This window comes from Christiangramia lutea (assembly GCF_022489035.1).
GTDB lineage: Bacteria > Bacteroidota > Bacteroidia > Flavobacteriales > Flavobacteriaceae > Christiangramia > Christiangramia lutea.
Window position 1 is genome coordinate 115,344 of the sequence record NZ_JAKVTV010000002.1, and the last position, 230,686, is coordinate 346,029.

The window sequence follows — 230,686 nt, forward strand, 5'->3', positions numbered from 1 at the left end:
TGTCATACGCTGGCTTTGTGAGAAATTAAGATCTGATTTTCGTCCTAAAACATTTCTGTCTTAAAATAAAACACCAATACAAGAATGAAAAAATTAAGTTTTTTATTGATATTACTAACTCTTGCCTGTAAGAATAATTCAGGGGAAGAAGAAAAAACTGAAGCTAAATTAGAACTGAAACCCTTCACCTCTGTAGAAGCCGAAATTATCCTGGAAAATGATTCACTTAGTATTAGGGCAATCGAAGTAATGGGAAATAATCTGGCCTTTGCAGCAAACGGGGGCACCTATGGATTGTATAATTCAGCAAGTAACCGGTGGAAGATCAATACTCAGGAATTAGATACCTTAAAACCGGAATTCAGGGCGGTGGCGAGTACTTCAAACGACTTTTTTATGTTAAGCGTGGCCAATCCGGCATTGCTGTATAAAACAGGAGATAGTGGAGAGATGGAGCTGGTTTACAGGGAGGATGATGAAAAAGTGTTTTATGATTCAATGATTTTCTGGAATGACCAGGAAGGAATCGCCATGGGAGATCCTACAGATGGATGTATTTCTATCATTATTACTAGGAATGGAGGTAAGAGCTGGAATAAAATCAATTGCAAAGATCTACCGAAGGCGATAGAAGGGGAGGCGGCTTTTGCTGCCAGTAATTCAAATATCGCTATTTATGAAAATCATACCTGGATAATTACGGGAGGAATGAGTTCCAGAGTGATGTATTCTCCAGATAAGGGTAAAACATGGGAGGTTTATAAAACTCCTTTAACCCAGGGAAAGGCGACAACAGGAGGTTATAGTATTGACTTTTTCGATGCTAAAAACGGTGTAATCATTGGAGGTGACTATACAAAACCTGAGTTAAAAACTGCAAATAAGGCTATCACAAATGATGGTGGAAAGACCTGGGAATTAATGGCTGATGGGCAAGATCCAGGTTATAAAAGCTCGATTAGATTTGTGCCAAATTCTGAGGGAAAAGCATTGGTAGCTACAGGATTCACAGGAATAGAATACAGTCAGGACCGTGGTGAGAACTGGGTAAGGCTCTCTGATGAAGGATTCTATACTCTCAGGTTTATAAATGATTCAATAGCATATGCTGCCGGTAAGGGTAGGATAGCTAAATTGACCTTTCGGTAAAAAGAAAATAATCCGGCAAAATTTAAACTGCCGGATTATTAACTACTAACTAACCAAAAAACTAAATATGAATAGATTTCTATTCACTTTCTTCATTGTCTTTACGGTCTCTTTTTGACCGGTATTCCTTTATAAGCTTTTTATGAAACTCGTCTTCGAGCTTATGTAATTTTATAATGTCTTTTGCTGAAATTATTTGTTTAAGATCTTTAAACAGCTGCTTTTTGATCTTATATTCTTCATTCTCTACTGAGAGGAATTCGTCTATAAGATTTTCAGCTTCATCTTCTGAAATGCATTCAACATTTTTAATGTCTATATGTTCTCTTTTATGAAGTTCACGCCTTTCTTTTTCGTATTTATTGTAGATAGGCCAGAATTTTTCAGCAGTTTGTTCATTCAAATTGAGTTCCTGGGTGAAAAAAGCAACCTTCAATGCTTTAATTCGTTCTCTTTGAGAATCCCGATCTTCTTCCTGGGATAATACAGGTAAAGTCGTTAAAAGGAAACAAAAAATGACAAGTATTTTTTTCATATTTAATCTAAAATAAAAGATGGGTCATCGATATTTTCATCAATATAATCAAAGGCTGCTTCAGAATTAATATCGTTAAAATCCTCTTCATCTATCAGCTGTTCATTTTTAGAAATAAATTCTGAATAATCCGAGGTATTTAGTTCAATATATCCCATTTCATATCCTTCATCTATATAATTCTCCATTGCAGAAATTTCAAGGTCATCCCAGCCGGGAGTATACTCCGGTCTGGTTTTAAAAACATCTCCAATCATCATGATAAATAAAGCAGCTACTGCAGCAGCATAATATAAGTACTCCTTTTTAAACAGGTTTATGACCTTTGATTCTTTCTTGGCAGATCTAGCCAGAATCTTATCCTCGAGGTTTTCAAAATAACTATCAGGGACTTTAAAACCGGAATTCTTCTCAGAAGGAAGCAAAGATTTTGAGTCATCGAATTTCTGCATCATTCTTTCTTCAAGATTCTCAAAATAATTTTCGGGAACCTTGAAGGGTGAGTGGTTTGATATGTTCTTTTTTTGCGGACTCATTAATTATTTGACGCTTTTTTATATAAAAGGTTTAATTTGACTTTAAATAATCCTCTATTTTTTTTGATGCGATATGGTAAGAGGCCTTCAATGCTCCTTCACTGGTTTCCAATATTTCGGCCATTTCGCGATATTTTAATTCTTCAAAATACTTCATATTAAAAACCTGTTGTTGTTTATCTGGTAGACTGGCTATAGCTTTTTGAAGTTTCAATTGAATTTCTTCTCCTTCAAAATAAACATCGCTTTCAAGATTATCTATGATCTGATTTTGTAATTCTTCTGAAGTGATCTGCAATCTTCGGGCCTTTTTATTCAAAAAGGTTATAGATTCGTTCGTGGCAATACGGTACATCCAGCTGTAGAGTTTACTATCACCCTTAAATTGACCAATATTCCTGTAGATCTTTAAAAAAGTGTTCTGAAGGATATCATCGGTATCGTCATGATCTTTAACCATATTTCTGATATGCCAGTAAAGCCTCTGCTTATATTCAGAAATAAGATCCCGGAAAGCCTCTTGAGATGTAGAGCTGTTCTTTAGTTTTTCTACAAAATGACTTTCAGAATTTTTATCCACAGGCTTTAGATTTCTTTTTTCAGGCTATAAAGGTATTGAAAACATTAAATTTTTTCCTCTCATTTAAAGTACCTTGTTATGTAAGAGTTTAGACCTGATTTAAGTTACTTTAATCGATGAAGTGTATTAAAAAACAGATAAAAGGCAATTTTAACTTTGTTAGGCATTAAAATTTTTTACCTTTACGGCCTTAATTGATTTAATCTTTTTTTGCCCCAAACAAAATTAAATTGGATCGCCTTATTCTCACCAGCCCCAAGGTGAGAATATTTTTAGAAATGGGTAGTATGTTTATACTGCCCATTTTTTTATGCTACAGGTGGTTTAGTCATTGAATCATAGTACTTAAACCCGCAGAAATATTTCTCATCTTGTTTTTTTGGTCAATGGTGTTGAAAGCCCAAAGTATATAACTTTAGGTTGTAGAACTTCTTTGATTAGGGAGTTCCAATGATATTTGATACTCTTATTTGAAATATTGGTTTGTGCCCTTAAACTGGTTTCTGAAATAAGTTCAGGTAGGATAGATGAGAAAAATGTAGTCTGATTGAAGGATATTAAGAATTATCCCGAACTAAATAAAAAAAGCCTGGAGTTTTCTTCAGGCTTTTTTATTAATCGAAAGATTGCATATCTACGAGTTTCTTGTAGGTGCCATTAGAGGATATTAATTCCTGATGCCTACCCTGTTCAACGATCTCTCCTCGCTGCATGACTACAATAGTATCTGCATTCTGGATCGTAGATAACCTGTGGGCAATTACTACCGAGGTTCTGTTTTTCATCATATTCTCCAATGCCTTTTGAACCAGCTTTTCACTTTCAGTATCCAGGGCAGAAGTAGCCTCATCCAGTATCATTACCGGAGGATTCTTAAGTACAGCTCTTGCTATGGAAAGTCTTTGTTTTTGCCCTCCACTTAATTTGTTTCCACTATCTCCAATATTGGTATCAAGTTTTCCTGGTAAATCTTTAACAAATTCCCAGGCATTGGCGATTTTTAAGGCTTCAATGATTTCTTCATCGCTAGCATCTACCTTTCCAAGAGAAACATTATTCCTAATTGTGTCATTAAAAAGTATGGAATCCTGAGTAACCAGCCCCATAAGGTCTCTTAGAGATGCCTTTTTGATCTCTCTGATATCTTTTCCGTCCACTTTTATTGCGCCTGAATCAACATCATAAAACCTTGTGATCAAATTGGCTATTGTAGATTTTCCTGATCCTGATTGGCCAACCAGGGCAACAGTTTCACCCTTGGGAACCTTTATACTGAAATTCTTTAATACGCGTTCATCTTTTTCATAGCTGAATTCGATGTTTTCGATACTTATTTCAGAATTGAATTCTTTTTTATCAATGGCATTCGGTGCGTCTATGATGGTTGAAGGCGTTTCCAGTACGCTTAGAATTCTTTCGGCTGCCGCATTCCCCTTTTTAACGCTATACGTAGCTTTAGAAATTTGCTTTGCCGGAGTAAGAATATTATAAGCAAGCCCTAGAAACGCGATAAAAGTTGCCGCATCAAGGCTTCCATCTACAAGAACCATATTTCCACCAAACCAAAGAATGATCACGATCACAAAAATTCCCAGGAACTCACTGGTAGGCGAGGCCAGGTTCTGACGGTTTACTAGTTTGTTAAGAATGTGGTTCAATCTATTTGTAGAATCCTGAAACCTGTGGTAGAACTTTCTTTCTGCATTGAAACCTTTTACGATCTTAAGACTGGAAAGGGTTTCTTCTACAATACTCAAAAAATGACTGTTTTCTTCCTGAGCCAGGTTAGATTGCTTTTTTAATTGCTTTCCTATAATTGAGATTATAAATCCTGCAACCGGAAGAAATATAAATACAAAGAGCGTTAGTTTAGCGCTCATCAACAGCATGGCAATGATCGTAAAAAGGATAGTCAATGGTTCTCTTACAATCAATTCCAGAATCGAAAGAAAAGAATTCTGTACCTCATTTACATCGGCTGTTATCCTGGAGATCGTATCTCCTTTTTTCTTTTCAGAGAAATAAGAAACAGGTAATTCCAGAATTTTCTTATACATCGCATCGCGAAGATCACGAAGAACTCCGTTTCTTAAAAAGGTTAGAAAGAAAGAACTCAGGTAACCGAAGAAATTCTTCAGAAAGAATAAAAGCACTACAATTCCACATATAAAAACCAGGGCTGCAACTTCATCTTCATTCACCCGCTGAGTTACCTCGTAGTTGAAATAGTCGGTTACATAATCTTTAGCCTTGCCAATGCCTTCCCAGACTGGCTTTTTTGATACTCTTTTGGTTTTATCGAATAACACCTGGATAACAGGGATCAGGGCGATAAAAGAGAGAGTACTGAAAATAGCGTATAGAACGTTGCAAATAATATTCAATATCGCAAATCGCTTATAAGGGATTGCGAATTGAAGTATTTTACGGAAATAGGTCATTTAATAATAGTTAGCCCAGTTGTAATTCTTGTCTGATTCGGGCAATTTTGTCACTCAATTTTTGATCTTCCCTCTCGTAATTCTCTACTGAGTCCAGATCTGTATTTACACTGATGTAGAATTTGATCTTTGGCTCAGTACCACTTGGCCTGGCCGCGATCTTGGTTCCACTTTCGGTATAATAGATGAGTACATTAGATTTAGGAATATCGATAGTGCTTTGGGTGCGATCCTGAAGGTTCCTGGCTACCGAGGATTTATAATCTTCTATGAGTACAACCTTTTCTCCATCGATCTCTTCCCATGGATTTTCACGAAGGTCGATCAACATTTGTTTGATCTCTTTTTCTCCTTCAATACCCTTCTTAACCAGGGATATCAATTCTTCCTTATATAGTCCGTATTGCGTATAAAGCTCAAGTAATTTTTGATAAAAGGAATTGCCTTCTCCCTTCATTTTCGCAGCGATCTCACAAGCGAGAAGGGTAGCGGTAACCGCATCTTTATCTCTTACGAAGTCACCAACCATATAACCGAAACTTTCTTCACCACCACCAATAAAATCTAGTTCAGGATGATCCTTGATAAGTTTTGCGATCCATTTAAAACCGGTAAGCACCTCTTTGTATTCCACACCATATTCTTCGGTAAGGTTTTTGAGCATTGGGGTAGAAACGATGGTAGAAGCGACAAATTCATTACCTTTTAATTTTTTCGAATTTTTCCACTCTTCCAAAAGGAACCAGGTCATAACCAGCATGGTTTGATTACCATTAAGCAAGATCATATTTCCGTTTAGGTCACGCACGGCTACTCCAAGACGATCACAATCTGGATCTGTACCAATAACGATATCAGCATTTTCTTTATCGGCAATTTCAAGGGCCATCTTTAAAGCTTCGGGCTCTTCTGGATTTGGAGATTCTACAGTTGGGAAATTCCCGTTAGGTTTTCTTTGTTCCTCAACGATATGAACATTGGTGAAACCAGCTTTTTCCAGTACTTCTGGAACCATGGTGATCGAAGTTCCGTGTAAAGAAGTAAATACGATCTTTAGATCTTCGCGAGCCGAAGAAGTGGTGTCGAAACTTCCATTTTCAACTGAAGCTTCAGCAAAAGCCTTATCTACTTCAGAATCAATTTTCACGATGAGATCTTCGTTCGCATCGAATTTTATAGCGCTGTAGTCAAGATTATTAATAACACCTATTAATTCTGAGTCCTGGGGTGGGACCAATTGACCTCCATCTTCCCAGTATACTTTATATCCGTTATACTCAGGCGGATTATGACTTGCGGTTAAAACAATCCCACACTGGCAGTCCAGGTGCTTAACTGCAAAAGAAAGTTCAGGCGTAGGCCTTAATTCAGAAAAAAGAAAAACCTTGATACCATTGGCTGAAAATACATCGGCCACAACCTTGGCTAGTTCCTGACTGTTATTACGGCAATCATAAGCTATAGCTACTTTAATTTCCCTGTTAGGGAAAGATTCTTTCAGGTAATTTGAAAGTCCCTGAGTGTTCTTGCCAAGAGTATATTTGTTGATGCGGTTAGTTCCCACACCCATCACACCGCGCATTCCACCAGTGCCGAATTCAGCATTCTTGTAAAAGCTTTCTTCAAGTTCTTTCGGGTTCTCGTCAATCAGTCTTTTAATTTCAGACCGGGTGTCCTTATCAAATATATCGGTAAGCCATTCTTCAGCTTTCTGAAGAATTTCAGGTTTATTAGTAGCCATAATTAGATTGTTTTGCTGAACAAAAATAACGATTAAAACCAGAATGCTCCTAAATATTAGGAGTGGTTTTCTTTATTAGGTAACGTTCCTTATCGCGTTTTGATCTCAGGATAAGTTCCCCAAGGAAACCTGCAAGGAAAAACTGGGTTCCTATAACCATCACAATAAGAGCTATATAGAACCAGGGGTTATCTACTACCAGGATGTTAGGCATGCCATGGTATAATTTGTATAGTTTCGATAGGCCTATCCAGCCGGCAGTGACAAAACCAATAATGAACATCAACACACCAAGTGCTCCAAAAAGGTGCATAGGTCTTCTTCCGAATTTAGATAGGAACCAGATGCTAATTAGGTCTAAAAATCCATAGATGAAACGATTGACCCCAAATTTAGTAGTACCGTATTTACGGGCCTGGTGTTGTACTTCCTTTTCGGTGATCCTATAAAAACCCGCATTTTTAGCGAGAACAGGAATATACCTGTGCATTTCTCCGTAAACGTCTATATTCTTGATCACTTCTTTTCTGTAGGCCTTCAATCCGCAATTAAAATCATGCAATTTTACTCCGGAAGTTTTCCTGGCTGCGGCATTGAAAAGTTTTGAAGGAAGGTTCTTGGTAAGCACATTATCGTAACGCTTCTTTTTCCATCCGGAAACCAGGTCATTTTCGTCCCTAATGATCATATCATAAAGTTCCGGGATCTCTTCCGGATTGTCCTGCAGGTCGGCATCCATGGTGATGATCACGTCTCCTTCAGCTTTCAGGAAGCCTGCATGAAGCGCCTGCGATTTTCCGTAATTTCGGTTAAATCGTATTCCTTTAACACGATCGTCATTTTCAGAAAGCGCCTCTATAGTTTGCCAGGAGCCATCAGTACTTCCATCATCTATGAATATGATCTCATAAGAAAAGGAATTGGATCGTAAAACCTTTACGATCCAATTATATAATTCAACAAGAGATTGTTCCTCGTTTAAAAGTGGTATTACAACCGATATTTGCATAAGTTATGCTTTACTATCCCAGAGCCGGATCTTTCTTCTTCATAATCGCTCCAGCGATCAAAGATATAAGTAATCCGAAGAATAAGCTTGAAATTAGCGTCATAGTTGCAAAAAACCAGGGTTTCATGGTAAATTCAGTCATTTTCATGTTAGTCTCGATTTGAGAATCGGTCAATCCCTGATCTGACATGTTTTGATAGGCAGTTTCTTTTACAATGTCTATGAATTCCGGATATATAAAACTATAATGAACATAAGCATAGATCGCACCTACAAGGCCTCCAATAGCGGCAGTAGCCAGACCCACTTTCAATGCTTCTTTTATGCTTAAATAATTATTGTTTTTTGATTTGTAGCTTTTTATAGCCATCGATAAAATAGCAATGGTAACTACTATATTTACTACACTTAATATCCAGTTTTCCTGAGACAGGTTAAAAGCATAAATTAAAACAAGTACTAAAATAGTATAGGCTGCCAATAATAAACCGTAAGTGTAGGCAATTGGCTTAATTGAAGGAGAATTTTCCATAATTTGATTGAAGATTGATTAATTTAGCAGTTAGTTAACAAATATAGGAAAACGTTACATTTAAATTTCAGTAAAAAGTTTTTTCAAATTTATTTGTAGTTGAGAAGTTATTACTTAAATTTGCACCTCGAAAATTAAAAGATCAAAGCGATGAAGCAGGGAATCCATCCGGAAAATTATAGACTGGTAGCTTTTAAAGATATGTCCAACGAAGATGTATTTATTACAAAGTCTACAGCAAAGACAAAAGAAACTATTGAAGTTGACGGAACTGAGTACCCGTTGGTAAAACTGGAGATTTCCAGAACTTCTCACCCATATTACACAGGTCAGACTAAGCTTGTGGATAGTGCAGGTAGAATTGATAAGTTTAAGAACAAATACGCAAAATTCAAGAAGAAGTAATTTTTTCTGTTTTTACAAAATATATAAAGCCGCGTAATAGCGGCTTTTTTTTGTTAGGGATTCTCTAAATTCCTTTTATGTTGAATAGGAACTATTACTTTTGAAAAAATTTCAAAAATGATGAATTATATTCTTTTTGATGGTGAAACCAGAAAAGATCTTCTCCCCTTAACCTTTACCCGTCCCGTTGCAGACATTAGAATTGGGATTAATACCATCCGGGAAAAGTGGGAAATGTTATTATCAGAAAAGACTTTTACCAAAACTGAAGACTATCTAAGGGCTAAATGGCCATTAAGACTTACTGAAAAGAATATTTTCATTAATTCCTCCTTTATACCTACTCAAAACCTGGTTAAACAGCTGGAAATAATTAAGCCAGGTCAAAAGATTGTTCACGAGAATATCCTTGTTGCTTATTTTCACGGTGAAGAGGAGCCTGAAATCAATAATCTCGAGACAGTTATTTTTGAAGGAGATTTATTAAAAGTTTCAAATACCTGGGATATTTTTTCTAAGAATGGGGAAGCTATACATCTGGATTTTGATCTGGTTACTGCAGATCGCGAATCCCAAAAGATCCCTGATTCAAATTTCGTAAAGTCAGGTGAAAACATTTTTATCGAGGAAGGCGCTTCTGTAGAGAATTGTTCGTTAAATGCTTCTTCAGGTCCTATTTATATTGGAAAAAATGCGACCATTATGGAAGGTTCTCTTATTAGAGGTCCTTTTGCGATCTGTGAGGGCGCTACTGTTAAAATGGGGGCAAAGATTTATGGACCTACAACTATTGGTCCTTATTGCAAAGTTGGAGGAGAAGTGAATAATTCTGTCTTGTTTCAGAATAGCAATAAAGGTCATGAAGGTTTCCTGGGTAATTCCGTGCTAGGTGAATGGTGTAATATTGGGGCTGACACAAATAACTCCAATCTTAAGAATAACTATGCTGAAGTTAAGCTATGGAACTATAACACCGAAAATTTCGCCAGAACCGGATTGCAGTTTTGTGGGTTAATAATGGGGGACCACAGTAAATGCGGTATAAATACTATGTTCAACACCGGAACTGTTGTTGGAGTTAGTGCGAATATATTCGGAACTGGATTTCCCCGAAATTTTATCCCGGGATTCAGCTGGGGCGGAAGTGCAGGAACCACTACCTATAAGCTTGAAAAAGCATTGGAAACGGCAGAGATCGTCATGAGTCGGAGAAATGTAGAACTAACCCAGGAAGACAGAGATATCTTTAAAAATGTATTTGATTATTCTGCTAAATGGAGAAGAGCTTAGGTTTAAAAGATAATCAATAATGCTATACAGATAAAAAGGAGTAAAAGTATGAAGATCAAGGTTCTTGAATTTCTTCTTTTGTGTGATTCAATAATGTTCAATCTCAAGTGCTCAAGATCTTCTTCAGTAATTCTACTTCTTTCTATAATTCGAAGTGGCCGGGTACTTGAATCGTTTAAAACAGCATCTTCAGTATTTTTTACCTGATTAATATTGGCTCGGTTCGAGTTGCCAAAATTCATAATGAATCTATTCTAAAAAGAGTTGGAATATACGAAAAAGAGTTTGATTAATACTTAATATTCACATTCTCTTTACATTACAATCTAATTCGCATTTTACAGAAACATTTTAAGTTGGTATCTTTGCAGCCCGTTTTACGGGATTCGATTTTAAATGAGGGATTATGAGCACTAAAAAAGTGGCATTTTACACATTGGGCTGTAAGCTCAATTTTTCTGAAACATCTACCATAGCAAGGTCTTTTGAGAATGAAGGTTTTGAAAGGGTTGACTTTTCAGAAAAGGCAGATATTTATGTGATTAACACCTGTTCTGTTACCGAAAATGCCGATAAGCGTTTTAAAACCATCGTTAAGCAGTCGCAAAATGCAAACGACGAGGCTTTTCTTATTGCAGTGGGATGTTATGCTCAATTGAAGCCAGAAGAACTGGCAGCGGTAGACGGAGTGGATCTTGTTCTGGGAGCCACTGAAAAATTTAAGATCACTGATTACCTGAACGACCTAACTAAAAATGACCTTGGCGAAGTGCATTCCTGCGAGATTAACGAAGCCGATTTTTATGTAGGATCATATTCCATAGGTGACCGCACCCGGGCCTTTCTAAAAGTTCAGGATGGGTGCGATTATAAATGTACATATTGTACTATTCCCCTGGCTAGAGGTATTTCCAGAAGTGATAAGTTGGAAAACGTTCTTAAGAATGCTTCTGAGATTTCGCAACAAGGGATCAAAGAGATCGTACTTACAGGCGTGAATATCGGGGATTATGGAAAGGGTGAATTCGGAAATAAAAAGCATGAACATACCTTCCTGGACTTAGTGAAGGCATTAGATGAAGTGGAGGGGATCGAGCGCTTAAGAATTTCATCTATAGAGCCGAATTTGCTCAAGAATGAAACTATAGATTTTGTTTCGAAAAGCAGAACTTTTGTACCTCATTTTCATATTCCACTTCAGAGTGGTAGTGATGCGATACTGAAGTTAATGCGAAGAAGGTACATGAGTGATCTGTATGTAGATCGCGTAAAGCAAATCAGGCAGGTAATGCCTAATGCATGTATTGGAGTAGATGTTATTGTAGGTTTTCCTGGTGAAACAGATGAGTATTTTCTTGAAACCTATAACTTCCTTAATGAACTCGATATTTCATATCTGCATGTGTTTACTTTTTCAGAAAGAGATAATACACCGGCTGCAGAAATGGACGGCGTTGTGCCAGTCAAAGTACGTAAGAAAAGAAGTAAAATGTTACGCGGTCTGTCTGCAAAGAAAAGACGCGCTTTTTACGAAAGTCAGTTAGGGAATACTTTAACTGTGCTTTTTGAAGGGGAAAATAAGGAAGGGTATATTCATGGATTCACCGAAAACTATGTGAAAGTTAAGGCTCCCTGGAATCCTGGAAAAGTGAATACACTTCAGAAAATTAGACTTACTGAAATTGACGAAGATGGATTGGTTCGATTTGATGAGTTGCCTGAGGCAGTAGCGGTTTAAATGTTTATTCCCACTGGGAGAAGGTCCTTGTATTTCCTTCGGTTTCTTCTAATAAAACCTGCTATTTCAGGACTTGTTGGAACTACTCTTGTATTCCTTTCCTTTATTTCAGCTAATACAGCAACTATAAAATCTTCCTGCCTGTCTTCGGAGCCATCGGGCATAATTAATTTTGTTAGGAAAATCTTTCTCTCTTGCTGTGAATATTCTATCGTTGCAAGTTCGCCATCTATTTGAGTTTCAAACTGTCTCAAAAATTCATTGTCAGTTATTTCTAAATCTTCCTTGCTCATTAGTTTTTATTTTAATTCATCGGTACTTCGATAAGAAGCACTTTTGAAGGTTTATTGAACTTAAGAGATATTTTATCAGTATTCCAAATCCCTACCGCATCACGCTTATTTAAAGTGGAATTTTCCACATCTGCCTCTCCATCTATCAGAAAAACATATACCCCATGTTCTTTATTCTTCAACTTGTATTCAATTTTCCTGCCATCCTGGAAATCACCCAGATATAAATAAGCATTTTGATTGATATACATGGAATTTTCACCCTGATCTGTTTTAGGACTTACAATGTTGATCAAGTCCTCTTTTTTCAGTAATTCTGAAAAATCCTTCTGGTCATATCTTGGATCAAGATCTTTAGCTTCCGGAAAGATCCAGATTTGCAACATGTTCAATTCTTCATTGGACGAATTGAATTCACTATGTTCCACGCCGGTTCCAGCACTCATTACCTGTACTTCACCGGCTTTGATCACCTCTGTATGTCCCATAGAGTCTTTGTGTCTTATCTCTCCCTTTAACGGAATAGATATTATCTCCATGTCTTTATGCGGATGGGTTCCAAAGCCCATTCCAGATTGAACAAAATCATCGTTCAAGACTCTTAAAAGTCCAAACTGAACTTTTCCGGGATCATAAAAGTTTGCAAAGCTGAAAGAATAATTAGCATTTAGCCAACCGTAATTAGCCGTACCCCGCTTATTTGCAGGATGTAATTTTTTTTCCATTTTTTATGGGTTGGTAAATTTGAAAGTCAAGTATATTGCAGTAATTTTGATTGTTAAATTTACGATTTAAAGCCAGTAATCATTGTTATATACATGTTAAAATGAAACAGGAAGATGAACGTATTCATGTGTATTTTATGCCGGGAATGGCAGCCGATCAGGCTATTTTTCAGAATATTTTACTTCCAGGTGAAAAATTCGATGTTCATTTTCTAAAATGGGAGCTTCCCGATATTGGTGAAACCCTGGAAGATTATGCGAAAAGAATGCTTAAGGAGATAAAGCATGAAAAACCTGTTTTAATTGGAGTCTCTTTTGGCGGGGTAATTGTGCAGGAAATGGCGAAGCATGTTGATTTAAAAAGACTCATCATAATTTCGAGTGTTAAATGTACCGATGAGTTGCCACCGCATATGAAATTTGCTTCAAAAACAGGCTTGTTCAGATTGATACCTACGGGACTGGCAGATTATGTAGATTATTTTGAAAAAGTTGCGGTTGGAGATTTTTTAAAAACGCGTGCAAAGCTTTATAAGCAATATATTTCCATAACCGATAAGAATTACCTTAACTGGGCGATCAGGAATATGGTAAACTGGAAGTGTAGTAAACCAGATGAAAATGTGATACATATTCATGGAGATAAGGATGAGGTATTTCCAGTAAAATATATCAACGGAGCGATAAAGATTAGGGGCGGTACCCATATCATGATCATAAATCGCTTTAAATGGTTTAACGAACACCTGCCAGATTTGATTGAATACGGAAGATTAAAAAAGAAAGGAAAAGTAAATAAGTTAATTAAGTAGCTATGAAAATTTTAAAGAATGCATTATTGATTGTTGGATTATTTACGATTTGTGCTGTAAGTATTAATGCAGTTCAACAGGAAGACGGGGGAGGATCTACTGGAAATAATGCCGAAGCGGTTAAAAAAACCGATAAAAGTGTGGCTGAGGCTTATAAAATCAAAGCTTTACCAATGCCTGAAAATTTAGATTTTGCCGGGGAGGCCGTTCCATTGGAAGATCCAGATATTTTTGAACGTATGGACCGGGAACTACTTGTGAATACTTACTGGCAATCCAATGCCTTGCTTCTTATGAAGCGTGCGAACAAATATTTTCCAGTAATTGAGCCAATACTGAAAGAAGAAGGAGTTCCAGATGATTTTAAATATCTGGCAGTAATAGAGAGCGGACTTACCCAGGCGGTATCACCGGCTCGAGCCGTAGGATTCTGGCAAATTATGGAAGGTACAGGTAAGGATTATGGGTTAGAGATAAATGCTAATGTAGATGAAAGATACCATATAGAAAAGTCAACCCGGGTTGCAGCAGACTACCTGAAAAAAGCCAAAGAAAGGTTTGGTTCATGGACCCTTGCTGCCGCATCATATAATGCTGGTCAATACGGAGTAGATAAACAGCTAGAAAGGCAGAAGGTTGATGATTATTATGATTTGTTGTTGGGTGAAGAAACAGGAAGATATGTTTTCAGGATCCTTGCCCTTAAGGAGATCATGAACAACCCTGAGAAGTATGGTTTCAATTTTACTGAATCTGATCTATACCAGCACATTCCGGTAGAAAAGGTTAAAGTAGATACAGTGGTTAAAGACTTTCCAGATTTCGCTGAGAAATTTGGAATCAATTATAAGATCCTGAAAGTTCACAACCCCTGGTTAAGAGATGATCACCTTAAAAATGCTTCAAGAAAAGTTTACTTCATAGATATTCCTGAAAAAGGTTATTATCCTGAAGTTAATTAATTAGAACTTATTCAACCTGTACGTTATCTGCGTAAATTTCTTCGTAGGTGTTTGTCAGGTTTTTTGAAATAGATGTTTCAAGTGCGATATAGTTTTCGCGGAACGCGGTTTCCTCTTCTGTTTGAAGGGGAGGGAACACGCTTCTTCTTATATCCATGATCTTCTTGTCTTCTGAAAGAAGGAAGCAAGTTGGAAGCCCAAGCGAATGCTTTAGTTGTCTAACTACGTAGGCTCCATTATTCTGCCTTTCATCTACATAAACGATTGAAATATCTGAGGAAAACTTTTCTGCGAGTTCCTTTACCTTTTTATGTTCATCCCAGAACAGTACTACAAAATCCACTTTACCTTTATACTCCTTGGCCAGTTCATTTAACGCGGGGATTTCACCTTTACTGGGAATACACCAGGAAGCATAGGTTATAAGAAATACCGGATTTTCGTAATTATAAAGGCTTACTTCCTTCTTTCTTAGGTTTTGAAATTTGAAGTTGTCCATATAGGCACCTTCCAAATGATTACTTGTAAAATTTTCAAAAAGCTCCTTGGCTTTATCGAAATCGTTAAGGCGATAGGCTAGATCTGCTTTCTTGTTGTATTCGTCAAGATTATAGTATAATGCTTCTGTGAAGAAAGTTTTTTCCTGCAGTTCATCCTGAGAAAATACGTTGGGGCCGATAAGCAGAAAAACTAATAATAGTCTTTTCATGTAATTTTTGGGGCTGGTTTGGGTAAAAGTATATCAGCCTTTTCTTACAGGAAAAAATTATCGTTCAATTACCAAATTATTAGTTGAAGGATATTATTTTCATAAAATGTTAATAAAGGAGCTTTATATTTTCTTCATTTGCTCCTTCATCATTCTTATTTGATCGTTCATCATTCCGTGCTTGTCAAGCTTTTTGGCTTCATTGAGGAGAGTAGTAGCCTCTCTTTTACGGCGTTTGGTCATGGCGATACCGGCAAGGTTTAGTTTAGCCATTGCAAGGTCGTGATCCATGGAAAGTCCAAGTTTAAGTGCTCTTTTAAAGAATTTTTCAGCCTTGGTAATATTGGTTTGAGAAACCATAAGTCCGTGAAGGTACCAGTAATATCCCTGTTGTTTTTGAACCAGGGCTTTTTCAGGATCCTTGATCTTATCTAACCATTTCTTGGCTCCGGGAAAGTCTTGTTTTCTTAGCCTTAAAAAGGCGAGAAGGATCATTTCATTTTTAAAATACAGAAATATAAAGATACTCGATAGAAGTAAAAGGAAAATCCCATTTCCTATTTCACCTTCTATAAATTGCCAGATTGCTGTTGCTATGATAATCCCGGCCAGTGCTAATTTGATATTCTTATTGAACATGTTTATCTTGATTTTCCAGGCGGCAAAGGTAATAAAAACAATTAAAAATTATTTTAATTTACTATTTGCAGTACTTAAAAAGCTTTGTATATTTGCACGCAGTTTTAAAGACAGACAAAACGAATTTACAGAAGATAAAAGATATTCACAATGAAAAGAACGTTTCAACCATCTAAAAGGAAAAGAAAAAATAAGCACGGATTCAGGGAGCGTATGGCTAGTGCTAACGGAAGGAAAGTCCTTGCTCGAAGAAGAGCTAAAGGTAGAAAGAAATTATCTGTATCTTCTGAAAACAGACATAAACACTAATGAATCACGGTGTTCGAAATAAATAAGGTGTTACTTTTTTAGTAACGCCTTTTTTTATACCCAGACGCTTCTTAATTTTAGCAAATCACAACTTTACGCAAACACAACATTTTATCATGCCAAAAAACAAAGACATCAAGTGCGTTTTAATTATAGGTTCTGGACCAATTATTATAGGACAGGCCTGTGAATTCGATTATTCCGGAACTCAGTCATTAAGATCCCTGAAAGAAGAAGGAATAAAGACCATTCTTATTAATTCCAATCCTGCAACAATCATGACCGACCCGGCCATGGCCGATCATGTTTATTTAAAACCACTTACTACTAAATCTATAGTCGAGATCCTGAAAGAGCACCCAGAGATCGATGCTGTTCTTCCAACTATGGGAGGTCAAACTGCTTTGAACCTTGCAATCGAGGCAGACGAAAAAGGTATCTGGAGTGATTTTAATGTCAGGCTTATTGGTGTGGATATCGATGCCATTAATATTTGTGAAGACAGAGAACAGTTCAAGCAATTGATGGGAAGAATTGATATTCCTGTAGCGCCTGCGAAAACCGTGACCTCTTATCTTCAGGGGAAAGAAGTTGCCCAGGAATTCGGATATCCTTTAGTTATCAGGGCTTCCTTTACGCTTGGTGGTGGTGGAGCAGGATTTGTTCACCGCGCCGAGGATTTTGATGAAATGCTTACCTACGGTTTGGAAACTTCCCCAATTCATGAGGTTCTTATCGATAAAGCTCTTCTTGGCTGGAAGGAATATGAGGTTGAATTACTTCGTGACAGAAACGATAACGTAGTGATTATCTGTACGGTGGAAAATATGGACCCAATGGGAATCCATACGGGTGATTCTATTACGGTTGCTCCGGCCATGACACTTAGTGACAAGGCATTCCAGAGAATGAGGGATATGGCCATTAAAATGATGCGCAATATTGGTGATTTTGCGGGAGGTTGTAACGTTCAGTTTGCGGTAAGTCCAGATGAGAAAGAAGATATTTACGCGATCGAGATCAATCCTCGTGTATCCAGATCCTCTGCTCTAGCATCAAAAGCTACCGGTTACCCAATTGCTAAAATAGCAACCAAACTGGCTTTAGGTTACAATCTTGATGAGTTGGATAACCAGATCACTAAATCTACTTCAGCCTTATTCGAACCTTCGCTGGATTATGTGATCGTAAAAATCCCAAGATGGAATTTTGATAAATTCGAGGGTGCAGATCGCACTTTAGGTCTTCAGATGAAGTCTGTTGGGGAAGTGATGGGAATTGGAAGATCCTTCCAGGAAGCTTTACATAAAGCTACCCAGTCTCTCGAGATAAAGAGAAATGGACTTGGTGCCGATGGGAAAGGATATAAAGATTATGACCAGATCATCGATAAACTTACCAATCCTAGTTGGGACAGGGTATTCGTGATTTATGATGCTATTCAAATGGGAATTCCATTAAGTAGAATTCATGAGATCACTAAAATCGATATGTGGTTCCTTAAGCAGTACGAAGAACTTCATGCGCTTGAAAATGAAATTTCTACTTACGATATACATTCCCTTCCAAAAGACCTGCTTCTTGAGGCTAAACAAAAAGGTTTTGCCGACAGGCAGATAGCACATATGCTCGATTGCTGGGAAAGCGAGGTTTATAAGAAAAGAGTGGAGCTTGGTGTGAACAGGGTTTACAAACTTGTAGATACCTGTGCGGCTGAATTTAAGGCTGAAACTCCCTACTACTACTCAACTTTTGAAGAGGAGATCAGGACTAAAGAAGGAGAGATAACCATAGCTAATGAAAGTAAGGTTTCTGATAAGAAAAAAATAGTAGTTCTTGGATCTGGACCAAACAGGATTGGTCAGGGGATAGAATTTGATTACAGCTGTGTTCACGGTGTTCTTGCCGCGGCGGAATGTGGATATGAAACTGTAATGATCAACTGTAACCCGGAAACTGTTTCAACAGATTTCGACACGGCCGATAAACTATATTTCGAGCCCGTATTCTGGGAGCATATTTATGATATTATCAGGCATGAAAACCCGGAAGGGGTTATCGTTCAGCTTGGAGGTCAAACCGCTCTAAAACTGGCAGAGAAACTTGACCGATACGGAATCAAGATCATGGGAACAAGCTTTGAAGCACTTGATCTGGCTGAAGACAGAGGAAGCTTCTCTAAATTGCTTCAGGAGAATGATATTCCTTACCCTGATTTTGGTACCGCCGAAAATGCAGAAGAAGCACTTCAACTGGCAGATGAGCTTGATTTTCCTATTCTGGTAAGACCTTCATATGTTCTTGGTGGTCAGGGAATGAAGATCGTGATCAATAAAGACGAGCTAGAGGAGCATGTTGTGGATCTTCTAAGAAAGATACCAAACAATAAACTTCTTTTAGACCATTATCTTGATGGAGCTATCGAAGCGGAAGCCGACGCTATCTGTGATGGTGAAGATGTATATATAATTGGAATTATGGAGCACATTGAGCCTTGTGGAATTCATTCAGGAGACTCTAATGCCCTTCTTCCTCCATTTAACCTGGGAGACCTGGTAATGCAGCAAATTAAAGATCATACCAAGAAAATCGCTCTGGCATTGAATACTGTAGGGCTTATTAATATTCAGTTTGCGATCAAAGATGACAAAGTTTATATCATAGAGGCAAACCCTAGAGCTTCCAGAACAGTTCCATTTATCGCCAAGGCATATAAAGAACCATATGTTAACTATGCTACTAAGGTGATGTTGGGAGATAAAAAAATTAAGGATTTTAAGTTCGATCCTCAGCTGGAAGGTTACGCGATCAAACAACCTGTCTTCTCTTTTAACAAGTTCCAGAAGGTGAATAAACAACTTGGACCTGAAATGAAGAGTACAGGTGAAAGCATCCTTTTCATTGATAGCCTAAAAGATGATGAATTTTATGATCTTTACTCCAGAAGGAAGATGTACCTAAGCAAATAGAATCATACTAAAATCAAAAAGGTCATTTCATGAACGGGAATGACCTTTTTTTTATGCTTTAATTATGAAGGAATTGATATTGATATGTGGTGGGATTTTCGGAACTCTATCTTTAATATTCGGAGCATTCGGTGCTCATGCATTGAAAAAGACTTTTACTGAAGATCATTTGAATAGTTTCGAAACAGGTGTAAAATATCAGATGTATCACGCCGTAATATTGATCATTTGCGGGATCACTTTTCCATTCCTTAGTTCTCTGCAAATTTTTATGGGCTGGTGCTTTATAATTGGGATTCTCCTTTTTTCATTTAGTATCTACGGGCTTACCTGGAGTTCAGCAAGAGGAAAAAAGATTAAGATATTGGGCCCGGTAACACCTTTAGGTGGTCTATTTCTGATTATAGGATGGCTTCTACTTACCATTAACCTTGCTGAAATTGCGGTTTATCTGAATCCTTAATAGAACTGATCTATTCGATACCATTTCGCTTTTTATATTTCTCAGCAAACCAGGCTACCAGAATTAGCTGGGTTGAGTGATAAAGCATAATAGGGAGCAAAAGCAATCCGGAATTTGCCGCATTTCCGAATAAAACCCTTACCATCACAGAGCCATGAACAAGAGATTTTTTTGTTCCGCAGAATTGGGCGGCGATCTTGTCTTCCGTATTCAGGCCAGCAATTTTAGAAAAATAAGCCAATCCAAAAAAGACCAAGAAAAAAAGGACCACAACAATCAGGGACATTTTCAGCAGATCGCCAAGCTCTATAGATTCGATTAGGTCTGAAGTAAAAGATTTGCTAAAGCTGGAATATATGATCAGGATAATAGTGGTCTTGTCTAAAAGCCCTAATTGTCGCCCATATTTTCTGGCCAGGTCGCCAAAATACCTTTGGAAAAATAACCCTATAAGAAGGGGAAGGATGATCTGTAAGAACAACTTTTGAAGCACTATCAGAAAATCAAAATCGGCAGTTTTTTCCAGTACGAAACCAATCCATAACGGAGTAGCGACAATGCCTAAAAGGCCTGAAAGACTGGCGTTAAAGATAGCGGTGGGTAAATTTCCTTTTGCTAAAGCCACCATAACCACTGAAGATGACACTGTTGAAGGTAAGGTTCCTAGGAAAAATAGTGCGATCCATAAATCTGAGGTTAAGCCGTCTTCAAAAAATGGCAAACAGAGCAGGCAAAGCAATGGAAATATAATAAAGGTCGTTACCTGGATTATGATGTGAACCCTGTAGTTGATTACCCCGGCCTTAAATTCGGCTGGGGAAAGTTTTAATCCGTAAAAAAAGAATATCAGGCCAACACCAATATCGGTAATCGTTTTTAAAGGCAGGATGTCAATTCCCTGCGGAAGGAACCAGGCGATCGCAATTGCCAGGAAAATGGCAGCTATGAAACCATGAGATCTCAAGAATCCAGTTCTATTTTTGCTTTGTGATCTTCAAGGATATGCAGGTATTTTTCTGAAGAGAAATCGGTTTCATGGAATTCCTTGATCCTTTTCTTCTTCATGTTCTTTCTTTTAATGCTTTTTGCAAATCTTCGCACCTGGTTATCGGTCTTTAGGATAAGCCCTGGAACAGCTACAGAATCTCCTTTGTTATTCTTTGCCACCATAGTGAAATAAGATGAATTGCAATGCTTTTTATCTCCGGTTTGAATATTTTCAGCTTCAACCCTAATCCCGATCACCATAGAACTTCTCCCTACATAATTTACGGAAGCCTTCATGGTGACCAACTCACCAATTTCAATAGGTCTCAGGAAATCTACGGTGTCTACACTGGCGGTCACGCAGTAGGCTCCGGAATGTTTGGAAGCACAGGCAAATGCGATCTGGTCTAATAAAGAGAGGATGTAGCCTCCGTGAATCTTACCGTTGAAATTGGAATGGGAGGGAAGCATTAATTCTGAAATTACTACCTGGCTGTCTTTTACGGTCTTAAATTCTTTTTGCATAATTATTTTCTGAAATGCGGGCTTTGGGATAATTCCACTTCCTTGATAAAATACTTGGTATCTCCCCAGAAAAAGAAGGTTGTATATCTTTCAATATAGGTTAGTTTCACGTAATCACCCTCATATTCCTGTAAGTTCTTAACTACTTCGTCATCTTTGTCTAAAACCGAAAACTGAAAGATCTGGGCTCCACTTATTCCCTGGCTTATTTCACCTTCCCAGGTTTTAACGATCACTCCTTTATGACTGAATTTTATCAATTCACCGCTTCGGGTACCCTGGCTATATGGGACAAAGGAAACAAAAGCAAAGTATAAGAGCCATAAAACAACAATTCCGCCTAGTATATAGAATAAAGTTTTTTTCATTTTAAATAGATTTATAAATAAGGTTCATGAAATCTTCAAATTTAGATGGTTCAAGCCACCTGGTAACAATTACCATATTATTCTTTTGGTCAATAACGATGAAATTTCCTCCAAATCCTGCTGCATAAAAAATGCTCTCATCGATTTTTTCCATATGCCGGTCACCTTTTGCATTCAGCCACCACATATAACCATAATTTGAATTTGGCTTAGAAGGTTGGATAGCCTCGCTTATTAGATCTCCGGAAATTAATTCTCTATTCTCCCATTTTCCGTTATTCATAATTAGAAGTCCGAACCTGGCCATATCTTCGGTATTAATGAACATACCTCCGCCTGAATGTCCACCACCGCTAACAGATTGCATTTTTAAGCCATCTATGGTAGTCCAGGAATTTTCATACCCAAACCATCTCCAGCTTTGAGAAGCGCCAATAGGTTCCATAATTTCATTCTTCAGAATCTTTGGGAGGGGTTGCCGGAAGACATTCAAAAGTGAGTAAGCCAGAACATTCACCCTTACATCGTTGTATTTGAAATGAGTACCGGGTTCATTTAAGTCTCTGGATCGCCATTCATCAATGGTTTTGTCCTGTGGAGGCCTGTCGGCCCAATCAAATCCACCCCAAAGCTGGCCACTCCAATCTGAATTTTGCTGAAGTAAATGTTGCCAGGTGATCTTTGAATTATGATTCCCTTCAAAAGTATCGTCCCAAACATAGTTCACAACAGGTTCATCAAAGCTGGTAATTAAATTTTTATCTCTGGCGAGCAGGGCAGTAGTAGAAAGAAAACTTTTGGTAACGCTGAAAGTCATGTCTACTCTTTTAGTATCACCCCATTTAGCGACCAGGTAACCGTCTTTCAAAATCATTCCGGCAGGTCCATCTCTTCTTTTGGTGGGACCAAGGATCTCATGAAAAGGTTCCTGTTGAAAACCTTTCAGGATAGCTTGCTTTAAATCTTTCGAGCCGGAGTATTCATTGCTTTTAGCAAAATCAACTGCTCTGGTAAGTTCCAGGTTGTATTCTGAAGCTTGTTTTTCCTTCCATTCTCCCGCAGCTGGAAAATATATTTCCTGAGCTGATAAAGAAAAAGAAATGAAAAATAATATGCTGTAGATTAAATAGCTTGATTTCATTTAGCGTTTAGGGTTTGATTGTCAGTTTGTTCACTAATTTCTTCTTCATGATCATTGTCATAGGCCCTTTCCAGCCAATTCTGGTTGATCTTTTGCTTTGGTGCAATTCCTAGTTCTTCAAGTTTATCTATATCCTTTATTAGATTCTGTTGTCCGGTTAATTTCTTCATGGCACCACTGTAGGCATTTTTCGTAGAGTCTATTCTATCTCCAACAGTTTTTAGATCATCAAGCAAAATCTTGAATTTATGATATAGACTGGCAGCGTGTTTAGCTATGGCAATAGCATTTTGCTGTTGTTTTTCATTGCTCCAAATAGTATCGATGGTTCTTAAGGTAGATAATAGGGTAGTAGGGCTTACCAGAAGAATGTTTTTCTGAAATGCTGTATAAAAAAAGCTGTTGTCTATGTTCTGCGCAAGGTACAGTGCTGGTTCAACAGGAATGAACATCAGCACGAAATCTGGTGATTTCATTTCGTGAAGGTCTTCATACTTCTTATTGCTCAATTGCACCACATGATTGTTCAGTGAGCGAATATGGTCTTTAAGGTAACGTTCCCTATCTTCCTTATCCTCTTCACTCATATATTTTTCATAAGCAATCAGGGAAACTTTGGAATCTATTACCATACGCCTTTCATTTGGGAGATGTATCACCACGTCTGGATATTGCCTGTTTCCGTCTTCATCTACATGAGATTCCTGGAGAAAATATTCCCTGTCTTTCTCCAGACCCGATTTTTCCAGGACCTTTTCTAGAATTAATTCACCCCAGTTACCCTGGGTTTTGCTTTCACCTTTCAGGGCTTTGGTAAGGTTGTTGGCTTCTTCACTAATCCTAATATTCTGTTCATGCAGGTTTCGAAGTTGCTCACCGAGTTCTGAATGACGACGAATAAAATTCTCGTTGTTATGATTAACCTTGTCCTCAAAAGATCTGATCTTCTCTTTTAACGGATCCAGGATATTCTCGATATTCTGTTTATTGAGATTGGTAAATTTCTCCGATTTCTTTTCAAGGATCCTGTTAGCTAGATTTTCAAATTCCTTGCTGAACTTTTCCTGTAATTTTTCAACCTCGGCTTTCTGCTCTTCATTTCTCTCCTTTAAATTATTAAATTGAGAATTTTTATGGGCTAATTGTAAACTAAGGTCTTCTTTTTCCTGCCGTATTCTTTCGCGGTCATATTCGATCTTTTCAATTTCAACTTTTGCCTCTTCTTTAAGTTGATGCATGTCAGTTTTAAAATCCTCTAAGTTTCTATCCATCTGAAATTTAAGTTCTTCTATGTGAAGGTATAGTTGATGGTTTTTTTCTTCCAGTCGCCCGGTCTCCGTTTTGGATTTTAATCCGGAAATTAGTTTCCCTATATAAATTCCAATACCTAAAGCAATAAAAAAAATAATGGAGATGATGAGGTAATCGTTCATTTGACCAGAGGTTTTCTCAAAGATACTTATTTAAGAATTGTGAGGAAGACAGCTTTAAGAAATTTGAATTTTCGAATTATTGAGAAATATTACAGCCTCAATTGTAGTTTAAGACCTGGTTACTATTCATTTTCGAAATACTCAAAGGCATCGATAATATCAAGGTATACACCGTCAAATCCTGCATTTTGAATTTTTCGCAAATATGAATTTTCAGATCTGTATATGATGTTTTTCCAATCTGTATGCCAGTATTTTACTTTATAATTACCTGCCCAGTTTGGATTCTCTTTGGTAAGCCAGGCTGGCGCGTAGGTTTCCCAGTTTTTCTGCCAGTAGAACCGGTACTCTTCGGCTTCACCTATAGACATATAGGCTATAACCAGGCGGGAACCACCATTTCCTTTTTTCTTTAGTGAAGCAATCTCTTCAGCAGAAAAAGCATCAAATCTCCCAAAAAAAGCATCGATGATCAAAAGGTCGTAATTGGTCTCAGCTAATTTATCTATGAGTTCTTCCTTTGATCTAAAATTCGAAAAATTCAACAGGTACAGAAAATTTCGCACTTCCTCTAGTTTTTGGATGTCCCTTGTGTTCTCCCTGAAAATCTTACTTTGTGGAATTTCATTCAATTCACGTTTTGCCACAAATGGGATGAAATCTTTGTTGCTATTCAAAAAATACGAGTGGGTAACGTTCTGGTCTGAAAATGCATAATCTATACTAAAAACGGGTTTTTTGATTTGCTTTATCAGGTTTAGATAATTAATTAAATAAGAATTCTCCTGATGCGGAGTAGGAAGGTCATCTTCTAAATAACCATAAAAAAGATCTTCCTGGGCTACGGCGCTAATTGCGTTAAGGTATGGGGTGGCCGTACCGGTTTTGTTTTTACCACTTTTTTGAATCAGTTCGATTCCGTTCTGAGGAATAATAATGAAATCAGAATTTTTAGATCTGGATTTCTTGGCAATATCTTTAACCAAATCTCTCATTTTCTGTCTATAGTCTTCATTTCCGGATCTTTTCTGTGCTCTGGTCCCGGATATAGAAAATAATAGAATGCAAATAAGAAGTAAACCTTGAAACGGCTTTGGCATAAAGCTATTAATTTTTGCCAAAGATAGTTTCTTCAGCATGATAATCGGTAAAAATTATCTCTATCCTTCTCGACAAAAGTTAAAACCATGCCTTCTAAAAGATTAAAAGGATAATTTTTTGGTAATAATTATTTGAAATTAAAGAATAAATATATTTTTGGAAAAAAACCTACATGCCCCAAACATCGGTTTTATTAATACTAGAAGGAACCTATCCTTTTAACGGAGGAGGTGTGTCTACCTGGGCTCACACTTTATGCAATAGGGTGAGCAATGCAGATTTTAAGTTGTATTCCATTAACGCTTCATTCGAGCAGAAACCTAAATACGAACTTAGTAAAAATATAAGTGAGGTGATACAGGTGCCGCTCTGGACCCCAGATGAACCCTACGACTATATCAGTTATGGGGAAGAATATTATAAAACAGTAGCGAAAAAAGAATGGACTACCTCAAAAATAGTTGAACAAAAGTTTGTTCCCCTTTTCAGGAGGCTGCTTAGTTTTATCTATAGTGACAACCAGGAGATCTCAGAATTGGATGAGATATTTTATGAGCTATGGCTTTATTTCGATGATTACGACTATAAAGAAACTATTAGGAATGAACAGGTTTGGATTGCTTACAGGGATACAGTATCGAAATTTATTGTAGGCGAGCGTAACCCTGATTCTTCCCTGATAGACCTTACCGTGGGACTTCGCTGGATTTACAGGTTTCTTATCCCTCTTGCAATAGTAGACCTTCCTAAGGTTGATGTAGCGCACCTAACCCTTAGTGGTTTCCCCGTGATTCCGGCCCTAATCGCGAATTATAAGTATGGGGCGAAAATTATCCTAACAGAACATGGCGTTTTTATTCGGGAACGTTTGCTTGCAATAAATAGTTCAGAATATCCTTTTTTCCTGAAGCAGTTGTTGATAAGATTTTCAGAAGCTGTTGCCAGACTCGTGTACCATAAATCTGAAATGATCATTTCGGTGAATAAGTTCAATCAGAAATGGGAAAAATGGTATGGTGCCGATCCTTCAAAATTTAAAACAATTTATAACGGCATAGATCCTGAGATTTTTAAGCCCGGCCCAAAACCAGCTCATTTAAAGAATATTCCAACGGTGGTAGCAGTGGCTCGTATTTTTGAGCTCAAGGATATTCTTACGATGATAAGATCCTGTGCAGTTGTAAAAAGGTCGATTCCAGATATCAGGTACATCGTATATGGAGATGATAAGGCAGTACCAGAGTATACTGAAACTTGTTTGAAACTAATAAATGAGTTAGGGCTTCAGGAGAATTTCAAGTTTATGGGTAACCGGAATAATCCGGAAGAACTGTTCCTGGAAGGAGATATTTCAATTTTAACATCTATATCTGAAGGTTTCCCGTATACAGTGATAGAATCTTTGGCTTGTGGAGTTCCGGTTGTTTCAACCGATGTTGGTGGAGTGAAAGAGGCACTGGACGAAAGCTGCGGATTTACCTGCAAGCCTAAGGACGCTGAGGAAATAGGTGAAAAGGTAGTTAAGCTTCTCCTGGATGAAACTCTGAGGAAAGAAATGGCCGTGAAAGGCCGTGAAAGGATTTTAAAGAATTTCACGATGAATAAATTCATCGCTGAGTATGAGGATATTTATGATAATCTGAAATATCCAACTAAAAAGCAGGATAAAAAAGAAGAAGCTGCAACCCTATATTAAAAAATGACCAAAGAACAGATAAAGGCTACTTCGAAACTCATTGTTTCTATAAAGGAACGAAATGGTAAACCTGTTAACGTTTATGTTGTTGCCGCAAATATTGAATCTTTCGGTATAAGAGAGGTAGATGTAAAACCTGATTATGGTTTTGATAGCATTCTTGATCTGGCACGTTTTGTATATAAGGCCTATGATGCTAAAGCCCTGGCCAATTTAAAGAATAATAATCAGCGTATCGCTGAAGCAAGGAATTATAAACGTCTGGCTATAAGCGATTATATTACCTCCAGGAATACTAAAAGATTCATTTTTGATTATGCCTCGGGACTGGTTCACCTTTTCCCGGTGGCAGTACAGATAATTGCTATAATTCTCTTCGGCTTCTCATTATGGACATTTTCTGAATTTAATAATCTTCAATCTACTGCGGTGGTGCTAGGAGTTATTTCGGGGTTTATCATTAGTGCGGGCTTCGTGCAAGTAATAGGTAAACAGGTTTCATATTACTGGTATAATGAAGATTTTCATATGGCCAAGTATTCCACCATAAAGATCATTAAGCGAGGCACTTTGACGATTCTTGGCTTTTTTCTGCTTTCCATGCTGGTGAATTTTATTTTACCACTATATCCGGCCTTATTTGTTGTGATCACTTTTAGTTACGCTATCCTGGTAGGTTTCCTGCTACTCGTCCTGGCACCGCTTTATGCTCTAAAGCAGCGCTGGATGATCTCTTTAAGCATCTTTCTAGGTACGGTATTGGCTTTAACACTACATTGGACTACAGATCTACATCCTTATTTTATTCATTCATCTGGCATACTGCTTTCCAGTTTGATTGTAATTACTTACATCTATGTATTTTTTAATTATAAACTCGAGAGAAATCCACATGTTAAGAAGAAACCGAAGGTGATGCTTTCTTTATACAGGAATTTCAATTATTTCCTTTATGGCTTTTTTATTTTCCTGTTCGTCTTTTTAGACAGGATCGTGGCGTGGTCTTCCACTTTGAACAGAGAGATTCCATATATAATTTATTATGAAAAAGATTATGAGATTGGGATGGATCTTGCGATCGTGATATTCTTTCTTTTAGGTGGGGTAATGGAATACGCCATTCATTCTTATATACGCCACATGGATTTTCATCAATTGGAAGTCAAATATTCAGAATATAAGGAATTCAACAGGAAAATGCTCAATATGTATTATAAGCATCTAAGGATATTTGCACTAAGCGCCTTCGGAATATTTTTCCTGCTTTATCTTATTATTACCAAACCCTGGGGTTATAGTTCTGGCTTCGAAGAGCAATTATCTCCACTCAGCATTAAAGTGTGCGTGATTGGGGGTATCGGGTATTTATTTTTCACTTTGGGAATGCTAAACGTGCTTTATCAATATACATTAGGAAAACACCGCAGGCCATTGCTCGCTATCATAATTGCTTTTTTGGTCAACTTCGTAATAGGCGTGCTCTTGAGTCGTTGGGTTTCCTATGAATACAGTGTGGTAGGTATGCTCGCGGGTTCACTGGTTTTTATGTTATTAACAACCAGGGAAACTTACCACTTCTTTAAAAATCTGGACTATTATTATTATGCATCTTATTAAGATCTTTATGTTGGTTTCTACTATAGGGCTGGGTAGTCTGCAGCTCAAATCTCAGTCTCTCACTGCTGAAAATAAAGTGTTGTTTGTTTATGGTGATTTTTATCCTGAAAAAGTTTCTGGCTATGACCTAATAGTCCTTGAAGGAGCACATTTCAGTTCAGATGATGTCTTAAAACTAAAGAAGCATAATGGAAAAGTTCTCAGCTATATAAGCTTAGGAGAGGTAAATGAATCTGCTGCTCATTACCCTGAATTAAAAGATAAAACCCTTGGAAAAAATGATATTTGGAATAGTTATATACTGGATATAGGTAACAGGGAAACTATCGATGCTCTTAAAGCTATTTTTGAGCATAATCTAAATAAAGGAATGGATGGGATGTTCCTTGATAATATCGATAATTACACGCAATTTGGACCTACACCTGAAAAGAAACAGGAGCTTATCAATTTCCTTAGTGATATCAAGCAAAAATATCCCGAGATCTATCTTTTACAAAATGCCGCTGTTCCCATAGTAGAAGAAACTTCGGCTTATATCGACGCCCTGGCGAAGGAAAGTGTAGTTACAAACTACGATTTTGCCAAAAAAAAATATGAGCTACGCTCCAACTCTGAATTTCAGAACATACTTTACGAACTTAAGAGTATGAATGAAAATTATGATATCCCTGTGATCCTTATCGAATATGCTGAGGACAGAAATATGCAAAATGAAATCCAGGGAAGATTAGATGAGATTAACTGGCCTGTTTTTATTGGAAAAATAGACCTGCAAACTATTCCTGAAAGAGACTGATTTTTATATGTTTTTAGATCCCTTTTTACTTAGCGGACCTTTAAGGATCATCTTGATCTTTGTATTATTAATTGTGCTTTACAGGGTAGCGGCAAGTAAGGTGCCGGCTCAAACAGCTTTGAATTTCCTTATTCCTAGCGTGGTGCTCATCTTCTCAGCCAGTGTACTTGGAGGTTTCTTTTTAATCCTTATTCAGGCTTTTGACCTTTTTGTAATTCTAACTATCATTCTGGGTATTGTCATTTTTGTTTTTATGGATATTAAGTTCCGAAAATCTATTAAAGAGCAACTGCAGAAAATTTATACCAGAAGTATTTTATATGTCGTGATAAAGCTGGAAAAACGGGAGAATTTTATAGATCGTGATAACTGGGAGAAACCTAAACTAAGAATGGATTCTGAGAACCTGAATGTCTTTAACAGGAACTGGCAGGTTTTTATCGGGTTAAGTTTACCGGTGATCACTTATCTCTCCAGAAGTTCCCTGTTCCAGTATGATACATCCACTTTATCCACAGCATGGTATCAAAAGCTTTCCCTTGTCAAGAACATCAGTCTAAATAATTGGTTTTTTAACTCCGGGGATATGATGGGTGATTACTTGCTTATAGATTTATATTCCAGGATTACGAATATTACAGAAGCTGTGGCTCTGCAGACATCCGGTTTACTGGAATCATCCTTGCTTTCTATAGTGATTTACTGGGTGGTATATAAAATATGTCGGAAACATGCTCCGGGGATTGTTGCAGGACTAAGCTTTAGTCTTCTATATGCTTTTCTACCTTTAAACATTGATCTTCTGGTAGAGCATAAGTCGATATTTGCCGCTATGATCCTTGCTCTTCCGGCTATGTTGTTCAGTATTTACCCTCAAACTTTTAGATTCAGAAAAAAGACCGCCAGCCTCGTTTTAATCATCCTGTTTTCGGCTATCCTTTTGTTGGATCTATTTGTTGGGCTGCTTATATGTTTTCCCTTCCTGGTTTTAATTTTTCTCTTTCGATTCTGGCGAAGAAAGAGGCAGATGATCATGGTAATAACTGCATATGCATTATCTGTATTGGGCCTCGGAATTATTTACGGGATCGCTGCCTGGTGGTTCCAGGAGGACTTTAGTGTTTTCATACGATCCAATCTGTTTTCTTATAATTCCTATACCTATAACCCAAAACTATTATATCCTCTCAAGGAGTTCATAGGTTATTATCAGTTTACAGGTCTAATTTTTTTAGGAATAAATATTCTAAAATTCATTCAGTATCCTAAGAATTTTAAAGCCAGTCTTATATTTTTAACATTTATCAATTTGCTGTTTCTGGCGTATCAATTAAACCTTTCTTTCGTAGATATGGATATGCTGAATGAGGTACTGTGTATTTTTATACCCGTTTTTTTTGGGATTATTTTCAATTTAAGCATCACCATTTTTTCCAGGTTAAGGTTGCACGGAAGGTTATTCACAAACCTGGAGATTGGAGCGGCTTTAATAATGATGGTAGGGCTCGTATATTTCACATTCCCAAAAGATGCTTCTTTTGAAAATGTGAATACAGCATTAGAAACTGAAGTTTTCAAAGCTTATGCTAAGATCCAGGATGAACATTTACCATATTCATATGCGGTGGTGAACTCTCTTCAAAATTCAACTTTTAGTAGTGGTAGCCACTATTTCTATAATTATAATTATTTCAATAATAAATATCTGGCTCAGGACAAGCTTTTTCAGGAGGTAAAACAGGACAGGAATTTTTTAAGGGCGAATCCTGAGGTAATTCCTCCGCAAAGTCTTTTTGTATTCGTTTACAACGGGGAACTTCAGGGTAGATCGCGTAATGGACTTCAACCGGAGGAACAGCAGGAAGTCAGGTCACGCCTGGAATTCTTGAAGAATAAAGGAAGGCAGGTCACACCATATTATCAAAGTGAGGTATTGGATGTCTATGTGATTGTTAATGAGCCCGGAACCAGTAAAATACAGGAGTTACTATTTTAATGAAACAATACTACCTTTCTAATTTTTTCCGATTTTCAATATTATTAATGCTTATCTTTTTATCTGGCTGCGCCGATGATGAATACGGTGTTCTTAAAGTGGATAGGGAAATGATGCGTGTTGCCAAAATTGATAATTCTAAACCACTGGTTACTTATATTATCGATCCTGAAGATCCCTACGGGCAATTAAACCTGGAGCAGTTGAAGCAAACACTGAACTACGTTAAAATACCATTTTCAAAAATTGAGCTTGATGAATTTAATTCAAATTCAGAATTGCAAAAATCTATTAAAGTGGTGGTAATAGAGGATCTATCAGGGCTTAAAAAGAAATCTTATAATAGCCTGCTTCAATTTGTGGCCAATGGGGGGCAGGTAGTTATTTCCAAAGCCGGTGTAGACGAAAATTTTGGTTTTATGGCGGGTGTAAAACAGGGTGCCAACTATGAAACCGATACCCTCGCCATGGGATATAGATTTAAAACCAATTTTCTTCCTGCAATGAATTCAAAGGTTTACAGGAATAGATCTAACCATTTTGGATTAAAGGGAAGTAATTTTTCAGAAAAGGTCGAGGTACTTGCGAGTTCCATTAATCAGGAGGACTATCCGGTGATCCTGAAAAATAGGATAGGAAGGGGTAATGTGCTGGTCTTTAATACCACCCAGGTTTTTCCAAAGGAAGAAAGAGGTCTTTTATTTGCAGCCTTACTTCCCGGTCTGGAAGGTGTTCCATACCCTGTAGCAAATGTGTCGAGTATATTTCTGGATGATTTTCCAGCCCCATTATATGATATTAAAAGAGAGCCGGTAACCACCGAAATGGATATAAGTCAGGCAAACTATTATATGAATGTGTGGTGGGAGGATATGCTGGAACTGGCAAGAGAAGAAAACCTGGAGTATTCGGCTTACGTGTGTTTCGATTATTCCAATCAAACCACTCCGCCTTTTAATTTCTACGAATGGCAGAATTCTGGTAATGCTGAGCAGGATCTTTCAGAGCGCAGGCTTAATCGCCTTATGCGAAACTTTAATGACCTGGGACATGAGATGGCGCTACATGGCTATAATCACGCTTCTCTTACCAGGGAAATCTGGCCTAGTCAAAAATACATGGAGCTTAGCCTTGAAGCTGTTAATAAGCGTTGGCTAGCCGAGGAATACGGATCTTTTCCGAGAAGTTATGTACCTCCTTCTAATATTATAGATAGTTTAGGTTTTGCAGCCCTGGAAAGCAGTATGCCGAGCATAGTTTACAATGCGAGTATATATCTTGGAGATTTTGAAGAAGGAGGGGGGCGAGAGTTTGGACCGGAGCCCCTAAATGACCATTTTTTCAATTTCCCCAGGATAACAAGCGGGTTTGAGCTAGAGTCTGCATCAAATTTTACACTTCATTCGGCTTATTTATATACAGGTATCTGGACTCATTTTGTACATCCGGATGATGTATTTCAAATTCCGGGAACTTTCAGCAGTGGCGATTATCAGCTTAGGAATTCAGAAGGATATGGCTGGCGTGTCTCCGAGGATGGATCCCCTGGGTTATTTCCCCGGTTCCGGCAGTATCTGAATGAAATCAAAAAGTTGTATCCATTTATAAGGTTTCTGAAGGTATCTGACGCTGCTCGGATCACTATGAACTGGAGATACGCGAATTACAGATTTTCTGAAAATGAAGAAAGACTGAAGATGGAGTCTAATGCTGAGGGACTGAATTCGCAGAAGAATTTCTGGTTTACCTATGTTAAAAAAGAAAATTCATTGAGAATAGAAAATTATCTGAAAAACAATAATTTTCAATTTACTAGAACTACTCTTTTAGACGGTTTCCTTTACAATATTGAATCTCCGTCAGCAGAATTGGAGTTACCAAGGCTAAGAAACATCGGGTCTAAAGCGAGAAATGATATAAGTGCAAAATTTGAAGATTATTTACAGCCTGAAGAAGAGGTCCAGGAGCAAAATATTCGCGAACAGATAGGAGTTTTAAAGTCGGAAATTGAAAGATCTCGTAGTTTTAAAAAACAAACCTGGCTTCAATTGCTTAGATATTTAGGTTGGGAAGACAGGACCTCTGAAATATGGCCATTGCTGGATTTCAAATACTCTAATAATAAAAATTACAGGGAAAAATACATTTTATTTTCAAAGGCTATTATAAAGGAAACTGGGGACTATCCAGACCTAAATACCAGAGAACGCTGGATGTTAAGACAATTGGAGGTTAACCCAGCTAACCTGACCCTGAAAAAGAAATACATAGATTACTTTGGCTCAGAAAATGGAGTGACCTTTACGAAAGAAGAATTGCTTCAGCTCTATGCTAATTCTGAGCAACCTGATGAAAAAAACAGCTACTATTCCCTGCTGATCCACGAATTTCCAGGAGAGGCTTTTCGTATGGCAAAGGAGGCGGGGACCTGTACAGATAATGAGCTCTTATCGGCGAATATGGCCTGGACCCTGGCCGATAACGGCTACTATAAGGAAGCCATTTTACTTTCTCAATGCACGGACTCCTTATCTCAATCTGATGTAGATGACTGGCGTTTGCAGACCGGAGAATATGAGTTCCTGGAAGGAAAGAATTATTCACTATACCTTGAATATCTTATAGAGGATAACCCGGGGATGGCTGCAAGAAAACTAATTGATGTTGATCCCTGCAAAGAAAAACTAAAACCTATTTCAGTAAATATTGCCTATGCTTTCGCCGCACAGGGAAGTTTCAGGAAAGCACTGGAATGGTCGGCGTGTAGTGATGGTTTTCCAATAGTGGAAAGACTACAGTGGCTATACGCATTACAGAACTTTCAAAAGATCGAGGAGATCTATAAGGAACTCAGCCAGGATGTGAAAAGTACCGAGGATATTCAGCATTTTATGGCAGATTACTACTTAGGTAGAGGGGAGATAGTAAAATCCTGGAAATTTACTTCTGAATTGTCACCTGGAAAATTAAAATCGACCCTTCAGAAACAATTGAACAAGGATGTGGTTTACCTGGATTACAAAGAAAAGAAAGAGCTTTTAGACTTTTACCCGGCTTTATTCTATCCGGAGGTTAAACAGGAGGTTGAAAAGGAAATACGGATTGAAAATGGTAATTTTCTCCAGATCGATTCTGAAATAATTAGTGATAGGTTCGATCCTACTTCATTCAGAACTTCCCTTTCCTACGGCATGAAGGATAAAAATTTCAATACTCATATGTTGGGATTAAGTAAAAGAAATGCCTATGCTGTAAATGCAGAAATCACTGCTGAAGAAAACTCTGATGAAAGGCTTATGGGGCTGTCTTATCGCTTCATTTCCAATGAAAGAGCCGCCAAGTTTAATTACAATCTTGGCTCTGAATTGGAATTTAATAATAGAGGGAAGGCGTTTTTGCATCTGGATGCCAGGATCAGTTATTCGAAAGACAGTCTTTTCAGTTCTCTGCAACTTTTCAGAAGACCAGCGATCACGGGACCTGCATACATACTGGATATATACCAGTCTCAGATCAATATTTATGAGGAGCTTCAATTTAAGAGGAAATGGCAGGCCATTCTTTATGTTGAGGCTAACCACTATGAAGATGATAACGTAATGGATGTCCAGGCCTCGACTAACCTTACTTATGACCTAAAACTTGGAGCTGGCTCAAAATTTAAACCTTATACAGAAATATCCGGTATGTTGGGAAATACCAATAGACCAAGTGGATATCCTTACTGGACCTTAGACGAACGTTTCTACGGTGGATTTGGAGCTTCATATGAATACAGGAATGAGGAATCTGCCTGGCTTATAAATCTTGATGCAGCTTATTTCCTGGATACTTTTTCAGATCAATTTCAGCGCTACAGGGGTAGTGTACTATGGCCGGTTACCCCATTTTTACACTTTAAAGCAAATGCTGAATTCTACAGCTTGAAAAACTTCTATTCCAATAACTTCGGTTTCGGATTGAAATATTATTTCAAGGATTAGGTGTCTATTTTAAAGGAAGAGGAGTCGGTGTCAAATTTGATCAAACCTTTTGGGAAAAGATCTGAAAAGGCTCCAGAATCGAGCAGTTCTTTTGGAGTGCCAAATTGCACTTTTTTTTCCTGCATAAGGATGATCTTATCGCAAAGCTGAATAGCCAGGTTGATCTCGTGTGAAGCGAAAACAATGGTTTTATTCGTTTTTCTGGTGAGCTTCTTTAAAAGTTGAAGTACATACGCTTTATGGTAAAGGTCGAGGTGGGTGGTAGGTTCATCCAGAATTACCAGTGGAGTGTCCTGGGCGATGGCTCTTGCTATCAAAACTTTTTGCATCTGGCCGTCACTTAATTCATAACATTTCTTAGTTCGTAAATTTTCAATGCCTACCAGGGCCATTGCTTTTTTGATTTTTCTAAGGTCAGTTTTGGTTAACCTTCCAATCCAGTTCGTGTAAGGTTGTCTTCCCAGAGCAACCAATTCTATAACACTTAAATTTTTTGACAAAAATTGCTCTGTCAGGACAATGCTAATATTTTTAGCAAGATCTGATGGGTTGATTTTGGATAGTTTATTTGAAGATATAAAAACTTGTCCATCAATACTTTGAATTATTCCACTTAAAGTTTTAAGTAAAGTTGATTTTCCTGCCCCGTTCACTCCGATAACCGCAACTAGTTCTCCTGGTTTTACCTCAATATCGATTTCTGAAGCTATTAAATTTACCGTATTTTTCTTCCGGTAACCTATGCTGAGGTTTTCGGTTTTAAGGACAGTATTTGAAATTTCTGATCGCATTCTAAAAATTAAATTTTCTCTTTCTAACCAGTAACCAGATCACGACAGGCGCTCCAATTAACGAAGTTATAGCATTAATGGGTAAGCTGAATTCGCTGCCGGGTAACTGCGCAATTATATCACAAATCAACATCAAAATAGCTCCTCCAAAGATCACCGCGGGAAACAGGGTGATATGGTTTGAAGATGGAATTATCTGCCGGATTAAATGCGGAACGGCAAGACCCACGAATGCGATAGGTCCTGCAAAGGCTGTTATGCTTCCGGCAAGCAGGCTAGTGGCGATAATAATCGCTAACCGATTCTTTCTAATGTTTGTTCCCAGGCTACGGGCGTATTGTTCACCTAGGAGAAGGGAATTGAGGTTTTTAATGCTTCCAATACTTATAAGAATTCCTAAAAACCAGAATAATCCCAGGATCAGGACTTCCTCCCAGCTAAGGTCTCCCAGGCTTCCGTAGGACCAGAATACATACTGCTGTAATTGCGAGGCGGGACTAAAATAGGCCAGAACGCTAACGATGGCCGCTGTAAGGCTGGCAAACATCAAACCTATGATTAGTATAGCCATGGTGTCTCTAAGCCTAATAGAGGCTAGGATTACGGCAAATAAAACCAACAAGCTTCCTATACTCGACGCGATCACCAGGCTCCATTTGGAGAGCAGGATGGCAGCAAATGAAGCACCAAAGATAGAAGCTCCCATAAAAATAATAGCGACCCCAAGGCTGGCACCGCTACTCAATCCTAAAACATATGGTCCGGCTAGTGGATTCCTGAAAAGGGTTTGCATTAAAAGTCCGCTCACTGCAAGGCCAGAGCCGGTAATAATGGCAGTTATCGCCTTAGGTAGTCGGTAATTTAAAATGATATAACGCCACGTATCTTTTTCTACATCCAGGCCCAATAATGAAGAAGCAACTTCAACAATTGGAATATTTACTGAGCCTAGACTAATATTGAATAATCCCGCAAGGACCACCGCAAGGAATAATAAGATAATCGAAATTGTATATTTCTTCTGGTTCAGCATTAATCAAGAGGTTTGTAAAATACCGTTTCATGATCATTAAGCAACTCAGGATGAAATATAGAGATAAGGTCCTTTAATATAATATCAGGTCTTTGCGGGCCAAGTTCATAGAACAACACCCCTCCAGTGGATCCCTTGGAGACGCTTACGCTATAAACATTCTTGTTCTTAACAGCTTTAAACCTTTTATAATGCTCAGATTTGTTAAATAGATCCTGGTAAGAAGTAAACTGACCGGAACTCACCCAGAATTCGGCATTTTCTGCTTTTTCCAGAACGCTTTCAAAAGAGAGAGAAAGGCTGCCGTCACCCTCGGTATCTGCATATAGATAATCTGCATTAGCATCTTTGATGAATTGAGCTTGCCAGGAATTGCCGAAAGGCATATACCATTGATCATTAAACATGGATCCACCAATCACCTTTGGGCGGTTTGCTGCAGACCTGGCCATTTCCTTAGCCGAGAGGTATTCAGATTTAATATTTTTAAAGATCTCTTCAGCCTTTTTTTGCTTCCCATAGAGGGCGCCGAAAAACTTGATCCACTCTGCCTTTCCAAGCGGGGTTTGTTCTGTCCAGTCGCCATTATAAACCACAGGAATACCTGTTTTTTGTATGGTTTCAAAACTTTTATTTGAGGCATTGATGGCAAATCCAACCACCACATCTGGGGAAAGCTCTATTAGTACTTCAGTATTGATATTCTCATTTTTTCCAAGCTCTGAGATCTGGTCTTTTTCAATTAAGCTTCTGGTCTTTTCTGAAGAAATATAATTCAGGCCGGGAAAACCTACCAGCGTTTTTTGCTGTCCAAGAGCCTCCAGGGCAGGAATATGAGTGGTGGAGGTAACCACGATTCGATCTACAGGGATTTCAACTGACTGGTCGTATTCAATACCTTCCGGAATTTCCGAACCTTTTTCTTTTAAAAGATAAACAAAGGCCTTCTCTGATTCAGGCCAGGGCGTTTCTACTTTAACCAGGCTAAAACCGTCAAATTGAGTGATACTTAAACCTTTAGCATTTTCAATGATTACTTCTTTTCCCTTTTCAGAAATAGTGGGTTTTTCTTTTGAAGCATTCTTGCAGCCCCAAATAGCCAGAAATAGAAATATTTTAAGGATTATTTTCAAAACGGTTAATTTGAGTTCAAAAGTAAGATTATTTAAATTTTTCAATCACTTACTTAAGTATTTTGTTTAATTTCGCCCTGAAATTTTGGTTCGGCGCCGATTTATTTCTGCGTGGATTAAAAGGGAATCAGGGCGGAGGCTTTACTCCGAAAACCTGAGCTGTTCCCGCAACTGTAAGCTTAGCCCGTTAGGGTGGCTGCAATAATTCTTCAAACCACTGTTGGTATTTGGCTAATGGGAAGGTGAATTGCAGTACGTGAGCCAGGAGACCTGCCTGAATTTTCAACTAATATCGAGTGACTTTCGGGATAAAGGTCGGCAGATTATGAGCAGAAACTTATATCTAATTGTAGCTTTTTTTATATGCTTTTGTATTTCTACAAAAGCGCAGACAGATTCCATTAACTGGTTGGATGAAGTTCAGCTTAGTGATGTTAAGCTTAAAAATAATTCAGAAGGGCAGTTTGTAAAAGAATTAAGCGATTCAGTAATAAAACAATCAGAACCGCTTTTAACCTCAGTTTTAAAATTTAATTCTCCATTCTTTTTTCGTGAAAATGGCTACGGAATGGTTTCATCGGCATCGGTTAGAGGGACGGGTGCTGCTCAAACCGCTGTGATCTGGAACGGTATAAATATTAACTCCCAGTTTACCGGTCAGACTGATTTTAATACGATTAATACCGCAGTTTTCGATAATATTAGCCTGAAGCCAGGAGGAGGAAGCGTTGTTTATGGAAGTGGGGCGATTGGAGGTACGATCCATCTAAATAATGAATTTAGTTTTGACGGTGGCCAAAGTAATGAATTGCGTTTTGGTTTAGGGAGTTTCGCAACCTACCAGACTAGCTATAAGGGAGATTATTCTAACGAGAAGACCAATTTGAAAATTGGAGTTTCCGGTATTTCTTCTGAAAATGATTATCCATATCTAGATGTCGGTGAAAAAAATGAAAATGGCGATTTTTATAATCTGGCTCTGAATGCATCTGTGGCCCACTGGTTGGGCGATTCGAATATCTTGAAGTTCTACTCTAATTATTACCAGGGAGAAAGAGGTTTTTCAGGTACATTGAATCTGCCTTCTAATAGTAAGTATGAAGATTTTAATTCTAGAAATCTTTTGGAATGGAAGTCGTTTCTAGGCAATTTCACCAGTAGTTTAAAGCTTGCATGGATCTCTGAGAAGTTCAAATATTTTGAGAACAGGGATTCAGAGAATTTCAGTTTTGGTAATGCGGAAACGGCCATTATTAAATATGACCTGGCTTATGACTTTTCAGATAATAAAACGATTAATCTCATCGTAGATTATAATGGAGTTATCGGTGATGGCACGGGGATAGAAAATGCCGAAAGGCAAATAGGAGGTTTTTCCCTGCTATGGAGTGATGAGATACAGGATTTTAATTATCAGCTAAGCCTGAGACAGGAGATTACCGAAAATTATGATTCTCCGTTATTATTTTCGGCAGGAGCAACTTATAATTTTTCTAAGAATTATTCAATTAGATTCAATTCTTCAAGAAATTTCAGGATCCCGACCTTTAACGACCTTTTCTGGTTAGAAGGTGGAAATACCAATTTGGATCCAGAAACCTCTATTCAAGCTGAGCTGGGAAATACACTAATCCTTAGTGATTTCAAAATCAACCTGGCAGCCTATTTCATGGATATTGAGGATTTAATTAGATGGACGCCCGATGATTCTGGGGTTTGGAGACCACAGAACACTTCAAAGGTCCAAAATTATGGTTTGGAAGCTTTTGTTACATGGAGTAAAGTTCTGGCCGGGAATGAGTTGAATTTGAGCGCCAATTATGCTTTTACCAAAGCAATAAACCAGGAAAACCAAAATCAGCTGATCTATACCCCTTTACATAAGGCTACGCTTTCAGCAGGTTATGAGGTTAAAAATTTTAGTATCCATGTCCAGTCTTTATATAACGGTAAGATCTATACCTCCTCAGATAATAATTATGAGCTGGATCCTTATCAATTGGCAAATTTAAGGGTAGGGTACGTATTCACAAGTGATCCTGAAATAATCCTAAGGGTTGGAGCGGATAATATTTTCAATGAGAACTATCAAAGTTTACCCTCCCGTATAATGCCGGGAAGGTCATATAATTCAACATTAACAATCAATTTTTAATTATGAAGTTCAAACATTCTTTACTTTTTCTATTAGCCTTACTATTTTTAAATTCCTGCGACGATGATAATGATTGTTGTTTGCCGGCAGGACCCGGAGATGAATTCGAAACAGGTGTTTTTGTATTAAACGAGGGCAATTTTGGATCGGCCAATTCTAGCGTAAGTTACATCGATGAACTAGTTCAGGTAAACCAACCGGCCATTTTTTCAAATGTAAATGGATCTTCCCTTGGAGATACGGCTCAAAGTATCGAAATGCATGAAGATATAGCGATCATCGTTGTGAACGTATCCAACAAAATCGAAATAGTAAACCGTTATACCTTTGAAAGCCTGGCTACAATTTCTTCAAATCTTAGTAATCCCAGATATGCTGAGGTTATTGGAGATAATATTTATGTAAGCAACTGGGGCGACGGAATGAACCCTGGTGATGATTTTATTTCAGTATTCAAACTTTCTGACTACAGTTTTAACCAAAGCATTCCGGTTGCCGAAGGTCCTGAAAAAATGATTGAATTGAATGATGATCTTTATGTGGCTCATATTGGTGGTTTTTCATTCAATAACATTGTCAGCCATATCGAAACCGAAACAAATAGCGTGACCAATGAAATTGAAGTAGGAGACAGGCCAAATTCCATGGTCATCCAGGGTAATGATATCTGGGTGTTATCTTCGGGAAAACCATCTTATGCCGATGAGGAAACTGCGGGAGTACTTAGTAGGATTGATGCTGGTACAGATGAGGTAGTAGCCGATTTCCAATTTCCAGAAAATAGCATTCATCCTGAAAATCTTAATATTGCAGGCGGCTCGGCCTATCTAACCATAGAGAAATCTCTTTATAAATATGATTTTAATGGTGAGTTACCTGATACTCCGGAATATAGTTTTGATGAGGTTTCTGTGCTATACGGGTTTGAGATAAATGATTCCAAGATTTATATAGCTTCCCCAAGAGCAGATTTTACGGGAGATGGTGATTTATATATATATGATCTGAATGACGGAAGTCTTCTGGATAATTACGCGGTAGGGATAAATCCAAATGGAGTTTATTTTAATTAGTCAGTCAGATATTGATCATAAAAAAACCCGCTCAAAGGCGGGTTTTTTTTTATCCTCTTTTCAATTTAATTATTTTGATCAGGAAGGTTTACATCAATATACATTCTCTGGTAATTAAATTGTTCTGCCTTACTTTCAGAAATAACATTAGTTGGCACTTTTCCAGTTTTTTCAAAAGGTATCATATTTCTACTACCAGTTCTTATTAATTCCAATGTTGTTGCTAATAGTGGTTCATTTGGATCTCCAAGGATTCCATATGTACTAATGAATTCTCTTTGTTCTACGTCTGGAGATAAACCTTCAGGATGAGCTTCATTGTTTTTGTTCACTAAAGAAAGTACTAATGGCTGAAGTGCATATTTATGATCTGGGTTCAAAGAATTATCCTTATCAAAATTAGGAGCGTCAGAATCATAAAATGTATTTGATCCCTGTACTTTACCTACAGTAGTAGTTCCTACGTGAACTACATCTATAAAAGGTTTAAGACTATTTATCACCAGTTCGCTGGCAGAGGCGGAAGATCCAGTTGCGATTACATATACCTTACTTAAATTAAGACTATTAGTGCCTTCTTCCCCCGAAGGTGAATTAACTGTCGAGTCCATTCTATAGGTTAAATCACTTCCCTGGCTCTCATAAACATTTTGGATATAACTGTTATATTGAAATTTCACGAAAGGTTCATTGTTGAATTGTCCGGTTATCATACTAGCTAGGTCAATTGCAGTATCAATTCTACCACCACCATTATACCTTAAATCAAGAACCAATTCGTCAATATTTGCAGCTTTTAGTTCACCAAATGCAGCATTAAGTTCTGATGAATAATCGAATATAAAGCTATTATACATTATATATCCAACGGTTTTTCCATCAACATCTAAGGTTTTTGTTATAAATACAGGATTTTCGTTTACGGTAGTTTTACTTACATCAATGGTTTCTGAGGTGCTGTCAACACCAGAATCAGAAATTTCACCTAAAGTAAGAGTCCATGAACTTTCAGCCAACAAGCTACTATAATTATTAATGTTTAGTTCTTGCCCGTTGATCTCTGTAAAAACCATTCCTCTTTCTATCCCAGCATCCTCGGCAGGAGTATTTGGAAGTACATACCTGGCATAAAGAATAATATTATTACAACCGTCACATGCATATGTTAAACCATAATCGATCCCAGTACTAGTTGTAGTACCTGAAAACTGGTTTTCAAGTTCTTCGTAATCATCTACTATCCAACTGAAACGATCTGTATCTGGATAATTTAGTAACAAGCCGTCATAATAAAGTTCCTCAGGATCATCCCAAGTCATAAGCCATTCATTTAATTCAGATTGATTACCAAAATAATTATCATTATAAATGTCCATATCATCATTGTAGTAATACCAGATATCCATGGCTTTATATTCAAAGTCTTTAATTTCCAGCTCCAGTTCTTCCTCTGCAGTTAAACTGTTATCTGGCTTTTCTTCGGGAAAATCCTCAATATCATCATTATTAGAGCATGAGGTAATTAATCCTCCCGCAAATAGGAAAAGGATAAAAAATTTATAAAATTTCATAATTGAATTAAGGGTTAATAAGAATTAGCAAATTTTTTTTAAAAATAGTTACATAAATACAATAAAAAAATTTTTTGTAACAAAACTATTTCTGATTCGTCGTAAAGGTGAGAAGGCATTAAAAACCAACCAAAACCTAATGAAAGAACATACCTTCCTTGAAATAATTAATCCGGTTAAGGATAAGATGTACAGAATGGCTTTAAGGCTACTCACTTCTAAGGAAGCAGCCGAAGATGCCACTCAGGAGGTTATTCTAAAACTGTGGAATCGGAAGGAAAAGATCAAGAGTTATGCCAATGTAGAGGCTTTTGCGATGACGGTGACAAAGAATTACTGTTTAGATCAGTTAAAATTAAAACAAAACAGCAATTTAAGGATAGTACACCAGAACTATGAAAGTAAACATATCTCACTACAAACCGAAATAGAGGTTAATGATGAAATGCAATGGTTAGGGAGAATTGTAGCTTCCTTGCCTGAACAGCAAAAAATGATATTTCAGTTAAGAGATATTGAACAATATGACTATGAAGAGATCGCGAAGATCATGGATATGAAACAAACCGCGATAAGAGTGAATCTTTCGAGGGCGCGAAAAGCGATCAGAGAAAAATTGATAAAAAAGCACAATTATGGAATTAGGTAAAATTGAAAGACTTCTTGATCGCTATGATGAAGGTGAGACTTCAATAGCTGAAGAGAAATTGCTCAGGGAGTATTTCCTGAGTGAAGATGTACCAGAGCATTTAAGGAGTTACCAGCTCATGTTCAGGTTCTCTGCCAGCCAGGCTGAAGAAAAATTAGAGAATAAACCAAAGGTAGTTTCAAAAAGAAACTGGTATTCATGGACTTCTATAGCGGCAATCCTTATCGTTGCACTTGGAATCTTTTTCTATAACGATTCCTCCAGGATGTTAAATGATAACGGTTTAGGAACCATTAGTGACGAAGAGTTAGCTCTACAGAAAACCAAAGAAACCCTTCACATGGTGGCACAAATTATGAACGAAGGAAAATCTGATCTTGTTTACCTTAAAGAATTTAATAACACAAAGAATAAAATAATACAAATAGACTAAAACCAGAAATCATGAATAGATTAGTAATTACCCTCCTGTTAACCCTGGCTCCCTTTTTAACTCAATCTCAGAATTTTGAGAAATATGAGGATATGAAAGAAGTAGACGCCATGGTAATGACCAGTAAAATGTTTAAAATGCTGGCTAAAGTAGATTTAAGTGATAGTGATCCTGAGGCTCAGGAATATATGAAACTTATAGAAAACCTTGATCGTATCCAGATCTATAAATCTTCAGATTCTAAGGTTAGGAATCAGATGGCTACAGATGTAAAATCTTACCTTCAAAAAGGATCCCTTGACGAATTGATGAGAGTTAATGACGATGGGCAGAATATTAAATTCTACTCTCTGCCAGGGAAGAATGACAATTATGTAAGGGAATTATTTATGTACCTAGAAGGGTCTGAAGGAGACAAACCAATGACAGTAATCTTAAGCATTACTGGAGAAATAGACCTTTCCCAATTGTCCAAATTAACCTCAGACCTTAAAGTTCCAGGTGCTGAAGAATTAAAAAAAGCCAACAAAAAATCATAAATCATGAAAACATTTAAAATTTTATTCGTAGCCCTTTTTGTCGTAGGATTAACCTCATGTGATGATGGTAAATCCCTTCAGAAATATTACATAGAGAACCAGGAGGATACAGATTTTATGGCTGTAGATGTTCCTACAAGTATGTTCACCAATAGTTCCTCATTAGAGGCAGAAGATAAGGCTACTCTTGAAAGCATTAAGAAGATTAACGTTCTAGCCTTAAAAAAAGATGAAAATCCTGCAAAATTTGAAACTGAAAAGCAGAAACTTAATGAGATATTTAAAGACGAGAAATATCAGTTGCTAATGAAGTATGGAGGAGGAAATCGAAAAGCAGCTTTATACTTTACCGGTGAAGAAGATGCTATTGACGAGTTGATCGTTTATGGATATGACGAGGAGATGGGACTTGGTGTTGCAAGGGTTCTTGGTGAAGATATGGATCCGGAAAAGATCATGAAATTAATGAAGTCTATAGATAAAGATAATATAGATGTTGAAGGTATTAAAGGATTAGGAAAGATCTTTGGGGAAGGTGAAGAAAAGGATTCTGTAAAAGTGAACGTGGAAGTAAGTTCCAAAGATTCAGAAAATACTGAAGATGAAAATAAATCTACTGTTGAATAACAGTTTAATTAGTTGAAAGTAAAAAGCCCCGTTTTCGGGGCTTTTTTTTATTAGATACCGGTATAATTCTGAGGTGTGATCTTATGAAGTTCATTTTTAATATCATCTGAAACTTCTAATTGATCTATAAACGCCGACATACTTTGTTCAGTAATTTTCTCATTCGTTCTGGTAAGACCCTTTAAAGCTTCATAAGGGTTTTTAAATCCATCTCTTCTTAAAATGGTCTGGATTGCTTCTGCTACCACTGCCCAGTTATTTTCTAGGTCGGCATTGAGTTTATCCTCATTAAGAAGCAGTTTATTTAAACCTTTTAAGGTAGATTTGAAAGCAATGATCGTGTGACCCACAGGCACCCCTATATTCCTTAACACGGTACTATCGGTAAGATCTCGCTGTAACCTGCTAACAGGTAGTTTACCTGCCAGATGTTCAAATAAAGCATTGGCGATACCTAGGTTTCCTTCACTATTTTCAAAATCAATGGGATTTACTTTATGAGGCATTGCAGATGACCCTATCTCACCTTTCTTGATCTTTTGCTTGAAATAATCCATAGAAATGTATGTCCAGATATCGCGATCAAGGTCCAGAAGGATATTGTTAATTCTTTTAAGGGAATCAAAAAGCGCAGCGATATGGTCATAATGTTCAATCTGGGTGGTAGGGAAGGAGTGATGCAATCCAAGTTTATTCTCTACAAAATCATTTCCAAATGCTTTCCAGTCAATTTCTGGATAGGCAACCTTGTGAGCATTATAATTTCCAGTGGCACCTCCAAATTTAGCGGCATGAGGGACAGTATTTAGTAGGTTTAGCTGCTCTTCAATTCTCACCACAAATACATCTATTTCCTTACCTAATCTGGTTGGTGAGGCCGGCTGACCATGAGTTCTAGCCAAAAGAGGTATATCCTTCCATTCTGAAGCAAGTTCTTTAAGCTTATCAAGAATATTATTCAATTCCGGGATATATACTTCCTTAATGGCATCTTTAAGGCTTAGTGGAATAGCTGTATTATTGATATCCTGCGAAGTCAAACCGAAATGAATGAACTCCTTCGAATCTTGCATTCCCAGTTTATCGAATTCTTCCTTTAAAAAATACTCTACTGCCTTAACATCATGATTGGTGATCTTTTCGATATCCTTTATGGCCTGTGCGTCGATGCTGGTACAATTCTCATACAACTCTCTTATTTTTTTGAAGTTGTTGGTATCCACATCCTTTAGCTGCGGCAAACCCTGTTCGTAAAGAGCTATAAAATATTCTACTTCAACAAGGATCCTGTATTTAATCAGGGCTTCTTCGCTAAAATAGGCAGATAACTTTTTGGTTTTGGATCTATATCGTCCATCAATTGGTGAAACTGCAGAAAGGGATGTCATTTGTTACTTTTAAAAATTAAAGGCGTAAAGATACCGCTTCATGTTTTATTAAAAAACTACTGCCTTAATTTCCTTAAAATCTTTGAACCACGAGATTTATATCCAGCGGAAGAACCTGGCAGGTCTTTTTCCAGGATGGCCTTTAATTCAATTTCTATCCAAGATTCCTCATCTTTAAGGTCATATATATTTTGCATGGAAAATACTTTTCCCGCAGTTTTTTCTTCAGAAATGAGCCAGAGGAAGGAAAGTTCAATAATTTTGAGTTTCGTTGTAGGACTTAAATGAAACTGCGAAACATTTTCCTTGTCTGCAGAAATAGCAAAACTGAAGATCTTTGCAAGGTATCTACGGGATGAAGAGTCGGTAAAATGATGAGCAATTTGCACTAATGTTGATATAAATGGAGTAATTAGGTTAAAATCCATCCTTCCAAGAATTTCAAAAACCATTAAGCCATTTAAAGATAGATCTGTCCTGTTTTCAATAAAGGAAAGACTCTGCCGTCTCAAATCTTCTGAAGATGCCAGAATTTCAGCGGCTTTTTCCCTTTTTTGAAGTGAAGCATCCACATTGGTTAGAATTTGTTCGGCTGTCATTAATTCTCGTTTAGCAATTTTTCTACTAATTCGGGAACGCCCTCAACAGCTGTTTTACTGATAATTTCAAGGTTTTTGCTCTCCCTTATATTTGGTTTTGGATCTATGAAATAAAATTGAGCGAGTGGTGGACTAAAGTCAACCAGGCTAGCTGCAGGATAAACCTGCATGGATGTACCAATTATAATGACGATATCTGCGGTTTGGATGATCTCGGCAGCTCTTTGAAACATCGGGACCGCCTCACCAAACCAAACCACATGAGGACGAAGTTGATGATTGTGTTCGCAGAAGTCACCTGGATTTATATCCTTTTTCCAATCCAGAACCAGATCTTCATCAAAAGTACTTCTTGCCTTCAATAATTCCCCGTGAAGATGAATTACATTGGAGCTGCCTGCTCTTTCATGAAGATCGTCAATATTTTGAGTGATTAACTGTACTTGAAACTTTTTCTCTAATTCAACCAAAGAATGATGAGCAGCATTCGGTTGCACCTTTAATAATTGCCGTCTGCGTTGATTATAAAAATCGAGAACTAGTTCCATATTTTTTTTCCAGCCTATAGGCGAAGCGACTTGCATTACATCATGACCTTCCCATAAGCCATCTGCATCTCGAAAAGTTTTTATGCCACTTTCTGCGCTCATCCCTGCACCGGTTAAAATTACAAGCTTTTTCCTCTCTGTTAAATTTAACATAAATTTAAGTTTTTGTTAACAACTTTTATTTTAATTCTAAACGTAAGTAATATAGTTTTATGCGCGGAAAGAGCGATTTTCTTTTCAGTAATTAATTTATAACCTAATATTTTCTATGAAAAATTTTTTTAAACTACTAATGTTGGCATTACCTATTATGCTTTTTACAAGTTGTAGTGACGATGATGATGTAGACTATCCAAATGGTGAGTCTAACTTTACCGGCACCACTACCACTTATGATTTAATGTCAGTGTCAGACCCTTCTATCTCTGGGTCGGTAACTTTTTACCAAAATAAAGATAATAGTACCTACGTGAAAATTAATTTGCAAGGTACTCCAGATGGTGGAATGCATCCTGCACACATTCATTTTAATTCTGCAGCTGAAGGCGGGGATATCGCTGTAAGCCTTGAACCAGTGGATGGTAATACAGGATTTAGTGAAACTGAAGTTTCAGCATTAGATAATGGAACAGCCATTACTTATGAAGAACTTATTTCTTTTGATGGTTATATCAATGTTCACGCTAGCGCCGATGACCTTAATACACTTGTTGCTCAGGGTGATATCGGTGAAAATATTTTAACCGGACAATCTAAATCTTATGATCTTGCAACTAAGGATGTAGATGGAATTTCAGGTTCTATCTTGTTTGAGCAAAGAGTAAGTGGAGATGCACTAGCTACAATCATGCTTGATGGAACTCCTGATGGAGGAATGCATCCTGCACATATTCATATGAATTCTGCTGCTGAAGGAGGAGATATTGCCGTAAGCTTTAATCCTGTAAATGGTACTACCGGAATGAGTATGACTAATATTTCTGCTCTTGATGACGGTACTGAGATCACTTATGGTCAAATACTTAATTATGATGGTTACGTAAATGTACATTTAAGTGCAGATGAGCTAGGAACTATTGTAGCTCAGGGAGACATTGGTCAGAATGAATTAACTGGAGAGTCAAAATCTTACGCTTTAGAAACAAGAGACGTAGATGGAATTTCTGGATCTGTTTTATTCGAAGAAAGAAAAAGTGGTGAAGCTTTAGCTACAATCATGCTTGACGGAACTCCTGACGGTGGAATGCATCCTGCACATATTCACATGAATACTGCTGCAGAAGGTGGAGACATCGCTTTCACTTTTAATCCTGTGAATGGAACAACCGGAATGAGCATGACTCACGTAGGGATGCTTGATGACGAAACTAGTTTCGGGTATGATGATGTTTTAGGTTATGATGGATATGTAAATGTTCATTTAAGCGCTGATGATCTTGGAACAATTGTAGCCCAGGGTGATATAGGACAGAATGAACTTACCGGAGAATCTAAATCTTATGAATTAGAGGAAAGAGCTGTTGATGGAATTTCTGGATCTGTACTTTTCGAAGAAAGAGTAAACGGGGAAGCCCTGGCAACTATAATGCTAGATGGAACTCCTGACGGAGGAATGCATCCTGCACACATCCATATGAATACTGCAGCTGAAGGTGGTGCTATAGCCTTTACTTTTAACCCAGTAAATGGAACTACCGGAATGAGCAGAACTAACCTTGCTATGCTTGATGATGATACTGCTTTTGGTTATGAAGACGTTTTAACCTATGATGGTTATGTAAATGTACATTTAAGTGCAGACGATCTTGGAACTATCGTTGCTCAGGGAGATATTGGGCAAAATGAACTTACTGGAAATTCTAAGGTTTATGATCTAGATACTAAAGATGTTGCCGGTATTTCTGGATATGTATTATTCGAAGAAAGAAATAATGGTGAAGCTCTTGCTACCATTAAATTAAATGGAACTCCAGATGGAGGAATGCACCCAGCTCATATTCATATGGGATCTGTAGCTGAAGCTCCAGGGGATATAGCATTTACATTCAATCCTGTAAATGGAACTACTGGTATGAGTAGAACAAATGTTACTATGCTGGATGACGCAGCCGAGGATGATCCAATGTTCGGTTATGAAGATGTTTTAACTTATGATGGTTATGTAAACGTTCATCTAAGTGCTGAAGATCTTGCTACAATTGTAGCTCAAGGTAACATTGGAAGTAATGAATAAGAATTAAATATTCTTAATTATAAAACCCGGCTACATGCCGGGTTTTTTTATTTTTACACCTGAAATGAACGATAAGAAAATTTTAGAATACCTTCAGGAATATCTCACTCCCAGGAGGAAATCTCTGTTTGAAAAAGTCCTGGCTCAGCGAACGAATCATCTAACTGTTGTTGCCCAGGATGTTTACCAGCTGCACAATACAAGTGCCGTAGTAAGAAGCTGTGATGTTTTCGGAATACAGAATATTCATGTGATCGAAGAGAAGATTCCTCGTAGGATAGATAAAGAAATTGCAATGGGAGCACAAAAATGGGTAGATATCAACCGATATTCCTCAACCAGTGATTGTGTTCAAAAATTAAAAAATGATGGCTACAGGATAATAGCTACTAGTCCGCACGATGATTCAGTAATGCTGGATGATTTCGACATTAGTAGCCCTGCCGCTCTTTTCTTCGGAACCGAGAAAGATGGATTATCAGAAGAGATATTAAAAGAAGCAGATTCTACTATCAAAATCCCCATGGTAGGTTTTACCGAAAGTTTAAATATTTCGGTCTCTGCTGCGATCATTTTACAGGCATTAACCTCTAAGCTCAAAAGTTCAGATGTGAAATGGCAGTTGAGCGATGAGGAAAAGGCAAAAATGCTCCTGAAATGGACAAAGAAATCAATAAAAAATTCAGAACAGATAATTGAAAGATATTTGAATCAGTAAATATTTGTAACTTTTCATCGCCTTAAACCTACTCAATGACCCTAATTTTTTATCTGATTATAGCATTAATCACGTTTTTTGCTTTTCTTCATGCCTGGGCAAAAAAAGATTATGATGTAAGCAGAACGGTAGTGATTAATAGATCAAGGGAGGAAGTCTTCAACTTTGTTCGCCAGTTAAAAAAACAACCGCTTTGGAACCCGTGGTTCAAAAGAGATTTTGATGCATTGCTTAAATACAAGGGAGAGGATGGAAAAGTAGGAGCCAGTTTTTACTGGAAAGGCAACAATAAAGTAGGAGAAGGGATTCAGCGTATTGTAAAGACGAAACAAGGCAGGGTATTCGAAACAAAAGTTCTTTTCGTTAAGCCAGTAAAAGTGAATGCGCTTACCTATACAGGCGTTAAGGAAATTGATATGGAAAAGACCAAGATGGTTTGGGGAACCCGGGGAAATCTTGCCTTTCCTTTAACTATTATCAGTATTTTTTATTCTCCTGAAAAAGCACTCGGGAATAAACTAGATGAAGGGCTAAAAGAACTCAAGAAAATTCTGGAGGAGGATTAATTCTTCTGCAACACCTTATATTCCTCATAACAGCTATTGATCGCATCCAGGATCTGCAAATCATTGGCAGTTCTCATAAAGTCTTCTGAATAATTACAATTATTCAGGATCTCGTCGATCTCAGCTCTATTAACCTGCAATAAGGCCATTAAGGTCTCCCTGTCGAATTTATTTCTTAGCAGGTTCCGAATATTGTCATCCTTTTTCATCTGGCGTAACTTCTTCATTTGCCGTGGTCTCGTGCCGAAGATATTGTAAACCAGGTCTGCGGGGTTTGATAGGGACCGTATAGCTTTGGTAACAGCGTTAGGAGAGCCGTCACCACCTTCATATCCTGAATTTAACCCGGAGATACTATATCTGTAATTATCGTAAATGGGAATATTTTTGGCGTCTATTTCCAGGTATCCGGTAAGATTTATGGAATTTACGGTAACCTCTTCCAGGGCGAAACCTAATTCGGTCATCTTCACCTTTACATTTCCATATTTTAACCAGTCATTGGTAACTCTTACCCTGATAGACCTGAATCCTAGAAAGGAAAAATATAAGGTATCATTTACAGTAGCCTGAAGAGTGAATTCCCCTTTCTCGTCCGTAACCGCTCCTTTTACCTGGTTAAGATTCACAATATGCACATTCTCAATAGGTTTATCGTTGGCAGCGTTCATCACGGTACCGGAAACCATATCCTGTGCAGATAGGTATCCAGTGAAAACCAGAAAAAGTATTAAAAGGATATTTTTCATAACAATCGGGGCTAAAAATATAAAATCCCTACAAAAAACAATGCCAAACTTATATAATTAAGTTTGGCATTATTGGATTTTATTAGGCTTTAGACCTTCTTCTTTTTAAAGAGTTCTCAATATTCTTGCTTCGGCTACCTTTACGGCCTCCTTTTTTATCACTCTTTTCAGATCTCCTTCTTCCTTTGAAGTTCTCACCTTTTTTATCATTGAAACTCTTACCGTTTCTTTTTCCACCACGTTCTCTTCTTTTTCCGCCGCGATCAGATTTCTGGTCTTTGGTGATCTCTACATTCACAAATCTTCCGTTTTGCTGGTAATCTGTGAAAGTATTTAAAATAAGTTCTGCGTGCTTTTCATCAGTATTAAAGAAAGAGAAGCTGGCTTTACAGTCAACTTTAAAAATATCGTCTCTATCCAGGTTAAGCTCTCCGGTAAGAAAGTCCTTAAGACTTTTCCAGTCGTAACCATCTTTAGAACCAACATTGATAAAGTATCTTGTATTTCCTTCAGAAACCTCTGGTCTTCCTCCTGCTGAGTCTGAACTCAGGTCTGGCGCCTTCTGGTAATAATTAAAGAAGCGGGTAAATTCAACAGAGAAGAATTTTTTGATCAATTCTTCTTTCGTGAAATCTTCCAGCGCTTCATTAATCGTAGGAAGATAAGGATCGATATCATGATTAATCTCTGTTTTCTTAATATCGTTCGCTAGGTGAAATAACTGGATCTTACAGATTTCTTTACCATCAGGAATTTCCTTCTGCTCGAATTTCTGCTGGATGATCTTCTCTATGGTTCTTATTTTCCGAACTTCGCTTTTTGAAATGATCACCATAGAAACTCCCTGCTTCCCGGCACGTCCTGTTCTACCACTTCGGTGCGTATAGGTTTCTATCTCATCTGGCAACTGGTAGTTGATTACGTGGGTGATATCGTCTACATCGATACCACGTGCAGCAACATCGGTAGCAACTAACATCTGGATCTGGCGTGTTCTAAAACTCTTCATTACCAGGTCACGCTGATTCTGACTAAGATCTCCGTGGAGAGCCGCAGCATTGTATCCGTCTTCAATTAGCTTTTCAGCAACTTTCTGGGTATCTCTTTTAGTTCGGCAGAAGATCACTGAGAAAATATCAGGATTTGCATCTGCAAGTCTTTTTAATGCGTCATACCTATTACGGTGATTCACCAGGTAATATTCGTGAGAAACATTAGAAGTACCGGTATTTTTAGAGCCAACGGTTATTTCAATAGGATCGCTCATGAATTTTTTAGCAATCTTGGAAACTTCCTTAGGCATGGTTGCAGAGAATAACCATGTTTTCTTTTCCTTTGGGGTATGAGACAGAATACTCTTGATGTCTTCATAGAAGCCCATATTAAGCATTTCATCTGCCTCATCCAGCACACAATACCCAATAGAGGAAATGTTTGCCAGTTTTCTTCTTATCATATCCTGCATTCTACCGGGAGTTGCTACAATTATTTGAGCTCCTCTCTCGATAGATCTGGCCTGATCTGTAATACTAGCTCCACCGTAAACGGCAACTACATTCAAAGATTTCTTATACTTTGAATAGTTCTTTAATTCGTTCGTGATCTGTAAACAAAGTTCCCTAGTTGGAGATAGGATCAATGCCTGAGTCTTTTTAGAATTGGCATCTATCTTCTGAATTAGCGGAAACCCGAAAGCAGCAGTTTTACCGGTTCCGGTTTGTGCCAGAGAAACAAGATCTGTTTCCTGCTCTAATAAAATTGGGATTGATTTTTCCTGTACTTCACTTGGGGTTTCAAAGCCCATGTCTTCTATGGCCCTGAGCAAATCTGCGTCAAGTCCAAGTTTTTGGAATGCGTTCATTCGTTTTATGTAAGTATTCGATTATAATATGTAAGTGTTACATAAGAAGCGAATCGACATACTTAAACCTAAACTTCCAGTAACACATCCTCACCCTGAGGAATTTTTCAAGCGGCAAAAGTACAAATTTATTTTTGATTATCTCGTAAATTCTGTTTTAATTAAAAATCTGATAATCAATATTGTAATTATTGGTTAAATTAAAAAAAGTATTACCTGGATAAATATTCAATCAATTCTCTAAAAGCTCTTGCTCTATGGCTTATTTTAGATTTTTCATTTAAATCCATTTCGGCGAAACTCTTTTCATATCCTTTTGGAAGAAAAACAGGGTCATAACCAAATCCGTTTTCACCTCGTCTATCTTTTAGAATGGTTCCTTCGCAAACTCCGGTAAATAGATTTTCGTTACGCTTAAGATTCAAGGCGATCACGGTTTTAAATCTTGCAGTTCGGTCTTCCTTTTTCTCCATCTGGCTTAAAAGCTTTTCCACATTGGCATTATCGTCCTTTTTTTCTCCGGCATACCTGGCAGAATAGACTCCTGGAGCACCTGCCAGGGAATCAACTTCCAGGCCAGTGTCATCGGCAAAGCAGTCGTAACCGTAATGATTTCTCACGTATTCAGCCTTAATTATAGCATTTTCATCGATGGTATCTCCAGTTTCCTCGATATCTTCTTCACATCCTATATCGTTTAGGGAAAGTAATTCTATATGACTGGGTAACAGGCTTTCAATTTCCTTGAATTTATTCTGATTATGTGTGGCAAAAACTAATTTCATTTGGGGTGATTATCTATGGTGATAAGGTTCGTTCTTAAGTATTGTAAAGGCTCGGTAAAGTTGTTCGGTAAAGAACAATCTAACCATTTGGTGTGAAAAGGTCATTTTTGAAAGCGAGATCTTAGAATTGGCTCTGGAATATAGAGCCTCCGAAAATCCGTAAGGGCCTCCAATTACGAAGATGAGCCTTTTTAATCCTGTGTTCATTCTTTTCTGCAGATATTCTGAAAAGGCCTCTGAACTGAACTGTTTCCCATTCTCATCTAATAATACCACAAAATCTGAATTCTGGATCCCGGCAAGGATGAGGTCACCTTCCTTAGATTTCTGCAGATTTTCATCCAGATTCTTAGTCTTTTTAAGATCTGGAATAATCTCGAATTCAAATTTTATATAATGCTGAAGCCTATCAGAATAGACTTTAATAAGCGTTTCGAGTTCTCTTTTATCTGTTTTTCCTATACAGACTAATTTTATGGTCATCCCGTGATTTTAGTACAGACTTTACTACATTTACAAAAATAAGCAGAGAATATGATCTCACCGGAACAATTCGAAAAAGAAATTGAATTAATTATTACAAATGCTATAAGAGAGGACATTGGTGACGGAGATCACAGTTCTCTTGCCTGTATTCCGGCAGAAGCCAAAGGAAAGGCGAAATTGCTTGTTAAGGATGAAGGAATCCTGGCCGGGGTGGATTTCGCCAGGAAAGTCTTTTCCCATATAGACCCTGAAATGAAGATGGAGGTCAAATTAAAAGATGGGGATAGTGTAAAGCATGGAGATATAGCATTTTTTGTGGAAGGCAGTTCTCAATCAATCTTAAAGGCTGAAAGACTTGTGCTGAATTCCATGCAGCGTATGAGCGCTATATCTACAAAAACTTCGGAATTCGTTGCCAGGCTGGAAGGAACTAAAACCAAAATTCTGGATACCCGAAAAACTACTCCTGGAATACGTGCTCTGGAAAAATGGGCGGTGAAGATAGGAGGTGGAGAGAATCACCGTTTTGCGCTTTATGACATGATCATGCTTAAGGATAATCATATAGATTTTGCTGGTGGTATTACTAAAGCGATAAGAAAAACACAAGAATACTTGAAAATCAATGATCTTGATCTGAAGATTATCGTAGAGGCAAGGGATATGAATGAAATTAGGGAAATTCTGAAATCAGAAGGTGTATATCGAATTCTAATTGATAATTTCAATTATGATGATACACGAAAAGCGGTGGAGCTAATAAAAGGAAAATGTCTTACTGAGTCCAGCGGTGGTATTACACTCGAAACCGCTAGAAACTATGCCGAATGTGGCGTGGATTACATTTCTAGTGGCGCTTTAACTCATTCGGTATCCAACCTCGACCTGAGTTTAAAAGCCGTGTAGTATGGCCCCTAAAAAAGCGATCAATTCTAAACTGGACGACCTATCAGATTGGTGGAAAAGAAAGACCAGAAGGATCATTTTGCCAGGTTTAAATGGATTATCGCTATATAATTTATGGATCATTTATTGGGGAGGGATCGTTAAAGGAACATTTTCCACCAGGGCGAGTTCTATTGCCTTTAGTTTCTTTATGGCGATATTTCCTTTTTTACTATTTGTTCTAAACCTCATACCATACATTACTTTTATTGATGATTTCCAGATCGAGTTCCTGGTTTTTATGGAAAATCTACTACCGCCAAACACCTCAGAATTTTTTGGAGATATTTTCCTTGATATAGCTAATACTCCCCGCGGAGGTTTATTATCAGCGGCCTTTATTTTATCAATATTTCTAATGACCAACGGAGTGAATGCGATTTTCACTGGTTTTGAGTTCAGTTACCACACCAGTAGTAATAGATCTATACCCAGGCAATATGCTGTAGCCGTAGGGGTTTCACTTATATTGGCATTGTTATTGCTAATTTCTGTGATAGGTGCGGTTTATTTAACCTACGCTATAGATGACCTTAGTGATCTGGGCATCGTAGAATCTGGTGGTTTTGGTGCAGGGATAATTCAGTATATAGGCTTCGTGATCTTAATCTATTCGGCTGTTGCGATCTTATACTTCTTTGGGACGAGAGAAGCCAGGCAGGCAAGATTTTTTTCGGTAGGAGCACTGTTTACGACTATTTTAATAATGATAACCACTTTTTTGTTTAGTTTGTACATTACAAACTTTTCAAGCTATAACGAATTGTATGGCTCTATTGGGGCTCTTTTGATTTTGATGTTTTATATATGGTTGAATTCCAACATGTTACTTTTAGGCTTTGAACTAAATGCGTCATTAATAAAACTGAAAAGAAAATTTAAATAACTTTAAACCAAATTAAACCTTAAATAATGAAAAAAGTAATTATTGTATTTATGGCGCTAGTGAGTGCTGGCTTAACTTTCGCTCAAACCGAAGTAGGAGGTGTTAATCTTCCAAACAGCGAAACCTTTCAGGGAGAAACTCTCCAATTAAATGGAGCAGGAGTGAGAGAAAAATTATGGATAGACCTTTATGCCGGAGGTTTGTATCTTTCTAAAAAATCTTCGAATGCTACACAGATCATGTCTGCTAATGAGCCTATGAGCATTAAACTTCATATCGTTTCGAAACTCATAACCAGTGAGAAAATGATGGATGCTGTGAATGAAGGTTTTGAAAATTCTACAAACGGCAATACTAAACCTCTGTCTGCAAAAATTAAGAAATTCCAGGATTTTTTCATGGACGAGATCGTAAAGGATGATGTTTTTGATATCGTATATCTTCCTTCACAAGGAGTTGTAGTATTCAAAAATGATAAGGAACTTGGAGTTATTGAAGGGATGGATTTCAAAAAAGCTCTTTTCGGGATCTGGTTATCGAACAAACCTGCAGATGATGACCTGAAAGAAGCCATGCTTGGAGAATAATATGAGACAACTTCCATTATTATTACTCATACTTTTTTTAATACCGTCTATACAGGCGCAATCTGTGCTTGGGAAATGGGAAAACAGGAATGAAGAAGGTAAGGTAAATTCTATTGTGGAGGTTTATGAAAAAGGAGATAAGATCTACGGCAAAGTAGATCATATTGTGAAGAAAGAAGATCGTGATCGACTTTGTACTAAATGTGAGGGAGTGCTTAAAGATGAACCTGTTCAGGGCCTGGAGATAATGAAAGGCTTGAAAAAAGATGGAGATGAGTATGTAGGTGGCACTATCGTAGATCCTAAGACTGGTAAAAAATATCGATGTAAGATCTGGCTAGATGAGGATGATCCAGATATTTTAATCGTAAGGGGTTATATTTCTTTTTTCTATAAAACTAAAGAGTGGCGTAGAGCCGAATAGTATTTTAAATACCGAAAGCTGTTCTTAAACTTTCATTCTTGCTATCGAATAACTAAAGATTCTTAATATTTTTGAATCTTAGAGTTATCAAGCAAGTTGAATTAAGAACAGTTTTTTTCATTTAACCAAACTTTGTAAATGCCCTATTTCGCCGACCTTATTCTTCCCTTGCCCTTAGATAACAGGTTTACTTATAGTTTAACCGAAGAGGAGGCGCAATTTATTCAGCCAGGAATGCGATTAGCTGTGCAATTCGGTAAAAATAGGATATATACTGGAATTGTCGCGTTGATTCACCAGAATCCTCCGGAAGTTTATGAAGCAAAACCCATTCACCAGATCCTTGATGAAGAGCCCTTGCTTACCAATGATCAGTTAAAATTTTGGTCTTGGTTAGCTACCTATTATTTATGTACAGAAGGTGAAGTTATGCGTGCGGCATTGCCTGGTGCATTTCTACTTGAAAGTGAAAGTATAGTTAAGCTTTCAAGTGAAATTAATACAGATTTTGAAGAGCTTTCTGATGATGAATTTTTAATAGTCGAGGCTTTGCAGCGACAATCTTCAATGAAGATTCAGGAGATAGAGCAATTGCTGGATAGTAAAAAAGTCTTACCTATTCTTAATAAACTTGTAAGCCGGCAACTAATAGATTTGAACCAGGAAATTTATGAGCAATTCAAACCGAAGGAGATAAGGTTCGTTAAGTTGAATCCTGCTTTTGAGGCTGAAAGTGAAATGCATAAGCTTCTTGATGAGCTTTCTCGAGCTCCGAAACAAAGAGAAGTTTTATTTACCTATTTCTCTCTTACGGCCAAGTCTAAAAAACCTTTAAAGGTTAAAAAATTGCTCAATGAATCGGGTGCTAGTGCCGGTGTTATAAAGAGTCTTATCGATAAAGATATACTAGAGGAGTTTTACGGGGAAGTAGATCGGGTAACATTTACCGGTGAAATAAATTCACATGAGATAAAATTTAACCAGTTCCAGGAAAAAGCTTTCAATGAAATAAATCAGAATTTTTCAGAAGATAAAGTTTGCCTTCTCCATGGCGTGACATCTTCAGGTAAAACCGAGATTTATATAAAACTTATCGAGCGGGCAATTAATAAAGGGAAACAGGCTTTGTACCTCTTGCCGGAAATAGCTCTTACTACTCAGCTCATAAAAAGGCTTCAGAATTATTTTGGTGATAAGGTATTGGTCTATCATAGTAAATATTCTCTAAATGAGAGAGTAGAGATTTATAATAAGGTTCTGGAAAATACAGAAAAGGGCAAGATTGTGATAGGAGCGCGGTCTTGCATCTTCCTACCATTTAGGGATCTGGGCTTAATAGTGGTTGATGAAGAGCATGAATCTACATTTAAACAATTTGATCCTGCGCCGCGTTACCACGCTCGTGATGCGGCAGTTGTGCTGGCAAATATGTTTCAGGCCAATATCATCCTTGGATCTGCAACTCCCTCAATTGAATCTTATTTTAATGCCGAACATAATAAATATGCCCTGGTTGAGCTGAATCGTAGATACGGTAATGTTCTTATGCCGGAAGTAGAAGTGGTAGATATAAAAACTGCTCATAGGAAAAAAAGGATGATAGGGCATTTTTCTGAAAGGCTTATTGAAGAGATCAAGGAAAGTATTAAGGAAGGTGAGCAGGTGATCCTTTTTCAAAACCGAAGGGGCTTTTCACCAATTATGGAATGCAATACCTGTGGTCATTCTCCGCAATGTCCTAATTGCGATGTAAGTTTAACTTATCATAGTCATAATAATCAGTTGCGCTGTCATTATTGTGGATATCATATTGCCATGCAAAATCAATGTATGGCCTGTAGCAGCAATGAAATTACCACAAAGGGCTTTGGAACCGAACAGGTGGAAACAGAATTAAAGGCTCTTTTCCCCGATCAAAAGATTGGAAGAATGGACCAGGATACAACACGTGGTAAGCACGCCTATGAAAAGATAATCACAGCATTCGAAAATGAAGAGATCGATATTTTGATAGGTACACAGATGCTTACCAAAGGACTTGACTTTAGAAAAGTAAGCTTGGTCGGGATCATGAACGCCGATAATCTCCTTAATTTTCCTGATTTTCGAGCTCATGAAAGAAGTTTTCAGTTAATGCTTCAGGTTGCGGGAAGATCGGGAAGAACCCAGAAAAGAGGAAAAGTTCTAATTCAAACATACAATCCACATCACCAGATCATTCAACAAGTGTCTACCGGTGATTTCAAAGGAATGTATGCTGAACAGCTGGAAGAAAGGTACCAGTACCAGTATCCTCCATATTTCAGGTTAATAAGGCTTACCCTGAAATGCCGTGATTATTCTAAAACGAATGAAGCCGCTGAGTGGCTTGCTCGTGCACTCGAAAATGTTTTTGACCGATATGTGTTAGGGCCGGAGTTTCCTCCAGTAGCCAGGATTAGAAATGAATACTATAAAAATATTCTAATAAAAATCCCTAAAAAACAATCCCTTGGAAAGACTAAAAAGATGGTGCATAGAATTTTATCAAGTTTCCGGGCTATTGGGGTTTATAGATCGGTTAGGGTAGTGGTTAATGTGGATCCACAATAAAAAAGCCACTATAAAAGTGGCTCCATTTATCATAAAGTATATAATCTTCTATTGAATCGCACTAAGTGCTTCCACTAGATTTGCCTTTTTATGTCGGCTAAGAGGTAGTTTCTCTTTATCTATTTCAATATTTTTACTATTGTATCTTTCAATCTTGTCGAGATTCACAATGTAAGACTTGTGCGTTCTAAGGAATCTTTCGCTTGGTAATTGCTTTTCAAAAGATTTCATGGTTGCAAGAACCACAAAATTATCCTTTTCGGTTACAAATTTCACATAATCTCCCAGGGCCTGAATGTATTTCAGTTTACTCAGGAACACTTTTCTATTCTTCAGGTTGCTTTTTACAAAGATGAAATCGTCATCTTCAGGAGCGGCTGTTTGGTGCTTTAACTTATATAGATTTACGGCTTTACTAACCGCGTTATTAAACCTGTCTTTAGTAACTGGTTTATGAATATAATCTACAGCATCATAATCGAAAGCCTTAAATGCATACTTGGTTTTTCCCGTTACAAAGATTATTTGAGGTTTGTTTGGGAGGTTATCCAGAAGTTCAAAACCGGAAAGTATAGGCATCTCGATGTCCAGAAATATAAGATCGGTTTCTGTATCTAAGAGACCGTTTTTTGTTTCAATAGCATTATTATATTCTGCAACGAGTTTAAGGTTTGGATGATCTTTAATCAATTTTACAATTGAGAGCCTCTGGAGGCTAGAATCATCTACCACAGCACATTTGAGTAATATTTCTTCCACGGTTAATAGGTTAGTCCTAACAATATTACTTATTAAAATTAAGAAATACAAGGTAAAATAATTTTTCACCTACATTAATCATATTTTATCATTAGTAATATGCTTTGAAATATGGATTATTAATTATATTTTTGCACCCGATTTAATTTAAAGAATAATTTTATGAACAATTATGAAACTGTTTTCATCTTGAATCCCGTTTTATCTGATGAGCAGATAAAGGAGACAGTTAAGAAATACGAAGATTTTCTTGTTTCGAAAGGGGCTGAGATGGTAGCTAAAGAAGATTGGGGCCTAAGAAAACTGGCTTATGCAATCCAACACAAGAAAAGTGGTTTTTATCACTTATTTGAATTCAAAGCTCCAGGTGAAGCTATTGAGCCTTTAGAATTGGAATTCAGAAGAGACGAGCGTATGATGCGTTACCTAACTGTAAAGTTAGATAAGCATGCAGTAGCTTGGGCTGAGAAAAGAAGAAAACGTAACAAGGAAAAAGCGTAATCATGGCAACATCTATTGAACAACAAGCAAAAGGAAAGAAAGACGGAGAGATCAGGTATCTTACTCCTCTGAATATAGAAACAACCAAAGCTAAGAAATACTGTAGATTCAAAAGATCTGGTATTAAGTACGTAGATTATAAAGATCCAGATTTCTTAATGGGATTTGTTAATGAACAGGGTAAATTGTTGCCTCGTCGTTTAACAGGTACTTCTTTGAAGTTTCAGAGAAAAGTGGCTACAGCCGTTAAGCGTGCTCGTCACTTAGCATTAATGCCTTACGTAGGTGATTTATTAAAATAAAAAGAGGCAGTTATGGAAGTGATACTTAAAAAAGACGTAGATAATTTAGGATTTACAGATGATGTTGTAACCGTAAAGAACGGTTACGGTAGAAATTATCTTATTCCACAAGGATATGCTGAACTAGCTACTCCTTCTGCTAGAAAAGTTTTGCAAGAAACTTTGAAGCAGCGCGCCTATAAAGAGCAAAAGCACATTGACGAAGCTAAGAAACAGGCTGAAAAACTTAATAACCTTGAAATTAAGCTTACTGCTAAGGCAGGTGCAGGTGATAAGTTATTCGGTTCTATCACTAACGGTGATCTAGCTGATGCCCTTGCTAAAGAAGGTGTAGAGATCGAAAAGAAATATATTAGCATCGCCGGTGGTAACATCAAGCGTTTAGGACAGTATGAAGCAACTTTGCGTTTTCACCGTGAAGTAGTTTCTAACTTTACCTTCGACGTTGTAGGAGAAGCTTAATTTATTTTACTCATAGCAAAAAGCCTGCTCATAATATGAGTGGGCTTTTGTATTTATAATCAAGAATGAAATACGCAAGATTAACAAAGGAGCAGTTAGAAGAAATGCACCAGGAATTTATAAATTTCCTGGCAACGCAATCTATTACTGCCGATGAGTGGGAACAAATTAAAAAGGAAAAACCAGAAACAGCTGAAGAAGAACTGGATGTTTTCAGTGATCTTGTCTGGGAAGGGGTTTTAAATAAGGTGGAATACCTGGAGCATTTTTCACCAAACCAGATTTTTCTTTTTAGAATTACGGCGGCTACTATCGAATTAATTGCGGTAAAGGTTGAAAATGAAGCTATAGATATTACCACCCGTGAAGGATATCAATGGCTACAAACTAATCTTATGGATGATACGGTGAATATATATACTTCTACAAAGGCCATAAGTGATGACAGAAATAAAGATATATTCGCTTTAATCAAACAGGGCGCGAATATTACTAAAGGGGAGCTCTATAGCTATTTTCAAGATGTAGTTGAAGGATAACCTGGAATTGTTTTAGCAATGAATTAATAAAACAAAGAATCAATTTTTGAATTGTTTCATTGATAAATTATTTAATTATTCATACCTGAGCGACTCTATAGGATCCTGTTTTGCAGCTTTCGCGGCAGGATAACTTCCGGCTAGTATGGCCACCAGGATAGTGATACCCGTAGCCCATAACATTGCTTTCCAGGGCGTAGTAAACGCAAAATCCAGGGAACTGGAAACCGCAAAGCCTATTCCTATTCCTAAAAGTATACCTAGTATACCGCCAATCTGACCAATTACCAGTGTCTCTAGGAAAAACTGGGTTGCTATGGTGTTGTTTTTTGCACCAAGTGCCTTGCGAACTCCAATTTCCCGGGTTCTTTCAGTTACGGTTACCAGCATAATATTCATAAGCGCGATCGATGACCCGAAAATGGTGATAATTGAAATGATCCAGGCCGCTATATTCAAGGCTCCGGTAATGGATAAAATTCGATTGATTAAATCATCACTTCGCTCAAGCCCAAAATTATTTTCTTCCTTAGGGTTTAGTCCACGAATATTTCTGAATGTAATGATAGCTTCATCCATGGCAGTGTCCAAAAGATCTTTGTTTTCAACTTTAACACTCAGGCTGTAATTGATATTGGGCTGCGAGAAAATGGAGCGGGCATGCTGGATTGGTATGAAAACTCTTAGGTCCTGGTTATTTCCGAAAGTACTTCCTTTGGACTCCAACACTCCGATAACCTTAAATTTTGCTCCGCGAATACTAATGGTTCTGTTTACAGGATCAAATCCTTTAAAGATCCCGTCCTTAAAGTCTGATCCTATCACCGCTACATTATTATTGTTCTCAATATCGAATACATTGAATTCACGACCTTCTTCCACCTCAAGCCCGGAGTTTTCAAGGTAATATTGGTTTACACCCATTACCGAGATTTCGGGATCTGTCTTTTCATTCTGATATTTAATTTCGGCAGTAGAGGTGCCGGTGAAAGAAATAGCAGTTTCAGTATAAGGATATTTAAACTTCTCTTCAAACTCCTTGACTTCACGATAGCTAATCACTGGATTAATCTTTCTATCCTCATTTCGGGAACTCTGGGTCCTGAACTCGTAACGCTGAAGGTTAAAAGTATTGGCGCCCATAGAAGCAAAATCCTTGCTAATGGTGTTTTCCAAAGCCGCTACGGCACTTAAAATCCCAACAAGTGCGGTAATTCCAATAGCAATGATAAGAACCGTAAGAATTGTTCTTAATGATTGATTTTTTATGGAATTCAGGGCGATCCTTATATTTTCCCGAAATAATGAAAACATTGATTGAATTTTCTGGCTTACCGGTTAGACTATAAAATTAGAACTTTGTTACTTAAAATTTCAATTTTGTTTGGGTTCGCTTAAAAATTAAGATATTTGCAGTCCGAAATAGCAAATTCAGCTTAAAACAGATCATGGCACAAAAACCATCAATACCAAAGGGTACAAGAGATTTTTCTCCGGAAGAAGTCGCTAAGAGAAATTATATTTTTGAAACGATTCAGTCAGAATTTAAAAGATTTGGATTTCAACCGATTGAAACCCCCAGTTTTGAGAATTCCTCTACCCTCATGGGAAAGTATGGGGATGAAGGTGACCGACTGATCTTTAAGATTTTAAATTCTGGGGATTTTCTGAAGAAAGCTGATAAAAATGCCCTGGCTGAAAATGACAGTAATAAGCTTACTTCCTCAATTAGCGAAAAAGCCTTGCGCTACGATCTTACAGTTCCTTTTGCCAGATATGTGGTGCAGCATCAAAATGAAATAGAATTTCCGTTTAAGCGTTACCAGATCCAGCCTGTATGGCGAGCAGATCGTCCTCAGAAAGGTAGATTTAGAGAGTTTTTTCAATGTGATGCAGATGTTGTTGGAAGTAAAAGTCTGTGGCAGGAAGTTGAATTTGTTCAGCTCTATGATGCTGTGTTTTCAAAACTGCAGCTGAATGGTGTTACCATAAAAATTAATAATAGAAAAGTGCTGTCAGGTTTTGCCGAAGTGATAGGGGAGCAGGATAAACTTATTGATTTTACAGTAGCACTCGATAAACTTGATAAGATTGGCGAAGAAGGCGTTAAAAAGGAAATGCGTGAAAAGAGTATTTCTGAAGAGGCTTTGGATAAAATCCAGCCTATCTTTAATCTGAAAGGTGATTTTGCTAAAAAGATCGAAGTTTTAAAAAGGATCCTGGAAGGATCGGAAATTGGGCAAAGAGGTATTGAAGAACTTCAATTTATTCAAAATGCAATTGAAGCCATGCCTTTAAAAACAGCAAAATTAGATTTGGACGTCACCCTTGCGCGTGGCCTCAATTATTATACGGGTGCTATCTATGAGGTTGCAGCTCCAGATAAAGTAAAGATGGGCTCTATTGGTGGAGGTGGTCGCTATGATGATCTAACCGGTATTTTCGGTTTAAAGAACATGAGCGGGATTGGAATCTCTTTCGGATTGGACAGGATCTACCTTGTAATTGAAGAATTGGATCTATTCCCTAAAACGGTAACAGAGAACACTAAGGTGCTTTTTATCAATTTCGGTGAAAGTGAGGCGCTTTATGCAATGAAGGCGGTTAGTGCCCTTCGAAGGGAAGGTATTGTAGCAGAACTTTACCCAGATTCAGCTAAAATGGGTAAACAGATGAAGTATGCTGATAAAAGAGAAATTCCATATACCGTACTTGCAGGTGAAGAAGAAATGAATAATGAAAAGTTCACATTAAAATATATGAAATCTGGAGACCAGTTAAGTTTAAACCTTGAAGAACTCGTTAAAAAATTAGAAATGATATAAATTCCAGATAAATCAATTAAAGCCCTCATCAATTAATTTTGATGGGGGCTTTTGTTTTTTAAATATTTAATTAAAACCGTTAAACCCTGTAAATCAAATTTTTGAATTATATTAAGCTGTTAATTCATTTCAGGCATGTCAGCTTTCAAGAATACTTTTCGCGCTTTAATAGTGGGAGGATTACTTTTCCTTTTTCCTTTAGTGGTTCTTATTGTGATTGTTATTAAGGCAATCAATATGGTTAGGCCGGTTGTTCATAAAATGGCAACTTCTTTAGGTATAGAAACGATTTTTGGAACAGCAACGATTGGTTTACTTGGAATCATTTTTATTCTAATTGTTTGTTTTATCAGTGGATATTTGATCCATTTAGGACTCTTGAAAAAATGGAATTCCTCTTTTGAAGAAACCATTTATACTCTTTTCCCACCTTTAAGAAGATTGAAATTCAGATTATTTTCTGAAGATAAAGATACCGATGAAGAATGGATTTCAATTCTGTTGAAAAGAGATGATAGCTTTAATATAGCTTTTATCACTTACAAGAGTGAGAATGGAATTATGAGCATTTTTATTCCAGATGCTCCTGAAATAAGCAATGGAGAAGTAATCCTGATGCCCGAATCAAAATGTGTTTATCACCGTATTCCAAGGCAACAGGCTATGAAATTGTTGTTACGATTCGGTAAAGGTTTAGATGTTAAAGAATATCAGGAAATTGAAAATTTGTAAACTATTAATAATTAGTTGTTTATATTTATACAAATAACCGATAGTTATTCACCCTCGTTCTATTTAAGGTAGTCTTCAGTTTTAGTCCAAAAATAGATTTGTTATTACAACTTTATAGTATGAAGAAGTTATTAGGTTTTGTAATTTTCGTTTTTCTTACCAGCTATACTATTCGCGCTCAGGGTATCAATATTTCGATTCAAGGAGGATATGTTTTTGACGATAGTTTTGATTCCTATTTTGATTTTAATGAATTTTATGAGGGTAAAATTGAAGGAGGTCTTCAATGGGGTGTTGGGCTTGAATATATGTTTAGACCAGATTATGGTTTGGAAATAACTTACCTTAGACAGGATACAGATGGACCTACCAGTTATTTTCGAAGAAATGATTCTTCCATTAGGTACACGAATTTTGATTTGGGAATTAATTATATAATGTTAGGGGGTAACAGGTATTTTAATTTTTCTAATAATTCTTTGGTTGGATTTGCTGGGTTGATGGCCGGAATAGTTGCCGTATCTGCAGAAAATCCAGAAAACGGAATGAGTGGGGATGCAACAAAGTTTTCCTGGGGAGCTAAATTAGGAGTTATTTATTGGTTCTCAGATATAATTGGCTTTAAAATACAAACAGATCTTAAATCTGCGGTCCAGGCAATGGGAGGTGGATTATATTTTGGAACAGGTGGAGCCGATGTTGGTTTAACGAGTTATTCTACCATTTACCAATTCGGTATTGCTGGCGGGATTGTATTTAAAATAGATCAATAATTTTCAACTTATAAATTATGAATAAGAAAGTTTGTATCGCCATTTTACTTGTGTTTTTCTCATTTAATTTATTTGGTCAGGCAGAGAAAACTTCTCTTGATACTATGGCCGTAAAAATCCTGGACCGTATGGCTGATTTTATAGGAGGCCTGGAATCAGTAAGTTTTACTGCTAATATTTCTCAGGATGTTGAACAAAATAGGTATGGTCTTGTAAAGGAATTTTCGAAAGATGAAGTTTTTATGATTGGTCCAGATAAAATGCATGTGCATTCAAATGGAACCGATGGGCACAAGGGCTACTGGTATAATGGTGAGTCCCTGGTGTATTATTCCTTTAAGGAAAATAACTATTCTGTAGTAGATGCTCCTTCAGATATAGTAACCATGATGGATAGTATAAATTATGCCTTTGAAATTGAATTTCCTGCTGCAGATATTTTTTATCCAGATTTCGTAGATACAATTATTGTAAACTTCGATCATATCGAATATCTGGGAAATAAAAATGTGAATGGGGTCGATTGTTTTCAAATTATGGCAGTGAATGAGAATACTAATTTTCAGATCTGGATTACAAATGATGGTTTCTTTCTTCCTGAGAGGTTTGTCATAATTCATAAAGATGATGACTTTAAACAATATCAAGTCAATTTTACTAATTGGGATATTAACCCAATACTTCCTACAGAAATGTTTTCTTTTGAACCTCCACCAGGTGCTAAGAACATTGCCATTATGACCACGAAATCAAATTAGGATGAATTAGATCCTGAATCATAAAATATCCTGTTATGAAAAAATCTATTCAAGTTCGTATCCAATATCTTACTATTTTAATTTGTATGCTTCTTTTTCTTTTTCCTGTGCATCAGGTAGAGGCTCAGCGAATTAATAGAGGAGGCAGGGCTCAGATGTCAAGGCCAGCAGCAAGACCGGCACCTTCACGTCCTATAAGAAACGTAAATACGAGGAACTTCTCCAAACCTTCCAACCGATCTATAAACGGAGGTGCGGTGCGAACAAAAAATACAAAGGTACCTTCCAGGAATATTGCCAGGGATAAAAAACTGGATAGGTCTGAGGTCAAGAGACCACCAAATCGTCCTTCTACAGGTAGAGATCAGGTAGGAAACCGGAATCCTGGAGATAGGAATACAGGTGATAGAAAACCAGGAAACAGGAATCCTCGAGATAGAGATAAAATAAATATAGATAATAGCCGGGATAACATTAATATCAATATAGATAATAGCCGTGATATCAATATTCGTAATACCAGGGTGAGAAGTAGTGGTAGAATTTATGTTAGACCTCCTTATATTTTTGGCGGCTTCAGTTTTTATGCCTTCAGGCCATATTACTATCATCCTTTTAGGCCATTTTACTGGGGACCATACTGGCATCCCTGGGGATATTTCGTAGCCAGCCTTGCCACTACAGCTATAATAATAAGTATAGAGAATCAGCGATATCACTATGATCAGGGAGTATACTATATTCAGGAAGATGATGGATACCGGGTAGTTCAGGCGCCTGTTGGTGCAGAAATAAAGGAATTACCTGAAGGAACACAAACTGTGGAAGTTAATGAAACCACCAATAATTACTATTACGGCGGCACCTATTATGAAAAGGATGGAGAGATGTACAAGGTAGTACCTCCTACTGCCGGTACAATTGTACCCAATCTTCCAGAAGGAGGAGAAGAAGTTCGTGTAGGCGAACAGACCTTTGTTAAATATGGCGAAACTTATTACCAGCCTGTACAGGTTGATGGGAAAAATATGTATGAGGTAGTTGAAGTTAAGGAAGGAGAATCATAAATATTTGCTTCTTTCCTTGGTAATAATTTATGCGCTTGCAGAATTTAGTTTTTCCATTTCCTCATCAGAAAGCGACATATCCATGGCTTCCTGGAATGATATTAATTGTGAATTACTTGTAGCACTAGCAATAGGTGATGTAATCCCTGGACGTTGCATGATCCATCTTAATGCGATCCCGGCCTGAGATTTATTATGGTGGTCAGAAATGTCTTTTAAAGCTTTTAAAATCTTGTCACCTCTTTCATCAAAATAATTTTTCAGAAAAGGTTCTCTGCTAGTGCCTTTTATCTCCTCTAACGAATTATATTTTCCAGTTAAAAATCCACTCGCCAAAGAAAAGTAGCTCGCAACTCCAAGTTCATTTTCCATACAAATATCTCTAATTTCCTTTTCAAATTTGTCACGCACAGCCAGGCTATATTCCGGTTGGAAAACCTCATACTTCGGAAGGTCACTATTTTTTGATGCCTGGAGAGAATCCTTAAGCCGATTTGGAGCTAGGTTTGAAGCGCCAATATATCTTACCTTTCCATCTTTTATCAGTTGGTCATAAGCTCCAAGGGTTTCCTCCACCGGAGTTTTATCGTCGTCCCAATGTGTGTAATAAAGATCGATATAATCTGTTTGAAGCCTTTTAAGGGAATCTTCCACCGCTCTCATAATATGAGTTTTAGAAATATCCTTGTCACCACCCTGTTGCATGCTGGATCCAACTTTGGTAGCAATAATTGTTTTATCCCGATTTCCTCTATCTCTGAAATATTTTCCAAGAATGCGCTCAGATTCTCCACCGGAATTTCCATCGGCCCAACGAGAATAAACATCTGCAGAGTCTATATGATTAATTCCCATATCCAGAATCCTATCGAGTAGGTCAAAAGATTCCTTTTCATCTACGGTCCACCCAAAAACGTTCCCCCCGAATATTATGGGCGAGGTATAAAGCCCGGATTTTCCCAATTGTTTCGTTGTCATAATCTTCAACTTTTTTGAGAATATAAGATTTACCTGTCACAATTATCGCAGACCATGAACTTCTTAGAAATAGTTTAACATTCATTTAGGAAAGGTTGATCTCCTGAAAATTCTATTTATCCGGAATCGATGACATCGGTCATAGATGTATATAACATATTCTCTCTAATTTTATATAAAGGCTAAAACTCATGTAAAACACTGTAAAACAGATGTTTGAACTGGTTTGTAATCTGTTTATCTTTAATATGGTAAAACTTCAAAGTAGTGGAAAATAACATTTGGTATAAAACCAGGGCATTTTTCGAAGAGGCCGGCGGAATAGTAATTTTCACTGGACGTTTCTTCAGTGAGGTGTTTAAACCGCCATTTGAATTTAAGGAGCTTTTGAGGCAGTGTTACCAGATGGGAAATAAATCACTACTTCTGGTTGGGGTCACAGGCTTTATACTAGGTTTGGTGTTTACTCTACAATCAAGGCCTACGCTTATGGAGTTTGGTGCCGAATCCTGGATGCCCTCGATGGTTAGTATTTCTATTGTGAGAGAGATAGGTTCTGTGATCATCGCTCTAATTTGTGCAGGGAAGATTGGTTCAGGGATTGGAGCTGAACTTGGATCTATGAGGGTGACCGAGCAAATAGACGCGATGGAGGTATCTGGTACCAATCCGTTTAAGTACCTGGTGGTAACCAGGATAGTGGCAACCACCTTAATGCTGCCTTTGCTTGTTTTGATTGGGGATGCCATAGCTTTATTCGGTTCGGCGATCATCGAAAATCTAAAGGGGGAGGTAAGCTTTCTTTTATATTTCAATCAGGTGTTTGATGCCCTAACTTTTGCAGATTTGATACCTGCAACCATCAAAACTTTCTTTTTCGGTTTTGCCATAGGCCTGGTTGGATGTTACAAAGGCTATTATTGTTCAAAGGGGACTATGGGGGTAGGAGAGGCTTCAAATTCAGCAGTAGTATATACTTCCATGCTTTTATTTGTTATTGACTTTATAGCTGTATTCGTAGCTGATATATTTAATGGATGATGACAAAGATCATTAATAGAGAACCCATTCTTGAGATCAAGGATCTAAAAAAATCCTTCGGGGATCAACATGTCTTGAATGGTTTTAATCTCAAGCTTTTCGAAGGAGAGAATCTTGTGGTTATGGGTAAATAGGGTTCAGGAAAGTCTGTGATGATCAAATGCCTGGTTGGTTTAATGCAGGCTGACAGTGGTGTTATCCGGATCAAAGACGAAGATATTGAGGTTCTGGGAAGGGCCGAACTTGATCTTTTAAGGACAAACATTGGATTTTTATTCCAGGGAAGTGCCTTGTATGATTCTATGACGGTAAGGGAAAATCTTGAATTTCCATTAAGAAGACATAAGGAGAAACTCAAGATGAAAGAAGACAATGAGACTTTGGTTTTGGAAGCTTTGAAGAATGTAGGACTGGAGCATACCGTAGACCTAATGCCATCTGAACTTTCCGGAGGAATGCAGAGAAGAGTAGCCCTCGCAAGAGCTTTGATTCTTAAACCTGAGATCATATTGTATGATGAACCTACCACAGGGCTAGATCCCATTACTTCAAAGGAAATCATCCAGCTTACGCGAAATATTCAGGATACTTATAATACATCCTCTCTTATTATAACTCATGATGTGGATTGTGCCAGGGTTATCTCCAACAGGATGATTCTACTCGTAGATGGTATAAACTATATAGAAGGGTCTTTTGATGAACTTGTAAGGTCTCAGGATCCCAAAGTAAAAGCCTTTTTTAAAAATTAGCGATCATGGAAAAAACAACATCTCAAAAAATAAAACTGGGTGTCTTCGTAGTAACAGGCATGCTTATCCTGATAGCGGCACTTTATTTTATCGGGAACCGGCAACATATATTCACAAGGAATATCCCGGTATTTGCTGAATTTGAAAATGTAAATGGTTTACAAATTGGAAACAACGTAAGGTATTCGGGAATTAATGTTGGAACTGTAAGTAAGATCAGGATGCTTGAAGAATCCAGGATTCTGGTCCAGATGATGGTTGAGGAGTCTACTGGCAGTTTCATCAAAAAAGATGCTATTGCCACTATAGGTTCAGATGGGCTGGTAGGAAGTATGGTCGTTAATATTTTACCTGGAAACCAGAATTTAGCAGCCATAATTCCAGGAGATACCATTGCAACTTATAGTAGGATAGGAGCCGATGATATGCTTTCAACCCTTAATGTTACTAATGAAAATGCGGCTTTACTAACCTCAGACCTTCTGAAGATCACCAATAAAATTTTAGAGGCTAAGGGAACTTTGGGTGTCCTGGTGAGTGATTCTTTACTTGCCAAGGACATTAAAATAACTTTGGAAAATCTTAAGGAGACCAGTGCTCAAACAAACCGGGCTATGAAAAAGATTAACCGCGAACTTTCAGAAATAAAATTGAATGAAAGTGTTGCAGGAACCTTATTAACCGATACAATTTCAAGGGATAGAATAGAAAATGTTATTAAGAACCTTGATTCATCTACCAACAGTATTGTTGAGATCATGCGAAACGTGGAATTAATAATAGAGGAAATAAGAGAGGGTGAAGGAGCTTTTAATTACCTAACCCAGGATAAGGAGCTAGTTCAGAATTTAGACACCACCATGGTTAATATCAAAGAGTCTTCCATTAAAATGAATGAAAACATGGAGGCGCTAAGACATAACTGGTTCTTTCGTGGATATTTCAGGAAGTTGGAAAAACAAAAAAGAAAAGAGGAAAAGAAGAATAAGTAAACGATCTTTTAATTCCTGGTTTTATAATAGTTTAACAGAGCTTGTTTTATTCTTAACGAATTTGATTCGACATAATATTTATCTTCCGATTAAACCAAAATTATCGATTATGAGGATTGCTATTCTTTTTATTTTATTTCCAGTTTTATTAAGTGCACAAAAAGTAGCAGATAAATTCATTTTATCTCCTGCAGGTTTCGAGGATTCTGTGATAAGGGAATACCCCGAAAAACCAGATTCTGAATTGTTCCTGGCTGCTAAGAAATGGGCAGATAATATTATTTCTAATCCTGTAGATGCTATAAGCAGGGAGATCGAAAACCAGTATCTTGAATATAAAGTATTTGTACCACAGGCATTTTCTATAGAAGACGATGGCAGGACTTATACCTGGGATGCAATGTTTGATCTTTCTTTTAGATTTAAAGATGAACTTATTCGTTATGATGTGGAAATTGTAGAACTTTCCAGCCCAGATGCACCAACATTTCAAATTGTTGGAGGAGAAAACGATTGGGCCTTTTATGCCATTAACAATGAGCCCTACCCCTTAACTTCAGATGCCAGAAAAATAATGGAGGAAACCGTGAATGATTTCATCAGGGGAGTATCAGCATACGTGAACCGGAATGCCAAAATTCCGGAGAAGAACTAAAATTCATTTTAATCATATGTGTTACTCAAAAGATAATTAATTGATTTTTATCATATTTTAATAGGAGAGGAAGCTGTAAATTTACTAGAATCATAAAATTTATAGCCATGAGAAGGATACTTGTTCCCACCGATTTTTCAGAAATTGCTGCTTATGCTTTGAAATATGCCGCCAACCTCGCGGGTAATTCTAATGCTGAAATCGTCGCCTTGTACATGATAAACCGGGAGGATGCCTTCCTTAGCAGAAAGGAGGCTATGGAGCTTTATGAAAATATCGATTATCACAAACGAATAAATGATTCTTTCGATGAATTCCTGAACCACGATTATTTAGATGGAATTAAGGTAAGCACTGAAATTCGCCGACAAGTGGATTTTGAAAAGATAGGTGACCTCACTTCAGAATTAGATATAGATCTTATTGTTATTGGAACACACGGAGCTCAAGGTCTGGGCGGGATGTTAATTGGTTCTAATACTGAAAAGGTAGTTAGAACAGCAGAGGTTCCTGTTCTGGTAGTAAAAAATAATCAGTCCTATTTTAAATTGAACAAAGTTATTATGGCTTGTGATTTCAATATTGAGATGAAAGATGCTTATAAAAAAGCCAGAACCTTTCTAAAGGATAATTCAATGGAGTATGACCTGGTATATATAAATACTCCAGAAGACTTTATGAGCACAACCATGATCGACGCTGAGGTTAAAAAATTTTATAAAGCTCTGGATATGGCAGATGCTGAAAGTCAGGATGAGGTGAAAATATTCAATAATTATAACATTGAAGCAGGAGTTTATAACTATGCAAACAAGGTGAAAGCCGATCTTATTGTACTTCTTACCCATGGTAGAAAAGGTCTTGCCAGACTTATCTATAGTAGTTACGGAGAAAAAATGGCCAATCACTCAGAAATTCCTGTTCTTACTATTAAGGCCTGAAATTTTTAGTATAGCTTAAATTTTAAGCTACTTATGATTTCTACTAAAGGTTTTTCCTGAAAAACTTTTAATATAATTTTGATATTCAGTGATATGAATGGTTTCGTCAAGGTTTAAAAACGAATTTTCATTTATACCTGAAGATGCACTGTAGATAATAACAGTAATGCTAAAAAACGCTTACAATCTAAGTGTAAAGGAGGTTATTGACCGCTTACAGTCTGATCCTGATAACGGATTAAGCTCTAATGCGGTAAATGAACGTTTAAAAAGATTCGGGGAGAATAAACTAACTCGTAATAAACCAAAAACCGCCTGGCAAATTTTGCTGGATCAATTCCTAAGTCCTATCGTCTATATTCTGGTAGGTGCAATGTTTCTCGCATTATTCTTCAATGAGATCCTGGAAGCTATCGCCATACTATTGGTAATAATCATCAATACCGCTATTGGATTTTTTATGGAATTCCAGGCGGTAAAGTCTTTTACTGCCCTAAAGAAAATGGTGCAAACTCGCACTATGGTAGTTCGTGATGGTGTGACCAAGGAAATGGCTTCAATATCTCTGGTTCCTGGTGATATTATTTTCATTAATGAAGGAGATGTGATTCCAGCAGATGCCCGGTTGATCGAACAATCTGCCCTTCTTCTCAAAGAATCCATGCTCACAGGTGAAAGTGAAGACGTACCTAAGAACCTGGAGAAGTTGTCTTTGGGTCTTAGAATCACTGAACAAAAGAATATGGTTTTCAATGGGACAGTTGTATCCCGTGGGAACGCGAAAGCTATAGTATGTGCAACTGGTGATAAAACAGCGATAGGAGAAATAAATATAATGACTCAAAAAGCGGAAGATAGATCAGCTCCACTTCAAAAAAAGCTGACGACCTTAACATACTGGCTTATTATCTTCACCTTGGTCCTGGCCGCAATAATAGCGGTTTCAGGATTTTTCACTTCGGCAGATACTGAATTAATGCTGAAAACAGCCATCGCCCTGGCAGTAGCGGCTATTCCAGAAGGCCTTCCCGTGGTCGCAACGATTACCTTAGCCAGGGGAATGGTTAAATTATCTAAACAGCAGGTGGTGATCAAAAACCTCGATTCAGTTCAAACTTTAGGGGAGACCAACACGATTTGTACAGATAAAACTGGAACTCTCACCGAGAATAAAATGAAGGTTAGGACTGTTGAGTTTGAAGATCATAAGATTGAATTAGAGAATGGTATTGAAAGACTCCCAAATAAAACTCGGCATAACGTGTTTGAAGAACTGGTGAGAGTTGCGGTTCTATGTAATTATTCCAATCCTGCTAAGCTAAATAAACATGGCGATGTCATAGACCAGGCACTTATGGAATTCACTTCAGAGTTAGGGATTAACGTTGAGAAAATTATAAAAGATCATCCTGAGAGTCATGATTACCCTTTTGATGTAGAATTAAAACTTATGGCTACTGTAAATCATCTAAATAAAGAATTTTTAGTTTGTGTTAAAGGTGCCCCGGAAAATGTTCTGCAACATTGTACTTCCATTATGGTTGATGATAAGGTAGTTCCTTTAACAGACAAGAAATATTGGCTGGATAAGATCGATTTGCTTGCTTCAAAAGGACTGAAAGTACTTGCCTTTGCCAGGAAGATCATCAAATCTAAAGAAACTAATAAACATTCCTGTATAGATAAACTTACCTTATTGGGAATTGTTGGCTTTCTAGATCCTCCCAGGGAAGATATCAAACAAACCATTCAGATTTACAGAGAGGCCGGTATAGATGTAAAAATGCTTACCGGAGATCATCCTGGGACCGCTATGAATATTGCTGAATCAATTGGAATTTTTGAGAATGAAGAACTCGCGAAAAGGGTGATAGTTGGAGCAGACTATTCAGATTTTAATAATATCGATTCAGATGAGAAATCCGGATTATTGAGAGCAAATGTCTTTGCCAGAATGCTGCCACAACAAAAACTGCAACTAATCAAATTTTTCCAAAAAAACCAGGGTGTGGTGGGTATGCTGGGTGATGGTGTTAATGATGCTCCTGCATTAAAGGCGGCCGATATTGGTATTGCAATGGGTATTCGGGGTACAGAAGCGGCTAAGGAAGCAGCCGATGTTATTCTTTTAGATGATAAATTCACGGCTATAAAACTAGCGATACATCAGGGCAGGGCGATCTTTGAAAATATCAGATATTTCGTAATATTTCTGATCTCCTGCAATCTCGCTGAGGTTATATCGGTATCTGTAGCTTCCTTTACTAAATTACCTATGCCATTATTACCTATGCAGATATTGTACCTGAACCTGGTGACAGATATCTTTCCGGCACTGGCTCTAGGTTTAGGGAAGGGTAGTAAAGGCATTATGAAAAATAAACCAAGACCTCCCGGAGAGGCAATTCTTACCAGGAAGCACTGGAGTAGCACAGTGATGTATGGAATATCAATTACTTTAAGTGTAATTGGGGTGGTGATTTATGCACACGGATTCATGAAGGCTTCTTTCATGGAGACAAACAATATGGCTTTTAATACGCTTGTTTTTGCTCAACTGATTAACGTATTCAATTTGCCGGGCAGAAAAACTTCATTTTGGAAAAATGAGATTACTCAAAATAAATGGATATGGATTGCATTAGCCTTATCTGTAATAATCACCTACCTGGGATATAGTATTCCGTTTTTAAGTGATGTTCTATCTCTTGGAGATCTTAGCTTTTATCAGGTATATATCTCTATACTTTTTGCTGTTCTCTCATTGGTGATATCTCAAATTCTTAAAAGATCAGGCGTTATAAGTTGAAATGAAGATTACAATTTCTGTGAAAAAGTAAAGAACGTGAATTTATTTCATAAAAAAACCCTTCAATTTTGAAGGGTTTTTTTTTTGTAGCGAGACCGAGATTTGAACTCGGGACCTCCGGGTTATGAATCCGACGCTCTAACCAACTGAGCTACCTCGCCATAGAATTTTCCATTCTTATGAAACCTTGCGATGCCTTGTCATCCAAGGCGTCACGGCTTTCTGTGAATGCGGGTGCAAATATAAAAACAATTTGTTTTGACACAAACTTTATTTTCTAAAATATTTATTTTGATTTCTTTTAATAATTCATATTAATATCTATATTGCCCGAAACTAATTAATCAAAAATGGAAGAAAAGATAAAGTACGAAATGGAGTTTCCAATTCAAGCTTCTCCTTCATTACTGTTTCAATATATTTCAACTCCCTCAGGTCTAAGTGAATGGTATGCCGATAATGTGAATTCCCGGGGGGAATTTTTTACTTTTATATGGGAAGGTAGCGAAGAGAAGGCAAAGCTCGTTAGTAAGAAGAGTGATGAGCGAATAAAATTCAAATGGATTGACGATGAAGATACTCCTTACTTTTTTGAATTACGTATTCAGGTAGATGATATTACAAAGGATGTTTCCCTTATGATCACCGATTTTGCTGAAGAAGATGAAATTGATGAAGGTAAGATGCTATGGGAAAATATGGTTTCAGACCTTAAACAGATTCTGGGATCGGCCTAGAATTCTTATTATAAATATTACCTTTGCCCCGTTTTTAAACGGGGTTTTTTTATGATTAATCTAGACGGAAAAATTGTTAAGGAAGAAGAAGCGAAATTGTCGGTATTAAATCGTGGTTTTGCTTATGGAGATTCAGTATTTGAAACTATTCGTGTTATCAGCGGGAAGATCATGTTCTGGGAAGATCACTATTTTCGTTTAATGGCTTCAATGAGAATTATGAGAATGGAAATTCCTTCTAATTTTTCACCAGAGTTTCTGGAAGAGGAAATTGGAAATATAATTGAAGCCAACGATCTAAATACTTCGCCTGCCAGGATCAGGTTTGCCGTTTACAGGTTGCAGGGTGGATATTATACGCCAGCCACCAGAGATATAGGTTATGTGATTAGTGTGGAACCTATGGAAGATTCTTTCTACCTTTTCAATGATAAGCCTTATGAAATTGAATTATTTAAGGATCATTATGTAAATAGCGGATTGTTATCTTCTATAAAATCCAATAATCGCGCAGTTAATGTGCTTGGTAGTATTTACGCCAGGGAAAACGACTATGATAATTGCCTGCTATTAAACGAAAAAAAGGGAGTAGTAGAAGCTTTAAATGGGAATGTTTTCTTGGTAAAAGGAAATGTTATTAAAACTCCTCCAATATCTGATGGTGCATTAAACGGGATCATTAGAAAACAGATCTTAAATATCCTTAAGAAGACAGAGGACTATCAGCTTGAGGAGACTTCAATTTCTCCTTTCGAATTACAGAAGGCAGATGAACTTTTCATCACGAATGTTGCACAGGGAATTCAGCAGGTAAGCAAATACCGAAAAAAGGAATTTAAAAATGTAGTTGCTAAAGACTTGTTGAGCAAGCTGAATGTTAAGGCACGTCTTGGTTAATTATATGTAGGATTTTCTGGTGAATTAGACCATAGCATATATTCTCCTCCTAATTCCAGCATTTTATCCTTCCAGAAGGAATTGTAAGGTTTTTCAAGCAAATCTTTGTTGTCTTCACTTACGGTAACAACCCAAGAATGAGAATTTAATTCATCATCCAATTGATTTGCGTCCCAGCCTGAATAACCTAAAAAGAACTTGATCTGTGTATCATCTATAAGTTCTTTGGAGATAAGGTCCATAACTACCTCAAAATTACCTCCCCAGTAAATACCGTGGGCAATTTCTATACTATCTGGTATAAGATCAGGAATTTTATGAATAAAATATAGATTGTCCTGTTCTACCGGTCCACCATTGTAGACTTTAAAATCTCCTTCTATTTCAGGTATAAGATCTTTTAAGGTAAAATCCAGGATTTTATTCAGGATAAATCCAACCGATCCTTTGTCTGAATGGTCAGCAAGGAGTACCACAGAACGATTAAATGAAACATCTCCAATTATGGAGGGTTCTGCGACTAGAAGATGGCCTTTGGTTGGTTTTAACGCGATCATTGTAGCAGTCTTTTTATCTAAACTAATTATTTCTTAGAAAAAATGCAATACAACAGCAAAAATTTTAAATAAAAAAAGCCTTCCCAGTGGAAGGCTTTTAAATTTGTTAATACAAATTATTAGTTCACAGCTTTTTGTAAATCAGCTCCGGCTTTAAATTTCACTACGTTTTTAGCAGCAATCTTAATGGTTTTTCCGGTTTGTGGGTTTCTTCCTTCACGTGCAGCTCTTTTAGATACAGACCATGATCCGAATCCTACTAGAGATACTCTATCTCCTTTTTTAAGAGATTTTTCAACGTTTTCAAGGAAAGACTCTAATGCTTTTTTTGCTGCTGCCTTAGAAATTCCAGCGTTTTCAGCCATTGCATCGATTAAATCTGTTTTGTTCATAATTTGAATTTTAAATTAATTGTTGGTTAAACATTCTGTTAAACTGGTATACAAATTTATACGGATTTCTTGTTCATGCAAGTAATGACAAGGGAAAAGCCCCTTTTTGTTGATAACTTGGTTGATTTGTTGATAAAGATAATTGTTTTTTATTAAAATGCAACGAATTCAGTGTTAATAAGGGTTTAGCGCATTTTTGCATCTGGAGCAAAATTGAATCCATTTAAAAGTGCTTTTGAATCCATTTTTCTTTTACCGGGTAACTGAATCTCCTTAATTATGATATACCCATCTTTAGCTGCTACTTTTATCTGTTTGTCTGTTACCGTAACTGTTCCATTAGGTAAGTGATGTTCCTGAATAACTTTTTCAATATCATAAATCTTTACTTTTAGTTCTTCTGATGAATTTTCCAGGTAACACCAGGCAGCAGGATAGGGATTAAGTCCTCTAATGAGGTTGTATATACGGTTTATTGATTCTTCCCAGTTTATCTTGGTATTCTCGCGGGTAAGCTTCGGGGCTTCTTTCAGGTCACCTGAATCTGGTTGCGGGGTTGTTTGAACATCACCTTTCTGAATGGCCTCAACCGTTTTTACCACCAAATGAGCACCTTTTTCCATCAAACGATCATGTAGTGATGCTACCTTTTCCTTTTCGCCAATTTCAACTTTTTCCTGAAAGATCATAGCTCCCGTGTCAATTTTTTCATCAAGAAAGAAGGTGGATATTCCGGTTTTCTTTTCTCCATTAATGATAGCCCAGTTAATAGGAGCAGCTCCTCTGTATTGAGGAAGTAGCGAAGCATGTAAGTTGAAGGTGCCAAATTCAGGGTAGTTCCAAACCTTTTCGGGTAACATGCGAAAAGCGACAACAACCTGAAGGTTTGGGTTTAATTCCATGAGTTGGTCCTGAAATTCCTCAGATTTCAAATTTGTCGGTTGTAATACCTTAAGATTTTTTTCTTTTGCAAATTCTTTTACTGCGCTTTCTTTTAATTTTCTACCTCTGCCTGCAGGTCTGTCCGGTGCCGTTACAACTCCAACCACGTTAAATCCAGCATTTATGATGGCTTCCAGGCTTTTTACAGCAAATTCGGGTGTACCCATAAATACGATTCTTAGGTCTCTCATTTATTTGAAATTTGATATTTGTTATTTGGAGTGCGATCCAGTATCTCTTTCTCGCAAAGCAAACTTAAAATTTTTAATACGTCTTTTTCCTTGTATTCCATTTGAGCGATGATCTCCCTCGAATCCCTAGGTCCGTTTTTTAGAATCCTCAAAACCTTTAGGTAGATTTCATTCATATCGTCCCGGTTCAACTCATCGTCTTTCCGGTTGCATACAGAACATTTACCGCAGGGTGGAGGATCTTTCTCGCCAAAATACTTTAATATTTGAACCTGTTTACAGACTTTATCATTCTGAACAAAATCCAGAACTGCCGTAATTTTATTTTTCTTGGTCCTGTTGTATTCATTGATGAATGCTGCGACCGGGTTAATAGTCGAATCATCTTCCCTGGGAACTAAAAAGATAATACTTGCATCGTGTTTCGAAAGATTGAACTCAATGATCTCCTTTGCGTTTAATTCTTCAAATATCTTGATACATTCAGATTCAGAAAGGCCAGACTTCTCGATAATGGCAGCGAGACTAATGGAGATCAGGTTTTCAAAAACTCCTCCATAATTTCTCAAAATGGTCCTTAGTAAATGCGCATATCTGGGGTTTTCATCCAGGTAATTATCCAGATGATTTCCAGATAGTAAAATCTGTATCTCAGTTTTTTTCTGATAATTCTGAGAAAGCCTAAGCACACTACATCTATCCAGGAGTTGCAAAGCGTTATAGGCTTTATGACTATTGAAATGATAATGATGACAGAAATCGGAAAAATTAAAATCATGCACCGTGTTTTCTCCTTCTCCAAAAGCGATCCTGAAGTATGCATTCAGTTTTCTATATAGCAATTTCACATCTTCTAGAGAGGCGAGGTTATTCAGGAACTGATTTTTTAAAACCGGGATATCACTGGCATTGGTTAGGATAATTGCCTTGGCAGGTTTCCCGTCCCTTCCGGCTCTCCCTGCTTCCTGAAAATAACTCTCCAAGCTTTCAGGAAGATCTATATGAATAACAGTTCTTACATCTGGCTTATCTATACCCATTCCGAATGCAGTAGTAGCAACCATTACACTGACCTTATTGGTCAACCATTGTTCAAATTTTTCAGATTTATCTTCCTTTTTTAAACCACCATGATATGCAGCCGCAGTTATACCCTGTTTGTTCAGGAATTGTGCAATCTCCTGGGTTGCATTCCTGCTTCTAACGTAAATTATAGCCGAGTCCTTGTTCAGAATCTGGGTTAACCTGAAGTATTTATCCTCAGTTTTGATCACTTCATATTGAAGATTGGATCTTGCAAAGGATTTCTGATATATCACTGGGTTTTCCAGGGTTAGCTGATCGCAAATATCTTTTACAACTTCTTTTGTTGCTGTTGCGGTAAAGGCAGCGATTGGGACTTCTGGTAATAAGGACCTGAGATTTGAAATATTCCGATATGCCGGTCTGAAATCATGACCCCATTGAGAAATACAATGAGCTTCGTCTACTGCAATGAGGTTAATATTCATTTGCTTTAGTCGTTCCTGTACAATATCCTGCTGAAGTCGTTCCGGGGAGAGGTATAAGAACTTAAAATTTCCAAAGATGCAATTATCCAGATTACGGTCAAGATCAGAATATGAAATACCACCGGTAATGGCCATTGCCTTAATGTTCTTTTGCTTCAGGGAGTTCACCTGGTCTTCCATTAATGAGATGAGCGGAGAAACCACGATGCAAATACCTTCCCGAATTAAAGCAGGAACCTGGAAACAAATTGATTTCCCACCGCCGGTAGGGAATAAAGTAAGTGTATCCCTGGCATCGAGAATGGATTCTATCACTTCCAGTTGCTGTGGTCTGAACTGTCGGAAACCCCAGTATTTCTCTAATATTTTTAAAGCTTCCTCCTGCAAATTTCTTTAAATCATATCCAGAATGAAATCGGTACGTTCCTCCACAGTAAGTTTTGGGACTTCTATGGGATCGTAACCATACCTTCTATAGGTAGAATAAAGATAAGACGAAATTTTTAAGGCTTCCTCAAAACTCTCGTATCGCTCATTATCACTCTTATAAATTTCTTTCCATGGTGGAAGAATAAAAATAAGTTCATAGCGATGATTAGTGCAGGTATGATCAAATATGTCTGGATAATTTGTGTTGAAATAATCCATATAAGCAACTACATCCGGTAGTCCGCGGTCCATGAAAATATGATCTGAGTTTAAAGCATTCGCCTCATGATATTGATTGAGCCTTCCTTCAAGAAGTTTTTCACTGAACAATAATGGATTTTCAAGAAATAGCTGGTCTATACCTTCTTTTTGGGCCTCCAGGGTGACCTGGCGCGAAATTTCGTGCAGGCACTTTTCTCCTTTATCTTCCAGTTTATGGATGATAGATGATTTTCCGGTTCCGGGGCCTCCGGTAATAACAATTTTTTTACTTTTCACAGGGCAAATTTCGACAATTGAATTTGATTATAAAAATGCTATCATTCCTTGTATCTTTGCATCAAAACGAAGGAGAGAAATTATGAGTCAATCTAAGAATCCCGAAGAATTTTACGCAAAACTTAAAAAGCAACTTCAGGATACGGCCATGTGGCCATCTGAATATTTATATAAATTCATCGTGCCTACTAAAGGCCAGCAAATTGGGCAGGTGGAAGGAATTTTTAATAATATGGGCGCGGTTATAGAGACCAAACAATCTAAAAAAGGTAAATATACCAGTGTTTCAATAAATGTAAGGATGAAAAATCCAGACCATGTTATTGAAAAATATAAAGAGGTGGCCAATAAAGTAGAAGGAGTGATATCTCTTTAATAGCCTTATAAAAGAATCTTTTTTATTGTGGTTCTTTGGTAATATTTAGTATTTTGCGGGCAGGAGTACAACTTCATTAAATACCTAATTAAACTTCAATTTTGACAAACGCATTAGAATATAACTCTGAAAGGAGTAAACTTATAATTCCCGAATACGGAAGACATCTCCAGAAAATGGTAGAACATGCCGTGAGTATAGAAGACGATGCAGAGAGAAACAAGGTTGCCAGATCTATAATATCGGTAATGGGAAATATGAATCCTCATCTTCGCGATGTCCCAGATTTTCAGCATAAACTTTGGGATCAACTATTTATAATAAGCGACTTTAAACTTAACGTAGAATCTCCATTTCCGAAACCTACCAGGGAAATGCTGGCCGAAAGACCGGATATGCTGAAATATCCTGAAAACAATCCAAAGTATCGATTCTATGGTAATAATATCAAGAGAATGATCGATGCAGCTAAAGATATGGAAGAAGGAGATTTTAAAGAGGCGCTTGTTCTTACCATTGCTAATCATATGAAGAAATCCTACCTGAATTGGAACCGGGATTCTGTAGATGATGAAGTTATTTTCGACCACCTTAAAGATCTTAGTAATGGTAAAATTAATCTGAAGAATGCCGACGAGGATCTTACACAAGCTTCAGATCTAATTAGAGGTGGAGGAAATAAGAAAAAATACTCCAAGAAAAAGAATACAGGCCGTAAAGGAGGCCGCAAACGCCACTAAACTCAATATCTTTTAATGGGAACTTTTCAAATTGAAGGAGGGCATCGTTTAAGCGGGGAAATTCAGCCCCAGGGAGCAAAAAACGAGGCACTTCAAATCTTATGTGCGGTATTATTAACTGATGAAAAGGTTACAATAAATAATATACCAGACATCGTTGATGTAAATAAACTTATCAATCTTTTACGCAATTTGGGCGTGAAAATTGAAAAGTTAGGAAAAGGAAGTTATAGCTTTCAAAGCGATGATCTTAATATGGATTATCTCAATAGTGAGCAGTTTAAGATCGACGGTGGCGGACTTAGAGGATCGATCATGATCGTTGGACCTATGCTGGGTAGATTTGGAAAAGGTTTTATTCCGAAACCTGGAGGTGACAAGATTGGAAGACGAAGACTGGATACCCATTTTGAAGGTTTCATGAAACTTGGAGCCGATTTCCGATATAATAAAGAGGAAAGATTTTATGGAGTAGAGGCTCCTAACGGGCTAAAAGGTGATTTTATGCTTCTCGAGGAAGCTTCAGTTACCGGTACAGCTAATATTGTAATGGCCGCTGTTCTTGCCAAAGGAACTACAACCATCTATAATGCAGCCTGCGAGCCATATTTACAGCAGCTTTGTAAAATGCTGAATTCGATGGGCGCTAACATTAGCGGAGTAGGTTCTAATTTACTTTCCATTGAAGGTGTTGAAAAGCTTGGTGGATGCGAACATACTGTGCTACCAGATATGATCGAAATCGGATCATGGATAGGATTGGCTGCCATGACCAGGAGTGATATCACTATTAAGAATGTGAACTGGGGAATGCTGGGTATTATTCCAACCACTTTTAGAAAACTTGGGATTACGATAGAGAAAAAGGGAGATGATATTCATATCCCTGCTCATAATGAAGGTTATGAAGTCCAGAGTTTTATTGATGGCTCTATCATGAACATAAGCGATGCGCCATGGCCAGGGTTTACACCAGACCTTTTGAGTATCATGTTGGTTACTGCGACGCAGGCAAGAGGAAGTGTTCTTATACATCAGAAAATGTTCGAGAGCAGGCTTTTCTTCGTGGATAAACTCATCGATATGGGGGCTAAGATCATTCTTTGTGATCCTCACAGGGCAACCGTAATTGGTCACGAATTCACTTCTCAATTGAAAGCGACCACAATGAGTTCCCCAGATATCAGGGCGGGAATATCATTATTGATTGCCGCCTTATCAGCAAAAGGTACTTCCACCATTCATAATATCGAACAAATAGACAGAGGCTACGAAAATATTGTTGAGCGACTACAGGGGATTGGTGCAAAGATCACCAGGATTGGTTAAGCCGAAATTTCAAAATTTTATATAAAAAAAGCTGTTCGTTTCGAACAGCTTTTTTTGTAGAACAAAACTTAGAAGATTAAACTTCTTCAGTCTTTGCTTGTTGTTTATGTTCTTTATAGTGGAAAAGATTCTTTTCCTTGATCATTTTAGTAGTTCTTTCAGGAAGCATTTCTTCCCATCCAGCCTTACCTTCAGTGATCATTTTAAGAACTTCTCTAGAGTAAATATCCATGATATTTGGATTGTAGTTCTCTATATCCTCAACTCTTCCGTTGTATTTGAAGAACTTGTAAAGCTCCTTCATTCTTGGATGAACTTTTACGTTCTCGCTAGTAGTAATCTCCCCGGTTTCTGGGTTTTTAAGAGGGTAAAGATAAACCTTAAGATCTTTAAAGAATAGTTTACCAAAGGCTTCAAGGATACCACCACTTAAGTGACGGTAGTATTTCTCATCAAATACATCTACCAGGTTCTGAACTCCCATGGTAAGACCCATTCGTTGCTTAGAGTATCGAGAGAAATATTCTACCACACGGTAATATTCCTGAAAATTAGAGATCATTACAGTCTGACCAAGGGAGCAAAGCAATTCGGCTCTGTCCATAAAATCTCTTTCATCAATTTCACCTTCTGCCCGAAGGTTGGAGAGGGTGATCTCAAAAATGATCTCGGTGTTCTCTTTATTTACCTTGGTTTCACTGAAGAAAAGTTCTTTAGACCGCTCATACATATCCATATTTACCTTGGTAACAGGCCTGAAACTTCCTCGTAAGGCGAGGATATTCTTTTTGTAAAGTAATTTTGCAGGTAAAACGTTATTACCATCAGGTCCAAACATTACCGCTTCGGTCATGCCGTTCTTGACAAGCTGAAGACTCATCAGCCTGTTATCTACATTTTCAAATCTTGGTCCGGAGAAATTAATCGTATCGATCTCAATTTGATCTTTATCTATGTGGTCATAAAGATATCTCAGAAGTTTCTTAGGATTATCATACTTGTAATAGGCGCCGTAAATTAGGTTCACCCCAAGTATTCCCAATGTATTTTGCTGGTGTCTAGCATCATTTTCATGGAAACGTACGTGAAGCAGTATCTCATTATAATCTTCACCGGGCTCTACCTGATATCTTATTCCAACCCATCCATGTCCTTTGTATTTCTTAGCGAAATCTATGGTAGCAACAGTATTTGCGTAGGTGAAGAATAATTTATTAGGATGTTTTTCCCTGGAGATCCTTTCTTCGATCAACCTGGTCTCATGAGAAAGCATTTTCTTTAATCGTGCTTCAGTAACATATCTGCGGTCATTCTCCACACCATAAATCGCGTCACTAAAGTCTTTATCATAGGCACTCATCGCTTTAGCAATCGTACCTGAGGCACCACCTGCCCGGAAAAAGTTTCGAACCGTTTCCTGGCCAGCACCAATCTCGGAAAACGTCCCGTAGATATTTTCGTTTAAATTGATGCGAAGGGCTTTACTGTTTATCGAAGGAACATTTTCAAATTCCTTGTCGCCCATTATGGTAATTGGCATAATCTCTCTTTTAAATAAACAATTTCTTTGTGTACTTCAAAAGTACTAAAAGCGGTAGGCATACAAAAAAATATATTTACTTTTGTGTGAAAAATAACACCTTTTGGAAGTAACATTTTTAGGAACGGGAACATCTCAGGGAATACCAATCATAGGGAGCGAACATCCGGTTTGCCTTAGCGATGACCCAAAAGATAAACGTTTACGAGTATCTATTCTTATTTCCTGGAATAATTACAATATCCTAATAGATTGCGGTCCAGATTTCAGGCAACAGATGCTTGCCAATAAAGTTAAGAAGCTTGACGCAATTTTTTATACCCACGAGCATAACGATCATACGGCCGGCCTGGATGATATAAGGCCGTTTTTCTTCCGTCAGGGTGATATTCCTGTTTATGCTCATGAAAGAGTTTTAAAAGCTCTTAAAAAGAGGTTTGATTATATATTCACCACTGAAAATAAATATCCTGGAGCTCCGGGAGTAAAGGAAAATGTCATTGAGAACAAACCTTTTAATTTTCATGGATTAACCGTAACCCCGGTTGAGTTTATGCATAACAGGTTACAGGTTTTTGGTTTCAGGATGGAAGATTTTGCTTATTTAACAGATCTAAAGTCCATTAATGATGAGGAAGTAGAAAAACTGCAGGATCTAAAGGTTCTCGTGGTAAGCGCTCTTAGAATTGAACCACATCATTCTCATTTTAATCTTAAAGAAGCTCTTGAATTTGTAGAAAAAGTCAAACCTGAAACTACCTATTTAACACATATCAGCCATATGCTTGGTTTTCATGAGGAAGTAGAGAAGAACCTTCCAAAAAATGTACACCTTGCCTATGATAACTTAAAAATTACCGTTTAGAATGCGCAATAAGATCCTGATGTACCTTTTCATCTTTACTTTGTTATTCACCATTTTCATATATGTGAATGATAAGCGTATACTTGATGCCAAGGAGGAAAGAATTGAAAGCCTGGAAAATCAGCTTGCAGAGCTGGAAAATGATCCAGGTACAACGGCTGAATCTGAGCTAGCTGAAGATTATTTCAACCTTCAGAATAATGAAGATGCAATTACTTACTTTGAGAATAAAAATATAGATCCCAGCGATCTGATCCTGAAGATAGAGGATGCCATCATTAGCAAAAATTCTGCGGAAGAGGACAATCCATTAGTTCCCCAGGCCGGAATGGAAGGCAATATGCGCATCAACAAGATCAAGATATTAAACCACAAATGGGTCATTGCCGATTTTACCGATGGCACCTACTGGGGAGAAGTTTTTCTGAGCTATGAAGTTACAGAAGGAGGAGAATTTAAATTCTATCCTGAAAAATCTTTCCTTTATCCTTTGTATTAAAGCCTTTTCTGGAGCCATTCTTTGAATTCAAAGAAATTCTGTGGAGCAACACCATGGCCAACAGGAAATTCTGAATATGAGTTTTTTATACCGAGTTCATCCATAAATGGCTTGGTTTTCCTTGCCCAGTCAACCGGGATCACCTGGTCTACGCTTCCGTGGGAACAATAAAAGTCAAGATTTGAAAAATCGTTTTTTTCATATCCATCCTTCAGGATACCCTGGTTAATATATCCACTTAAAGCAACTACATTTTTAACCTTTTCGGGGTAGGAGAGTGCCACTGCATAACTTAATATACTTCCCTGGCTAAAACCAAGTAGGTTTACATTATCTGGATCTACCGGGTAATTCTGTATTACTTCATCTATGAAGTTCTTTAAGGTTTCCCTGGAGCTTATCGCTTGTAAATCATCGCTGAATTTCCCGTCATTATTATCAAAGTGTATAGCATACCAGGCATTTCCATAAGGCTGCATGGAATATGGCGCTTTCGCAGAAATAATAAAAAGATCTTCAGGTAATTCCCCAGCGAAAGAAAAAAGGTCATTTTCATCACTGCCATAACCATGAAGCATGATCAAAACAGGTGATTTCTGAGATTTATTTTTTGGTTCTTGAATTATATGTTGAAGTGAAAATTCTTTTGTCATTATGAAATTGTACTAAACCATTTTTGAAAAAGAGGTCCAAGAACTGGAACTTCCCGTTCTTCACCTTTAATTGCCATTAACAGGCCGTAACCCCAAAGGACGATAAAAAATAAATAAAATGCAGCGACAATGATGCCCTGATCAAAAAGTCCCATTAATATTCCTATAAGGTAGAAAGTTATGTGTATTCCAAAAGCCTGCCGAATGTGGAAACTAGCCAGCCTGTCCTTAGGTTCCAGATTCATGAAATAAGCGATTATAGTACCTATAATCGTGATATAGGCAACAATCGCAGTAATTTTTCCCTGTCCTGTGTTTTCCATGATAATATAAATTTAATGGCTTATAAAACCTTTTTGAGTGATGACACCATAGGCTTTTCCTTTAAGTTCTTTATTCAGAAAAATACTATTTCTCGAGGTTGAAATAATATCATCTTCAGAAAAATTGAACGATTGCCCGGGAATAAACAAACTCAGATCTGCCGGCTCTCCTTCTTTGATCTCGAAATTATCAATATGAAATCTTTCTTTACCTGCAGAAAGAAGTTTTACAACATCAGCAGTTTCAAAGATCTTGCTTAAAGCTCCAAAAGCCGATTCTAAACCTATACTTCCAAATAGAGCATTATCAAACTCTACTTTCTTATGCTCCACATCTATCGGGTTGTGGTCACTGGTAACCATATCTATAGTGCCATCTTTCAGGCCTTTTATAAGAGCTTTGATATCTTTTTTTGTTCGAAGTGGAGGAAGTACCTTTGCTTTGGCATCGAAAGATTTCAATTCCTGATCATCCAGAATTAGGTTATGTATTGCTACACTACAGCTTACATCAAGGCCTTTTTTCTTGGCTTCTTTAATAAGTTTCACCGATTTTTCTGTAGAGATCGTAGGTATATGTAATTTTCCTCCCGTATATTCCAGCAGGTAAAGGTCGCGGGTTATCTGAAGTTCTTCTGCAAGGTTTGGGATTCCCTTTAAACCAAGTAATGTGCTGTTCTCATGCTCATTCACCATTCCGTTGCCGGCTATCCTGTTTTCCTGGGGGTAACTTTGAACCAGGGCATCGAAATTCTGGGCATATTGCAGGGCTATCTTTAATAGGTTCGGATTTTTAAGTGGTAATTTGTAATCCCCAAAACTAACTGCACCTGCTTCTTTCATGTCCAGCAATTCTGCCAGATCTATTCCTTCACTTTTCATGGTGAGAGCTGCCACAGGATATAGGTTTACTGGATGACTTGCGGCTTTGGCTTTGACCGCGGCTATATTTCCACTATGGTCTAAAACGGGATTTGTATAAGGATTGAGTGCCACCGAGGTGAATCCCGATTTTCCAGCTGTATCCAGGCCATTAGCTATGGTCTCCCTGTCTTCAAAACCAGGTTCTCCAAAACAAACGCTACTATCAAACCAACCCTTTGAAACGTGGAGATTAGAAACTTTAATTTCCTTCTCAGCATTTTCCTTAAGATCTTTTCCAATCTTTTTAATTGCTCCGTTTTCAATGAATATATCCTGTTTCTTCTGATGATAAGGCGAATTTTCATCCAGGATCGTAACCGATTTTAAAAGTAGCTTCATTTAAAGAATTTTATTAGTAGCATTTCGATACCGAGAAATATTAAGGCAAAAATAGCAAACCATTTCCAAAGTGCAGTGATTTCGGTGGCTGCATTTGATTCACGAAAGAACTCTTCTACTGAATCGTATACCTTGGAACCTTCAAAATTAGACAGCTCGCTAAATCTAAGATCACTCTCGTCTCTTGAATTATTGAAACTAATAGCTCCCTTAGAATTATTGTTATTGGTAATTTGATAATTTCCGGCATTCAATTCTATATTTCCAGTATTGATCTCCACCCGGTTGCTGAAGTTCTGTTGTTGTGGAATGATATCGATTTCAGAATTTTTTAAATGTAATACCTGGTCTTTTTCCAGGTTGACAGGAATATCAATTTCATTTTCCGTGGTGGTTGAAAAATAAAGCTGGTTCATTTTCAGAGAATTCAATCCTATCTGATAAAACACCGGTACTATAAGTGGTGAATTAATAAAATTTGAATTACTGGAATTTAGGGGAGCTGTAAATACATAAACAGAATTAGATCCTACTAGAAACGGCCGGTTATCCTGGTAACTTAAAATTGAGTTTGCAGAATTTAAATTAAAGGATAAAACCACCTTGGGATATTCAAAATTATCGATCCTGTCTTCAAAAACATTTTGAAACAACGGATGATCATAAGTAATACTGGTAATTAAACGTTCTGAATCGATTCTTTGATCAAAAGAAGAAAATCCAAAACGGTTAAGGATTTCAGCATAAGCCGAGAAATTATCTGCTGGAATTAGAACTATGGATGCTCCATTATTTTTAACCGTATTCAGATTATTAAGCAAAGAGGAGGGAAGCTGATCAATTTCATTTAATATGACCAGGTTTGCTGAATTCAGTGAATTAAAATCTATTTGACCTGGATTGAAACTTTTTAATTGAAATTCAGGCTGGGTATAGATACGGTCCAGAAAATTCGTTTCTGAACTGGAAATATTCACCACTTTTATTTCAGGGTTTTCATCCAGGTGAAAATACAGCCGGTTGTCATAATTAAGGCCTGAATCGTCAATTTCAATTATGCCATCTGTTATCGTCTCATTTTGAAGTCTGAAATTTATTTCGGCAATACTATCACTTTCCAATTGTACCGTGTTTCTGCCCAATAGGTTTTCACCGTTGTAAACAGATACGCTTAGAGGTTGATCAATGCTCTCATTTGAACTGATCCCGATTTTCAAAGTAACCGTTTCAGGAGTGGTTTCCTCAATAAATGCTGTGTCCAGACTGGCGTTTTGAATTTCAGGAGACTTCAGCTTTACGAGATGATAATTAAAATCCTTGTTAGTTATTTCGGCAGGAATATCAATTTTATGCTGAAAGTCTGATATGATAACCAAATCGTTATCTGAATTCGGGTGATTTTTGAAGTAATTCTGTGCCTTTAACTCGATCTCTCTGAAATTGATCTGCTTTTCGTCAAATTCAATGTCCTGTAGCTCATCTTTTAATATTGCTGCATTTTTACCGAAATAGTCCTGATTATTAGTGAATACACTGGTGTTATCATTCTCATCAATATTTTCAATCAAAGAATTTATAGCTTTGTTTAAAATCGCAGATTGATCTTTCCCAGCCTGCATACTATATGAATTATCCAGATAAATAAGGGTTCTTGATTCTGATAATGCTTTTTCGCTCGCAGGGATGAATGGTTTCGCAAAAGCCAGTATCAAACAGCCTAGTAGCAAAAGTCTGGTAAAGAGGATAAGGAATTTTTTTAACCGGGAACTCTTTCTGGTTTCCTGAATCACCTTTTTCAGGAATTTGACATTGGTAAAATCTTCTTTCTGGAACTTTCTCAGGCGAAACAAATGAACGATAATAGGAATTATTAGCAAAAAGAGGGCATACAGTAATTCCGGCTGTTCAAAATGCATAGTGAGAAATAAGGTTTCTCAAATATAGAAAATGAAATGTGAACTTAAGCTAAAACCTTTTTATGCAGAATTTGAAAACACTACCTTTTCCAACTTCAGATTCAAGGGATATAGATCCACCCATGGATTCTATTAGCTTTTTAACTGTGGCAAGACCTATCCCGCTACCCAAGCTTCCTTCGCGGTCGGCAGTATCCAGGGTTGTGAAGAGGTCAAAAATATCTTCATACTTTTCCTTTGGAATACCTTTTCCATTATCTCTTACTTCAAAAAAGTAGAATTCTTCGTTTTTGCTGAAATCAATATCTACCCTTCTTAGCTCTTTATCATTATACTTTAGGGCGTTGCTTATCAAGTTCATGAACACCTGGGAAAGAGCTGCTTTATTCACATTATGAAGCATGATATCATCGGGATAATGGATCTCAATATCATCTGCTACCTGGTAGAGATTAACTACTCCCTTCAAAAGCTTTCTTAGGTCTACATTGGTATAATCTTTTTCCATAACGTGATCGCTACGGTAAAAACTAAGAATTCCATCAATGTAATTTCGAAGGGAATAAGAAGATTCAACGAGGAATTGAAGGTATTGTTCCGTATCCTCATCAAATTTTCCCTGGTTTTCATCCTTAAGTAATTCACTTAATGAAATGATATTGGCGAGAGGAGATTTTAGATCGTGAGACACAAGGCTGGCAAATTTTTCCAGTTCCTGGTATTTTTCCTTTAGCTTTTTCTGAACTTTATACAGCTTGTTTTTCTGTTTCCTGAATTCAAAAAGATTCATGGTTTGCCTTGCTAGAGCCATAAGGCCTTTCAACTGGTGGTCGGTAAGGTCCCTTTCCTCAGTATCGAAAACACAATATACGGCTATAGCATGTCCCTGTGGGTTATGAAGCGGGATACCGGCGTAGAATGAGAATTCTCGATCATAAATACCTTTTGCGGCTTCAAAAATTTCGGGATTTTCACTTCTTTTAATTATGTAAATTGAAGAATCCCTGTGGATGGCCCGGTCGCAGAATGAATTTTCCCGGCCTATTTCCTCAACTTCGGCACCAAAAACCGATTTGTTCCATATTCTTTGATGATCTACAATGCTTATCTTGGCAACCGGACAATTAGATATAGATGCCCCCAGAAACGTAAGATTATCATAATCTTCGTCTGGTCCAGAATTTAAAATATCATATTCCTTCAAAGCTGTTCGCCGTAGCTTTTCATTGAAGGGAATCAGGCTTTCTTGCATTTTTCCGGTAAAAGGTTGAGCTAAAGTTATTTAAAATTTTCAAACTTTTACCTAAAAAAAACCTAATCTAAATATTATAACGCTTAATACTAAATTCAAAGATAGTTCCTTCGTTTTCAGAAGAAGTCAGGCGAATATTACCACCAAGACTTTCCACAATCTTTTTTACGGTAGATAATCCAATTCCGTGACCTTTTCTTCCCTGTCTGTCTTTTTCAGCAACCGTAGTAAAAAGATCGAAAATTCCGGCTTGTTTTTCCTTAGCAATTCCAATACCATTATCGCTTACACTGAAATTGAAAAAATCTTTATTTTCAGTACAGTCAATTTCAATAATAATCTTTTCCTGGTTATTATATTTTAAGCTATTGCTAATTAGGTTCATAAAGATTTGGCCAATGGCAGAGGTATTACCTATTATTTTGAGATTATTATCCGGTAAATTGATTTCACAGTTCTCCGCAATTTGTAACAGGTCTATGATATCCTCCAGCATATCATTTAGGAAGAACTCTTCTACTTTTCCTGTATTTGCACGATTATTCGAATAATGATCAAGGATTCCGTTTATGTAATCGCTTAGAGTAAGGCCGGAATGTTTTAGGTAATTTATATAATCCATACCCTCCTTATCTATTTTATTGGAATATTTCACTTTCAGAATGTCAGCCGTAAGGATCATATTTGCCAAAGGCATTTTGAGATCGTGAGATACGGTGCTGGCAAACTCTTTTAGGATCTTATTATTTTCATCCAGTTCACCTTTCAACTCTTCCAGGATCTTATTCTTTCTTCGCGATTCAAAAAGTAGTTCTACCTGTTTTGCAAGAGCCTTTAAGGCTTTTTTTTGCTTTTCATCCAATGTGTGTTCATCAAAGTCGTAAACACAAAGTGTACCCAGGGGCAATCCCTTATTGTCTAATAATGGAACTCCGGCATAATATCTAATTGGATTTTCGCCTGTAACAAAAGGATTACCTATAAACCGTTCATCTTTAGCTGCATCTGGAATTTCAAGTAAATTATCGGGTTCTAATATGGTATGGCCACAAAATGATACATCCCTTGGTGAACCGGTTATTTCAGTTCCATATTTAGATTTAAACCAGTTGTGCTGTGAATCTACAATATTCACTACAGCGATGGGAGTTTTACAAATATAACTGGCCAATTCAGTAATTGTGTCATAGGCCTCTTCTGGCATGGAATTAATTATATCCAACTGCCTGAGGGAATTTAGTCTTTCGGCTTCATTTGCGGGAGTAGCAGGAGCGATCATTTTAGGAACGTTTAAGTGTGTTAAATAAAACCAATAATCTCGAGAATCACAACTTCTAAAAGCCGTCTTTTTCAAATACTCCTAGGCCAAAAAGCGCGAAGTCATATTTTACCGGATCTACAGGATCTAATTGCCGCAAATTAGTATCTAATTCTGAAAGTGCTTTGGCATCATTCATTTTTCTTTTCAATATTCCTAACTTTCTGGCTACATTGCCTGAATGCACGTCTAAAGGACAGGACAGTTTGGACAGGGCAATATCTTTCCAAAGACCAAAATCTACTCCAGAATAGTCATTTCTAACCATCCATCTTAGAAACATGTTTATACGTTTTGCTGCCGAATTTTTAAAGGGATCACTAATGTGTTTTTGTGTCCTTTTCTGATGTGGCAACTCAAAAAATATCGATTTGAATTTATGAATGGCCGGTTGAAGACTATCATTTGTCGAGTTTACTGTAAAAATGGGTTCCAGTCCCCGGTGATTATCATATATATTCTTCAGGGCTTTAATGAAATAAATAAGGTCATCTGAATTGAAAGTTCGGTGTACAAATCCGTTTAAGTTTTCCAGATCGCTTTGGTCATGATTCAAAATAAAATCATGCGGACTCCTGTCCATCAAATCCATTAGTTTGGCTGAATTCTTTAAAATACTTTTCCTGTTCCCCCAGGATATGGTCGCGGTTAAAAATCCTGAAATCTCAATATCCTCTTTTTTCTGAAATAAATGAGGAATCTGGATAGGATCTGTTTCTATGAATTCTGGGGTATTATACTTATGAACTTTCGCATCTAAAAATTCCTTTAAATCTTTACGGGATAATTGCATGAATGGCTTGAAAATATAACCTGCAAAGGTATGAATTATAAAACTTCATCAATGAAAAGAGTAACTATTAACTCTTTAGGTAGGAAGGATCTTTAAGCTATTTAATCTATCAAATTTGCCCAGGTTTATTAAGAATTAAAAATCAATCATTAATAATCTCACCATCAACCATAGTAAGTTTCCTGTCTGCCATATCTGCCAGTTCCTCATTATGAGTAACAATCACAAAGGTTTGGTGGAATTCTTCTCTCAGCCTGAAAAAGAGTTTGTGCAGGTTTTCAGCCGATTCACTATCCAGATTTCCTGAGGGTTCATCAGCAAAAATAACGTCAGGATTATTGATAAGACTACGAGCTACGGCAATTCTTTGTTGTTCACCGCCGCTTAATTCACCTGGTTTATGGGATGCCCTGTGCTCCAGGCCCAGAAAACTCAATAATTCCATCGCTCTTTTTTCAGCTTGTTTTCTCGGGGTTTTATGAATAAATGCAGGAATACAGATGTTTTCCAGTGCCGTAAATTCAGGGAGTAACTGGTGGAACTGAAAAATAAACCCGATATGCCTGTTTCTGAATTTAGAAAGCTCACGGGATTTTAAACCATAAATGCTTGTACCGTTAATTTCCAGCTTCGAATTCTTCTTTTTTGAAGGTTTGTCCAGAGTGCCCAGGATTTGTAAAAGTGTGGTCTTACCTGCGCCTGAAGCACCAACGATAGAAACGATCTCGCTTTTTTTAATATGAAGATCTACAGATTTCAATACATGCAAATCTCCGTAGTATTTATTAATGTTTTTGGCAATTATCATCTGGGAAAAATAAGTGAACCGAAAATAGCCAAATTAGGTAGATTCCCCAAGTTTAGCTCTGGAATAAGTTTTTAATATTGTTGTAATCTATAAAGTATACAATTCGAAGACTTAAATTATGCCTGGCCGGTCTTGCAAATAAATTATCCAGGCTTTCGTTAAAACCAAGATAACTTAGTTTGTCTTCATTGAAGATCACGTTTCGGTAGAGCAAAACTGCCTCACTTCCGGGAGCGAACTGCCACCTGTAGCTCAGGTCTAGGTTCCAGATGTTGAAATTCGCATCTGGGTTATTTTCGGCATTTGCTTCATATTCTATTCCTGTTAAGTCACCATTTTCTTCTAATTTGGAGAATCCATCTTTGGCAAATCTTGCTGTAGACCAGAAATGCCTGAAATTTAAATTAAGTCCCTGTTTTGTATTGAAACTGTAATTTCCGTTGAGAGAGTTTTCTATGCTTCTTTGGTCCCGATTTCCGAAAATCACCATTTTATCTGACTGGTCCACATAACTCGGTCGGTCCTTCTGATTGGTATACTGAAATTCATAAATAAGCAGAAACCTGTCGCTGAACCTGAATCTAGGCTTAAGGGTAAGATTGAAAAAACTATGAGTAGAATTGAAATATTCATTATAGCTGCTTCGAATATCATAAGCAAATCTCTTGCGGTAATCTGAAGAAATGAAAAAACTCATATCCATAAATGGTTGATAAGTAACATAAGAGTTTTCAGCTCGTGGCTCGAAGAAATCCCTGAATTCTGAATTCATTCCTAAAGCACCGCCAAAGGCGAACCTTTTTGTAGTCATGGCAAAAAAATCACCTCCAAATCCAGTGTTCACAGCAAGATCTGGTTTATACCTTCTTAAATGTTGTCCATAGATGTTAATCTGGTATCGGTTGTAATTTCCCTCTGGTTCAAATATCTGGTAGGAAGTATTCCAGGAAAAGTTATTGTAATTATTAATAAAGCTAATCCCAAGGTCATTAATGTCATAGGTTTCATTCGCAAATTCATGAGCCACTCCATATCTGAAATTTCCTTTAGTCCGGTTTATTGAAAGCTCAGAAGCGAATCCAGTTTCATTCTGACCGGGCAGGTTTACATTGCTCATTTTTGCCTGTCCGGCAAAATTGAAGGAGTTAGATCTATTATAAACATCGAAAAGAAATGCAGAAACGTTCCCGTCCCTGAAATGCCCGCTACGTGTTACGTTGGTATTGATAAGACTAATCGATGAATTCTTATTGAATCGTTGGTCCAAAACCATGATATTATAGTTAGCGAAAGGCTCTGTGATCCTTTGCCTGGTTTCACCTGAAATAGTATCACGGTAGGTTGCAAATTCTTCATCTGTGATCGCATTAAAGAATCCTATCCCCAGGCCTCTGTCAGTTCTTCCTGATATTTTAAGCGCGTTCAGAAGATCTGTACGGTCTGGATTTTCAATGATCTCTTCATTTTCAAGTAATTCTGCCTGAGCCTGATTAAATCCAATAGGAGTGCTTCCAACTCTACGAGAGTAGAAGAGTCCACCTTTATTGAACAACTCGGTACCCTCAGTAAAGAATGCCCTGTTCTCCCCAAATATCTGTTCAAATGGGCCCAGGTTCAGCTCAACTTCGTCGTATGCAGTTTGCCCAAAGTCCGGGACAAGTGTCATATCTAGGGTAAAAGATTCGTTAAGGCCATATTTCAGATCCAGACCGGCATTAAAATTAAAATAGGTATGTCCATCAAATTGGTCTACCGCAATCGAAGTGTATGGGTAAAGGCTCAGCCTCACCGGAGGATCTATATTAGAAATTCCCTTAAGCAAGCCATTATATTGTCCCGGTTCACCCACAGATTTGTTAATATAGTTCCATACATACGTTGAATTCAAATGAGTGATCTCCCGGACAAACTGTATACCCCATATTTGGTCCTGTTTTTCTGGGAATCTTAAAGCCGAATAGGGTATCTTTATCTCTACATACCAGCCGTTTTCATCCTGAAAAACTTCCGAATCCCAAACCACATTATATCCATAATCTTCGTTATTTCCGGTCATTCGGGCATCTGCCTGAGTACCTGTTGAAGTAACTATGAATCGAGTCTGGTTTTCACCATCATCGTAGGTATTTAGATCAACAAGGAAAAATTCAGATTGGTTAAGATTGTCTCTTTGCGTTAGCTGATTCATTATCCTTTCGGGATGTTCCTCAAGCATTCTTGCGGCAATATAAATAGCCTGATCATCATAAAGTACTCTAACTTCAGTATCATGAGAAGCAGGAATCGAATCTCCATCTCCAGGTTCTACCATCACAAAACCTGACTGTCCTTTAGATTTTTTCCAAATTTCATCATTCAGATGTCCATCGATTTTTGGAGGATTTGAAATTTTTATGGCAGTAAGGCTTCTCCTGGTTTTTTCCAGATTCTGTGAGAAGACATTAAGGCAGGATAGAAAGTAAAGGAAAAATAGAAATCTTTGTGGGGGCATTAAAATAGTATTGGAAAAATAAAAGCGCTCAAAAGTATTACTGTTATTGGGAACAGACAAAGTTTTTCTTTAAAATCAAGTTAAACAGGCGTAGTTTTGTTTATTTAAAACCTAAATTAGCTAAACAAAACGAATAAAATTTATTTTATGAATAAGATCAGTCTGGAAAAAGCCACTCTGGCCGGCGGCTGTTTCTGGTGTACAGAGGCTGTTTTTCAAAGACTTGAAGGGGTTGAAAAAGTAACCTCAGGATTTACAGGCGGTAGTATTAAAAATCCTGCCTATCGTGAGATCATTACGGGTAGGACAGGACATGCGGAAGCTATTGAGATTGAGTTTGATCCTGCAAAGCTGAAGTATGAAGAGCTATTATTAGTTTTTTTCGCCACTCATGACCCAACCACCCTCAACAGGCAGCAAAATGATGTAGGAACCCAATATAGAAGTGGAATTTTCTATCATAGCGAGGATCAGAAAAAAATTGCAGAACAGGTAATCAAGCTTCTGGAAGAACAAAATACCTTTCAGGACCCAATCGTGACGGAGATCACAGAGGCAACTCCATTTTATATTGCTGAAAAAGAGCATCAGGATTTTTATAACCAGCATAGGCAGCAACCTTATTGCCAGTATATTATAGACCCAAAGATCACTAAGCTTAAGCAACTATTTTCCGATAAACTGAAACATACCAATTAAGATGGCTTATAAATATTTTGAAGAATATAACGAGGAGATCACTAATAACCTGCAGGAGAACTTCCTCGATATTATAAAAGGAGTAGGGGAAGACCCAAAAAGGCAGGGTGTCCTGAAAACTCCCGAAAGAGCGGCAAAAGCAATGCAGTTCCTAACCCAGGGTTATTCCATGAATGCAGAAGAGATCCTCAAAAAAGCGGTATTCGATGAAACTTATGATGAAATGGTGGTTGTAAAAGACATCGAATTATATTCCCTCTGCGAACACCATATGTTGCCATTCTTCGGTAAGGCTCATATTGCCTACATTCCTAATGGTAAGATTGTAGGATTGAGCAAACTTCCAAGGATTGTGGATGTTTTTGCCAGAAGGTTACAGGTTCAGGAGAGGCTTACCAGTGATATTCTGGATTGTTTAAATGATACTTTGCAACCTCAGGGGGTTGCTGTGGTAATAGAAGCGGTACATCTGTGTATGATGATGAGGGGGGTGCAAAAGCAGAATAGTGCCACTACAACTTCCGGTTTTCGAGGACAGTTTAAGGAAATTGAAACTAGAAATGAATTTCTGAAGCTTATCAGCTCTGACCTTAGATAACAAACTGGCACCTTTTTTGATTTCTTTTAACCAAAATCAAAAAACATGAAACTTTTCAGAAATAAAATTTTTATAAAAGGTCTGGCCTATGACCTTGCCGGTATGGCTACAGTGGCAATTCCGGTAATTGGGCCTTTCCTGGATCTCCTTTGGGCGCCATATGCAGCGAAGAAAATGAGTGAAATGTATCCCGGAAGAAAAGGTAAAATAGCTTCAATCCTGGTTTTCCTTGAAGAGATACTGCCAGGTACAGATATAATACCAACTTTTACCTTAATGTACCTTTACACTTACGTATGGAAGAAGGAGCCTTTAAAAGCTCAGGTAATAGAGGTTGAAAGTTATTAATATAGTTTAATTAGTTAAAGAAAAAAGGCTATCAGATGTTCTGATAGCCTTTTTTAATTTAAAGACTTATAGTAGCGGAAAGCATAATATTTCTACCAATATTCTGGATCCCGTCTGGTTTTAACCTTGACAAATGTGATATGTAGGATTCATTTAAAAGATTATTTCCGCTCAATCTTAAATCGAGCATGAATTCATCTAATTTAACTCCTGTTCCAATACCCGCACTTAATAGGGAGTATCCGGGAGTTTCAGTTTCAAAGCTTCCAGGGTTGTTCTGGTCGAATACAGATCTAAGCCTTATAAAGGAATAACTGGAAACAAGGTTACGGCCTATATTTTCTAATTCTACCCTGAATGTATTTGTTAAAGAATTTGCCGGAATAAGAGGTAAATAACCGCCGTTTTCCAATTCTCCGGTTACGGTCTGGAAACTGCTTTCCAGGTGAAGCCAGTCGAGTGGGTGAGGGTGAATGTGTATGCCCGCTTCACCACCGTATAGCATTGCGTTCTGTTGATCGTACTCGAATACTGCTTCTCCATCGATCTCCTCGCCTGTAGGGTTAATAAAAATATAGTTTGAAATGGAATTTCGGAAAGCATTTGCAAAAACTTCAAAATGCTGATTCCTGTATTCCAAAGCTAGATCTACCTGGAAATTTTGTTCATTATCTAAATCTGGATTTCCAATTTCAAACCGGTTGGCTCCGTGGTGTGTTCCATAGGAAGTTAATTCAGACAGGTTTGGTGCCCTGAAACCACTGGCAAGATTCAAACGTCCTGTAAATTTTTCTCCAAACTTATATTTTACACCAAAAGCACCGTTCACACTATTAAAGCTTCTATCTATTCCTTCTATAAGCTGCCCCTCGCTTAATGTTTGTTCTGTTTGAAGATCGCGGTGGTCAAATCTCAAACCTCCCTGGAAATCCCAATTGGAGATATGGTAATGAGCTGTGGTATAAATTCCAAAATCAAAGGTTTCTGCATTTGGGATAAGAATTTCTTCTCCAAAGTTGTCATTCGTTTGATACATACCCTGTACTCCCGTAATGATCTCGAAATTTCCAATTTTCGGAAGATTATATTTCAGGTTATAATTTAAAGTCTCAAGATGCATTTCCAGGGCAGGGCCTTCGTGCTCTTCATGCTCATGCTCATGGTCCTCATCTTCTTCATGTGTTTCATGTTCTTCCTCATGTTCTTCCCCTTCTTCATGATCTTCCTCGTGCTCATGATGCTCTTCAAATTCTTTACGATCATTGAACTGGTAGCCAACTCTAAAATCCAGGCTCGAGTTTTTAAAATAGAATTTGTTATCCAGGCTCAGCACATGATTGTCAATTACCTGATTTGGTAAAAGTGGTAGCTTACGAGTAGATTGAATTCCTATCTCCTCTGGAATCCCAATTTCACTCCTGTTAAAATTATATCTAAGGTCGGCCTTGTATTTCTGATCCTGGAACCCAATTCCGGCTTTAAGGTCTTTTTCGCTGAATCTGGTATTGGTGACCCTTTCATAATTTCCGGTTTTGTAATCACTATGCGCAGCGATGCTACCCCTGGCAAGGAATTTCAGTTTTTCTCCCGAAGTTTTTGCCATTAAACTACTTTGATATCCACGGGTATTGGTGAAATAATCTGTTCTAAGCTCTCCATTTGTTTCTCCTGAAGAGGCATATAGTTCCGGATTAAGGTAAAGAACTCCTCCAATGGCATCACTTCCGTAAAGAAGAGATGCTGGGCCTTTAATAACCTCAACACTTCCAATACCCATGGAGCTTATCCCCAGGCCGTGCTCTTCTCCATATTGTTGGTTTTCCAGCCGAATTCCTTGCGTATAAACTAAAACCCGATTGGAACTTAAGCCCCTAATCACGGGTTTTCCTATTCCAGTACCTGTGGTTACGCTTTCTACACCAGCGATCTGGGTAATTCCGTCTGAAAGAGTTACGGCTCCGTTTTTGTTCAGTTCAGAAATACTTTCCCTTTCAACTTTCATTACATTCTCACTTTGTAACTGATGAAAAGGAGTAGAAACGATCACTTCTTCCATCTCAATAGCAGATGGAGTTAGTAGAATTTCAAATTCTTCTGCAGGAATATTAATTTCAGTTGTATAGGAGGTGTAGCCTATAGAGGAGATCACCAGTTTATAATTACCAGCAGGTAAATTGCCAATTTCAAATCTCCCGTCTTCGCCGGTAATATCTCCTTTTTCTAAAGTGGGGAAATATACATTGGCGCTAAAAACAGGCTCTCCATTTTCAGCATCTTTAACTATTCCTGTAAATTGATTTTGGCTATATGATATTGTGTTCACTGCCATGAACAGCAGTACTAGCAAAGTATTTCGCATTGCTTTGTTTTAAATGATTTGTGATTTGCTTTTTGAGGAATCAGGCAAAATATGGAGGCCCTCTAAGGTCAAAGGGGAGAGCCTCAAAATCATTTAAAAACTGGTAATAATCGTAGGTTAATTTTTCTTTGTATTCAAATTCAATAAATGTGAATTCAGGAATATCGAGATGTAATGCCGGATTCTTATGATAATCATGAAGATCACAATCTACAGATTTAGTATGGTAATGATGCTCAGCATAATTATCACAAAGATTATGAGAGTGATCTGAAAAGATATGCGAAAAACTTATCCCGGATGGCAGCAGAATTAAAACTGCCGTAATCACCATGAATATGTTTTTCAATGCTTTCATTTAGTTTTTGAAGACTTTGGCTAAGCCTATTCTAGTAAGCATTTTCTTTTCGAAGGCCCAGAAAAACTGGAATTGGCCAAAAACCCAACCAAAAAATACAAGGAGAACCTGGTAAATAGGAAAAATCAAAAAGATCCTGGCAAACCAGTAAACGGTCCAATGGCTGGTTTCTTGGTTTATTCCAAGTAATTCTACAAAAGGGCTGGCAAGTTTAGCTGCTGTAGACCCGGTAATGGCAAATACAACGAAAATTATAAAAAGTTGCCAATTGGATTCTATACCCCAGCGTTCTTTTAGTTTTTTCATGCCGCAAATATAAGGATTTGTATAGAGAATCAAATCCTGGTTGGCACACTAAATCTTTGATTGTAATGACGACTGAAGAATACAAAATAATTATAAAGCAGGTAATTCACCTCATATCCATAATCTATATTCGGATCGTAATTGATCTCATTTAGATAAAGGTTAGGATTGAATATCATAGGTTGCCTAACCCTTTGATTGTATTCAGGAACCAGAAATTTATTTTTGTTCTCAAGATAATTTTGTGAGTAAAATCCCCTCTGGCGGGCAGTTGAGTTTATAAAAAGGTTGAAGCCTGGTTCAATGATTATTATCTCATATTCCAGACTGTCGTTAGCGATTCGAACCGTATCATTGGTCGCTTCGGCTGTTTTTTCATTGAATTTTCCGCCTCCAGAGGATCCGCAACTGTATATGAACAAAGCGAGTAGGCCGATATAAAATAAATTCTTCATAGTTATGTTTAGTAGGTTAAGCGCAAAAAGTATACCTGTTATTTCCCACCGGTGAATCCACCCAGGATACTACCACCAGATCTTCCAGACCTGTTTCCTCCCAGGATCATCCCGCCAATATCATCAATAATATTTCCGTCTCCGTCGCGGTCCAGGATAGTTTCTAAAAAAGAATTATCATGCTTGGAATTACTTCCAAGTATATTTCCAAGGAGATCATCTAATCCGTCCGCACCAACATTATCTTTTCTTTTCTGGCTTCCCAGGATACTCAACAAGATAGGTGCAGCCATTTTTATGATTGCACTTAAATTTTCTGGTTTAATATTAGAAATAGCACTCAGGCTTGAAGAGATATTTTCTTCATTCTCTCCAAATATGTGACTTACTATCTTCTTGCCTTCATTTTGAAGGTTTTCTGGATCGAGATCATTTAATTGGTTAAATAAGGCACCATTGTGCTTATCCTGGCTAAGGGCCTCATTCAATTTAGCAGCTCCTTCCGGAGATTTTGAATTATTTTTCATTGCACCTAGAAGCAGGGGAAGGGCCATACCCAGTGCAGAAACTACATCCTCCTTTTTTTCTGAAGTTCGATTACTTGCAGTATTTATAAGTGATTGCCCCGCTTGTGTATTTAAGATGTCCAGAATTGATGCCATAACGTCAAAGTTTAAATAATTAGATCTTAGAATTTACGAAAAATCTGGAATTTGATTATTCAGTAAAATCCATTAATCTTTCTTCAAAATTGAAATAATCTGCTCGGCAAGCTCCACGCCAATTCGTTCCTGGGCTTCATTGGTCGAAGCTCCAATATGTGGACTAAGAGAAATGCTTTCGTTCATTAATAATTTTATAGCTGGTGATGGCTCATTTTCAAAAGTGTCTAATGCCGCAAATGCAACTTTACCAGATTCAATAGCTTCCAGTAAAGCATTTTCATCAAGTACACCACCACGGGCAGCGTTGATAATCCCAACTCCATCTTTCATTTTTTCGAACTCTTTTGCGCCAATAACAGGTTTTTCCTGTGCCGGTACATGAAGAGTGATGAAATCTGAATCCTTGATAAGCATATCAACAGGTTCGGTCTTTATTGGGATTTTAATGGTTTGATGATTATAGAATTCCAGGGTGATCTCAGCTTCTCCAATTGTCTGGTCACTGGCAATTACTTTCATCCCAATTCCCAACGCTATTTTGGCTACCTCACGGCCAATTCTTCCGAAACCAATAATTCCGAGAGTTTTACCTCTTAATTCAACTCCGCCGGCATAAGATTTTTTAAGCTCTTTAAATTTTGAATCACCTTCAAGGGGCATATTTCTATTGGAATCATGAAGTTTTCGTACTCCTCCAAATAAGTGAGCAAAAACGAGTTCAGCCACCGAACTTGAAGAGGCCGATGGTGTGTTTATTACCGCAACTCCTTTACTTTTGGCGTATTTAACATCAATGTTATCCATTCCAACACCTCCACGGCCAATAACCTTAAGGTGTATGCAACTATCAATGATGTCCTTATCTACTTTTGTAGCACTTCTTACCAGAAGAACACTAATGGCATTTTTGTTCAGGTATTCTTTTAATTGTTCTTGCGCTACTTTTTTTACAATTACTTCAAAACCTGCATTCTTCAGGGTTTCTATTCCACTTTGCGAAATCCCGTCATTTGCTAATACTTTCATTCTGGTAATAATCTATATTGATTTATATCTTTTTTTCGAGTTCTTTCATAAGATCTACAACAACTTGCACACTTTCTATTGGTAAGGCATTGTACATGGAAGCACGGTATCCACCAACACTTCTGTGTCCGTTTAATCCGTTTACCCCAGCTCCTTTCCACATTTGGTCAAAGGTATCTTTGTGTGATTCATCAACAAGATTAAAAGTGGCATTCATAACAGAACGATCTTCATTGGCCGCAAAACCTTTGAACAGGGGATTCCTGTCAATTTCATTATAAATTAGCTCTGCTTTTTTCTGGTTGCGTTCTTCCATCGCTTTTATTCCTCCATTCGCCTTGATCCATCTTAGAGTTAACATGGAAACATAAACAGCATAAACGGCAGGCGTATTGAACATACTGTCCTTTCCTATGTGAGTTGAATAGCTCATCATCGAAGGAATCTCTCTTGAAACCTTTCCTAGAATATCTTCTTTTACTACGACAAGGGTAGTTCCGGCAGGTCCCATATTCTTCTGAGCTCCCGCATAGATAAGGTCAAATTTTGAAAAATCCAGTTCTCTTGAGAAAATATCACTACTCATGTCACAAACCAAAGGGCTGGCGGTAGATGGGAACTCTTTCATCTGTGTTCCGAATATGGTATTGTTACTAGTACAGTGAAAATAGTCTACTTCATCTGGGATGGAGTAGGACTTAGGAATATAATTGAAGTTTTTATCCTTTGATGAAGCTACCTCTTCAATTTCACCAAACAATTTTGCTTCCTTAATCGCTTTAGTAGACCAGGTACCTGTATTTAAATAGGCTGCTTTTTCCTCAAGTAAATTATAGGCAACCATCAAAAATTGCATACTTGCACCACCTTGCAGAAACAAGGCTTTATAACCTTTACCCTTTAATCCTAAAAGTTCCAGGGCCAATGCCTGGGCTTCATCCATAACCGCAACAAAATCTGGACTCCGGTGCGATATTTCCAAAATTGATAAACCTGAATCATTAAAATCTAAGATTGCCTGTGAAGCTTCCTTAAAAACTTCCTGAGGCAAAATACATGGACCAGCACTAAAATTGTGTTTTTTCATAAAGTTATAGTTGGTTAAAGCAAATATGCCAAAAAATGGATGGTTTAGCTGTTAGGGAAATTATAATTAGAGTTTACTTAAAAACTCTATTGTATCAATATTATCGGCATAATCCCAAAGTTGCGGTTTTTGGGTGTACCCAAACTTAACCTCGTCTTTTCCCGCATTCTCTCTTACAATACACTGGATCTTATCTTTGTTTTCTTCAAGTTGAGCCTGAAGTTTATTCTCATCCTCATACTTTTCGTAAAAAAGTGTCGCGATAGGCGATCCAAAACTCTCATCTTCCTTAAGCATTAAAAAACCGTTATCCAGTAATTTGAATTCGCTCATTAGATAAACCGCCTTGTTATAATCATAATTATTGGCGTATTTATCCTGGTTAATAATTGGATTCCATTTATACATGGATTTAAAAAATTCATCAAAATCGTAATCCTCTGGCACAAATAGTTTTGAAACATTTCTACATCCCAGGCCATAGTACCTAAACACATCCTCACTAAGCTTCTCTAATTCTTCTTTCGTTTCATTCCCTGTAATTATGGCAACGGAATTCCTATTCTTACGGATAATGCTGGGTTTTCCCTTAAAGTAATACTCGAAATACCTGGCTGTATTATTACTCCCAGTAGCAATAACAGCGTCAAAATCTTCAAGTTTTTCTTCAGTGAACTGGATCCTGTTCTCGTACCTGCTATCCAGATGCATCAAATAAGAGGCTATAACAGGCAATAACTGCCGGTCGCTTTTTGAAAGCTTAGCCAGCACTTTATGCCCAGAAACGAGGACTGATAAAAAGTCATGGAAACCAACCAAAGGTATATTTCCGGCCATAACAATGCCTACTGTTTTATTTTCACTTCCTGACAGGTCATATCGGTCCAGCCATAGCTTCAGGTTTTCGGAGGTTAGAGCCTTGCTCCATTGCTGGAGTGCGAAAACTATATTTTCACGATTGAACCAGCCATTGTGGTGAATTGCAGAATCTATCTTATTATTGAATTCATTAAAAAACCTGTCATTCCCAGGCAGGTTTTCCTCCGGGTTAGATCCAGATTCCTGAAATTGCCCTAGAAATTTACCTAAAGTGATTAGATGTGATTTATGGTCGTCGATTGTCATCGTCATATTTGGTTATGAGTATGGCCTATATTAAATTTGTGCAGCGAAATTATAAATACTTGTGAATCCCTGTAAATATTGATATTATATTAATTTAATAATTAAATGTGTGGGTTTTGTGCGGCATTTTTAATTATCATTTTCTGCATTATGTGTGGGCAAAGGTATGAAACTACCCACCAATTATCCACATATAAACATCCTTAACCAACATCATTGCAAGCTGATTGAGAAAGTTGAAACATATGTAAAGAAATCCTAACCCACACAATAGAATCAAAATCTTCCACGTGGGTTTTTTCTTCTTTTTATCTAATATGTATTCAATGATCTCAACCATTAACAGTAAAAGTAAAATCAGTCTTTCATTTAAAGTGTGACATTCAAAAATAGGGTCGGTTTTTTGAACAATTATGTATGCTTTATACACAAATCAACAGCTACTTTTTAAAATACTGATGGACTTTTAGTCCAAAAATTCGTCTTTACAGTAAAATTATAACGATGGTTTGGAAGGAATAAGCCTTTTTAGGGCATTTCTGCGTAGTTGGCACAGATAAATAAAAACCCCCAGCTAGGATAGCCAGGGGTAACAAATAAGCAGCATAAATATAAAATCAAATTTATATACTCTTATTCTAATATCTAAGTGGAATTGTCATATTTTCATAGGGGAACACCCAATTTGCAAACTCTACATTTTCCTCAATGGGTTTATAATGATCTGGCATGCGGTGAAAAAAATAACCAGCGATATTTTCAGATTTGTTTTTATCTGGATTATAGAAGAATGCCAATTTAACTACATTGTTGACCATTATACCTTTCATAATAGCAATGTAAAAACCGTGCTTCTCAACCATTTCTTCTAGGAAGGCTTCACGTTCCTTTTTATCCCTGCTTATCTCATCCCAAATACCAATAGGTAGGTCCAGGGTTAAGAGTTCATCAATTACTTCCTGTTCACTCATATATTTATTTTTCGAAATTTTGAATTTAAAGAAACAAAAATTTTTGATAAGCCATAACTCCTAAATTTGGTCATAACCAAACACAAACGGTAATGGATCAATTTGATAGACTTAATCCTATTTATAAGTAAGAAAGGTTTTTAAATTGTACATTTTGCTGGTTTTATTAGTGGTATTATGCACTTTTAGTCGTGTTCATGACAGTATGAATAGGGGGTATATTAAAATATGCATAGTTGAGACCATGCGCCAGCGTTGAGTACCCTCCTTCCTGGTATCTTACCCCCTCCCTCCCTGGGAAGGGCTGTATGATCTTGCTTGTGAAGGATACCTAAGTTTTTTAATAGGCAGTATCCGTTCTTTCATTAGATGTTGAATTTTAATTTCACTTGCTAAAACTTAGTTGGTCCCAAAAAATTTTTTTAAAATTTTCTGGAATATTTATTTCAGGAAGAATTTCTAATACTGGTGTTGTTGAAGTTAAAATAAGGCCCTTTACGGGCCTTTCATTATTAGACGGTATAGAGAGGTATGAAAAAGTTGAAAAGATTAGAATTACGTGTTATAATAAGCAGTATGGGATAGTTGAATGTAAGTTAGGTTGAAATACTTTGATTTTTTTGATTATGTAGTTGAAAGAGAATTCACAGTATTAGGTGATAATTGAAAATCTGATAAGTTTTACATTCTGGTTTGACAGGAAGATCAGCTTTTTAAATTAAGATATGGTGAATTTTTGGTAGGTACATTAGAAAATACTAATAATTCTACAGGTTAAGTATTATTTCTTTATAGTATTATAGATTTAAAAGTATTACAATGGTATCTCGATATACCAAATCAGGTATTTGAAAATGACCTTAACCAGGTATTTGAAAATGACCTCAACCAGGTTTGTGTTCTTAGTTTCTAATATCCATCATCTTCAATTATAAAACGCTGTTTATCAAAATATAACAGGTTTGTTATATGGTTGTTTTTTTTAAATTCTTCTTGTTGATAGGATAGGTTAATGGTAATTTTGTCTCAGAAAATATTATTGGAATTGAAATGAAATATCTAAAACTTAGAAAGCTTAATAAAGAACATTGCAATATTGAAAATAATGATCTGCAATTATGCGTGGTTTTTACAATTGATACGGTTTCTGATTTAAAGCTCTTATTATACATTCTACAATTTGAGAATGGTCAATTTTACGCTAGCACTAAAGATATTGCAAGGAAAGTTGGATTAAAGGAAAGTACTATTAAATCTTCCTTCAAGCGGTTAGAAAATATGGGAATTATTAAAAGGAACACTGCAAGTAACCAGGATAAGGGTTTTGGTGGTAAAACCAGATATGTGGATGTTGATGAAGATAGATTAATTGCGCTTTATAATGAAAAGAAAACCTTTCAAAATAATATGAATGACAAGAAAGGCACAGTACCAGTCGAACCTCTTAAGGAAAAAAAGAACCAGTCAGGAAAACTTGAAATAGGGGCCGTGGATATAGAAGATCATTGTTTTACCAATACATCAAGAAATCTTAATGATGATTGTGATGCTACTATAATTGGTGATAATCAAAAATATTTGAAATTCGATAATCCTAACATAAAAGAACTTCTTGGTAATTACGTTGATATTGGTGTTAGGAATAATCAAGATTTAATAACGGTAATTGATCAGGTATGGACAAAACACAGAGTTGATAACAACATTCAGTTATTTAACATTATTGATTTCCATACTTACCTTACAAGGTTCAAGGATGACCAATTAATGAATCCGATAATTGAAAAGTTCTCAAATGATTTATCAGGAATGCAAAATCTAAAAATTTAAGTTCATTTCTGTGTCTATGTTGGATCTGTTCTTAGAGTATTTATTCTTTAACTGTGGAGAGAGCAGATTGAAAAAATATGAATGGATTACTTTTTATTGAATTACGGTGGTTTTAACAATCAACATGTCCTTAACATCACAAGACTCAATTGTTAAACAAGATAATCATTACGCCTTCTTATAATGGAATCAGGTAGAGAAAATGATTGAAGCCTAATTGTTGTTGCCAGTAACGCAGATAGCAGAATCTGTTTTTTCAGTAAAACTGGTGCCAAGATAATTGCTATTCAAAATAAAAATTTTTAATCATTCTTATAGAAATTAAAGAGTTCTCTCTTGGATAATGGTATTTGATAGATTAAATCTATCCAAATATCTATCTTAACAAATTTTTACTATGTTTAGATAATCAATTTTGTGATCTTTATAGTTGAGCACTAATATATAGCATAACAAAAATTCAAGTCATGGAAGAAATTTTAAATTTTCTGAAAGCAATTCAGAAACATGCCACAACGATTATTGGTATTTCAGCTACCGTTATTACATTATTGGAACAATTGCATAAAGCTTTTATGTAATCAGCAATTACTAAAACTAAGAATGATGAATTATGAAAATTTAAGGGAATATGCTATAGAGAAAGGTGCTAACCCTGAAGATGTAGATGATGCAATTGAAACGGCTAGAGCCAATAATGCAACCAGAGAAGAAACAATTAATCAGATCAGAATCCAAACAGGTGTAGATATTGATGATTGATTTACTCTAGATCATTAAAAGTTAACCCTCGTGTACTATGAAGTATATGAGGGTTTTTTAATCTCAATATTTCGTGGTTGTGGGAATAATAATAACGCAGCTATAACACCAAAGAGTTTTTTATAACGGTGTCGGTTATCGCACTTAGATTTTTTTTGGTATTAAGAGCATACCATGTAAGTCTTTTTTTCTTAGTGTATCAGACAGCGTTGCATTTTTTTTGAATAGGGAATCATAAGCTTGGAGTCCCAAACTAAGTGTAGCAATAATAATTCCTATCCATTCCATACACCAAATGTAATAAATTTAACTGTTCTAAATAATCCAATTAAACCAGTTAATTTATATTTGTTTTGATGCAAACCTTTAAGCCATAAGCAAAAAGCCAATATCATCAAGCCAATCTAAGGCCATAGAAAAGCAATGTAGTTCATAGAAACTTTCGCACCAATAGGCAAACACAGGCAAAAGAAACAAGGCAAGAATAATAGGCATACACATAAGCATCTTAAGAATACCAACCTCAAAATTCTTTCATGAAAGGATTTTAACCGAAGATGGTATGCAGAGGTTGGGTACCGTCTTAATCTTTAATTCTTAAGAAATTATGGATATCCAAATAATGGATTTACTTGTTCTTATTCTAAGTGCATTAGGAACGGGATTAATTAAAAGAATAGCCAGTGATCTATATGACTGGGTAAAACATAAAATCAAGAAATAATTTTTAAACCCTAGCAGAAATGCTGGGGTTTTTTCGTATTGATTAATTCACCGCTGTTGACTAAGTGTTGATAAAAACCTCATTACAATAAACTTATGTAGCAAACTAACCTATATATTTGTTTTTGAATTTAAAGGTTCTCTTCTCATGGGAATGGAAGAGAATGTGAAAGAACAAATAGTAGATTGTTTAGAACCGACTTAAGAACGTGGGTGAGTTACTGAAGAGTAGGTAACAATAGAACACGGGCTTTTATCTAAATAACCCCCTTATTTTCGCAGAATTAAAACCAAATTTAATATTAGTTGAATTTTGGTTGTAGTCAGGGGGATACAGCCAATATTAATTAGACTAATATTATGTCTTCTGAGGTTTTAGAAATCATCTTAGATAATCCCTGGATAGCTATTATAGCTTTAGGTTTTGCTTTCTTATCTTCCTTTATGGTAAAGTTCGGTGCTCGCTTGGCTGAGATTTTAGGTGATTTAATTCAGAAAAAAGTAGAAAAATCAGAAAGCTAATTCTTGATCAAATCCCGAGCATCAGCACTTATATATTCTCATAAATTACCAATAGCAGCGGGGGGTAATTAAAAATATAACGGTTACGGTTAATAAGATTGTGAATAAGTAATTTATATCAATTCTAAATAGGAATGTAATTACATTAAATTGCAATTTATTAGATGATCTTCTAACCAATTTCATCTGATGCTCAAATATCATTTATTCAATTATGAAACACCAACTAAGTATGAGTAGAAAAGAGAAAATACCGTAGAACTTAAATTACCTACATATGATCAATTGGAAGAGCATTACCCCTGCTACCGAAAAAAAGATGAATGAAATCATTGATGCGATTTCTAAAAATGGTAACTATTATCCACCTGATGATAATGTGAATACCCATGCCATAACAACCCTTTTCAAATTAGATGTAGTAGATTATTTTCGATATAGCCCTAACGGTTCTTATCTAATTATAAAGGGAACTAAATTTCATGAATTCGTATTCTACCACCCAATTGATTATATAAGGAAGAAACAGTTGAAAGAACATCCTAACTGGATTCAGAAAGGAATGAACTTGACGAAGCATTATGGTTGGTTTGTTACTTTAGTTGTGGAAGCCTTTAGGGCATTATTATCAAAATAATATTTAAACGGCAAATTTGACCTTTATAAACTTTAGATCATACTCCAAAAGCTGGGGGTGGGAAATAAATTAAAGTATTAATCGTAAAAATTAGAACATGACTGAACATGACTTTATCACAAAATTGAATAATATCCTTCAACAGCAGACGAACCATGCAATGGCATTTAAAGATGTTGTATTTGAACATCGAGAAAATCTTGAAGATAGAACCCATAAAATATATGAAAAGGTTTACGAATTTAGAGATAAGGATTTACCAGCTAAAACTACGAACCTAATTATTGATGCTTATTCTGATTTAATAAGTTCATACATGGATTTATTTGATAAATCATTATATCATATATCACCAGCTATAGAAAATGTAACTGAGTTTACAGAAGTTCTTACAGAGCGAATGAATGCTTTAAGTTAAGGTAATTTCAAATGACTACGCAGTCCGATTAAGCTGGTATTTTTAAATTTGCAAGACCTACGATGAGCGAGGGAAAATATTTTAAATGAATAATATAGATTATAGACAACCTTTGATTATTGAAGGAATAATGATTTACGAAATATTAGATCATATTTTTATTGATTTTCTTTCCTTAAGATCAAAATTCCCCTTCCATATTACCAACTTTAATAGAGCATTAAATGATCTTATCCAATTGGAACTTGTAGAAAAAGATGATGAAGGGGAAGAGATATTATATAGTTTAACAGAAAATGGTTTTACAGCTTCTAATTTGGGGTTGGAAGCCTATATGAAGAAGATAATATTTCAAAAAGCTAAAGAATATTTATTTACACTAACTAAGTGCAGCACAAAACTTGAAGTACATATTACCAACCAATTAGTAGCTGAAGGAAAACTATATAATAATGGCAAAGGATTTAAACCAGTACCGAATCAATCAGTTGATATTAGAGATTATTTGAAACCAGATGCCAAATACCTGGATTCTATAATAACTGAAGTTAAATATAAGAACATCACAAATAAATATTTTCAGGAACTTTCAAAGGTGGATTATAAATTTAGGAATGGTGTGAAGGAATTGAAGGATGGTAAACTGATTGTTAGTGAAAAGGGTAGGTTTATACTAACAGAAAAGGGTAATGAAGTTTTTGATATCGGTTATCCAAAATGGAAACATGATCAGGATACCCCAGAACCTAAAGAACCTACTACCAAAAAAGAGATTAAAGAAAATTCAAAAAGTTTAATTAAAGAGATAAGTGATTGGGCTGAGGATCATAAGGGATTGTTGGTTATTATCGGTTTAATTCTTACAATTATTGGAATATTATTTAGTTAAAATAATGAAAATAAGACTATAAGCTTACAATCGACCTATATAAGCTTATATCCTTTTGTTTGGATTTCTTCCTTTTGTGATCAGGACCCCCAGATACCGTTAATCTGTTAATTTCCCATTCCCACCCAACATTCAGTAGCTCATAAATTTGTGATCTGTATTAAAAATAGGGCATGGCCTAACCGTTATATAGTTTTGTATTTACTACAAACATAATTAGTGATTCAACATAGTGCTAAATAAACCCACCCTAAAATTGTTACAATTGTAATAATGTTTTATATTTGAAGTAGTCAAATAATCATTATTTAAATCACTTATCCAATGAAAGCAAGATACATTAGAATCTCAACCCCAAACCAAAAACACCAACGCCAATTGGCAGAACAGCATAAAGATGAACAGGTGTATTTAGACGTTTGCAGTGGTTCAATTCCCTTCAATGAGAGAGAGCAAGGGAAAGGTCTATTGGGTGCAATAGATCAAGGGGAAATAAGTTATTTAAGTGTGCATGCAGTGGATCGATTGGGTAGGAATTTATTAGATATATTAACCACACTTCAATTACTGGATAAGGCTGGGGTAGTAGTGAAGGTCGATAACCTGGGGATAGAAAGCAGGATTAAAAATAAATCTAATCCAGCATTTAAATTGATCATATCGGTACTGGCCAATATTTCAGAAATGGAACGTGAAACAATGTTGGAAAGACAACGTGAGGGGATTGCCATTGCAAAAGCTAAGGGGACATATAAGGGGCGTGAAAAAGGCAGTACTGAAAGTATAGCTGATTTTCTATCTAAATATCCCCAAGTGGTTAAAGAATTGAAATTAGGTGATAACAGTTTACGCAAGATCGCAAAGCTTTGTGATGTATCACTAGGAACCGTACAGAAGGTGAAGGGGTACATTGAAAATTAAAAGGGAACCAATAATTAATATTGCTCATAGAAGTTTTTAGCAGCCTTTTTCAAATCTTCAATTTTGTTGGTGTCAATATTACCACCCTCAGTTATTACAATAGCGATTGCAGAATTTAAATTTTTCAGGCAATTTTAGGATGGCTAAAAAAGAAATCCAATTCACCCAGAATAGTTAGATTGACTAAATTAATCTATATGAAACCTTGTAATTAAAGGTTCTTTTCCTTGATCATTTGTAATAGTCCTGGATATTACATCTATTTTACCTTCATCATTTTCTAGAAAATTCCATTGAGCATTCACCCGAACACCCTCAAATATCAAGTAGGTTTTACACGATGCCACCAATTTGGATCTACCCAATTGAAGTTTGAACTTATTATCTGCCAAAGACCAAATTTCGGTATCAGTATCACCTTCAGGTCTAAATGTTCGCAATAGTAACCTATCTTCAAACAAAATGATTTCTCTCTTTATATGTTTAAAAACTTCACCATCAGCAGGAGTGGTAACATATTCAGTAATGGGTGAGTGGAATACCTTTTCCTGGCCATGTAAAATTCCCCCCAATAAAAAAACCAATAATAGTAACCGTTTCATGATTATTAAACTACATGAATTTTTCAAAATCATAGAGGTGAAATTTATCTTCCCGTATATGTAATTTGTCAGTTCCATCAATGCCTAAATAACAACCTCCTTGCCTGTAATCATATTTGATAATATGACCTTCCTTTTTGATCTCGAGGTTTTGAAAAATATATTGAACCTTGCCAAAGTCTAATTGTAAGCTTAAAAGAAAATTAGAGATATCATTATTAATTACTTCTTTCCAGGTTGCATAATGACCACTATGCCTTAAGCGTTTTCCATAATATTTTCCTTCAATATCTTTGACAACAACCCATACATTTAAGGATATAATATCAACATCCTTTTCAAACCTTTTAGCCATGAAATAGTAGTCCACCCAAATCTTAGATTGAATTTCTTTGGGGATCATTTCTCTATCCTTTTTTGTGGTAGTTGGTCCTGAATATTCATTTAATTCTTTCATGAAATAGGAAAAATTCCAAGCAAAAATAGGAAATAATCCATTATTTTAATTGATTAAGTTGGATAATCCTTCTGATATTTCATCATTCTTTCTGCTGAACCTACCTCTATACTTTTCGGTTGTGGACAACCACTTATGGGTAAGGTATTCACCAGCTTGGTGTGCGGTCATACCTTCATCAAACATCATTTGGGATGCGGTATGTCTTGTTATGTGAGAGCTTATTTTTCTATCTACACCAGCTTTTTTGGCAATGCGATCAATGTAATCCGAATAGCTATTTATGTTTGATCTCATGGTTTTTAAATCTTTATTTGTCCATTGCTCAGGTGACCTTTCACCCCAACAGGATTCATTACCCCAATCCCAAATGTATTCATCTGGATGATTTTTTATAACACCTCGTAAAATATCTTCGACATAGCCTTGTTTCTGTTTGAATAAGCTTTCAATCTTCTTTTCAAGCTTTTTCAATTTCTTATGAATTGGATGAAATTTTTGATTTGTAATATCTTCTAATGAATATCCTTTTTTCAATAGATCAATTAAAACATCATTAGGTATTTTATTAACTGGTGGAATACTTTTCTGGGTTCTTTCATACTCCTGTTGGTTATATTCGATTTGCTTATCAAATTCCCCTAATTTTTGTGTGGTATGGGTAACATATTTGTCCAATTGATTAGCCAATAATAGAATAATAGATGGGGGTAGAGGTCTGTTTATATGATTTTTACCCTTGGAGGTAAAAAAATCAACATTGATATGATCATCATAGGTAACAAGATTAGACCACTTCAATAACATAATATCCCTTACTCTAAAGGCCCCCCAGAACTGGAATTTGGACATATTATGGCATAACTTATACTTATGAGGTTTGCGTACATTTTCTGGTAATACAGCCTTTACATAGCATTCAAATTCTTTCTTGGTAAAGGATTTTGGAGTGGTTGCCGATATTTCCTTATCGTATTTAAATCTATGGAAAGGGTTCTTTTGATGCCCTTTCAAATCAAATGAACAATCAGGATTTTCCAGGGCATCATTATACATAGCCTGAATGCTTTCAATATATTTCTTAGCGGATGAAGCTTTCAGGTTTGAATTACGCATCCATCTATAGAAGTCATTCATTAATGTTCTGGTGATATCACCAAATTGAAGACCAATTAACCCATGAATTTCCAAGAACTTCTTAAGTTTCTTAATAGCATATTGATCATTCACTTTAGTATCTATATTTCCCCTTCCTTTCATACGCTTTTCAGCATAGTTAAAGAAACTGAGTTTACCACCCGTGATCTTCTTTTCTTTCTGTTGGGTAATTTCTTTTGTGGTGAATCCTTTTAATTCAGCTTCAATCTGAATCATCAGATCATGAATCTTCTGATTGATTCGTCTGTAATCAGGTTCGGTGGTTTTTACCCAATTCTTTTTATCACTGGTTCCTTTTTTATTCCAATTTTGTTTCTTTATTTTTACACCCACTGATGGACGTGCTATGGGGTATTTACCACCATCATGAACATTGATAAAAATATAGAGGTGATCTTTACCTGCACTTCTGGTTTTTGGTGTAATCTCCATCAGATAATTAAATTAATTAAAGAAAAATGTGTGTGTTTGTGTGTGGGTTAAAGGTAATTTATTGATGGCTACCGCACAAATTAATATTTTAAAGTACTGAAATTAAAGGAGTTTTTGAATAAATTCTTTTGTGCAGCGAAATTAAAGTTTCCGCAGCTTAAAACCATAAAATTTCCTAAAAGCTACCGGTCTTTTTTCGTTCAGTTTTTAAATTTACAAATAAAAGAACAGCTATGGCAATTGTAATAACCGATGAATGCATAAACTGCGGGGCCTGCGAACCGGAGTGTCCCAATACCGCAATTTATGAAGGTGCAGACGACTGGAGGTATGCCGATGGTACCGACCTTGAGGGAGAAGTAGTCCTCCCGAATGGTATAGAAGCCGACGCAAACGAAGCTCAGGAACCTATTAGTGATGAAATTTATTATATAGTACCAGACAAATGTACAGAGTGTAAAGGTTTTCATGAAGAGCCTCAATGCGCCGCAGTCTGTCCTGTAGATTGTTGTGTTCCAGATGATGATCACGTTGAGAGCGATGAAGAGCTACTGACAAAACAACGCTTTATGCACGAGGAGTAGAAATAATATTTTATAAATAAATAAATCCCGCTAAGTTTTAGCGGGATTTTGTATTTCAGGAAACACTGAATTTTAATTCGTTTCTATAAACCGAAGGAGACTTTCCGGTAAAGGACTTGAACTGTTTGTTGAAATGACTGAAATTATTAAAGCCACTCTCAAAACAAACATCGGTAATACTTATTTGTTTCTCATGAAGTAGTTTGGCAGCATGAGTAAGTCTATATTCATTGACGAATCTGGTGAAGGTTTTACCAGTGATCTTTTTAAAATATCTGCAGAAGGCTGGAATGGTCATGCTAACTTCCTGGCTTATTTCATCCAGACTAATTGATCTTTTAAATTCTTTTTTAACGAAATTGAAAATAATATTTATCCTGTCATTATCCTGAAATGAAGCTTCCAGGATAAAGCCTCCTGCATTCAGGATGGTGTAATTATCAGATTTTTCCAGTTCTTTCAGAACCTCAAGCAATCCCATTAATCTGGGAAATGCTTCCTTATTTTTGAGTTCTTCTATCCTGGCGCCAATCTGTCTCTTGGTATTACCGTGAAATACAATCCCTTTTTTGGCTCTTTCCAGTAGGTTTCTAATTCCAATTAACTCTGGGGATTGGAAAAAATTTTCTCCAAGCAAATCCTGCTTGAATTGAATGACCGATTCGCATTCATGGCCGGTAAGGCTATCTGTGAATGAACAATGGGGTAGAAGTGATCCAATAAGAATTAGGTCGCCATTACGATAATAAGAAATATGGCTACCTATTTGTCTTTTTCCGCAGCCGCCATTTACATAAACAAGTTCGATCTCGGGATGATAATGCCAGAAAGTATTTCTCTTATTATCAGGATTGCTATAATATGTTCTAAAGGAAAATGAACTGCCAAATTCGGGTTCTATCCTCTCTAGTGTTGGTTTATTTCCAGTATTCATTTGTGGCATATTTTCCTAAAATTAATCTTTGAGAATAAAGCTGAGTGTAACAAAATTATCAATAATATGTTCAATATTAACCGAAAACGTTTTCATTATATTCCAGATGGTTAAATAAGAACATAAACCTGCACATATCCTTCTACTATTCAAGGAGATATTAATCTAAGTTTGGTTAAGCTTTTAATTGAAGTCTAATTTAAAACCTAAGATTATGAAAAAGACATTTAAAATTTTGACGCTTGCGTTATTTCTATTAGTCAGCTTAAATTCAAGGGCGAACGACGGAATCGATTTAAAAGTAGGTGACCAGCAGTATCTTCTGGTAAGCCTTTCCAAAGTGGAAAAAGGAGCTTTGCTAAGTCTGTTAGGTGAAAATAAAGAGATCATATATAAAGACCGTATTCTGGAAGAGGATAGTATAACCAGGAAATTTGATTTCAATGGTCTTCCGGATGGTGAATATACGTTAAAACTAGACCGGGAATTCCATATTTCCACCTCTGTTATCACCAAAATCAAAGATAAATTGATTATAAATTACAGATCAAACCTTTTGATTTTTAAGCCTTTATATAGAGGTGATGAAGATCAGGTTTCTGTTTATCTGGCAAATCCTGAAAAAAATAGGGTAGAAATAAAAATATTTGATAAATTTGGCGTGCCTGTTGGGATATTAACCTGTAATGACTTGGTTATTAAGAAGAAGTTAGATTTCTCAGAAGTTCCTCCCGGTAATTATACTGTTCAGATTAAAACGAAAACCAACAACTTTACGAAGACGTTAGTTGTTGGATAAATTGAATTTTGGCTAATTCAAATAAAAAAACCCTCACTTTTCAGCGAGGGTTTCTTTTTTATTGGTCATCTATTTTTCGTTTGATCTTATCTATCGCATTTTGAATGGATTTCTCCGGTTCTATAATGTTATTACTTCCCCAGAATTCGGAATCAGAAAATCCTGAGACATCATCTACCATTACAATATTAGGCTTAATTAGATCTACAGATTTTTTCCAGTCATCACCGGCATAAGCCTGCCAGTCGGTTACAACCATCTCACTGTTGATCTTATATTTGGAATTAAATATCTTCCTTTTCCAATTCACGACATATTCCAATTGGGCTTTCCCATAAGCATAATGCCATTTTCCATCCTCCTGTGCATAATCAACCTGGTAACTTAATTCGGTAGGATATACCTTAGAACCATTAGGTTTCTTTTTAACGAACATTTCTGCGGCTGCATTACGGTCGTCCACATTCAAGTGATAGTCTGCTTTAACCAGAGTAGAGGTTTCAGCATCAATAAATAGCTTACCATAGTACCAAGGATCAGATTCATCTATTTCTTTGAAATCAACTACATAGGTAAAACGGTCGTTGATCTTAGTAGGATCATCAAACCTGTATTCATAACTATCCAGCATTTCCGGCCTTAACACATATTCGGTATATTTCATCATATCCAGATATAAAGTGTTAAACGGGCCACCTCTTAATTTTAGAGCTACCGTATCTAATTTATCATAATCTGTGCTCTTACGAGCTTTATAAATGGAAACAAGGTCCTTTTTTGCAGAATTATACGGGCTCTTAAAGATCTTAACCACTGCTTCGGAAAGGCTTACATTGCTCCATCCTTTTTTAATGGTTTCTCGGTAAAACGAGGTCATAAGGCTTTGATCTGAAAGGTAATTATCATCTTTTTTATCTAACATTTCTCTAACCAGCAAACGGGGATTGGTAGCTTTATAAAGGCTAACCTCAGTTAATTCCTCAACCGTTTCATCCAATTCTATCCTGGTGTTTGCACTTTCAAAATAGGTTAACGGAAGGGTTTTACTTTGAAAGCCAAGCACAGAAATAGTAACTGTTGCTTCTGTTAGATCTTCCGGTACTTTTAAAGAGAATTCACCATCAGAATTGGTAATAGTAGAGATATTACTATTGTTCAAGGCAAGATAAGCTGAAGAAATCGGCTTTCCATTTCGGGCATTTACTACCTCTCCCTTATACTCAACATATTTAATATCTGAAGGCTGAAAAGCAAAACTTTGAACAGCAACAAACAGAAAACTGAAAAGTATTAAAAGGAAGGGAGTCTTCACATTTAAATATGATTCATAGTGCTTCATAACAATTGTATTTATGATTGAAATAAACTTATACAATATAAGGAATTTATGGCTTAAAATGATGTGAATAGCCTTGAAATTGAAGTGAACAATTGCTAAAATATTATTTTAATAGTGGGTTTGTTGTGATTTTTTAAATTTGGTTTGTAAAAATAGATTAAAGACTTTCCAGATTTATAATGGGGAAAATCACATTTTTGAAACTTTAATTTAATCCGTTAATTTTGATAGAATATAGCGTAAGTTCTCTATTCACTGAATTTTATCCCAAAATGGTAGAAATTTCGGAATTTTATTTTCGAAGATTGGTGAAATGATAACTTGATTCAAGAAGACCAGTATTTAACATGTAGTGACATGTATTGCCTGAGATGGGAAGTAGGCATATGAAAATTCAGACAGATATTCCTTTTCAGTTTAACAGAAATACATTGAAAGATAATTTTTCACAAGGATCTCAATTTTACTCCGAATACAGACCCGGGTACCCTGAAGAGGTCTTTAATTTCATTAGGTCTCAACTTTCTGATACTGGTTTTGCATGGGATTGCGGCACTGGAAATGGTCAGGTTGCAGGTAAATTAGCAGAATTTTTCCATAGGGTGGAGGCTACAGATATTAGTGAAAATCAGTTAGGGAACGCTGTAAAAAAAGAAAATATTCATTACTCTATCCAGCCGGCAGAAAAGACCGAATTTAATGAAGATTTATTCGATCTAGTTATTTCGGCACAAGCGGTACACTGGTTCGATTTTGAGTCCTTTTTTGCTGAGGTTAAACGATGTATGAAACCTGACGGACTATTAGTCCTATTGGGTTATGGACTCTTTCAAAGTAATCCAGAAACGAATAAGGTCATTCATTATTTTTATCAGGACATTATAGGTCCGTTTTGGGATGAGGAAAGAAGGTATCTGGAGGAAAAATACCTTACGATACCATTCCCATTTAAAGAATTGGAAACTCCTGAATTCAGACATAAATATAACTGGACAATTGAACATCTACTTGGATACCTTAGAACCTGGTCTGCAGTAAAACATTTTGAAAAAAGTCAGAAAAAAGATCCGGTTTTTATGATAGAGACAGATCTTAGAAAAGCCTTCGGGGAGAAGAATCAAATTACCTTTCCTATTTTCATGAGATTGGGGAAAATTCAGGTTTTCTGACTATTATTTCTACAATAATCTTAGGCCCTTTAGCCCAGATTGGTACTTACTGCCTTTTTTATTTTGGTGGCATGAAATATGCTCCCTCCTGAAGCGTTAATCAAGTTGACCTAAATCGAAATTAATTATGAAGAGAATAATCTTCGCTATATCGGCTGTCTTTTTCAGCTTCAATGAAATGGATGCTCAAATTTATGCCGATAATCAAAATGCTTCAGTAACCGAACAGGTATTGAAAGAGCTTAATAGAGAACGTAGTTTGTTAAGCCAGAACCTGGAGTTTAGGATCAAGGAAATAGACTCCAAGATCACCAACCTGGATGAGAGCATTAAGAATTCAAACTCAGCATCAGAAAAAGTAGAGAAATTACTGGAAAGGGTGAAATACCTGGAAGAAAGACAGGAAGAAATAGATAAAAACACGGTGAGTGTTTATAAGTACAATTATAGTTCTGCTGTATTGAACCTGGCGTCTATGGAGAGGGAAATTAAACCTCTTAACCTGTTCAATACCTCCCGGGAGTTTTATTCAACTTTGGATGCCGTTGGAAATCCTATGAATTACGAAGGTTACCAGGAATGGTTCGGGAAATTCAAGGAATATATTGCCGAGGAAAAAGAGGATGAAGCAAGGCTTCAGGCATTGAACCATATGCTGGAGGTAACTGGAGACCTGGCAAAGGGAACACCTTTTACCGGAATGTTCGCAGGAAGCCTTTTCGATGGGATTAGTAGTTTTATAGGCTCACTTAACAGGAGGGATAAGGAATTGAAAGAACAAAGTATGCAAATGCTTAAGTTAACCACCTCGATAGCTCAATTCACTCACGATAAAGACCTTATAGAAACCGAATGGGAAGCTATTACCAAAAGTCTTAATGAGCTCAAAGAACTTCAAAATAAGGCGATGGAAGATAACCTGGTGGAGATCCTGGATATAAAGAAAAAGGATTTCACTGAAAACTTCACGAATGAGACCGACGCAAAAAAGCGTACTCAATATGTCCTTGATATTTCAAAGATCGCTGAAAATAAGATCGTGGAGGAGCGGAAAACCAATCCTGAAAACTGGAAACAGGAATATCATGATCAAATGCTCGTTGTGCAGAACCTGAAAATTAGGTTTGGAATGTTGACATTCAGGATTCTTGAGAACCTGGAGAAATATGAAAAACTGATCCATAAATATCAAAAAGATCCTTACTTGAAGGATGAAATGCAAAACCTGAAGCTAAAACTGGATATGGTGAGAAATAGTTTTGAATCTACTTTCAATCCCCAGGAATATATCAAAGCTTCTAACGAAATGTATATAGTGGAATAACACAAGTAGAGCCTCAATTTTGAGGCTCTATTTTTTAAAACTTGTTCAGCTCTAATCTTCCTTATTATAGTAACCCAGGATACCTTTAATTCCCCGAATAGGAATTAAGATCCATTCCCGGCGGTTATCGATTTCATAATTCAACTCAGATAGGGCTTTTTCGAGCAGGAAAGTATGCATGAGAATTTTAAAATCCTCAAGTTCTTGCGGAATGTAATCTTTACCCTTGGCCTTATCATTATAACCTTTTATATATAAGCGGCTTATGTAATAATGCCAGGTTTCTGCCCATTCCTCCAGGTTTCCTTCCTTACGCTGTTGATCATATTCCGAAGAAAGGATGTTGCTATAGGCGGCATAATGGAGAGAGCGAATCATAGCCGCCAGGTCGCGCATAGCAGACCGGCGTATTCTTCTTTCGCTGAATGATTTTGCGGGATCACCTTCGAAACTATTCATGATATATTCCCTGCCTGTCCAGAGGATCTGCCTAAGGTGATAATCACCGTGAGTTCTAATTTTCATCACAGGGATCTTATGGTCATAGATGTCTTTAAAACATTTTAATATTTCGTTCTTTAGACCTATCACTTCACCGGCTTCCCTGGCTGTATCTTCCGGGAGTTCGCTTAAAATTGATTTAAGTTTTTGCAGGCTGGTTCTGGTTAGGGTCTGAAGTCCAGAAAACAGGGACCTTTGGTAATGGAGGGAAGATTCTTCCTTGTCAAAATCTTTATCTGAAGAATGCTGGGATAAGGCATCATGTAACTCGGCAGTAAATTCACCAAGTTGGTAAATCCTTTCTGGTAAAATGATCCCTGATAGTTCTTTAAATTCTACAGGGAAGTCTTCATAACTCAATGCCTCGGTAATTCTATTCAAAGGCCTTTTAATTTGAAATTCCTTATTAGATGTAAGAACTCTCTCGAAATACCTGTCTAAGGAATCTTTTACATGAGACCATACTTCACCTTGGTTTTCAATCATCTCTTGCATCATACCGAAGAAATATGGTTTTCCGGTTTTACGATTAAATTTAATGGCTCCGGCATATCCTGAGATCTTTTCAAAATCGGTTTTTGTTGAAAGGAATTTAATGGTTTCCACATCTGGATTAAAGGTTTGATCGAGTCGCCTGTAGAGCTTTAAGATCAGTTTATTATCATAGGTAATAATGGTTTGGCGTTTTTCAGTACTCACCAGTTCCGATCTTGGTTCTGCGTCCAGGGAATCTAAAATTGTTTTATTTGCTGAAAACTCTAATTCTCCAGAACCTGCTCTGGATTTCTGAGATTTGCGAAAACTATCGATCAAATGATCTCTAAAATCTTCAGCGTAAACTGAATCAAAAAGATATCCTTCGTCCTTATCAATTTTCAACTTTGCAATAATTCCTCTTTTCGGAATTTCATTCAGAAGATTTTCGTTTTCCATAGCTGAAAAAGAAACGGGTAGCTGGTATAATTCTGGTAATCCTTCGTTATAAGTAACTTCCAGTACCAGGATTCTTGTAGGAAGGTTTTTAATTTTTACTTCAACCGATTCTTTAATTGTAATTTCCTGGATTATTCTACCTGCGCTTTCGAACCATCTTCGGTGGTCCAGGTAAGGCGGGAGGATCTGCCCTGAAAGTTTCTGAAGGGTTCTGTTTTTCAATAGATTACTCCAGTTATCTATGTTTAAAGCCGGTATCTTGCTTTTACCCTCAACTCTTTCTCTTTCTTTTTCAAGTACAAACCAGTAATATCCATAAGGGGAAAGAGTAAAAAGGTATGGCCTTTCTGAAATCACAGGAAACCTGTTATGGCTAAAGACCTCCACAGGAGTGTAACCCTTAAATTCTTCCAGGTCAATCTCGGCGGGTTGGGAGAACCTGGAAAGATTTCCCAGGACAAGAATCTTTTCATCCTCAAATTTTCTGGTGTAAGCTATGATCTTTGAATTTGCTGGTGAAAGGAATCCTATATCCCCACGGCCGAAAGCCTTATATTTTTTACGCATTCCTATGATCCTTTTCATCCACCATAAAAGCGAAGATGAGATCATTTGCTGTGTTTCTACATTTATGGATTCATATTTATATTCAGGGTCTATGATCAAAGGGAGGTATAATTTCTGAGGGTTTGCAAGTGAAAAACCTGCATTTCTATCGGCTGACCATTGCATTGGTGTACGAACCCCGTCACGGTCACCAAGGTAGAAGTTGTCTCCCATGCCAATTTCGTCACCGTAATAGATGATGGGTGTTCCTGGAAGGGAAAAAAGTAGCACATTCATCAACTCAATTTTACTTCTATTGTTTTCCAGTAGTGGAGCCAGCCTGTGCCTAATTCCAACATTGATCTTCGCCTGGGGATCCTTCGTGTATACTTTATACATATAATCCCGTTCTTCATCGGTCACCATCTCCAGGGTAAGTTCATCATGATTTCTAAGGAAAATTCCCCACTGGCAGTTCTCAGGAATTTCAGGAGTCTGATCTATAATATCAATTATTGGATATCGATCTTCCATCTTTACAGCCATGAACATTCGGGGCATAATTGGAAAGTGATAGTTCATGTGACATTCATCCCCGTCTCCGAAATAGGCTGCAGAATCCTCAGGCCACATATTGGCTTCAGCAAGTAAAAGCTTATCATCATAATTTTTATCTACATAAGCTCTTAGGTCTTTAAGGAATTCGTGAGTTTGTGGCAGGTTTTCACAATTGGTGTCTTCTCTTTCGAAAAGGTAGGGTACGGCATCCAGCCTGAACCCATCTACACCCATCTTACACCAGTAGTCCAGGATATCAAATACTTCCTGCTGAACTTGAGGATTGTCAAAATTCAGGTCGGGCTGGTGAGAAAAGAACCTGTGCCAGTAATATGCCTGAGCCTCTGCATCCCAACTCCAGTTCGATGGTTCAGTATCTGTAAAAATGATCCTGGCGTCCTTATATTTATGGGGATCGTCGCTCCAAACATAATAATTTCTTTCCGGGGAACCTGCGGGGGCCTTTCTAGCTCTTTGGAACCATGGGTGCTGGTCTGAAGTGTGATTTATCACTAATTCCGTGATCACCTTTAAACCTCTGCTATGAGCTTCTTCGATGAACTTTTTAAAATCTTCTACATTTCCGTAAGATTCATTAATCGAGTAATAATCGGCGATATCATAACCATCATCTCTTAATGGAGAAGGATAAAAGGGTAGTAGCCAGATCGCAGTGACTCCAAGGTCTTCGAGGTAATCGAGTTTTTGCAATAAGCCCTCAAAATCGCCAATTCCATCATCATTACTATCAAAAAAAGCCTTTATGTGCAGCTCGTAAATTATTGCGTCCTTGTACCAGAGATTTTCTTTTTCGGTTGATTTTTTAGGCATAAAAAATGTTTAAGTGATTAAGAATCAGGAATCAGTCTTCCGTTTAAAATTATAAAAAACTAAAAGCCTCTACAGTTAAAGGAATATTAAACAAAATACAGTTTCAGCCTTAGGATAAAAAAATAAATCTTTCCTTGAATGTTCGTAACTACCTGTTTTACAGTATTATTTATTATATTTAGACTCCCAGCCTGACCTAAAAGATCCTTCAAAAACATTTTTCGGAATTAATAATTAATCAACTAAAACCATTGGAATTATGAAAAGACATCTGTCCGTTCTATTATTATTGTTGCCTTTTTTAATGGCATCACAGGAAATTGTAAAACCTGAAAAAGCGAAGCCAAAAAATACGGTAAATGAATACCATGGAATAAAGGTGGAAGATCCCTACCAGTACATGGAGGATCTTAGTGATCCGGAAGTAATCAATTGGATGAAGGCAAATACCAAGTATGCTGAATCTGTCCTGAATTCTATTCCAGGAAAGAAGGAAATGATTAGCAAGATGGAAGAAATGGATAGTAGAACAGCTTCCAGGATTAGTAATTTAAATATCACCAATAACGATTTATACTATTATTTGAAAACTAGACCAGAGGACCAGACGGGTAAATTGTATTTCCGTAAGGGTTACGACGGAAAAGAGATATTATTGTTGGATCCAGATAAGTATAAAAATGATTCAGGAAAGACTTACACAATTTCTTCGGTTAATCCGGATAGGCTAGGAAACAAGGTAGGGGTGATACTTGCCCCAGATGGTTCTGAAAATGGTGAACTTCTGGTATTAGATCAAACCGGTGAACAAATTGGTGAAACCCTGGAACTTGTTGAGGGTATGAGCTGGACCGCTGGGGATAACTCATTTTATTATCTTAAACTTAATTCTCCAGATATTTCAGATATGGAGAGACAGATGAATTTAAAGGTATATGAGCATAAATTGGGTACGGCTCAGGCTAATGATAAGGAAGTATTTAGCAGCGCCAAAAACCCTGAATTAAATATCAAACCTGAAGAGATACCAATTTTAATTTATGATAAGGAGATGGATAGAAACTTCGGGATTATTGTTACTGTAGACAGGGCTATAAAGTTATATGTAAACGATAAGGATCTGGCCGGAGAATGGGAACAGTTAACTTCGCAAGACGATAAGGTAAAGGATTTCAAAACAAGTGAAAATGAAATCTATTATTTAACCTTTAATAATGCTCCTAATTTTAAGATTACAAAAGCTTCCAAAGGTAACCTGGCATTTTCAAATTCTAAGGTAGCTATCCCAGAACCTGAGATTGGACCTATAGATAATTTTACTCTTACCCAGGATGGTTTGTACTATACCGTAAAATCCAACGGTGTAGAGACTAAATTCTTCTATAAAGCCAATAATAATGATGTGGCTCAGCAAATAAAACTTCCAAAAACGGCAGGTTCTGCTTCGATATCATCCAAAGGACCAGACCATGATGATATTTGGGTGACCATTACGGGATGGACTACACCTGGAAAACGATATAAATATGTACCGCAATCTAATGAATTTATAGATCAACCTATGTCTTCAGAAGCGGAATATCCAGAACTCAAGGATCTTGTTGTAAAGGAGGTAATGGTGGAGTCGCATGACGGAGTGATGGTTCCGGTTTCTATAATCCATAATAAAAATATCAAGCTGGACGGTTCTAATATCACAACTATGTACAGCTATGGATCATATGGAATTTCTACAGGTCCCTTTTTTAGCCCACTACTATTGATCCATACTTTATATGGAGGAGTATTTGTTGTTCCACATGTGAGAGGTGGAGGAGAGTTAGGTGACAAATGGCACCGTGCAGGGCAGAAAACAAATAAGCCGAATACGTGGAAAGATGCTATTGCCACGGCTGAATATTTAATTGAAAAGGGTTATACTCAACCCGAAAAACTATCTTTTTTTGGAGGTAGTGCCGGCGGAATTCTTGTTGGAAGGGCAGTAACTGAAAGACCAGAACTTTTCTCAGCAGTTTCACCTTTGGTTGGTGCAATGAATACGGTAAGAATGGAAGAATCTCCAAACGGCCCGGTAAATGCTCCTGAATTTGGAACAGTAAAGGATCCTGTAGAATTCAAAGCTTTGTTGGAAATGGATTTTTATCATCATGTAAAAGAGGGTACCGAATATCCAGCTATGCTGGTAACCTCAGGAATGAACGATCCAAGGGTTATTGCCTGGGAACCGGCTAAATTCGCAGCAAAAGCTCAGGTGGCTAATACCTCTGATGATCCGATATTATTGCTAACCGATTTTGATAGCGGCCATGGCTTGGGGGATACCAAGGCAGAAAATTTTGAAAAATATGCTAACATTTTTTCCTTTTTTTACTGGCAGGCAGGACATCCTGATTTTCAGCCACTAAAAAATCTTATTGACTAATCTATCCTAATTTGGAAGATTGATGATCCGCAGAAAGTATCTTATTTTCTGCGGATTATTTTTTAAGTCCAAATCCAACTAAGCTTGCAACTAATCCCATTAAATTCTCATTTCTAATACCTATCTTTGCAGCCGCAAAAACAAAGCATCAAAATTATATCATATGAAAGCTGGAATTGTAGGACTTCCTAACGTTGGTAAATCGACACTTTTTAACTGTTTAAGTAATGCCAAGGCTCAAAGTGCAAATTTCCCATTCTGTACTATTGAACCTAACGTGGGAGTGGTGAATGTTCCAGACCAGAGATTATTAAAACTTGAAGAACTTGTAAATCCTGAAAAGGTGATCCCTGCAACTGTTGAGATCGTTGATATCGCCGGACTTGTAAAAGGAGCCAGCAAAGGTGAAGGTTTAGGAAACCAGTTTCTTGGAAATATCAGGGAAACAGATGCCATCCTTCATGTTTTAAGATGTTTTGAAAACGATAATATCGTCCACGTTGATGGTTCTATAAATCCTATAAGGGATAAGGAAACCATCGATATGGAACTTCAGCTTAAAGACCTTGAAACCGCTGAAAAAAAACTCGATAAGGTAAAAAGAGCAGCGAAAACCGGGAATAAAGAAGCCCAAAAAGAAGAAGCTGCTTTATTAAAGGTCAAAGCAGGATTGGAAGCTGGAAAATCTGTTCGTGCCATTGAACTTGGTGATGATGAGAGAAATGAATTTATAAAACCATTACAGTTTATTACAGATAAGCCAGTAATGTATGTTTGTAATGTAGATGAAGGCGCTGCTGTTGATGGTAATGACCACGTTGAGAAAGTACGTGAAGCCGTAAAAGAAGAAAACGCTGAGGTGCTAGTACTGGCTGTTGGAACAGAGGCTGATATTACTGAGCTGGATGATTTTGAAGAAAGACAGATGTTCCTTCAGGATATAGGTTTAGAGGAGCCAGGATCGGCTAAATTAATTCGAGGAGCATATAATTTACTGGATCTTCAAACATATTTTACTGCCGGAGAGAAGGAAGTTAGAGCCTGGACTATCCCGGTAGGAGCTTCTGCGCCACAGGCAGCCGGGGTGATTCATACCGATTTTGAAAAAGGATTTATCCGCGCCGAGGTAATTGGCTATGATGATTATGTGAGCTTTGGAAGTGAGGCCAAAGTTAAAGAGGCGGGTAAAATGCGCGTAGAAGGAAAAGAATATATTGTTAAAGATGGAGATGTTATGCACTTCCGTTTTAACGTGTAACTTATTCTTTTTTTAAGATTCTTTCTAAATTTTTACTGGAATGAACCCGGTAAAAATCTGCTAACTTTCGATTTTCTAAGCAATTAACATTTATTCTAAAATCTTTGTTAATTACTTTAGTGCTGAACTATTTTAGTTTTTTAGCTATTACCTTATATTTAGGGCATAACTCCATTACTACCTATGAGCGAGAATACTAAATATACCGAAGATAATATTCGGTCATTAGACTGGAAAGAACATATTCGTATGCGTCCCGGGATGTACATCGGGAAGTTAGGAGATGGTTCCAGTCAGGATGACGGGATTTATATTCTGCTGAAAGAAGTTATAGATAACAGTATCGACGAATTCGTGATGGGAGCAGGGAAGACCATTGAGATCTCTGTTCAAAACCAGCGCGTGATCGTTCGTGATTATGGTAGAGGAATTCCACTTGGTAAAGTGGTGGATGTTGTATCCAAAATGAATACTGGTGGTAAGTATGATACCCGCGCCTTTAAAAAATCTGTGGGACTTAATGGTGTTGGTACCAAAGCGGTAAATGCGCTTTCTTCCTATTTCCGAGTGGAATCTTCCCGTGATTCGAAAAGTCATGCTGCCGAATTTGAGCAGGGGGAATTAAAAGATGAAGAACACCTCGAGGAAACATCAAGAAGGAGAGGAACAAAAATCACCTTTATACCAGATGAACTTATTTTCAAAAATTATAAGTTCAGAAATGAGTATATCGAAAAGATGCTTAAAAACTATGTATACCTGAACCCAGGTTTAACCATAGTTTTTAATGGCGAAAAGTTCTATTCAGAAAATGGACTAAAAGATCTTCTGGGAGATAGCATTCATGAAGATGATATGCTTTATCCTATTTTGCACCTTAAAGGGGAGGATATTGAAGTTGCCATTACTCACAGTAGGTCTCAATATAGTGAAGAATACCATTCATTTGTGAATGGTCAGAATACTTCTCAGGGAGGTACACACCTGGCGGCTTTTAGAGAAGCCATTGTGAAAACCGTGCGTGAGTTCTACGGAAAAAATTATGAAGCCAGCGATATCAGGAAATCTATAGTCGCGGCGATCAGCATAAAAGTAATGGAACCCGTTTTCGAAAGTCAGACGAAAACAAAGCTTGGTTCTACAGATATGGGTGGAAAACTGCCAACGGTACGAACCTATATCAATGATTTTGTTAAAAGGAATCTCGATAATTACCTACACAAAAATCCCGAAACTGCTGAAAATCTTCAGAAGAAGATCCTTCAGGCTGAAAGAGAACGTAAAGATCTTTCCGGAATCAGGAAACTGGCTAAAGACAGGGCAAAAAAAGCCAGTCTGCATAATAAGAAATTACGTGATTGCCGGGTACATCTTGGTGATAGCAAACACGAGCGTTGTCTTGAAACTACGCTTTTCATTACCGAGGGAGATTCGGCGAGTGGTTCAATAACCAAAAGTAGGGATGTAGTTACACAGGCAGTTTTCAGTTTAAAAGGGAAACCTTTAAACTCTTACGGACTTTCGAAAAAGATCGTTTACGAAAACGAAGAATTCAACCTGCTACAGGCCGCCTTGAATATCGAGGAAGGTCTGGAAGACTTGAGGTATCATAATATTGTGATCGCTACAGATGCCGATGTTGATGGTATGCACATTCGCTTATTATTGATCACATTCTTCCTGCAGTTCTTCCCTGAACTTATCAAGGAAAACCATCTATATATTTTACAAACTCCACTTTTCAGGGTGCGTAATAAAAAGGAGACCATTTATTGTTACAGCGAGATGGAACGTAAAGCAGCCATAGAAAAGCTGAAAGGTAAAGTCGAGATTACCCGATTTAAGGGTCTTGGTGAAATTTCTCCAGATGAGTTTGTTCATTTTATAGGTGAAGATATACGTCTGGATCCTGTAATGCTTGATAAAGATAAATCTATTGAGGAAATGCTTAGTTTTTATATGGGTAAAAACACTCCAGATCGTCAGGAATTTATCATAGATAACCTGAAAGTTGAACTTGACCTAGTTGAAGAACTTGGAATATGAGATTTACCAATAGAAATGAGGTTAAAATAATACCGTCTATTTATATTGTCTTGATTGCGGTTTTTGTTACCAATGTTTTTGTGAACATTGAGATCATGGCATCCTCCGAGACCGAACAGGAAATTACCTTTAGTCATTTTGTGCCTAATATTCTCACCTTGCTTCTTGGAATTTATGTTCATAAAATAGGGCAGGTATTCGAATTCGACAGCGATGGTGAAACTTTGAATTTTAAAAATAACGGAGTCTTTTTTTCTAAATTCATGGAATATAGAGTTAAAAAAGCTGAATTCCCGAAACGTAAATTGGGCAAATTTGATTTTGTAGATTTTGGAATTTATTCAGCTTTGACCATTTATATTCGGTCAAGAAGAAAGAAAGGCTATAGAAAGTATACTTTCAATACAACATTTTTAACCCGAAAAAAGAAAAGGGGAATGGTTGATTCCTTAAACAAGGTATTAGAAACCCTTCCCAAACCTACTGCCTAATGGAAGAAAACCAAGAAGGAGCTCAGGACGAGCAGTTTGAGAATAAGGAAGAACTTATAAAGGTAACCGGCATGTATAAAGACTGGTTCCTGGATTATGCTTCATACGTGATCCTGGAACGAGCTGTGCCTGCTATCGAAGATGGTTTTAAACCTGTACAGCGTCGTATCATGCATTCCATGAAAGATCTTGATGACGGACGGTACAACAAGGTTGCCAATATAGTGGGGCATACCATGCAGTATCATCCTCATGGTGATGCTAGTATCGGTGACGCCATGGTACAGATAGGGCAGAAGGATATTCTTATAGACACACAGGGTAACTGGGGTAATATTCTAACCGGCGATCGTGCCGCTGCACCTCGTTATATTGAGGCCAGGCTCTCAAAATTTGCCCTGGAAGTTCTTTTTAGTCCGAAACTTACCGAATGGCAACTTTCTTATGATGGTAGAAAACAGGAACCGGTAAATTTACCTGTAAAGTTCCCGATGCTTCTGGCTCAGGGTGCTGAAGGTATTGCTGTTGGATTAAGTACCAGGTTTCTTCCGCATAATTTCAACGAACTTATAGATGCTTCCATAAAGCATTTACAGGGAAAAAGTTTTAAGCTTTATCCCGATTTCCCAACGGGTGGTATTGCAGATATTTCCAATTATAATGACGGAAAACGCGGCGGAAGAGTAAGAATAAGGGCGAAGATCAACCAGCTTGACAAGAATACGCTGGTTATAAATGAAATTCCTTATGGAACGAATACCTCCAGCTTAATAGATTCTATATTAAAAGCGAATGATAAAGGTAAGATCAAGATCAAAAAGATCGAGGATAATACAGCTGCAGAAGTTGAGATCTTAATTCATCTCCCTAATAATATTTCTCCAGATAAAACCATTGATGCTTTATATGCTTTCACTCAATGTGAAAATTCATTAGCGCCATTAGGTTGTGTGATCATCGATCATAAACCGGTTTTCCTAGGAGTTTCAGATGTTTTAAGAAGATCTACAGATCATACTTTGCATCTTCTTAAGAGAGAACTGGAGATCAAACTCGATGAACTTGAAGAGCAATGGCATTTTTCTTCCCTCGAAAGAATTTTCATCGAAAATCGTATTTATCGTGATATCGAAGAGGAGGAAACCTGGGAAGGAGTGATCCAGGCGATCGATAAAGGTTTAAAACCACATACAAAACATCTAAAAAGAGATGTAACCGAGGAGGATATCGTTCGATTAACTGAAATTCGGATCAAAAGAATTTCAAAATTTGATATCGATAAAGCTCAGCAGAAGATCGAAGCTCTTGAGGATGAGATCGCACAGGTAAAACATAACCTGGACAATATTGTTGATTTTGCCGTAGACTATTTTAGAAAACTGAAAAAAGATTACGGCCAAGGAAGAGAACGTAAGACTGAATTAAGATTATTTGAAGAAATTGAAGCTACCAAGGTAGTAATTAGGAATACCAAGCTTTACGTGAACAGGGCTGAAGGATTCGTTGGAACCTCACTTAAGAAGGATGAATACGTGACGGATTGTTCAGATATTGACGATGTAATCTGTTTTACGGCAGATGGCAAGATGATGGTGACCAAGGTTGATACCAAAACCTTTATCGGGAAGGATATCATTCACGTGGCGATCTTCAAAAAGAAGGATAAACGTACAATTTATAATATGGTATACCGGGACGGTAAGGCCGGGAATACTTATGTGAAACGATTTGCGGTAACTTCAGTTACCCGGGATAGAGAATACGATCTAAGCCAGGGAAAGAAAGATTCGAAAGTGCTTTATTTCTCTGCCAATCCTAATGGTGAAGCCGAAGTGGTTACCGTTTTATTACGCCAGGTAGGAAGCATTAGAAAAGTAAAATTCGACCTGGATTTTGCCGATGTATTGATAAAAGGGCGAAATGTAAAAGGAAATATAGTTACCAAGTACTCTGTTAAGCGTATCGAATTAAAAGAAGAAGGAGTTTCGACTTTGAAGCCGCGCAGGATCTGGTTCGACGAAACCGTAAAAAGGCTTAACGTGGACGAAAGAGGTGAACTTCTGGGCGAGTTCAAGGGTGAAGACAGGTTACTCATCATTACTCAGGATGGTGTGGTGAAAACCATTAAACCTGAATTAACTACAAGATTTGACGACGAGATCATTGTTCTGGAGAAATGGTCTAAAGATAAACCGGTTTCTGCAATTTACTGGGAGCCTGAAAAGGAACGCTATTATGTGAAGCGATTCCTGATAGAACAACCAGATAAGGAAGAGAAATTTATCAGCGATCATGAAGATTCATTCCTGGAACTGGTTTCTACTGATTATTATCCGATGGCAGAAATAGTTTACACCAAGCCAAAAGGTAAGGAGCGACGTGAAAATGAAGAGGTAAATCTCGCCGAATTTATTGCCGTGAAAGGAATCAGGGCTTTAGGGAATCAGCTTACTTCAGAGAAGGTTAACCAGATAAATCTTCTTGATCCTATGCCTTATGAGGCGCAGGAGAAGGAATCTTCAGAGGAAGATTCAGATTCTGAAAAACAGGATGAAATTACCGGAGAGGATATCAAATCTGGAGATATAAAACAGCCTGAAAAGAAAAAGAATTCAGATGAACAACCATCTTTATTTGACGAATAATGGGTCTAATTAAGGAGTTTAAGGAGTTTGCCGTAAAAGGCAATATGATAGATATGGCGGTGGGGATCATCATCGGTACCGCCTTCAACAAGGTTATTGATGTCCTGGTGAAACAGATACTAATGCCTCCCTTAAGCATGCTCACCAATGGAGTGAATTATGCCAGTAGAAAGATAATCCTGCAGGAAAGTTCTGGAACCAAAGGAGAGCCAGGTTTTGTTGAGGAAGTTTCCATTGGATACGGGTTATTGATCGAAACTTTAATAGATTTCCTTGTAATAGGATTTGTAGTATTCCTGGTGGTTAAATTTATGAACCGTTTTCGAAACAAGGCCCAGGATCCTAAGAATGAAAAAGTGGTCACCCCGAAGGATATTGAATTGCTGTCTAGCCTGAACGATAAAATGGAGGAGCAGAACAAGTTACTTAGAGAAAGGCAGAACTAATTTTCGACCACTCTCTTTACTTTTCCTTTAGCTTTTTTGGGATCGCCTACTAATCCATATTCAAACGTGTAACCTTTGGAAGTTGTAGAGAGAATTTTTATATGAATGGGTTTTTCTTCGGCCATTCCCTCAGGATTCGTATTCTTGAGAATATATTCACAATCATTTATCCAGCGAACTGTAGAAGTATCGGTCTCACCCATGAATTTTTCTACTTCAAGGCTGTCGTTACGAATAAATCTGCTCGTTACCAGCTCTCCGTTGATAAAGCTTTCAAATTCATAAGTACCGGTTCTATGGTCTTTACAATTTCTTTCAGGGTTAAAACAGGCAGATAGCAGAATAAGGCTTACTAAAGCGGTCAATTTTTTCATACCGCAAAATAATCCATTTTAAATCTAATAATCAATTTTCAAAGGCATCAAAACTACCGTCTTTATAAAAGATCACGATACGTTGAATTTCCTTTCCGGATTTTCCCGATGGCATGGATGCAAAAGACTCTGGAGAAGCTGTTTGAATATTTTGTGCTGAAGAAGAAGGGACTTCAGTTTTAACTTCTAATTCTTTCTTTTCAATTTGAGGGTCAGCTCCTGGAGTAGAGGGAAATTTTCCTTTTCCATTTAAGAGCCAGTATAATTCTACCTCAGGAAAATTCTTTACCACCTTCATTACAAAATCCAGGCTAGGTTTATTTCTACCAGATAGGATATGAGAAATCGAGGAGCGGCCAACTTCGATTTTATCAGCAAAAGAAGCAGCAGAAAGATCATAAAAATCTAGGATCTTATTGAGCCTGTAAGCAAACTTTTCGGTGTTTACCATTGTAACATGTTTTCGTTGTAAAGTCCTGTTACAAATGTAAATAATATTTACAAAACAACAATATTACATCTGTAAACAGACTGATTTAAAGTAAATTTATACTTCATATAGATATGTGTAAATAACTAAAAAAGAGTCTATTAGATTGTAAAATAAATTATATTGGATTTTTTCCAATCCCTTCGTTCTTCAGGTGTGGACTGGTGTTTACATTTGTTTACAATAACAAATAATTTTATCATTTACATTTGTAAATTATACATTGTTTAGTTTTGTAAACATGAAAAATAAAAGGCTTGAAAATCTATTTGTCGAGGACTACTATCTAAGTGTGAAAATTGAGGAAATTTCCGGGAGGTACATTACTAATAAAGATCTGGAATTGGTCCAGCAAAAATTGGGGGATAAATTCAGAATTGATAAAATTGGAAATTCAGTAAAAGGTGAATCTATAAGTTTAATAAGATTAGGTTCGGGAAAAATCAAGATCCTGGCCTGGTCTCAAATGCACGGAAATGAAGGAACAACTACTAAAGCTGTATTCGATCTTTTAAACGCTTATGATCTTGCCGATGACAATACTCAGCTTTCTGAGATTTTTCAAAAATGCACTTTGTATATTATTCCTGTATTAAGCCCAGATGGAGCCAGGGCATATACCAGGGTGAACGCCAATCAGGTAGACCTGAATAGAGATATGCAGGATCTTAGTCAGCCGGAAAGTAAGTTGCTAATGGAACAATACAAAAAGATACAACCGGATTTCTGTTTAAATCTGCATGATCAGCGTACTATCTTTAGTGCTGGTGAAAAACCTGAACCTGCCACCCTGTCTTTCCTGACACCTTCAATGGATAAAGCGCGGACTATAGATGTGTATAGAAAAAAGAGTATGGCTGTAATTGCTGGTATAGCACAGGATTTGTCCGCAGAGCTTCCCGGTAGGATTGGTAGGTACGGCGATGCATTTAATATCAATTGTGCCGGAGATACATTTCAGAACTTATCAACGCCCACAATTCTTTTTGAGGCCGGACACCATCCAGGGGATTATGAAAGGGAAGTTACCCGAAAATTTATATTTAAAGCACTTATTTCCTGTATTTATCAAATTTCCAACGATCCTGATGCAGGTCTTTATCAGGAGTATTTTAAAATACCTGAAAACAGAAAGCTATTTAATGATGTAGTGATAAGAAATGCCAAAATAAAGGGTGAAGATTCTGAAGTCGCTATTCAGTTTAAAGAAATTTTAAAGAAAGGGCGGGTAGATTTTATTCCGGAAATAGTTGAAATGAATAAAAAAATATCAAATTTTGCTCATCGTGAAATTGATGCCGAAGGAAAAGAAATCCAATTGGCGAATAGTTCTGAATTTGGCGAAAACGTTATAGTTGATAAAATAATCATAAATAATACAGAATTGCGGGTTAAATACGAGTAAATCTCGAATTAATTGTCAATAATTCAATGATTTTGTATTAATTTTGAGGTTCATTAAAAAAAGACCTTGAAAATGGCCAAGTTTAAATTAGACGAAACAGATCATCAGATTCTCGATATGCTAATCGAGAATACCAGAACTCCATTTACCGATATTGCGAAGAAACTTTTGATTTCTGCTGGAACTGTTCATGTGAGAGTAAAGAAAATGGAAGAGGCAGGAATTATTATTGGTTCTTCCTTAACCTTAGATTATAAAAAACTGGGCTACGCCTTTATTGCTTACGTGGGTGTATTTCTTAAAAATACTTCACAAACTAAATTTGTGCTGGAGAGAATAAACGAGATACCTTTTGTTACTGTGGCACACGTTACAACTGGCAAATTTAACGTATTCTGTAAAATACGCGCTAAAAATACCCAGCACGCTAAGGAGATCATTTTCCAACTTGACGATATTGAAGGAGTTTACAGAACCGAAACTATGATATCATTAGAAGAAAGTATCAACGATAAAAAACGTTTGATGCATTCTATTTTCCAGGAAATGTAATAATCCTAAACTTATATTAAAGACCCTTTAGGCTATTACGTTTAAAGGGTTTTTTTATAATTTTAAAGCAATAGACCATCCAAAAATTTAAATATGCACAGAGAACCGAGATTAGATAGATTTAATGACAACGTGCTGGCTAAATACCAGGTTTATAACAGTATTTTCTTAACCCTACCTTATGATGAAATAAAGCAAACCGGAGTGCTGCTTCCTCTTTTTCAGGATATATGCGAAGCCGGGTTCAAGGAAAATAAAAACCCTACAGAAATCGTAGAACGGTTTTTTGATAAGTATGGGGAAAATCCTTCTGAACAGGATAAGATCGATCTTCTTTTTCGATTTATTCAATATATAGAAAGACAGGTTGTATTATTTGATGCCATTGAAGATGCATCTTTTTCCATTGTTAATAACATGGATGGACGTGGTACCCTTAGAAGTGTAAAGGAGGAGGCAGAGGCAAAACAAAAGGTTGATGAACTTAAGGTTTATCTGAAAAGATTTAAAGTAAGGCCAACCCTTACCGCGCACCCAACCCAATTCTATCCGGGTACGGTCCTTGGAATTATCACAGACCTTGATAATGCAATAAGGGAGAACGATCTTGTTAGGATCAAGCAATTACTGGCACAGTTAGGGAAAACACCATTCTTTAAAAAAGAAAAACCAACTCCTTATGACGAGGCAGTGAACCTTATATGGTATTTTGAAAATGTATTTTACCAAAGTGCCAGTAGGATTCACAATTATATTCAGAATAATATTTTTGATGGGGAAGATGTTGGTAATCAGGTTATAAATCTTGGATTCTGGCCAGGTGGGGATCGTGATGGTAATCCATTTGTTACTACAGATATCACTTTGAGGGTTGCCAAAAGATTGAGAAGAACTGTTCTCCTCAATTATTACAGGGATATTAGGGAGTTGAAAAGGAGACTCACCTTCAGGGGTGTTCACGAAATGATGGCTGAAATCGAAAAAGGCCTTTATGACTCTGCAATTTCCAGATCTGGTGATATTAAACTACCACTTGAAGATCTTAAGCATAAACTGCATTCAATCAAAAAGATATTAGAAGAGAGGCATCAGTCATTATTTATTGAAGAGATTAATGACATGATAAACAAAGTGAACCTCTTTGGTTACCATTTTGCGACTCTGGATATCCGTCAGGATTCGAGCAAACACCAGGAGGTAGTAGATGAAATCATAAAATTAAAGCCTGATCTATTACCTTCAGATTTTAACGATTTAGAAGATGAGAAGCAAATAAAGATCCTTAGTGAGGTTCAGGGAAAAATAGATCCCAACGAGTTTGAAGAAGGGATGGCGAAATCTACTATCTCATCAATCTATGCGATGCAGGAGATTCAGGAGAAAAGTGGAGAGCCCGGAGCCAACAGGTATATCATTAGTAATTGCGGCAGTGTACAGGGTGTGCTTCAACCATTTTCTTTCCTTAGAATGACTGGCTGGGAAAAACCTAGCGTAGACGTAATTCCACTTTTTGAAACCGTACCTGATCTTCAGGATGCTCACAACGTGATGGAAAAACTTTACAACAATCCGGTTTATAAGGAGCATCTGGAGCGCAGAGGGAATAAGCAAACCATAATGCTTGGTTTTAGTGATGGAACTAAAGATGGTGGTTACCTTATGGCAAACTGGAGTATATTTAAAGCTAAAGAAGCTCTAACTAAGATATCCAGAGAATATGGAATTAAAGTAGTCTTCTTCGATGGTAGAGGAGGGCCACCTGCCAGAGGTGGAGGTAAAACTCACCAGTTTTATGCTTCTTTGGGACCTTCTATCGAAAATGAAGAGATTCAATTAACTGTACAGGGGCAAACCATTAGTTCTAATTTTGGTACCAAGGATTCGTGTACTTATAACTTAGAACAACTTTTAAGTTCTGGTGTTTCCAACGAGATCTTTAGTAACGGTAAAAATGAATTAAAAGAGGAGGATAGGAAAACCATGACAGAGCTTGCCGAGATCAGCTATGAAACCTATACCAATTTCAAGAAGCATCCTAGATTCATCCCTTACCTGGAGAAGATGAGTACCTTAAAATATTACGCTAAGACTAATATAGGTAGCCGTCCATCCAAGAGAAATAAATCTGCCGAATTAAACCTGTCTGACCTTAGGGCGATACCATTTGTAGGAAGCTGGAGCCAGTTGAAACAAAATGTTCCAGGATTTTTCGGAGTGGGCACGGCTATGGAAAAACTCGAAAAAGAAGGGAAATTCGATAAGGTGAAGGAATTATACGACAATTCGGAGTTTTTCAGGACCCTTCTTGAAAACAGCATGATGAGTCTTACAAAGTCATTCTTTCCTTTAACTGCTTATATGAAAGATGATGAGGAGTTTGGAGAATTCTGGGAATTGATCCATGAGGAATTCGAAAGGTCCAAGAAAATGCTTCTGAAAGTTACTGGTTACGAGAAACTGATGCAAAACCAGCCTGCTGGTAAAGCTTCTATAGAGGCCAGGGAGCGTATAGTTCTTCCATTGCTTACCATTCAGCAACATGCTCTTCGCGAAATTCAGCATTTGAGTAAGGATGAGGCAAACAATGAAGAAAAACTGGAGATTTATGAAAAGATCGTTACCAGATCTTTATATGGAAATATTAATGCCAGTAGAAATTCTGCTTAAATGAAAAAATCTCAATTAACAAATGGTGAATTCGGTGAATTTTACGCGGGTTATATAAACAGGTTGGATGATGAAACCGAATTGGTTCAAGGTTTGAATAAAAATACGGCTGAAATGCTTGAGTTTTTCAGATCTATTCCAGCAAATAAATGGAGTCATCGGTATCAGCCTGAAAAATGGAGTCTTTTGGAAATGGTTCAACATATTATCGATTCTGAAAGGATTTTTCAATATCGCGCACTGTGTTTCGCCAGAAATGACCAGAATTCCTTACCGGGTTTCGATCATGATCTATTTGTTCTGAATTCAGGGGCAGAAAACCGTACCGGCGAAGAACTGATCGATGAATTTGAAGCAGTAAGGAAATCAAGCAATATTCTTTTTCAAAGCTTTTCAGAAAAGATGTTGAAAATAATTGGAAATATGAATGACGTGAATACATCTCCCAGGGCTATTGGTTTCATCATTCAGGGTCATGCATTACATCATCGCGAAATTATTCAAAACAGGTATCTTTAATGTGGAAGGCTTTTAGAGTATTTCTGAAGCTTCTAAAAAAATCCTATTTAAGCTGGGAGAAGAATGGTGCCTATGCCCGTAGCGCTACAATAGCTTATTATGCCCTGTTCTCTCTGCCATCGTTATTGATTATTATTGTAAGTATAGCAGGTTACTTTTATGGCAGGAAGGCTGTACAGGGGCGTATCACCGGAGAAATAGGTGATTTTATTGGGAGGGATACAGCCAACGCGGTTGAGGCTATGATCGAGAATGCTGCTTTGAACCAGGATTCTACTTTAACCATTATTTTTGGTTTTTCCATGCTGATATTTGGTGCTACCGGGGTATTCTTTCAGTTGAAGATCGCCATGAATAATATCTGGAATGTGGCAGCGAAAAGAACCAACTTTTTAAGGCTGGTGCTGGATCGTGTCATCTCGTTAGGAATGATATTCGTTCTTGGCCTGTTATTGCTCATCGCCATGGTTGTCTCTACATTATTAAAGATGGTTGCGGGACAAGTTGAGAGCATCTTTCCTAATGTAACCGAATTCATGATAGAAATCGCCAACTATAGTCTTTCTTTTTTATTTATAACGACCTTGTTTGCTGCGATCTTTAAGTTACTGCCTGATATTAAGATCCGGCTTAGAACCACCTATGTAGGAGCGGCATTAACAACCGTCCTGTTTTTGATAGGAGAGACTCTCATTAGCTTTTATTTCGGGCAAAGTTCTCCGGGTTCGGTTTACGGCGGCGCCTCATCTGTTGTCTTAATATTACTTTGGGTTTATTTTACCTGTTTGATTCTGTTCTTCGGCGCCGAATTCACTGTACAATATGCTTTACTTCGCAGGGAAAAAGTTGTTCCGAATAGATTTGGTGAGCCAGCGATTTATCAGGAAATGGCAAAACTGGAGGAGCGAAAAATGGAGTTAAAGGACGAAAAACGTATCCTCGATAAATTAAAATCACACCTGGATATTGATGAGCAGGAAAATTCGAAGACCTAAAATTTTCATCCTTAATAAAGGTTTAACTCTTGAACCCTTAGTTTTAGTAGCCTCTTAATACATTTTCATCTAGTTCATGATTATTTTTGGGTGAACTAAAAAAATGAAAATTATTATGGAAAAGAGAATTGCAATTTTAGCCACAAATGGATTTGAAGAAATCGAACTAACCTCTCCAAAAGAGGCAATGGAGAAAGAAGGATTCAAAGTAGATATCGTGAGTCTTGAAAAGGGAAAGATCAAATCCTGGGATACAGATAACTGGGGAAAAGATTTTGATGTAGATTTTACTCTTGATGAAGTTTCAGCAAAGGATTATAATGCGCTTGTTCTTCCGGGAGGAGTAATTAATCCAGATAAGCTAAGAAGGGAAGAGTCTGCTTTAATATTCGTAAGAGACTTTTTTAAGCAAAGTAAGCCCGTTGCAGCTATTTGCCATGCGCCCTGGACACTGATTAGTGCAGATGTTGTTGAAGGCAGGACCATGACCTCTTTCAGTTCTATTAGGAAGGATGTTGAAAATGCAGGTGCACTATGGGTTGATGAAGAAGTAGTGGTAGATGAAGCTTTTGTAACCAGTAGAAATCCTGATGATCTTCCTGCTTTCAATGCAAAGGTAATTGAAGAAATTAAGGAAGGTAAGCATGATCTTCAGCATGCATAGGAAAATTTAAAAAATTGCTAAAAATTAAAGGAGCACCTTCGCGCTCCTTTTTTAATTATATATGATGTCATTTTATTTATCGTCATCATCATCTGACTCCTCATTCTTTTCGGGAATGTCCACAATAGGATCGTTGTATTCAGAATCATCATAGTCATCCTCATCAAACTTAGCCATAGTATGTTCAAGACGGGTACTCACTTTTACCAGGTAAACAGTATCTTCTGTTCGTACCTCTACCGCATCTACAGTTTCGTTCTTGGCATTCTTGAAAGAGATAACGTGGTCATCATCATATCCATCAGGATACTTGTCTACCAACAGGCTTAAAATTTCAGGAGTGAGCTTTTTGTAATCTACGATTATCCTTTTCATAGTATAATTGGTTTATGCAAGTATAAATAAAAAAGTAAATTATCAAAAAACATAATTATTAATTATTTTTTCTTTCAAGATATTAATAATCAGTTGTTTGAATAGAAGTCAAATGCTTTGTCCAAAAGCTGGTCTGGTACAATGATGTCTATTACTGGCTTGGCGATATCCTTAAGAAGAACAAAATTAACGTTGCCCTTCTCATTCTTTTTATCAAATTTTAAAAGGTTCTTTATTTCTGATATCTCATCGGAATTGAATTCTTCTTTTCCATAAAGATCTGTGATCACTTTGGATACTTGTTCCAGCTTTCTTTGAGGAAAGCCTTCAAGTTCAGTAGATAAAAAAGTTTCAAGGATCATTCCCGCAGCGATCGCTTCCCCATGAAGTAATTTGCTCCGGTTGGGACTGGTTAAACAGAAAGATTCTATGGCATGACCAAGGGTGTGACCATAATTAAGGGTTTTTCGTAGGTTTTTTTCATAAGGATCTTCCTTCACTACTTTTGCTTTGATATCTACAGATTCCCTGATGATCTCATCTAGATCTGAAAGATCAAGATTTGCCAGATCGGTCACCTTATTCCAGTACTCTTCATTCGCAATAAGCCCATGTTTTAAAATTTCTGCAAGTCCGCTTCTCATTTCCTTAGAAGAAAGCGTTTGGAGAAATGCTGAATCTATCAGGACCATTTCAGGCTGAATAATAACACCGATCTGATTTTTTAGATTCCCCAGATCTACGCCTGTTTTACCTCCAACCGAAGCATCTACCATGGCCAAAAGGGTAGTGGGAACATTAATGAATGGTATGCCTCTTTTAAAAGTGGAAGCAACAAAACCACCCAAGTCGGTTACAACGCCACCGCCAAGGTTAATCATCAGGCTTTTCCGGTCTGCGCCCAGTTCAGATAGTACGTTCCATACTCCTTCACAGGTTTGAAGGTTCTTAAATTCTTCACCTGCTTCAATTTCGATCACCTCTGTAACGATATCTTTTTCCAGATTTTGTAGAAATTTAGAAAGACAGCATGAATGTGTATTACTATCCACCAAGATGAAAATTTTAGAAGGCTCCTCTTTTCTCAAAAATTCATTGAGTTTTAAGTAGGCATTTTCAGCATAAAGAACAGGGTTTAGGGAGACGGGAAAATCATTCATTTTATTAGCATTTATGCGGGGGAAATTAAATAGAATTTATGAATTAAATCATATTCAATAATTATATTTGCTCGGTTAATAATTAGAGATGATAAGAAAGAAAATATTCAACAATACAAAATCGGCTTTTAAATTAAAGTCTAATACTGAACTTGACAGAGCAATATTCCTCTTTAGTATGATGAACCGTCCAACCCTGGTAAAAGCAGGTACGGCTCTTACTAAATTATCACTTAAGCTTCATCTACCTGTTGAAACTCTAATTAAAAAGACCATTTTCGAGCAGTTTTGTGGGGGTGTGACCGAAGAGGATTGCAAACCGGTTACCAATGAGATGTATGATGAAAATCTACACAGTATTTTGGATTATTCTGTGGAAGGCAAGAAAACTGAGGAGGAGTTCGATGCGGCAATGAGAAAGAAACTAAGCCTTATTGAATATGCCAAAGGAAGAGAAGAAGTTCCGTTTGCCATGTTTAAGCCAACCGGGATTGGTAGGTTTGAGATTTGGGAAAAAGTAAGTGAAAAAATCAACCTTTCTGAAGATGAGAAAGAAGAGTGGGAGAGGGTTAAAAAACGTGTTGATACTCTATGCAGCAAGGCACATGAATTAAACGTGAGATTGTATGCAGATGGAGAAGAAACCTGGATGCAGACTGCCGCTGATGACCTTATGGAAGAAATGATGCGGAAGTATAACACCGGAGAAAAGGTAATTATTTACAATACCCTTCAATGTTATCGCTGGGATCGTCTAGATTATTTAAAAGAACTGCACGAAAAAGCGAAGAAAGAAGGATTCAAAATTGGCGCCAAGATCGTAAGGGGTGCCTATATGGAAAAGGAAAACGCCAGGGCTAAAAAACTGGGATATCCCTCTCCAATTTGCGAAAGTAAAGAGGCAACAGACGTTAATTTCAATAGTACCCTTTCTTATTGTCTTAATCACCTGGAAGAGATTTCAGTGTTCATTGGTACCCATAATGAAGTGAGTAGTTACCTGGGATTACAGATCATGGAAGATAAAGGTTTGTCTATAGATGATGAGCGAATCTGGTTTAGTCAGCTATACGGGATGAGTGACCATATTAGCTATAATCTCGCCAGGAAAGGATATAATGCGGTGAAACTGGTTCCTTTCGGCCCGGTGAGAGATGTGGTACCTTACCTTTTAAGAAGAGCACAGGAAAATACTTCAGTGAAGGGTCAAACAGGAAGGGAACTATCCTTATTACGCGAGGAGAGAAAAAGGCGTAAAGGTGATGAATCTACAAAACACCATCGAGAATAACTAAGCAATGCGGTGGTTTGCAAAATTTGTTTTTTTTAATGTATTGGGCTGGAAGCTCGAGAACAATTTTGATCCTGCCGTAAAGAAATGTGTGGTAATTGTTGCTCCACATACTGCTTCTTTCGATTTCCTTATTGGAATTCTCGTACGTAAGATCATGGACGTTCAGATCAATTTTGTGGGGAAACAGGAGCTGTTTAAACCTCCATTTGGCTGGTATTTCAAAATGGTAGGTGGTGCACCAATAGATAGGAGTGGTAAAAAGAAAAAGGTTGATGCAATAGCCAAAATATTCAGGGAGAGAGAAGTGTTCAGACTAGCGATGTCACCCGAGGGAACCCGACAGAAAACTGAAAAATGGAGAACGGGATTCTATTATATCGCTCTAAAGGCTGAAGTGCCAATTATTAGGGTCTCATTCGACTATGGCGTTAAAAAAGTAAAAATCTCCGAGCCTTTCTGGCCTTCCGGAGATTTTGATAAAGATTATAAGGAGATATTCAGTTATTATAATGGAGTTCAGGGAAAGATCCCTGAGAACTTTTAATTAGTCTTTGGTTTCTTCAGAAGATTCCATAGTGTGATATACATTTTGTACATCATCATCTTCCTCCAGTTTTTCCAATAATTTTTCTACTTCTTCGGTTTGTTCTGCATTAAGACTTTTAGTCACTTGTGGGATCCTTTCAAATCCCGAAGAAAGTATTTCGATTTCACGATTTTCAAGTTCTTTCTGAATGGCTCCAAAATATTCGAAAGGTGCATAAATATGAATTCCATCTTCATCTTCAAATACTTCTTCAGCTCCAAAATCTATCAGTTCTAATTCTAGTTCCTCTGGGTCTATACCTTCAGAATTGATCCTGAAATTACAGGTATGATCGAACATGAATTCAACAGATCCGGAAGTTCCCAGGTTTCCGTCGCACTTATTAAAATGGGACCTAATGTTTGCTACGGTACGGTTATTATTGTCTGTTGCTGTTTCTACTAAAATGGCTATTCCATGCGGCGCATAGCCTTCAAAAAGCACTACCTTATAATCTCCCTGTGATTTATCGGAAGCACGTTTTATTGCTCTTTCGATATTATCTTTAGGCATATTAACGCTTTTCGCGTTTTGAATAACAGCCCGCAGTTTAGCATTTGTATCTGGGTCTGGTCCACCTTCCTTCACAGCCATCACTATATCTTTACCAATTCTGGTAAATGCCTTGGCCATTGCAGACCAGCGTTTCATTTTTCGTGCTTTTCGGAATTCAAATGCTCTTCCCATGGTAGATCAAAATTAGACTCGGGCAAAAATATAAAAAAAGCTCCTAAAACACATTGTAAAATTAGGAGCTGATTTTAAGGAGTTATACAGGCTTTTAATTTGCCTCGATTATTTCTTCTATGGTTCGGGCTAACTTGAAATCTTTCTCAGTGACACCATCTGCATCATGAGTAGATAAAGAAATCTCCAGCTGATTATAAACATTTCCCCAATTAGGGTGATGCTGCTGGGCTTCCGCCTCAAAAGCTATTCTGGTCATTACCGTAAAGGCTTCCTTAAAATTCTCAAATTGAAAGGAAGTATGAATGGCTTGTTTCGAGTAAGTCCATCCGTCAAGATCTTTTAATTTAATTTGAATCTCGTCATCAGATAATTTTTTCATTGTCTTTATCTTTTGGTTATACTTAAAGGTAGAAATTAAGCACTGAAATAAAAGAAGATCCCTATTCTTTATTATAAGATTAACAGCAGTCAGGCCTTGGTGGAAGCTTGAATTACCTGGCTAATCGAGATCTGAAGATTCTTTGGTAATTTATTGTCCTTAGGCAGGACCGCCAGGAACCTGTCATAATTTGAATCATACACATTCTTAAAAAGTGGATTTTCGTAACCCATTTCTGTACATAGATCTTGAATAAAATCCCTTTGATGGATAAGATCTGTACTTCCCAGATGGAATACGCCCTGCCGGTTTCTGTTAATGATATAATGCACCTGCTGAGTAACCTTTAAAATTTCGGTAGCATTAATAACCACATTAGGGAATACCTCCAGGGATTCTCCGAGATCAAGAATTGTTTGAATTTCCTTGATCCTGGGAGAGGATTTTCCGAATACCATGGGTAAACGAAGGATATTGTATTGATGGTTAGGTAATCTTAATAACGCGTTTTCGATCTTAATTTTAAACCTCCCATAAACGCTAAGACTTAGAGTTTTGTCATATTCATAAGAGGGGAAGTTAGTGAAAGCATCGAAAACATTGGCAGAACTTATAAAGATAAGTTTTGCATTATGCTTAATTATATGGTTAATTATTGAAAAATGAGTGGCGATCTGTGCGTCAAAATTTCCTCGAAGTGAGGAAATGATCACATCTGGTTTTAGATTTTCAAGCAGAATCTCGATATTTTCAGTCTCCATATCGAAGTGATGAAACTGATGATTGGCTTCGAAAAACTCATTTTCAGTAAAATAGGTTCCATGAGTATCAAAATAGGAGCATAGCTCTTTATATAAGGCATTGCCTATAAATCCGCTAGCTCCTAAGATGAGTATTCGTTTCAAATAAATTAGCCTTTATAGAAGGGCAGCTTTACCTGAGTAGCAGGAACTACTTTTTTTCTTATCTGAATTGAAATTTTATTTCCTACTCCTGCTATCTCGGTTGGTACATATCCCAGCCCAATTCCTTTTTCAAGTGATGGAGACATGGTTCCCGAAGTTACTACTCCAATTTTCTTACCATTTTCGTCTACAATATCATAACCCTGGCGAGGAATTCCTCTTTCATCCAGTTCAAAAGCTATAAGTTTACGTGCTGGTCCGTTTTCCTTTTGTTTTTTTAGCTCTTCGCTATTGATGAATTCCTTTGTGAACTTGGTGATCCAGCCAAGGCCAGCTTCAATAGGTGAAGTAGTGTCATCTATATCGTTTCCATATAGACAATAACCCATTTCCAGTCTTAAGGTATCCCTTGCTGCAAGGCCTATTGGCTTAATTCCAAAATCCTTACCAGCATTCATAACCGCATCCCAGATTTGCTCGGCATCTTCATTTCTGAAATAGATCTCGAATCCACCGCTTCCTGTATAACCGGTAGCTGAAACGATCACCTTGTCTACATTGGCAAAAGTTCCCATTTCAAAAGTATAGAATTTCATATTTACCAGATCAATATCTGTTAGGGACTGCATTGCTTCAGCAGCTTTTGGCCCCTGAATGGCGAGTAAAGACATTTCATCACTCATGTCTCTCATAGTAGCATCCATCGTGTTATGATGTGCTATCCAGTTCCAGTCCTTTTCGATATTGGAGGCGTTTACCACCAGTAAATATTTTTCAGAATCTATCCTGTAAATTATAAGGTCGTCAACGATACCACCATCATCATTTGGCATACATGAATATTGTGCCTTTCCATCTACGAGTTTTGACGCATCGTTCGAGCTTATCTTCTGGATCAAATCAAGAGCATTTTCTCCTGAAATTAGAAATTCACCCATATGGGAAACGTCGAATACACCAAGATCTTTTCTCACCGTTTCATGTTCAATGTTTACTCCTTCATAAGATACAGGCATGTTGAACCCGGCAAAAGGGACCATTTTTGCATTCAATTCTTTATGCTTTTCAGATAGGGCTATTTCTTTCATTATTTTCAAAAATTTGCGCAAATTTATTCAATTCGGGAAGAATACAATATTTATTTGGGCTTTTTATGGATTTATATTTAAACTGAATTCTTAAGTTTATAGGTGAACAGCAGAAGATTTAAAAGTTTATGAAAATACTAAGCGCGGAGCAACTCTCTCAAGCTGATAAAGAGACTATAAAAAAGCAGGAAATTTCTTCAGAAGGATTGATGGAAAGGGCGGCTACCCTTGTTTTTAATGAAATACATAAAAGGCTTGAAGGTGCTCCAATTCCAATTAAGATATTCTGCGGAATAGGGAATAATGGGGGAGATGGATTGGTGATCGCCCGGCATCTTGTTCAGCATGGATATCATGTAAATGTCTATATCGTAAATTATAGCGATAAAAGGTCAGACGATTTTCTTTCCAATTATGAGAAATTGAAAGAAGTTACTGATGACTGGCCGGAAATGATCAAAAATGAAGCAAATTTCCCGGAAATACGAACTGGAGATTTTGTAATTGACGCGATTTTTGGAATAGGATTGAACAGGCCAATAGAGGGCTGGGTTGCTAAACTTGTAGAACACATTAATAATTCGCAAGCATTTACTCTTGCAATTGACATGCCTAGTGGCTTGTTTTCTGATAAGGCTCCAGGCGAAAATGCTTCTATCATTGAAGCTGATTTCACACTGAGCTTCCAGACTCCAAAGCTGGTGTTTTTTCTTCCCGCTACTATGGATTATGTAGGAAATCTTCAAATTCTGGATATAGGACTTGATAAACAATTTTTGGCTAAAGTTGATTCAAACTACAGGTTGATCAATAAAGAAGAGGCTATTCAATTGTATAAACCTCGAAAAACAAATACCCATAAAGGAGATTATGGTCACGCCCTTATAATTGGGGGGAGTTATGGTAAAATCGGGAGCGTGCTTCTTACGGCTACTTCGGCCTTAAGAACCGGAAGCGGTTTGTGTAGTCTTTATATTCCAAAATGTGGCTATGATATCGTTCAAACCGCCTTGCCTGAAGCCATGGTTTTGACAGATAAGGAGAACCATTTGCTGAATGCTTATCCCAACACATTTGATGCTGATGTAGTATGTTTTGGAATGGGAGTGGGAACTTCAAACAAAGCTAAAGCAGCCCTGGAAGACCTATTGAATTCAGTGAATAGTCCTGTGGTAATCGATGCAGACGGGTTGAACTTACTGGCACAAAATAAATCCCTTATAGACCTACTTCCTGAAAATTCTGTTCTTACTCCACATCCTGGAGAACTTCAGAGATTGATTGGGAGCTGGAAAGATGATTTTGAAAAACTTGAACTGGTTAGATCTTTCAGTAAAAAATATAAAATTATAGTGGTGGTAAAAGGAGCTCATTCTTTTATAATTCAGGGAGATAATGTTTATATCAATAATTCCGGTAATCCGGGAATGGCGACAGCGGGTAGTGGTGATGTGCTATCTGGAGTGATCACCTCTCTTATCGGTCAGGGTTATGACCCTGTTATTGCATCGATTCTCGGAGTTTTCTTACATGGTAGATCTGGAGATATAGCAGCGAAAGAAATGGGATTTGAAGGAGTGCTGGCTGGTGAAATAGCAAGCAATATGGGGAAGGCGATAAAAGAACTGTATACCTAAGTTTTAGATGATTCAGAAAAAAATTAAGAATTGTTGAAATTCTTTCTATTTAAACTTCTATTTATTTGGAATCTTTTATCTGAAATAAGATTTTTGCAATCCACAAAATAACTGGTAAAATGCAAAATCATCATTATATAAGTTCCGCAGTTTTAGATCTTGTAGATATACATGATATTATTAAAAACAAGAAAAAGCTGGCTTTAAGTGATGAGTCTAGATTAAATATTCAGAAATCCAGAGAATATCTGGACCTGAAAATAAAAGACAGTGACACACCGGTTTATGGAATAAACACTGGATTCGGTGCGCTTTGTAATGTAAAGATCACTTCAGAAAAGCTAACCGAACTTCAGGAAAATTTGGTTCGATCTCATGCATGTGGTACTGGAGATAGGGTTTCCAAGCCTATCATTAAATTGATGTTATTACTTAAGATACAGTCTTTAAGCTACGGAAATTCAGGAGTTGCCATTGGAACTGTAGAACGCCTTATAGAACTTTTTAATAATGATTTTTTACCGGTAATTTACGAGCAGGGTTCTCTGGGAGCTTCTGGTGATCTTGCTCCATTAGCCCATCTTGCTTTGCCTTTAATTGGCGATGGTGAAATCTATTTTGAAGATCAGGTTATTTCCGGTAAGGAATTGCTTGAGAAAATGGACTGGAATCCGGTAAAGCTTCAAAGTAAAGAAGGTCTTGCATTATTGAACGGAACCCAGTTTATGAGTGCTCACGGGGTTTATGCCTTACTCAAGGCTTATAAGCTTTCGTACATGGCTGATCTGATTGGTTCAATTTCCATAGATGCTTTCGATTGTAATCTTTCACCTTATGATGAACTGGTTCATCTGGTAAGGCCGCATAGGGGACAGGTGAAAACAGCAGAGAGAATAAGAAATTTTCTTGCCGGTAGTGAAATTGCCGAATCTGAAAAAGATAATGTGCAGGATCCTTATTCTTTCAGGTGTATTCCACAGGTGCACGGAGCATCCAAGGATACGTTATCCTTTGTAAGAAAAACCTTGAAAACCGAAATTAATTCGGTAACAGATAATCCAAATATTTTCATTGAAGCAGATAAGATCATTTCTGGTGGTAACTTTCATGGACAACCATTAGCACTAGGTCTGGATTATCTTGCGATCGCTCTGTCTGAATTGGCAAATATTTCAGAAAGAAGAATATACCAGCTTGTTTCTGGATTGAGAGGGCTTCCTAATTTCCTTGTGGAAAATCCTGGATTGAATAGCGGATTTATGATCCCGCAATATACGGCAGCAAGTATTGTTAGTCAGAATAAGCAATTATCAAGTCCAGCTTCGATCGATTCGATCGTGTCATCTAATGGCCAGGAAGATCATGTGAGTATGGGGGCTAATAGTGCTACAAAACTTTTGAAGGTAGTAGAGAACCTTAATTCAGTATTGGCTATAGAATTATTTAATGCTTCCCAGGCTATTCATTTTAGAGAGCCGGCAAAAACTTCAGATCAATTAACTGAAGTTATTGATAATTTCAGGGAAACTGTTCCTGTTCTTACAGAAGACAGGACGATGGCACCTTACATTCAAAAGGCTAAAAAGTTTGTTGAAGATTTCGAAATTGAAGATTTTCTTGACTAGATCCTTGTTTTGATCCATTCTACCGCTTCTTCCAGAGTTTGAAATACCTTAAAGCAATTACTGTTTCTGTAAAACTTTTTTTCAACCTCTTCAGCGTTACGGCGTGTAATTTCGTTTTCGCTGACCACGGCAATTGCTTTAAGGTTGAATTTATTTGCAGACTCAAAGTATACCATAGGATCTACAGCGTAGGAGTTGACCCTATGTGAAATATATCCGTAATTTTCGTCTTTGAATATTTGAGAGCCCAGCTCAAGAAGCTTTTGATTCGATTCAACGTCAAAAAGAATCCCTTCGTTAAGCTTAGCGATTAAAATATTTTCGTGTATATAGACTGATCCAAAGTCTAATTCAATCTCCTTAGGTAGCATTTTGTGTAGGGTCTAAAAACACCCGTAAATTAAATTAATAATCAGGGAAAATATATAATAAAAAGCCACCTTTTTTAAAGTGGCTCTTTATCTTGTTTATATTGAATTTACTAAGATTCGGTTTCTTTAATTGATTTTTCAATTGATATAGTCAACTCCTTCTTATTTTCATCCAGGTCCATTTTGATCACGTCTCCTTCTTTTAATTTCGAATTAATGATCTCTTCGGCCAGGGCATCTTCAATATATTTCTGAATTGCACGATTCAAAGGTCTTGCACCATATTGTTTATCGAAACCTTTTTCAGCGATAAAATCTTTGGCTTTGTCGCTTAGGCTTAAGTCATATCCAAGACCATGAATTCTCTCAAATAATTTTTCTAATTCGATATTGATGATCTTGTGAATATGCTCTCTCTCCAAAGTATTGAAAATTACCACATCATCAATACGGTTCAGAAATTCCGGAGCAAAGGCCTTCTTTAGAGCATTCTCAATAACACTTCTGGCATTGTCATCTACCTGAGATTTCTGGGCCGAAGTTCCAAAACCAACACCCTGTCCAAAATCTTTAAGTTTTCTCGCTCCAATATTAGAGGTCATTATGATGATTGTATTTCTAAAATCTATTTTTCTACCTAAACTATCTGTCAGGTATCCATCATCCAGAACCTGTAACAACATATTGAATACATCGGGGTGGGCTTTTTCAACCTCATCGAGTAGTATTACTGCATATGGCTTTCTTCTAACCTTTTCAGTCAGCTGGCCACCTTCTTCATAACCTACATATCCCGGAGGTGCTCCAATTAAACGAGATACCGCAAATTTTTCCATGTATTCACTCATGTCTATTCGAATAAGTGCGTCATCATTGTCGAATAGTTCACGAGCAAGTACTTTGGCTAACTGGGTTTTTCCAACTCCGGTTTGGCCTAAGAAAATAAATGAGCCAATAGGTTTATTAGGGTCTTTTAGACCGGCCCGGTTACGTTGAATTGCCTTAACAACCTTACCTACAGCTTCATCCTGACCAATTACTTTTCCTTTGATTTTCTTCGGAAGCTCTACCAATTTATTGCTTTCGGTTTGAGCTATTCTATTTACTGGAATTCCTGTCATCATGGAAACCACATCGGCAACATTATCATCTGAAACCGTTTCCTTGTGTTTCTTAGATTCCTCTTCCCATTTCTCCTGAGCGATGCTTAATTCTTTTTCAAGATTTTTTTCATCATCCCTTAATTTGGCTGCTTCTTCGTATTTCTGCTTTTTAACAACAGAATTTTTGCTTTCTCTTACTTCCTCAAGCTTCCTTTCCAGTTCTAGGATCTGTTTTGGAACATCGATATTTGTAATATGAACCCGGGATCCAGCTTCATCTAAAGCATCGATTGCCTTATCTGGAAGGAATCTGTCTGTCATATATCTATTCGTTAACGTAACGCAAGCATGAATAGCTTCATCTGTATATCGAACATTATGATGTTCTTCGTATTTATTCTTGATATTATTCAGAATCTCGATAGTTTCCTCCACCGTAGTTGGTTCTACGATCACTTTTTGAAATCTCCTTTCAAGAGCTCCGTCCTTTTCAATATACTGCCTGTACTCATCCAGGGTAGTGGCACCAATGCATTGAATTTCGCCCCTGGCCAGAGCAGGTTTAAACATATTGCTGGCGTCTAAACTTCCTGTTGCTCCTCCGGCACCAACGATGGTATGAATCTCATCGATGAAAAGAATAATATCGTCATTCTTTTCGAGTTCATTCATCACCGCCTTCATGCGTTCCTCGAACTGACCGCGATATTTCGTGCCTGCCACTAAGCTGGCAAGATCCAGGGTAACCACTCTTTTATCAAAGAGGATTCTAGAAACTTTACGCTTCACAATACGCAAAGCAAGACCTTCTGCGATGGCAGATTTTCCTACACCTGGCTCCCCAATTAATAGGGGGTTGTTTTTCTTTCTTCTGCTTAGAATTTGAGAAACCCTTTCAATTTCTTTTTCCCGCCCCACTACAGGGTCAAGTTTGTCTGCTTCGGCTAACGCAGTAAGGTCTCTACCGAAATTATCTAAAACTGGTGTTTTAGATTTTTTCGAAGTCTTTCCTGTGCTACCGCTTCCGCTGAAAGGATTCTCTCTGGTGGCTTCATCTCCACCGTCATCATCTGAAAACGATTCTGCCGACGGGCTGTCAGAGAAATCATCTTCATCGCTGGCGATCATATATTTAAACTGATCTTTTACTCCGTCGTAATCAATTTTCAATTTATTAAGTAGTTTAGTTGTAGGGTCGTTTTCGTTTCTTAATATACATAGCAACAAATGCGCAGTATTGATATTGGAACTCTGGAAAAGCTTTGCTTCCAGAAATGTTGTTTTCAATGCGCGTTCAGCCTGCCTGGTTAAGTGCAGGTTTCTTTTCTCGTTACTAATAGTGACTGTATTAGGATTGGCAGGACTTAGAATTTCAACCTTACGTCTCAAATGACTAAGGTCAACGTCTAAAGCGGTTAATATATCTATGGCCTTGCCATCGCCATCTCTCAGCAAACCAAGCATAAGATGCTCTGTCCCTATAAAATCGTGACCAAGTCTTAATGCCTCCTCTTTACTGTAAGCAATAACGTCTTTTACTCTTGGTGAAAAATTATCATCCATTTTATCTTCCTTTCTCAAATTTTATTTTCACTCGAATTAGGTCAAAAACTGTACCTAATAAGGAGTTAGTAGCTAAGTGACAAAATTACTTTCAATTTTCAAAGTGTAAAATAGTGAACTTATTAACCAAAACACAATAAAAATTTGTTAATAAAAAGAAGGTGAACTAAGGCCTGAGTACCTATAAAAAACGATAAAATATGTAAATTGCCCCTTAGATTTTTTGAGATAAATTAAATTTTTAAGTATGGCTGAAGGAGAAAAGCTAATTCCTATCAACATTGAAGATGAAATGAAATCAGCCTACATCGATTATTCGATGTCGGTCATTGTGTCACGTGCACTACCAGATGTACGGGACGGGTTAAAACCAGTACACAGAAGGGTTTTGTACGGAATGTACGAACTGGGAGTTCTCTCCAATAGGGCATATAAAAAATCTGCCAGGATTGTAGGGGAAGTACTTGGTAAGTATCACCCACATGGCGATTCTTCTGTTTATGATACCATGGTGAGAATGGCTCAGCACTGGAGTATGCGTTATATGCTTGTAGATGGACAGGGTAACTTTGGTTCAGTTGATGGAGATAGTCCCGCGGCAATGCGTTATACAGAGGCAAGAATGCGTAAGATTAGTGAGGATATGCTTGCTGATATAGATAAAGAGACCGTTGATACCCAGCTTAACTTTGATGACTCTTTAAGTGAGCCAGTAGTGATGCCAACCAGGGTGCCAAATCTTCTGGTTAATGGAGCAAGTGGTATCGCCGTAGGTATGGCTACCAATATGCCACCGCACAACCTTTCTGAAGTAATCGATGGAACCGTGGCTTATATCGATAACAACGATATTGAGATTGACGAATTGATCGAACACATCAAAGCGCCAGATTTTCCTACCGGCGGAATTATTTATGGCTATGATGGGGTTAGAGAGGCATTTAAAACAGGTCGTGGACGTGTAGTAATGCGCGCAAAATCTCATATGGAAGAGGTGAACGGAAGGGAATACCTTGTGATCACTGAAATTCCTTATCAGGTGAACAAGGCTGATATGATCAAGAAAACAGCCGACCTGGTTAATGAAAAGAAAATAGAAGGGATAAGTCTTATTAGGGATGAGTCTGACCGTAACGGGATGCGAATCGTCTACCAGCTTAAAAGAGATGCAATTCCTAATATCGTTCTTAATACATTATTTAAGCACACTGCTTTGCAGTCTTCCTTCAGTGTAAATAATATTGCCCTGGTGAATGGAAGACCTGAGATGTTGAATCTTAAGGATATTATCCATCATTTCGTAGAGCACAGGCATGATGTGGTAGTTCGTAGAACTGAATTTGAACTTAGAAAGGCCAAGGATCGTGCTCATATCCTGGAAGGTTTAATTATTGCTTCTGATAATATAGACGAAGTAATTGCACTTATAAGGGCATCTTCGAATGCTGATGAAGCCAGAAACAAGTTGATGGAGCGCTTTGAACTTTCTGAGGTTCAGGCTAAGGCCATCGTGGAAATGAGGTTAAGGCAACTTACCGGTCTGGAGCAGGATAAGTTAAGAGCTGAATATGACGACATTCTTAAATTGATTGAAGATCTTGAGGATATTCTGGCCCGTAAGGAGCGAAGAATGCAGGTGATCAAGGATGAACTGATAGAGGTTAAGGAGAAGTACGGTGATGAAAGACGTTCTCAAATAGAATATGCCGGAGGAGATCTAAGTATTGAAGATATGATCCCAGATGAGAGAGTAGTAATTACCATTTCTCACGCAGGATACATTAAAAGAACTTCACTTACCGAGTATAAAACACAGAATAGAGGAGGAGTTGGTCAGAAAGGAACAAATACAAGAAATGAAGATTTCCTGGAATATTTGTTTGTTGGGACTAACCACCAGTATATGTTATTCTTCACTCAAAATGGTAAGTGTTACTGGATGAGGGTATATGAAATTCCTGAGGGAAGTAAGGCTTCGAAAGGAAGAGCTATTCAAAATCTTATCAATATTGAGCCGGAGGATAAAGTGAATGCGTTTATCTGTACTCAGGATCTTAAAGATGAAGAGTATGTAAACAATCATTTCGTGATCATGGCTACTAAGAAAGGTCAGGTTAAAAAGACCAGACTGGAAAGATATTCTCGCCCTCGTACCAACGGAATTAACGCGATCACTATCAAAGAGGGTGATGAACTTCTTGAAGCGAAACTTACTACAGGAAATAGCCAGGTGATGCTTGGTCTAAAAAGTGGTAAGGCAATTCGATTTGAGGAGAGCAAAACCAGGCCAATGGGAAGAAACGCATCTGGAGTTAGAGGTATAACCCTAGCCGATGATAACGATGAAGTTGTAGGGATGATCTCTGTAAACGATTTTGAATCTGATATCCTTGTAGTTTCTGAAAATGGATATGGTAAACGTTCAAGTTTAGAAGACTACCGTATTACTAACAGAGGAGGAAAGGGAGTTAAAACCATTTCGGTTACCGAGAAGACAGGACAACTTGTCGCTATTAAGAATGTTTCCGATGTAGATGATCTAATGATCATTAATAAATCGGGTATCGTTATACGTATGGCTGTAGAAGATCTACGCGTAATGGGCCGTGCAACCCAGGGTGTTAGGTTAATTAACTTAAAAGGGAACGATGCTATCGCTGCAGTGGCAAAAGTACTTCATGATGAGGATGATGTAGACAACATGGAAGATGCCGAAAAGCCCGTAGGCAGCGAAGAATCGGCAAATGGCACAACTATTGTAGATGATAGTGAAGAATAATTAAATAAACCAAAATAACAATGAGAACTAATATTTTGACAGCAGCAGCAGTTTCATTTCTAACCATGACTGCAGTTGCGCAAAAAGATCAAGTAAAAAATGCTGAAGATGCCCTAGAAGACGGGAATTATGCTGAAGCGAAAGCTCAACTTCAGGTAGCCGAGGCTAATCTTAGCGAACTTAATGATAGATGGCAGGAGAATTTCTACCTGTATAAGGGTAAAGCGTACATGGGGAATGGAACCGATGCTTCTTCTGAAGATATGAAAACAGCGGCTGAAGCTCTTAAAAAAGCTTCAGAGATGGGAAGCGAAGAGGCTACCGAGGCTCTCGCAAACCTGAAGAACAATCTAATTCAAAGTGCGATTGCAGATCAGAATAAGCAAGAGTATGCTTCTGCAGCCGATAAGCTTTATACCAGCTACGAATTAAGTAAAACAGATACTATTTACCTTTATTATGCAGCTAATAACCTAGTTCAGGCTGAAGATTATGATAAGGCTGTAGAATATCTAGAGACTTTAAATGAACTTGATTACGATGGTTCAGGAAAAGCTTATACTGCGGTAAATGTTGAAAGTGGAGAGCGTGAAAACCTTGGATCTCAGCAACAAATGGATCTAATGATCAAAACTGAACAATATAAAGAACCTAAGGTAGAAGATATTCCTTCTAAAAAAGGTGATATTGCCCAGTTGATCGCTAGAATCTACATTAGCCAGAAGCAGTATGATAAAGCAATCGCTGCAATGGATAAAGCTAAATCTACAAACCCAGATGACATGAGTCTTCTACAAGCAGAAGCTAACATGTACTACCAGATGGGAGAAAAAGATAAAGCTAGAGAAATCCTTGAGGAAGTTGCAGAAAAAGATCCTTCAGATCCATCAACTTTCAACAATATTGGATTGATGTATGCAGAGATCAACGATAACGAAAAAGCTGTTGAATTTTATGAAAAGGCTCTTGCTAAAGATCCTGAATTCAACCAGGCCAGAGTTAACATGATCGCAGCCAAATTAGCCGCTGAGAAAAAGATTATTGATGAAATGAATGGTCTTGGAATGAGTAAAGCTGATAATGAGCGTTACGAAGAATTGGATGCTGAAAGAAAAGAACTTTACAAGACTGTACTTCCAGATCTTGAAAAAGCAATGGAGGTAGATCCAGAGAATAAAGACATCATTCAAACAGCAATGAACCTTTATTCTAATCTCGGAAACCAGGAAAGAGTAGAGGAGCTTAAAGCTAAGATGTAAGAAGTAATAACTTCAACAAAAAAAAACCCGCTGAAAATTCAGCGGGTTTTTTTTTGCATTTAGTAAAAAGACTATATTATCTTTTTGATCACTCTTAGTTTATGAGTGTGTTTTCTTAATTCTGAATTGAAAATTCCTGAATGATCTATACGATCTATTCTCACTTTTCCGTCTACATGTATAATATAGTTGTCTTTCATCATTAAACCCACGTGGTTAATCACTCCTTCATTATCATCAAAAAAGGCAAGGTCACCAGGCTCACTTTCTTCAATAAAACTTAATGCCTCACCCTGTTTTGCCTGGTCTGAAGCATTCCGTTTTATCTTAAATCCATTTAATTTATAAACTATTTGGGTAAGACCACTGCAATCTATACCAAATGGACTTTTTCCTCCCCAGATATGAGGAGAATTAAGGAAAAGGATCGCTGTATCTATAAGATTCTCTTTTTTTGAAACAGAAGTCTTTACTTTCTCACCTTCGTAAGAGTGTGCTAACCTATTAGTGAAATTAAGAACAGAACCTAAAGCAACCGGCATTAAGAGGCCACTTTCATCAGTAACATATTCAATAAGATCAGAAGAAAGCTGAAGATCTTCCTGTTCAAGGGAAAGATACTCAGCTTCCTCTATATGTTTATACTGCTTTTTGTCTATCCAGGCTTCGAATCCGTCAAAAGAGTTTCTTATCCTGCTCCAATGTGCTCTTTCTTCAAGAATTTTGAAATGCTCTCCATATAATAACTGGGAAGTCATTTCGCTTTCATGTGATGCAGAAGCCCTAAGCGGTACAATACTTAAATGGCAAATACCGTATTGCATTAATTTTATTCAATTTTAGGAATTACGTTCAATTACCATAGCTGAAGCACCGCCGCCACCGTTACAAATGGCAGCTGCCCCAATCTTCGCGTTGTTTTGTTCTAATACATTTAAAAGAGTTATTAGAATTCTAACACCGCTACATCCTAGTGGGTGACCTAAAGATACAGCTCCACCATTCACGTTGGTATTTTTATCACTTAATCCTAAAATTTTCATATTCGCCAGACCTACAACTGAAAAGGCTTCATTAAATTCGAAGAAATCAACCTTCTCTAACGATATTCCTGCTTTATCGATAGCTTTCGGTAAAGCTTTGGAAGGTGCAGTGGTAAACCATTTAGGCTCTGTAGCAGCATCTGCAAAACTTTTGATGGTCGCTAACGGTTTTAATCCTAGTTCTTCTGCCTTTTCACGGCTCATAAGAACTACGGCACCGGCCCCGTCATTTATCGTTGAAGCATTTGCAGCCGTTACGGTTCCATCTTTTGAGAAGGCAGCTCTTAACTGTGGGATCTTCTCTAGTTTTATATTCTTAAATTCCTCGTCTTCCTTAACGACTAATGGATCTCCTTTTCTTTGTGGAACTTCAACAGGAACTACTTCATTATCAAATTTTCCTTCTTTCCATGCCTTAGCCGATCTTTCATAAGACTGGATGGCAAAGTTATCCTGTTCTTCTCGAGAAAAATTGTGCTCTGTTGCACATAGGTCTGCACAAACTCCCATTGCATTATGATCATAGGCATCTACAAGGCCATCTTTCTGCATTCCATCTTCCAGAGTCGCGGGACCAAATTTCTTACCATTTCTCATATGCACATAATGTGGAATAAGACTCATGTTTTCCATCCCACCTGCAACTACGATGGAAGTATCTCCGAGCATAATTGATTGTGCGCCCTGCATTACGGTTTTCATACCGCTGGCACATACCTTATTTACTGTTGTACATGGAACTGTATCAGGAATTCCAGCACCAAGAGCAGCCTGTCTTGCCGGAGCCTGACCAACTCCTGCCTGAACAACATTACCCATAAGAACTTCTTCTACCATCTCAGGTTTTAGATTGATCTTTTCCAATGCTCCTTTAATGGCGATTGAACCTAATTTTGTGGCTGGAATGGTTGATAAGCTACCTAAGAAACTACCAATCGGAGTCCTTGCAGCGCTTACTATAACTACTTCTTTATTCATGTTTAAATTTTAATTAATTCAAGTGTTGCGAAGTTAGTGATTTTATAAGGAATTAAATAACCTAAGCTCAGTCAGGCCTATTTTTACTACATTTGAGCATTACCTGAATATATATGAGCGATTTCATTAATAAGCTATACAAAAATCAGGCGCTTTTTTATAAAGTTTTCCTGTTTGTGCTTACCTCAGTTTTAATCGTTTACCTTCTTCCGAAAGGCGGTAAATTTAAATATGATATCCCCAAAGGAAAGCCATGGCAATATGAAAATCTATATGCTCCTTTCGATTTTGCCATTCTTAAGACCGATGAAGAGATAGCCGCCGAACGCCAGGATATAACGAGGTCTCATATTCCTTATTATAATTTCAATACACAAACTCCTGAAAAAGTAAGGGAAGATGCCCTGGAAGAAGTGCAAAACGTTTTTCCCGACACTACGCTTAATGTTTATCAAACCATAATAGATGAATTTGTAGCTGAAACAGTAGACAGGATCTATGAGTTTGGATTGCTTCAGGAAAGTGAAAGACTGGGGCCAGACCAGTTGGTATATCTTCTTAAAGGTAACGAAGCATCAGAAATAGCCTATAGAAGGATATTAAAGCAGGGAGAAATAAGAGGTTATTTAGCAGATGAAATTTCTAATGAAGGCTTTTCTTCATTTAGAACAGAGCTTCTGGAAGTTTTCTTTAATTCTGTAGAACCTAACGTTACCTTTAATAATGATCTTACGCAAAAAGAACTTCAGAGTAAACTGAACAATATTTCCTATACCCGGGGAATTATCGAGCAGGGGAGCAGGATAATTGCTAAAGGCGAAGTTGTTGAAGGTAACAAGTACAACATTCTTAGATCGTTAAAGGCCGAATATGAATCACAGGTTTGGAGTAAGTCCAATTATAACTGGATCTTACTTGGGTATAGCGTTCTGGTTGCTCTCGCTTTACTTATGCTTCTGCTGTTTATGCGAAAGTATAGAATCGCCATTTTTGAGAACAACGTAAAGGTCACCTTTATTTTCTTCAATATCATCTTTATGGTGATGTTAACTACACTAGTGGTAAACTTCAATATAGATTACGTATATGTAGTTCCGCTATGTATTTTGCCTTTAACCCTAAAGGCTTTCTTTGATGCAAGACTTGGATTATTCACTCATGTTATTACAGTATTACTACTGGGTTTTATAGTGCCTAACAGTTATGAATACATGTTCCTGCAGATAATTGCTGGTATTGTGACCATACTTACGGTTAGTGAGCTTTATAAAAGAGCCAATTTGTTCATTTCGGTAGGACAGATCACTTTGGTTTATATAATCGCATATTTTGCTTTTACCGTTATTCAGGAGGGGGATATCGATGACATGAAACCAGAGGTCTTCCTCACCTTTTTCTTAGGTGGATTAGCAACTCTTTTCGTTCAGCCTTTGATCTATGTTTATGAAAAGATCTTTGGGATGGTGAGTGACATGTCTTTACTTGAGCTTTCTGATACCAATTCCAGGTTGCTAAAGGAGCTGGCAGAGAAAGCTCCCGGAACTTTTCACCATAGCCTTAATGTCGCAAACCTGGCAGAAGCTGCTGCTAACGAAATAAACGCCAACGCCATGCTGGCCAGGGTAGGAGCTTTATATCATGATATTGGTAAAATGGAGAACCCTACTTATTTTACTGAAAATCAAACTACCTCGGTGAATTCTCATGATGAACTATCTCCAAAGGAAAGTGCCCAGATCATTATTGAGCATGTAATTAAAGGAATTGAAGTTGCTAAAAAAAATAATCTTCCAGACAGAGTGATAGATTTCATTAGAACTCATCACGGTACCAGTACGGTTTATTATTTCTATAAAAAAGAGAAGGAGGCTAATGAGAATGCATCACCTGAGGATTTTAGATATCCCGGGCCTATACCATTTAGTAAAGAAACCGCGATCCTAATGATGTGTGATAGTGTGGAAGCGGCAAGTAAAAGTCTCAAGGAGCCTACTTCAGTCCTTATAGATAATTTTGTAGAGAAGATCATCAATAAGCAAATGGAAGAAGGACAATTTCTGAATTCCAATATAACTTTCAAGGAAATACAGATGGTGAAAAAAATTCTTAAGCGAAAACTTAAGAATATTTATCACCTGCGTATAGAGTATCCGGAGTAGTCCTTAGTGAACGTTAAGAATTTCGTGTTCTTTTTCATTGAAGCTAAAGCTTTCACCTTCGGTTTTACCTTTCATTTCCTGATAAATTGGTGCATCTGTAGAAATAGCATAAACACTTACCCCTTCATCCAGAATTATTTTTCCTAAGGCTGCTGAAATAAAATAATAGTTTTCAGATGTCTCCACTATACTGCCAAAATCAATATTTTTAGTGTAATGGTTTGGATCTATCCTGCTAAGTTTCTCCTTCATTTTTCTGGAATTATCCAGGTATTCCGCGTATTTTTCAAAGTCGCTCAATAACTGTCCTTTAGTGTCGTCTTCATCATAATCTGTATGCGCATCATTATTTTCCATGGATTCTTTTATCTGATCCATTTCTTTTTGATATTTATCTATCTGCTTATTAACCGTATCCAGACATTTATAATATAACTCTTCTTTTCTTGCTGACATGATTTTTGATTTTTTTCAATTGAAATTAAAATTAGTTAAGCTTTGAATGCTTACCGAATCTTTAGGAAATATTTAATATCGAAATCTTAAAACAGGATATATACTTATAAGTTATATAAATAAGTTTCTATGCTTATAAATATATAATATAAGTTTTAAAACTTATTTTTGTATATTTGAATATGATTGCAGTATTATCAGCAGATCTTTTGTCTTCTTCCAACTATCCTAAGGATTTAATGGAAGAGGTGATTTCTACCTTAAATCGGGAGTTTGAACAGGTTAAAAAAGTATCTGATCGCGATACAGGTTTCAAAATATTTCGTGGTGATAGCTTCCAGGGAATTGTTTATGATCCAGCCGAGGCCTTGAAAACAGCACTTAAATTAAAAACATCCATAAATAGACTGCACCTTAAGGAACGAGAAAGCAATAAGGCTTTTAAACGCGAGGCAGATCTAAGGTTAGCTATAGGAATTGGAGGTTATGATTTTATCAGGAATTCTATCATGGAGTCTAATGGTGAAGCTTTTCAATTTTCAGGAAGGACTTTAGATGAAATGAAAAAGGAAAACAGGAAATTAAAGCTAAAAACCTCTAATGCTGAAATAAACGAAGAGTTCGACACTTCTTTTTTCCTCTTTGATACCTTGGCAGATAAATGGAGTACCGCTTCGGCAGAAGTCATCTATTATCTTTTATACGGTTATAAGGAGATGGAAATTGCAAACGAACTGGATATAAGTCAATCTGCCGTGAATCAAAGGAAAAAAGCTGCCGGGTGGGATGCAATCGAAGTTTTACTTTCACGTTATCAAAAGGTCATATCAGAACATTTTTCGAATGGAAAATAACATACTTATCTTTCTTCAGTTAATATTGGCTCATGTGATTACAGATTTTGTAATTCAGCCTACGCCGTGGGTAAGGCACAAAAGAAAGAAAAAAGCCAGATCTGGTTATCTTTATTTGCATGCGCTAATTGCAGGTTTGTTATCCCTCATTTTTTTAATGAAAATTGAATACTGGTATATAGGATTATTCATAAGTGTAACCCATTTTTTTACTGATCTCTGGAAATTACAATTTAGTCGTGACACCCTAAAGATCTTTATTTCAGACCAGTTATTGCATTTATTTGCGATCGTGCTGGCCTGGCTATGGATGACCTCTAATTTTGAAAGTATTATCCCGTATCTTTCAAATCTTTTAAGGTCTGAAACCGTGATGGCCATTGTAATTGGTTACCTGTTGGTTATTTTCCCAACTGGATTCCTTATTGGAAAAGCCACCATGAGATGGCAAACCGAAGTGGAAAATGATCTACGGAAAAACAGCCTGGATGCTGCCGGAAGATATATTGGTATATTTGAAAGAGTTCTGGTGCTTACTTTTATTTTAACCGCGAACTTTTCAGCAATTGGTTTCCTCATCGCAGCAAAATCAATTTTGCGATTCAGTGATAAATCTGAGACTGGAGCCAGAAAGCAAACAGAGTACGTACTTATTGGAACACTAATGAGCTTTACCCTAACTATCCTGGTAGGATTTTTAGTACGCCATATCGCGTTCTAGTAGCTGAATATTACTCTGAAGCCTCTCGCGAACAATATTCATCATTCTCTTATTTAAAGCTGATGAATTCTGGATGTATCTCTCATACTCATCCAGGGTAAACTGGCCAATGATTATTCCTTTTAAACTGTTCCTGAACTTGATATCCCGCTGTATCGCATTGGCAATATAGTCGAATCTCTTCTCCAGTTTCAGTTCGTAGAATTTATTCTTGTGTTTAGTAATATAATTCCTAAAAACAGCCAGTAAAAGGTCATTTTGAAGCTTGGCGATAGGACGGAGAGTTTCATTTTGAAAGCGCTCATCTTCGCTCATGTTTTCAGTAATTCTTGCGGAAGGAATCTCAGGCCTGAGTTCCATTAGGTTAATATCTCTCGGATTCATGGCAAGTAAGGTTTCTTAAATATAATTAATTACTAAGCTGCATTTACCATGCCTGGATTTGACTTTTAAACCGGTTATAAACAACCTTCGAGTTAAATCTGTCTTAATCGGCCCTTTTGCTTCTTTTCATCTTATTATATTGAAAAGAAAAGCTAAAGATTATTTTTAAATGATAGAATCCAGAAATCCATATAACGGTGAACTCATAGAAAAATTCAAAGAGTTCACCAATCCTGAAATAGAAAAGGCTCTTGAAAAGGCCGATAATCGCTTTAAGACATGGAGAAAATCCGGTTTTCAGGATAGAGCAGAGCTTATGAATAAGGCTGCCAAAGAATTGGAAAAAAATAAAGATGAATATGCACGGGATATCAGTCTGGAAATGGGAAAGCCCATAAAACAGGCTATAGCAGAAATTGAAAAATGTGCCTGGGTGTGCGAATATTACGCTGAAAATGCTGAAAAACATTTATCTAATCGAGCTATAAAGACCGATGCTTCTAAAAGTTATGTCTCGTATGAACCTATAGGAGTTGTTCTGGCGGTAATGCCGTGGAATTACCCATTCTGGCAGGTTTTTAGATTTGCGGCACCTGCGCTGATGGCTGGTAATATTGGAATTCTGAAACATGCCAGTAACGTGATGCGATCTGCAAATAACATTCAAAAGGTTTTTCAACGCGCTGGATTCCCAGACTCCTGTTTCCAGAACCTGGTAGTAAGTAGTAGTAAAATTGAAAATATAGTCAGGGATAAAAGAGTGAAAGCAGTTACATTAACTGGAAGTAAACCTGCTGGTGCCGCTGTAGCTTCCACCGCAGGTGATGAGATCAAAAAATCTGTACTTGAGTTGGGTGGAAGTAACGCACTTGTGGTTTTCAAAGATGCTAATCTTTCCGAAACAGTTAAAACCTGTGTGCAGGCCAGATTCCAGAACACCGGGCAAAGTTGTATTGCCGGTAAAAGGCTCTTATTGCATGAAAGTATAGCTGATGAATTCCTGGAAGAATTTCTTGTCCAGGTTAGGGAGTTAAAAAGCGGAGATCCTATGGATGAGAATACCTTTATCGGGACATTGGCCAGGGAAGATCTTGCCGAGGAACTCGAAACGCAAATAAAAGATTCGGTAAAAGCTGGAGCTAAGATCGTTCTTGGAGGAAAAAGAGACCGTGCCTACATGGAACCAACTGTACTTACTGATGTTACTTCAGAAATGAGTATGTTTAAAGAAGAAACTTTTGGCCCGGCCATTGGTGTAACCAAATTCAAGAAAGACCAGGAGGCAATAGACCTGGTAAACCTTTCAGATTTTGGTTTGGGGGTTTCCATATTTACAGAAAATATGGATTTTGCCGAAAAAATAGTTCCAGAATTCGAAGATGGAGCGGTTTTTATAAATGAATTGGTTAAAAGTGATCCCAGGTTACCCTTCGGAGGAACTAAGATTTCTGGATATGGAAGGGAACTTTCAGAAGATGGAATCAGGGAATTCGTAAATAAGAAAACAGTCTATTTTAAATAGAGTGATTGATTTAAAAAAATAGAATATGACACAAAAAAAGATCGCAGTAACCGTGGACAGTGTGGTTTTCTGTAAAGTAAATAATAAGTTCAAAGTATTGTTGATCCAGCGAAAGAAGGATCCTTTTAAAGACGAATGGGCTTTACCAGGAGGTTTTGTGGAGGAAGGAGAAGACCTGGAATCTGCCGCCAAACGTGAATTGCTCGAGGAAACAGGAGTCAAGGTAGACTCTATGGAGCAGGTTCAGGCATTTGGAAAACCAGGAAGAGATCCAAGAGGTCATACCATTTCCATTGCTTTTTTAAGCCGTATCTATTGCGAGGAAGATCTAAAACCATCAGATGATGCTAAGGATGCCAAATGGTTTGGGATCGAAAAGTTACATGATATGAAACTTGCTTTTGATCATGATGAAATAATAAACGTCGCTCAGCAATTTCTATAATCTCAATTTTAGATATTTCAATATGCAAGATCCTGAAATAATCAGGTATTAATATGGAATTCAATAATTCTATAGTGACGTCTTCGTCGGCCAGTCAATTCTGCTTAAATTTGAAATAAAAAACATGAGATTTCACACAAGAAAATGGATAAAACCTGAAGATCTTAATCCTAACGGGACTTTATTTGGTGGCCGATTACTGGAGTGGATAGATGAAGAATGTGCACTCTACAGCATCGTTCAGCTTGAAAACCCGAAAACCGTGACCAAGTATATGAGTGAGATAGATTTTAAAAGTTCTGCTCATCAAGGCGATATTGTTGAAATTGGAATCGAAGTCCAAAAATTTGGTACCGCTTCGCTTACCTTAAAATGTGAAGTAAGAAATAAAATGACGAGGGAATCTATTATCACTATTGATAAGATCGTGATGGTAGCTCTCGATGAAAATGGTAAACCAAAGCCTCACGGAAAAACCGAAGTTGAGTTTGTTAAAGATCGGTTGAAGTAAGCATCAGGATTCCTTCTTATCAGAATTCTTGTTGAATTTAACCGGAAATTCCTTTTCCAGACCATATAATTTGATCTCTTTAATATCTGCAGGAAGGTAATAACCTTTTTCTATTAGGGCCTCTTTTACAGATCTTACTACATTTCCTTTGGTTATAGACGCCTGCATTCTGAAGTCCTTTGTATCTACCCAAAAGTATACCATTAGATTCACCGTACTTGCAGCTAGTTCTTCCTCGATTACAAAATTCTTATGTATCTCATCTTCAATAACCGATGGCTCGCTTCTTAAAGCGTCCATAACAGTCTGTTTTGCACCGTCGATATTGTCTTCATAGGCGATTCCTACCATAAAACTCCATCTGAAGAAACCATCCTCGGTATAATTGGTGACAGGTTTGGTGAGTACATCACTATTAGGAATATAAACATCTTTGCCGTCAAAGGTTTTAAGCTTGGTATACCTAAATTCCAGTGCTTTTACCTTACCGAAGTTTTCTCCGATCTCCACGGTATCATTTACGTCGAAAGGCCGATTGAAAGCCAGGATGATACCTGCAATAAAATTTTCTCCAATATCTTTAAAGGCAAAACCTAATACAACTGCGCTGGCACCAGCTGCCGTTAGAATTCCTGTTGCAACTCCACCCAAACCTGCTGCTTTTAAACCCAGCATTATAGCTGTAATAGTAATTAGAAATCTTATAGCCTTTCCAAGAAACCTACTCATCAATGGATCTGAAGTTCTTGCTGAGATTCTTCTAGTAAAGAACTTTCCCATCCAGATCCCAATTAAAACTCCCAGGATGATGACTAGAAGACCTAGACCTATGCCCGGTAACTGATCGATAAAATTGTCGTAGAATTGTTGGAAGGAGGTTGAAATCGTATCAATTTCAACAGGCTTTGAATTCTGCATCGGTCTGTTTTTTCTAAAAATAAAGATTAGAAAATACAGATTATCCCAATGAAATGTTAGTTTTTACTGGTTACTGGAACCGTTCTGTCCTTTCTCCTGGTTTTCTTTTTCCTCTTCCTTGATTTGTTCACGTGCGGCTTTGATCTCTTCATCACTAGCTCCTTCAGGTTTTTGCTCATCTGCAATTTCGGGTTGAAGATAGAGATCTGCATAGAAAGGGAAGTGGTCAGAGTTTATATCGCTGCCTATATCTATATTTTTAACCCTGAATTCTTCGGATACAAATATGTGATCAAGAGACCATCTCATAATAAAACTCTTCGCGTTGAAGGTGTTGTAAAAACTACGCCCTTTGCGAACATCCAGTAACCCACCAACACTTTGAAACATGCTGGTGGTGTTTGACCAGGCTACATCATTAAAATCGCCTATTACCACCACCGGGATATCAGAATCCATTGCTTCCAGGGCAGTTTTCATCATTTCCGCATCCCTGTCTGAAGAGGATGGATTATGTTGCGGCATAGGAGGCGTAGGATGAATGGCATGTAGTTGAATTCTATCTCCAGACCTTAACTCAATTTCAGAATGTATGGAAGGAATACTGTCATCTACTACATATTTCACCTGTGGATCGATCAATCTTAATTTAGAATAAAGGATCATCCCGTAAGTATTATCAAGCGGAACCTCGACTTTATATGGATAATCGCTACCAATCCCATTTTTAATCGCAGAATTCCATTTTGCGTCAGTTTCGGTAAAAACAGCTACATCAGGATTGAGTTTTTTCATTTCCTCAATAAGCAGGCCTGTTTCCTTATTTTTCTGAAGAACATTGGAGGTTAGTAATTTGAACCCAGTTGTTTTCTTTACTCCTTCGGTAGGTTCTCCCACATCGTTTGGAGCAAATGGAGTATAAGGGTAAACCTTGGCAAATTGAAATATAAAACAAGCCAGAAGAATTCCAACAAATAGATAATCCCGCCATGACTTTATCTCGAACCTGAAAAAGTAAGCTGCAATAGCCGTGAGTGTAAGCAGGGTTAACTGAATATGCGGATAATCAAAAACCCTTATCCACCAGTAATCGGCTGCGATAAGTGGTACTAGAGTAATAATGATTGCAAGGATACCGAAGCCTTGAAGGAAGGGTTTTAATTTCATAATTCGAATTGGTTAGGATTCAGACTTCTGTTCTAATAGACTACGAATATCATCTCCAGATGGTGCCTCAAATAGTTTAAGGTCGAAGTATGGGATTGCTGCAATTAGATGATCAAAAATATCTGCTGAAATATACTCATAATTTTCCCAGCGCTTGTCCTTACTGAAACAAAGTATTTCCAGTGGAATTCCGTTGGGAGTAGGAGCCAGATGTCTAACGATAAGGTACATTTCCTTATGAACTGCAGAGTGTTCCCTCAAATAAGAATCGGCATACTTTCTAAAAACCCCTAAATTTGTCTGGTTTCTACCGTTTATAAGCAGGCTTTTATCAATTTCATTACTTTCATTGAATTTGTCAATTTCCGCCTGACGGTTTTCCAGGTATGGAGCAATCAGTTTAATTTTCTTCAGTCTTTCTATATCTTCAGAATTAAGAAACTTTACTGAATTCTGTTTGATCATGACCGACCTTTTGATCCTTCGACCTGGGGATTCCTGCATCCCTCGCCAGTTCTGGAATGAATCTGAAATAAGGCTGTAGGTTGGGATAGTGGTGTAGGTGTTATCCCAGTTTTGAACCCTTACCGTGGCAAGGTTAATTTCAGTAACCGTTCCGTCTGCACCGTAAGTTTCGAAGGTTATCCAGTCTCCAATTCTAACGATATCATTTACAGAAACCTGTATTGATGCCACCAAACCAAGAATGGTGTCCTTGAAAATAAGCAAGATCACTGCCGACGCGGCACCTAAAGAGATAGCAAAACCAATTACCGATTTATCGGTGAGTTCAGAAAAAATGAACATCAGGCCAATGATCCATATAAAGATCATAATAATCTGGCTGAAACTTTCTAATGGTTTGTCGTTAAATTCTTCCCGGGTTTTAAGATAATTTCGGGTAGATCTTAGCATACTTCGGCATATCCAAACTATCAGGATGATAATGTATATATCTACCAGTTTGTAGAAAATGGCCAGCACCTCGGGAAAATCGGCAAATATTAAAGGAAAGACTTTATAGATCACCCCCAGAGGTAAAAACCTTCCTACATACCTTGGGAAATTACTCTTGATAAGAAAATCATCAAAAGTCGTTTTGGTTTTATTAGTAAATAGTTTGAAGGTTTCAACAATAAAATGCTTGATAACATAATTGATACCCAGAACGATCAGTGTTAAGATCACCAGGTTTATCAGCAGATTTAAGTATTGGGCAAAGACTTCGTTCATGCCATGAGACACAAAGAATTCTTCAAAAAAGCAGATAAGGTCTATGAGTCCTTCTTCTATATCCATGTACTAAAGATATTTCCTTTCTACATAAAACGGACCAAAAGGAAGTACAGAACATCCCAAGATAATCCCCAATTGAGTCAGACTCCATTTCATAGGTTTAATAAGTAATAAGGCTCCCGCAATATAGGCAATGAAAAGAATTCCATGGGCCATTCCTACCTGCTGAACCATTTGAGGCATTTCGTAAATATATTTTAAAGGCATGGCGATAAATAGAAGTATAAGGAATGATAAACCTTCCAGGATGCTAATCCATTTAAACAGCTTCAGTTGTTTTTCCAGGGACATAATCTTATTTTAAAATTAGACAAATATAAATGATTAGTTAGACATGACATGGAGAACTTAAACCATCATTTATGAGGTTTTTAATATATTAATCAGCGCCCTCTGATTGCATTTTTATTATTTTGCATTTGTAAAAATTAAATATGAATTCTAAAAGAATACTTGTTACAGGCGGCCTTGGCTTTATAGGTTCGCATACGGTAGTAGCCCTTCAAAATGAAGGATATGATGTGGTGATCATCGATAATCTTTCAAATTCATCTATAGATGTGCTTGGTGGTATAACACAGATCTCAGGTAAAACACCTGAATTTGAAAATATTGACTTAAGAGATAAGGCCGCAGTGAAGGATTTTTTTGAGGCCTATCAGGATATCGAAGATGTTATCCATTTTGCAGCCTCTAAAGCAGTTGGTGAAAGTGTAATTAATCCGTTGCTTTATTATGAAAACAATATTTCTACACTAGTGTATCTTCTGCAAGAACTGAATAAAAAGGAAAATGCGAAATTTATCTTCAGTTCTTCTTGTACAGTATACGGGCAGGCCGATGAGTTACCAATTACCGAGAACGCTCCTGTAAAAAAAGCCGAATCTCCTTATGGTAACACCAAACAGATCGGTGAAGAGATCATTCGGGACACCTGTAAAACCAATGTATCTTTTAAGGCAATTGCCTTAAGATATTTTAATCCTATAGGAGCACATTCTACGGCAGAGATAGGAGAATTGCCAATTGGAACACCACAGAACCTGATCCCGTATATAACGCAGACCGCAATAGGAAAAAGAAAAGAATTATCGGTTTTTGGCGACGACTATCCAACCGAAGATGGTACAGCGATCAGAGATTATATACATGTAATGGATCTTGCTGAAGCTCATGTTAAAGCGCTGACCAGGTTAATTCAGAACGAGGAGAAAGAAAATTACGAAGTATTTAATCTGGGAACAGGAAAAGGAAATTCTGTATTGGAGGTGATCAATTCATTTGAAAAGGTTTCGGGCCAAAAATTACCCTATAAAATTGTGGGTAGAAGAGAAGGGGATGTAATTGCCGCTTATGCAGATACTAAAAAGGCTAATGAAGAACTTGGCTGGAAAGCAGATCGTTCTCTGGATGATGCTTTAAAAAGTGCCTGGAAATGGCAAACGGTTGTTAAGAAAAGAGAGGACGAGGAAGAATAAAAACAGTGATACTGAAGCAAAAAAACCGGGAATTCCCCGGTTTTTTTATAGGTAATTCTAATATATACTAGCGGGTTCCGTTTACCAGGAATGCATGTATCACTCCGGGAATCCATCCCAAAGCGGTTAATAATAGACTTATTAAAAAAGTTACACCCAGGCCGTGTTTCATAAAAACAGCTAATGGGGGTAAAAGAATGTTTAAAATAATTGTGAGTATAGACATGGTCTAAATTTTTGGTTATTGGTTTTCATTTAAATTACCCGGTTTTACCGGTATTATATCTAAAGGTGAAAGGTAAGCCATGTACTAACTAAAGCCTTATACCTTATGAAAAGTTTAGAGATATTATAAGGAAAACCGTTAAACCATTTCGAAGATCACTAAAGCGTACAGGTAAAATCTCACGAATCTGAGTAAGCCGAATATCAGATAGCTGGAGAATGGAAACCTGATTATTCCTGCGGCAATACTGGTCATTGCAAAGGGAATTGGAAGTAAAGCTCCAACAATAATTAGAAAACCACCCCATTTCCTGGTGTTCTTGATGTGTTTGGCCATTTTGAGTTCCATGGCCTCATGCACGGAAGGAATTTTTGTAATGGCTACTCCAATATAATAGGAAACGATTCCGCCTAAATATGAAGCTGTTGCTAACAGACTAAGATAAAGGAATGGACTGGAAGACTTACCCGCCCAGGCTATAAATAGTTCCGGGGGAACCAAACCCAATATAGATTCAGATAAAAAGAATATGGAAAGAACCTCGAAAGGGGCATAGGTTTCAGTAATAGTAACCAGCATATCTTCAATATCCAGAAGGTAGTGGTCTATAGCCCACAAAGCACCTACAAATAATACAATAGGTAGAACGGCTTTTTTTAAACTATTCCATACAAATGAATAGAAACCGGTATAATTGTAGTATTGGTGCAATAAGCGTATTCGCGACTTCTTCTTAGATTTCGCCTTTTCTTTCATTAAATTCCTTTCTAATTATTTCAATTTCAGGAGTCCTTAAACTGAAGTAGGGGAGGAAAACAGATTTTTGAACTGGAAAAAATTAATAATCTTCTCCAGCGTGCTCCTTAAGAGCTTTTACGTATTCACGAAGTTCAAGTTCGTTAACCTTGTTGTCATGTTCAGCCATTAAAGAAAGCATATATTCCAGACTTTCCTGACCAGTTATTTCTTCACTTTCAGCAACATCAACCTCTTCAGCCTCCTCAGAATCTTCATCAAGCTCTACAGGTTCATCATCTGGAATAGCAATAAGGAAATCTTCGTGCTCATCTATATGCTCAAAAGTTAACCTGGTTACCTTGGCAAGCAATGGTATGTTTTCCTCAACCACGAACTTTCTTAACTCCTTTAGATCCTCCACTATGGTATTCGTGATAATTCCATTGCGCATTAGGTCACGCTGAATTTTATTGAGTAATTTCTGAGCTTTGATATTTTCCAAGGTGCTTCTGTTAAATTAAGTTAGTATTGACTCCGTAAAAAAATCCCAATCCAAACCGGAGGATTTTTTCCGAGCACAAAGTTAGTTTTTTTAGTTTTCTATAAAAGTCTTTTCTATTGTTTTATCAAGTATTTAACCTTTAAAATTAACAGAATCTTAGAGCTTTTAATTTCAGGAGGATAGCCGTCTTTAGTAGCTTTAGGGTTCAAAAATATAAATTATGAGCAACAAAAATAAAACGGCTTTGGTAACCGGTGGAAGTAAAGGAATTGGTTACGGGGTAGCTAAGACATTACTGAAAATGGGTTATAAGGTTGGTGTAACCAGCAGGTCTTTAAATTCAGCTGAAAAAGCTGCAGAGAAATTATCAGACTATGGTGAGATCATTGGCCTGGAAGCAGATGTAAGGGATTTTGAAAGTCAGAAAAAAGCGGTTGAAAAATTACTCGATACCTGGGGACAATTAGATGTTCTAGTAGCAAACGCCGGGATAGGAAATTTTGGTTCGGTAGAAGATCTTACTGTAGAAGAGTGGAAAGATACTATTAATACTAACCTTACGGGAGTTTTCTATAGTATAAAAGCCTGTGTTAATGCCCTGAAAAAATCTGAAGGCTATATTATTACCATTTCAAGCCTGGCAGGAACTAATTTCTTTGCTGGTGGTGCTGCCTATAATGCAAGTAAATTTGGGCTTACAGGGTTCACCCAGGCTGTAATGCTCGATCTAAGAGAGAAAGGAGTAAAAGTGAGTACTATTATGCCAGGTTCGGTCGCGACATATTTTAACGATAATGAACCTTCAGAAGAAGATGCGTGGAAAATACAGATTGAAGATATAGGTGAACTAGTAGGAGATCTGTTGAAAATGAATCCTAGAACCTTACCTAGTAAAATAGAGGTAAGACCGTCCAGGCCTCCGAAGAAATAAAATACTTTCAAATTTTATCTTATGGCTGAGCTTTTCGTTCAGCCATTTTTTATCTGTACAAATTTTAAAAAATTAACAGCTCTAGCGAGATTCGGTTAAAGTCATGACAAAGCCTGGTTCTATGGATATTTTCAGAGCTAAATGAATTATTTTAGAGGAAATCAAAAAAATAAATGTTATGAATATTAAAGGGAAAACAATCATAATTACCGGCGCTTCCAGTGGAATTGGTGAAGCAACTGCACTCAAGCTGGCCAAAGAAGGAGCGAATGTGGTTCTAACTGCAAGAAGTGAGGATAAACTTATAAAACTTCAGCAAAAAATAGAAAAAGAAAATGCTGGTAAGGCTATGGTTGTTCCAGCAGATGTTACTAAAAAGGAAGATCTGAAGAATGTTGTAGAAAAGGCCAAGGAAGAATTCAAAAGTATTGATGGGTTAATTAATAATGCTGGAATCATGCCATTGTCATACGTAAAAAATCTGCATACAGATGAGTGGGATCAAATGGTGGATGTAAACATTAAAGGGGTGTTAAATGGAGTTTCTGCGGTACTGCCAACCATGATGGATCAGAAAAGCGGAAATATCATTAATATATCTTCCAGTGCAGGTAGAAAGATCTATCCTGGTGGAGCGGTTTATTGTGCCACCAAATCTGCAGTGAGAATGTTCTCTGAAGGATTGAGGCAGGAATTAGCACCTAATTTCAATATCAATATCACTTCTATAGAACCCGGTTTTGTAGATACTTCACTTACAGAAACCATTACAGATAAAGAGATCACAGAAGGTTTATTGTCGAACTTCCAGGAGATGACCCCATTGGAAGCTGAGGATATTGCTGAAGCTATTTTTTATTCCCTTACCCAGCCAAAAAGGGCGAATATCAATGATGTTTATATTATGCCAACTGAACAGGCTCAGTAATTTATATCAAAATCAAATTTAAGAGGTCCGGATTTCCGGGCCTTTTTTATTTCCTGCTGAAGTTTAATTCAGGAAAACTTCTCGTGGTTTGGAGTATAAATCTTATTTTCATAGGCTCAAACCCCATTATAAATTGACCAGCCGAATTGAAAGTTACAGGCATGACCTGGTGAAATTTCTGAGAAGCACAGATTTTTCCAAAGCTATAGTGCTCACCATTGCTATAATTATCCCAATTGGTTTGTTTTCTAAACTTGGAAACCTTGAAATTGGGGTAAGCCTTGCCATGGGTTGCCTGTTTACCTCTCCCAGTGATGTTCCTGGAAGCTTTAAAAATAAAGTATATGGAATTCTTTTTGCGGCTTTGCTTGGTGCAGTTTCCTATTGTATAGCTGGCTATGCAGACCTCAGTATATGGGCCATAGTGCCTATGCTGGCAATTATGATCTTTTCTATTTCCTATCTTTCAGTATATGGTTTCAGGGCATCTCTGGTGTCATTTTCAGGATTACTGGCGATAGTTATCAGTTTTGCGAATATATCTTCTGGTATGGAGATCTGGCAGAAATCTTTGCTAATAGGAGCCGGTGGAATATGGTATCTTATCATTAGTGTTGGATGGTACCTTATTAAACCTGAACGAGCTACTGAACAGCTTATAGCTGAGACCATGGAGCTTACTGCAGATTACCTGAGACATAGAATACAGTTGCTTCAACCCGATGCCAAACAGGAAGATATTCAAAAGAAGCTTTTTCAGGGGCAGAATGAATTGAATGAACATCACGAAAGTTTAAGGGAGATCCTTATTAGTTCCAGGGTATCATCTGGAAATTCAGGCTATGGTAGAAAACGCCTTCTCATCTTTGTAGACCTGGTAGACATGCTTGAACTGGCTATGGCTAATCCTATAGACGCGAGAAGTATGCAGAAGTATTTCAAAGAAGACCAGAAGGAATTAAAGGTATTCGCTGATTTTAGTTTACAGATGGCCGCGCAGCTTGAAGCGATCGCGATCTCGCTTCATAAGAATGCTGAAATTCCAAAAAATGAAGTACCTGAAGCATTTGATAATTTGAAGGATACACTATTGTCCTTTAAGGCCAGAATAGATCTTTCCGAAAGAAGGGAGGAAATGATCCTTTTGAGGAACTTATTCGACTACCAGTCTAAGCAAGCGCAAAAGGTCAATAATATAGACAGGATTCTAAGGAACCTTGAAGGGAAGCGAAATTTATTTATAAAAGAAAAGGAAGTTAAGAAGTTTCTAACTCAGCAGGATTATAGCCTTAAAACCCTCATCAATAATTTCAATTTTGATTCGGCAATTTTTCGGCATTCCTTAAGGCTAACTATAGTAGTTCTGACAGGTTATTTTATCGGTGAATATTTTTCTGTTCAGAATAGCTACTGGATTTTATTGACCATAGTTGTAATTATGAGGCCTAATTATGGTTTAACCAAACAAAGAACTATTAAAAGGATAGTCGGGACTCTTATAGGTGGAGCGATTGCCATTGGAATAGTATTCATTACCCAGAATACAGCCGTTTATACGGTTTTAGGTATTCTATCCTTAACCCTGGCTTTTTCACTTATTCAAAGAAATTATACTACCGCGGCGATATTTATAACATTAAGTATCATTTTCATTTATGCGCTTCTTCAGCCTGAAGTGCTGAATGTAATACAATTCAGGATCATTGATACTTTGATAGGAGCTGGCCTGGCGGCATTGGGAAATTTTATTTTATGGCCAAAATGGGAGAGCCAGGATCTTCATACAGTAATTGCAACTTCCATCAATGCGAATCTGGATTTCTTAAAGGAAATCGATAGATTCTACCATGAAAAAAAATCCCTTCCGGTTTCTTATAAACTGGCACGAAAAAAAGCATTTCTTGATATGGGTGCATTAAGTGGAGCCTTTCAGCGAATGACCCAGGAGCCAAAGAGAAAACAAAAACAAATAGGGATTATATACGAAACGGTGGGTTTAAACCACACATTTCTATCGGCATTAGCTTCCCTTGGGACGTATATAAGAACACATCCAACAACATCTGCTTCAAGAGATTTTGAGGTTTACACTGAAACAATTTCTCAGAAGTTGAGGAATTGTGTGGATATCATGGAAAATATAGAGATCTACGAAAAAGGAAATGAGGAAATATTGGCGGCTGAAAGGTCTCTTCATGAGAAATTTGATAAACTTGCAAAGCAAAGGGATATTGAATTGCAAACAGGGAAGCAGGAGATAGACGAAGGCATGAGATTTAAATTACAGGAGGCGCACTTAGTATCTGGACAATTAGAATGGTTGCTGGACCTTTCAGAAAAATTACAGGAAAATATAGAAAAGCTGACTTCAACAGATGAGTAAACGCGCTTTTAAAAAATACATTAAATCACTTAAAAAGGAGGAGTTGGAAGATCAGATACTAGATCTTTATAACCGGTTTGATGAAGTTAAAACCTTTTACAATTTCGTATTCAATCCCAATGAAGATAAACTGGTAAGGGAAGCGAAATTCAAAATTTCCAAGGAATACTTTCCTCCAAATAACCGAAAACCAAAAACCAGAAGGTCTGTAGCACAGAAACTAATCAAGCATTTTTTAAAACTTGAGATGGAGCCGCATGCTCTGGCAGATATCATGCTCTATAATATTGAAGTGGCCCAGACCTATTCAAAGGACAGAGATAATATTTCAGAAGCCTTTCAAAAGAGCATCTTTAAGTCTTTCGAACAGGCCGTAAATTATGTGATTGATAAAGGAGTTTCTGATGAATTTATAAAACGCATCTATAAGATTGGAGAAGAAGCTGAAGAACAAAACTGGTATAATTCCTATCAATTTGAAACGATAAAAGATCGTTTCCTTTAAAAGCCAAAATGAGATTTTTTTTAACCCTACTTTTTCTTTTTTTCTTTGGCACCGTGTATTCGCAACTAGGCTTTTGTACCGGTAGCAAAGGAGATCCTATATTTCATGAAGATTTTGGTCAGGGTTCAGGAACTGGTAATGAACTTGCCGCAGGGATCACCAATTATACTTTTGTGCGACAGGATCCTCAGGATGGTGAGTACACCATTTCAGATGACATTGGGAATGAAATAAATTCCTGGCATTCTTTTCTACCACAAAATACCGTTTCAGGTGGAAGAGCCCTTATTGTTAACGCCGATTTTACCTCGGGAAGATTTTATAAAAAAGAGATCTCCGGACTTTGCGAGAACACAACCTATGAATTCTCAGCATTTTTAATGAACGTGTATGATCTGGCAAGTAATGTTTGTATAGGCCGGGAGATCCCAAATAATGTAAGATTTGAAATCTGGGATGAAACAGACACCGTGTTATTGAAATCTGGTGATACCGGTGATATTTTTTCTTCCTCAACACCAGAGTGGGAACAATTTGCACTAACCTTTCAATCACAGGCCGGCCAGTCTGGTGTGATCCTTAAAATGTTCAATAATGGAGAAGGAGGCTGCGGAAATGATCTCGCCATAGATGATATTATTTTCAGATCATGTGGAGACCTGGTCGTAATTTCTAGTAGTGAAGAAGAAACAGGCTCCTTAAGCGTTTGTGAAGAGAACACACCGGTAAGTATTACGCTGGATGCAACTTCAGACAATTCTGTATACGATCAAATTTTTTACCAATGGCAGATAAGTCTGGATGGTCAGAATTGGGGAAATATCCCTGGGGCCAATTCAGATGTCTATACCACTTCATTAATTGATGAAACAACTTATTACCGGGTTAAGATCGCAGAAGACCCTGTAAATCTAAATAATAATTTTTGCAGCTCTTCTTCAGAAGCTTTCGAACTAAAAGTAATTTATACCCCTGAACCTCCTATAAGTAGCGGGGATCTTGCAGTTTGCGCCAATGAAGCTGCTCCTGTTTTAAGGGTTTCAGTTAAAGAAGGAGAATTTGTTAACTGGTACGACCAGGAAACCGGGGGGAATTTGCTTGAAGAGAATACGAACACTTATTTTCCGGTGGAAGAAGGGATATTTTACGCGGAAGCAAGAAACTTTGGTTATGAATGTGAGGGTAGTAAAAGAACCCAGGTAAAGCTAACCATATATCCTTTACCTGACCTAAGCGATGAAGAACTAAAGATTTGTCCTGAATCCAATCTTGTCCTTGAGGCGGGGGCAGGTGGGTATGATTATAGATGGTCAACCGGAGAAAGCACAGAAACGATTTCAATTAATTCACCGGGAAATTATTCGGTGGAAGTAATTTCTACTGAAGGATGTTTCACTACTAAAGAAATTAACGTTATCCCTGTTGAAAATGCCTCGATTTTGGATATTATTTCAAGGGGGGATGATGTAGAGATAATCTCCGAAAATCAGGGAGATTTTCTGTATTCCCTTGATGGAGAAAATTTTCAGTCGTCTTCAATTTTTAGATCTGTTCCTGGCGGAATTTACACAGCCTATATATCAGACACCGAAAATTGCAAAACCGATACACTGGAATTTGCCCATATTGTTATCCCTAAAATGATTAGCCCAAATAATGACGGTTATAATGATTCTTTCCAATTGAAAGGAGTCGAATTTTTTAGTGATTCTGAAATTAGAATTTTTGATCGCTACGGAAAGGTTATTAAAGTAGGGCAGGGCACCGGATTTAAGTGGGATGGTAGTTATAACGGAATAGATCTTCCGGCCGACGATTACTGGTATCATATCCAGATAAACGGTTTTGAAGTACAAACCGGTCATTTTACCCTTCTTAGGTAAGGCTTATCCGCCGATTAAAAAAGTTTTGAAATCCTTATGAAAAACAGGGTTTATGGGTTCATCGTATTTAATTAAATTTGAAAGTCAATATTCGCAGCTATGGAAATGGAAAAGATAATTGCCCAGATCGAGGATCAAAAGGAACTTCCTAACCTCAATTTGAGTATTAAGGATAAAACGGAATCTTTTACGCATAAGCTGTTTTATACTCTTTTCGACAAACAGACCCCCGTTAAAGACAATTTAATGGAACTGGGAATGGATTTCGAGGTTCTGGCAAAACTCGTTTGCTGGGAACCCGGTTCACCTTGTCAGGATATTTGGAGTGAATATGTACAAATGTTACCAGGAATTCTTCAGAAATTGAATCTGGATGCGCAGGCTATTGCTAAGAATGATCCAGCAGCCAATTCGGTTGAAGAAGTGTATCTTTCCTATCCCGGCTTTTTTGCGATTGCAACCTACAGGTTAAGCCATGAGCTTTATAAGTATGGTTTACCCCTAGTTCCAAGGCTAATGGCTGAATGTGCCCATAGTATAACCGGAACAGATATTAATCCCGGAGCGAAGATTGGGAATTCATTTTTTATAGACCATGCCACAGGTGTGGTAATTGGAGAAACAGCGGTTATAGAAGATAATGTGAAAATATACCAGGGTGTTACCCTGGGAGCACTTACGGTAAATCGAACTTTAAGAAACAAAAAGCGTCACCCTACCATTGAGAGTAATGTTACTATATATGCAAATGCAACTATTCTGGGAGGAGAAACAGTAATTGGAGAAAATAGTGTAATTGGCGGAAATGTTTGGTTAACTAAATCTGTTCCGAAGAATTCAATGGTTTCCCATACTCCTCAAATAAGTATTAAAAACGCAGCAGACAAATGAATGATTCAATATTAGATCTGGTAGGAAATACCCCTCTAGTAAAAGCAAAACGTGTATTCAATAAACCTGGTGTAGATCTTTATTTTAAACTTGAAGGTCAAAACCCAGGTGGAAGCGTTAAAGACAGGGCGGCTTATAATATGATCAAAAGCGCACTGGAACGTGGAGATATAAATAATAGCACTAAACTTATAGAGGCAACCAGTGGTAACACCGGGATCGCATTGGCCATGATCGCTGGGATCTTCGGGTTGGATATAGAACTGGTAATGCCAGAAAATTCTACCGTTGAGAGAGTTCAAACCATGAAGGCATATGGTGCCAAGGTTATTTTGACCAGTGCAGATGACGGAATTGAAGGTTCAAGAGATTTTGCGGAAGACAAAATGAAATCTGGAGATTATTTTATGCTGAACCAGTTTGGGAATAACGATAATTGGCAGGCGCATTATAAAACCACCGGGCCCGAGATCTGGAATGACACAGAACGTAAGGTTACTCATTTTGTGTCCTCTATGGGAACAACCGGTACAATTATGGGAACAAGCACCTTTCTAAAAGAACAGAATCCAGATATTCAAATTGTAGGTGTGCAACCTACAGACGATTCACGAATTCCAGGAATCAGAAAATGGCCTCAGGCATATTTACCAAAAATATTTAATCCTGAAAAAGTAGATAGAATTCTTGAAGTAGATGAGAAGGAAGCAATTGAAATGTCGCGAAGATTAGCGGAAGAGGAGGGAATTTTCGCTGGAATGAGTAGTGGTGGAGCTACAGCCGCAGCCGTAAGACTATGCGAGGAACTGGAAAGCGGTCTAGTGGTGAGTATTGTATGTGATAGGGGAGACAGGTATTTATCTTCAGATTTATTTCAATAGAAAAAGGCTGGATGAAAATTTAGCATTAACTCTGTGTGATAATTGTGATCTGAGAGATCAACCATTTGTTAACTACTATTACATTTTAACATACTGTCTAAAAAAGATAAAGACAGCGCTAAATTTCATACAGCCCCTATAGAATACTTTTAGTCTAATACTTTTCAATAGATGCAACTCCAGAAATTGAACTTCTGGAAGGTATCACTTTGATTTTTTCTCGTTCGTTACCTCTTTCCAGAAATACAATGTATTTTTCAGAATCTATATTAGATCCCTCGCCGTAAGCTATATACCTGTCTTTTGTAAGGGTCCATCCCGCATAACTGGCATAAACCTGGTTGCGAACATCAGCAGGTAATGGTACATCGTTGAATCTTTGAAATGTTTTTACAAGCTCGTTGTTCTTATTATAGATGGCTTTAAGGTGACCATTCGAACTACTTACCGTTAAATAAATATCTCCATCATCGTTTCCAGATTCTTTTCTGAATCTGTTTAAATCGAAGTTTTCATGAATAAAGGCAATTGCATTAGACTGAAATTGTCTTTGATAGTTTTCTCTTACTCTAACGATCCCATTAGAATAGTCTTCGAATACTATCTCTCCGGTAGGTTCAAAATTTAAGGTGGTTTCTTCAAGTTGGATCACTTCCTGTGAATAAGATGTTAGAACCCAACCTGCTACTAGAATTAAAGTGATGATCTTTTTCATTTTTAATGAATTAAATGATTGATAAAAAAAAATTTGGAATGATTGTAAAATTAAGATTTAACACCTTTAACGAAAATCACTTAAGTAGCACAAATGAATTATTTATGATTTTTATTCTGATTGTCTAATTCTTTCAGTAATAATGAAATATCTTTTATTTCCAGCTGGTTCCTGGCCAGGTCTATGGAACCATTTTGTTTTAATTGTTGCAGGTGCCGGTTTACCACGGCCCTTGTAGAGCCAATAAGATTTGCGATCTCTTTATTTGGTAGATCGTTGATATGTTCAAGTTTTTTCGATTCTTTGTTCACATTCTCCAGAAGTAATTTTAATAGCCTGGTTGTAATATTTGCAAAGATCAATTGAGAAACATTAGACTCTAATGCCCTCATCATAGAACCAGCATAAGAAAGGAAATGTTGATACTGTTTAGGATTTTTATTCAGCCAATCTTTTAATTTATCCATAGGAATAGCCAGAACTTTTATATCATCCAGGCATTCATAATAAACCTGATGTTTTGTCCCGTCTAGTAAGCAAAATAGATCAAACGCATCTGCCTCCTTCAGTAGAAAAAGAGTATGCTCCTTTTCACTGAATCTATCAACGTTATACATTTTGATACGGCCCGAAGTAATTATGTAGAAATGGAAAAGGAATTTCTGATGATTGATAATACAGGAATTCTTACTCCATTTTTCTTCATGAAAATTCTCCAAAAGATGTAACCACTGTTCTTCATTCAAATCAGAAAAAAGCTGACTGTCTAAGAGAATCGACTTGTATTTAGTAAAAAGGGTTTTAGTAGAGCTCAAACCACCGGAATTTAAATTTTAGAACTTTTCCGGGGGATAGTTGTACACAGTTATTCCTTCAGGATTTGAAAAAATAACAGGCAAAAATAATGGTGCTAAAAATACGACAATTTTAAAAGAAAACTACCGAAAATAAGGTTTCTTATTCCTCAATAATTTTTTGACTAAAGCATGAAATGCCTTATTTTTGCAAAATTGCTTACTTATAAAAAATCTATGGCGCTAGAAACATTTGGTATTGAAAAGAAGAAAGTAGACAAGAAATTATACGATTATCAGCAGAAGGACATTAATAAGATCTTTGGGGTAATAGACGAGAACCCTGAGAACTATAATCTCCTTTATCAGCTGCCAACCGGTGGTGGTAAAACTGTGATTTTTTCTCAAATGACCAGGGAATATATTCAAAGGACGAATAAAAAGGTCCTTATTCTCACTCATAGGATCGAACTCTGTAAACAAACCTCTAAAATGTTATCTGGGTTTGGTGTGCGTAATAAGATCATAAACAGCAAAGTAAAGGAATTGCCAGACCAGGATGATTACATGTGTTTCGTGGCGATGGTGGAAACGCTTAATAATCGTTTGAACGATGAAAAGCTGGAGATCCAGGATATAGGTTTGGTGATCATTGATGAGGCACACTATAATTCTTTCAGAAAATTATTCAAGTTTTTTGAGAAATGTTTCATCCTTGGGGTTACCGCTACTCCGCTGAGTTCTAATATCAAGCTTCCCATGAAGGATAATTATAGAGAGCTTATTGTTGGAGACTCTATTAACTCCCTGATCGAAAAGGGCTTCCTGGCTAGAGCAAATATCTATAGTTATAACGTGGGGCTTACCAACCTTAAGGTTGGTATGAACGGGGATTACACAGTAAAATCTTCGGAAGAACTTTACTCTAACTATAGTATGCAGGAGAAACTTCTTACGGCATATTATGAAAGATCGAAAGGAAAGAAAACTTTGATCTTCAATAATGGTATCAATACTTCGGTTGAAGTTTATCATACATTCAAAAATGCCGGTTTACCTATAAGGCATCTTGATAACACCACAAGCAAACAGGACCGGAAGGATATTCTTAAATGGTTCAAACATACACCAGATGCAATTGTAACTTCGGTAAGTATTCTAACCACTGGATTTGATGAGCCTACGGTTGAGACCATCATTCTTAATCGTGCAACCAAATCGCTTACCCTGTATTTCCAGATGATAGGGCGTGGTTCCAGGGTACTGGAAGACAAAAGCGAATTCAACGTTATCGACCTTGGAAATAACATGGCAAGGTTTGGACACTGGAGTACTCCTGTTGATTGGAAACAGATCTTTAGATCTCCAGATTTCTATTTCGAGAATCTGCTTAGTGATGAAGAGATCGAAAGGGAGTTTCAATATGAAATGCCACCAGAGATCAGGGAACAATTTTCTAATTCCGAAAATGTTACTTTCGATGTAGAAGCAGCTTATGATGAAGTGATCAAAAAAGGACTTAAGTCGAAGACAGTGCTGGAATGGTCTATGGACCAGCATGTGAAAATGTGTGTGGAAAATAGTGAAGATGTATTTGATGCCCGAATACTTGCAAAGGAACTTAAGGATGATATAGCTTCAAGAATAAAGCAATATTCCTACTGTATTAGTAAGAGTACTAAAAATTACAGAGACTGGCTTGAAGAAGATTATTCCCGTAGGTTAAGAATGCAGATCAATAAGGAGTTTTAATTATCCTTATCTTTTTTACCGAAAAGACGATTGAAAAAACCTTTTTTCTTTTTTTCCTTTTCGTCACCACGGTTTCTGTCATTCTTATTTTTTCCTGAAAATAGCCTTTCAAAAAAATTATCCCTTTCCTGAGGAGGGCACTCCATAAGCTCTGCAAGTTCAGCCGAAAGAGGTTGAAATCTGGCGTTTGTGATCTTGTTGAATTCTGAATTCGCATTCATTTTTTGCATTAATCTTGCAAAAATTGGCAAGGCAGAATTAGCTCCCTGGCCAATAGCGGTATTTCTGAAACCAATGCGGTGATCATCTGCCCCAACCCAGGAAACACAAACGAGATTAGGAGTAATACCTACGAACCATCCATCTTTATTGTCCTGTGTTGTGCCAGTCTTTCCAGCAATATCATTGTTCAGTCCATATCTATAGCGTAGCCGGGAAGCAGTACCTTCGTTCACTGTAGCCTGCATCATATTTAACATGATCTTCCTTGTATCTTCGGAAAAAGCCCTTTTCTTAGAAACTACAGGTTTGAATTCAGCTAGTAGGTTTCCATTTCCATCCTCAATTTTAGTAATGTAATAGGGTTTAGAGTAGAGCCCATCATTAACGAAACTGGTATAGGCTGAAGTTAGCTCGCTTAAATTTAGAGAAGCTGTACCAAGTGCGATAGAGGGAACTTTAGGTAGATCAGATTCAATTCCCATTTCCCTGGCCTGGGTTATAACATTATCTATTCCGGTTTCCATCAGAACCTTTACCGCGATAGTATTCATAGAACGGCTTAGTGCCGTCTTTAGATTATAATTCATGTTAGGATCATCGCCTTCAGAAGAAGAATTGGATGGTGTCCATCCATCTTCATAGGTAACTTCTCTTACTGAGAAGTAGGAACATGGGTCAATTCCATTTTCCAGTGCTGCCGTATAGACAAAAGGTTTGAAGGTAGAGCCTACCTGTCTTTTACTTTGTGCAACATGGTCATACTTGAAAAACCTGAAATCTACACCTCCAACCCAGGCCTGTACACCTCCGTTTTCTGGATTCACCGCTAGTAATCCCGAATTCAGAAATTTTAAATAATGGGAAATACTATCGATGGTACTTACATTTTTCGTCTCCATCCCATCATAACTGAACAATTCTGTAGGATGTTTTTGTTCGAGCTTCTTTAGAATTTCGGCTTCGCTAAGGCCTTCCTTCTGAAGAGATTGATATCTTCCAGATCTTTTGATGGCGTCATCCAGTATTTGCTTATTTTTAATCCATGGAGCATAGTTGCCATAGGATTTTTCATGCTGTTCCTGCAACTCTGCCATATGTTCCAGCATAGCTTCTTCGGCTAGACGCTGCATATCATAGTTAAGCGTAGTGTGTACAATGAGTCCGTCGCGGTAGATATTATATTTCTGCCCGTCTTTATTTCTAAGGGTGTCCAGCACTTTACTAACGTCCTTTCTTACCTGTTCTCTAAAATATGGGGCAATTCCCTTATCATGACTATAACTTTTATAGTCCAGGATTAGAGGAAGTAATTTAGCCTCTTCGGCTTCTTCCATGCTTAGATAATCATACCTGGCCATTTGCATTAAAACAACATCTCTTCTTAGCCTGCTTCTTTCCGGGAAAATTCTTGGATTATAATAGTGGCTCGCTTTTAACATTCCAACTAAAACAGCAGCCTCCTCTAGGCTAAGGGCTGAAGTATGCTTATCGAAGAATTTCATGGAGGCACTTTCAATTCCGTAGGTATTGTCACTGAAAGGAACCGTGTTAAAGTAAAGCTCGATGATCTCATTTTTAGAGTAGATATCTTCCAGCCGTTTGGCGATAATCGCCTCCTGCATTTTATTGATCACGATTCCAAACATGCCAAAATCACGACGTCCATAGATGTTTTTGGCGAGCTGTAGAGTTATAGTACTACCACCTCCGGCAGACTCATCCTGTAATAGAATAGATTTAAAAAAGACCCTCAAAAGGCTGCGGTTATCTATGCCATCATGTTCATAAAACCTAGCATCTTCAGTGGCTATTAAGGCTTCGATTAGATGTTGCGGAAATTGGTCAAAATCTATAGGTTGCCTGTCGAAAACATAAAATTTCCCAATGAGCTTTCCATTTGCCGCGAGTACCTGCGTAGCCTTATTTTGCTTTAACTCGGTAAGTTCTTTAGAACTCGGGATCTTTCCCCACAGGCCAAAATAAATACTTCCAAAAAATAAGAAGAACAGGGCAATAAGACTAAGAAATATTATTAAAGCCCATTTAAGTTTGGGGTGCTTTTTTATTCTTTCTAACATTTGTTCATGATAAAGTTTGCAAATAAACAAATGTTTACCCCATGCTAACTGACTTTAAGCTTATTTTAATGCTTTTTTAACCAAAAATTATAGCCGGTAAACTAGGGTTTACCGGCTAGGTTAAGAAACATTTCATATGGTAGTTAATTTTAGCAACCATAAGCTAAGTCCATAATAGGGGAGCAGTTTGCTGCCGTGATGAATTGATGATCGATGAATTTAAGCATAAAAGCTTTTTTCATGCCATTTTAGGTAAACATCCGGACTTCGTAAGTTTAAAAATGGTCTGCGATGAGTGACCCCGTTACCTTTCTGATTTTCGAAATCCTGGATGACGCTTTCTAAAGTTCTCATGATTGATGATTTTGATGATTGATGAAAAATTTAATTTTAAGCGAATCTTCTTCTATTGCTGATACTGTATGAGCTTGAATTAGCTTCAGTATTCATAAAAGATTTTCTGTTCTTGGTGTTTGATGATAAAGTTGTCATAATTGATGATTTTGATGATTGATAAAAAATTTAATTTTAAGCGAATCTTCTTCTACTGTTAATAATGTATGAGCTTGAATTAGCTTCAGTATTCATAAATGATTTTCTGTTCTTGGTATTCGATGATAAAGTTGTCATAATTGATGATTTTGATGATTGATGAAATTTAATTTTAGACGAATCTTCTTCTGCTGTTAATATTGAATGAGCTTGAATTGGCTTCAGTATTCATAAATGATTTTCTGTTCTTGGTATTCGATGATAAAGTTGTCATAATTGATGATTTTGATGATTGTTTCTATTTAAAAGACGACGAACAAGTAAATCCGTTACAGTACTATGTAATAAAAGGTACTGAATTAACATATTTTTAACTTTAAAGGTAATTATCTGTGTGCCTGTAATTTGCTGGAAAGACCAGTAAATTCAAAGTATTGTTAATCTTTTTGTGTGACAGGGTCAATAATGTACATTTAGTTTTCAAAATTCGATTTATGAATAAATGGGCTGCAATTATCATTATTGGGGTTCTTGTAGTTGCAGGAATTATATATGGTATTTATGAATCTACCGATTATGATTTTGAGGATGCTGAAAAATCATACCGGATAGTCAACAAATGGGAGTTGCCCTTTGAACTTGAAGAGATTTCAGGAATTCACTGGATAGGGGACAACCAAATTGCCTGCATACAGGATGAAGATGGAATTATTTTCATTTTTGATTTAAAGACTTCGAAGATCGTAGACCAGTTTGAATTTGGAGAATCAGGTGATTATGAAGCTTTGACTTTTTTGAATGGAGAATACTGGGTTATAGAAAGCAATGGAAAATTAATAAATGTCAAGGATTGGAATAATGATTCGGGAGATACAGAACTAATACAGCTTGAATTTGAATATCGAAACAATATTGAAGGTTTAGCAGCCAGTCCCGAGGGAAATCTTTGGTTAGCGGTTAAAGATCGAAATCTGGATAATCGTGGTGATTTCAAAGGTATTTATGCGTTCGAACCTGAAACCCGTGATCTGGAAAGAGAGCCGGTTTTAAAGATCCAATATGATGATCCTGCTTTCGATGTTCTAAGAATTAATAATCCCAGAAAACTAATACGTCCCTCTGGTCTTACCTTTCACCCAGTAACCAATGAAATTTATGTGCTGGATGCTGAATTTCAGAAATTTATTGTTACAGATAGATCGGGTAAAATAAAGAGACTACATCTGCTGGATCCTGAGGAATTTTCGCAACCTGAAGGGATATGCTTTAGTCCGTCAGGAAGAATGTTCATTTCGAATGAAGGCCTGGGCGGGAAGCCAAATATAATTGAGGTTGAAGAGTTGGAATGATCAGGACTTCTGAATACCATCTGCTATTTCCTGTACCTCGTCCATTACTCGTAAAAGATTCTCTCCCCAAAGCTTATATATTTCCTGCTCAGTATAACCTCTTTTAACCAGTTCGAAGGTGACGTTCAAAGTTTCAGATGCATCCTGCCAGCCATCAATTCCACCGCCACCATCAAAATCGGAACTTATACCTACATGATCTATTCCTGTTTTCTTTACGAGATAATCAATATGATCTACGAAGTCTGTAACACCAACGGGTTCTATTTCTTTTTTTAGTTCTTCAATATCAGGTTTTGCTGCCATTTTTACCTTATCATAATTCTCATAATATAGATCTTCTTCTTGCTGGCTGAATTTATCAATGTCTTCCTTTTCAAGGATATTAAAGTTCATTTCCTTTGCTTTTTCCTTATAAACTCTATCGGTCAATGCTTCGAATGCATTATGTTTTTCAGTATTAAGGTAGGCCGAAAAGGCAACTGTTTGAACCACACCACCATGTTTCTTAAATAATCCTAGCAATTCGTCATCAAGATTTCTACTATGGTTACATAACGCCCTGGCTGAAGAATGCGAGGCAATTAGGGGAGCCCTGGAATACTTGAACATTTCCTTGATCGCTTCTTTGCTAGGGTGAGATACATCAATCATTATCCCGTATTTGTTCATTTCAACGATAGCTTCCTTCCCAAGTTCACTCAAGCCATTATGCAACCATTCATCATTTTCCTCACCGGTATTGGAATCACAGAACTGGCTGTGACCATTATGAGAAAGTGACATATATCTGGCTCCACGATCATAGAATTCCTTGATTCTGCTTAGATCGGTTCCAATAGGGTATGCATTTTCCACACCTATCATCGCTACTTTCTTACCCTCAGAGACCAGTTTTCTAACTTCAGAAGAATTGGTCGCAAGGCCAATTTTATCTGGTGCGAGCTCACTGGTTAGCCTGTGAATGGCTTCAAATTTACTAATGGCGTTCTCGTATGCTTTTTTATATCCTTCAGCATTCAATTCGTCCTGACCAGTATATACGATCAACCATGAAACATCAATCCCTCCTTTTTCCATTTTCGGAAGATTCACCTGGGTATCCAGGTTCATGGTGTAGTTCTTTTCCTCAGTGAAATTATTAATATTAATATCGTTATGAGTATCTATAGTGATCGCTTCCTCATGAATTCTTCGGGCTTTTTCGATAAGTTCTTTATCTGAGGTTTGAGCAGAAAGACCTAAAAGGCCGGTAAATAAAAATATAACGGCTAATTTCGAACGCATATTCGGATAATTTTATATTAAGCTTTGAATTTAAGAATTAATATTAAGCTATACTTAAAATCAGTCTTTCAGATTATTTTTTAGTCTACATTTGATGAAACATTTCAATTTGAATGATTAAATATATAGTTGTAAATAATCCGGAAACCTGGAGCATTTCTTCTGAACACGTTCGGATCATTTCCTCAAAGGATTATCTTACCAATCCTGAATATTCCAAACTTGGTAAAGCGAGGATTTTCAACCTTTGCAAGGACTATTCCTATCAATCTAAGGGATATTATGTTTCACTTCTGGCAGAGGCCAGGGGGCATTTGGCAATTCCAACCGTAAAGAATATAGTAGACCTTGGAGAACCAAAACTTGTGAAAATAGTTTCAGAAGATTTTGATGATCTTCTGCAGAGATCCCTCAAGAATATTAAATCTCAGGAATTCACCCTTAGTATATATTTTGGTCAGAATGTAGCCGCAAAATACAGGGAATTGAGTGCAATGTTTTTCAGGTATTTTCAGATTCCTTTTTTAAGGATAAAGTTCAACTTTACTTCACGATGGAATATTAAGAGCATAAAGGCAATATCTGAATCGGAAATTCCGGAAGACCATAAAGAGTCTATGCTGGTGTTTGCAGAACAGTATTTTTCCAAGAAACGCTATGATACTCCCAGGACGAACAGTTTTGAGCATGACCTGGCCATCCTTGTCCAGCCAAACGATATAGCTCCACCAAGTAATCCTAGAGCCCTTAAGAAATTTACCGATCTCGCCGAAAAAATGGGTTTTTATACCGAGATTATCTCTCCGAAAGAACTTTCCAGGCTTTCTGCTTTTGATGCCCTGTTCATTAGACAAAGTACCGAGGTGAACAACGAAGCTTATGCCTTCGCCAGGAAAGCTCAGCAGGAGGATATCGCTATTATTGATTATCCCGATGCAATATTAAAGTGTTGTAATAAGGTTTTTATGGCGGAAGCACTTGAGAATGCAGATATCCCGACGCTTAAAACTATTATTGTTCATAAGGATAATAAAGACCTTGTACTTAAAAAAACCGGACTCCCGGTTGTATTGAAATCACCAGATTCTACCTTTTCTTTCGGGGTAAAAAAGGCTGAAACAGAAGAAGAGTATTTTGAAGTTGTAAACTCTATGCTTAAAAAATCTGACCTGGTAATTGCCCAGGAGTTCTCGCCGTCAGAGTATGATTGGAGGATAGGTGTCCTTGATGGAAAACCTATTTATGCCTGCAGGTATTATATGGCCAAAGGTCATTGGCAGATCTACAACTGGGAAGCAGAGAAAAAAGATGATCAGGATGGAAACGCAGATTGCCTTCCTATTGAAAAGGTTCCGGAAAAGATCCTTAAAAACGCCATTAAAGCTGCGAAGCTAATGGGAAAAGGGCTTTATGGAATCGATATAAAAGAAGTGAATTCTAAAGCCCTGGTAATAGAGATCAATGATAATCCTAATATCGATGCAGGGGTAGAAGATGAATATTATGGTGACCAGGTATACATTGAAATCCTGAGCGCCTTGAAAAATAGATTGGAAAACAAAATATAATGGCCTATCACCTATTTGAAGTTTACGGAATAGAACTGGAATATATGCTAGTTCAAAGATCAGACATGAAGATCAACCCTATTGTAGATAAACTTCTAACTAAAAAGAATGGATCGCTTACTTCAGATATTGAGAACGGAAAAATAGAATGGAGTAACGAGTTGGTATCACATGTCGTCGAAATTAAGACCAATGGACCTACGAAAGATCTAAGATCTTTAGATAAACTCTTTCTTGAAAATGTACAGGAGATCAATACTCTTTTGGAAGGTTTCGACACCTGTCTTTTACCTTCTGCCGCTCATCCATTGATGGATCCACTTACTGAAACCCAGTTATGGCCACATAATTACAGTAAGATCTATTCTCTATATAACCGGATTTTTGATTGTAAGGGGCATGGTTGGAGTAATGTTCAGAGCATGCATATAAACCTGCCATTCTTTGATGATACTGAATTTGAAAAACTTCACGCGGCTGTGAGGATCTTACTTCCCATAATTCCAGGTCTCGCGGCAAGTTCACCAGTTCTGGATGGCAGTTTTACCGGTTTCAAGGATACCAGGATGCATTATTACAAAACCAATCAAAAGGAAATTCCACATATGACTGGGAAGGTTATACCAGAACAGGTTTTTAATAAGAAGGATTATGCCAATCTGATCTTTGATCCAATTACCGAAGCAATTAAACCCTTCGATACAGAAAAAATTCTTGATCATCATTTCCTGAATTCCAGGGGAGCCATCTCTAGATTCGACAGGAATGCGATCGAGATTAGGGTAATAGATACGCAGGAAAATCCTTCGGCAGATATTGCTATTGCAGCTCTAATTGTTGAAGTATTGAAATTACTGGTTAGTGAGGAACTTGTTTCACTGGAAGACCAGAAATCCTGGCATGAGAATGATCTTTTCGATATTTTCAATGATGTTATTAAAAATGCTGAAAACACCTTAATCGTCGATCAAAAATACCTTGCCATTTTTGACCTTCATAAAGAATCTGATGTGAAGATCATTTGGAAGCGATTATATGAAAGGGTTGGAGATAAGCTGTCGGAAAATCAACAGAAACACATTGAATTTATTCTTCAAAATGGCAGTCTGGCCACACGAATCCTGAAAGCCCTTCGAAATGATTTTAGAAGGGAAAACATTCAAAGGGTTTATTTTAGACTTGGGGATTGTCTGCAGGAAAACAGGATGTTCAGGCCATGAGACTGGTGTTAACTTGCGAACATGCATTTCCGGAAATTCCTGAAGATTATCGGTATTTATTTAGGCATGATCTGCAGGTCTTAAGAACGCATGAGGCTTATGATCTTGGGTCTTTCGATCTATTTAAAGCTTTAGAGCCTTTGGCCGATTTTAGCCATTTCCAGAATATAAGCAGGTTACTCGTGGAATGCAACAGGTCTGTAAGGAGTAAAAATCTTTTCTCCCGCTATAGTGCAGAACTTGGGAGTTCAGATAAAAGCAGGATTCTCGACAATTATTACTGGCCCTACAGAGAAATCGTAGAGAAAAATATTCATAGTTTAATTGAGGATGGGCAGGAGGTAATACATGTCTCGGTGCACAGTTTTACCCCGGTGCTTCATGGCATGGTGAGAAATGCCGATATCGGGTTACTGTATGATCCTCGTCGTTTAAAGGAAAAAGAAATTGCGAATTTCTGGAAGGAGTTACTGGCTATAAATTCCGATTTTAAATTAAGATCAAATTACCCGTACTTGGGAAAAGCAGATGGATTTACTACCAGCCTGAGAAAGCTATTTCCGGAAAATTATTCAGGAATAGAGATTGAGGTCAATCAGAAATGGGTTAATGAGGAGAAGATGAATAATATTCTGAAATCCAGCATTTTTAATGCCTTACAGGAATTAAAAAACAAGGCCTGAGAATTTTTGTTCCCAGGCCGTTATAAAATTTTATTTCAGATCGTATTCCAGAGTTACCTCAGCATTTAGAAGTTTTGATAATGGGCAATTCTCTTTTGCTTTGTTCGCAATCTTATCGAACTTATCTTTATCAATTCCAGGCACCGAAGCATCCAGGATCAAGTGTGATTTGGTGATCTCACCATCTTCAAAAGTGATTTCAGATGTAGTTTCCAGCTTGTCTGGTGTAAAACCGTCTTCAGTAAGAAATGCAGACAATTGCATGCTAAAACAGCCGGCATGGGCAGCTCCAACAAGCTCTTCCGGATTTGTACCTTTACCATTTTCAAAACGTGTTTTAAATGAATATTGAGCATCTTTTAAAACACCGCTTTCAAGGCTAACAGTACCATTTCCTTCTTTTAGTGAGCCATTCCAAACGGCCGATCCTTTTCTTATCATAACTTAATTTTTTTAGTGATTTCTTTCTAAGGTAATAAGCAGGAGTTGAAAAGGAAAACAATTATAAAAACCTTAACCAATGAAAATACTGCATAAAAAAAGCCTGGAATCATTTCCAGGCTTTTTTAAATATGATATAAATGGTAATTACTTGATCTCAACAACTTCAAGGTCGAAAACAAGATCTTTACCAGCTAATGGATGGTTTGCATCTACAACGATACTTTCATCTTTAACTTCGGTTACTACGAGGTTGATCTCACGCCCATCAGGACCTTTAGATACAAGTGGCATTCCAACCTCTGGCTTAAGTTCTTCTGGTAACTGGCTTTTTTCAACTTCCTGGATAAGCTCAGCCTTAGGCTCACCATAAGCCTCTTCTTTTGGTATATTGATGGTCTTTTTTTCGTTTACTTCCATACCGATAAGACCTTCTTCAAAACCTGGGATAAGCTGACCCTGTCCTAGAGTGAACTCTATTGGCTCTCCGCGCTCTACTGAACTATCGAAAACCTGACCGTCTTCTAACTTTCCTGTGTAATGTACCTTAACGGCGTCATTTTGCTTTACTTGACTCATAAAAAGTATTTTTTTCAATTTTAATTTTGGCTATAAACTAATTTTCAGCCATTTAATGCCAATTGGTGCAAGTACCCTGCCGAAAACAAGACAACCCGACAGAATAACCGATGATGACGCATTTTGTCATATTTTGATTAAATTGGAAGAGATTTTAAATGTAATTCACTTCAAATCTGTCAAACTAACTTATTAATCCTATGAAAGACTCCTCCAATAAATTTAAACAGAATTCCCGAAGAGATTTTATGAAGAAATCTGCCATTGCCGCAACTGGCTTTATGATAGTACCTCGTCATGTATTAGGAGGACCCGGATTTATTCCTCCAAGTGATAAACTATTAATAGCTGGTATTGGAGTAGGAGGAAAGGGCGCATCTGATCTTAAAAGTTTTTATGAAAGTGGAAAAGCAGAGATAGCTTTCCTATGTGATGTAGACGACAGAAGAGCCGCCGCATCCAGGGAGCGTTTTCCAAAAGCTAAATATTATAAGGATTATAGAGAGCTGTTTGATAAGGAATCCAAGAATTTCGATGCCGTTTCGGTTTCAACGCCAGATCATAACCATGCCGTTCAAACCATGGCCGCCATGGAGCGTGGCAAACATGTTTATGTTCAAAAACCTTTGACTCATGATATTTATGAAGCTAGAAAACTTACCGAAGCAGCAAATAAATATAAAGTTGTAACCCAAATGGGTAACCAGGGAGCCTCTGGCGACGGCGTAAGAAAAATGAAAGAATGGTATGATGCGGGATTGATAGGGGAAGTAAATGAAGTATATGTCTGGACCAATCGTCCTGTCTGGCCTCAGGGAATTCCATGGCCTAAAACTTCAGCTTCAGTTCCACCAGAATTAGATTGGGATCTCTGGTTAGGGACCGCACCTCAAAAGGATTATGTAGATGGGCTTGTACCTTTCAATTGGCGTGGCTGGTGGGATTATGGTACCGGTGCCCTTGGAGACATGGGCTGTCATTTAATTGAACCACCTTTTAGTGTATTAGGATTAAAGTATCCGAAAGAAGTAGAATGTAGCGTGGGAAGTGTTTATGTTGATGAATTTCAGCGGGGCTATTTTCCTGAAAGTTGTCCGCCTTCAAGTCACGTGATCATGAGTTTTGAGGGTAAAGACACAGGCTCAAAAGATATAACGCTACATTGGATGGATGGCGGCATAAAACCAATGCGTCCTGAAGAATTGGGTGCAGAAGAGACCTTTGGAGATGGTGGCAATGGAGCTTTGATCATTGGTAGCAAAGGGAAAATGATGTGTGGTACTTATGGCCTAAACCCTCAGTTGCTCCCAACTTCAAAAACCGATGAAGTAAGTGTCCCTCAAAAATATACAAGGGTACAAGGAGGGATGGACGGCCATTATGCCCAATGGGTAGAAGCTGCTATCGCTGGTTACGGGAACATGGAATTGAGTTCTCCTTTTGATATTGCTGGGCCGTTAACTGAATCCTTGCTTATCGCTAACCTTGCAATTCGAGGATATGATATACAGAAAACCAGGAAAGATGAAAATGGAGAGGAAAGAATATATTATCCGGGAAGGGATATCAAAATGATCTGGGATTCTGAAAATATGAAGGTGACCAATTTCGACGAAGCTAATCAATTTGTAAGAAGGGATTACCCAGACGGCTATTCATTATAGAATATTATATGACAAATAGCTGTTTTGGTTATAGGAATAGGATCTCGATCCTTGGATTTATTATTCTTGTCGGTTTAATTTCCTGTAAAAAGGATGGTCATGCTGATGAAGAGGATTGGGTTACCATCTGTGTTACCGCGACAGCTTATAATTCCCTTGGCTATCAAACTAAAGGCAATCCAAAATTAACGGCCTGGGGCGACACCCTTAAACCGGGAATGAATGCTATTGCCGTCTCGCGAGACCTTTTAGAATTAGGTCTGGATCACAATGCCGAGATCAAAATTGAAGGCTTTGACAGTATCTATCTGGTTAAGGATAAAATGCATTATCGTTGGCGTAACCGAATTGATATCTACATGGGAGAAGATGTAGATAAAGCCAGGGAGTTTGGTAGAAAAAAGTTGAACATATCTTATGTGTTCCGGAAAACAAACGCCCATTGAAGAAGGTATTCTTGCAACTTTATTATATTCGAGAACTAAAATTCTATCAATGCTATTTTTCCAAAAGTCTTTGTTCTTCCTAATTTTCCTTTTTTGCAGCCTATCTCTTATATCACAGGAGAATGATTCAGTTCCTTTTCAAAAAAAGCTGATCATAGGAATAACCGAAACCCCACCTTTTGTAGAAAAAGGTCCACATGGGTATTCCGGTTTAAGCATTACTTCGTGGAAAATGGTCAATGAGCGGCTACAGGCTTCTTATGAATTTAAAGAATATCGAAACCTAGGAAGTTTATTGGAGGCAATAGAAAGTGGAGAGGTGGATTTTAGTGTAAATCCAATTACGGTTACCGATAACCGGATGAAAAGAATGGAATTTTCCCAGCCATATTTCATCTCGCATACTAGTATCGTTAAAAGAAAGGAGTCAAACTTTTTGAAACATTTAAAGAACTTTTTTAGTTGGGACTTTTTTTCGGTGATCGCATTGTTACTTTTTGTAATTCTTATTTTTGGGATCCTGGTTTGGGTCTTTGAAAGAAAGAAGAACAAGGAAGAGTTTGGAGGTAATCTAAAAGGGATCATGCAAGGATTTTGGTGGAGTGCCGTTACCATGACCACCGTAGGTTACGGAGACAAAGCTCCAAAGACAACAGGAGGAAGGGTTGTAGGACTTATTTGGATGCTCATGGGTGTTATCATTATTTCCAGTTTTACTGCCGGTATCGCATCATCTTTAACTGTGAAAAGTATCAATGAAGAAATTACCAATATTCAGGACCTGGAAAGATTCGACGTGACCACGGTGCAGAGTTCGAGTTCAGAGGAATTACTGGATCTTTATAATATTGAAAAAGAACTGGTGGCTGATGGCAGGGAGGGTCTGGAATTTTTAATGGCTGAAAAAACAAATCTTTTCGTTTATGATGAACCTATTTTGAAATATGAGATAAACAGGATGGATTTTTCTAACGACCTGGAAATTCTGGGGCAGAGCCTGAAAAAAGATTATTATAGTTATGCTTTTCCAAAGGGCTCTGATCTTCGCATAAAGATAGATCCAATTTTGGTAAGGACTTTAAAAACTATGGAATGGAGTAGTCAGGTTAAGGATTATAATTAGCCTAAACCCAGGTAACCTAAGAGGATCCAGAGAATAATAAAAACGATTATTATTCCAAAACAGCCACATCCACCGCCTAATTTTTTGGCTCCCCATCCGGCCAGGATCGCCCTGAGTATATTTTTCATATTTGAGTTTTTTAGCCAATTAAAATTATAGATTCAGGATATATGAGTTGGTGTTTTAAGAAATATTTAAGACTATGTTATTCTAAGTAGTTGGTTTTTAGTATATTCATTTCCGCTTTCGAAATAAACCATGTAAATTATGAGCAATCGTGACCATTCGGAAAGAAAATCTGAAATAGATTTTTTGAAGGCAGCCCAGAAAATTAATAACAATATGATCTTTATAGCAATTACAATCATCGTGGTGGTTGCCTTAATTGCCATGACTGGTGTATACTATGAATACTGGTAATTATTGCTTGATCTCGTTCAAGAGCAGAAAAGCCTTATTGATATAATCCTTCTCCAGGAATAAAGCGAAATAGTTCGAGGTTGATATCATTTCAAAAACCGGTATACCTTCATAAGCCAATAATTTGAATAAATAAAAATACAGCCCAACCGTTTGCGAACTGTTTTTAGGCAATCCTATCGTTATTGAAGACAGTTCTTCCTTTACAGAAACGCGAACCTCATTTCTAAAACATTTTTCTACCAGGTCTGTAAGGCTGGAAGAAACCAGGATGTTACTCTCCTGATAATTACTTGAATAATTCAGGTATACTCCGGTTTGATCTTTTACTGCTTCAAGCAACCTTGCCTTATTAGAGATAATCGTTTTGGAATTTAAAAAAGTATATTCGGTAATGCCAGACCTCACTATGATATCCCCAAGCTCCCTTAAACTGCGCATATTGATCTTAGTTCGGGTAGGAGCATAACGTCTTAAGGCCATGATTATACTTCCCTGCTTTACAGGTTTGTGCATTTCTTTTTCAACCTGAGGTTGTATATCGGCAGCCAGGCCACTAAAATTCACAATATCCCTTGCGATGGCATCATCTAAAAATGGCTGGTGACGTATGATATCATGCACACAGGTAGTTATAGTCTTCATTGTTAAATATTGAACATTTTGTGCAAATGTATATAAAATGAAATATATTCTTTGGCAGCCCTCAATTAAATAATACTTATGCAGCCTAGATTTAAAGCGATATGAAAGTATTAAAATTTGGAGGTACCTCAGTAGGCTCGGCCGCCGGGATCAGGAATGTGAAAAAGATCACTCTAAGTGAGTCCGGGGGTAAGATCCTGGTACTATCTGCTATGTCTGGAGTGACTAATATGCTTGTGGAGCTATCAGAAAAGGTTAAAAATGAGCAGCTAGAGGAAATTGATGAAATCATAGATCAGGTAAAAATTAAACACTTTTCGTTGATCGAGGAATTATTTACCGGTGGAGTTGAAACAAGCTCGATTAAGAATAATATTAATTCCCAGGTAGAAACTTTAGGTGAAGTCTGTAATTCTTCGTGGAACAAACAGGTAGATGCTAAAATTCTTACTACCGGAGAAAGCCTCCTTACTTTTATTTTTAGTGCTTATTTGAAGCATCAAGGGGTTAAAAATACCCTTCTGGATGCAAAGCAATTCATGCATATTAGTAATCTGGAAAACCCTGATACGCTTCAAATTGGAGAACTTCTCAATGATTACCTGAAAGAATTGCCGCAAAATGATATTCTTATTACACAGGGATTCGTTAGAATTGATGGCGATTCCGAAGTGAATACCTTGAAAAGGGGAGGAAGTGATTATACGGCTACCATTCTTGGTGCGGCGATTAGAGCTTCTGAAGTCGAGATCTGGACAGATATTAGCGGACTTCATAACAATGATCCAAGATATGTACAGAACACCCATCCGGTTTCCCAATTAAGTTTTGAAGAGGCGGCTGAACTTGCTTATTTTGGTGCTAAGATCCTTCATCCTCAAACAATTTCTCCGGTAATAGGAAAAAATATTCCGGTATACCTTAAAAATACATTTACTCCTGAAGCTACTGGAACCTGTATTAGTGCCCTGGCAGAGAGAAAAGGTCTTAAAGCAATTTCAGCAAAGGATGGTATCACCGCTATCAAGATAAAATCTAACCGAATGCTAATGGCACATGGTTTTCTAAAAAAGATCTTCGAGATTTTCGATAAATATGAAACTGCCATAGACATGATCACCACTTCAGAAATAGCGATTTCTCTAACTATTGATGACTGTTCTTCTTTAGATTCTATTGTAAGCGATCTTCATAATTATGGCGAAATAAGCGTGGATACCAACCATAGCATTATTTGCGTGGTAGGTGAGGGGCTCATCGAAGACAGGGGAACTTCCAGATTATTTGAAATACTGCAGGATGTACCGGTGAGAATGATCTCATATGGGGGTAGTAACAATAACATATCGCTACTGGTAGATACCAGAAACAAAATTGAAGTACTTCAAAAATTAAATAAAAAGCTATTTGCTGAACAGTTCAGCAGTACTATCTAAAACTAAATAAACCATTTTTTTGTGTAGTGAAAACCGTCGTGACTTTATAGAACCGGCGGTTTTTTAGTTTTTATTCCTGTTTTTCTCCTCGATGAACCTGGACATAAAGTAGGTGCTTTTATGCAAATGATGTTTCAACATTTTCCCGGTGAAGTTTAAATTTCGCTGAGCCTGAAGGTTTTCAATGACTTGATTAATTTTTTTCTCAAATCTTTGGAAATGTATCTCTTTATTGAATCTCTCATTAAATATTTCAAATCCCGATTCTTGTGATGTATTCCAAAACTCTTTATCCCGGTAAAGTCTCACCGCCGAATCTATGAAATTCTCAGTTTCGTTAATGATGAATCCATTCCATTTTTCTGAATTATTAATACCTTCAGCACCGATGGTGGTGGTAACGGAAGGAGTTCCATTATACATGGCTTCCACTAACTTTCCTTTTAATCCCGCACCAAATAGTATTGGAGCAAGGCAGATTCTGGAACTTGCCATGACCTTGTTCGAATCTTTTACCCAGCCGTGAACCATAAAACCATCCAGGGATTTATTTAGATCCAGGACTTTCTTGGAAGGATAGGCTCCGTAAATATGTAGATTGACTCCTGGTAATACCTTTCTAATTTTAGGCCAGATTTTCTTTTTCAGGTTTAAAACTGCATTCCAGTTAGGCTCATGAAGAAAATTCCCGATACTTATAAAATCCTTCCTCTCATCAAAATTTGGTAATTCTGATCTTTTTTCTTTCGAAATTGGGTTGAACATGAATGGTAAATAGAAAAGAATATACCCAGGGATTTGAAATTTTGACATCAACAACTGAAGTTCAACCTCAGAGATAATAAGGCTAAGATCACATCTGTACATAGCTGCTATCTCCCTTTTCGCCAGTTCTGAATCCAGGTAAAAATATTCCGGATCTTTATTTTCTTTAAATGCTCTCTGGCGGGCGTTCCTTAGAAAATGCAGGTCTTCAGTATCAAGTATTTTAAGTGCATCTGGACAGATATCATCTACGCGCCAGCCAAACTGTTCTTCCATCATAAAACGATCAAAAAGTACCATTTCAGGCATCAGGGATTCAAGGAAAACATCAAATTCAGGATCATTCAACCTGATTCTCGCCAATTTAACGCCAATTTCTTCAAGCCTGGCCATATTATCGGTTTCCCGTGCAGTGGTGGCGAAGGTTATTTCATAATCCTGTTTAAGAAAAAATTCTATCAATTGCATCATCCTGGCTCCTGCGGCGGAGGAAGCAGGTTCGGGCCAGACGTAACCAATAATTAAAAGTCTAGACATTCATTTTATTTTCAAAAGTACGGCTTTAAAGTTTTCCTGAAAGCAGGATAGTGGCGACGATCCAAAGGATAATTGAAACTGCTCCTCCAATAATGAAGAAGTGTTTGAACCTGTAAATACCCATACCATATATTATAGTATTGGTCTGGTAGCCTACCGGAGTGAAAAAGCTGAAATTCGATGCAAACAAAACAGCCAGTATAAAGGGTTTAGGATCCATGTTAAGATCGGCGGCAATGGTTATGGCTATTGGGGTGATAATGATGGCAGTTGCATTATTGGAAATAAATCCACTAAGAAACATGGTGACAAAGAATAACAGGCCAATGATAAGGAAGTTTTCCTTATTGCTGAATAGTTTTAAAAGGTTTTCAGATATCCATTGATCGGCTCCGGTATTACTCATGGCTACTCCTAAAGGAATCATTCCAGCGAGCAGGAATATGATCTGCCAGTTGATCTGTGAGTAGATCTTACCAAGATCAATACATTTAAAGAGTATCATTAGAAAACATCCTACTAATGCACTTTTTAAGATAGGGAAGATCGAAAAAGCAGATAGCCCAATTACCAATAGCAAAATTCCCAGGGAAAAATTTCTTTTGAATTTGGTAGAAACATTTATATCCTGATATTGGTGAAGAATACTAATATTATCCATTTTACGAAGTTGTTCCAGGTCATTTTCGGTCACCTCTACCAAAAGTCGATCACCAACTCTTAATTCGATATCATCAGACTTTTGATCGAAGATCCGTCTTCCAGGCTTTATAAAACTTCTCCTTTTCCGAATTGCAAGAGGTATTGCGCCATGTAGATCGTACCAACCTACAGATTTAATGCTTTTCCCTATAAGTGGTGAGTTAGGTAACATTAGGATCTCTATAAGTTCAATGTTTTCTTCGATGTTTTCAGCTTCTGTATCTAATGGAGACTCTATTCGGTTTTCAGAATTTTTAATGATGATAAAGTCACCTGAATTCTTTAATTCCAGAAGATGTTCCATTTTACATCTTAGAAGAAGCTGGTCATTTTCCTTTAGAGTCGTAAACGGTCCGGGGTGATCATTGATCACTCCTTTTCTTTTTAATCTAAGAACCTCTATACTATCTTCATCCCTGCCAAAAACGTCTCCTAAATTACGTCCTATTAGAGCGGAATCTTTTTTAATGATGATTTTAGTTATGAATTCGTCAAGGTCATAATCCGTCCCAAGACTATTTCCCTTTTTCCTGGGAAGAAATCGTATCATTAGACTTACCACGATAATGGTAATGGCCATGAAAATGAAGCCGTACCAACTAAACTCAAAAAAGCCAAACCTGTCTACGCCTCTTTTCATGGCTTCTGCATTTACGATAAGGTTTGTAGATGTTCCCATTAAAGTACAACTCCCGCCAATGATCCCGGCAAAGGATACAGGGAGTAATAATTTCGAATCAGAAACGTCATATTTTGCACTTAGTTCATCAATTATTTTCACAAATACCAAAACAACAGCAGTAGTGTTTATGAAAGCTGAGATGCTTCCGGCTATAAACATAAAAACTGGTACCATTAGAAAAAGAGGAAGCCCTCGTAATTTCCTTAAACCTCTTGCCAGCCAGTCAATCACACCATTATCTTCCAGGCCAATAGCCATGATCATTAAGGCTAGTACCGTAATAGTTGCCGGACTAGAGAAGCCTGAAATAGCCTCTTCAGGAGTTATTAGGTTTGCCAGCAGTAAACTTACCATTATGAAAAACGCGATCTTGTCTACCGGAAATATTTCCAGTGCAAACAACAGGATCACCATTACAATGATCACGAATAGGATAATGATTTCCAGAGTCATATAAAAAGCCTTATTCTATATAAATTTAAATCTAAGTTAGGTTGCCCCGAATGTTTTCTGAAATATTTATGATTATAGAATTGTTGCAGAGACTTAGTATTTCTAAATTCTTAAGAAAATTTTTATTTGAATTATGAGTAGAGGATTTGTGAAAGAAGAAGATCAGGAAGAACCGGTATTGGTTCCGCCAAGGGCAGCATTGCCGGAAGGAGTTACAAATTATGTAACCGAAAATGGCTTGCAAGAGCTAAAGACAGAATTGAAACAACTCGAAAAAAGCAGGGCAGAGGTAATAGGTGAAAATGAAACTGAAAAAAGAAGAACGCAAAGTCTTATTGATGGTAAGATAAATCTGTTAACTGAAAGATTAAATACTGCCCGACTATTAACTCCTGAAGAATTACCTAAAGATGAAGTACGCTTTGGAGCGAGATTGCAATTTCAGAATATAACTACAAATCAGAAACAGGAATTTCAAATTGTTGGTGTAGATGAGGCCAACGTTAAATTGAAAAAGATCGCATTTGTAGCTCCCATCGCCAGGGCGGTAACCGGAAAGAAAGAAGGAGAAATCGCAGAATTTAAATTAGGTGAGGAAGTTAAAAAGTTGAAAATACTTAAGGTAACATACTAATCTATTCTGCTTAATTTTTTACTTGAAATTGATTTAAGATTCTTCTCAGGATCATTTTCCTACATATTTTATTTCGGGATATTTAACTGAAGTCTTCCTGAACCTCTGATTTATAGAATTTTATTTGATTACATTTAAAGGAAATTAAATGTAATCACATGAATTCTTACAGAACCAACCTAAATTTGATGAATACAGATATTGGTTTGCTCATTTTTAGAGTTTCTATATCAGTATTAATGCTAACCCATGGCTACCCAAAACTTTTAAGATTTTTTGGTCCCGAGGAGATTAACTTTGCAGATCCCTTTGGATTAGGTCAAACTTTGACTTTTGGTTTGGCCGTTTTTGCTGAATTCGTTTGTTCAGTTTTTGTTCTATTTGGTTTTCTAACGAGGTTTTCGGCAATTCCTATAGTAATAACAATGGCCGTTGCTGCCTTTTTTATACATGCTACAGATGGATTTGGAAAACAGGAATTGCCCATAATCTATATGATAAGTTTCTTATTTCTTGTTTTTAGTGGAGGCGGGAGGTATTCCCTTGATTTTTTAATTCAGAATAAAAAATAAGTTCTATTGAATAAGGTCTATGTTTTAATTGGTGTTTCCGGGGTAGGTAAAACTACTCTTGGTAGATTACTGGCTGAAAAATTGTCCTTAGCTTTCCATGATGCCGATGATTTCCATTCTGAAGCTAATAATGAAAAATTGAAGGCAGGAATTCCTTTAAATGATAAAGATAGAGAATCCTGGTTGACATCGCTTTCTAGATCTATTGAGAAATGGTCTGAAAGCTCTGGCGCTGTTCTGGCCTGTTCTGCTTTAAAAGAAAAACATCGGGAAGAATTATCTAAAAATATAGGCGATAAGATAGTGTGGATCTATTTATACGAAGACTTTGAGACTATCTCTGAAAGGTTAAAAGCCAGAAAATCTCATTTTTTTGATCCAACGTTATTAAGGTCACAATTCGATATTCTTGAGCCACCCAGGTATGGAATTCAAATAAAGGTTGAAGATAAACCGGAAGTTTCACTAGATAAGATCCTAAATACGTTGAGTAAACCACGAATAGGATTAATAGGGCTTGGAGTTATGGGCCGAAGCCTGGCATTAAATATCGCCCGTAATGGTTTTCCTGTTTCTGTATATAATCGAAAAGAAGGAGAAAAGCATCAGAATATTGCCAAAGATTTTTCGAGCACCCATTCCGATAAATATGAGATACCAGCTTTTGATGATCTCAAGAGTTTTATTTCAGCATTAGATACGCCCAGGAATATTCTGAACCAGGAAAAAGCAGACCACCTATTACTGAATCCTGCTATTGCTGAAATTTTGAATGAAAATAAGGGATTTTTAAAATCTATAACTTCAAGAGCTCTTGATGCAGGATGTCCTATGCCGGTGAGTTCTGCGGCCCTGAATTATTTCCTGAATTTTGTAAGAGGAAATACTTCAGCGAATATTATCCAGACGCAAAGAGATTATTTCGGTGCACATACTTACGAACGGTCAGATAAACCACATGGTGAATATTTTCATACTAAATGGAATTCTGAATAATGGATCTACAAATTTTAATTGCGGTCTTATTGGGAATTTCTATTCTTCTTTTCCTGATCCTAAAGTTAAAGATCCAGGCTTTTCTGGCTTTACTTATTGTTTGCATTCTGGTAGGAATTCTGGCTGGATTACCTGCTGAAGATATTCTTTCCACCATGCAGGAAGGGATGGGCAGTACCCTGGGATTTGTGGCTACCGTGGTTGGACTGGGGGCATTGTTTGGAGGGATTCTGGAACAATCTGGTGGGGCGAAGAATTTAGCCAGGTATTTACTTGAAAAGACAGGAGAAAAACGTTCACCCTGGGCTATGATGTTCACTGGTTTTATTGTTGCCATCCCGGTGTTTTTTGACGTAGCTTTTATAATCCTCGTTCCAATAACCTATGCTTTGAGTAAAAAGACAGGCAAATCTTTGCTTTTATATGCTTTGCCTTTGCTGGCCGGTCTCACCATCACCCACGCCTTCATTCCTCCGACACCGGGACCCATTGCTGTTGCCGACATTCTTGGAGCAGACCTGGGTTGGGTGATCTTGTTTGGAATAATTACTGGAATTCCGGTAGCTATCATCAGCGGACCTATTTTCTCAAAATATATTTCAAAGAAGATTTATATCGAACCACAGGATTTCACAAAATCATCAGGTATTAGCGAAGAAGACCTGCCTGGTCCTGGTTTGATCTGTGCTATAATTTTCGTTCCTATTGTCCTTATTGTAACTAACACAATTTTGAACAGCCCTCTTTTTCAGGATAGGTCGATACCATCAATTTTATTGTACCTGATAAATATTTTAGGACATCCCTTTACCGCCCTGATCATTGCCAATTTGCTAGCCTGGTATTTTCTTGGAGTTAAACGTGGAATGGGAAAGCAATTTCTGAATAAAACGGCATTGAAATCTTTTGAGGCAGCAGGGATCATTATTTTGCTCACTGGGGCAGGAGGTGCCTTTAAACAGATATTGATAAGGACCGGGGCCGGTGAAATGATCGCACAGTCTCTCAATCAAACCTTTTTCAATCCATTGATTTTCGGATTTTTAATTGCTTTGATTGTAAGGTTGCTTCAAGGATCTGCTACCGTGGCAATGATAACCGCAGCGGGAATAACGGCGCCCGTACTTTCATCGACAACCCAATCTTCCGCAGAAATATCCCTGGTTGTAATTGCAATTGCCGCTGGTGCATCGGGCTTTTCTCACGTAAATGACAGTGGTTTCTGGTTAGTAGGAAAATATCTTGGGCTAACCGAAAAGCAGACTTTTAAAACCTGGACGGTTATGACAGGCATCATCTCTGTTCTTGGACTTTTCGTAAGTTCTGTAATCTATTCAATCTTATAAGGTCATTGAAATAAAAAAGGAGCGCATTGGCGCTCCTTTAAATTTGAGAAAGAAATATAGTTTAATTTTCAACTACGGCTGCATCACCTTCCAGCATCGCGAAGAATTTATCCAGGTTAGGGATAATTACGATTCTGGTTCTACGGTTTTTAGCCATATTTTCTTTGTTGGTATTTTCTACCAATGGTTGGTAACTACTTCTTCCGGCAGCAATAAGCTTGGATGGTTCAACATCATATTTGTCCTGAAGTAATCTTACAATAGAAGTTGCTCTTCTAACACTAAGATCCCAATTATCCTTAAGATATGAATCCTTAACCATTGTACGGTCATCAGTATGTCCTTCGATCATTACCTCCATGGCAGGCTCACTATTGATCACCTCTGCAAGTTTTTTAAGTAGTGGTTGTGCTTCGTTAGTTACTCTATAACTACCGGTTCCAAAAAGTAATTTATCAGATACATTGATCATAACCACAGTTTCATCTACGCTAATATCAATATCATCCTCATCTGCACCTTCTGAAATGTTCTGTTTTAGATTATACGAAACCGCCAGGTTAATTGAATCTTCCAGAGTTTTTGCTCCCTGAACTTTTTCAGGATCCATTTTAGCGATTGTGCTACGCATTCTGTCCTTAGTATTCTTAGACATCACCGTTAGATCATTCATCTCCATCATACCTTCATTCTCGGTTCTTAGAGAATTGATCTTGGCGTTATATTCTGCTACTCTCTTTTCGATTGCAGCATATTTATCTTCAATCTCTTCTTTTTCAACTCTAGTTTTCTGTAATGTACTTCTGGTGTCATTTAACTCTCCTTCCAGTGCTACATATTTCTTTTTAGAAACACAAGAGGTTAGCATGGTAGCTGCCAATACTGTTACAGTTATTACTCTTTTCATAAATCGGATTTTTAAAGTTTATGTTTGATTATTTAGTTTTCTAATCGACTATTAAAAAGCGATTATAGTGCCATCTCACCAGGATATTGCTCAATATTGGCTCTCTGCGGTCAGGTTTTTAATTAAAAAAATGGGTTTTAAAGCTTTAATAGCAGGGAATTAGCCTGGTTTTTTGTAAAAAAAATCCTTATAAAAGTTGAAAATATTCTTTTAGAGATTGCCAGGTTGATTTGCTAAAAACTGTGGAATTTGAACCGAATTGTGTAAAATTAATCCACACTTTTTTGTTGCTGGAACATGAAAAGTATCCCTTCAAAAGCCTTGGTAGCGCCTATTTTAACACAAGATTACCAGAAATATATCTTATTGATTTCGTGATATAGTTGGTAAACAATAACTTTGAGAAATCCAAAATCAGCTTCATTGGCGAAGAATAAGCAAATACTTTTTAAGGCCTTAAAAATTCTGGGTAAGATATTCCTGGGAATCCTTATTTTTCTCCTTCTCGTAATCTTATTTGTTCGTAGTCCCTGGGGGCAGGGAATCATTAAGGACAAGTTTATCTCATCTATCGAAAAGAAAACCGGTGGCGAAATAGAACTTGAAAAACTATTCATCACTTTTGATGGAGATATTGAAATAAATGAACTTTATATAGAAACCCCGGAAGGAGATTCTCTGGCATACGCTAAAAGGCTCTCTGCCAATATTGGATTGTGGGCGCTTATCAAAGGAAACAGTTTCGATCTTAACCAACTTGAGGCAGATGATCTACGGGCTAGGATAATCAGAAAAGATAGTATCAACGGTTTTAATTTTGGGTTTCTTACCAGGGCCTATGCCTCAGACACTACTCAAACTCAAACTCCTGCCGATACAACTACGGCGCCAATGGGATTTAATATTGGAGATATTAATCTTGAAAAAATCGATATACTTTATAAGGATCAGGTTAGTGGAATAGATTCAAAAATAAAATTCGGCCTGTTAGAATTGGAATTTGAAGAAACCAACCTGGAAAATATGATCTTCAGGACTCAGGATGCAATTCTTAGTGATGCTGAAATAGATTACGAGCAAACCAAACCTTTTCCTGAAAGCGATGCAGAACCAGCTCCCATGCCCGTAATTGAAATTCAGAATCTTGAATTTTCTAATGTTTCCGGAAGCTATGCATCTGTTCCCGATTCAATATCTACAAATGTTCAGGTCTACAAGCTAAAACTGGATAATACAAAATTTGACCTCAAACAAAATTCGATCTTTAGTAATTCTATTGAGGTTCAGAATTCTAAATTTGGATTAGCCTTAATCCAAAAAGCAAATACTTCTCAAGTACAGGAAAAACAATCTCAGAATTTTGAATGGCCAGATTTTAATATTGAGATCGCCAAAATTGACCTCGAGAACAATTCGATTAATTATAAAGTAAATGATGAAACCGTTAGAAAAGGGACTTTCAATCCTAATGCGGTCAAATTGGATAGTCTTATTTTCAAAGCAAGCAATATAGCTTATGAGCCTGGGAATGTAAATTCAGAAATCAATGAGTTGAAATTCCAGGAGGCTTCTGGAATTGAGATCAATAATTTCAATTTTAAGGCACAAATAAATGAAGAGGCAATTAGAGTTGCAGATCTTGAGGCCGGAGTAAATAATAATAGACTTTCGGGCAGGGTAGAAATGACTTACTCGAGTTTGAATGAATTTATTCAGAATCCAGGAACCGCAGGGTTGAACATTAATATAGATCAACTAAGGCTGAGTATTAAAGATATATTTCGTTTTCAACCTGAACTGGAGGAAAATGAATATTTAAAGGCATTGGCAGCATCACCGGTTCGGGGAAATCTCAATGCTACCGGTACAGTTAACGATATCAACCTTAGTTCACTTGCCCTTTCCTGGAGCGATTCCCAGATTTCTGGAAATGGATACATCCGGAATAGTCAGGATCCTGAAAACTTGAAATTTAACCTTCCACAGGTCAGGGTGAGCTCAAAACGAAGTGATATTTTGAAATTTGTAGCCGAAGAAGACCTGGGTATGAGTCTACCGGAAGAATTTGTTCTAGCCGGAAGTTTTTCCGGCGATGCCAATGCTATAAATACGAATTCACTTCTTCAAACCACTTCGGGCAATATTGAAATTGAGGGAGAATTCCAGTCTGGAGAGCAGATTGCTTTCGATACGGAGATCAAAGGAGATAGTATTGCTCTGGGAAAATTACTTCAAAACGAAGCTCTTGGAAACATCAGTTTAAAACTAAAGGCTTCAGGTGAAGGAAAAACGATGAATGACCTTGATGCAGAGCTCGAAACTGTAATTTCTTCTTTTGATTATAACGGCTATGAATTCAGAGAAATTCAGATAACAGGTGACCTTGAGAACGGTAAGGGACCAGTTACGCTCGATTATAAAGACAATAACCTTAATATGACTTCGGAAACCAGGGTGCAACTGGATTCAGTCTCACCAAAATTCGATGTTAACCTGAATATTAAAGGAGCTAACCTGGAAGCCCTTGGAATAACCAAGAAAGAGATCAAAACAGGTTTTGTATTAAATGGTTGGTATGAAGGAAATGCTGAAGGTTATGAATTAGAGGCAGAGATCATCGATGGGGTAGCGGTTTACAACAATCAAACATATTTACTAGGAAGCCTGGACGCTTCAGCCTTTGTCAGGGAAGACACTACTTCGGTAAAAATTAAGAACAGGATCCTAGACCTGGATTTGCAGTCTAACGCCAGTCCGGTTGCTTTTTCCAACGCCATCAACAGGCATTTTAAAAGGTATATCACCGAAGGTTTTACTGAAGACAGCTTGGTAAATCCAGTTAATCTTAAACTGGATGTCAGAATAAGTCAGTCTCCCATACTTAATGAAGTTTTCCTGGTAAATCTGGAGGAACTGGACACTATAGATGTAAATGTTGATTTTCAGGAAGCGGAACGAAAAATGGATGCATCGGTATCTATTCCATTCGTAAATTATTACAATAGTAAGATCGATAGTTTAAAGCTTGAAATGCGCTCAGATCCAAAAAATCTGAATTTCAATTTTGCCTTTAATGAATTGAATTCGGGGCCTCTGGCTATTAAAGAAACAGTTATAAAAGGTGAAGTGCTGGACCGCAAACTAAACCTTGATTTTTCTTCGACCAATGAAGATACTTTGCTGGTTCACGTAAACTCTGAATTAAATTTCCAGGGAGACACCCTCAAGTATCACATTAATCAAAAGGATCTTATTCTCAACAAAAAGGCCTGGGAAGTCGATGAGAATAATACTGTAAGTTATGCTACAAACTATATTGATTTTCAGGATTTTCGAATATACCGCAATAATCAGGAATTAAAGCTTACCAATGATGAACCAGGGGTCGAAAAGGAGCATTTGGGGCTTAGCTTTAAAAATTTCAAACTGGAAGCTTTATTAAACTATCTGAATCCTGAGAACCAACTCGCATCAGGCGAACTGCAGGGTAAATTTATATACGAAGAACCTTTCGGTGAAACCGGATTACTGGCAGATATGGAAATTAATCAGTTTAAAATACTGGACGTAGATCTGAATACATTAAGTCTGAAGGGAGAATCTGCAGGTTTCAGTACTTACGATTTCGATATGGCAGTAAAAGGAGGCGAGGTAGATCTGGACCTAACAGGTTCGTATACTGCAGCAGAACCTTCTGCGCAACTAGATCTTGAACTGGCTCTGAACCAAGTGGAAATGACGGCTCTGGAAGGTTTTTCGAGGGGTGAGATTAAGAATGGAAGTGGTAGTTTTTCTGGTAATTTCAGGTTGAATGGCACCTTGTTGGAACCGGAATATAGCGGGAATTTACAATTTGATAATGCTGGTTTTAATATTGCGATACTGGATGCCGGTTTTGTTTTACCTAATGAAAATTTGAGACTCGATAATCAGGGGGTCTATTTTGAAAATTTCAATATTAACGATGCAGAGAATAATTCTATAATAGTGAATGGAGAGGTGACGACCGTAGATCTTTTAAACCCAGGTTTCAACCTCGATGTGCAGGCTCAGGATTTCAGGCTTTTAAATTCTGAGGAAGAAGACAATGAATTGTTCTATGGGACTGCGGTTGTAGATGTGGATGCTCAGATTAAAGGCGATCTTAATTTACCCGAGGTGGATATGAACCTGGATATTAAAGAACGTACAGATTTCACCTATGTGGTTCCCAAGGCCAGTCTTCAGATAAATGAACGTGATGGAGTGGTGATCTTTGTTAATAAGGAGAATCCGGATGCAATTCTATCTCAGACCGAAGAAGAATCTTATGTGGTTTCGGGTTATGATATTTTTACCAGGATTTCTGTAAATGAAGATGCAAAATTTAACGTGATAATAAATCCTGACACGGGTGATAAATTCCAGGTTCAGGGGGAAGGAGACCTGCTTTTTAATATGTATCCTAATGGACGTACAGCCTTAACTGGTGTCTATGAGATCAATGATGGATTTTATGAAATGAGCCTTTATAACCTGGTAAAGCGTAGATTTGATATCGCTAATGGCAGCAGGGTTTCCTGGGCTGGAGATCCTTTTGATGCACAACTAGATGTTACCGCGATTTACAGAGTGGAGACTTCAGCATCTTCACTCATGGCCTCTCAAACCTCAAGTACAGATAATAATGATATGGATGCATACAGGCAAAAATTGCCATTTCTGGTTTATCTTAATATAGACGGGGAACTTATGTCGCCAAAGATAACTTTTGGGCTGGATATGCCAGAGGAGGAGCAGGGCGTTGCTGGGGGAGAAATCTTTGGTAGAGTACAACAGCTAAATAACCAGGAACAGGAACTTAACAAACAGGTATTCTCATTATTAGTACTTAACAGGTTCTTTCCAGATTCTGGAAGTGATGGAAGTAGTGGAGGAACCCTGGCAGTGGCGAGGGATAATCTGAATTCTGCTTTATCAGATCAGTTGAATATGCTTTCGAGTAAAATACTTGGAGAAAGTGGGGTTCAGTTAAATTTTGAGGTAGATAGTTTTACAGATTACCAGGGGGAGAATCCTGAGGATCGTACACAGCTAGGGATTAATGCCCAAAAAGCTTTTCTTGAGGACCGCTTGGTAGTAGAAGTTGGTAGCGAAGTAGATATTCAGGGTGGAAATGAAGCAGGGCAGGCTAACAGCCCTTTAATTGGTAATGTTAGTATATCTTATCTTTTGAATAAAAGTGGTATGTGGAGGATTAAAGGATTTAGTAAGACCCAGTATGAGAATGTGGTTGACGGGCAGTTAGTTGTTAGCGGAATAGCACTAATCTTTACCAAGGAATTTAATAAGTTCAAGAATATGTTCGAAAAGGCGGTAATGGAAAATGTAAAGGATGAAGAGGCCGAAAAAGACAAGAAGAAAGATGAAAAGTAGATTTATATATATTCTATTTGCTTTTATAAGCCTTATCCAGGCCTGTAGTGTGGAGAAATTCATTCCAGAAGATGAATTTCTTTACACTGGTTCAGAGATCCAGATAGAATCAGATTCAACCATTACCGATAAAACTCAGCTAAAAACAGAACTCAATAAAGTAATAAAACCAGATCCAAATTCAAAGTTTTTAGGGATGAGGCCTGGTTTATATTTCTACTATAAGGCCCAAAGAGAAAAACCTGGTTTTATTAATAAATTCTTGAATAATAAAATAGGAGAGGAGCCGGTTTATTTGTCTGATATTGACCTTTCAGGAACCGAAGATCTTTTGCTCAACCGGTTGGAGAACAGAGGTTTCTTTTACAGCAGAGTTGCATCAGATTCTAAAAAGGATGAGGAAGCGAAAACGGCCACTACCTCTTTCGAGCTTATGCTACCCGAGCCATACAGAATGGAAACCTATCAGCTAGACTCAGATTCCCTCATAATTTTTCAGGAGGTCGCTAAAAACATGGATGAAACATTACTTGAAAAAGGAATGCGCTTTGACCTCCCAGAACTAAAAGACGAGCGAGAACGTATAGATTCGCACTTGAAAAGAGATGGTTATTATAATTTCAATCCCGGGTTTCTGCTTTTTGAGGCAGATACCAATCAATATTCTCAGAAAAAATTTGATCTTTTCCTTAGGCTGAAGAAAGATGTACCTCCTAAATCTGTGATCCCATATAAAATATCGAATGTAAATGTATACCCAAACTACAATATAGATGAGGATTCCCTAACCAGGAATTTCGAGCGTTGTGGAAATAAAAATTACCTTCAGGACGAACTTTTCTTTAAGCCTAAATATCTCGATCCTTATATCTTAATCGAAACCGGTGAACTATATGATCCTGAAAAGTCAAGGAATACCAGCAGAAGACTTGGAACAATTGGGGTCTACAAATTTGTGAATATAAGGTATGATGAAGTAGATAGCCTGGCCACCGATAGTATTGGGTTGCTTGAAGCCAACATATTTTTGTCACCCTTAAAGAAAAGAGCAATTAGAGCAGAACTACAGGCACTTACTAAATCAAATAGTTTTGCCGGACCCAACCTGGCATTGACTTTCTCCAACCGAAATCTTTTTCAAGGGGGAGAGATTCTGAATATATCTGCAAACCTTGGATATGAAGTCCAGCTTGGCTCTGGTAACAATGCCGGTAGAAACTCTCTTCAGTTAGGAATCTCCAACGACCTGATAATACCCAGGCTATTATTTCCTTTAAAGTTTAATACCAACTTTTTCAAATATGATATCCCTAAGACAAAGATAAGCCTGGGAGCAGATTATTTAAGAAGGAGCCAGTTATTTACCCTGGCTTCCATCAATTCGTCATTTGGGTATTTCTGGAATGCCAACCGATATGTGACCCACGAATTTAATCCTATAAACCTGAATTACGTTAGCCTAACCGATGTTACCGAGGAATTCCAGGATATACTTGATGAAAACCCTTTTCTGGAAAGCAGTTTTGAACAGGAATTCATCGCCGGGCTTACTTACGGTTTTACCTACAACGGCCTTATAGATTCGCAAAAGCAACATGCATTTTACTTTCATGCCAATTATGATATGGCCGGGAATGTTATGAGTTTATTCGGAAAGGAAGGAGATGAAGGGAAAAAAGAGATCCTGGGATTGGAATATGCCCAGTATGCCAAACTAGATTTTGATTTTAGTTACCACTTAAGGTTAGGTAATCAACAAGTGATCGCAACCCGTTTATTTGCAGGTTATGGTCTTCCTTATGGGAATTCAGATGTACTGCCTTATAGCAAACAGTATTTTTCGGGTGGGCCTTATAGTATAAGAGCATTTAGAACCCGATCATTAGGTCCGGGGACTTTTGATCCTACAGCACCAAACCTGGTGACAGACGATTCTGGAAACCCTGATGACCCAGAAGACGATCCTAATGATATTGGATACAGGGATCAAACCGGGAATATTCGTCTTGAAGCCAATATGGAATATAGATTTCCTATCGTTACCTATTTAAATGGAGCTTTCTTCGTAGATGCTGGTAATATATGGACCTCTGAAGAACAGCCTGAAACTACCAATTTAGAAGGTGATGGCTCTGGAAAATTCACCTCAGATTTTATGCGGCAGTTGGGGATTGGTACCGGTGTTGGTTTAAGGATCGATATCCAGAGTTTCGTAATTAGGTTCGACCTGGCATTTCCATTACACGATCCAAGACAACCGGCAGGGGATAGATGGGTAAACGATTTTGGAAACCCGGTCTTTAATTTCGCGATTGGATATCCTTTTTAATGCTGAAGTTTATTTCCGTAGCATAGATCCCCGGCGTCCCCGAGACCAGGAACTATATACCCGTTCTTATCTAATTCATGATCTATGGTAGAGATCCATAGTTTCGAATCTTTGGGAAAAACAGTTTTAAGATATTCCACACCTTCGTCTGAGCCAATCACCGAAACCAGATGAATTTTTTCTGGAGTCCCCATGGGTTCAAGAGCTTTCAGGACGTTGCTAAAAGACCTTCCTGTCGCGAGCATTGGATCGGCCAGGATAAGGGTTTTTCCTTCTAAAGATGGAGAGGCGAGGTACTCTACAAGTATCTCAAAATTCTCGTCATTATCTGGATGGTGTCTATAGGCCGAAATAAATGAATTCTCTGCATCATCAAAATAGTTCAAAATTCCCTGGTGAAGGGGTAAACCTGCACGAAGTATAGAACAGATCACGAGTTCATTTTTTGGAAGATAAACGTGGGATTTCCCAAGAGGGGTTGTGATTTCCTTCTTTTCGTATTCAAGTTCTTTACTCAGTTCATAAGCCATGATCTCACCAAGCCTTTCTATATTCCTTCTAAACCGCATCCTGTCACTTTGAATGCTGGTATCTCTTAATTGAGAAATGAACTGGTTTGCGACAGAATTTGTTTCTGATATTTCCTGGACTTCCATACGAACAATAAATTTAAAGAATCAAATTTACACTTTTCATTACAGAAATAAATAGGTTCTCCTCAGTACATTTCACATTATAAATATGTCTTTTACAGGCCAATACTTCGTTAAAGGAATTCCAAAATTTTAAAAATATTAGTGTAAATTTATGAGTCAATCACCTTAATATCAGTCTTATGCTTAAAAATTGTGACGCATTCTCCACCTATTCTACCAATGATATGAGCCAAACCAAAGAATTCTATGGACAGGTGCTGGGCCTTCCATATAAAGAAAACAATATGGGGATACTGGAATTAGACCCGGAACATTGTTCGGTATTAATTTATCCGAAGCCAGACCATAAACCTGCAGAATTCACGGTACTTAACTTTTACGTTTCAGATATTGAACGGCAGGTGGATGAGCTAGCTGAAAAGGGTGTAGCATTTGAAAGTTATGAAGGAAAAATAAGGACAGATAGTAAGGGAATACACCGAGGGCCAGACTCCCCGGCAATAGCCTGGTTTAAAGACCCTGCAGGAAATATACTTTCACTGTTAGAACAAAAAAATTAGGATCATGAAGGACAGGGAAAAACTATTGAAGCAACTAAATGATGCATTTGCAAATTGTGATACGGTATTTCTCAATAACAGTGTTACCGATGATATTATCTGGGAAATTGTAGGAGAAAAGAAGATTGCCGGAAGAAAGGATTTTGAAAATTCCCTGGATAGAATGAGCCATGGCGGTCCTACGAAAATTATTGTAAATGAAATTCTTTCGTCGGGAAACAGAAGCGTTGTGGAAGGTATTGTAGAGTTTTTTGTTGAACCTGGTAAAAAGAGAAAATATGCTTTCTGTGATGTATATATCTTTTCTGAAACAGAAGAGAATAAATTCAACGAATTAAGAACCTATGTTGCACAGCTGAAACATAAGAAAAAATAGGGATCCTAAGCAGTTGTAAATTATAATTACGAATATTTAAAAACATTAATTATGAAGATTCTAGTAAGCTTTTTAGTACTTGCATTTTTCAGTTCGGAATATGAATTGAAACCAAATTGTGGCTCATTTACGGTGGAAAATGAAGTGAGAACCGAGAACGCAACCAATAAAACCGATGCTTTCAAATATTTAAAAGAAACCAGAAAAAGCCTTGAAAAAAGCGTTAAGGGGTTGTCTGAAGAACAAATGACCTTTAAGCCTGAGGATGGAGGATGGTCAGTCGCTGAAATAGTAGAGCATATAATTATAGTAGAAGGGGCACTTAAAGGAATGCTTGAAGGAAAAATAAAATCCGGTGAGAATCTCGATCAGAAAGCTGAAGTAAAAATGACCGATGACCAGGTAGTAAGCCTTATTACCGATAGAAGTTCATCGATACAAACACAGGACCAGTTTCAACCAACAGGAAAATTTTCAGGATCTGAAGAAGCTATCAATGCTTTTGATACTCAGCGGGAAAGTATAGTATCCTGGTTGAAGGATTCTGATGCCGATATGAGAAATTATGTAAATGAATTTCCTTTCGGAAAGATAGATGCATACCAGACGGTTCTTTTTATGGCTGGTCATACCGAAAGACATACGGCACAAATTAAAGAAATTAAATCAGCTCCAAATTTTCCTGGATAAATTAATTTTTATAAAACTATAAAATCTGAAAGGACCGGTATATAACCGGTTCTTGTTTTTTTTGGTTACGGAAGATGGAAAACCATAAAATAGGTTGATCTTTATTTTATAAGAATTATTGATTTCCAGAATTTAATTTTTTGGCTGTATTTTTGATATATTAAGAACTCAAGCTCTTATTATGAAAATCAAACTACTTTTCATTTCCTTTTTCTGCTTTGGTCTTGCAGCACAGGCACAGATAGAGATCCCTCGAACAACCAATACGGGGCCTATACTCAAGGCAGAAGAATCTAATTCTACAGGTTTTCCTATCCTAAAAAGAGAAGAGACCAATACTGATAGTAAGTATCTGAAGGATAAACCTAAACCTATAGATCTTCGGGAAAATCCAAATGGTCTAATGACTGAAGCAGATGTTATCAAGAAGAAATGGGAAAAAGACAAGGAGATAAGAGAAGAATATAGAAGTGATCAAAGCCTGGGAAACGTTGTAACTAAAGGAAGGTTCGTAGAGGTTTATTGTCGGGATCATCAATATATAGATGGAGATAAGGTGAAGATCTTTGTGAACGGTCAGCTTGTTGCTGCCAGTGTAACCCTTCACGCGGGATTTCAGCCAATTCTGGTCAATCTACAGGACGGTTTCAATAGCATTCAATTCGTAGCGCTCAACCAGGGCAGTTCGGGACCAAATACTGCAGAACTAAGAGTTCTTAGTGAAAAAGGAGAACAACTGGCAAAAAAGGAATGGAACCTTCTAACCGGAGCAACTGCTGAACTGATCGTTGTAAAAAATTAATTTTACCTTCAGATCACAAGAATCATAGATAATAGAATGATCCTTTACTCAAAAAAGGTTCATTTTTTAATATCAACCTATTCATTCAGAATTGCTTATTTTATTCTTTAAATTTACCCCTCAAGATCTTCAAGGATGGATATCTGTTTCAGCGTTTTTTGGATCTTATCCCTATGGTCTACCAGTAAATTCTTTACAGCCGGAGTAAGATGATTTTTATTTTTTCCAGTTTCTCTTCGTATTCTTTCCAGCTGGCTTTTTCTCCTCGAAGGCATTCTTCTAGAATATGCTTATCGCTCATCTTTGCCCATGAGCCTTTAACTTCTATTCAAAAGCGGTGAATACTGGCTAAAGTACTCCCACTAACTTTCTCTTTAGGATGCTCATTGAGCAAATGTATCTGTTTATCCAGCTCTGTGGCGAAGTGATTTCTTTGTACAGCCTGCTTCTTCAAAAAACTCTTAAGATCAGGGTTTTCCGTATGCTGCAAAGCCTTCTTGTAACCTTTCTCAGCATCATAATTCTTTTCAAGAAGATCTGATAGAACGTGAAAAAGGTTTTTATGACTAGCTTCTCTTGCCGATTCTCTTGTTGTTTTCATAACTAAGCTTTTTTTGATTTTAACTACATAAAGATACTTCAAATACATAATTTTAACCTATTGATTATCAGTAAAAAACAAGATAAAATGTAAAGTAGCTGCAAAATAGATTCAGGAAATTATACTGAAAACCACCTATAGCCCAGATTATTTAAAATCTTTAACTTTTTTTCTTATACCAATTAATTATCAACCAACTAAATTCAAACAAAATGGAAACTTCAAAGAGTATTTTGATCAACTCTCTCTTCTTTTCGTTAATTCTACTTGGTTTTGGTCATCAAACCTATTCCCAGGCTGGTATGAGCAATGAAAACTCTGTAGCTGTAAATATTATAGATGGAGATCTGGAGTGGGGGGACTGTCCAGAATTAATTCCCAATGGATGCAATGTGACCATCATTCATGGAGATCCAAGTAAGCCAAATGCAGATGCTGTCTTTAAATTTCAACCTGGCACAGATATACCCGAACACTGGCATAATTCAGCTGAACGAATGATTCTTGTTCAGGGTGAGATGACGGTTTCTTATGAAGATGAAGCAACGAAGACCCTGAAAGCAGGTTATTACGCCTATGGACCATCAAAGAAGCCTCATACCGCAAAATGTACCGGTTCAGAACCATGTCTGTTGTTTGTTGGTTTTGAAAAACCTGTAGATGCATTTGCAGGAAAGCCTGAATAAAACCTAATCTTATTTTGATTAAATTAGAAGGATCAATCATCATTGTACATTCATGAAAAAGGTTTTAATTGGAGTAGATTACAATCCCCGTTCAGAAAAAGTGATCAAAGAAGGTTATGCACTCGCCAAGAAATTGGGAGCTGAAGTCTGTTTAATTCATGTTCTTGCAGATGTGAATTATTATGGAGTGAATTATCCCACTTTTATGGGTTATGAAGGATATAATGAAATGCAGGTAGATTTGAATGTGATCTCTGAATTACGTGAGGTAGCAAAAAAGTTCCTTGAAAAGGCTGCAGAACATCTTGGCGATCCTGGAGTGAGTGCTCATCTTGCAGAAGGCCCTACATCTTCAGTTATTCTAGAATATGCCCGGAATTGGAATGCCGACATGTTGGTACTTGGGACTCACAGTCATTCTGTTCTAGAGAAAGTGTTAATGGGAACTACGGCCAGCCATATCCTGGAACGAACTAAAATTCCAGTTTATATGATCCCAATTAAGGATAAGAAATAATATTGCTAAAAGATTACACCCATTATAATTTTGTGTTAATCATTTGATATGCAGTTTCTTATTAGGTACTTTCAAAAGCAATAGATTAATCAATTTAAATTTTAAATTATGGGAATTATAAAGGTTATTGAAGTTATAGCGACTTCTGAAAAAAGTTTTGATGATGCAACTAGAAATGCTGTAAAGGAAGCTGCAAAATCTATTAAGAATATCAAATCTGTTTATGTTAAGGAAATGAAGGCCCATGTATCTGGGGATTCTATTACTTCTTACGCAGTGAACGCTAAAATATCTTTTGAGAAAAATGCTTGATCAGGAAATTTAAAGTGAATAAAAAAGCCAGGATTTACCTGGCTTTTTTATTTTTTAACTATAAGTCGTAATTACCGATGGTTAGCGAGACTTTAAAAAGTTTCCAGAATCTGGATAGATTTATCTTATTCAGATTCTGGTTTAAAACTGAATTATTTTCTCAATGGTCACATTATGTTTTTAATATCGGTTTCCTATGACTATCTTTACAAAAATTTTGATGCAGGTCTAAATAGACCATGGCTCTCTCTGAATTAAACCTTCAAAAGATAATCTTACACATTAAATTTTTCTGGTATTCGTTTAGTTGGTTCAAAGCATTGAAATTGGAAACGAATAGTAATTAAAATTTAGTGAATGGCAAGATCCGGACAAACCCAAAACAAAAGAGAAAAAGAGAAAAAGAAACTCAAAAAGCGTAAGGAAAAAGAAGCTAAACGCCTTGAGAGAAAAGAGAATTCGAACAAAGGAGGATCTTTTGAAGATATGATCGCCTATGTTGATGCTGATGGAAATCTTACAGATACCCCACCAGATCCATCGCAAAAAGTAGAAGTAGAAGCCGAAGACATAGAGATCGCTATACCCAAAAAAGAGGATAGGGAGGAGGAAGAAGTGGTTACAGATACCGAAGGTAAAGTTTCATTCTTCGATCATTCTAAAGGTTTTGGTTTCATTATTGGGAGTACAACCGGAGAAAAATATTTTGTTCATGTAAGTGGTCTTATTGATGAGATCGATGAAAATGACAAAGTAAGTTTTGAATTAGAGCAAGGCATGAAAGGCCTTAATGCGGTTAGAGTAAAAAAGATATAATCTTTCTTAGGCTTTGATTTTTAGACCTATAATAGTATTTAAATGATCCTGAAAGGTAAATAATTGAAAATTAATAGATTATTGTAGTGTATACGGAATATTTTAAATGTACATTTGCAAAGTTCAAATAGTTTAGTTCTTCACTTAAGTTATTCCATTCAGGATATTTAGAGTTTTGTTCACTTCAGTATTTAGACAGTAAAAAAATAAAAAGTACCAGTATCAATAATCCAAAATTTGCCCAGAAAAGGGCCTCTGATTTTTCCAAGACTTTAAGAAGTCGTGTAAATTCATATTTCAAGACCAATAATATCAGTAAACATGCCAATGGAAGTATGATCGTTAAGACCGTACTCATGTTACTGGTTTTTATTACTCCTTTGGTTATCGTTAATACAGGAATAATTTCCAGTGTTTGGCTAACCTTTGCCCTTTATATATTAAGTGGATTTGGAATGGCAGGAATAGGGATGGGAATTATGCATGATGCTATACATAATTCATATTCCAAAAATCAAAAGGTTAATAAATACCTGGGCTACACTTTAAACCTTATTGGCGCTAATGCCAGTATCTGGAGGATACAACATAATGTTCTTCATCATACATTTACCAATATAGAAGAGGCTGATGATGATATTAACCCTCCCTTTTTTCTAAGGTTCACTCCTCACACAAAGTGGTATTCCATCCATAAGTTTCAGCATATTTACTCTTGGTTCTTTTATGGCCTATCAACTGTATCCTGGGTTACCGCCAAAGATTTTGTGAGGATGGTAAAATTCAAAAAAATGGGTTTCTTTAAAGGAGGAACTGCTTTTAATAAAGAATTATCGAAAGTCATTCTCTGGAAAGTAATCTCGTTCGGTTTTGTACTTGTGCTCCCTATGATCATGTCTCCGGTAGCCTGGTGGATCATTTTACTGGCTTTTATAAGTATGCATTTTGTGACCGGCCTTATGATCACTACGATCTTTCAGCTTGCACATATAGTGCCTACAACTGAATATCCATTACCTAATGAAGAAGGAATAGTAGAGGGAGATTGGGCAAGCCACCAGTTATTTACAACCAGTAACTTTTCACCTAAAAGCAGGTTGTTTTCCTGGCTCATAGGCGGATTGAACTATCAAATTGAACACCATTTATTACCGAATATATGTCATGTTCATTATCGAAAGATTTCACATATAGTTGCGGAAACCGCTAAAGAATACGGTTTACCCTACCATAACAAACACAGTTTTTTCTCAGCCGTAGGCCAGCATTTTAAAATGCTACGTCACCTAGGAACTAGAGATAAACTTAGTGTTGGATAATAAAGATTGGATGCCGTACGATCTATAAACAAAGACGGTACATATAAATTAATAACAAGTATAGTAATGCAAGAAGGTAAAGTAAAGTTTTTCAATAATACCAAAGGATTTGGTTTTATAAAAGCTGACGATTCAAATGAGGACATCTTTGTACACTCAACCGGACTTATTGACGAAATTCGTGAAGATGACAGAGTTCAGTTCGAGGTTGAGCAAGGTAAAAAGGGTCTAAATGCGGTAAACGTAGAGGTGATCGACTAATTAATTTAGTTCACCATTAGATTTTAAATTAAAATGATCGTTGCCGGCCGATCTCAAACAACGGCAATTTTGTAACAATTAATAATAAAGTAATGCAAGTAGGTAAAGTTAAATTTTTCAATAATACCAAAGGATTTGGTTTTATTCAAACCGAAGATTCTAACGAAGACATTTTTGTTCACTCAAGTGGACTTATCGATGAAATTCGTGAGGACGATAAAGTTCAGTTTGAAACTGAGCAAGGTAGAAAGGGGCTAAACGCTATTAACGTTGAAGTAATCGACTAATTAGCTTTTTCCTTTAAAAAGCAAAAGCCATCTGATTCAGATGGCTTTTTTTATACTCAAAGATCAATAAGAGTGGTCTCATTTTAAGTCACTGTTATTATTTACAAATTTTAACCGTCAACAAATCTATTTTAAAGTGTCCTTCGTGAAAAACTCCTTAAGCTTCTTTTGCATATTTCTTTTCTCGGTTTTTCCATGCCTTCAGGGATTCTGTCAATCAAATATTAATTAATCAGAATTAGATAATCATGACAAACCAAATATTATATGGATAGTAGCTGAAGACCAGAGTGCCTATATTCCCACTTACGGAGATTCTACCATAACAACAAAAATGTTTAGAACTACATCCTCAAAATTTAATTATCAGTAATTCCAGGTGAGACCATAGAACAAATAACTTTTATTGGTATTTCTATTATATTTCCCCCTTTGATGGTCTTTTAGATTTCTTTAATAGATAATGAGAAAACATTTCCGATATTGAGGTTTGATCAACCAAACCTAAAAAAAATGTTCAAGAATAAGAACCTGATACTATATCTGGCAGCATCAATTCTGGCTTTATACTTTTTATTTCTTGGCCTTAGTAAGGCAAAAGGATTTTTCGCTCCACTCGTAACTGCTACCATCCTTAGTCTGGTTGTTTTACCTCTTTCCAATAAAATGGAAAAGTTTATGAAAAGGAACTGGGCCTCCCTTATAAATAGTCTTTTACTTTTTGGAATATCTATAGGTTTGATCGCTCTGGTATCTTTTCAAATAAGAAGTTTCGTAGAAGACTGGCCTCAGATTAGTGAGACCATGAAACCAAAAATTGAACAGGTTAAAGACTTTGCTTTAAGACACACTCCATTAGATAAGGAAGATATAAAGGAGGCAAAAAATGACTCTTCAGAATCTGGTTCTAAAACAGGTAAGAAAATCGCCAGCTTTATGAGCGGTTTATCGAGTTTTATGGCGAATTACCTGCTAACTTTTGTGTACGTTTTCTTTCTCCTGAACTATCGCCATATTTTTCGTGACTTTTTAATGAATGTTTTTCCAGATAGAAAAAGAGATACGATCAAAACCATTATCTCAAAATCGGTTAAAGTGGCTCCCCAATACCTGCTTGGGAAATTAACCTTGATGGGATTGCTGGCAATACTTTATTCCGTTGGCTTAGGAATTTCCGGAGTTAATAATTTTATACTGGTAAGTGTTATTGCAGCGGTTTTAACTCTAATCCCCTATGTGGGAAATATAATTGGTTTCACCATGGCCGTAGCCTTTGGGTTTCTAACCTCCGGAGAAACTACGGTTCTTGTGGGAATTGGATTAACCTTTATGATCACTCAGTTTGTGGAAAGTTATGTACTTCAACCTTATGTGGTTGGTGAAAGAGTAGATGTTCATCCTTTTTTTGTTATTGTCTCGGTCATTATAGGTAATATGGTTTGGGGAATTATTGGGATGATTCTGGCCATTCCTATTATGGGAATTATTACGGTAGTACTGTTGAACATAAAAAAGCTGGAGCCTTTAGGAATTTTGTTCAGCAAAAAGCAGTTTTCAGATAATTAAAAGCGGAGCTTGCATTAAATTGAAATGACTATTTGATTCAGCTGAAAAAATACAAGATTTATTTTTTATAATTCTTATCTTTAAAAGGCAGGTCCTGCACATTCTCTGTCCCTTTATCTATTTGCTTTCCTGCTTGTCGCGAAACCTTCAAAATAACAAGCGATGAAAGTTTACGATGATAAGCACATAAAGAACGTGGTTTTTGTAGGTGCTCACAATAGCGGCAAAACAACCCTTGCCGAAACTATGCTCTTTGAGGCCGGACTAATTAACAGAAGAGGTAGCGTAGAAAATAAAAATACAGTTGCAGATTACCACGAAATTGAACTTGAGAAGTCCAACTCAATTTTTGCTACTCCTTTACATACAGAATGGAGGAATTACAAGATTAACATTATCGATACACCAGGGCTGGATGATTTCATCGGTGAAGTTATTTCCTCAATCCGTGTAGCAGATACCATTGTAACC

Annotated in this window: 221 protein-coding genes, 1 tRNA gene, 1 pseudogene and 1 riboswitch (1 of these 224 running past the window's edge); of the genes and pseudogenes, 125 read left to right on the forward strand and 98 right to left on the reverse strand. The window is 37.2% G+C overall.

Annotated elements, in window-relative coordinates; translation table 11 throughout:
- Positions 1–84 precede the first annotated feature (84 nt).
- Entirely contained in the window at positions 85–1,149 is a 1,065-nt protein-coding gene (locus ML462_RS06800) for a WD40/YVTN/BNR-like repeat-containing protein (protein ID WP_240713047.1), read from the forward strand.
- Positions 1,150–1,228: 79 nt separating this feature from the next.
- Here the strand turns inward: ML462_RS06800 and ML462_RS06805 are convergent, their stop codons facing one another.
- From ML462_RS06805 to ML462_RS06835, 7 genes are all read right to left on the reverse strand, one after another.
- Positions 1,229–1,684, reverse strand: coding sequence for a hypothetical protein (locus tag ML462_RS06805; protein ID WP_240713049.1), 456 nt, complete (start codon positions 1,682–1,684; stop codon positions 1,229–1,231).
- 2 nt (positions 1,685–1,686) lie between these two features.
- Entirely contained in the window at positions 1,687–2,220 is a 534-nt protein-coding gene (locus ML462_RS06810; RefSeq protein ID WP_240713050.1) for a hypothetical protein, read from the reverse strand.
- A 31-nt stretch (positions 2,221–2,251) separates the two neighbouring features.
- Entirely contained in the window at positions 2,252–2,800 is a 549-nt protein-coding gene (locus ML462_RS06815) for an RNA polymerase sigma factor (protein WP_240713052.1), read from the reverse strand.
- 614 nt (positions 2,801–3,414) lie between these two features.
- Positions 3,415–5,241 carry an ABC transporter ATP-binding protein gene (locus tag ML462_RS06820; RefSeq protein WP_240713053.1) on the reverse strand — a complete coding sequence of 609 codons (1,827 nt, stop codon included), beginning with the start codon at positions 5,239–5,241 and terminating at the stop codon, positions 3,415–3,417.
- A 10-nt stretch (positions 5,242–5,251) separates the two neighbouring features.
- On the reverse strand, positions 5,252–6,982 hold the full coding sequence (locus tag ML462_RS06825) for a phospho-sugar mutase (protein ID WP_240713054.1): 1,731 nt from the start codon (positions 6,980–6,982) through the stop codon (positions 5,252–5,254).
- Between the two features lie 49 nt (positions 6,983–7,031).
- The gene (locus ML462_RS06830; RefSeq protein WP_240713056.1) at positions 7,032–7,991 is read right to left on the reverse strand and encodes a glycosyltransferase family 2 protein; all 960 of its coding nucleotides are present in this window, start codon (positions 7,989–7,991) and stop codon (positions 7,032–7,034) included.
- Between the two features lie 13 nt (positions 7,992–8,004).
- Positions 8,005–8,523 carry a DUF4199 domain-containing protein gene (locus ML462_RS06835; protein ID WP_240713058.1) on the reverse strand — a complete coding sequence of 173 codons (519 nt, stop codon included), beginning with the start codon at positions 8,521–8,523 and terminating at the stop codon, positions 8,005–8,007.
- Between the two features lie 150 nt (positions 8,524–8,673).
- Between ML462_RS06835 and ML462_RS06840 the strand changes: the two genes are divergently transcribed.
- From ML462_RS06840 to mtaB, 3 genes are all read left to right on the forward strand, one after another.
- Complete coding sequence (locus tag ML462_RS06840) at positions 8,674–8,928, forward strand: type B 50S ribosomal protein L31 (protein ID WP_072552382.1); 255 nt, start codon at positions 8,674–8,676, stop codon at positions 8,926–8,928.
- Positions 8,929–9,048: 120 nt separating this feature from the next.
- A complete protein-coding gene (locus ML462_RS06845; RefSeq protein ID WP_240713532.1) occupies positions 9,049–10,218 on the forward strand; it encodes a GlmU family protein in 1,170 nt (389 codons plus the stop codon).
- Between the two features lie 406 nt (positions 10,219–10,624).
- A complete protein-coding gene (mtaB, locus tag ML462_RS06850; protein ID WP_240713059.1) occupies positions 10,625–11,956 on the forward strand; it encodes a tRNA (N(6)-L-threonylcarbamoyladenosine(37)-C(2))-methylthiotransferase MtaB in 1,332 nt (443 codons plus the stop codon).
- On the opposite strand, the gene ML462_RS06855 is transcribed toward mtaB, so the two are convergent.
- Together ML462_RS06855 and ML462_RS06860 are read right to left on the reverse strand one after the other, a co-directional pair.
- Positions 11,953–12,249, reverse strand: coding sequence for a GNAT family N-acetyltransferase (locus tag ML462_RS06855; RefSeq protein WP_240713060.1), 297 nt, complete (start codon positions 12,247–12,249; stop codon positions 11,953–11,955). The genes mtaB and ML462_RS06855 overlap by 4 nt on opposite strands.
- 11 nt (positions 12,250–12,260) lie before the next feature.
- Positions 12,261–12,974 (reverse strand): pirin family protein, encoded by a 714-nt coding sequence (locus ML462_RS06860; RefSeq protein ID WP_240713062.1) that lies wholly within the window; start codon positions 12,972–12,974, stop codon positions 12,261–12,263.
- A gap of 101 nt (positions 12,975–13,075) precedes the next feature.
- Between ML462_RS06860 and ML462_RS06865 the strand changes: the two genes are divergently transcribed.
- Together ML462_RS06865 and ML462_RS06870 are read left to right on the forward strand one after the other, a co-directional pair.
- Positions 13,076–13,786, forward strand: a complete 711-nt coding sequence (locus ML462_RS06865) for an alpha/beta hydrolase family protein (RefSeq protein ID WP_240713064.1) — start codon at positions 13,076–13,078, stop codon at positions 13,784–13,786.
- Positions 13,787–13,788: 2 nt separating this feature from the next.
- Entirely contained in the window at positions 13,789–14,748 is a 960-nt protein-coding gene (locus tag ML462_RS06870) for a lytic transglycosylase domain-containing protein (protein WP_240713065.1), read from the forward strand.
- A 7-nt stretch (positions 14,749–14,755) separates the two neighbouring features.
- Here ML462_RS06870 and ML462_RS06875 read toward each other — a convergent pair whose 3' ends face one another.
- Positions 14,756–15,457, reverse strand: coding sequence for a TlpA family protein disulfide reductase (locus tag ML462_RS06875; RefSeq protein ID WP_240713067.1), 702 nt, complete (start codon positions 15,455–15,457; stop codon positions 14,756–14,758).
- 123 nt (positions 15,458–15,580) lie between these two features.
- Positions 15,581–16,096, reverse strand: coding sequence for a tetratricopeptide repeat protein (locus ML462_RS06880; protein ID WP_240713068.1), 516 nt, complete (start codon positions 16,094–16,096; stop codon positions 15,581–15,583).
- A gap of 150 nt (positions 16,097–16,246) precedes the next feature.
- Here ML462_RS06880 and rpmH point away from each other — a divergent pair, with 150 nt between their 5' ends.
- The 3 genes from rpmH (at position 16,247) to ML462_RS06895 (ending at position 19,837) form a co-directional block, all read left to right on the forward strand.
- Positions 16,247–16,405, forward strand: coding sequence for a 50S ribosomal protein L34 (gene rpmH, locus ML462_RS06885; protein ID WP_011708966.1), 159 nt, complete (start codon positions 16,247–16,249; stop codon positions 16,403–16,405).
- Between the two features lie 116 nt (positions 16,406–16,521).
- A complete protein-coding gene (carB, locus tag ML462_RS06890) occupies positions 16,522–19,374 on the forward strand; it encodes a carbamoyl-phosphate synthase large subunit (RefSeq protein WP_240713074.1) in 2,853 nt (950 codons plus the stop codon).
- A gap of 64 nt (positions 19,375–19,438) precedes the next feature.
- Positions 19,439–19,837: a DUF423 domain-containing protein gene (locus tag ML462_RS06895; RefSeq protein WP_240713075.1), complete on the forward strand. Its 399-nt coding sequence runs from the start codon at positions 19,439–19,441 to the stop codon at positions 19,835–19,837.
- 10 nt (positions 19,838–19,847) lie between these two features.
- On the opposite strand, the gene ML462_RS06900 is transcribed toward ML462_RS06895, so the two are convergent.
- The 6 genes from ML462_RS06900 to ML462_RS06925 form a co-directional block, all read right to left on the reverse strand.
- The gene (locus ML462_RS06900; protein ID WP_240713076.1) at positions 19,848–20,801 is read right to left on the reverse strand and encodes a bile acid:sodium symporter; all 954 of its coding nucleotides are present in this window, start codon (positions 20,799–20,801) and stop codon (positions 19,848–19,850) included.
- Entirely contained in the window at positions 20,798–21,349 is a 552-nt protein-coding gene (locus tag ML462_RS06905; protein ID WP_240713077.1) for an acyl-CoA thioesterase, read from the reverse strand. Before ML462_RS06905 ends, ML462_RS06900 begins: the two co-directional genes overlap by 4 nt.
- A 2-nt stretch (positions 21,350–21,351) precedes the next feature.
- Positions 21,352–21,717, reverse strand: coding sequence for a 6-phosphogluconate dehydrogenase (locus ML462_RS06910; RefSeq protein ID WP_240713078.1), 366 nt, complete (start codon positions 21,715–21,717; stop codon positions 21,352–21,354).
- Between the two features lies 1 nt (position 21,718).
- Positions 21,719–22,858 carry a serine hydrolase domain-containing protein gene (locus tag ML462_RS06915; RefSeq protein ID WP_240713079.1) on the reverse strand — a complete coding sequence of 380 codons (1,140 nt, stop codon included), beginning with the start codon at positions 22,856–22,858 and terminating at the stop codon, positions 21,719–21,721.
- On the reverse strand, positions 22,855–24,291 hold the full coding sequence (locus ML462_RS06920; protein WP_240713080.1) for a DNA recombination protein RmuC: 1,437 nt from the start codon (positions 24,289–24,291) through the stop codon (positions 22,855–22,857). Before ML462_RS06920 ends, ML462_RS06915 begins: the two co-directional genes overlap by 4 nt.
- Before the next feature lie 122 nt (positions 24,292–24,413).
- Positions 24,414–25,391 carry an endo alpha-1,4 polygalactosaminidase gene (locus tag ML462_RS06925; RefSeq protein WP_240713081.1) on the reverse strand — a complete coding sequence of 326 codons (978 nt, stop codon included), beginning with the start codon at positions 25,389–25,391 and terminating at the stop codon, positions 24,414–24,416.
- Positions 25,392–25,564: 173 nt separating this feature from the next.
- Here ML462_RS06925 and pelF point away from each other — a divergent pair, with 173 nt between their 5' ends.
- Genes pelF through ML462_RS06950 form a run of 5 tightly spaced genes read left to right on the forward strand, consistent with a single transcriptional unit; the run spans position 25,565 to position 35,483 of the window.
- Positions 25,565–27,088, forward strand: coding sequence for a GT4 family glycosyltransferase PelF (gene pelF / locus ML462_RS06930; protein WP_240713082.1), 1,524 nt, complete (start codon positions 25,565–25,567; stop codon positions 27,086–27,088).
- A gap of 3 nt (positions 27,089–27,091) precedes the next feature.
- Positions 27,092–28,705 carry an exopolysaccharide Pel transporter PelG gene (locus ML462_RS06935; RefSeq protein ID WP_240713083.1) on the forward strand — a complete coding sequence of 538 codons (1,614 nt, stop codon included), beginning with the start codon at positions 27,092–27,094 and terminating at the stop codon, positions 28,703–28,705.
- Positions 28,692–29,504: an endo alpha-1,4 polygalactosaminidase gene (locus tag ML462_RS06940; RefSeq protein ID WP_240713084.1), complete on the forward strand. Its 813-nt coding sequence runs from the start codon at positions 28,692–28,694 to the stop codon at positions 29,502–29,504. The genes ML462_RS06935 and ML462_RS06940 overlap by 14 nt, the downstream gene beginning before the upstream one ends.
- A gap of 7 nt (positions 29,505–29,511) precedes the next feature.
- A complete protein-coding gene (locus ML462_RS06945) occupies positions 29,512–31,500 on the forward strand; it encodes a hypothetical protein (RefSeq protein ID WP_240713085.1) in 1,989 nt (662 codons plus the stop codon).
- Between the two features lie 47 nt (positions 31,501–31,547).
- Positions 31,548–35,483 (forward strand): DUF2194 domain-containing protein, encoded by a 3,936-nt coding sequence (locus ML462_RS06950; RefSeq protein ID WP_240713086.1) that lies wholly within the window; start codon positions 31,548–31,550, stop codon positions 35,481–35,483.
- Here the strand turns inward: ML462_RS06950 and ML462_RS06955 are convergent.
- The 3 genes from ML462_RS06955 to ML462_RS06965 are packed head-to-tail and all read right to left on the reverse strand — an operon-like array spanning position 35,480 to position 38,440.
- Positions 35,480–36,274: an ABC transporter ATP-binding protein gene (locus ML462_RS06955; RefSeq protein ID WP_240713087.1), complete on the reverse strand. Its 795-nt coding sequence runs from the start codon at positions 36,272–36,274 to the stop codon at positions 35,480–35,482. The genes ML462_RS06950 and ML462_RS06955 overlap by 4 nt on opposite strands.
- Position 36,275: 1 nt before the next feature.
- Complete coding sequence (locus ML462_RS06960) at positions 36,276–37,307, reverse strand: iron ABC transporter permease (RefSeq protein WP_240713088.1); 1,032 nt, start codon at positions 37,305–37,307, stop codon at positions 36,276–36,278.
- A complete protein-coding gene (locus ML462_RS06965; RefSeq protein ID WP_240713089.1) occupies positions 37,307–38,440 on the reverse strand; it encodes an ABC transporter substrate-binding protein in 1,134 nt (377 codons plus the stop codon). Before ML462_RS06965 ends, ML462_RS06960 begins: the two co-directional genes overlap by 1 nt.
- A gap of 69 nt (positions 38,441–38,509) precedes the next feature.
- A riboswitch (cobalamin riboswitch) is annotated at positions 38,510–38,732 on the forward strand.
- 33 nt (positions 38,733–38,765) lie between these two features.
- Between ML462_RS06965 and ML462_RS06970 the strand changes: the two genes are divergently transcribed.
- Both ML462_RS06970 and ML462_RS06975 read left to right on the forward strand, forming a co-directional pair.
- A complete protein-coding gene (locus tag ML462_RS06970; RefSeq protein WP_240713090.1) occupies positions 38,766–40,595 on the forward strand; it encodes a TonB-dependent receptor in 1,830 nt (609 codons plus the stop codon).
- Positions 40,596–40,597: 2 nt separating this feature from the next.
- Positions 40,598–41,668, forward strand: coding sequence for a YncE family protein (locus ML462_RS06975; protein ID WP_240713091.1), 1,071 nt, complete (start codon positions 40,598–40,600; stop codon positions 41,666–41,668).
- 65 nt (positions 41,669–41,733) lie between these two features.
- On the opposite strand, the gene ML462_RS06980 is transcribed toward ML462_RS06975, so the two are convergent.
- Positions 41,734–43,239 (reverse strand): S41 family peptidase, encoded by a 1,506-nt coding sequence (locus ML462_RS06980; RefSeq protein WP_240713092.1) that lies wholly within the window; start codon positions 43,237–43,239, stop codon positions 41,734–41,736.
- Between the two features lie 139 nt (positions 43,240–43,378).
- Here ML462_RS06980 and ML462_RS06985 point away from each other — a divergent pair, with 139 nt between their 5' ends.
- The 4 genes from ML462_RS06985 to ML462_RS07000 are packed head-to-tail and all read left to right on the forward strand — an operon-like array spanning position 43,379 to position 45,487.
- Positions 43,379–43,888: an RNA polymerase sigma factor gene (locus ML462_RS06985; RefSeq protein WP_240713093.1), complete on the forward strand. Its 510-nt coding sequence runs from the start codon at positions 43,379–43,381 to the stop codon at positions 43,886–43,888.
- The gene (locus tag ML462_RS06990) at positions 43,875–44,321 is read left to right on the forward strand and encodes a hypothetical protein (protein WP_240713094.1); all 447 of its coding nucleotides are present in this window, start codon (positions 43,875–43,877) and stop codon (positions 44,319–44,321) included. Before ML462_RS06985 ends, ML462_RS06990 begins: the two co-directional genes overlap by 14 nt.
- An 11-nt stretch (positions 44,322–44,332) precedes the next feature.
- On the forward strand, positions 44,333–44,860 hold the full coding sequence (locus ML462_RS06995) for a DUF4252 domain-containing protein (RefSeq protein ID WP_240713095.1): 528 nt from the start codon (positions 44,333–44,335) through the stop codon (positions 44,858–44,860).
- A 3-nt stretch (positions 44,861–44,863) separates the two neighbouring features.
- The gene (locus tag ML462_RS07000; RefSeq protein ID WP_240713096.1) at positions 44,864–45,487 is read left to right on the forward strand and encodes a DUF4252 domain-containing protein; all 624 of its coding nucleotides are present in this window, start codon (positions 44,864–44,866) and stop codon (positions 45,485–45,487) included.
- A gap of 50 nt (positions 45,488–45,537) precedes the next feature.
- Here the strand turns inward: ML462_RS07000 and purB are convergent, their stop codons facing one another.
- The 3 genes from purB to ML462_RS07015 are packed head-to-tail and all read right to left on the reverse strand — an operon-like array spanning position 45,538 to position 48,175.
- Entirely contained in the window at positions 45,538–46,875 is a 1,338-nt protein-coding gene (gene purB / locus ML462_RS07005) for an adenylosuccinate lyase (RefSeq protein ID WP_240713097.1), read from the reverse strand.
- A 56-nt stretch (positions 46,876–46,931) separates the two neighbouring features.
- Entirely contained in the window at positions 46,932–47,474 is a 543-nt protein-coding gene (locus tag ML462_RS07010; protein ID WP_240713098.1) for a hypothetical protein, read from the reverse strand.
- Positions 47,474–48,175 (reverse strand): SIR2 family NAD-dependent protein deacylase, encoded by a 702-nt coding sequence (locus ML462_RS07015; RefSeq protein WP_240713099.1) that lies wholly within the window; start codon positions 48,173–48,175, stop codon positions 47,474–47,476. Before ML462_RS07015 ends, ML462_RS07010 begins: the two co-directional genes overlap by 1 nt.
- A 115-nt stretch (positions 48,176–48,290) precedes the next feature.
- Here ML462_RS07015 and ML462_RS07020 point away from each other — a divergent pair, with 115 nt between their 5' ends.
- The 3 genes from ML462_RS07020 to ML462_RS07030 all read left to right on the forward strand — a co-directional run bounded on the left by ML462_RS07020 (position 48,291) and on the right by ML462_RS07030 (position 51,539).
- Positions 48,291–50,255 carry a superoxide dismutase family protein gene (locus ML462_RS07020; RefSeq protein ID WP_240713100.1) on the forward strand — a complete coding sequence of 655 codons (1,965 nt, stop codon included), beginning with the start codon at positions 48,291–48,293 and terminating at the stop codon, positions 50,253–50,255.
- A 64-nt stretch (positions 50,256–50,319) separates the two neighbouring features.
- Positions 50,320–50,973, forward strand: coding sequence for a TrmH family RNA methyltransferase (locus ML462_RS07025; RefSeq protein ID WP_240713533.1), 654 nt, complete (start codon positions 50,320–50,322; stop codon positions 50,971–50,973).
- Positions 50,974–51,008: 35 nt separating this feature from the next.
- On the forward strand, positions 51,009–51,539 hold the full coding sequence (locus ML462_RS07030) for an SRPBCC family protein (RefSeq protein ID WP_240713101.1): 531 nt from the start codon (positions 51,009–51,011) through the stop codon (positions 51,537–51,539).
- Here ML462_RS07030 and ML462_RS07035 read toward each other — a convergent pair.
- From ML462_RS07035 to rlmH, 4 genes are all read right to left on the reverse strand, one after another.
- Positions 51,536–52,288 (reverse strand): carboxypeptidase-like regulatory domain-containing protein, encoded by a 753-nt coding sequence (locus tag ML462_RS07035; RefSeq protein WP_240713102.1) that lies wholly within the window; start codon positions 52,286–52,288, stop codon positions 51,536–51,538. The two genes, ML462_RS07030 and ML462_RS07035, sit on opposite strands and share 4 nt — an antisense overlap.
- A gap of 82 nt (positions 52,289–52,370) precedes the next feature.
- Entirely contained in the window at positions 52,371–54,149 is a 1,779-nt protein-coding gene (locus ML462_RS07040; RefSeq protein WP_240713103.1) for a DEAD/DEAH box helicase, read from the reverse strand.
- Positions 54,150–54,361: 212 nt separating this feature from the next.
- A complete protein-coding gene (locus ML462_RS07045; RefSeq protein WP_240713104.1) occupies positions 54,362–54,934 on the reverse strand; it encodes a non-canonical purine NTP diphosphatase in 573 nt (190 codons plus the stop codon).
- Between the two features lie 9 nt (positions 54,935–54,943).
- Entirely contained in the window at positions 54,944–55,417 is a 474-nt protein-coding gene (gene rlmH, locus ML462_RS07050) for a 23S rRNA (pseudouridine(1915)-N(3))-methyltransferase RlmH (RefSeq protein ID WP_240713105.1), read from the reverse strand.
- Positions 55,418–55,468: 51 nt separating this feature from the next.
- Between rlmH and nadC the strand changes: the two genes are divergently transcribed.
- From nadC to priA, 5 genes are all read left to right on the forward strand, one after another.
- On the forward strand, positions 55,469–56,326 hold the full coding sequence (nadC, locus tag ML462_RS07055; RefSeq protein ID WP_240713106.1) for a carboxylating nicotinate-nucleotide diphosphorylase: 858 nt from the start codon (positions 55,469–55,471) through the stop codon (positions 56,324–56,326).
- A 1-nt stretch (position 56,327) separates the two neighbouring features.
- A complete protein-coding gene (locus ML462_RS07060) occupies positions 56,328–57,251 on the forward strand; it encodes a YihY/virulence factor BrkB family protein (RefSeq protein ID WP_240713107.1) in 924 nt (307 codons plus the stop codon).
- Positions 57,252–57,277: 26 nt separating this feature from the next.
- Positions 57,278–57,838, forward strand: coding sequence for a chalcone isomerase family protein (locus ML462_RS07065; RefSeq protein ID WP_240713108.1), 561 nt, complete (start codon positions 57,278–57,280; stop codon positions 57,836–57,838).
- Between the two features lies 1 nt (position 57,839).
- Positions 57,840–58,262 carry a DUF2147 domain-containing protein gene (locus ML462_RS07070; protein ID WP_240713109.1) on the forward strand — a complete coding sequence of 141 codons (423 nt, stop codon included), beginning with the start codon at positions 57,840–57,842 and terminating at the stop codon, positions 58,260–58,262.
- A 138-nt stretch (positions 58,263–58,400) separates the two neighbouring features.
- Positions 58,401–60,854 (forward strand): replication restart helicase PriA, encoded by a 2,454-nt coding sequence (priA, locus tag ML462_RS07075; protein ID WP_240713110.1) that lies wholly within the window; start codon positions 58,401–58,403, stop codon positions 60,852–60,854.
- Positions 60,855–60,902: 48 nt separating this feature from the next.
- Here priA and ML462_RS07080 read toward each other — a convergent pair whose 3' ends face one another.
- The gene (locus ML462_RS07080) at positions 60,903–61,613 is read right to left on the reverse strand and encodes a LytR/AlgR family response regulator transcription factor (RefSeq protein ID WP_240713111.1); all 711 of its coding nucleotides are present in this window, start codon (positions 61,611–61,613) and stop codon (positions 60,903–60,905) included.
- A 162-nt stretch (positions 61,614–61,775) separates the two neighbouring features.
- On the opposite strand from ML462_RS07080, the gene rpsF reads away from it, so the two are divergent.
- The 4 genes from rpsF to ML462_RS07100 all read left to right on the forward strand — a co-directional run bounded on the left by rpsF (position 61,776) and on the right by ML462_RS07100 (position 63,417).
- Positions 61,776–62,114, forward strand: coding sequence for a 30S ribosomal protein S6 (rpsF, locus tag ML462_RS07085; RefSeq protein ID WP_240713112.1), 339 nt, complete (start codon positions 61,776–61,778; stop codon positions 62,112–62,114).
- Between the two features lie 2 nt (positions 62,115–62,116).
- A complete protein-coding gene (gene rpsR / locus ML462_RS07090) occupies positions 62,117–62,416 on the forward strand; it encodes a 30S ribosomal protein S18 (RefSeq protein ID WP_026916063.1) in 300 nt (99 codons plus the stop codon).
- 12 nt (positions 62,417–62,428) lie between these two features.
- Positions 62,429–62,878, forward strand: coding sequence for a 50S ribosomal protein L9 (gene rplI / locus ML462_RS07095; protein ID WP_240713113.1), 450 nt, complete (start codon positions 62,429–62,431; stop codon positions 62,876–62,878).
- Between the two features lie 65 nt (positions 62,879–62,943).
- Positions 62,944–63,417: a DUF6495 family protein gene (locus ML462_RS07100; protein ID WP_240713114.1), complete on the forward strand. Its 474-nt coding sequence runs from the start codon at positions 62,944–62,946 to the stop codon at positions 63,415–63,417.
- A gap of 75 nt (positions 63,418–63,492) precedes the next feature.
- On the opposite strand, the gene ML462_RS07105 is transcribed toward ML462_RS07100, so the two are convergent.
- Positions 63,493–64,731 (reverse strand): ABC transporter permease, encoded by a 1,239-nt coding sequence (locus tag ML462_RS07105; protein WP_240713115.1) that lies wholly within the window; start codon positions 64,729–64,731, stop codon positions 63,493–63,495.
- A gap of 134 nt (positions 64,732–64,865) precedes the next feature.
- Between ML462_RS07105 and hisS the strand changes: the two genes are divergently transcribed.
- The 5 genes from hisS (at position 64,866) to ML462_RS07130 (ending at position 69,572) form a co-directional block, all read left to right on the forward strand.
- Positions 64,866–66,242: a histidine--tRNA ligase gene (hisS, locus tag ML462_RS07110; protein WP_240713116.1), complete on the forward strand. Its 1,377-nt coding sequence runs from the start codon at positions 64,866–64,868 to the stop codon at positions 66,240–66,242.
- A gap of 135 nt (positions 66,243–66,377) precedes the next feature.
- Positions 66,378–66,974, forward strand: coding sequence for a DUF502 domain-containing protein (locus tag ML462_RS07115; protein WP_240713117.1), 597 nt, complete (start codon positions 66,378–66,380; stop codon positions 66,972–66,974).
- Positions 66,975–67,093: 119 nt separating this feature from the next.
- Positions 67,094–67,747 (forward strand): hypothetical protein, encoded by a 654-nt coding sequence (locus ML462_RS07120; protein ID WP_240713118.1) that lies wholly within the window; start codon positions 67,094–67,096, stop codon positions 67,745–67,747.
- A 17-nt stretch (positions 67,748–67,764) separates the two neighbouring features.
- A complete protein-coding gene (locus tag ML462_RS07125) occupies positions 67,765–68,505 on the forward strand; it encodes a DUF2092 domain-containing protein (protein WP_240713119.1) in 741 nt (246 codons plus the stop codon).
- A 35-nt stretch (positions 68,506–68,540) separates the two neighbouring features.
- On the forward strand, positions 68,541–69,572 hold the full coding sequence (locus ML462_RS07130) for a DUF6515 family protein (RefSeq protein WP_240713120.1): 1,032 nt from the start codon (positions 68,541–68,543) through the stop codon (positions 69,570–69,572).
- 27 nt (positions 69,573–69,599) lie between these two features.
- Here the strand turns inward: ML462_RS07130 and ML462_RS07135 are convergent, their stop codons facing one another.
- Positions 69,600–70,550 (reverse strand): aldo/keto reductase, encoded by a 951-nt coding sequence (locus ML462_RS07135; RefSeq protein ID WP_240713121.1) that lies wholly within the window; start codon positions 70,548–70,550, stop codon positions 69,600–69,602.
- A gap of 267 nt (positions 70,551–70,817) precedes the next feature.
- Between ML462_RS07135 and ML462_RS07140 the strand changes: the two genes are divergently transcribed.
- From ML462_RS07140 to ML462_RS07170, 6 genes and pseudogenes are all read left to right on the forward strand, one after another.
- The gene (locus ML462_RS07140; protein ID WP_423738474.1) at positions 70,818–71,591 is read left to right on the forward strand and encodes an MlaE family ABC transporter permease; all 774 of its coding nucleotides are present in this window, start codon (positions 70,818–70,820) and stop codon (positions 71,589–71,591) included.
- A pseudogene (locus ML462_RS07150) lies at positions 71,588–72,343 on the forward strand (ABC transporter ATP-binding protein). The gene ML462_RS07140 and the pseudogene ML462_RS07150 overlap by 4 nt, the downstream one beginning before the upstream one ends.
- 5 nt (positions 72,344–72,348) lie before the next feature.
- Complete coding sequence (locus tag ML462_RS07155; protein WP_240713124.1) at positions 72,349–73,335, forward strand: MlaD family protein; 987 nt, start codon at positions 72,349–72,351, stop codon at positions 73,333–73,335.
- A 109-nt stretch (positions 73,336–73,444) separates the two neighbouring features.
- Positions 73,445–73,990 carry a hypothetical protein gene (locus ML462_RS07160; protein WP_240713125.1) on the forward strand — a complete coding sequence of 182 codons (546 nt, stop codon included), beginning with the start codon at positions 73,445–73,447 and terminating at the stop codon, positions 73,988–73,990.
- Between the two features lie 107 nt (positions 73,991–74,097).
- Positions 74,098–74,931, forward strand: coding sequence for a universal stress protein (locus ML462_RS07165; RefSeq protein WP_240713126.1), 834 nt, complete (start codon positions 74,098–74,100; stop codon positions 74,929–74,931).
- A gap of 166 nt (positions 74,932–75,097) precedes the next feature.
- On the forward strand, positions 75,098–77,740 hold the full coding sequence (locus tag ML462_RS07170) for a cation-translocating P-type ATPase (protein ID WP_240713127.1): 2,643 nt from the start codon (positions 75,098–75,100) through the stop codon (positions 77,738–77,740).
- A gap of 87 nt (positions 77,741–77,827) precedes the next feature.
- On the opposite strand, the gene ML462_RS07175 is transcribed toward ML462_RS07170, so the two are convergent.
- Positions 77,828–77,901, reverse strand: a tRNA-Met gene (locus ML462_RS07175).
- A 189-nt stretch (positions 77,902–78,090) separates the two neighbouring features.
- On the opposite strand from ML462_RS07175, the gene ML462_RS07180 reads away from it, so the two are divergent.
- Entirely contained in the window at positions 78,091–78,477 is a 387-nt protein-coding gene (locus tag ML462_RS07180; RefSeq protein WP_240713128.1) for an START-like domain-containing protein, read from the forward strand.
- Positions 78,478–78,528: 51 nt separating this feature from the next.
- Entirely contained in the window at positions 78,529–79,374 is an 846-nt protein-coding gene (locus ML462_RS07185) for an aminotransferase class IV (protein ID WP_240713129.1), read from the forward strand.
- On the opposite strand, the gene ML462_RS07190 is transcribed toward ML462_RS07185, so the two are convergent.
- The 5 genes from ML462_RS07190 to ML462_RS07210 form a co-directional block, all read right to left on the reverse strand.
- Positions 79,371–79,931, reverse strand: a complete 561-nt coding sequence (locus ML462_RS07190) for a YqgE/AlgH family protein (RefSeq protein ID WP_240713130.1) — start codon at positions 79,929–79,931, stop codon at positions 79,371–79,373. The two genes, ML462_RS07185 and ML462_RS07190, sit on opposite strands and share 4 nt — an antisense overlap.
- A gap of 119 nt (positions 79,932–80,050) precedes the next feature.
- Entirely contained in the window at positions 80,051–80,323 is a 273-nt protein-coding gene (locus ML462_RS07195) for an HU family DNA-binding protein (RefSeq protein ID WP_006990442.1), read from the reverse strand.
- A gap of 185 nt (positions 80,324–80,508) precedes the next feature.
- The gene (gene fmt / locus ML462_RS07200; RefSeq protein WP_240713131.1) at positions 80,509–81,456 is read right to left on the reverse strand and encodes a methionyl-tRNA formyltransferase; all 948 of its coding nucleotides are present in this window, start codon (positions 81,454–81,456) and stop codon (positions 80,509–80,511) included.
- A complete protein-coding gene (locus ML462_RS07205; RefSeq protein ID WP_240713132.1) occupies positions 81,453–83,354 on the reverse strand; it encodes a RecQ family ATP-dependent DNA helicase in 1,902 nt (633 codons plus the stop codon). The genes fmt and ML462_RS07205 overlap by 4 nt, the downstream gene beginning before the upstream one ends.
- A gap of 6 nt (positions 83,355–83,360) precedes the next feature.
- On the reverse strand, positions 83,361–83,894 hold the full coding sequence (locus tag ML462_RS07210) for an AAA family ATPase (protein WP_240713133.1): 534 nt from the start codon (positions 83,892–83,894) through the stop codon (positions 83,361–83,363).
- 82 nt (positions 83,895–83,976) lie between these two features.
- Here ML462_RS07210 and ML462_RS07215 point away from each other — a divergent pair, with 82 nt between their 5' ends.
- From ML462_RS07215 to murA, 3 genes are all read left to right on the forward strand, one after another.
- Positions 83,977–84,270, forward strand: coding sequence for a DUF493 family protein (locus tag ML462_RS07215; protein WP_240713134.1), 294 nt, complete (start codon positions 83,977–83,979; stop codon positions 84,268–84,270).
- 101 nt (positions 84,271–84,371) lie between these two features.
- A complete protein-coding gene (locus tag ML462_RS07220; RefSeq protein WP_240713135.1) occupies positions 84,372–85,010 on the forward strand; it encodes a DUF4290 domain-containing protein in 639 nt (212 codons plus the stop codon).
- Between the two features lie 15 nt (positions 85,011–85,025).
- The gene (gene murA, locus ML462_RS07225; RefSeq protein WP_240713136.1) at positions 85,026–86,339 is read left to right on the forward strand and encodes a UDP-N-acetylglucosamine 1-carboxyvinyltransferase; all 1,314 of its coding nucleotides are present in this window, start codon (positions 85,026–85,028) and stop codon (positions 86,337–86,339) included.
- A gap of 76 nt (positions 86,340–86,415) precedes the next feature.
- On the opposite strand, the gene ML462_RS07230 is transcribed toward murA, so the two are convergent.
- A complete protein-coding gene (locus ML462_RS07230; protein ID WP_240713137.1) occupies positions 86,416–87,879 on the reverse strand; it encodes a TonB-dependent receptor in 1,464 nt (487 codons plus the stop codon).
- Between the two features lie 103 nt (positions 87,880–87,982).
- Here ML462_RS07230 and ML462_RS07235 point away from each other — a divergent pair, with 103 nt between their 5' ends.
- Together ML462_RS07235 and ML462_RS07240 are read left to right on the forward strand one after the other, a co-directional pair.
- Positions 87,983–88,744, forward strand: a complete 762-nt coding sequence (locus ML462_RS07235; RefSeq protein WP_240713138.1) for an MBL fold metallo-hydrolase — start codon at positions 87,983–87,985, stop codon at positions 88,742–88,744.
- A 1-nt stretch (position 88,745) separates the two neighbouring features.
- Positions 88,746–89,243: a hypothetical protein gene (locus ML462_RS07240; protein WP_240713139.1), complete on the forward strand. Its 498-nt coding sequence runs from the start codon at positions 88,746–88,748 to the stop codon at positions 89,241–89,243.
- On the opposite strand, the gene ML462_RS07245 is transcribed toward ML462_RS07240, so the two are convergent.
- The 9 genes from ML462_RS07245 to ML462_RS07285 all read right to left on the reverse strand — a co-directional run bounded on the left by ML462_RS07245 (position 89,240) and on the right by ML462_RS07285 (position 100,060).
- A complete protein-coding gene (locus ML462_RS07245; protein WP_240713140.1) occupies positions 89,240–89,896 on the reverse strand; it encodes an alpha/beta hydrolase in 657 nt (218 codons plus the stop codon). The two genes, ML462_RS07240 and ML462_RS07245, sit on opposite strands and share 4 nt — an antisense overlap.
- Positions 89,896–90,219 carry a hypothetical protein gene (locus ML462_RS07250; RefSeq protein WP_240713141.1) on the reverse strand — a complete coding sequence of 108 codons (324 nt, stop codon included), beginning with the start codon at positions 90,217–90,219 and terminating at the stop codon, positions 89,896–89,898. The genes ML462_RS07245 and ML462_RS07250 overlap by 1 nt, the downstream gene beginning before the upstream one ends.
- 12 nt (positions 90,220–90,231) lie before the next feature.
- Positions 90,232–91,482, reverse strand: a complete 1,251-nt coding sequence (locus tag ML462_RS07255; protein ID WP_240713142.1) for a dihydroorotase — start codon at positions 91,480–91,482, stop codon at positions 90,232–90,234.
- A complete protein-coding gene (locus ML462_RS07260) occupies positions 91,479–93,398 on the reverse strand; it encodes a BatA domain-containing protein (protein ID WP_240713143.1) in 1,920 nt (639 codons plus the stop codon). The genes ML462_RS07255 and ML462_RS07260 overlap by 4 nt, the downstream gene beginning before the upstream one ends.
- A 49-nt stretch (positions 93,399–93,447) precedes the next feature.
- Positions 93,448–94,650 carry a sensor histidine kinase gene (locus ML462_RS07265; protein ID WP_240713144.1) on the reverse strand — a complete coding sequence of 401 codons (1,203 nt, stop codon included), beginning with the start codon at positions 94,648–94,650 and terminating at the stop codon, positions 93,448–93,450.
- Between the two features lie 67 nt (positions 94,651–94,717).
- Positions 94,718–95,929 carry a sensor histidine kinase gene (locus ML462_RS07270; RefSeq protein WP_240713145.1) on the reverse strand — a complete coding sequence of 404 codons (1,212 nt, stop codon included), beginning with the start codon at positions 95,927–95,929 and terminating at the stop codon, positions 94,718–94,720.
- Between the two features lie 55 nt (positions 95,930–95,984).
- Positions 95,985–96,761 carry a TIGR02757 family protein gene (locus tag ML462_RS07275; RefSeq protein ID WP_240713146.1) on the reverse strand — a complete coding sequence of 259 codons (777 nt, stop codon included), beginning with the start codon at positions 96,759–96,761 and terminating at the stop codon, positions 95,985–95,987.
- Positions 96,762–96,903: 142 nt separating this feature from the next.
- Positions 96,904–97,569 (reverse strand): ABC transporter ATP-binding protein, encoded by a 666-nt coding sequence (locus ML462_RS07280; RefSeq protein ID WP_240713147.1) that lies wholly within the window; start codon positions 97,567–97,569, stop codon positions 96,904–96,906.
- A gap of 52 nt (positions 97,570–97,621) precedes the next feature.
- Complete coding sequence (locus tag ML462_RS07285; RefSeq protein ID WP_240713148.1) at positions 97,622–100,060, reverse strand: DUF5916 domain-containing protein; 2,439 nt, start codon at positions 100,058–100,060, stop codon at positions 97,622–97,624.
- Between the two features lie 147 nt (positions 100,061–100,207).
- Here ML462_RS07285 and msrA point away from each other — a divergent pair, with 147 nt between their 5' ends.
- The 3 genes from msrA to ML462_RS07300 are packed head-to-tail and all read left to right on the forward strand — an operon-like array spanning position 100,208 to position 101,705.
- Positions 100,208–100,759, forward strand: coding sequence for a peptide-methionine (S)-S-oxide reductase MsrA (gene msrA, locus ML462_RS07290; RefSeq protein WP_240713149.1), 552 nt, complete (start codon positions 100,208–100,210; stop codon positions 100,757–100,759).
- 1 nt (position 100,760) lies between these two features.
- Positions 100,761–101,357, forward strand: coding sequence for a GTP cyclohydrolase I FolE (folE, locus tag ML462_RS07295; RefSeq protein ID WP_240713150.1), 597 nt, complete (start codon positions 100,761–100,763; stop codon positions 101,355–101,357).
- Between the two features lie 45 nt (positions 101,358–101,402).
- Positions 101,403–101,705, forward strand: coding sequence for a hypothetical protein (locus ML462_RS07300; protein ID WP_240713151.1), 303 nt, complete (start codon positions 101,403–101,405; stop codon positions 101,703–101,705).
- 58 nt (positions 101,706–101,763) lie between these two features.
- On the opposite strand, the gene ML462_RS07305 is transcribed toward ML462_RS07300, so the two are convergent.
- The 9 genes from ML462_RS07305 to ML462_RS07345 form a co-directional block, all read right to left on the reverse strand.
- Complete coding sequence (locus ML462_RS07305) at positions 101,764–104,064, reverse strand: TonB-dependent receptor (protein ID WP_240713152.1); 2,301 nt, start codon at positions 104,062–104,064, stop codon at positions 101,764–101,766.
- 40 nt (positions 104,065–104,104) lie between these two features.
- Positions 104,105–104,422 carry a hypothetical protein gene (locus ML462_RS07310; protein ID WP_240713153.1) on the reverse strand — a complete coding sequence of 106 codons (318 nt, stop codon included), beginning with the start codon at positions 104,420–104,422 and terminating at the stop codon, positions 104,105–104,107.
- Positions 104,423–104,728 (reverse strand): DUF6787 family protein, encoded by a 306-nt coding sequence (locus ML462_RS07315; RefSeq protein ID WP_240713154.1) that lies wholly within the window; start codon positions 104,726–104,728, stop codon positions 104,423–104,425.
- Positions 104,729–104,757: 29 nt separating this feature from the next.
- Positions 104,758–105,183 (reverse strand): DUF6146 family protein, encoded by a 426-nt coding sequence (locus ML462_RS07320; protein ID WP_240713155.1) that lies wholly within the window; start codon positions 105,181–105,183, stop codon positions 104,758–104,760.
- A 38-nt stretch (positions 105,184–105,221) separates the two neighbouring features.
- A complete protein-coding gene (locus ML462_RS07325; RefSeq protein WP_240713156.1) occupies positions 105,222–105,845 on the reverse strand; it encodes a DUF937 domain-containing protein in 624 nt (207 codons plus the stop codon).
- A 72-nt stretch (positions 105,846–105,917) separates the two neighbouring features.
- A complete protein-coding gene (locus ML462_RS07330; RefSeq protein WP_240713157.1) occupies positions 105,918–106,874 on the reverse strand; it encodes a D-2-hydroxyacid dehydrogenase in 957 nt (318 codons plus the stop codon).
- 22 nt (positions 106,875–106,896) lie between these two features.
- On the reverse strand, positions 106,897–107,961 hold the full coding sequence (gene serC, locus ML462_RS07335; protein WP_240713158.1) for a 3-phosphoserine/phosphohydroxythreonine transaminase: 1,065 nt from the start codon (positions 107,959–107,961) through the stop codon (positions 106,897–106,899).
- 66 nt (positions 107,962–108,027) lie between these two features.
- Positions 108,028–109,086, reverse strand: a complete 1,059-nt coding sequence (locus ML462_RS07340; protein WP_240713535.1) for an acyl-CoA reductase — start codon at positions 109,084–109,086, stop codon at positions 108,028–108,030.
- Between the two features lie 638 nt (positions 109,087–109,724).
- Positions 109,725–110,057, reverse strand: a complete 333-nt coding sequence (locus ML462_RS07345; protein WP_240713159.1) for a hypothetical protein — start codon at positions 110,055–110,057, stop codon at positions 109,725–109,727.
- Between the two features lie 1,050 nt (positions 110,058–111,107).
- On the opposite strand from ML462_RS07345, the gene ML462_RS07350 reads away from it, so the two are divergent.
- From ML462_RS07350 to ML462_RS07380, 7 genes are all read left to right on the forward strand, one after another.
- Complete coding sequence (locus ML462_RS07350; protein ID WP_240713160.1) at positions 111,108–111,887, forward strand: helix-turn-helix domain-containing protein; 780 nt, start codon at positions 111,108–111,110, stop codon at positions 111,885–111,887.
- Between the two features lie 507 nt (positions 111,888–112,394).
- A complete protein-coding gene (locus tag ML462_RS07355; protein WP_240713161.1) occupies positions 112,395–112,649 on the forward strand; it encodes a hypothetical protein in 255 nt (84 codons plus the stop codon).
- A 1,083-nt stretch (positions 112,650–113,732) separates the two neighbouring features.
- Complete coding sequence (locus tag ML462_RS07360; protein ID WP_240713162.1) at positions 113,733–113,894, forward strand: hypothetical protein; 162 nt, start codon at positions 113,733–113,735, stop codon at positions 113,892–113,894.
- A gap of 277 nt (positions 113,895–114,171) precedes the next feature.
- Positions 114,172–114,531 (forward strand): hypothetical protein, encoded by a 360-nt coding sequence (locus ML462_RS07365; protein WP_240713163.1) that lies wholly within the window; start codon positions 114,172–114,174, stop codon positions 114,529–114,531.
- Positions 114,532–114,628: 97 nt separating this feature from the next.
- Entirely contained in the window at positions 114,629–114,949 is a 321-nt protein-coding gene (locus ML462_RS07370) for a hypothetical protein (protein ID WP_240713164.1), read from the forward strand.
- 85 nt (positions 114,950–115,034) lie between these two features.
- A complete protein-coding gene (locus ML462_RS07375; protein ID WP_240713165.1) occupies positions 115,035–115,838 on the forward strand; it encodes a hypothetical protein in 804 nt (267 codons plus the stop codon).
- A 324-nt stretch (positions 115,839–116,162) separates the two neighbouring features.
- Positions 116,163–116,759 carry a recombinase family protein gene (locus tag ML462_RS07380; RefSeq protein ID WP_262914745.1) on the forward strand — a complete coding sequence of 199 codons (597 nt, stop codon included), beginning with the start codon at positions 116,163–116,165 and terminating at the stop codon, positions 116,757–116,759.
- 188 nt (positions 116,760–116,947) lie between these two features.
- On the opposite strand, the gene ML462_RS07385 is transcribed toward ML462_RS07380, so the two are convergent.
- The 3 genes from ML462_RS07385 to ML462_RS07395 are packed head-to-tail and all read right to left on the reverse strand — an operon-like array spanning position 116,948 to position 119,408.
- Positions 116,948–117,361 carry a hypothetical protein gene (locus ML462_RS07385; RefSeq protein ID WP_240713167.1) on the reverse strand — a complete coding sequence of 138 codons (414 nt, stop codon included), beginning with the start codon at positions 117,359–117,361 and terminating at the stop codon, positions 116,948–116,950.
- Positions 117,362–117,371: 10 nt separating this feature from the next.
- Complete coding sequence (locus ML462_RS07390) at positions 117,372–117,818, reverse strand: hypothetical protein (protein ID WP_240713168.1); 447 nt, start codon at positions 117,816–117,818, stop codon at positions 117,372–117,374.
- A gap of 45 nt (positions 117,819–117,863) precedes the next feature.
- Positions 117,864–119,408: a phage integrase SAM-like domain-containing protein gene (locus ML462_RS07395; protein ID WP_240713169.1), complete on the reverse strand. Its 1,545-nt coding sequence runs from the start codon at positions 119,406–119,408 to the stop codon at positions 117,864–117,866.
- Positions 119,409–119,641: 233 nt separating this feature from the next.
- Between ML462_RS07395 and ML462_RS07400 the strand changes: the two genes are divergently transcribed.
- A complete protein-coding gene (locus ML462_RS07400; protein WP_240713170.1) occupies positions 119,642–119,992 on the forward strand; it encodes a 4Fe-4S dicluster domain-containing protein in 351 nt (116 codons plus the stop codon).
- Positions 119,993–120,047: 55 nt separating this feature from the next.
- Here ML462_RS07400 and ML462_RS07405 read toward each other — a convergent pair whose 3' ends face one another.
- Entirely contained in the window at positions 120,048–120,926 is an 879-nt protein-coding gene (locus ML462_RS07405) for an AraC family transcriptional regulator (protein WP_240713171.1), read from the reverse strand.
- Between the two features lie 214 nt (positions 120,927–121,140).
- On the opposite strand from ML462_RS07405, the gene ML462_RS07410 reads away from it, so the two are divergent.
- A complete protein-coding gene (locus ML462_RS07410; protein WP_240713172.1) occupies positions 121,141–121,725 on the forward strand; it encodes a T9SS type A sorting domain-containing protein in 585 nt (194 codons plus the stop codon).
- Between the two features lie 58 nt (positions 121,726–121,783).
- Here ML462_RS07410 and ML462_RS07415 read toward each other — a convergent pair whose 3' ends face one another.
- Positions 121,784–123,064 carry a carboxypeptidase-like regulatory domain-containing protein gene (locus ML462_RS07415; protein ID WP_240713173.1) on the reverse strand — a complete coding sequence of 427 codons (1,281 nt, stop codon included), beginning with the start codon at positions 123,062–123,064 and terminating at the stop codon, positions 121,784–121,786.
- 386 nt (positions 123,065–123,450) lie between these two features.
- Between ML462_RS07415 and ML462_RS07420 the strand changes: the two genes are divergently transcribed.
- The gene (locus tag ML462_RS07420; protein WP_240713174.1) at positions 123,451–124,233 is read left to right on the forward strand and encodes a class I SAM-dependent methyltransferase; all 783 of its coding nucleotides are present in this window, start codon (positions 123,451–123,453) and stop codon (positions 124,231–124,233) included.
- 127 nt (positions 124,234–124,360) lie between these two features.
- Positions 124,361–125,557 carry a hypothetical protein gene (locus ML462_RS07425; protein ID WP_240713175.1) on the forward strand — a complete coding sequence of 399 codons (1,197 nt, stop codon included), beginning with the start codon at positions 124,361–124,363 and terminating at the stop codon, positions 125,555–125,557.
- 51 nt (positions 125,558–125,608) lie between these two features.
- On the opposite strand, the gene treS is transcribed toward ML462_RS07425, so the two are convergent.
- Positions 125,609–128,926 carry a maltose alpha-D-glucosyltransferase gene (gene treS / locus ML462_RS07430; protein WP_240713176.1) on the reverse strand — a complete coding sequence of 1,106 codons (3,318 nt, stop codon included), beginning with the start codon at positions 128,924–128,926 and terminating at the stop codon, positions 125,609–125,611.
- A gap of 259 nt (positions 128,927–129,185) precedes the next feature.
- Between treS and ML462_RS07435 the strand changes: the two genes are divergently transcribed.
- The 6 genes from ML462_RS07435 to mscL all read left to right on the forward strand — a co-directional run bounded on the left by ML462_RS07435 (position 129,186) and on the right by mscL (position 138,234).
- Complete coding sequence (locus ML462_RS07435; RefSeq protein ID WP_240713177.1) at positions 129,186–131,348, forward strand: prolyl oligopeptidase family serine peptidase; 2,163 nt, start codon at positions 129,186–129,188, stop codon at positions 131,346–131,348.
- A 163-nt stretch (positions 131,349–131,511) separates the two neighbouring features.
- Positions 131,512–132,606 (forward strand): redox-regulated ATPase YchF, encoded by a 1,095-nt coding sequence (gene ychF / locus ML462_RS07440; protein WP_240713178.1) that lies wholly within the window; start codon positions 131,512–131,514, stop codon positions 132,604–132,606.
- Between the two features lie 183 nt (positions 132,607–132,789).
- A complete protein-coding gene (locus ML462_RS07445; protein WP_240713179.1) occupies positions 132,790–134,652 on the forward strand; it encodes a DNA topoisomerase IV subunit B in 1,863 nt (620 codons plus the stop codon).
- Positions 134,649–135,143, forward strand: coding sequence for a hypothetical protein (locus ML462_RS07450; protein ID WP_240713180.1), 495 nt, complete (start codon positions 134,649–134,651; stop codon positions 135,141–135,143). The genes ML462_RS07445 and ML462_RS07450 overlap by 4 nt, the downstream gene beginning before the upstream one ends.
- Positions 135,143–137,788, forward strand: a complete 2,646-nt coding sequence (locus ML462_RS07455; RefSeq protein ID WP_240713181.1) for a DNA gyrase/topoisomerase IV subunit A — start codon at positions 135,143–135,145, stop codon at positions 137,786–137,788. Before ML462_RS07450 ends, ML462_RS07455 begins: the two co-directional genes overlap by 1 nt.
- A complete protein-coding gene (gene mscL, locus ML462_RS07460; protein WP_240713182.1) occupies positions 137,788–138,234 on the forward strand; it encodes a large conductance mechanosensitive channel protein MscL in 447 nt (148 codons plus the stop codon). The genes ML462_RS07455 and mscL overlap by 1 nt, the downstream gene beginning before the upstream one ends.
- Here mscL and ML462_RS07465 read toward each other — a convergent pair.
- Together ML462_RS07465 and ML462_RS07470 are read right to left on the reverse strand one after the other, a co-directional pair.
- Positions 138,231–138,608, reverse strand: coding sequence for a DNA topoisomerase IV (locus tag ML462_RS07465; protein ID WP_240713183.1), 378 nt, complete (start codon positions 138,606–138,608; stop codon positions 138,231–138,233). The genes mscL and ML462_RS07465 overlap by 4 nt on opposite strands.
- Positions 138,609–138,639: 31 nt before the next feature.
- A complete protein-coding gene (locus tag ML462_RS07470) occupies positions 138,640–139,059 on the reverse strand; it encodes a helix-turn-helix domain-containing protein (RefSeq protein WP_240713184.1) in 420 nt (139 codons plus the stop codon).
- Between the two features lie 280 nt (positions 139,060–139,339).
- On the opposite strand from ML462_RS07470, the gene ML462_RS07475 reads away from it, so the two are divergent.
- The 6 genes from ML462_RS07475 (at position 139,340) to ML462_RS07500 (ending at position 145,900) form a co-directional block, all read left to right on the forward strand.
- Entirely contained in the window at positions 139,340–140,503 is a 1,164-nt protein-coding gene (locus ML462_RS07475) for a M14 family zinc carboxypeptidase (protein ID WP_240713185.1), read from the forward strand.
- A 72-nt stretch (positions 140,504–140,575) separates the two neighbouring features.
- Entirely contained in the window at positions 140,576–141,055 is a 480-nt protein-coding gene (locus ML462_RS07480; protein ID WP_240713186.1) for an Lrp/AsnC family transcriptional regulator, read from the forward strand.
- Positions 141,056–141,148: 93 nt separating this feature from the next.
- Positions 141,149–143,722 carry a phosphoenolpyruvate carboxylase gene (locus tag ML462_RS07485; protein WP_240713187.1) on the forward strand — a complete coding sequence of 858 codons (2,574 nt, stop codon included), beginning with the start codon at positions 141,149–141,151 and terminating at the stop codon, positions 143,720–143,722.
- The gene (locus ML462_RS07490; RefSeq protein WP_240713188.1) at positions 143,723–144,241 is read left to right on the forward strand and encodes a DinB family protein; all 519 of its coding nucleotides are present in this window, start codon (positions 143,723–143,725) and stop codon (positions 144,239–144,241) included.
- Positions 144,241–145,236, forward strand: coding sequence for a YihY/virulence factor BrkB family protein (locus ML462_RS07495; protein ID WP_240713189.1), 996 nt, complete (start codon positions 144,241–144,243; stop codon positions 145,234–145,236). The genes ML462_RS07490 and ML462_RS07495 overlap by 1 nt, the downstream gene beginning before the upstream one ends.
- Before the next feature lie 115 nt (positions 145,237–145,351).
- The gene (locus tag ML462_RS07500; RefSeq protein WP_240713190.1) at positions 145,352–145,900 is read left to right on the forward strand and encodes a type 1 glutamine amidotransferase domain-containing protein; all 549 of its coding nucleotides are present in this window, start codon (positions 145,352–145,354) and stop codon (positions 145,898–145,900) included.
- Between the two features lie 72 nt (positions 145,901–145,972).
- Here the strand turns inward: ML462_RS07500 and ML462_RS07505 are convergent, their stop codons facing one another.
- Both ML462_RS07505 and aroB read right to left on the reverse strand, forming a co-directional pair.
- Entirely contained in the window at positions 145,973–146,275 is a 303-nt protein-coding gene (locus ML462_RS07505; RefSeq protein WP_240713191.1) for a hypothetical protein, read from the reverse strand.
- 89 nt (positions 146,276–146,364) lie between these two features.
- A complete protein-coding gene (aroB, locus tag ML462_RS07510) occupies positions 146,365–147,435 on the reverse strand; it encodes a 3-dehydroquinate synthase (RefSeq protein WP_240713192.1) in 1,071 nt (356 codons plus the stop codon).
- An 88-nt stretch (positions 147,436–147,523) separates the two neighbouring features.
- Between aroB and ML462_RS07515 the strand changes: the two genes are divergently transcribed.
- Both ML462_RS07515 and ML462_RS07520 read left to right on the forward strand, forming a co-directional pair.
- Positions 147,524–148,726: a proline dehydrogenase family protein gene (locus ML462_RS07515; protein WP_240713193.1), complete on the forward strand. Its 1,203-nt coding sequence runs from the start codon at positions 147,524–147,526 to the stop codon at positions 148,724–148,726.
- Positions 148,727–148,733: 7 nt separating this feature from the next.
- Positions 148,734–149,273, forward strand: coding sequence for a 1-acyl-sn-glycerol-3-phosphate acyltransferase (locus tag ML462_RS07520; RefSeq protein WP_240713194.1), 540 nt, complete (start codon positions 148,734–148,736; stop codon positions 149,271–149,273).
- On the opposite strand, the gene ML462_RS07525 is transcribed toward ML462_RS07520, so the two are convergent.
- The 4 genes from ML462_RS07525 to gcvT form a co-directional block, all read right to left on the reverse strand.
- The gene (locus tag ML462_RS07525; protein WP_240713195.1) at positions 149,274–150,002 is read right to left on the reverse strand and encodes a YebC/PmpR family DNA-binding transcriptional regulator; all 729 of its coding nucleotides are present in this window, start codon (positions 150,000–150,002) and stop codon (positions 149,274–149,276) included.
- Positions 150,003–150,096: 94 nt separating this feature from the next.
- The gene (locus ML462_RS07530) at positions 150,097–150,384 is read right to left on the reverse strand and encodes a 4a-hydroxytetrahydrobiopterin dehydratase (RefSeq protein ID WP_240713196.1); all 288 of its coding nucleotides are present in this window, start codon (positions 150,382–150,384) and stop codon (positions 150,097–150,099) included.
- Positions 150,385–150,473: 89 nt separating this feature from the next.
- Positions 150,474–151,289 carry a sugar nucleotide-binding protein gene (locus ML462_RS07535; RefSeq protein WP_240713197.1) on the reverse strand — a complete coding sequence of 272 codons (816 nt, stop codon included), beginning with the start codon at positions 151,287–151,289 and terminating at the stop codon, positions 150,474–150,476.
- A 5-nt stretch (positions 151,290–151,294) separates the two neighbouring features.
- The gene (gcvT, locus tag ML462_RS07540; RefSeq protein WP_240713198.1) at positions 151,295–152,377 is read right to left on the reverse strand and encodes a glycine cleavage system aminomethyltransferase GcvT; all 1,083 of its coding nucleotides are present in this window, start codon (positions 152,375–152,377) and stop codon (positions 151,295–151,297) included.
- 128 nt (positions 152,378–152,505) lie between these two features.
- Here gcvT and ML462_RS07545 point away from each other — a divergent pair, with 128 nt between their 5' ends.
- Together ML462_RS07545 and hutH are read left to right on the forward strand one after the other, a co-directional pair.
- A complete protein-coding gene (locus tag ML462_RS07545) occupies positions 152,506–154,014 on the forward strand; it encodes an NAD(P)H-hydrate dehydratase (RefSeq protein WP_240713199.1) in 1,509 nt (502 codons plus the stop codon).
- Positions 154,015–154,133: 119 nt separating this feature from the next.
- Positions 154,134–155,639 carry a histidine ammonia-lyase gene (hutH, locus tag ML462_RS07550; RefSeq protein ID WP_240713200.1) on the forward strand — a complete coding sequence of 502 codons (1,506 nt, stop codon included), beginning with the start codon at positions 154,134–154,136 and terminating at the stop codon, positions 155,637–155,639.
- Here hutH and ML462_RS07555 read toward each other — a convergent pair.
- Positions 155,636–156,010 (reverse strand): DUF7793 family protein, encoded by a 375-nt coding sequence (locus ML462_RS07555; RefSeq protein ID WP_240713201.1) that lies wholly within the window; start codon positions 156,008–156,010, stop codon positions 155,636–155,638. The genes hutH and ML462_RS07555 overlap by 4 nt on opposite strands.
- Before the next feature lie 110 nt (positions 156,011–156,120).
- On the reverse strand, positions 156,121–158,676 hold the full coding sequence (locus tag ML462_RS07560; protein ID WP_240713536.1) for an ATP-dependent Clp protease ATP-binding subunit: 2,556 nt from the start codon (positions 158,674–158,676) through the stop codon (positions 156,121–156,123).
- 247 nt (positions 158,677–158,923) lie between these two features.
- Between ML462_RS07560 and gyrA the strand changes: the two genes are divergently transcribed.
- Together gyrA and ML462_RS07570 are read left to right on the forward strand one after the other, a co-directional pair.
- A complete protein-coding gene (gene gyrA / locus ML462_RS07565; protein WP_240713202.1) occupies positions 158,924–161,455 on the forward strand; it encodes a DNA gyrase subunit A in 2,532 nt (843 codons plus the stop codon).
- Between the two features lie 20 nt (positions 161,456–161,475).
- The gene (locus ML462_RS07570) at positions 161,476–162,714 is read left to right on the forward strand and encodes a tetratricopeptide repeat protein (protein ID WP_240713203.1); all 1,239 of its coding nucleotides are present in this window, start codon (positions 161,476–161,478) and stop codon (positions 162,712–162,714) included.
- Between the two features lie 71 nt (positions 162,715–162,785).
- Here the strand turns inward: ML462_RS07570 and ML462_RS07575 are convergent, their stop codons facing one another.
- Together ML462_RS07575 and ML462_RS07580 are read right to left on the reverse strand one after the other, a co-directional pair.
- Positions 162,786–163,538 carry a C40 family peptidase gene (locus tag ML462_RS07575; protein WP_240713204.1) on the reverse strand — a complete coding sequence of 251 codons (753 nt, stop codon included), beginning with the start codon at positions 163,536–163,538 and terminating at the stop codon, positions 162,786–162,788.
- A gap of 15 nt (positions 163,539–163,553) precedes the next feature.
- Positions 163,554–164,735: an acetyl-CoA C-acyltransferase gene (locus tag ML462_RS07580; RefSeq protein WP_240713205.1), complete on the reverse strand. Its 1,182-nt coding sequence runs from the start codon at positions 164,733–164,735 to the stop codon at positions 163,554–163,556.
- A gap of 113 nt (positions 164,736–164,848) precedes the next feature.
- Here ML462_RS07580 and ML462_RS07585 point away from each other — a divergent pair, with 113 nt between their 5' ends.
- The gene (locus ML462_RS07585) at positions 164,849–166,894 is read left to right on the forward strand and encodes an HD family phosphohydrolase (RefSeq protein WP_240713206.1); all 2,046 of its coding nucleotides are present in this window, start codon (positions 164,849–164,851) and stop codon (positions 166,892–166,894) included.
- A 3-nt stretch (positions 166,895–166,897) separates the two neighbouring features.
- Here ML462_RS07585 and ML462_RS07590 read toward each other — a convergent pair whose 3' ends face one another.
- Positions 166,898–167,350, reverse strand: coding sequence for a transcription elongation factor (locus tag ML462_RS07590; protein WP_240713207.1), 453 nt, complete (start codon positions 167,348–167,350; stop codon positions 166,898–166,900).
- Between the two features lie 182 nt (positions 167,351–167,532).
- Between ML462_RS07590 and ML462_RS07595 the strand changes: the two genes are divergently transcribed.
- Complete coding sequence (locus ML462_RS07595) at positions 167,533–168,204, forward strand: hypothetical protein (protein WP_240713208.1); 672 nt, start codon at positions 167,533–167,535, stop codon at positions 168,202–168,204.
- A complete protein-coding gene (locus tag ML462_RS07600; protein WP_240713209.1) occupies positions 168,194–168,925 on the forward strand; it encodes a DUF3307 domain-containing protein in 732 nt (243 codons plus the stop codon). The genes ML462_RS07595 and ML462_RS07600 overlap by 11 nt, the downstream gene beginning before the upstream one ends.
- Here the strand turns inward: ML462_RS07600 and ML462_RS07605 are convergent.
- On the reverse strand, positions 168,902–169,309 hold the full coding sequence (locus ML462_RS07605; RefSeq protein WP_240713210.1) for a glyoxalase: 408 nt from the start codon (positions 169,307–169,309) through the stop codon (positions 168,902–168,904). The genes ML462_RS07600 and ML462_RS07605 overlap by 24 nt on opposite strands.
- Positions 169,310–169,478: 169 nt before the next feature.
- Here ML462_RS07605 and ML462_RS07610 point away from each other — a divergent pair, with 169 nt between their 5' ends.
- From ML462_RS07610 to ML462_RS07620, 3 genes are all read left to right on the forward strand, one after another.
- Positions 169,479–170,831, forward strand: coding sequence for an NAD-dependent succinate-semialdehyde dehydrogenase (locus ML462_RS07610; protein WP_240713211.1), 1,353 nt, complete (start codon positions 169,479–169,481; stop codon positions 170,829–170,831).
- A gap of 25 nt (positions 170,832–170,856) precedes the next feature.
- Complete coding sequence (locus ML462_RS07615; RefSeq protein ID WP_240713212.1) at positions 170,857–171,276, forward strand: NUDIX domain-containing protein; 420 nt, start codon at positions 170,857–170,859, stop codon at positions 171,274–171,276.
- A gap of 124 nt (positions 171,277–171,400) precedes the next feature.
- Complete coding sequence (locus ML462_RS07620; protein WP_240713213.1) at positions 171,401–171,787, forward strand: acyl-CoA thioesterase; 387 nt, start codon at positions 171,401–171,403, stop codon at positions 171,785–171,787.
- Positions 171,788–171,790: 3 nt separating this feature from the next.
- Here ML462_RS07620 and ML462_RS07625 read toward each other — a convergent pair whose 3' ends face one another.
- The 4 genes from ML462_RS07625 to ML462_RS07640 all read right to left on the reverse strand — a co-directional run bounded on the left by ML462_RS07625 (position 171,791) and on the right by ML462_RS07640 (position 175,459).
- Positions 171,791–172,705, reverse strand: a complete 915-nt coding sequence (locus ML462_RS07625; protein WP_240713214.1) for a mechanosensitive ion channel family protein — start codon at positions 172,703–172,705, stop codon at positions 171,791–171,793.
- Positions 172,706–172,768: 63 nt separating this feature from the next.
- Positions 172,769–173,872: an endonuclease/exonuclease/phosphatase family protein gene (locus ML462_RS07630; RefSeq protein ID WP_240713215.1), complete on the reverse strand. Its 1,104-nt coding sequence runs from the start codon at positions 173,870–173,872 to the stop codon at positions 172,769–172,771.
- A gap of 12 nt (positions 173,873–173,884) precedes the next feature.
- Entirely contained in the window at positions 173,885–175,171 is a 1,287-nt protein-coding gene (locus ML462_RS07635) for a mechanosensitive ion channel family protein (RefSeq protein WP_240713216.1), read from the reverse strand.
- A 3-nt stretch (positions 175,172–175,174) separates the two neighbouring features.
- The gene (locus tag ML462_RS07640) at positions 175,175–175,459 is read right to left on the reverse strand and encodes a DUF3817 domain-containing protein (RefSeq protein WP_240713217.1); all 285 of its coding nucleotides are present in this window, start codon (positions 175,457–175,459) and stop codon (positions 175,175–175,177) included.
- A 143-nt stretch (positions 175,460–175,602) separates the two neighbouring features.
- Here ML462_RS07640 and galE point away from each other — a divergent pair, with 143 nt between their 5' ends.
- A complete protein-coding gene (gene galE / locus ML462_RS07645; RefSeq protein ID WP_240713218.1) occupies positions 175,603–176,646 on the forward strand; it encodes a UDP-glucose 4-epimerase GalE in 1,044 nt (347 codons plus the stop codon).
- A gap of 67 nt (positions 176,647–176,713) precedes the next feature.
- Here the strand turns inward: galE and ML462_RS07650 are convergent, their stop codons facing one another.
- The 3 genes from ML462_RS07650 to ML462_RS07660 form a co-directional block, all read right to left on the reverse strand.
- Entirely contained in the window at positions 176,714–176,872 is a 159-nt protein-coding gene (locus ML462_RS07650; RefSeq protein ID WP_240713219.1) for a YqaE/Pmp3 family membrane protein, read from the reverse strand.
- Positions 176,873–177,010: 138 nt separating this feature from the next.
- Entirely contained in the window at positions 177,011–177,628 is a 618-nt protein-coding gene (locus tag ML462_RS07655) for a YqaA family protein (RefSeq protein ID WP_240713220.1), read from the reverse strand.
- Between the two features lie 82 nt (positions 177,629–177,710).
- Positions 177,711–178,112: a hypothetical protein gene (locus ML462_RS07660; protein WP_240713221.1), complete on the reverse strand. Its 402-nt coding sequence runs from the start codon at positions 178,110–178,112 to the stop codon at positions 177,711–177,713.
- A gap of 220 nt (positions 178,113–178,332) precedes the next feature.
- On the opposite strand from ML462_RS07660, the gene ML462_RS07665 reads away from it, so the two are divergent.
- The 7 genes from ML462_RS07665 (at position 178,333) to cysM (ending at position 186,514) form a co-directional block, all read left to right on the forward strand.
- Positions 178,333–179,043, forward strand: coding sequence for an SDR family oxidoreductase (locus tag ML462_RS07665; RefSeq protein ID WP_240713222.1), 711 nt, complete (start codon positions 178,333–178,335; stop codon positions 179,041–179,043).
- A gap of 178 nt (positions 179,044–179,221) precedes the next feature.
- On the forward strand, positions 179,222–179,971 hold the full coding sequence (locus ML462_RS07670; protein ID WP_240713223.1) for an SDR family oxidoreductase: 750 nt from the start codon (positions 179,222–179,224) through the stop codon (positions 179,969–179,971).
- Positions 179,972–180,104: 133 nt separating this feature from the next.
- Positions 180,105–182,354 (forward strand): FUSC family protein, encoded by a 2,250-nt coding sequence (locus ML462_RS07675; protein WP_240713224.1) that lies wholly within the window; start codon positions 180,105–180,107, stop codon positions 182,352–182,354.
- A complete protein-coding gene (locus tag ML462_RS07680) occupies positions 182,347–182,859 on the forward strand; it encodes a DUF6155 family protein (protein ID WP_240713225.1) in 513 nt (170 codons plus the stop codon). The genes ML462_RS07675 and ML462_RS07680 overlap by 8 nt, the downstream gene beginning before the upstream one ends.
- An 8-nt stretch (positions 182,860–182,867) precedes the next feature.
- Entirely contained in the window at positions 182,868–184,742 is a 1,875-nt protein-coding gene (locus ML462_RS07685) for a T9SS type B sorting domain-containing protein (protein ID WP_240713226.1), read from the forward strand.
- A gap of 99 nt (positions 184,743–184,841) precedes the next feature.
- Entirely contained in the window at positions 184,842–185,633 is a 792-nt protein-coding gene (gene epsC / locus ML462_RS07690) for a serine O-acetyltransferase EpsC (protein WP_240713227.1), read from the forward strand.
- Positions 185,630–186,514 carry a cysteine synthase CysM gene (gene cysM, locus ML462_RS07695; RefSeq protein WP_240713228.1) on the forward strand — a complete coding sequence of 295 codons (885 nt, stop codon included), beginning with the start codon at positions 185,630–185,632 and terminating at the stop codon, positions 186,512–186,514. Before epsC ends, cysM begins: the two co-directional genes overlap by 4 nt.
- A gap of 154 nt (positions 186,515–186,668) precedes the next feature.
- Here cysM and ML462_RS07700 read toward each other — a convergent pair whose 3' ends face one another.
- Positions 186,669–187,229, reverse strand: coding sequence for a hypothetical protein (locus tag ML462_RS07700; RefSeq protein WP_240713229.1), 561 nt, complete (start codon positions 187,227–187,229; stop codon positions 186,669–186,671).
- A gap of 98 nt (positions 187,230–187,327) precedes the next feature.
- The gene (locus tag ML462_RS07705) at positions 187,328–188,044 is read right to left on the reverse strand and encodes a Crp/Fnr family transcriptional regulator (RefSeq protein WP_240713230.1); all 717 of its coding nucleotides are present in this window, start codon (positions 188,042–188,044) and stop codon (positions 187,328–187,330) included.
- A 216-nt stretch (positions 188,045–188,260) separates the two neighbouring features.
- On the opposite strand from ML462_RS07705, the gene ML462_RS07710 reads away from it, so the two are divergent.
- Positions 188,261–189,775 carry a DEAD/DEAH box helicase gene (locus ML462_RS07710; protein WP_240713537.1) on the forward strand — a complete coding sequence of 505 codons (1,515 nt, stop codon included), beginning with the start codon at positions 188,261–188,263 and terminating at the stop codon, positions 189,773–189,775.
- On the opposite strand, the gene ML462_RS07715 is transcribed toward ML462_RS07710, so the two are convergent.
- Positions 189,772–192,075: a penicillin-binding protein 1A gene (locus ML462_RS07715; RefSeq protein ID WP_240713231.1), complete on the reverse strand. Its 2,304-nt coding sequence runs from the start codon at positions 192,073–192,075 to the stop codon at positions 189,772–189,774. The two genes, ML462_RS07710 and ML462_RS07715, sit on opposite strands and share 4 nt — an antisense overlap.
- A gap of 219 nt (positions 192,076–192,294) precedes the next feature.
- Entirely contained in the window at positions 192,295–192,429 is a 135-nt protein-coding gene (locus tag ML462_RS16080) for a hypothetical protein (RefSeq protein ID WP_262914746.1), read from the reverse strand.
- Positions 192,430–193,061: 632 nt separating this feature from the next.
- Here ML462_RS16080 and ML462_RS07720 point away from each other — a divergent pair.
- Entirely contained in the window at positions 193,062–193,916 is an 855-nt protein-coding gene (locus ML462_RS07720; protein WP_240713232.1) for an SdiA-regulated domain-containing protein, read from the forward strand.
- Here ML462_RS07720 and ML462_RS07725 read toward each other — a convergent pair whose 3' ends face one another.
- Complete coding sequence (locus tag ML462_RS07725; RefSeq protein WP_240713233.1) at positions 193,917–195,203, reverse strand: dipeptidase; 1,287 nt, start codon at positions 195,201–195,203, stop codon at positions 193,917–193,919.
- A gap of 113 nt (positions 195,204–195,316) precedes the next feature.
- Here ML462_RS07725 and ML462_RS07730 point away from each other — a divergent pair, with 113 nt between their 5' ends.
- The 3 genes from ML462_RS07730 to ML462_RS07740 are packed head-to-tail and all read left to right on the forward strand — an operon-like array spanning position 195,317 to position 198,674.
- Positions 195,317–196,771, forward strand: a complete 1,455-nt coding sequence (locus ML462_RS07730) for a RimK family protein (protein ID WP_240713234.1) — start codon at positions 195,317–195,319, stop codon at positions 196,769–196,771.
- Entirely contained in the window at positions 196,771–197,991 is a 1,221-nt protein-coding gene (locus tag ML462_RS07735; protein WP_240713235.1) for a glutamate-cysteine ligase family protein, read from the forward strand. Before ML462_RS07730 ends, ML462_RS07735 begins: the two co-directional genes overlap by 1 nt.
- Positions 197,958–198,674, forward strand: coding sequence for an N-formylglutamate amidohydrolase (locus ML462_RS07740; protein WP_240713236.1), 717 nt, complete (start codon positions 197,958–197,960; stop codon positions 198,672–198,674). The genes ML462_RS07735 and ML462_RS07740 overlap by 34 nt, the downstream gene beginning before the upstream one ends.
- A gap of 30 nt (positions 198,675–198,704) precedes the next feature.
- On the opposite strand, the gene ML462_RS07745 is transcribed toward ML462_RS07740, so the two are convergent.
- Both ML462_RS07745 and ML462_RS07750 read right to left on the reverse strand, forming a co-directional pair.
- Complete coding sequence (locus tag ML462_RS07745) at positions 198,705–199,115, reverse strand: OsmC family protein (RefSeq protein WP_240713237.1); 411 nt, start codon at positions 199,113–199,115, stop codon at positions 198,705–198,707.
- Positions 199,116–199,262: 147 nt separating this feature from the next.
- On the reverse strand, positions 199,263–199,694 hold the full coding sequence (locus ML462_RS07750) for an FKBP-type peptidyl-prolyl cis-trans isomerase (RefSeq protein WP_108171597.1): 432 nt from the start codon (positions 199,692–199,694) through the stop codon (positions 199,263–199,265).
- 200 nt (positions 199,695–199,894) lie between these two features.
- Here ML462_RS07750 and ML462_RS07755 point away from each other — a divergent pair, with 200 nt between their 5' ends.
- Genes ML462_RS07755 through ML462_RS07765 form a run of 3 tightly spaced genes read left to right on the forward strand, consistent with a single transcriptional unit; the run spans position 199,895 to position 202,927 of the window.
- Positions 199,895–201,358 carry a Gfo/Idh/MocA family protein gene (locus ML462_RS07755; protein WP_240713238.1) on the forward strand — a complete coding sequence of 488 codons (1,464 nt, stop codon included), beginning with the start codon at positions 199,895–199,897 and terminating at the stop codon, positions 201,356–201,358.
- Between the two features lie 8 nt (positions 201,359–201,366).
- The gene (locus ML462_RS07760; protein ID WP_240713239.1) at positions 201,367–201,804 is read left to right on the forward strand and encodes a 3D domain-containing protein; all 438 of its coding nucleotides are present in this window, start codon (positions 201,367–201,369) and stop codon (positions 201,802–201,804) included.
- Positions 201,805–201,853: 49 nt separating this feature from the next.
- Positions 201,854–202,927 (forward strand): transporter substrate-binding domain-containing protein, encoded by a 1,074-nt coding sequence (locus tag ML462_RS07765; RefSeq protein ID WP_240713240.1) that lies wholly within the window; start codon positions 201,854–201,856, stop codon positions 202,925–202,927.
- Here ML462_RS07765 and ML462_RS16085 read toward each other — a convergent pair.
- Entirely contained in the window at positions 202,924–203,055 is a 132-nt protein-coding gene (locus ML462_RS16085) for a hypothetical protein (RefSeq protein WP_262914747.1), read from the reverse strand. The two genes, ML462_RS07765 and ML462_RS16085, sit on opposite strands and share 4 nt — an antisense overlap.
- 139 nt (positions 203,056–203,194) lie before the next feature.
- On the opposite strand from ML462_RS16085, the gene ML462_RS07770 reads away from it, so the two are divergent.
- A complete protein-coding gene (locus tag ML462_RS07770; protein WP_240713241.1) occupies positions 203,195–203,347 on the forward strand; it encodes a hypothetical protein in 153 nt (50 codons plus the stop codon).
- Here ML462_RS07770 and ML462_RS07775 read toward each other — a convergent pair whose 3' ends face one another.
- On the reverse strand, positions 203,348–203,992 hold the full coding sequence (locus tag ML462_RS07775) for a hypothetical protein (RefSeq protein WP_240713242.1): 645 nt from the start codon (positions 203,990–203,992) through the stop codon (positions 203,348–203,350). It lies immediately after the preceding gene.
- Between the two features lie 101 nt (positions 203,993–204,093).
- Here ML462_RS07775 and ML462_RS07780 point away from each other — a divergent pair, with 101 nt between their 5' ends.
- The gene (locus tag ML462_RS07780; protein WP_240713243.1) at positions 204,094–205,428 is read left to right on the forward strand and encodes an aspartate kinase; all 1,335 of its coding nucleotides are present in this window, start codon (positions 204,094–204,096) and stop codon (positions 205,426–205,428) included.
- 63 nt (positions 205,429–205,491) lie between these two features.
- Here ML462_RS07780 and ML462_RS07785 read toward each other — a convergent pair whose 3' ends face one another.
- Both ML462_RS07785 and ML462_RS07790 read right to left on the reverse strand, forming a co-directional pair.
- Positions 205,492–206,730, reverse strand: coding sequence for a glycosyltransferase (locus ML462_RS07785; protein ID WP_240713244.1), 1,239 nt, complete (start codon positions 206,728–206,730; stop codon positions 205,492–205,494).
- A 25-nt stretch (positions 206,731–206,755) separates the two neighbouring features.
- A complete protein-coding gene (locus ML462_RS07790) occupies positions 206,756–208,567 on the reverse strand; it encodes an SLC13 family permease (protein ID WP_240713245.1) in 1,812 nt (603 codons plus the stop codon).
- Between the two features lie 133 nt (positions 208,568–208,700).
- Here ML462_RS07790 and ML462_RS07795 point away from each other — a divergent pair, with 133 nt between their 5' ends.
- The 4 genes from ML462_RS07795 to ML462_RS07810 all read left to right on the forward strand — a co-directional run bounded on the left by ML462_RS07795 (position 208,701) and on the right by ML462_RS07810 (position 212,115).
- Entirely contained in the window at positions 208,701–209,201 is a 501-nt protein-coding gene (locus ML462_RS07795) for a GreA/GreB family elongation factor (protein ID WP_240713246.1), read from the forward strand.
- 158 nt (positions 209,202–209,359) lie between these two features.
- Complete coding sequence (locus ML462_RS07800) at positions 209,360–209,773, forward strand: DoxX family protein (protein WP_240713247.1); 414 nt, start codon at positions 209,360–209,362, stop codon at positions 209,771–209,773.
- 6 nt (positions 209,774–209,779) lie between these two features.
- Positions 209,780–210,769, forward strand: coding sequence for a gluconokinase (locus ML462_RS07805; RefSeq protein ID WP_240713248.1), 990 nt, complete (start codon positions 209,780–209,782; stop codon positions 210,767–210,769).
- Positions 210,769–212,115 (forward strand): GntP family permease, encoded by a 1,347-nt coding sequence (locus tag ML462_RS07810; protein WP_240713249.1) that lies wholly within the window; start codon positions 210,769–210,771, stop codon positions 212,113–212,115. The genes ML462_RS07805 and ML462_RS07810 overlap by 1 nt, the downstream gene beginning before the upstream one ends.
- 61 nt (positions 212,116–212,176) lie before the next feature.
- On the opposite strand, the gene ML462_RS07815 is transcribed toward ML462_RS07810, so the two are convergent.
- Positions 212,177–213,022 (reverse strand): OmpA/MotB family protein, encoded by an 846-nt coding sequence (locus tag ML462_RS07815; protein WP_240713250.1) that lies wholly within the window; start codon positions 213,020–213,022, stop codon positions 212,177–212,179.
- A 423-nt stretch (positions 213,023–213,445) separates the two neighbouring features.
- Here ML462_RS07815 and ML462_RS07820 point away from each other — a divergent pair, with 423 nt between their 5' ends.
- Both ML462_RS07820 and tamL read left to right on the forward strand, forming a co-directional pair.
- Positions 213,446–218,437: a translocation/assembly module TamB domain-containing protein gene (locus ML462_RS07820; RefSeq protein WP_240713251.1), complete on the forward strand. Its 4,992-nt coding sequence runs from the start codon at positions 213,446–213,448 to the stop codon at positions 218,435–218,437.
- Entirely contained in the window at positions 218,427–220,766 is a 2,340-nt protein-coding gene (gene tamL, locus ML462_RS07825; protein ID WP_240713252.1) for a translocation and assembly module lipoprotein TamL, read from the forward strand. The genes ML462_RS07820 and tamL overlap by 11 nt, the downstream gene beginning before the upstream one ends.
- Here the strand turns inward: tamL and upp are convergent.
- On the reverse strand, positions 220,763–221,422 hold the full coding sequence (gene upp, locus ML462_RS07830; protein WP_240713253.1) for a uracil phosphoribosyltransferase: 660 nt from the start codon (positions 221,420–221,422) through the stop codon (positions 220,763–220,765). The two genes, tamL and upp, sit on opposite strands and share 4 nt — an antisense overlap.
- A 179-nt stretch (positions 221,423–221,601) precedes the next feature.
- On the opposite strand from upp, the gene ML462_RS07835 reads away from it, so the two are divergent.
- The 4 genes from ML462_RS07835 to ML462_RS07850 all read left to right on the forward strand — a co-directional run bounded on the left by ML462_RS07835 (position 221,602) and on the right by ML462_RS07850 (position 223,850).
- The gene (locus tag ML462_RS07835) at positions 221,602–221,982 is read left to right on the forward strand and encodes a VOC family protein (protein WP_240713254.1); all 381 of its coding nucleotides are present in this window, start codon (positions 221,602–221,604) and stop codon (positions 221,980–221,982) included.
- Positions 221,983–221,986: 4 nt separating this feature from the next.
- Positions 221,987–222,358: a nuclear transport factor 2 family protein gene (locus tag ML462_RS07840; protein ID WP_240713255.1), complete on the forward strand. Its 372-nt coding sequence runs from the start codon at positions 221,987–221,989 to the stop codon at positions 222,356–222,358.
- A 51-nt stretch (positions 222,359–222,409) separates the two neighbouring features.
- Positions 222,410–223,048 carry a DinB family protein gene (locus tag ML462_RS07845; protein ID WP_240713256.1) on the forward strand — a complete coding sequence of 213 codons (639 nt, stop codon included), beginning with the start codon at positions 222,410–222,412 and terminating at the stop codon, positions 223,046–223,048.
- Between the two features lie 181 nt (positions 223,049–223,229).
- Positions 223,230–223,850, forward strand: coding sequence for a hypothetical protein (locus ML462_RS07850; protein ID WP_240713257.1), 621 nt, complete (start codon positions 223,230–223,232; stop codon positions 223,848–223,850).
- Positions 223,851–223,963: 113 nt separating this feature from the next.
- On the opposite strand, the gene ML462_RS07855 is transcribed toward ML462_RS07850, so the two are convergent.
- Together ML462_RS07855 and ML462_RS07860 are read right to left on the reverse strand one after the other, a co-directional pair.
- Positions 223,964–224,125 carry a hypothetical protein gene (locus tag ML462_RS07855; protein WP_240713258.1) on the reverse strand — a complete coding sequence of 54 codons (162 nt, stop codon included), beginning with the start codon at positions 224,123–224,125 and terminating at the stop codon, positions 223,964–223,966.
- Positions 224,126–224,178: 53 nt separating this feature from the next.
- On the reverse strand, positions 224,179–224,451 hold the full coding sequence (locus ML462_RS07860; protein WP_240713259.1) for a DUF2383 domain-containing protein: 273 nt from the start codon (positions 224,449–224,451) through the stop codon (positions 224,179–224,181).
- A 212-nt stretch (positions 224,452–224,663) separates the two neighbouring features.
- Between ML462_RS07860 and ML462_RS07865 the strand changes: the two genes are divergently transcribed.
- The 9 genes from ML462_RS07865 to ML462_RS07905 all read left to right on the forward strand — a co-directional run.
- Positions 224,664–225,137 (forward strand): cupin domain-containing protein, encoded by a 474-nt coding sequence (locus ML462_RS07865; protein WP_240713260.1) that lies wholly within the window; start codon positions 224,664–224,666, stop codon positions 225,135–225,137.
- A 52-nt stretch (positions 225,138–225,189) separates the two neighbouring features.
- Entirely contained in the window at positions 225,190–225,654 is a 465-nt protein-coding gene (locus ML462_RS07870) for a universal stress protein (RefSeq protein ID WP_240713261.1), read from the forward strand.
- A gap of 108 nt (positions 225,655–225,762) precedes the next feature.
- A complete protein-coding gene (locus ML462_RS07875) occupies positions 225,763–225,966 on the forward strand; it encodes a dodecin family protein (protein WP_240713262.1) in 204 nt (67 codons plus the stop codon).
- A gap of 357 nt (positions 225,967–226,323) precedes the next feature.
- Positions 226,324–226,782, forward strand: a complete 459-nt coding sequence (locus ML462_RS07880) for a cold-shock protein (protein WP_240713263.1) — start codon at positions 226,324–226,326, stop codon at positions 226,780–226,782.
- Positions 226,783–227,117: 335 nt separating this feature from the next.
- Entirely contained in the window at positions 227,118–228,101 is a 984-nt protein-coding gene (locus tag ML462_RS07885) for a fatty acid desaturase family protein (RefSeq protein ID WP_240713264.1), read from the forward strand.
- Positions 228,102–228,167: 66 nt separating this feature from the next.
- Positions 228,168–228,362: a cold-shock protein gene (locus ML462_RS07890; protein WP_240713265.1), complete on the forward strand. Its 195-nt coding sequence runs from the start codon at positions 228,168–228,170 to the stop codon at positions 228,360–228,362.
- Between the two features lie 92 nt (positions 228,363–228,454).
- The gene (locus tag ML462_RS07895; protein WP_240713266.1) at positions 228,455–228,649 is read left to right on the forward strand and encodes a cold-shock protein; all 195 of its coding nucleotides are present in this window, start codon (positions 228,455–228,457) and stop codon (positions 228,647–228,649) included.
- Between the two features lie 513 nt (positions 228,650–229,162).
- A complete protein-coding gene (locus ML462_RS07900) occupies positions 229,163–230,215 on the forward strand; it encodes an AI-2E family transporter (protein ID WP_240713267.1) in 1,053 nt (350 codons plus the stop codon).
- A 162-nt stretch (positions 230,216–230,377) separates the two neighbouring features.
- Positions 230,378–230,686, forward strand: the 5' portion of a protein-coding gene (locus tag ML462_RS07905; RefSeq protein WP_262914748.1) for an elongation factor G. The gene runs 1,323 nt beyond the window's last position; only the first 309 of its 1,632 coding nucleotides appear in the window; the start codon lies at positions 230,378–230,380; the stop codon falls past the right edge of the window.

Excerpts from the sequence above, each read along its gene's own strand:
- ML462_RS06800 (WP_240713047.1), top strand. The coding sequence starts at position 85 with ATGAAAAAATTAAGTTTTTTATTGATATTACTAACTCTTGCCTGTAAG.
- ML462_RS06805 (WP_240713049.1), bottom strand. The coding sequence starts at position 1,684 with ATGAAAAAAATACTTGTCATTTTTTGTTTCCTTTTAACGACTTTACCT.
- ML462_RS06810 (WP_240713050.1), bottom strand. The coding sequence starts at position 2,220 with ATGAGTCCGCAAAAAAAGAACATATCAAACCACTCACCCTTCAAGGTT.
- ML462_RS06820 (WP_240713053.1), bottom strand. The coding sequence starts at position 5,241 with ATGACCTATTTCCGTAAAATACTTCAATTCGCAATCCCTTATAAGCGA.
- ML462_RS06825 (WP_240713054.1), bottom strand. The coding sequence starts at position 6,982 with ATGGCTACTAATAAACCTGAAATTCTTCAGAAAGCTGAAGAATGGCTT.
- ML462_RS06830 (WP_240713056.1), bottom strand. The coding sequence starts at position 7,991 with ATGCAAATATCGGTTGTAATACCACTTTTAAACGAGGAACAATCTCTT.
- ML462_RS06835 (WP_240713058.1), bottom strand. The coding sequence starts at position 8,523 with ATGGAAAATTCTCCTTCAATTAAGCCAATTGCCTACACTTACGGTTTA.
- ML462_RS06840 (WP_072552382.1), top strand. The coding sequence starts at position 8,674 with ATGAAGCAGGGAATCCATCCGGAAAATTATAGACTGGTAGCTTTTAAA.
- ML462_RS06845 (WP_240713532.1), top strand. The coding sequence starts at position 9,049 with ATGAATTATATTCTTTTTGATGGTGAAACCAGAAAAGATCTTCTCCCC.
- mtaB (WP_240713059.1), top strand. The coding sequence starts at position 10,625 with ATGAGCACTAAAAAAGTGGCATTTTACACATTGGGCTGTAAGCTCAAT.
- ML462_RS06855 (WP_240713060.1), bottom strand. The coding sequence starts at position 12,249 with ATGAGCAAGGAAGATTTAGAAATAACTGACAATGAATTTTTGAGACAG.
- ML462_RS06860 (WP_240713062.1), bottom strand. The coding sequence starts at position 12,974 with ATGGAAAAAAAATTACATCCTGCAAATAAGCGGGGTACGGCTAATTAC.
- ML462_RS06865 (WP_240713064.1), top strand. The coding sequence starts at position 13,076 with ATGAAACAGGAAGATGAACGTATTCATGTGTATTTTATGCCGGGAATG.
- ML462_RS06870 (WP_240713065.1), top strand. The coding sequence starts at position 13,789 with ATGAAAATTTTAAAGAATGCATTATTGATTGTTGGATTATTTACGATT.
- ML462_RS06875 (WP_240713067.1), bottom strand. The coding sequence starts at position 15,457 with ATGAAAAGACTATTATTAGTTTTTCTGCTTATCGGCCCCAACGTATTT.
- ML462_RS06880 (WP_240713068.1), bottom strand. The coding sequence starts at position 16,096 with ATGTTCAATAAGAATATCAAATTAGCACTGGCCGGGATTATCATAGCA.
- rpmH (WP_011708966.1), top strand. The coding sequence starts at position 16,247 with ATGAAAAGAACGTTTCAACCATCTAAAAGGAAAAGAAAAAATAAGCAC.
- carB (WP_240713074.1), top strand. The coding sequence starts at position 16,522 with ATGCCAAAAAACAAAGACATCAAGTGCGTTTTAATTATAGGTTCTGGA.
- ML462_RS06895 (WP_240713075.1), top strand. The coding sequence starts at position 19,439 with ATGAAGGAATTGATATTGATATGTGGTGGGATTTTCGGAACTCTATCT.
- ML462_RS06905 (WP_240713077.1), bottom strand. The coding sequence starts at position 21,349 with ATGCAAAAAGAATTTAAGACCGTAAAAGACAGCCAGGTAGTAATTTCA.
- ML462_RS06910 (WP_240713078.1), bottom strand. The coding sequence starts at position 21,717 with ATGAAAAAAACTTTATTCTATATACTAGGCGGAATTGTTGTTTTATGG.
- ML462_RS06915 (WP_240713079.1), bottom strand. The coding sequence starts at position 22,858 with ATGAAATCAAGCTATTTAATCTACAGCATATTATTTTTCATTTCTTTT.
- ML462_RS06920 (WP_240713080.1), bottom strand. The coding sequence starts at position 24,291 with ATGAACGATTACCTCATCATCTCCATTATTTTTTTTATTGCTTTAGGT.
- ML462_RS06925 (WP_240713081.1), bottom strand. The coding sequence starts at position 25,391 with ATGCCAAAGCCGTTTCAAGGTTTACTTCTTATTTGCATTCTATTATTT.
- pelF (WP_240713082.1), top strand. The coding sequence starts at position 25,565 with ATGCCCCAAACATCGGTTTTATTAATACTAGAAGGAACCTATCCTTTT.
- ML462_RS06935 (WP_240713083.1), top strand. The coding sequence starts at position 27,092 with ATGACCAAAGAACAGATAAAGGCTACTTCGAAACTCATTGTTTCTATA.
- ML462_RS06940 (WP_240713084.1), top strand. The coding sequence starts at position 28,692 with ATGCATCTTATTAAGATCTTTATGTTGGTTTCTACTATAGGGCTGGGT.
- ML462_RS06945 (WP_240713085.1), top strand. The coding sequence starts at position 29,512 with ATGTTTTTAGATCCCTTTTTACTTAGCGGACCTTTAAGGATCATCTTG.
- ML462_RS06950 (WP_240713086.1), top strand. The coding sequence starts at position 31,548 with ATGCTTATCTTTTTATCTGGCTGCGCCGATGATGAATACGGTGTTCTT.
- ML462_RS06955 (WP_240713087.1), bottom strand. The coding sequence starts at position 36,274 with ATGCGATCAGAAATTTCAAATACTGTCCTTAAAACCGAAAACCTCAGC.
- ML462_RS06960 (WP_240713088.1), bottom strand. The coding sequence starts at position 37,307 with ATGCTGAACCAGAAGAAATATACAATTTCGATTATCTTATTATTCCTT.
- ML462_RS06970 (WP_240713090.1), top strand. The coding sequence starts at position 38,766 with ATGAGCAGAAACTTATATCTAATTGTAGCTTTTTTTATATGCTTTTGT.
- ML462_RS06975 (WP_240713091.1), top strand. The coding sequence starts at position 40,598 with ATGAAGTTCAAACATTCTTTACTTTTTCTATTAGCCTTACTATTTTTA.
- ML462_RS06980 (WP_240713092.1), bottom strand. The coding sequence starts at position 43,239 with ATGAAATTTTATAAATTTTTTATCCTTTTCCTATTTGCGGGAGGATTA.
- ML462_RS06985 (WP_240713093.1), top strand. The coding sequence starts at position 43,379 with ATGAAAGAACATACCTTCCTTGAAATAATTAATCCGGTTAAGGATAAG.
- ML462_RS06990 (WP_240713094.1), top strand. The coding sequence starts at position 43,875 with ATGGAATTAGGTAAAATTGAAAGACTTCTTGATCGCTATGATGAAGGT.
- ML462_RS06995 (WP_240713095.1), top strand. The coding sequence starts at position 44,333 with ATGAATAGATTAGTAATTACCCTCCTGTTAACCCTGGCTCCCTTTTTA.
- ML462_RS07000 (WP_240713096.1), top strand. The coding sequence starts at position 44,864 with ATGAAAACATTTAAAATTTTATTCGTAGCCCTTTTTGTCGTAGGATTA.
- purB (WP_240713097.1), bottom strand. The coding sequence starts at position 46,875 with ATGACATCCCTTTCTGCAGTTTCACCAATTGATGGACGATATAGATCC.
- ML462_RS07010 (WP_240713098.1), bottom strand. The coding sequence starts at position 47,474 with ATGACAGCCGAACAAATTCTAACCAATGTGGATGCTTCACTTCAAAAA.
- ML462_RS07015 (WP_240713099.1), bottom strand. The coding sequence starts at position 48,175 with ATGTTAAATTTAACAGAGAGGAAAAAGCTTGTAATTTTAACCGGTGCA.
- ML462_RS07020 (WP_240713100.1), top strand. The coding sequence starts at position 48,291 with ATGAAAAATTTTTTTAAACTACTAATGTTGGCATTACCTATTATGCTT.
- ML462_RS07025 (WP_240713533.1), top strand. The coding sequence starts at position 50,320 with ATGAACGATAAGAAAATTTTAGAATACCTTCAGGAATATCTCACTCCC.
- ML462_RS07030 (WP_240713101.1), top strand. The coding sequence starts at position 51,009 with ATGACCCTAATTTTTTATCTGATTATAGCATTAATCACGTTTTTTGCT.
- ML462_RS07035 (WP_240713102.1), bottom strand. The coding sequence starts at position 52,288 with ATGAAAAATATCCTTTTAATACTTTTTCTGGTTTTCACTGGATACCTA.
- ML462_RS07040 (WP_240713103.1), bottom strand. The coding sequence starts at position 54,149 with ATGAACGCATTCCAAAAACTTGGACTTGACGCAGATTTGCTCAGGGCC.
- ML462_RS07045 (WP_240713104.1), bottom strand. The coding sequence starts at position 54,934 with ATGAAATTAGTTTTTGCCACACATAATCAGAATAAATTCAAGGAAATT.
- rlmH (WP_240713105.1), bottom strand. The coding sequence starts at position 55,417 with ATGACCATAAAATTAGTCTGTATAGGAAAAACAGATAAAAGAGAACTC.
- nadC (WP_240713106.1), top strand. The coding sequence starts at position 55,469 with ATGATCTCACCGGAACAATTCGAAAAAGAAATTGAATTAATTATTACA.
- ML462_RS07060 (WP_240713107.1), top strand. The coding sequence starts at position 56,328 with ATGGCCCCTAAAAAAGCGATCAATTCTAAACTGGACGACCTATCAGAT.
- ML462_RS07065 (WP_240713108.1), top strand. The coding sequence starts at position 57,278 with ATGAAAAAAGTAATTATTGTATTTATGGCGCTAGTGAGTGCTGGCTTA.
- ML462_RS07070 (WP_240713109.1), top strand. The coding sequence starts at position 57,840 with ATGAGACAACTTCCATTATTATTACTCATACTTTTTTTAATACCGTCT.
- priA (WP_240713110.1), top strand. The coding sequence starts at position 58,401 with ATGCCCTATTTCGCCGACCTTATTCTTCCCTTGCCCTTAGATAACAGG.
- rpsF (WP_240713112.1), top strand. The coding sequence starts at position 61,776 with ATGAACAATTATGAAACTGTTTTCATCTTGAATCCCGTTTTATCTGAT.
- rpsR (WP_026916063.1), top strand. The coding sequence starts at position 62,117 with ATGGCAACATCTATTGAACAACAAGCAAAAGGAAAGAAAGACGGAGAG.
- rplI (WP_240713113.1), top strand. The coding sequence starts at position 62,429 with ATGGAAGTGATACTTAAAAAAGACGTAGATAATTTAGGATTTACAGAT.
- ML462_RS07100 (WP_240713114.1), top strand. The coding sequence starts at position 62,944 with ATGAAATACGCAAGATTAACAAAGGAGCAGTTAGAAGAAATGCACCAG.
- ML462_RS07105 (WP_240713115.1), bottom strand. The coding sequence starts at position 64,731 with ATGTTTTCATTATTTCGGGAAAATATAAGGATCGCCCTGAATTCCATA.
- hisS (WP_240713116.1), top strand. The coding sequence starts at position 64,866 with ATGGCACAAAAACCATCAATACCAAAGGGTACAAGAGATTTTTCTCCG.
- ML462_RS07115 (WP_240713117.1), top strand. The coding sequence starts at position 66,378 with ATGTCAGCTTTCAAGAATACTTTTCGCGCTTTAATAGTGGGAGGATTA.
- ML462_RS07120 (WP_240713118.1), top strand. The coding sequence starts at position 67,094 with ATGAAGAAGTTATTAGGTTTTGTAATTTTCGTTTTTCTTACCAGCTAT.
- ML462_RS07125 (WP_240713119.1), top strand. The coding sequence starts at position 67,765 with ATGAATAAGAAAGTTTGTATCGCCATTTTACTTGTGTTTTTCTCATTT.
- ML462_RS07130 (WP_240713120.1), top strand. The coding sequence starts at position 68,541 with ATGAAAAAATCTATTCAAGTTCGTATCCAATATCTTACTATTTTAATT.
- ML462_RS07135 (WP_240713121.1), bottom strand. The coding sequence starts at position 70,550 with ATGACAACGAAACAATTGGGAAAATCCGGGCTTTATACCTCGCCCATA.
- ML462_RS07155 (WP_240713124.1), top strand. The coding sequence starts at position 72,349 with ATGGAAAAAACAACATCTCAAAAAATAAAACTGGGTGTCTTCGTAGTA.
- ML462_RS07160 (WP_240713125.1), top strand. The coding sequence starts at position 73,445 with ATGAGGATTGCTATTCTTTTTATTTTATTTCCAGTTTTATTAAGTGCA.
- ML462_RS07165 (WP_240713126.1), top strand. The coding sequence starts at position 74,098 with ATGAGAAGGATACTTGTTCCCACCGATTTTTCAGAAATTGCTGCTTAT.
- ML462_RS07170 (WP_240713127.1), top strand. The coding sequence starts at position 75,098 with ATGCTAAAAAACGCTTACAATCTAAGTGTAAAGGAGGTTATTGACCGC.
- ML462_RS07180 (WP_240713128.1), top strand. The coding sequence starts at position 78,091 with ATGGAAGAAAAGATAAAGTACGAAATGGAGTTTCCAATTCAAGCTTCT.
- ML462_RS07185 (WP_240713129.1), top strand. The coding sequence starts at position 78,529 with ATGATTAATCTAGACGGAAAAATTGTTAAGGAAGAAGAAGCGAAATTG.
- ML462_RS07190 (WP_240713130.1), bottom strand. The coding sequence starts at position 79,931 with ATGATCGCGTTAAAACCAACCAAAGGCCATCTTCTAGTCGCAGAACCC.
- ML462_RS07195 (WP_006990442.1), bottom strand. The coding sequence starts at position 80,323 with ATGAACAAAACAGATTTAATCGATGCAATGGCTGAAAACGCTGGAATT.
- fmt (WP_240713131.1), bottom strand. The coding sequence starts at position 81,456 with ATGAGAGACCTAAGAATCGTATTTATGGGTACACCCGAATTTGCTGTA.
- ML462_RS07215 (WP_240713134.1), top strand. The coding sequence starts at position 83,977 with ATGAGTCAATCTAAGAATCCCGAAGAATTTTACGCAAAACTTAAAAAG.
- murA (WP_240713136.1), top strand. The coding sequence starts at position 85,026 with ATGGGAACTTTTCAAATTGAAGGAGGGCATCGTTTAAGCGGGGAAATT.
- ML462_RS07230 (WP_240713137.1), bottom strand. The coding sequence starts at position 87,879 with ATGCCAATTACCATAATGGGCGACAAGGAATTTGAAAATGTTCCTTCG.
- ML462_RS07240 (WP_240713139.1), top strand. The coding sequence starts at position 88,746 with ATGCGCAATAAGATCCTGATGTACCTTTTCATCTTTACTTTGTTATTC.
- ML462_RS07245 (WP_240713140.1), bottom strand. The coding sequence starts at position 89,896 with ATGACAAAAGAATTTTCACTTCAACATATAATTCAAGAACCAAAAAAT.
- ML462_RS07250 (WP_240713141.1), bottom strand. The coding sequence starts at position 90,219 with ATGGAAAACACAGGACAGGGAAAAATTACTGCGATTGTTGCCTATATC.
- ML462_RS07255 (WP_240713142.1), bottom strand. The coding sequence starts at position 91,482 with ATGAAGCTACTTTTAAAATCGGTTACGATCCTGGATGAAAATTCGCCT.
- ML462_RS07260 (WP_240713143.1), bottom strand. The coding sequence starts at position 93,398 with ATGCATTTTGAACAGCCGGAATTACTGTATGCCCTCTTTTTGCTAATA.
- ML462_RS07265 (WP_240713144.1), bottom strand. The coding sequence starts at position 94,650 with ATGCAAGAAAGCCTGATTCCCTTCAATGAAAAGCTACGGCGAACAGCT.
- ML462_RS07270 (WP_240713145.1), bottom strand. The coding sequence starts at position 95,929 with ATGATCGCTCCTGCTACTCCCGCAAATGAAGCCGAAAGACTAAATTCC.
- ML462_RS07275 (WP_240713146.1), bottom strand. The coding sequence starts at position 96,761 with ATGCAATTATCCCGTAAAGATTTAAAGGAATTTTTAGATGCGAAAGTT.
- ML462_RS07280 (WP_240713147.1), bottom strand. The coding sequence starts at position 97,569 with ATGATAATTGCCAAAAACATTAATAAATACTACGGAGATTTGCATGTA.
- ML462_RS07285 (WP_240713148.1), bottom strand. The coding sequence starts at position 100,060 with ATGCCCCCACAAAGATTTCTATTTTTCCTTTACTTTCTATCCTGCCTT.
- msrA (WP_240713149.1), top strand. The coding sequence starts at position 100,208 with ATGAATAAGATCAGTCTGGAAAAAGCCACTCTGGCCGGCGGCTGTTTC.
- folE (WP_240713150.1), top strand. The coding sequence starts at position 100,761 with ATGGCTTATAAATATTTTGAAGAATATAACGAGGAGATCACTAATAAC.
- ML462_RS07300 (WP_240713151.1), top strand. The coding sequence starts at position 101,403 with ATGAAACTTTTCAGAAATAAAATTTTTATAAAAGGTCTGGCCTATGAC.
- ML462_RS07305 (WP_240713152.1), bottom strand. The coding sequence starts at position 104,064 with ATGCGAAATACTTTGCTAGTACTGCTGTTCATGGCAGTGAACACAATA.
- ML462_RS07310 (WP_240713153.1), bottom strand. The coding sequence starts at position 104,422 with ATGAAAGCATTGAAAAACATATTCATGGTGATTACGGCAGTTTTAATT.
- ML462_RS07315 (WP_240713154.1), bottom strand. The coding sequence starts at position 104,728 with ATGAAAAAACTAAAAGAACGCTGGGGTATAGAATCCAATTGGCAACTT.
- ML462_RS07320 (WP_240713155.1), bottom strand. The coding sequence starts at position 105,183 with ATGAAGAATTTATTTTATATCGGCCTACTCGCTTTGTTCATATACAGT.
- ML462_RS07325 (WP_240713156.1), bottom strand. The coding sequence starts at position 105,845 with ATGGCATCAATTCTGGACATCTTAAATACACAAGCGGGGCAATCACTT.
- ML462_RS07330 (WP_240713157.1), bottom strand. The coding sequence starts at position 106,874 with ATGAAAGTATTAGCAAATGACGGGATTTCGCAAAGTGGAATAGAAACC.
- serC (WP_240713158.1), bottom strand. The coding sequence starts at position 107,961 with ATGAAAAAACACAATTTTAGTGCTGGTCCATGTATTTTGCCTCAGGAA.
- ML462_RS07340 (WP_240713535.1), bottom strand. The coding sequence starts at position 109,086 with ATGACAATCGACGACCATAAATCACATCTAATCACTTTAGGTAAATTT.
- ML462_RS07345 (WP_240713159.1), bottom strand. The coding sequence starts at position 110,057 with ATGAGTGAACAGGAAGTAATTGATGAACTCTTAACCCTGGACCTACCT.
- ML462_RS07350 (WP_240713160.1), top strand. The coding sequence starts at position 111,108 with ATGAAATATCTAAAACTTAGAAAGCTTAATAAAGAACATTGCAATATT.
- ML462_RS07355 (WP_240713161.1), top strand. The coding sequence starts at position 112,395 with ATGCCACAACGATTATTGGTATTTCAGCTACCGTTATTACATTATTGG.
- ML462_RS07360 (WP_240713162.1), top strand. The coding sequence starts at position 113,733 with ATGTCTTCTGAGGTTTTAGAAATCATCTTAGATAATCCCTGGATAGCT.
- ML462_RS07365 (WP_240713163.1), top strand. The coding sequence starts at position 114,172 with ATGATCAATTGGAAGAGCATTACCCCTGCTACCGAAAAAAAGATGAAT.
- ML462_RS07370 (WP_240713164.1), top strand. The coding sequence starts at position 114,629 with ATGACTGAACATGACTTTATCACAAAATTGAATAATATCCTTCAACAG.
- ML462_RS07375 (WP_240713165.1), top strand. The coding sequence starts at position 115,035 with ATGAATAATATAGATTATAGACAACCTTTGATTATTGAAGGAATAATG.
- ML462_RS07380 (WP_262914745.1), top strand. The coding sequence starts at position 116,163 with ATGAAAGCAAGATACATTAGAATCTCAACCCCAAACCAAAAACACCAA.
- ML462_RS07385 (WP_240713167.1), bottom strand. The coding sequence starts at position 117,361 with ATGAAACGGTTACTATTATTGGTTTTTTTATTGGGGGGAATTTTACAT.
- ML462_RS07390 (WP_240713168.1), bottom strand. The coding sequence starts at position 117,818 with ATGAAAGAATTAAATGAATATTCAGGACCAACTACCACAAAAAAGGAT.
- ML462_RS07395 (WP_240713169.1), bottom strand. The coding sequence starts at position 119,408 with ATGGAGATTACACCAAAAACCAGAAGTGCAGGTAAAGATCACCTCTAT.
- ML462_RS07400 (WP_240713170.1), top strand. The coding sequence starts at position 119,642 with ATGGCAATTGTAATAACCGATGAATGCATAAACTGCGGGGCCTGCGAA.
- ML462_RS07405 (WP_240713171.1), bottom strand. The coding sequence starts at position 120,926 with ATGAATACTGGAAATAAACCAACACTAGAGAGGATAGAACCCGAATTT.
- ML462_RS07410 (WP_240713172.1), top strand. The coding sequence starts at position 121,141 with ATGAAAAAGACATTTAAAATTTTGACGCTTGCGTTATTTCTATTAGTC.
- ML462_RS07415 (WP_240713173.1), bottom strand. The coding sequence starts at position 123,064 with ATGAAGCACTATGAATCATATTTAAATGTGAAGACTCCCTTCCTTTTA.
- ML462_RS07420 (WP_240713174.1), top strand. The coding sequence starts at position 123,451 with ATGAAAATTCAGACAGATATTCCTTTTCAGTTTAACAGAAATACATTG.
- ML462_RS07425 (WP_240713175.1), top strand. The coding sequence starts at position 124,361 with ATGAAGAGAATAATCTTCGCTATATCGGCTGTCTTTTTCAGCTTCAAT.
- treS (WP_240713176.1), bottom strand. The coding sequence starts at position 128,926 with ATGCCTAAAAAATCAACCGAAAAAGAAAATCTCTGGTACAAGGACGCA.
- ML462_RS07435 (WP_240713177.1), top strand. The coding sequence starts at position 129,186 with ATGAAAAGACATCTGTCCGTTCTATTATTATTGTTGCCTTTTTTAATG.
- ychF (WP_240713178.1), top strand. The coding sequence starts at position 131,512 with ATGAAAGCTGGAATTGTAGGACTTCCTAACGTTGGTAAATCGACACTT.
- ML462_RS07445 (WP_240713179.1), top strand. The coding sequence starts at position 132,790 with ATGAGCGAGAATACTAAATATACCGAAGATAATATTCGGTCATTAGAC.
- ML462_RS07450 (WP_240713180.1), top strand. The coding sequence starts at position 134,649 with ATGAGATTTACCAATAGAAATGAGGTTAAAATAATACCGTCTATTTAT.
- ML462_RS07455 (WP_240713181.1), top strand. The coding sequence starts at position 135,143 with ATGGAAGAAAACCAAGAAGGAGCTCAGGACGAGCAGTTTGAGAATAAG.
- mscL (WP_240713182.1), top strand. The coding sequence starts at position 137,788 with ATGGGTCTAATTAAGGAGTTTAAGGAGTTTGCCGTAAAAGGCAATATG.
- ML462_RS07465 (WP_240713183.1), bottom strand. The coding sequence starts at position 138,608 with ATGAAAAAATTGACCGCTTTAGTAAGCCTTATTCTGCTATCTGCCTGT.
- ML462_RS07470 (WP_240713184.1), bottom strand. The coding sequence starts at position 139,059 with ATGGTAAACACCGAAAAGTTTGCTTACAGGCTCAATAAGATCCTAGAT.
- ML462_RS07475 (WP_240713185.1), top strand. The coding sequence starts at position 139,340 with ATGAAAAATAAAAGGCTTGAAAATCTATTTGTCGAGGACTACTATCTA.
- ML462_RS07480 (WP_240713186.1), top strand. The coding sequence starts at position 140,576 with ATGGCCAAGTTTAAATTAGACGAAACAGATCATCAGATTCTCGATATG.
- ML462_RS07485 (WP_240713187.1), top strand. The coding sequence starts at position 141,149 with ATGCACAGAGAACCGAGATTAGATAGATTTAATGACAACGTGCTGGCT.
- ML462_RS07490 (WP_240713188.1), top strand. The coding sequence starts at position 143,723 with ATGAAAAAATCTCAATTAACAAATGGTGAATTCGGTGAATTTTACGCG.
- ML462_RS07495 (WP_240713189.1), top strand. The coding sequence starts at position 144,241 with ATGTGGAAGGCTTTTAGAGTATTTCTGAAGCTTCTAAAAAAATCCTAT.
- ML462_RS07500 (WP_240713190.1), top strand. The coding sequence starts at position 145,352 with ATGGAAAAGAGAATTGCAATTTTAGCCACAAATGGATTTGAAGAAATC.
- ML462_RS07505 (WP_240713191.1), bottom strand. The coding sequence starts at position 146,275 with ATGAAAAGGATAATCGTAGATTACAAAAAGCTCACTCCTGAAATTTTA.
- aroB (WP_240713192.1), bottom strand. The coding sequence starts at position 147,435 with ATGAATGATTTTCCCGTCTCCCTAAACCCTGTTCTTTATGCTGAAAAT.
- ML462_RS07515 (WP_240713193.1), top strand. The coding sequence starts at position 147,524 with ATGATAAGAAAGAAAATATTCAACAATACAAAATCGGCTTTTAAATTA.
- ML462_RS07520 (WP_240713194.1), top strand. The coding sequence starts at position 148,734 with ATGCGGTGGTTTGCAAAATTTGTTTTTTTTAATGTATTGGGCTGGAAG.
- ML462_RS07525 (WP_240713195.1), bottom strand. The coding sequence starts at position 150,002 with ATGGGAAGAGCATTTGAATTCCGAAAAGCACGAAAAATGAAACGCTGG.
- ML462_RS07530 (WP_240713196.1), bottom strand. The coding sequence starts at position 150,384 with ATGAAAAAATTATCTGATGACGAGATTCAAATTAAATTAAAAGATCTT.
- gcvT (WP_240713198.1), bottom strand. The coding sequence starts at position 152,377 with ATGAAAGAAATAGCCCTATCTGAAAAGCATAAAGAATTGAATGCAAAA.
- ML462_RS07545 (WP_240713199.1), top strand. The coding sequence starts at position 152,506 with ATGAAAATACTAAGCGCGGAGCAACTCTCTCAAGCTGATAAAGAGACT.
- hutH (WP_240713200.1), top strand. The coding sequence starts at position 154,134 with ATGCAAAATCATCATTATATAAGTTCCGCAGTTTTAGATCTTGTAGAT.
- ML462_RS07555 (WP_240713201.1), bottom strand. The coding sequence starts at position 156,010 with ATGCTACCTAAGGAGATTGAATTAGACTTTGGATCAGTCTATATACAC.
- ML462_RS07560 (WP_240713536.1), bottom strand. The coding sequence starts at position 158,676 with ATGGATGATAATTTTTCACCAAGAGTAAAAGACGTTATTGCTTACAGT.
- gyrA (WP_240713202.1), top strand. The coding sequence starts at position 158,924 with ATGGCTGAAGGAGAAAAGCTAATTCCTATCAACATTGAAGATGAAATG.
- ML462_RS07570 (WP_240713203.1), top strand. The coding sequence starts at position 161,476 with ATGAGAACTAATATTTTGACAGCAGCAGCAGTTTCATTTCTAACCATG.
- ML462_RS07575 (WP_240713204.1), bottom strand. The coding sequence starts at position 163,538 with ATGCAATACGGTATTTGCCATTTAAGTATTGTACCGCTTAGGGCTTCT.
- ML462_RS07580 (WP_240713205.1), bottom strand. The coding sequence starts at position 164,735 with ATGAATAAAGAAGTAGTTATAGTAAGCGCTGCAAGGACTCCGATTGGT.
- ML462_RS07585 (WP_240713206.1), top strand. The coding sequence starts at position 164,849 with ATGAGCGATTTCATTAATAAGCTATACAAAAATCAGGCGCTTTTTTAT.
- ML462_RS07590 (WP_240713207.1), bottom strand. The coding sequence starts at position 167,350 with ATGTCAGCAAGAAAAGAAGAGTTATATTATAAATGTCTGGATACGGTT.
- ML462_RS07595 (WP_240713208.1), top strand. The coding sequence starts at position 167,533 with ATGATTGCAGTATTATCAGCAGATCTTTTGTCTTCTTCCAACTATCCT.
- ML462_RS07600 (WP_240713209.1), top strand. The coding sequence starts at position 168,194 with ATGGAAAATAACATACTTATCTTTCTTCAGTTAATATTGGCTCATGTG.
- ML462_RS07605 (WP_240713210.1), bottom strand. The coding sequence starts at position 169,309 with ATGAATCCGAGAGATATTAACCTAATGGAACTCAGGCCTGAGATTCCT.
- ML462_RS07610 (WP_240713211.1), top strand. The coding sequence starts at position 169,479 with ATGATAGAATCCAGAAATCCATATAACGGTGAACTCATAGAAAAATTC.
- ML462_RS07615 (WP_240713212.1), top strand. The coding sequence starts at position 170,857 with ATGACACAAAAAAAGATCGCAGTAACCGTGGACAGTGTGGTTTTCTGT.
- ML462_RS07620 (WP_240713213.1), top strand. The coding sequence starts at position 171,401 with ATGAGATTTCACACAAGAAAATGGATAAAACCTGAAGATCTTAATCCT.
- ML462_RS07625 (WP_240713214.1), bottom strand. The coding sequence starts at position 172,705 with ATGCAGAATTCAAAGCCTGTTGAAATTGATACGATTTCAACCTCCTTC.
- ML462_RS07630 (WP_240713215.1), bottom strand. The coding sequence starts at position 173,872 with ATGAAATTAAAACCCTTCCTTCAAGGCTTCGGTATCCTTGCAATCATT.
- ML462_RS07635 (WP_240713216.1), bottom strand. The coding sequence starts at position 175,171 with ATGGATATAGAAGAAGGACTCATAGACCTTATCTGCTTTTTTGAAGAA.
- ML462_RS07640 (WP_240713217.1), bottom strand. The coding sequence starts at position 175,459 with ATGTCCCTGGAAAAACAACTGAAGCTGTTTAAATGGATTAGCATCCTG.
- galE (WP_240713218.1), top strand. The coding sequence starts at position 175,603 with ATGAATTCTAAAAGAATACTTGTTACAGGCGGCCTTGGCTTTATAGGT.
- ML462_RS07650 (WP_240713219.1), bottom strand. The coding sequence starts at position 176,872 with ATGTCTATACTCACAATTATTTTAAACATTCTTTTACCCCCATTAGCT.
- ML462_RS07655 (WP_240713220.1), bottom strand. The coding sequence starts at position 177,628 with ATGAAAGAAAAGGCGAAATCTAAGAAGAAGTCGCGAATACGCTTATTG.
- ML462_RS07665 (WP_240713222.1), top strand. The coding sequence starts at position 178,333 with ATGAGCAACAAAAATAAAACGGCTTTGGTAACCGGTGGAAGTAAAGGA.
- ML462_RS07670 (WP_240713223.1), top strand. The coding sequence starts at position 179,222 with ATGAATATTAAAGGGAAAACAATCATAATTACCGGCGCTTCCAGTGGA.
- ML462_RS07680 (WP_240713225.1), top strand. The coding sequence starts at position 182,347 with ATGAGTAAACGCGCTTTTAAAAAATACATTAAATCACTTAAAAAGGAG.
- ML462_RS07685 (WP_240713226.1), top strand. The coding sequence starts at position 182,868 with ATGAGATTTTTTTTAACCCTACTTTTTCTTTTTTTCTTTGGCACCGTG.
- epsC (WP_240713227.1), top strand. The coding sequence starts at position 184,842 with ATGGAAATGGAAAAGATAATTGCCCAGATCGAGGATCAAAAGGAACTT.
- cysM (WP_240713228.1), top strand. The coding sequence starts at position 185,630 with ATGAATGATTCAATATTAGATCTGGTAGGAAATACCCCTCTAGTAAAA.
- ML462_RS07700 (WP_240713229.1), bottom strand. The coding sequence starts at position 187,229 with ATGAAAAAGATCATCACTTTAATTCTAGTAGCAGGTTGGGTTCTAACA.
- ML462_RS07710 (WP_240713537.1), top strand. The coding sequence starts at position 188,261 with ATGGCGCTAGAAACATTTGGTATTGAAAAGAAGAAAGTAGACAAGAAA.
- ML462_RS07715 (WP_240713231.1), bottom strand. The coding sequence starts at position 192,075 with ATGTTAGAAAGAATAAAAAAGCACCCCAAACTTAAATGGGCTTTAATA.
- ML462_RS16080 (WP_262914746.1), bottom strand. The coding sequence starts at position 192,429 with ATGAGAACTTTAGAAAGCGTCATCCAGGATTTCGAAAATCAGAAAGGT.
- ML462_RS07720 (WP_240713232.1), top strand. The coding sequence starts at position 193,062 with ATGAATAAATGGGCTGCAATTATCATTATTGGGGTTCTTGTAGTTGCA.
- ML462_RS07725 (WP_240713233.1), bottom strand. The coding sequence starts at position 195,203 with ATGCGTTCGAAATTAGCCGTTATATTTTTATTTACCGGCCTTTTAGGT.
- ML462_RS07730 (WP_240713234.1), top strand. The coding sequence starts at position 195,317 with ATGATTAAATATATAGTTGTAAATAATCCGGAAACCTGGAGCATTTCT.
- ML462_RS07735 (WP_240713235.1), top strand. The coding sequence starts at position 196,771 with ATGGCCTATCACCTATTTGAAGTTTACGGAATAGAACTGGAATATATG.
- ML462_RS07745 (WP_240713237.1), bottom strand. The coding sequence starts at position 199,115 with ATGATAAGAAAAGGATCGGCCGTTTGGAATGGCTCACTAAAAGAAGGA.
- ML462_RS07750 (WP_108171597.1), bottom strand. The coding sequence starts at position 199,694 with ATGAGTCAAGTAAAGCAAAATGACGCCGTTAAGGTACATTACACAGGA.
- ML462_RS07755 (WP_240713238.1), top strand. The coding sequence starts at position 199,895 with ATGAAAGACTCCTCCAATAAATTTAAACAGAATTCCCGAAGAGATTTT.
- ML462_RS07760 (WP_240713239.1), top strand. The coding sequence starts at position 201,367 with ATGACAAATAGCTGTTTTGGTTATAGGAATAGGATCTCGATCCTTGGA.
- ML462_RS07765 (WP_240713240.1), top strand. The coding sequence starts at position 201,854 with ATGCTATTTTTCCAAAAGTCTTTGTTCTTCCTAATTTTCCTTTTTTGC.
- ML462_RS16085 (WP_262914747.1), bottom strand. The coding sequence starts at position 203,055 with ATGAAAAATATACTCAGGGCGATCCTGGCCGGATGGGGAGCCAAAAAA.
- ML462_RS07770 (WP_240713241.1), top strand. The coding sequence starts at position 203,195 with ATGAGCAATCGTGACCATTCGGAAAGAAAATCTGAAATAGATTTTTTG.
- ML462_RS07775 (WP_240713242.1), bottom strand. The coding sequence starts at position 203,992 with ATGAAGACTATAACTACCTGTGTGCATGATATCATACGTCACCAGCCA.
- ML462_RS07780 (WP_240713243.1), top strand. The coding sequence starts at position 204,094 with ATGAAAGTATTAAAATTTGGAGGTACCTCAGTAGGCTCGGCCGCCGGG.
- ML462_RS07785 (WP_240713244.1), bottom strand. The coding sequence starts at position 206,730 with ATGTCTAGACTTTTAATTATTGGTTACGTCTGGCCCGAACCTGCTTCC.
- ML462_RS07790 (WP_240713245.1), bottom strand. The coding sequence starts at position 208,567 with ATGACTCTGGAAATCATTATCCTATTCGTGATCATTGTAATGGTGATC.
- ML462_RS07795 (WP_240713246.1), top strand. The coding sequence starts at position 208,701 with ATGAGTAGAGGATTTGTGAAAGAAGAAGATCAGGAAGAACCGGTATTG.
- ML462_RS07800 (WP_240713247.1), top strand. The coding sequence starts at position 209,360 with ATGAATTCTTACAGAACCAACCTAAATTTGATGAATACAGATATTGGT.
- ML462_RS07810 (WP_240713249.1), top strand. The coding sequence starts at position 210,769 with ATGGATCTACAAATTTTAATTGCGGTCTTATTGGGAATTTCTATTCTT.
- ML462_RS07815 (WP_240713250.1), bottom strand. The coding sequence starts at position 213,022 with ATGAAAAGAGTAATAACTGTAACAGTATTGGCAGCTACCATGCTAACC.
- tamL (WP_240713252.1), top strand. The coding sequence starts at position 218,427 with ATGAAAAGTAGATTTATATATATTCTATTTGCTTTTATAAGCCTTATC.
- upp (WP_240713253.1), bottom strand. The coding sequence starts at position 221,422 with ATGGAAGTCCAGGAAATATCAGAAACAAATTCTGTCGCAAACCAGTTC.
- ML462_RS07835 (WP_240713254.1), top strand. The coding sequence starts at position 221,602 with ATGCTTAAAAATTGTGACGCATTCTCCACCTATTCTACCAATGATATG.
- ML462_RS07840 (WP_240713255.1), top strand. The coding sequence starts at position 221,987 with ATGAAGGACAGGGAAAAACTATTGAAGCAACTAAATGATGCATTTGCA.
- ML462_RS07845 (WP_240713256.1), top strand. The coding sequence starts at position 222,410 with ATGAAGATTCTAGTAAGCTTTTTAGTACTTGCATTTTTCAGTTCGGAA.
- ML462_RS07850 (WP_240713257.1), top strand. The coding sequence starts at position 223,230 with ATGAAAATCAAACTACTTTTCATTTCCTTTTTCTGCTTTGGTCTTGCA.
- ML462_RS07855 (WP_240713258.1), bottom strand. The coding sequence starts at position 224,125 with ATGCCTTCGAGGAGAAAAAGCCAGCTGGAAAGAATACGAAGAGAAACT.
- ML462_RS07860 (WP_240713259.1), bottom strand. The coding sequence starts at position 224,451 with ATGAAAACAACAAGAGAATCGGCAAGAGAAGCTAGTCATAAAAACCTT.
- ML462_RS07865 (WP_240713260.1), top strand. The coding sequence starts at position 224,664 with ATGGAAACTTCAAAGAGTATTTTGATCAACTCTCTCTTCTTTTCGTTA.
- ML462_RS07870 (WP_240713261.1), top strand. The coding sequence starts at position 225,190 with ATGAAAAAGGTTTTAATTGGAGTAGATTACAATCCCCGTTCAGAAAAA.
- ML462_RS07875 (WP_240713262.1), top strand. The coding sequence starts at position 225,763 with ATGGGAATTATAAAGGTTATTGAAGTTATAGCGACTTCTGAAAAAAGT.
- ML462_RS07880 (WP_240713263.1), top strand. The coding sequence starts at position 226,324 with ATGGCAAGATCCGGACAAACCCAAAACAAAAGAGAAAAAGAGAAAAAG.
- ML462_RS07885 (WP_240713264.1), top strand. The coding sequence starts at position 227,118 with ATGATCGTTAAGACCGTACTCATGTTACTGGTTTTTATTACTCCTTTG.
- ML462_RS07890 (WP_240713265.1), top strand. The coding sequence starts at position 228,168 with ATGCAAGAAGGTAAAGTAAAGTTTTTCAATAATACCAAAGGATTTGGT.
- ML462_RS07895 (WP_240713266.1), top strand. The coding sequence starts at position 228,455 with ATGCAAGTAGGTAAAGTTAAATTTTTCAATAATACCAAAGGATTTGGT.
- ML462_RS07900 (WP_240713267.1), top strand. The coding sequence starts at position 229,163 with ATGTTCAAGAATAAGAACCTGATACTATATCTGGCAGCATCAATTCTG.